This is a genomic window from Cyanobium sp. Cruz-8D1 (assembly GCF_024345975.1).
Lineage (GTDB): Bacteria > Cyanobacteriota > Cyanobacteriia > PCC-6307 > Cyanobiaceae > Cyanobium.
Window position 1 is genome coordinate 1 of record NZ_JAGQCD010000001.1, and the last position, 219308, is coordinate 219308.

Here is a 219308-nt window from a genome sequence, read left to right on the forward strand (position 1 = left end):
AGCGGATCCGGACGGGTCCGCCCGCGGGGCTGGTTCGCCTGCGGTTGCAGCTGGTTTCGCTCAATCCGGCGGGCACTGCGCACTGAGATGCCCGCCGCTGCGGCAGCCGCCTCCTGGCTGCTGCCGCCTCGTCGTTTTGCCATGAACAGATTGCGTTGGTGGCTCGTCAGTGGTGCCGGCATCCCCTGGTCCCTGCGCATCGGCGCCAGGGTCTCCAGCACTCACCCCACCGGCCAACGAGCTTGTCGCCGACCGGCCAACTTCATTGTCGCCGGACAGGTCATAATCCTTGTCCTGATCAGCGATCTGGGCGATCATCCACTCCCTGAGCAACCTGAAGAGCGCCTCGATCTCCACCCGCTCAAACAGGTAGAGGAAGGTGGAATCGCAGGGTGCCTTGGGTAGCTCCAGATCCAGGGCTGCGGCGAACGCCCGGTGATGGCGCTTGGCAAAACGCTCCAGATCCCTGGCGCTGCGGCAGCCACTGAGGATGCCCAGGATCGCCATCAACAGTAGTAGCCACTGGGGGTAACGCACCCCTCGGCGCTTACGGCCTTCCGGCAACGCCTGCAGAAAGGCAATCAGATCAGCAGTGGCAGCGGGGTCGGCCAACGGACGGGAGCAGTCCCGACAAAACCGGCACCAGCATGGCCGCACCAGCCAACCCGTGACGGACTTTCAGTCGGCCCTGATCGCACGCCCAATCGCTACAAAACCTCTCGGGTGTTACTCCCGATTCCAGATGTCATCTCCGCGATGGGGCACCGGCGATCCGATCGATGGCTTATCACTATTCCAGTGGCCATCTGCGTACCAGGACAGATCTGCTCTCACTTGTTCGCCTCTTGCCATCGCAGAAGCTGGATTGGAGCTGTTGTCCTCAGTTGCTGGAGATCACCTGGCCCACCACCACGGCCGCCACGGCCGAGAACAGGGTGATGCCCAGGGCTGTGAGGGGGCTCTGGCCCTGGGCCACGGCCAGGGTGGTGATCACACCGGCCCCGAGGCTGGCCACGGCGAGCTGGGAAGTGAGTTCGCTGCCGGTGCGGGGGCTGGGGCTCGGGGTCACGGCGGCTTCTTCACGATTGATCGTCAGACGCTACGGGCGATGAAACGTTCTTCACCGTCGCCCCGTGCAAGCTGTTACCAGGCGTGGTTGTTCTTCATGAAGCCGTTACATCGAAGTGCATCGTCGCGGCCGCTCTGGGCCATGGCGGCATCTGCTGAATTCCTACAGATTGGTGCATCAAAAGTCTTCCACTTTCGTGCTGATTTGCCTCAGGAAAGCCGGCCGGCCCCGGAAGCCGGCCGGGCGCGGCCGCTGCTGGCCCAGCTGCGCAGGGCCTCCAGTTGCTCCCTGGCCGTGCGCGACAGGGGCACCACCTGGCTGGCGGCGGCGATCAGGTCGGCTTCCCCGAGTTCGCGGCCCTCGCCGAAGGCCAGGTGCATGGCCTCAATCACGGTCTGCTCCAGCTCGGCGCCGGAGAAGTCGGCGGTGCGGTCCACCAGCACCTCCAGCGGAATCGCATGGGCCGGCCGCCGCCGCCGCAGCTGCAGATCCAGGATGGCCCGGCGCTCTTCGCCGTCGGGCAGTTCCAGCAGGAAGATCTCGTCGAAGCGGCCCTTGCGCAGCAGTTCCGCCGGCAGCCGCTCCACAGCGTTGGCGGTGGCCACCACGAACACGGCGCTGCTCTTTTCTGCCATCCAGGTCAGCAGGCTTGCCAGCACCCGTTGGCTGGTGCCGCCATCGCTGCGGCCGTCACCACCTCCGAAGCCCTTGTCGATCTCATCGATCCAGAGCACGCAGGGGGCCATGGCCTCGGCCCGCTGGATCATCTCCCGGGTGCGCGCCTCACTGGCCCCCACCAGGCCCGCGAACAGGCGCCCCACATCGAGACGCAGCAACGGCATCGCCCAGCTGTGGGCGATCGCCTTGGCGGTGAGCGATTTACCCGTGCCCTGGGGACCGATCAGCAGCACCCCCCGGGGCAGGGGCAGGCCGTAGCGCTGGGCCTCCTCGCTGAAGGCCCGGTGGCGTTGCTCCAGCCAGTGTTTGAGGGTGTCCAGGCCGCCGATGTCGGCGGGGGTGGCCTCGGTGGGGCAGTACTCCAGCAGTTCGCTGCGGGCGATGGCCTGGCGCTTTTCCTCCAGCACCTCCGACAGGTCTTCGATCCCCAACTGGCCCCGCTGGGCCAGGGCCCGGGCGGCCAGCTGGCGCACCCGCTGCTCGCTCAGCCCGTGGCAGGCGGCCGTGAGCGGCTCCAGGACGTCCGGGGCCAGGGGCTGGCCGCTGGCCTCGGCAATGGCCCGCAGCAACCGGCCGATCTCGCGGGCCTCGGGCAGGGGCAGCTCCAGCAGGGTGACGCTGTCTTCCAGCTCCCGCGGCATCTGCCATTCCGGGGCGCTGATCACCAGGGTGTGGGGCACCTGCCGCAGGCTCACGGCCAAATTGCGCAGCCGCCGGCAGACGCCGGGATCATCGGCATAGCGGTGGAAGTCCTTCAGCAGCAGGATCGCCCCCTGCTCGGCGGGGAGCCCGTCCAGGCCGCCCAGGGCCGCCATCGGCTGACGCACCGCCTGGCCCTGCAGGTTGGCGACCCCGCTCAGGCCGCCGATGAAGTCCCAGCGCAGCAGGGTGCGGCCCCCCAGGCGCTCGGCGGCCCGCTCCAGCAGCCCCTCCACCCGCTCCTCCTCCAGGCTGCGGATCCACAGGATCGGCGTGCGGGAGCGGATCAGAAGATCCAGCTGATCGGCCAGGTTGTGGACCATGGCTCAGCGCAGGGAGCGGAGAGCCGCCCAGCGGGGATCACCGGCTCCGTCCCCGTTGGCGTCGCGCTGGGACAGCGGTGGGCCGGGACAGTCGGCACCGCAGCGGTTCACCAGTGGCAACTGCAGCGTGAGCTGTTCGAACAGCCAGCGCTCCGGATCGAAGTTGCTGCCGGGATCAAGGCACTCCACCGGATCCTCGGCCGCGAACACCACCTCCTCCTCCTGCGGGCCCGCCACGCCGATCTCCAGAAGCTCGCGGGCTTTGGCCGCCAGGACGTGGTTGTAGGTCTGCAGGCAACGGTCGCAGCAGAGGGTGATGATCGTTTCGGCCGTGCCTTCCACCTCCAGCACCGTGCCGTGGTGGATCGCCCGCAGCTGCCCTCGCACCGGGGTGAGGCTGGCCAGGCCAGCGATGGGCTGGTCGACCGGCCAGGTGCGACCGTCGCTGAGCAGCCGCAACTCCTGCAGGGGCAGTGGCTGCAGCCGGGGAATCATTTCTTGGCCTTGGGCTCGAAGGGCAACCGGCCGCCACCGCCGCCTGCGCCGGCCGTGGCCGTGGCCGGCTGCTGGGCGAGTTGCTTGTCGAGGATCGCCTGCAGGTTGTCGGGCAGGGCCTCACGGGTGAGCAGGAAGGTCTGGACCCCCTGGAACACGTTGGCCACCACCATGTAAAGCAGCACCCCGGCGGGGAGCGGGAAGAACAGGAACATCGCCGTGATCATCACCGGCGTGATCTTGTTGGCGGTGGCCTGCTGGGGATTGGCGGGCATGCCCATGCCCGAGAGCAGCTGGGACGCGAACAGGGAGGCACCGAAGGCCCCCACCAGGATGGCGATGTCCCAGTTGATCGCCCCATCGGTGTAGAAGCCCACCTGGCCCAGGGCCTTGATGAACAGGAAACCGCTGCGGGCCGCCAGGCCGGGAATACGCGCCTCAACGGTGGCGTCGCCGGTGGTCAGGGCCGTGATCGTGCCCTGGTCATCCACCTGCACCACACCCTCGCCCTTGGTCACCACCCAGCTGGGGGTGAAGCTGTCGCCGTGCTCGACCGTGCCCAGCAGGGAGCTGAAGCTGGTGCCGTCCTTGCCGTGCAGCTCCACCTGGGTGCTGTCACCCACGCCGAGCTTGGTGCCGCCCTCAAGGCTGGCGATCACGGGAACGTGCTCGGTTTCGCTGATGAAGATCGAGTGGCTGGCGCTGTTGAAGGGCTTGGTTTCCACCGCGGCGATCTCCCCGGCCGGCAGCACCTTGAGGTTGATCGGGTAGGGGACGTCGGCGAAGGGGGATCCCCGCAGGGTGGCGAACAGGGCGAACAGGATCGGCATCTGCACCAGCAGGGGCAGGCAACCCGACAGGGGGCTGCCGAACTCCTTCATCAGACCGCCCAGCTCCTCCTGCTGCTTCTGGGGGTTGTTGGCGTACTTGGCCTTGATTTCGGCCTGGCGTTGCTGCATCACCGGCTGGGCGATGCGCATGCGCCGGGCGCTGCGGATCGAGCCCGCGCTCAGCGGGAACAGGGCGAGGCGAATGACCACGGTGAGGGCCACGATCGCGAGCCCATAGCTGGGAACCAATCCGTAGAAGAAATCAAGGATCGGGAGCAGCAGGTTGTCGGAGATGTAGCCGATCACGGCAGGGGTGCGCTGGGGTGGGGACTCTCGGCTGCCAGTGTGCCCGACCGGGGAGACCGGATGGGGGTCAGGTGGTCAGGCGCTTTCACGGGCCGGGGGGGCGAAGCCGGCCGGCCCGGCGGCACCGGGCGTGCGGGGGGCGGCTTTGCTGCGGCTGTCGCGGCGCTCCTCGATGTAGGTCTCAAGTTCGCGGAAGCGGGGCACCGCCCGCATTTCGAGCTTGGCGCCGTCGTTGAGCACCAGCACCATGTCGCCCCAGGCGCCGAAGCCCCGCGGAACGGAGCGCACCTCGCGGATCTGGCTGTAGACGACCTGGGTGCGGTCGCGGCCGAGCCAGCCGCCGCTGACGCTGATCCGCCGGCTGGTGATGCGGAACCGCAGCCACAGCGCCCGCACGATGGCCCCCACGGCAAAGGGGATGCCGATCAGGGTGAGGCCGAACAGCAGGTTGATGAGCAGGTCGCCCTTGGCGGGGCCCCCCTCGTAGAAGACCGTTTCATTGATCTCAAGTTTGTTCTCCACCCTGTCCTCCGGGGTCAAGGAGCAATCCTGCCTGGCTCAGCAGATGGGTGCATTCTCCCAGCAGCTGGGCCTCGCCGCGCTCCAGGCAGCCGGGCTTGAGCGTGATCAGCAGCCAGAGGGGATGGGCCGGGGCCGGGGGTTGGCGGAGCAGCTGGTCGTGGAACAGGCGACGCAAGCGATTGCGGCGCACCGCCAGCTTGCTCACCTTGCTGCTGACAACAAGGCCGCACCGCCAGAGACTGGCGCGCGGTGGTGTACCGGGTTGCAGCAGGGACGGGTCAGCCTTCAGGACACGGAGCACCAAGGCCGGGCCCTGAAAACGGCGCCCCTGGCGGTACAACCGATCAAAGACTCGCCTTCCCCTGAGCCGGTGCTTCTGCGGCAGGGCCACGGCCCCCTCCCGGTCGGCCTCAGACCGCCAGGCGGGCCCGGCCGCGGCGACGGCGGGTGCGGATCACACGACGACCGGTGTGGGTGCGCATCCGCACCCTGAACCCCGAGACCCGCTTGCGCTTGCGGCTTGTTCCTTCCAATGTGCGCTTCGTCATTCTGCTGTCTGCTCAGTGGGTCACCCTATCAGTTGGAGCCGTTGGGCACGATCTGGATCAGCCAGCTGCCCAGGTAGCCCGAGACAGGGATGTCGCCGGGGGCCTGGGCCAGGGCGTTGAACTGATACATGCCGGCGTTGAACGGGTTGAACACGTTCATGTAGACCCCGATGGTGTCCTTGTCGGAGATAGGGGTTTCCGGAAAGATGTCGATGGTTTTGCCGTTTTCCGATACTTCGATCGTGGCTGGAATGGTCTGCTGGCAGCGGGTTCTCTTCAGCATTCCCCCTTCACTCATCTTGCAGAGCTTGACCTGCTTGGGATCGATCTTGCTGTCGAAGTGGCTGGGAACGCTGATGCTCAACTTGAGGATGGCCGTCTTGCGGTCCTTCGGCCGCAGCATCAGGTAGTACTCCGCCCGCTGCATGCGGGTGGTGTCGGTGGTGAAGAAATAAAGCTTGCGGTAGTCCTTGTTGTTTTCCCAGCGGAATTCCATCAGCCCGGGGGTGCCCTGGGCGAGGGACGGAGGGGTGGCGACAGGGGAGAGGACGGTGGCGGTGGCCACGGCCAGCGCTCCGAGGCTGGCGGTGCCCAGACGGCCGATCAAGCCCAGGGCATGGGACCGCTCACGCGGAAGGGAAGGCATGGCCGGAAGAGATGTCATCACAAAAGTCTCAACACGCCCATGCGCCTGTCGCGAGATCAGTGGTCGGCGGGGGAGCTGGCTGGGGCCGAAGGGTGCCCCGAATCAGCCCGGTCGGGGCGCAGCCGGGCGGCGTCCCGCAGGTAGGGATGCACCACTTCCCGCTTGGCCTCCATCCAGGCGTGGGCCAGGAGTCGGATGCAGCGGGGTAGGTCGCCGGCCACCGCCATCTGCTGGCAGTCCAGCAGGGCCACCTGGCCCCAGTCGGTACGGCGCCTGGCGATCGCGGCCGGGAAGCAAGCGTCCAGGTCGGCCGTGACGGAGAAGGTCACGGAAAGCACCCGCTCTCCCACCAGGCCGTTGCGTTGCAGCAACGCGTCGATCAGTTCGGCTACGGCCTCTGCGATCGCTTCGCCGCTGTTGGCGCTGGCGGTGGTGGCTCCCCGCAGGGCCCTCAGCTCGAGACCAGGCTTCATGACGTCAGGGGCGATGGAGCCAGAGGGGCTGGCCAGTCCAGGCCAGCTCCAGGCTCAGGGACTGGGACAGCTGCTGCAGCAGTGTGGCTCCCGGCAGCAGGCCGAGCAGCTTTCTGGGCGGTTTGCCGAAGCTGACGGTGCGGGTTTTCTCCGGATCCAGCCCGGCCAGCTCCGCCGCCAGTCGCCGGGCACTCTCCTCGTCGCCGAGGACGTCCACCAGGCCCAGGGGCAGGGCCTGGGCGCCACTGAAGACCCGCCCGTCAGCGAAACCGCGCACCGCCGCCTCCTCCAGGCCCCGACCGACGGCGACCGCGGCGACGAACTGGCCGTAGCTGGAATCGATCAGCTCCTGCAGCAGCTGGCGTTCCGCGTCCGAGAGGCCGCGGTCGGGCGAAAGGATGTCCTTGTAAAGGCCGCTCTTGACGGTTTCGAAGCGGATGCCGATCCGTTTCAGCAGTCGGGACAGATCGTTGCCCCGCAGGATCACACCGATCGAACCGGTGATGGTGCCGGGATTGGCGACGATCTTCTCCGCCGCCACCCCCACGTAGACGCCGCCGGAAGCGGAGATGTTGCCGAAGCTGGCCACCACCCGGCAGCCCTTCTCCCGCAGCCGCAGCAAGGCTGCGTGGATCTCCTGGCTGTCGCCGACGGTGCCACCGGGACTGTCGATGCGCAGCAGCAGGGCGGGGCACTCCCGTTGCTGCACCTGCTCGATGGCCTTGAGTACCCGGACGCGGGTGCCCCCGGCGATCGGCCCTTCGATGGCGATGCGCGCCAGGGTTCGACGGGACTTGCGGCGCCAGGGCCAGGGCATTGTGGAGAGGCGTGGTGGCTGGATCTTAAAAAGAAGCCCTTGATGGGCCCGCTGCCACGCCGTTCACCCCTTCACCTCCGACCCAGGCCGCACGCCCCATGCCCCGGACCCTGCGCTGGGTGTTGATGCTTCTGCCCTTCGCCCTCTGGGGCACCGCGATGGCGGCGATGAAGCCGTTGTTGGTGGGGTCGTCCCCGGCGATGCTGGCCAGTCTGCGGCTGCTGCCCGCCGGGGTGGTGCTGCTGCTGGCGGCCCGCGTCCTGGGGCGCTCCTGGCGCATTGATCCTGTGGATTGGCCCTGGCTGCTGCTGTTCGCCGCCGTCGACGGCAGCCTGTTCCAGGGGCTGCTGGCCCGCGGGCTGGGTCAGACCGGGGCCGGCCTCGGCTCGGTGCTGATCGATTCCCAGCCCCTGCTGGTGGCCCTGCTGGCCCGCACCCTGTTCGGCGAAGCGATCAATCCGGTCGGCTGGCTGGGCCTGTTGATCGGTCTGCTGGGCATCCTCTGCCTGGGACTGCCGGGGGAGGTGCTGCGCCATTGGTGGCTGCAGGGCCCACCGGCCCTCCAGGGGCAGGCCTGGAGCCATGGCGAGGCCTGGATGCTGGCGGCGGCGGCGGCGATGGCCGTGGGCACCGTTCTCTGCCGCTACGCCACCCGCCGCAGCGACCCGGTCGCCATCACCGGCTGGCACATGCTGCTCGGCGGCGTGCCCCTGGTGCTGGTGGCCGGCGGCGAGTCCCTGCTGCGGCCGGAGGCCGCGGCCTTCTGGCCCCACTGGAGCCTGGGCCAATGGGGCCTGATGGCCTATGCGGCCCTGCTCGGCAGCGCCCTGGCCTATGGCCTGTTCTTCTGGTTCGCCAGCAGCGGCGATCTCACCGGTTTCACCGCCCTCACCTTCCTGACGCCGGTGTTCGCGGTGCTCTGCGGCGTGCTGCTGCTGGACGAGCGGCTGGGGCCCCTGCAATGGCTCGGTGCCGTGCTCGCCCTGATCTCGGTGCTGCTGATCAACCAGCGCGGCCGGCTCTGGCAGGCCAGCGGCAGGACGGAGCCGGCCGCGCCGTGACCCGCACGCTGCTGTTCGTCCACCAGAACTTCCCCGGCCAGTACCGCCACCTGGCGCCGGCCCTGCAGCGCCGCGGCGATCGGGTGTTGGCGATCGGTGGCCCCACCAGCCAGCCCCTGCCTGGCACCCCGCTGCATCGCTACGACCCGCTGCCGGCCGGTGGGGTGCCCCCCTGCCACCCCTGGGCGGCTGATTTCCAGACCAAGGTGCTGCGGGCCGAGGCGGTGGTCCGTTGTCTGGAGCCCCTGCTGCAGGCCGGTCTACGCCCCGATCTGGTGATCGGCCATCCGGGCTGGGGCGAACTGCTGGTGGTGAAGGACCTGCTGCCGGAGGTGCCGGTCCTGCACCAGGTGGAATTCGTCTACCAGCTGCAGGGGGGAGATGTGGGATTCGACCCCGAGTTCACGGCCGCGGACTGGCGCCAGCGGGCCCGGCTGCGCCTGCGGCGGGCCCCCCAGCTCCTGGCCCTCCAGGACCTGGACTGGGGCCTGGCCCCCACCCCGTGGCAGGCCAGCACCGTGCCGGCGGAGTATCGCCAGAGGTTGAGCGTGATCCATGAGGGCATCGACACCACGGCGATCGCTCCGGAGGGGCCCGCCCGGTTGCAGCTGCAGCGCGCTGGCCTGAGCTTCGTTCGCGGTGACGAAGTGGTGACTTTCGTGGCCAGGAATCTGGAGCCCTACCGCGGCTTCCACACCTTCATGCGCATGCTTCCCCTGCTGCAGCGGCTGCGGCCCAGGGCCCAGGTGGTGATCGTGGGAGGGGAGGGGGTGAGCTACGGCGCGGCGCCCCCCGGCGGCGGCAGCTGGAAGGAAGCGATGCTCCAGGAGTTGGGCGACGACCTCGATCGCCGTCGGGTCCACTTCGTCGGCCGTGTGCCCCACCCGGTGCTGCATGAGCTGTTCCGGGTCTCCGCCTGCCACGTGTATCTCACCGTTCCCTTCGTGCTCAGCTGGAGCCTGCTGGAGGCGATGAGCTGCGGTGCCCTGGTGATCGGCTCGGCCACGCCCCCGGTGCAGGACGTGATCGTCGATGGCCGCAATGGTCTGCTGGTGGATTTCTTCGATCACCAGGCCCTGGCCCAGCGGGTTGCGTCGGTGCTCGCCGATCCTTCGCCCCACGCCGGGCTGAGGCAGGCAGCCCGCCAGACTGTGGTGGAGCGGTTCGATCTGGCCCGGGTCTGCCTTCCCCAGCAGCTGGAGCTCGTGGATCGGCTGATGGCCTGACGGGGCGACACAAGACCAGGACGGTGGGGAGCGATAGGTTCCCTGCGGTTCGCCCAGCCGGTTTGACCGCCCTGCCCAACCCCCAGCGCCGCCGCTTGCTGCTGATCACCTTGCTGCTGGGCCTGGCCCTTTATGCCTGGCAGCTGGGCAGCACGGGCCTGGTGGATGAAACGCCGCCGCTGTTCGCGGCTTCGGCGCGGGCCATGGCGGAAACGGGCGACTGGCTGATCCCCCGGGTTAACGGGCTGCCTCGCTACGACAAGCCGCCCCTGGTGTACTGGTTGATGGGGCTCATCTATGCCCTGCCCGGCCAGGAGCAGTGGAATCCCCTGGGCACCTGGGCCGCCCGGTTCCCCTCCGCCCTGGCCGCCATCGGCGTGATGCTGGCCCTGGCCGACACCCTGCTGCGCTGGCCCCAGCCCCCCTTCGCCGCCCCCCTGCCGCTGCGTCCGGGCCTGACGGCCCTCAGCGCCGCCCTGGCCTTCGGCCTCTCCCCCCTGGCCCTGGCCTGGGGCCGCACGGCCGTGAGTGATTCCCTGTTCAGCGGCCTGGTGGCCCTGGCGCTGCTGCTCTGCTGGCAGGCCTATGCCGACCCGGCGCGGCGCTGGTGGCTGCCGTGGCCCGTGCTGGGGCTGGCTGTGCTGGCCAAGGGGCCGGTGGCGGTGGTGTTGCTGGCGATCACCCTGCTGCTGTTCGGCTGGCTTCAGGCCGACGTCGGTGGGCTCTGGCGCCGGCTGCGGCCCCTGCGGGGCCTGGTGCTCACCGCCCTGGTGGCCCTGCCCTGGTATCTCCTGGCGCTCCACAGCGAAGGCCGTCCCTTCTGGGACAGCTTCTTCGGTTATCACAATCTGCAGCGCTTCACCGAGGTGGTCAACCGCCACCTACAGCCGTGGTGGTTCTTTCTGCCGGTGATGGTGGTAGCCAGCCTGCCGGTGACCCCGCTGCTGCTGCTGGGCCTGGCCCGGGCCATCGGCCCGTTGCGCCTGTCCTGGTGCCCCACGCGGCCGCAGCCGCCCGCCGCCTCCCTGGCCCGTTTTGCCGCCTGCTGGCTCCTGGCGGTGCTGCTGTTCTTCACCGCCGCCGCCACCAAGCTGCCGAGCTACTGGCTGCCTGCCACGCCCGCCGCTGCCCTGCTGATCGCCCTGGCGGCCCAGACGGCCTGGGCTGGCGGCAGCGGCGGTGGTGGTGGCCGGCCCTGGGAGCGCTGGGCCTGGGGCCTGAGCCTGTTGCTGGTGACGGGCCTGGGAGTGGCGTTCCTGCTGGCTCCCCTGTGGCTGCCCCTGATCAACGATCCAGAGCTGCCCACCCTGGCGGCGGAGCTCGATGGCAGCCCGCTGGTGCCCCTGGTGGCCACCTGCTGGCTGCTGGCGGCCCTGCTGGGCTGGCTCTGCCGACGCCGGCGCCCCCCCCTGCGCTTGCTGGCCCTGCAGCTGCCGCTGGTGTTGTTCGTCCCCACGGCCCTGATTCCGTTGTGGAGCGTGGGCGATCGCCTGCGGGGGGGGCCCGTACGCCAGATGGCGGCGGCGCTGCACCGCGAGGGCCGTCCCGGGGAGTCCGTGGCGATGGTGGGCGTCCTCAAGCCCTCGCTGCACTACTACGGACGGCGGGTGGTGATCTACGAGGGCATTGGCGTGGAGGGTCCCATCAACCTGGCGGAGCGGCTGCGCCTGGAGCGCCGGGTGGGCCAGCAGCCCAGCACCCCGGACGCCCAGCCCACCGTGTTGGTGGTCATCGACCAGACCACCGCGCGCGCTCCCTTCTGGCGCCACCTGGGCGCCACCGAGATTGACCGTGCCGGGGTGTACCGGCTCTGGCGCCTCGACCGCCGTCGCCTTGAGGCCTCGGTCGCGCAGCTGCGGCGGAACGGCTTCGCTTCCGACTGGCAGGCGCCCCGGCCGGAGCGTTACTAGGCCGCCGGCAGGCGGATGTGAAAGCGGCTGCCGACACCGATTTCGCTTTCGACGTCGATGGAGCCCCCCATCGCCTCCACCAGCAGCTTCACCACCGACAGGCCGAGGCCCGAGCCCCGCTCGTGCTCGATGGCATTGCGACCGCGGTGGAAGCGATCGAACACCTTGGGGATGTCCTCCAGGGCAATGCCGATGCCCTGGTCCTGGACGCTGATGCACAGCGTGTCGGCGTCCTGGGACAGGTTGAGGTGGATCGGTCGGCCCGGAGGCGAGTACTTGTCAGCGTTCTCGATCAGGTTGAGCAGCACCTGCTGCAAGCGGTCGGTTTCGGCCACCGCATGGATCGGCCCCTCGGCGGCCTCCTTGGGCAGGGTGAGCAGCAGGGGGCGAGACAGCTGGCTGCGGGCGAGGTCGCAGGCGGTGGTGAGCACTTCATCCACCGCCACCGGCCCCAGCACCATCTGCAACTGGCCGGATTCGCTGCGGGAGAGATCCAGCAGGTCGTTGAGCATGCGGGTGATGCGGTGGGTTTCGGCTTCGGTGGTGGCCAGGGCACGCATCTGCTCGGGATCCAGGTTCTGACCGCGGCGCTGCAGGCGGCGCAGGTAGCCGCTGATGATCATCAGCGGGTTGCGCAACTCGTGGGAAACCAGCCCCACGAAATGGCGCTGCTGGCTCCAAGCCAGGGCCAGTCGATCCAGGAGCCCATTGAAGGACCCCGCCAGCTCCGCCACCTCCAGGGGGGGCCGATCCAGTTTGAGGTGGCTGCTGGCCAGACTTGCGGAGGTGACGCTGGCCGCCAGGCGATGAAGATCCTTCAGAGGCTGGACGATGCGGCGCGTCAGGATCGAGATCGCGACCAGGGTGAGCACCAGGCACAGGATCCAGACCCCGGCGAGCCCCAGCAGCCTGCTGCGCAGGCTGGCGACACTGGTGCTGATGTCCTCGGCGACCCAGAGCCGGCTGCCTCCGGGCGAACGGTGGAGGGTGTAAGTGAGATAGCTGTTGCCCACCGGATCCTTCACCAGGCGGCGATCCGTGCCGATCAGCAGGGGCGAGAAGGATCGCACCGACCAGGCGCTGCTGTGCGCCGCCATGGCCTGTCCGACCAGGCTGGAGAGGGCCATACCCTCGCCGGCGACCGGCCTGGGCAGGAGCAGGGAGCCATCCGCATGCTGCACCCAGAAGACGCGCTCCCGGTCACTGCGGCGCTCCAGCTCCTCGCGCAGGGGGGCGGAGTCGGTGGCGGACGGATCGCCGACGAGTCGATCCAGCGCGTCGGCCAGGGAGCCCGCTGCAAGCCGCTCACCATCGTGCTGGGGATGCAGCAGACCGTCCCGATTGATGAAGAGGGTGAAGGCGGCGGCGGCGGTGAACCCCAGAACCATCGATGCAAAGGCCGCCAGCCTGAGCTGGCCGAGCAGGCTGCCGAACAGGTACCGACGCCAGCCATGGGGAGGCGGCCCTGCCGGGGGAGGAACGGATGGCTGGGTCGTCACTGGGAGCCGTTCTCGCTCCTCCTGGGCAGGAGACGCTCCAGCAGCTCGGGGAGACGGTCGAGCAGTTGGTGCTTGAGCACGTAGGCGTCGGCGCCGGCCTCCTGGGCCTGGCGGCGACGTTCGGGATCGTCCAAGGAGGTGAAGATCACCACCGGCACGGTGAAGCCTTGGGCGCGCAGATCACGCAGGCATTGGATGCCGTCGCAATCGGGCATCTGCACGTCGAGCAAGACGAGGTCGATCCCCCCTTCCCCCAGCACCCTCTCCAGGCCGAGGCCATTGCTGAGGGAGCGGACCTCGCAGCCGGAGTCCGCCAGCTCCTCGGCCACCATGGCCCGGATGTGGGGGTCATCGTCCACGATCGAGACGGTGGGCCTTTCAGGGCAGGTCATGACCTGGGTGGCGGTGGGGACGTTCGCCCGCTGTACCGAACGTCCCTGAAGGGGGAGGGGTGAGTTCATGGAGCCTGGAACCGTGCTTCATCTTGACGCGATTTGAGCCAATAGGCAGGGTTTAAAAGTGGCTGAAAACAGCCAGATCAGGCGGCCACCGGTTGGGGACAGAGTTCCTGGTAGAGCTTCTCGAGAGCATCGATGTTGCCGGTCAGGGTGTAACGCTCCAAGGCTCTGTTGCGGGCCCGTCGTCCCAGTTCGGCCGTCAGCACCGGCTGATCCCGCAGCACCGGAAGCAGGGTGCGCAGCTGGGTGGTGACGCCCTGGGTGCTGATCACAATGCCCGCACCGCCCTCCAGCACCTCCCCATCGGCGCCGGCATCGGTGGCCACACAGGCGGTGCCGCAGGCCATGGCCTCCAGCAGGGCCAGGGACAGTCCTTCCACAAGCGACGGCAGCAGGAACACCTCGGCCAGCTGCAGCAGGGCCACCCGCCGGGCCCGGCTGGCCTCGTAGCCCCACCAGATCACGTCGGCTTCCGTGCCGTTCTGCAGCGAGGAGCGCAGGGGGCCGTCCCCCACGATCACGAGCACGCAGGCCTCGGGACGCACCAGCCGCCAGGCCTTCAGCAGGGCCTCGACGTTCTTCTCGGTGGCCACCCGGCCCATGTAAAGGAACACGCGCCGGCCGCCCACCCTCAGCCGCAGCTGGGCCAGGTCGGGTTCGCTGCCTGGGGCCGCCGGTGCCCAGGCCTCGGTGTCCACACCGTTCGGGATCACTGCCAGCCGCTCTCGACGCACCCCCAGGCGCACCAGCACATCGGCCTGCAGCTCGGAGAACACGATCACCCGGTCGAATTTCGCCAGGGAGGGGGCGTAGAGCTGGTAGGTCAGCTGCTGGGTGCCGGCGGTGAGGTTGCGCAGCCCGGCGTCGAAGGGCGGGTGGAAGGTGGCCACCAACGGCAGACCCAGCTGCTGGCAAAGGTCGGGCAGGCGAAAATCCAACGGCGAGAGGGTGAGGCTGGCGTGGACCAGATCGGGCCGCTGCCGCTCCAGGGACTCCCGCAATTCCCGTTGGGCGCCTGGGGAGGGGATCGTGTACATCTGCGACTTCACCAGGTAGGGCAGGGCCACCTCGGGGTTGTCATCCGGTCGTCCGACCCGATCCAGCTCGCTCGCCCCCGCTTCCGGCCGGCCCAGGGAGGGGGTGGGCGTGTCGAAGTGGATGAAGCTCACCGAGTGGCCGCGCTGCCGGAGGGCTTCGGTGGTGCTCAGGCCGTAGGTGACGTTGCCGCAGAACGGGGATTTCTTGCCCAACCAGGCAATGTGCATCACCTGTATGGCATCACGCAACAGCGGAATTTAGCAGCGATGGGCGAGCCTTCAGCTGTTGCGCCAGGGGCGTTCACTCAGGGCGGCGATGGCCGCGATGGCCGCCAGCCCCCACAGCACCGGCAGCAGCCCGTAGCGACTCACCACGGTTCCCGCCAGCACCAGGGGCAGGCTGAGGGCGATGTTGATCAGGTTGTTCTGCAGGCCGAACACACGGCCGCGCTGGTTCTCCGGGGTGTCCTCCTGGATCGTGGTCTGGGCGGGGATCGCCAGCAGGGCGGCGCCCACCCCCAGCAGGCCGCAGAGCAGCAGGGTGAAAACCAGGTTGCCGCGCAGCTGGCCCAGCAGCACCAGACACCAGGCGATGGTTCCGAGGCCCGCACTGGCCAGCAGGCGCCTGCTGAAGCGTTCGCCCAGCTGGGCCATGGCCAGGGCCCCTACGGCCAGCCCCAGTCCGCTCATGGCCAGCAGCACCCCGAAGCGGGTGGGCCCGAGCCCGCCGATCGCGGCCGCGAGGCTGATCGCCAGCACATACAGGGCGGCCAGCAGGCTGTAAAGCAGCACCAGCTGGATCATGGCGCTGCGCACCTTGGGCCGCTCCCGCAGCACCTGAACCCCTTCGCCGATCTCCTCCCAGACGGAGATGGAGCGGGGCTCCCGCGGCGGTTCAGAGATCTCGATGCCGGCGATGACCACGGCCGCGGCGCCGTAGCAGAGCGGCAACAGCACGAATTCTCCACCGGGGATGCCCACCTGGGCCAGCAGGGTGCGCAGCAGGCGCAGGATCGGGTCACCGAGGGCGAAACCGACGATGGTGGCGGCCATGCTGGTGGCCTGGTACACCGAGTTGGCGGCGAGCAGCTGGGGATAGCTCACCAGCAGCGGGATGGCCGCCTGCTCGGCCGGAGCGAAGAACTGGGTCAGCACCGACTCGAAGAACGTCATCGCCACCAGGGCCCAGTAGCCCCAGCTGAGCCCCAGCCACATCGGCCCCGGCAGCAGGCACAGGGGGGCCAGCATCACCAGGGCGGCACGCAGGCCATTGGAGGCCACCATCACGGTGCGCTTCGGCCAGCGGTCGGCCCAGACCCCTGCCACCGTCCCCAGCAGCATCGCCGGCACGGTGTTGGCCACGTAGATGCCGGTGGCCAGCAGGGTGATCATCTGGGCCCGGGTCTCGAAGCTCATCCGGAAGGCCGCGGCCGCCTCGGCGAGGGCCGCGTTGCTCTGCGGCGTGTCCGTCACCCAGTACTGGGCGATCAGGAACACCATCAGCACGATGTAGAACTTGTCCGCCAGCTGGGAGAACACCTGGCCGATCCAAAGCCGCCGGAACCCCGGCAGGGCCAGGACTCCGGCCAGTCCCCGCTCGGTCTTGCCGCTCGGGCTCATGCTGGCTCGGACGGTTGGGAGGGCATGGAGTCGCAGGCGGTCCGCAGCAGTCTGAAGGCTCGGGGTCTCTGACCGAGATGCTCCCCGCACCAGGACTCCACCAGATCCAGCAGGTGCAGCCACACCGCCTCCGGACCCATCAGCTGGCCGTCGCGGCGGCGGGGCGGGGCGGGTCGCGTCAGCCGCTGCAGCAGGGCCAGCTCGGAGGCGTTGAGCATCACCCGGGCACCAGGGATCGCGCCGATCGCCAGCCCCTCACTGGGCAGCAGGCTGCAGCGCCAGGCCCAGTCGCCGATCGGCGGCAGCAGCGGAGCGCCGCTGCGGACACAGTGCTGCAGGGGCAGGGCGAAGCCCCCCAGGGCCAGCAGGTGGACGCTGCCCTGCACGGCCACCGCCAGGGCCTCCACCCGCTCGGCACGGTCGGTCACCACCGCCTCCAGGCGCCCGAGCTGGAGGAGAAGGTTGGCGAGCACCCCCGGGGCGGGAGCCTCGGCGGGCACGAGTTTCAGGCACAGCTCGGCCAGGGCCTGGGCGGCGGCCAGGGTCTCCAGCCGCTGGGCCAGGCCGCTGTAGTTGCGCAGCACCCGCAGCTGCCGCACCCGCCGCAGCCCACTGCCGCCCCCCACCTGAAGAAACAGGTGGGCCAGGGGCACCGCCGCCGCCAGGCTGCTCTTCGGCCGGCGTGCCCCCGGCACCGCCAGTCGGGTGAGGCCTTCGCTCTCGCTGAGCAGGGTGAGCAGCCGGTCGTGTTCCCCCAGGGGGCGACAGGTGAGCGCCAGGCCCTCCAGAGCGCGTTCAGGCACCGGCGCGCAGGGCCTGCATCAGGGCCACGCCCCGGCTCGTCCCCAACCGGCTGGCGCCAGCCGCCACCAGGGCGAGCGCCTGCTCCAGATCGGCAATGCCGCCGGAGGCTTTCACCGCGGCGCGGCCCCTGGCCAGCGCCATCAGCTGGGCCACCTGGTCGGTCGTCACCGGAGCGCCGAAACCGCTGCCTGTCTTGAGATAACGCACGCCGGCGTCGATGCTGATCTCCACCAGCAGGGCCAGGGCCTCGGGGTCCAGCCGGCCCATCTCCAGGATCACCTTCACCGGCAGACCCAGGTCGGTGATGGCCGCCAGGTCATCGAGCACGGCGCTGCCGTCGCCATCGGCGAGGGCGCCGAAATCCGGCACCACGTCCAATTCGTCGGCACCGGCGGCGGCGGCCCACTCCGCCTCGGACCGTTTGATCGCCGCCGGAATGGCTCCGAAGGGGAACCCCACCACGGCGATGAGTTTCACCGCCCCATCGACCGGCAGCCGTTCGCGGGCCAGCGGCAGCCAGCGCGAGGCCAGGCACACGCCGGCGAAGCCGAAGTGGCGGGCCTCATCGCAGCAGCGCAGGATCGCCTCCCGGCCCCGGTGGGGGTCCAGAAGCGCGTGATCGATCAGGGGGGCGAGATCGGGCCGTTCCTGGTGCCGCTCAGGTGTCACGGGCCTGGATGACGCCGAAGCCACCGTGGTTGCGTCGGTAGACCACCTGGATCTGGCCGGTGCCCGAGTCGCGGAACATGTAGAAGTCGTGGTCGATCAGATCCAACTGATGCAGGGCCTCCTCCAGGTCCATCGCCGGCATGGCGAAATACTTGCGACGCACGCCCCGGTGCGGCACAGCCGGTTCGAGACCCTCGGTGAGGGAGTCGCCGGGATTGGGGAGCGTGGCGGCTCCGGCCTCTTCCGCGGCGGCTGAGCGGTGGACCGGTCCCTGGGTGCGCTCCTGGAGACGGTCCTTGTAGCGGGTCAGCTGGCGGCTCAGCTTGGTGGCCACGAGGTCGATGCTGGCGTACAGGTTCTCGCTGCGTTCCTGGGCCCGAATCACCATGCCGTTGGCGAACACGGTGACTTCGGCCGTCTGCTGCGGAACCCTGGGGTTGCGGGCCACCGACAGGTGCACGTCGGCTTCCTTGACGAGGCCATCGAAGTGGCTGATGGCGCGGTTGAGCTTGGCTTCGGTGTACTCCCTGATCGCTGGTGTGACGTCGAGGTTGCGGCCGTGGATCAGCAGTTTCATTCGGGTGCGCTCCTCCAGAGGAATTCTGGCTCTGGGGCTCCCCCAGGCTAGGAACAGAGGTGCATGGCCCCCAACACTCCCGCAATTCTTTTTGAAGCCAGGGCCCCGGTGCCCTTTCCCCTGGCCTGGGACTGGCAGCGCCGTCTGCAGCGTCGTCGGCTCGACGATCCCTCCGCCCCCGATGCCCTGCTGCTGTTGCAGCACACCCCCTGCTACACCCTGGGCCGGGGGGCCAGCCTGGCTCACCTCGGCTTCGATCCCGACCAGCCGCCCCTGCCCCTCTATCGCATCGATCGGGGCGGGGAGGTCACCCACCACGGCCCCGGCCAGCTGGTGCTCTATCCGGTGCTCGACCTCCAGCGCCACGGCGGCGACCTGCACCTCTATCTGCGGGCCCTTGAGGACGTGGTGCTGGCCGTGCTGCGGGAGCTGGGGCTGGAGGGGGAGCGCCTCGAGGGCCTCACCGGGGTGTGGCTGGAGGGCCGCAAGCTGGCGGCGATCGGGGTGGGGGCCCGGCGCTGGATCAGCCAGCACGGGCTGGCCCTGAACGTGGACGGCTCCCTGGAGGGCTTCAAGGCGATCGTGCCCTGCGGTCTGGCCGACCGGCCGGTGGCACGGCTGGCGGACTGGTTACCTTCCCTTACCCCGGAGCAGGTGGCCCCGCTGCTGCTGGCGGCCTTTGCCCGCCGCTTCGGCCTGACCCTGCGGCCGCCGCGGCCGCAAGAAGGACTGGGAGAATCCTGATCTTGCTTTGCACCTCGCCGGCCGCCCATGAACGCCAGAGCCGAGATCCACTGGAGCGGCAGCGCCCAGGACCGCCGTGCCCTTCTCCGCCGCCGCGACTGGAGCGAGCTCGAAGGACTGGAGGGCCTCTGGCCTGAACTGGAGCGCCTGTATGGCTCCCAGGTGGCGCTGGACGCCCCCCACGGCCGCCATCCGGAAACATTGCGATTCGACGAGCTGCGCCAGGCGATCGACCGGGCCGCGGCGGCCTTCGCCGATCTGGGGGTCGCCGGCGGCGACGTGGTGGCCCTGTTTGCCGAAAACGGTCCCCGCTGGTTGGTGGCTGACCAGGGGCTGATGCGGGCCGGCGCCGCCGATGCCGTGCGCGGCAGCGCGGCGCCGGCCGAGGAGCTGCGCTACATCCTCGAAGACGCCGGCGCCGTGGGTCTGGTGCTGGAGTCGGCCGCCCTTCTGGAGCGACTGGCCCTCGATGGGTCGGCCCTGGAGCGGCTCCGCTTCGTGCTGCTGCTGGAGGGCGAGGCCCCCACGGCCCCTCCGGCGCTGCCCTGCCTCACCTGGGACGCCTTCCTGGCCCTGGGCGCCTCCAGGCCCGTGCCGCCTTCCCCCACGGGGGGTCCCGAGCGGCTGGCCACGCTGCTCTACACCTCCGGTACCACGGGCCAGCCCAAGGGGGTGCCGCTCAGCCACGCCAACCTGCTGCACCAGCTGCGCAGCCTCGGGGTGGCGGTGTCCCCGAGTCCGGGGGATCACGTGCTTTCGGTGCTGCCGATCTGGCATGCCTACGAGCGCACCGCCGAATACTTCCTGCTGAGCTGTGGCTGCCGCCAGACCTACACCACCCTCAAGCAGCTGCGCGCTGACCTGCAGACGGTGCGCCCCCAGTACCTGATCAGCGTGCCGCGGCTGTGGGAGGCCCTGCTCTCCGGCTTTGAGGACGCCCTGGCGGCCATGCCGGCCTCCCGCCAGCGCCTGCTGCGTCAGGCCCTGGCCGCCAGCCGGGCCTTCCACCGGCGCAAGCGGGTGGCTCTCAATCTCACCCTGACGCAGGAATCTCCTGCCACCCGGCTTCTGGCCGCGGCGGGTGCCCTGCTGATCTGGCCGCTGCATGCGACGGCCGGGGCCCTGCTGTGGCCGAAGGTGCGCGGCCAGCTGGTGGGGGGGCGGCTGCGCACCGCCATCAGCGGCGGCGGGGCCCTGGCCATTCACGTCGACGGCTTCTTCGAGGCGGTCGGCATCGAGTTGCTGGTGGGCTACGGGCTCACCGAGACCAGCCCGGTGCTGGCCTGCCGGCGGCCCTGGAGCAACCGTCGCGGCAGCGCCGGGCTGCCCCTGCCGGACACCGGCCTGAAGGTGGTGGACCCCGCCAGCCGGGCCCCACTGGCCCTCGGTGAGAGGGGGTTGGTGCTGGCGAAAGGCCCCCAGGTGATGGCGGGCTACCACCACAAGCCCGAGGCCACGGCCAAGGTGCTGGATCGGGAGGGCTGGTTCGACACCGGCGACCTGGGCCTGTTGCTGGCCGATGGAACCCTTGTGCTGACGGGCCGGGCCAAGGACACGATCGTGCTCAGCAGCGGCGAAAACATCGAGCCCGGACCCCTGGAGGAGGCCCTCGTGGCCTCGTCGTTGGTGGAGCAGGTGATGCTGGTGGGCCAGGATCGCAAGCAGCTCGGTGCCCTGGTGGTGCCGAAGCTGGAGACCCTGCAGGCCTTCGCGGCCGCGGCCAACCTGCCGTATGCGGGCTCCGAAGCCAGCCCCGACCCGGCCCTGCTGCGGGCCCTGGCCCGCGAGTGCAATCGCCTGCTGGCGTCCCGCCCGGGGTCCCGCCCGGACGAGCGGCTCGGCGGCGTGACCCTGGTGCAGCCCTTCAGCATCGACAACGGCCTGCTCACCCAGACCCTGAAGCAACGCCGGGATCGCATCGCCGACCGGGACCGGGGCGCCATCGCCGCGCTCTACGGGGAGAGCTGACCCATGGTTGACCGGATCGCCCGTGGCCTGACAGCCTGAGCCCTGCACATGCAGTCCCATGGCCGACGGCAACAGCCTGAACATCAAGCGATCGATCACGGTGCGAGCCGTGGTCACGCCGCGCTGGAAGGAAGATGCGGAGCGGGAGCTCAGCAATGCCCTCACCAACTTCGACCAGCAGCTGGCCCAGCTGGAGCAGGAGGGGCAACGGCTGGTCGACGAGATCCGTCGCCAGAGCGCCAATCCCCTCGATCCCCGGGTGCAGGAGCAGGTGGGCTCGGTGCAGCAGCAGGTGGCGGCCAAGCGGGCCGAGTTCGAGGAGCAGAAACGCCAGGTGCTGGAGCAGCAGCGCCAGGTGCGGGAACTGGAGATGGAGCAGGTGGTGGAGCAGGGGCAGATCGAAAGCTTCTGCGATATCCAGGTGGGCGACAACCTGGTGCAGAAGCTGCAGGTGTCGGTGCTGGTGCGGGACGGGGTGATTGAGGCGATCGAGGGGGGCTGATCCTTCCGCCGCCTAAAATTTCCCCCATCAAAGAGGCAGTCCCCCGTTGGCCACCCACGAAATCTTCATGCCGGCCCTCAGCTCCACCATGACGGAGGGCAAGATCGTGGAGTGGCTCAAGAAACCCGGTGAGCGGGTCGAACGGGGCGAGTCGGTACTCGTGGTCGAGTCCGACAAGGCCGACATGGATGTGGAGGCCTTCCAGGAGGGCTTCCTGGCGGTCGTGCTGATGGAGGCGGGCAGCACGGCTCCGGTGGGCGAGACGATCGGTCTGATCGTGGAAACCGAAGCGGAGATCGCGGTGGCCAAGGCGGCGGCTCCCGCTCCGGTTGCTGCTGCGGCTCCCACTCCGGTGGCGGCGGCTCCGGCGGCAGCGGTGGCCGCCCCCGCCCCTCCCAAGCCAGCCCCTGCGGCTCCCGTGCCACCGGTGCCCGTCGCCGCTCCGTTGCCGGTGGCGGTGCCCGTCAGAGCTGGCGACGGCCGTGTGGTGGCCACCCCCCGCGCCCGCAAACTGGCAGCCCAGCTGGGGGTGGCCCTGGCCTCGCTGCGGGGCAGCGGGCCGAATGGCCGGATCCAGGCCGAGGATGTGGAGCAGGCCACCGGCCAACCGGTGAGCGTGCCGCGGGTGGCCGAGGGCACCGCTCCGGCGATGGCGGTTGCGGGCGGCAACGGCGCCGCCGCCGCTCCGGCAGCGCCCGCGGGCCAGGCCTTCGGCCGTGCCGGTGAAACGGTGGCCTTCAACACCCTGCAGCAGGCGGTCGTTCGCAACATGAACGCCAGCCTGGCGGTCCCCTGCTTCCACGTCGGCTACACGATCACCACCGACCGGCTCGACGCCTTCTACAAGCAGGTGAAGGCCAAGGGCGTCACCATGACGGCCCTGCTGGCCAAGGCCGTGGGCATGACCCTGGCCCGCCACCCCCAGCTGAACGCCTCCGCCAGCGACGCGGGCATGGCCTACCCGGCCTCCGTCAACGTGGCCGTGGCCGTCGCCATGGATGACGGCGGCCTGATCACACCGGTCCTGGCCGCCGCCGACCGCACCGACCTCTATTCGCTCTCCCGCAACTGGGGCGATCTGGTGGCCCGCTCCCGTTCCAAGCAGCTCAAACCGGAGGAATACACCACCGGCACCTTCACCCTCTCCAACCTGGGCATGTTCGGCGTCGACCGCTTCGACGCGATCCTGCCTCCCGGCACCGGCGCCATCCTGGCGGTGGCGGCGTCCCGGCCCGTGGTGGCGGCCCTCAAGGACGGGTCGATCGCCGTGCGGCGCCAGATGCAGGTGAATCTCACGGCCGATCACCGCGTCATCTACGGCACTCACGCGGCGGCCTTCCTCAAGGATCTGGCCGATCTGATCGAGAACCGGCCCGAAACTCTGGCCCTCTAGGGAACAACGTCCCGATTCCGCCGTGGTTCCCTCCAACGCGCCCGACCCCGCCGACGGGCTCCTGTCCAGCTACGCGTTTGCCTTACCGGAGGCCCTGATCGCCCAGCAGCCGGTGGCGCCGCGCCATGCCGCCAGGCTGCTGGCATTGGAGGCGGCTGCCACGGCGGATCCTGAGGCCGCCGCCGCCAGCCACCTGACGGTGTGGGACCTGGTGGAGGAGCTGGAGCCCGCCGATCTGCTGGTGGTGAACGACACCCGGGTGCTGCGGGCCCGGCTGGCGGCGCGGCGGGCCAGTGGCGGGGCGGTGGAGCTGCTGCTGGTGGAGCCCCGCGGCGATGGGCTGTGGCTGTGCCTGGCCCGTCCGGCCAAGCGGTTGCGGCTCGGCGAGGTGCTGGAGGTGGTGGCCCAGGGGCAGCCACCGCTGCCGGTGCGGATCGAAGCGATCGACCCGGAAAGCGGTGGCCGGTTCGTGCGCTTCCCGAGCGGCTGCGCCGATGCGGCCGCGATCGAGCCCCTGCTGGAGCGCTACGGCGCCATGCCCCTGCCGCCGTACATCGAACCCGCCGAAGGCCAGGACGACAGCCGCTACCAGACCCGCTACGCCGCCAAACCCGGAGCGGTGGCGGCCCCCACGGCCGGTCTGCACCTCAGCGACGAGCTGCTGGAGGCCCTACGGGCCAAAGGGGTGCGGCTGGCCACCGTGACCTTGCACGTGGGACTGGGCACCTTCCGCCCGGTGGAAACCGAGGACCTCAGCCGGCTCAGCCTGCACAGCGAGTGGGTGGAGCTGGGCGTGGATCTGGTGGACGCCGTGACTGCCTGCCGGGCCCGGGAGGGCCGGGTGATCGCCGTGGGCACCACGTGCGTGCGCAGCCTGGAGGGCGTGGCCGCCCTGAACGGCGGTCGGCTGCTGCCCCATGCCGGACCGGTGAACCTGGTGATCCAGCCTGGGTTCCGCTTCGCCGTGGTGCAGGGGCTGCTCACCAATTTCCACCTGCCGCGCAGCTCCCTGCTGTTGCTGGTCAGCGCCCTGGTGGGGCGGCGCCGACTGCTGAGCCTCTATGCCGAGGCGATCGAGCGCCACTATCGCTTCTTCTCCTATGGCGATGCCATGTGGATACCCCCCGAGGCCGTGCTGGAGGAGGCACGGCCCCGGGGGGCAGGATCGGGCGGAGCCTGATCAGGCGGCGGCCAGGTTTGCCGCCACGAAGTCCCAGTTGACCAACTTGTCGAGGTAAGTGGTCATGTAGTCGGGACGGCGGTTCTGGTAGTCGAGGTAGTAGGCGTGCTCCCAGACATCCATGGTGAGCAGGGCCTTCTGGCCATGGGCGAGGGGCAGATCGGCGTTGGCCGTCTTGGTGATCTTCAGGGTGCCGCCATCGAGCACCAGCCAGGCCCAGCCGCTGCCGAACTGGGTGGCGCCGGCGGACTTGAACTGCTCACTGAAGGCCTCGAAGCTGCCAAAGTCGGCAGCGATTTTCTCGGCCAGGGCACCGGTGGGGGCGCCGCCGCCACCGGGCTTGATGCACTGCCAGTAGAAGCTGTGGTTCCAGACCTGGGCGGCGTTGTTGAACACCCCGGCCTTGCTGGCGTCACCGGCGACGGCCAGGATCACCTCTTCGAGGCTCTTGGCTTCGAGGTCACCCCCTTCGATCAGCTTGTTGAGGTTGGTGACGTAGGCGGCGTGGTGTTTGCCGTGGTGGAACTCGAGGGTCTGACGGGAGATGTGGGGCTCGAGTGCGTCGAGGCCGTAGGGCAGTTCGGGCAGCTGGTGAGCCATGGAAGACGGTTGTGGTTAGGCGGCATTGTAACGATCGCAACCCTGGGGAAGGCCGCTCCGGTGCCGGTGCTCAGCCCTTGACGTCCAGCAGTTCCACCTCGAACACCAGGGTGGCGTTGGGGGGGATCACGCCACCGGCGCCGCGCTCGCCGTAGGCCAGATCAGGGGGAATGACCAGCTTGCGTTTGCCGCCCACCTTCATCCCCGCCACGCCCTCGTCCCAGCCCCGGATCACCCGGCCGGCGCCGAGGGGAAAGCTGAAGGGACCGCGGCCGTAGCTGCTGTCGAACTCCTTGCCGCTGGTGAGGGTGCCGCGGTAGTTGACCACCACGGTCTGGCCGCTCTTGGCTTCGGCGCCCTCACCCAGGGTCAGGTCAGTGATGCGCAGGCCGCTGGGGGTGGTGCGCTCGGTGGGGGAGACAAGCTCCCCGCCCAGGGCCGCAGCGCCGCTGGAGGCCATCTCGGCGCTGGAGGAATCGGGGGCCATGGTGAACAGGGTGGGGTTGGGGACGTCGGGGTCCAGTTCAAGCGGCGCCGCAATGGCGGGGCGCGCTTCCGGTGCGGTGGGGGCAGGGCCGGAGCTGGCCAGGGCCTGCTGCACGCCGGCATCTGGCTGGGTCGGCGAAGCCGCTTCCACCACGGAAGGGGACACCAGCTGGCTCACCAGGGCCAGCATCAGGCAGGCCACACAGACGAACGAGCTGATCAGGATGTCGCGCATGCGGAAAGTCCCTGGATGGGGCGATTCTGCCAGTGCGATCAGTCGCTGCTTTCGCCGTTGTTCTGGCGCTGGCGCAGGGCCTGCTCCAGGCGATCGATGCGGCCGCGCAGTTCGTCCAGCTCCCGCTGGCGGGCCAGGCCCAGATCCTGCAGCAGCTGGTCGCGGTTGCGCTCCAGCTGGCGTTCCGCCTGCAGTTCCACTTCCGGCGTCTCGCCCCGCAGGGCGCGCATCACGTCCTCCACCAGGGCGGAGGCGTGGTTGGGGTCGAGGCGGCCGCTGCTCACCCATTCCTGGCTGACGTACTTGAGCCGGTCGGCCACCAGCGAGGTGGTGCCGAGGCCACGCAGCAGCAGCATCTGCAGCAGATTGCCCTGGTCCATGAAAAGGTTTCCTTGGAGGAACAGCGTCACTCTTTCAACCTTGGCGCCTCCAGCGCTGGCTGACCATGGGCAATGACCGTCGTGCCGGTTGGGTCATCGCCGCGGCCGCCGGGCTCCTGGCGGGGGTGGCCCTGCCGCCCCTGGGCTGGCCCTGGCTGCTCTGGCCCGCCCTGACCGTGCTCTGGTCCCTGGCGGCGAGTCGCGGTGGCACGGCGCCGTCCAGGTTCTGGCGCGGCGGGCTGTGGGGGCTGGCGGCGGTGCTGGTGAGCCACCGCTGGCTGCTCTGGCTCCACCCCCTCGACTGGATCGGCGTTCCCGGCCCCCTGAGCCTGCCGATCTGCCTGGCCCTGTGGCTGGCCATCGGCCTGCTCGCCGCCCTGCTGGTGGGGGTCTGGACGGCGCTGGTGGGCCGGCTCGAGCCTGGACGGCCCAGCACGGCGCTGCTGGCGGCGGCCCTGTGGGGGCTGGCCGAGGTGCTGCTGGCGCGCGGCCCCCTGTTCTGGCTGGGGCTGGGGGCGGCGGCGCTGCCGGGGGATCGGGCCCTGGCGGGTCTGGCGGCCCTGGGGGGCGCAGGGTTGCTTGCATCCGTTCAGCTGCTGATCAGCTGGTGCCTCTGGCGGGCCCTGCTGGCCCTGCCCCGCCGCCGCAGCCGCGGGCTGCTGATCACGCTGCTGCTGGTTGCCGCCTGCCATCTGGCCGGTGTGGCCCTGCTGGGCCAGGCCGCCATCCCCCCCGGTGACAGGGCCGAGCGCTGGTTGGTGCTGCAGCCGGCCATCCCCACCCGGGAGAAGTTCGAGGCTGAGCAGCAGCGACGGCTGCTGCAGCGGCTGGCCCTGGCCCAGCGCAGGGCCGCCGCGGCCGAACCACCCCTGCAGGGGGTGCTTCTCCCGGAGGGCTCCCTGGCCCTTGGCCAGCCGTTGCCGGAGGCGGCGCCGGTGGAGGTGCTCAGCGGTGGCTTCCGCCGCCAGGGCGTGGAGTTGCGCAGCAGCCTGCTGCGCTTCGATCCTGGCCAGCGCCAGGCTGACCGCTGGATCGACAAGCACCGGCTGGTGCCCCTCGGCGAATGGGTGCCCCTGGCGGACCTGTGGCGCTGGAGCGGCCTCTCGGCGGTGGGAGGCGTGGAGCCCGGGACGGCCTCCCGCCGGCTGGCGCGGCCTGGGGGGGATGTGGGCGTGGCCATCTGTTACGAGCTCTCCGATGGGACGGCCCTGGCCGCCGCCACCCGCCAGGGGGCCCGCTGGCTGCTGGCCAGCGCCAACCTGGACCCCTATCCCGAGCAGTTGCAGGGGCAGTTCGCGGCCCTGGCCCAGCTGCGCTCAATCGAGACCGGCCGCTGGTTGGTCAGTTCCGCCAACACGGGGCCGAGCCTGCTGGTGGACGCCGCTGGACGGGTGCTGGAGCAGCTGCCCGCCGGCCGTCCCGCCAGCGGCCTGTTCACCGTGCAGCAGCGCGCCCAGCTCACCCCCTATGACCGCTGGGGTGAAGGCCCCCTGATCGGCATCGCCCTGCTGGCGGCCGCCTGGCGCTGGATCGCCGCTGCCGGCGGTGGCACTCCGGGGGCCTCCGCTGGGGAGGACGTTTTCAGCCGGGAGGACTGCTGAGTGGCGACGCAGTGGGGGCCTGGGGAGGGGCGGCGAAGGCGATGCCCTGCTCCTGGAACGCCTGCAGAATGCCCAGATTGATGACCTGCTGCAGGTCGAGATACACCACGACGCTGCTGTCGGGAACGAAGAACACGAACTGGAATTCCAGGGCGCCGTCGGTGAAGCGGGTGAAGTGGCAACGGTCGAACGTGGCCGGCGGATGGGCCCGGACCACCCCTTCCACGAGCCCAGGAATGGCGGCGGCCTGCTCCGCCGGCAGCTGATCGGACAGGCGCAGGCTGTGGGCGACCCGGCGCCGGGGCAGATCGCCGAAGTTGCGGATCGTCTTCTGCAGCAGTTCTTCGTTGCCGATCACGATCCGCTCGCCGCCCAGGCTGCGGATGGAGGAGGAGCGGATCCCCACCCGCTCCACCGGCCCGAGGACATCGGCAAAACCGATCAGATCGCCGATCTGGAAAGGTTTGTCGATGACGATGGTGATGTAGCTGAGGAAGTGGCTGAGCGGCCCGCGCAGGGCCAGGCCCAGGCCGAGGCCGGCCCCGGCCAGGGAGGCGTAGATGGCACCGAGGGGCACCCCCTGCTGCTGCAGGAACACCAGGCTGCCGAGGCCCCAGACCAGGGCGCGGATCATCGGTGCCAGGGCCTGCAGGGTACTGGTCTGTTCCACCCTTCCCAGGCGTTGCAGGGAGCGCTCCAGCAGCAGCAGCAGGCTGCGGTTGATCAGCCGCACCACCAGCACGACGGCCACCAGCAGGGCGGCCCCTTCCACCAGCCGATCGGGCCCGGGATCGAAGCGCAGCACCTCCCAGCCGCGCACCAGCGACCGCCAGCCCCAGACCACCATGGCCAGATAGCCGAGCGACGCCAGGCTGTTGAGCAGCAGGGGCGCGATCAGGCCGTCGGGGCGGGGGACGGCGCGCCGTAGCCAGCGGCGCAGTCCCCGCACCAGCAGCCACACGGCCAGCGAACCCAGCAGCACCCTGGCCAGGGCCATGAGCAGGGCGAATCCCGCGGCCTGAAGCGATGGGTTCAAGAGCGGCCCCAACCCCGCAGGGGGAGGATTGGCGATCGGGAGGCGACGCGATGCATGGGGGCTGGCCCTACCCAGGAACCCTATCGGCCCAGGCCTCCGGTGCCGTTGTTCAGCTTGTTGCGCTGGCCGCCGGCTTTGATCGGCCCGACGAAGACATTGATCTTGGGGTTGTGCAAGGTGAAACGTTCGATGCGCCCAACTCTTGGCTGGATCTCGACGATTCAGCTGTTGGTCCTATGGGTGCTCTCCCTTCCTTCCTTCCTTCCTTCATTTTTCAGAGAGCGTCGATGGCAGAAAGGAGGGCCAGTGGCGAGTTTAGGACGATAACCTAAAAATTTTCAGCCATTTCATGCCTCAAAAAAACCTTGTCATTGGCTTACCTGGTATCTGCATTCACTTATTGCTGCGTTGGAGGGGGGCGAGTCGCTTAAAATGGTTATCAACAGGGCTGTGCCGCTCGTGGTTGTTGAGATCAGTCACTTGGATTGCCTGGACTGTCTCTTATGGCTGCGCACGGGTGAAAATGTTGCCAAGCGTCTAAACTTTACCCAAGCCACGGTCTGCCGCACCACAAAGCGTACTTGCGCAATGTTTGGAATTGAGCTATCCAAGAAGGATGGTGAGTGGTGCATCTCGGGAAATCAATCGCTTCTGAATCTCGAACGGGCTGTCCATCAGGTTCATCGCTGGGATACGGCATTACCGTTGAGAATCGAAGCGCAGCACCATTCCGGCCCATTGTACTTGGATCCACCTCCTGATAAGTGCATTCTTGGAAATATGGACTTTGCGGACTATCATGCGCCCATCAATCTTTTGAGGGATGGGGTTATCGATGTGCACATTGCATGTTATCCGGATGTGCCCGATGCTGATTCTACAGACTTCGCCTGTTATCACCTCACGCGGTATCCAGTTCGACTCGCTGTTGCGACAATGCATCCCCTTGTTAAAATGGGGTCAATGGTCACATTGGACGACGTCACACAATTCCCCAGCCTCGCCATGAGGGATGGCGCCTTCCCTAAAATCCAATCAGCACTCTCTGAGATCGGATTATGGACCGCGCCATCAATGGACTTTCGTTATGATCATTCTAAATGGGAAGGTATGGTTGGGGACCTGGCCGCCGTGTGTTATGTGGCGCCCTTCAATGCCACCATGTTTGATTTCCCGATCACGATTCTGCCGCTTGCTATTCCTTTGAGTTCTGGGGAGACTGTGGTTGTGAAACGAGCGTATGCAGACCATCCACGCTATCATTCACTGCTAGAAACTTTGAAATGTCGGGCTCGCAACCTCTCGCAAAAGTATGATGATGTGAAGATCATGTTTTAGAGTTTCCCTGCTTTTTTTCTGAACAGTTGCTGACTGGGATTGCCCACTACGACGATGCCGTCAACCTTGAGCTTGATTAGGTAGCTAGCTCCGCACTCCTCAAGATGCGTTCCGGTCGAGCGCCGCAGCTGCAGATGGCATGAACCACTCGCTCAGTCATTGTTGATAAGTTGAAGCGTCGGTTGAAGCGGTAATTGAAGGCACCCAGGTAGCGATCAGCGTACTTATCGAATTTCAGTGCATGAAAGGTGCCGCTGAAGCTGGTTTTCAAGTTGCTGAGGACCGTGTTGATCCAGCGGAATACAGACAGTTCACTGGGATGGCGTCCTTTCACGACCACAGCTTGATGTAGGCAAACGACTTCTGTCACGGCGCGAAAGCAGGCCAGCCCATCTGAGATCACTTCACATCCTATTGCCACTGAATTCTGTGCCCAGTCAGCGATGGCGGCAAAGGAGAACGGGGCCACGGTGGCAAGCTTCACGTAACGAGGGTGGCCCGCATCATCGACAGAGACGGCCGCCACGATCGGCACCTTGTTCTCTGATCCACCTGTACCTTTCCCCGCAGGACATAGGCCCCATGCCGCTCCTTCATCGCCTGCATGATCTTATTGTCAACCAGCCATGCCGCGCGGTAGTTCACGCCGAGATGGCGCCTCAAAGCGAGTGAGGAGATGTGCGTCCACCGCTACACGGAAGCCTTGCGGCTAGGGCCTGGCCCACCAGGTAGAGAGCGAGGAACCCGGTGGTCAACGGCAACTTGGTCGCCTCCAGGATGGTTCCGGCCGTGAGGGTGGTCTGATGACGGCAGCTCCGGCATGGATAGCGCTTGTGGCGCCTGCCATGGATCAACCCGTATTCCTTGCACTCACAGCGGGGGCAACGGAAACCATCAGGCCAGCGTGCCTGCTCCAGGGCGGCCTCGCAATTCTCCTCGGCGCCGTAGAGCTGGATGAACTCGGGCAGCGACAGGCCTGCCTGAAACTGGATTCGACCCATGGCCATGGCGGGCACCTCTGGTACATGCGTACCAGATTGCGATGGAAAGACCTGCTGATGGAGCTTGCCACCTAATCAAGATCTGCGTTGAAACAGATACTGCCGGTTGCGCTGGGAGAAGGCGCTGCGCCGACTGAGCTCCGTGGGGGTGATCGGGGTTTGCAGATGGGCCCGGATCCACTCCAGCAGCTCGTTGAAGGGGTGATCACGCCCCCCCCGACCGCAGCAGTGGGGCGTCCAGCATCCGCAGAGCCAGATGGAGATGGCTCAGCAGCTCGCCCTACTCCGCTGATGCGCTGCCGTCCACCCGCAGGGTACGTTCGAAGGGCGGCGATCGAGGCAGATCATCACCTCCTCGAAGGTGCCGGTGCTGGCGGTGAAGGCGGCGCTGGGCAGGTAGGCCGCCATCGGCCCAGCCTCAAGCTTCAGCCGTTGGCCGTCCGTTCCCACCTCGGCGACGCCAGCCAGGGGCAGGCTGAGGGTGGCGATCGGGGAATCGTCGAAACTGATCTCCAGGAGGGAGTGGCGGCTGCAGGACATCGCGATCTGCCCCATGTGGATGACGCCGCTGCGATGGACGAGGCCACCGCTATGGGGGGACTCCAGCAGCGTGAGCGGAGCCCTGGCCGTCATTCGTTGACGATCGAGGCCGTGACCTCGACCGAGGCGTCACCGCACTGCACGATCCGGCCGGTGGGATTGGCCACCAGGCTGCCGAGCACGAGCTGGGGGTCCGCCGGACGGATCTGGCCCGGCTGGATGTTCATGCAGATGATCGTGGTGATCCGTGGGTTCTGGGTGGGGGTGAGGAAGGCGGCGCCCACATAGGCATTCAGCTGCCCCACCTTGGCGGTCTGGGCCGGAATCACATAGCTGTAGGCCGCTTCGGTGGTGGTGCGAACGGCGTAGTTGAAGGACGCCGGCAGGGTGATGCCGAAATCCTGCTGGATGTTCGAGACCGTGGCCCGGAAGGAGCCGTTCTTCTGGTAGTAGGTGCGCTGGCCTTCCATCATCCGGGCCACGGCGTTGAGCGCCGCCGCCTGCTCAGGACTCGCCTGCGGCTGCGCCCTGGCGCCGGGGCAGGCCGCCGCGATGGCGAGGACCAGGCAGGCCTGCAGCGTCGGGCTGGCGTGGCGGGAGAGGGGGAAGGTCATGGGTGGGGGAGTGGGAATCCTGGAAGCAGGATGGAGGGGGCGGCAACGGCCCTCCGGGCAGTCTCCTCCCCCGGCGGCGGTGGCTCTTAGCCGGCGGCCGCCCTCAGGTCCGTGTCCTGTTGCTGAGCAGACCAGCGCGCCATGCTGGCCTGCGGAGATCCTGCTGGACAGGACACAGCCCATTGTCTTTTCTGACATCGTCCGTTCGGCACTTCTGCGCTGCTGCGACAGTCTTGCCGTCCTGCGTTCATCGTTGGCCGGCCGCCCGATCGATCGGCCAACGAATGTGTCGAAGGCGATCGATGCGGCCCTGAAGCACACATTTATGCCCCCACAATGCGGAGCGTCAGCCATCCGCAGGGCCCAGGGATCCGTGCTTGTTCATCGTCCTTAGGTCAGCTCTCTGGCGCTGGCCGTCCTGCTGATCCTGGCCTTGGGCATGGGAGTGGTGCTGCTGGGGCCCGCCCCTTCCCCGGCGGCGGACCCCTGCCCGCCGTCGATGGCCCCGATCCCCGGCGGCCGCTACCGGATCGGCGCGGCGGGCCGCCTGCCGGAGGAGGCGCCGGCTTCGGTGCGGCTGCAGCCCTTCTGCATCGGCCGTACGGAGGTGAGCAACCGCGCGTTCGCCGCCTTCGTGGCCGCCAGCGGCTACCGGACCCAGGCGGAGCGGCCCCTGCCCCAGGAACAGTTCCCGGAGCTCTCCGCCGCCGAGCGCCGCCCCGGCTCGGTGGTGTTCCGGCCGCCCTCCCCCGGCGAGCCTCTGGAGGAGCTCAGTTGGTGGCACTGGGTGCCCGGGGCCGACTGGCGCCACCCCGAGGGCCCCGGCAGTTCTATCGACGACCGGCTCGACCACCCGGTGGTGCAGGTGTCCCTGGCGGATGCGGAGGCCTACGCGGCCTGGGCCGGCGCCGCCCTCCCCAGCGAGACCCAGTGGGAGTTCGCTGCCCGGGGCGGCCTGCGGGATCGGGCCTTCAGCTGGGGCGACCGCTGGCGAGCGGGTCTGGCCAACACGTGGCAGGGGGAGTTTCCCGTCCGTCACACGGCCGACGATGGCTTCACCGGCACCGCTCCGGTGGGCAGCTTCCCCCCCATGGCTACGGACTGCAGGACATGACCGGCAATGTCTGGGAGTGGACGGCGGACTGGTACCGGCCCGGCCACGATCGCCTCGCCGACCGGGCCGCCAGCAGCGATCCGCGGGAGCCCGGAGTGGCCAAACACGTCATCAAAGGGGGCTCCTTCCTGTGCGCCCCGAACTACTGCAGCCGCTACCGGCCGGCGGCGCGGGAGGCCGAAAGCCCAGACACCGGCACCTCCCACATCGGTTTCCGACTCGTTTCCCCTGCCCTGACGACCCATGCCTGAGCCCCTGACCCGCCTGAGCGTCGCGGTCGGTCGCCTGCTGCGGCGCCTGGTGCCGGCGTGCCTGGCCCAGCGGATCACCGGCACCCCGGGAGCCCCCAATGCCACCACCACGATCCCCGGCACCCAGCTGCCGGCCCCGGAGCCCCCCTTCGGTGGGGTGATCAGGGATGGGGCGCTGCAGTCGAAGCCCTGCTGGGCTGGGCGCCGCGGATCACGCCCCCGCAGAGCGCGCTCAACGTGTTGCTGATCATCACCGATGACACCGGTTTCGGGGTGCCCAGCAGCTTCGGCGGGGTGATCCCCACCCCGGCGATGGACCGGGTGGCCAAGGCGGGACTGCAGTACATCTGCATGTTCTCCACGGCCCTGTGCTCCCCCACCCGCCCCTCCATCACCACGCCGCGCCGGGCTGCCACAGCCTGCGCTTCGGCGGTGATCCCCTCCACCTGCCCGTGCTGCCGGCCGCCGCCCCGCAGCTGGCCTTTCACTCCGCCACGGCCTGGGCCCAGCGGCTGCACCACGGCGAACTGGATGGCGAAGCGCACTGGTCGACAATTCTGGGAAGGACCTGAACCAAGCCGATGGCCCTGATCAGCCGCCTGCTGCAACAGCGCCATGCCTTTTACCGAGGCCTTCTGGCGGTTGAGGTGTTGGCCCTGGTGGGCCTGCGCGGCCTGGAACAGGCACCACGGCTGGTCAGCGTGCTCTACCTCGTGATCTCCGGGGTGGGGATCCTGCTGGATTCACCCCTGCTGCCGCACAACCGCCTCCCGCCAACGCCAACCGAATCGATGCCCCGTGCTCTGGGACGCCGCATCCAGAAGTTGCTTCAGCGCCGGAAGCGGTCAGTCATCTACTGGATCCTGGCCCTGGGCATGGAACTGATCTGGCAGGCGGCCCTGGTGCTCAACCCCACCCTGGCCGTGCAGCTGAGCGTGATCCATCTGGTGACATGGCTCAGCCTGATGCTGATTGTGCTGTGGGGTCTGGTGAATGCCCTGGCCGAAGAACCGACCTTCACGGGCGACCTGCTGATGGGGGCCACGGCCGGTTATCTGCTGGTTGGATTCACCGGCGGCATCGTGCTCAACTCCCTGCTGGTGCTCGACCCGGCGGCCTTCAACCTGCAGGACCATGGACACTCCCTGCCCGATGGCATCGGTCATGCGCCGGCCATGCTCGGGGCCGCTTTCGCCAGTCTCACCACCATCGGCAGCCCTGTGCTGAAGAACGGAAACCTCACCAGCCTCACCGGCAGCGTGGCCATCACGATCGTGGGCCAGCTCTATCTGGCCATCCTGATCGCCGGTGTGCTGGGCAAGCCGAGGACGCTGGGCAAACCGGGCCAGCCAGCTGCCGCACCTGAAGCCGAACACCCCCAGCTCAGCAGAGCCGCTGCGCCAATCAGACTGCGACGACCCAGGCGCTGATCTGCATCACCGTGGCAATGCGCAACCGCGTCCTGGCCCTGTTGTGGCTCGGGCTCATCCCTGCCCAGCTGGCCCCGGCTGCGTTGGCTCGGCCCCCAGGCCAGCCCCAGAGCACCAAGCTGCTGGAGCGCAGCTGGCAAAAGCTGGATGCGCAACTGCGGGCGCTCGATCAGCTGCTCCCGAGCGAGCCCGAGCCCCCGGTGGGAAACGTGCTCAGCACTCCTGAGCTGCCCGCCAACCTGATCCGCGCCAACCAGCCCGCCACGGGCCCAATCCAGCCGGCCGACATGGTGGCCAGCCCACCCCTGGATCTGCCCTCCCCCCAGCAACTCCAGGCCGGCAGCGTCGCCAGCCTCAGCCTTGAACAGGCCCTGGCCATCGCCTTTGCCAACAGCGCCAGCCTGCAAGCCCAGCGGGAGCAGGTGGCCGCTGCCCTGGCCCGCTTCCAGGCCTCCATGGGCAGCTATTGGCCCACGATCAGCGCCTTTGCCAATGGTGGCTACGAGGGCAGCCGCAGCACCACCACCTCCAACAAACCCAACGACAACCTGGGCTTCGGCCCGCTGTTTGCACCCAATGGGCTGCTCACCCCCGGTCCAAATGGCACATCCATTCCCACCGCCGGCCCCTTCTACGTGCCCAACGGCGGTTCCGTGGCAGCCACCTCAGGGGAATGGGGCCTGGAGGGCGGCCTGCAGCTCAATTACGCCCTGCTGGATTTCGCCCGCACACCCACGGTTCGCGCGGCTCGCGCCAGCCTGGAGCAGCAGCGCAACAGCTACGCCAACCAACTGCGCTCCCTGCAGCTGCAGGTGAGTGAGGCCTACTACTCCCTGCAGCAGGACGAGCAGCTGGTGCGTGTCTACGACGCCAACCTGCGCAACGACATGGTGATCCTGCAGGACACCCTCGACCTCAAGCAGGCCGGCCTGGTGCCCCGGCTCGATGTGCTGCGGCGGCGCGCCATCCAGGCCGCCGATGAAGAAACCCTGATCCAGGCCCTGGCTGATCGGGCAGTGGCACGCCGGCAGCTGGCGGTGCTGCTCAACCTGCCGGCCAACGTGACCCCCACCCCCAGCGACCCGATCGTGGTGCAGCCCCGCTGGCCGCTCGATCTCGAAGCCAGCCTGCTGGCTGCCTACAGGGGCAATCCGGAGCTGGAGGCGATCCTGGCCACCCGCACGGCCCTGGCCCAGCAGAGCCAGGCCACTGCGGCAGGTCTGCTGCCGAAACTTTCCCTGTTTGCCAGCGGCGGCGGCAGCAGCTCCCAAACCAGCCTGAGCAATTTTGATCTTGGCGGCGGCGGCTGCTGCGGCTCCACCGCCCTGCCCCTGAGCACCACCAGCGGCTCGGACTGGTCGGTGGGTTTGACCTTCACCTGGCTGCTGTTTGACGCCGGCACCACGGCCGGCCAGGCCCGGGCGCTCACCAAGCAGGCCGAGGCCACCGCCCAGCAATACGCCGCCAGCCGCAACGACATCCGCCTGAGAATCGAGCAGGCCTTCTTCAACCACGAAGCCAGCCTGGCCAAGCTCAGCTCGGCCCGCCGCGGCGTGGCGGCTGCCCTGGAGGCTTTCCGTGATGTGCGTCTGCGCTACGTAACCGGCCTCGACAGCGAGCTCAATCTCTCCAATACCCAAGACCGCCTGATCAACAGCCTGGTGCGGCGGATCAACGCCACGGTCAACGTGAACATCACCTATGCGAAGTTGCTGAGAGAACTGCTGCCGATGCCGCGCGATCCCAATCTGCCGATCCAGCCCCAGCTGCAGCTGCAACTCAGCAGCAGCCCCGCCACCCAACCTTGAACGGGCGACACCCCATGGCTGCCGCCCTGCCCTCCCTGAGCCCTCTTTGGCGCAACAGTCTGCGCATCTGGCTGGCCAGCACCCTGACGATCGGGATCCTGTTCTGGTCAGGGCGCAACCTGCTGCTGGGGCTGGCTCTGGTGATGGCGGTGTTGTTCGTGAATGAGAATGACCTCACCCCCGCCCGCAGCATCGGCCAGCTGGTGGCCGGCGCCTTGATCGGCCTCCTCACGGCCATCGTGCTGCAAGAGATCTCCACCAGCTGGGTGGTGCTGGGCCTGGCCATCCTGCTCACCGGAGTGCTGGTGCGCAGCCTGGGGCTGCTCAAAGGCCTGAGTACGGGGTATCTGAGCTGCTGGGCCGTGGAACTGATGCACCGCGGCAACCAGTTCAACTGGGCGACGATTTTTGACCTGGCCTTCGCGGCAGTGGTGGGCATCTTGATGGCGCAGATCGCCACCTGGGCCCTCTGGCCGCGCCGCCCCCTGCAACAGCTCCCTGCCCTGGAAGCCCGGATCGCCCACCAACTCGAGGCCCAGATCCTGGCGATGCAGCAGTGGCTGGATCGCGGCGGTGAGCCCCCAGCTGTCCTGCGCTCCCAGGATCTGCTGCCCAGCATTCAGCTGTTGCAACAGCTCCGCGACCAAAACCAGGGCCATCCCAGGCCCGCCCACACCCAACACCGGCTGTCGCGCTGGGCCCAGGCCGGCAGCATCTGGCGACAGGTGTTACGCCAGTGGCTGCTGCTGGAGCCCCTGTTACGGCAGCTGGACACGCCCCTGCCGGCAGGCAACCCCCAGCCCCTGCTCCGCAGCGCGCTCGCCAGCCTCGCCGGGACCTTGCAAACCAAGCCCATCGCCGCTCCAGCGCCAACCCTCTCGAGCCCAGCTCAAGATTGGCTGGAAGAAGCCAGGCATCTGGGCGTCCCCCAGCCCCTGCTGCTGGCCATCGGCCAGCAGTGCCATGTGTTGGAACAGCTCCTCCACAGCCGGGCACTGCTCAGCGCGGGCCTGACCCAGCTCTCGGCCCCGCAGGGATGACCAGCCCAGCCCTGCGGGACACCCTGCGCCTCGCTGCCACTGTGACGGTGGTGAACGGCTTCGCCAATCTCACCGGCCTGCCCTTCGCGCTCTACGCCTCCCTCGCCGTGCTGAGCGTCACCGTGGGCAACTACGGCAACACCCTCGAACTCGGCCGTCAGCGCCTGGTTGGCACCGCCATTGGCGCCATGGTGGTGTTCTTCGGCTACCGGGCCTGGGGGCCGCTGCCGCTGGTGGTGGGCCTGCCACTGGCCCTGCTGCTGGCCCGGCTGATCGCCGGCTCGTTGCGGCTCACCGTGGGCTACGGGGTCTGCTGCTTTGTGGTGGTGATGGGCTGGCTGACGCACGACCAGCAGCTCAACAGCTGGATCCCGCTGCGCTTGCTCTGGACCGCGTTCGGCATCCTGATGGCCCTGCTCAGCCTGCGTCTGTTCTGGCCGTCCAGAGCACGGATCCAGCAGCGCGAGGGGCTGCTGCAGCTGCTGGTGGATCTGGGTCACACCCTGCTGCAGGTGGTGCAGCACCCGCCCGAAGCGATCCAATCCCAGGCGCTACGCCGCCGCCAGCTGGGGCAGCAGATCCGTAGCCTGCGCACCAGCCTGCAGGGCCTGCGCGACCAACGCCAGGGTGCCCTGCTGGAACTGGGCACCCTGGCGAGCCAGCATCCAGTGGCACGGATGTGGGCGCTGCTGGACCAGGCCAGCGAGGCCCTGATCCTGGACCTCGACGAGCTGCGGCGCCAACCGAATGCCGACTGGCAGGGCTGGGGTCTCCAGGGCGACTACGACGCAGGCCTGGCTTTTGTGCAGGGTGTGGTCGAGCGTTTGCTGAGCTGGCGACAGCAACTGAGCGATTCAACCCAACTACAGCCACCGCCGAGCCAGCCGCGTTCGACGCTGTCCTTGGAGGCCCTGCAGTCGCCCGAATCCAAGGCTGCCTACAGGCGGCTAAGCCCCGAGCAACTGCAACGGGTGGCCGCTCAGTTGATGGTGCTCAACCGCATGGATCACACCATGGAGAGCACCGAACGCCAATGGCGCGCCATTGTGAGCTGATACCCGTGTGAGCTCAGGGTTCAGGCGTTTGGGCGCGACGACCACCAACGCTCGACGCGATAGAGCAGCACCACCAGCAGCACCACCAGCCAGAACCAAAGCTCCGGTGGGTTGGAGTTGAACAGGATCAGCAGCAGCACCACCTCGCTGACCAGCCAGGGAAATTCCTGGCGCAGCAAGGGATTACGGATCCGGGGAAGGGACGGCGACTTCACAGGGGATCTCATGGAACGGTGTTGGGCTGGCGCAGGGAGGGCTGGTCCCAGCGCAGGTCGATCCAAGGGGTGCGGAAGCCACCGGTGAGGGAGCGCAGGCCCGGAATCACATAGCTGATCGGCGAGCGCCACTCCACGTACGCATGGGTGGACACGGTGAGGCCGTCGCGGATCGGGAACACGCCACTCCCCCCCGAGAGGGTCCAGCGGTAGCCATCCACGCTGGAGAGATCTCGCTCCAGCTCGATTTCAGTGCGCATCACCGGACCGTTCTTCGTCAGCGCCTGGGCCAGCTGCGCGTTGCCGGTGGTGGTGGAGATGTCGTCTTCGGTGGCGGGCAGGGTGAGCACCTGCGTCACCTTGCCCACGATGCCGCCGAAGCGGCCGCGCTGGTTCCACTGCGGCACCACCTCCACGGGCAGCCCCAGGGGCAGCCGGCGGGCATCGGCGGGCGCGAAGTAGGACACCACCCGCAGCGGGCGCTCCTTGGCGCTGGGTTGCTCAGGCCGACCGATCGTGCCCAGCCGCTGGCCGGTGCCCACGGTCTGGCCGGCGATCACCTGCAGGTCCAGCATCGTGCCGTCCCGGTCGGCATGCACCTTGCCGTCGTAGGCGATCTTGGCTTCGGTCACCTGGATCTGACGCTTGAGATCGTCGATCTGATAGCGGCGCTGCAGGGCCTGGGTTTCGATGCTCAGCTTCACCTGCTGGTAGTTGGTCACCACGTTCTTCTCGTTGATCTTCACGTCATCGAGATTGACGCTGGTGCTGGTGAGCCCCTGCTCTGCCGACACCACCTCAGAAGACAGCGGCGCCACCACCTCCCGCTGGGCCAGCCAATCGAGGTTGCGCAATTTGCTGGAGTAGGTCGACTGCAGTTCGCCGTAGCGGCGGCGATCGTCGGAAAACTTGGCCAGGGACGTCTCCAGGGCCCGCTTCTCGGTGAGCAGCCGCAGGGCATCGCGCTCATCGAGCTGGGCATTGTGCCGCTGCAGCTGGCGCAGGTTGCCGCGCTGCTGGTCGAGCTGGCGCTCCAGCACCGGCAGATACAGCTGCATCAGCACCTGGCCGCGCGCCACCGGCTCACCCTCCTTCACGAACAACTCCCGCACCTGGCCGCCGGCACGGGCGTTGAGGATGCCGGCGTTGTCGGGATAGATCAACACGCCCATGCCTTCCACCTCGGTGGGCACTGGCCAGAACAGGGCCCACAGAACCAGCACGCCACCCACCCCCGCCAGGCTCACACCCACCTGGCTGTGATCGCTCAGCCCGTGCCAACGCGCCTGCAACCGCTGCAAGGGGCCGCGGGGCGTGGGGGCTGCAGCGGTGGGGGTGGCCTGAGTCATGGTGCTCAGCTTGCATGATGAAAAGGCACCTGTCAGCCCCCGCCTGCTATGACAACCCCAGGCCCAGCTGCTGCAGGCAAACGCCAATCCGGCCAACGCCGATCTGCAGCTCACCGTCCTGCGTAACCACGCCAGTGCCACCGGCGCCACCAACTTCGGCTTCGTCTGGCGCCTCGGACACCCGACCACGCCCCTGGTACTGAGCTTTCACACCGTCTCTCTGGCCCCAGGTGCCAGCGCCAGCGGCTCCGACCCCACAACCACACGATCCAAGCCAGGTGGCCCTAGTCGCCGGGCTTGGATCGTATCGGAGGTGATCAGCAAAGCTGAGAGTCCCAATGGAAAGGCTCCACTGGTCGATGGGCCCCGAAGGCCGCGCATGGGGGCGGCTCTGGTGTTCGGGGGGGGGGGCGGCGGCCCAGAAGCTCTGAGAGGAGTACGAGCTTCTTTGCGACCGCTTTTACGACCGCATAGAGAATCTCGCCATGGGTGCAGCATCCCAAAACAAAAAGACCCCAGCAAGGCCAGGGTTTTCAGGGGATGGAGCCAAGCGGATTCGAACCGCTGACCCCCTGCATGCCATGCAGGTGCTCTACCAGCTGAGCTATGGCCCCATTGATGCGCCGGCTTACCGGTGCTTGAGGAGCTTACAACGTGGCCGATCGCCCCACAGGCACCGCTCAGACCTGCCGCCAGACCGCCACCAGGCGGCCCTGCACACTCACCTGGTCGGCGGGCAGGGTGATCGCTGTATAGGCCGGGTTGGCGGCCTCCAGGCGCACCTGGCTGCCCTGGCGGTGGAAATGTTTGAGGGTGGTGCCGCTGCCCAGCACCAGGGCGCTCACGATCGTGCCCTCCCGCAGGCGGGAGGGGTCGCTCACGGGTTCCATCAGCACCACATCGCCATCGGTGATGTGGGCGTCCACCATCGAATCGCCGTTGACCGTGAGGGCGAACAGGCCGCAGGTGTCGAGCACCGGGGCCAGGTCGAGATGCTCCTGGACGTCGTCGAAGGTTTCCACCAGCCCGCCGGCCGCCACGGCCCCGAGCACCGGGATGCCCGTACGGGTGTCTCCGAGCAGCTGCAGGGTGCGGGCCTGGCCCTCCTGCCAGGTGATCCACCCCTTCTGCTGCAGGTGGCGCAGGCGGCTCTGGATCGGGGCCGGCGACCGCAGGCCCATGGCCTCCATCATCTGGCGGATCGAGGGACTGTGCCGGTGACGGCCGATGTAGTCGGCGAGCCAGTCGTACAGCTCCCGCTGGGCCTCGGTGAGCTCCTGGTGGGTGGCGAACACGGGCAGTACGGATGAACCAGTCCCTTTCTGCCATCCCAAGGGCGTTTTGTCCACTCCCCCATGCCGCCGGCCCCTCCCCTCAGCCTGCAACGCCCCCCAGCAGGGTCGCCAGCAGGGCCTGCTGCACGTGCAGGCGGTTCTCCGCCTGGTCGAAGACCCGGCTGGCTGCCCCCTCGATCACCCCGGCACTGATCTCCTCACCCCGGTGGGCCGGCAGGCAGTGCAGCACGATCGCCCGCGGATCGGCCTCGGCCAGCAGGTCCTCGTCGAGGCACCAGCCGCTGAAGGCCTGCTCCCGTTGGGCCTGCTCCTCCTCCTGACCCATCGACGCCCAGACATCGGTGTAGAGCACATGGGCCCCGCGGGCCGTCGCCACGGGGTCCTGCAGCACCGTGATCGTGCAGCGCTCGCCCGCTAGGGCCCGGGCCTGCTCCACCACGGCCGGGCTGGGGGCGAATCCATCGGGGCAGCCGATGCGCACATCCATCCCCAACAGGCCCCCGAGGAGCATCAGGGAGTGCGCCATGTTGTTGCCATCACCCACGTAGGCCAGGGTCAGGCCGTGCAGGTCGGTGGGGTCATGGCCGAAGCGTTCCTGAATGGTGAGGGCATCAGCCAGGGCCTGGCAGGGGTGCTCCAGGTCGGTGAGGGCATTGATCACCGGGATTGAGGCCCAGTGGGCGTAGTCGATCAGGTCGTCCTGGGCGAAGGTGCGGATCGCCAGGGCATCGCAGTAACGGCTCAGCACCCGGGCCGTGTCGGCGATCGGTTCACCGCGGCCCACCTGGGTGACGGCCGGGTTGAGGTCGATCGTCTGACCGCCGAGCCGAGCCATGGCGACGATGAAGCTCACCCGGGTGCGGGTGGAGGCCTTGGAGAAGATCAGACCCAGCACCCGCCCGGCCAGATCAATGCGTTGTTCGCCGCTCTTCAGCTGGCGCGCCAGCTCCAGCAGGGCAAGGGTCTGGGCGCCGTCGAGGTCGGCGGAGGAGAGCAGGTCGCGGCCTTTCATGGCGGCGAGTGGGGCTAGGGGGGACACCATGGCCCACGTCCCAAACAACCCTTATGCGAGATCGACCCCCCCCACGTCAAGGGCAGGGGCGCAGGCCATGGCGCTCGGGCCGCACGGTGCTGGCGGAGGGAAGCAGGATGAAAGGTGCGGACCGCCAAGCCCCGGGTGCCTCCCAGCAGGCCAGGTCGGGGTTGGCGGCACGAAGGGCGGGAATGTCGTCGTGGGCAAGCTGAAAGCCCAGGAAGGCTCGTTCGAGCGGCTGGGCAACGTCCCGTAACTCTTCCGGCGCCTGCTGCAGTTGGCCGGGCCGGAAGTAGAGCGGGCTGAGGGCCTCCAGCAGCCAGCCCCGACTCCAGCAGCCCGCGTCGCAGATGCCGCTGCGCTCGACGAAGGTGGCCATCAGCTTGTAGTTCTGCAGGGGAGCACGTTTCTCGGCCAACTCCCGCTGGGCCAGCTGCCACTGCAGCAGCAGCCAGATCGCCAGCAGGCTGGCCAGGGCGAGCCGCCGCGCACGGCAGAATTGTTGAGCGAGCTCCCAGCCATTACCGCAGAGGTAGGCCAGAGCCGGCAGCACGACGATGTAATACCTGGCCTGGGACAGAGGCTTGATCAGGTCGACGGGCAGCATCAAGGCCAGGAAGCCACCGATCGCCAGCAGCAGGAACCGGGCTTCCCCCAGTGCTGGGCTTGGCGGCACCGGTGCCAGCGGTTCCGGGCGTCGTCGCACCGCCGTGACGGCGAACACCAGGGCCATGGGCACCCCCAAGGCGACCAGCAGCAGCCCTTCCGGTCCGGCGCGGCCCGGAGCCAGCAGCGGCAGGGTGCCGCTCAGGAACTCGCTCAGAGTGCCGCTGATCGGCGTCACCTGGATCCAGTCGAGGCGCTCCAGCTTGTTCGAGAGCGAACTCGACAGCAGATGGGCCATGGGACAGGCCAACAGGCCCAGCAGCAGGGGCAGCACCTGCTGGCGTCGACGCCATACCAGGCCTTCGGCCCAGACCACGGCCAGCACCACCAGGACGAACAGCAGCGAGAAGTAGTGGGTGAGGGAGAGCAGCAGGCAGGCAAGGACGAACAGGCGCCGCAGGGCCGCGTCGCTCCAGCCGACCAGAAGACTGTTGCTGGAGCCGCCCAGGCGCCGGTGCCTCAGTTCCATGGCTGCTCCCAGCATCACGGCCGAGAGGGCCAGGGAGGTGGCGTAGCTGCGGGATTCCTGGGCGTAAAACAGAAACGCCGGGCTGGTGCCCAGGAAGGCCATACTCACCAGGCGCCGGCCTGCCCCCCGACCCGAGGCGAACAGCGCGGTGGCCACCAGGCTGATGCCGGCCATCAGCAGACTCAGGCTTCGAGTCGCTGCTTCCCCGCTGCCGCCGCTGCCGATCCAGAGCTTGAGCAGGCTCTGGTAGAGGGGCGGATGGGTGTCGGGAATCAGCCAGTGCCGCAGCATCAACCCCCAGTCGGCCCGGCTGGCGGACACCGACCAGAGCTCATCCGACCAGTAGGAATAGTTTGTACCCAGGCCGCGGCTGGCGGCCAGAAGAAAAAAGAGGACCAGCACCGCACTGATGGCGAGCTGGATCCTCCGGTGATTCATCGATGAGCGCCACGGCCAGGCGGGTTCCTGGGGGCGGGGCTGGTCAGATTTCAGGCGACAGCACCCTCCAGCACCGGTGCATCCGGCAAACAGCTGGAGGCCAGCAGCTGCTTCAGCTCGTCGCCCTCGATCACTTCCTTCTCGAGGATCTTGTGGGAGATGGCCTCCAGCAGGTCCCGGTTGTGGTGCAGGATCGACAGGGCACGATCGTGGGCCCGGTCGACCAGACCGCGCACTTCCTTGTCGATCTCCAGGGCGGTGGCATCACTCACAGCCCGGCGCGGGTTGGACCCCCCTCCCAGGAAGCGGCTGCCGCCCTGCTTGTCGTAGGCGAGGGGGCCGAGGGTCTCACTCATGCCGTAGGTGCCGATCATCTGCTCGGCGATGTCGGTGGCCCGTTGCAGGTCGTTGGCGGCGCCGGTGGTCACCTCGCCGAAGACCACTTCCTCGGCGGAACGGCCGCCCAGGAGCGTGGCGATCTGGCCTTCGAGATCCTCCTTGGAGTTGAGGAAGCGCTCTTCGGTGGGCAGCTGCAGGGTGTAGCCGAGGGCCGCCATGCCGCGGGGCACAATCGAAATCTTGGCCACCTTGCTGCCGCCGGGCATCAGGTGCCCCACGATGGCGTGGCCGACTTCGTGATAAGCCACCACCTTCTTCTCATCGGGTTGCAGCACCCGGCTTTTCTTCTCCAGACCCGCCACCACCCGTTCAATGGCTTCATTGAGGTCGGCCTGCTCCACCTGGGTGCGATAGACCCGTGCCGCCAGCAGGGCCGCCTCATTGACGAGGTTGGCCAGGTCGGCGCCGGCAAAGCCACTGGTGGCCTGGGCGATCTTGTCGAGATCCACCCCATCGGCCAGCTTCACCTTCTTGCCATAGATGTCGAGGATCATCTTGCGGCCGGAGAGGTCGGGACGATCCACCAGCACCTGGCGGTCGAAACGGCCCGGACGCAGCAGGGCGGCATCGAGGGTTTCCGGCTGGTTGGTGGCCGCCAGCACGATCACCGGCTTGTCCTGGGCCGTGAAGCCATCCATCTCGGTGAGCAGCTGGTTGAGGGTCTGCTCGCGTTCGTCGTTGCCGCCCACCACGCCCATCGAGCCGGAACGGCTCTTGCCGATGGCGTCGAGTTCGTCAATGAAAATGATGCAGGGCGCCTTCTTCTTGGCTTCTTCGAACAGGTCGCGGACGCGGGCGGCGCCGGCACCCACGAACAGCTCCACGAATTCGGAGCCGGAGATGATGAAGAACGGCACACTGGCTTCACCGGCCACGGCCTTGGAAAGCAGGGTTTTGCCGGTGCCCGGAGGGCCCACCAGCAGCACGCCCTTGGGGATCCGGGCGCCGATGTCCATGTAGCGCTGGGGTGTCTTGAGGAAGTCGACGATCTCGGTGAGCTCGGTCTTGGCTTCGTCGACACCGGCCACATCGGCGAAGGTGACCCTGGATTCCTCATCGGGCACGTAGACCTTCGCCTTCGACTTGGTGAAGCTCAGGGCCCCCTGGGCACCGCCCCCACCCATTCCGCTGCGGCGAGCGAAGAATTGCAACACCAGGATGAAGATCAACGGCGGCACCACCCAGCTCAGGGCCGTGGTGAGGAAGCTGGGCCGCTTCGGCGGGGCGGCGGCGAATTCGACCCCGTGCTGCTCCAGGCGCTGGGGCAGCTCCATGTCGAAGATCGGGGTGGTGGAGAGCACCGTGGGAGCTCCCTCCTCCGGAGCCGTGGTGAGCTCGTAGCGAATCTGGTCCTGGGTGATGTAGGCCCGCTTGACGTTGTCGTCATTCACCTGGTCGATGAACAGGGAGTAGGGCACCCGGGGCACCTGGGTGGCGGGATTGGGGAGGAAGTTGCTGAACAGCAGCAGCACTCCGAAACCGATCAGGAGCAGATTGACGATCCCGAACCGCCGGGTGGGGCGATTGTCGTCCTGACGGATGGCCATGCTGCACAAAACGGCGAATGAGCCCAAGCTAGGTCTGGTCGTCAACGGCCGTACCACCACCCGGTCGGGAGAACCGAACGCCCGTCCCTTCGGTTCCCCCCTCCCCCCATGTGCGGCCGCTACTCCCTGGCCACGAGCCTTGATCGGCTTCTGCCCCGGCTGAAGGGGCCGATGCCGCCCGGGTTGGTCGACCATTACGCCCCCCGGCCCCAGGTTCGGCCTGGGGAACCGGTGCTGCTGCAGCGCCAGGAGCATGGCCGCCTCGAGGTGGCCCTGGCCCTGTGGGGGCTGGTGCCGGACTGGTGCCCTGACCCGATGGTCCGCCGCCGGCCGATCAATGCCCGCAGCGAGACGGTGGGGGAGAAACCCTTCTTTCGGGGCGCCTGGCGCCACCGCCGGGCCCTGATCCCCGCCGATGGTTTCTACGAATGGCAGACAAAAACGGTGGAGGGCCGGTCCTTCAAGCAACCCTGGCTGTTCCGTCGCCGTGATCAGCGCCCCTTCTGGCTCGGTGGGCTCTGGGAGCGTTGGCTGGGCGGTGATGGGGGGGAACTCGAGACCTGCGTCGTGCTCACCACCGCCCCCAACGCCCTGCTGGCCCGGGTGCACGACCGCATGCCGGTGGTCATCCCCGACGGGCTGGAAGAAGCCTGGCTGGCGGCCGTCGATGGACCGGAGCTGCGGGCCCTGGATCCCCTGATGGCCCCCTGGGATCCGGCGGCGTGGGAGGCGGTGAAGCTGGAGGCACTGCCGGGGGAGTCGAGGCCCGCCGCCGATCAGGGGGAGCTGTTGGGATAAATCTTCACCCCCCTTCCTTCGGGTACGTTCCCACCACGGGGATCTTCGCCCCCATGCTGCCGGAGCGGCTAAACCGGAGCCATCCCCGCATCCGCGCCATGAGCCTCGATCAACTCGATGCCTTTCTTTCTTATGCCAGCCGGCAGCCCAACCTGCAGAGGCGCCTGCAGGATCACCAGGATCCCCTTGATCTGGGCGCTTTCCTCGCGCTGGCCCGTAGCGAGGGGTTCGTGGTGGAGGAAGCCGACGTGATTGCCGCGCAGCAGCGGGAGGAGGAGCACCTCAGCGACGAAGAGCTGCAGGAACGTGCCGGGACAGAGGCGCGCCGGCTGCGCCACTTCATCCCAGGATGATAGGAAGTTCTGGACCCATCCCTGCTCCCGTGGATCCGCCCTCCTCCGTTACCCCCCTCCCTTGGCAGCGCTCTGGTCTCCCGGAGCGGGTGGCCGACTATCCGCGCCCCCCGGCCCTGGCCCTCTGCACCCGACACGTGCGGGTGGAGGTCCTGGGAAGGCTGCTGGCTGACAGCCACCGCAGCCTGCGGGTGCTGGAGACCTTCCATCCACCCACCTTTTACCTGCCGGGGGAGGCCCTTGATCTCTCCCTCCTGCAACCGGCCGGAGGCCGCAGTTTCTGCGAGTGGAAGGGTGTGGCGTGCTACTTCGACCTGGTGGCCCCGGGGCCCGACGGGATGCCCCGGCGGCTGAAGCGGGCTCTTTGGCATTACCCCGATCCGACCCCGGCCTTCGCGGCTCTGGCGGGCTGGTATTCCCTCTACCCGGCCCTGATGGATGGCTGCTGGCTGGACGGGGAGCATGTCACCGGCCAGCCCGGGGGCTTCTACGGAGGCTGGATCACCTCCGATGTGGATGGTCCTTTCAAGGGCGACCCTCGCCACCCGGAGCTGGTGTAAGTCAGGAGGCGTGCCTGTTGTTCCTTGCTCAGGGAAGCGGCACGTTGCGGCACCAGGTCAGGAATCCCTGCACACCTTCTTCCAGCGGTATGGCAGAAACGAAGCCAAGAGATTGCAGTCTGCTGATATCGGCCCTCCAGTTGGAGGGATTACCCTGATCTTGGTTACCGTTGAATCGTGCGTTGGGCCCCTGCCCGAGGCAGGTGAGAAGCAGATTGGCGATTTGCCGGATGGAGACTTCCTTGCCTGAAGCAAGATTATACGCTTCGCCTCTGAATTCAGCACGTTCTGCGAGGATGCGGATGGCTATGGCAACATCTTTCGAGTGGATGAAATCTCGAGATTCATTGCCTGTTCCCATCAGTTGAAAGGGCTCATCTGAAATTGACTTTTTGTAGATATCCCAGATCACCTGACGACGTAAGCCCGGTCCATAGGCCGAGAATATTCGGGCAATGGCGGTTCTGATGCCATAGATTTTTGTATACTCATTGCAAAGTATCTCTGACTGCAACTTGTGAAAGCCGTAGGGAGACATCGGTTCGCATATCTGGGATTCGTTGATCGGCAGCACGCCGGCATTGCCATAAACCGCCGCACTGGAGAGCGTGATGAAGCGGCAGGAGGGAGCTTGAAGGCGAATCGCTTCCAATAGCTCAAAGACCATTACGGTGTTTGCGTAGTAGTCAAGCGCAGGGTTGGCGATCGATAGACCTACCGAAGCGCATCCAGCAGCATTGATCAGCACGTCTGGAGGAGATTCGTTCAACAGCGAGTTGAATTCAGCGCTCGGTATGACCATTGTTTCATGGCGTGTCAGCCGACTGTTCGTCACCACCCTCTTGCCGAGGCGATCAACTCCTGTCACCAGGTAGCCTTGGCTTAGGAATTCATCGGCAATGTAGCCACCAAGAAAGCCCGAGACGCCGGTGATCAACACTGACTGTTGCATTGCTGGAAGACGATCAGGGAGCTGGGTGAGAAAGTAGGGATCTGATCAGGGGTCTCGATTGCAATCAGGAGTTTGCCTGTGCATCGACCTGCCTGAATCCGCGTTGCTGCATTTTTGTTTCTGATCGAGCTCTGTCTAGCCTGTAGATGAGAAAAGCTTGTATCCTGCACAACTGTGCATAGGCAGATCCGTGGATGCCGTCAGATAGGACAGTACCGTAAATTGCCTTGCAGAGGAAATTCCTCAGTCTGTCGTTGGCGATGGTGTGCACTCTTCTGTTAGTAATATCCTGGATCGTTTCTGCCATCTCTGCCACCCGGAAGAAGGCGAGGGTGGTGGCCGGTGTCCAGTCATCAGGCTTGATGATCATCTTGCTGGCAATCAGCGACTTCCTATGCTCATCTCTATATTTTATACAATAGCCGCGATCAGCAGAGTAGGAGCCTGTGCTCCAGCTTGTTCGTCCATCGATGGATCTTACTGTAAACATCGTGTAGGGAAATCTTCTGACCCTCTGTTCTAGGCCGAGTTCGCAGAAGGCGAATCGTATATATTTTTCGAGATTCCACTCTTTCCGCCCGCTCATCTTATTTCGCAGCTCTTCGGGGCTGCACAGAATTGGATCGGTAACCGAAAGGATTGAGGCCAAGTCCTTTCGACTCACCACGATATGTCGATCGGTAAAGCCGCCGTAATCTTCTCCTTCGGGAATCCATATCATCTCTGGATCTAGTTGCCGAACCGGGAAGTGGGGAGTCAGGTAGATATAGTCAGAGCGAGTGATGATGAAGCGATCATACTTTTGGTCGGCACCACTATTTTTGAGCGATTGCTTGAGCAGCCATCTGAAGAAGAGAAGAATTGAGCCTGAGCCTCTCGTTCTGCCGTTTGCGTTGTGAACTCCCCCCATCCAGATGCCATCCAAGTCGAGCAAGCAGCGCCAGTCTCCTTGGCATCCCTCCACGATCTGTGCCGCGTCGAAGGCGCTGCCCCAGTCGTCAGGCTCCTCATAGGTCCAGATGTATCGGGCGTGCTGGTAAAAGGGATTGCTCGTGTCTTCCCACTGATTTTTGGCTATGCAGAGAGCGAGATCTGCATTCAGAGCTTCCAGCACATTGGCTCGAAAGGACGGGAAAGAGTATTCATGGGCTCTTGTCTCCGCAATGACAACGACCAATGTACTTTCCATCTAGGGTAAGGAGAGTGTGATTTTTCTACTATAGCATTGGAGATTCATAAGTTTGCAGGCAATGGCAATTTCGACCTTGCTCTAAAGCCATTGGCGTCAGCTCTCTGCAGCTTGCGAGTAATGATGATGGCTGGATGTTGCGCAGAGCCCCGACGCACGGCAACTGCGGTCCACGAAGCCCGAGGAGACGCCCTCCCCCAGTTCATGCACCTCTTTGCTGGGTTGCTGCCCAGATCGGCCATCAACATGTCCTTACAACGGTGCAGGGCGCACTGACGCCGCGAACGATTGCCCCGATGGGTAGATATGCCGGTTCATCAGCAGGGAGGGGGCTTCAGAGTGTGACGTCCAGATAGTTGTGGAGCACCTGGGGAGCGACTCGGATGTGACGCTCAGTGTCATGGGATTCACATGTTCCATGGTAATATTCGAGGCCATTGATCATGGCTAGCTGAAAATAATCGGGTCGCACTCCATGCCCTTCCTGGAAGAGCTCCAGGAGGCTCCCTTGTCGCGAGTGAAGCAGGTTAGTGAGGCTGGCTCCATGGGGCGCCACGATGTGAGTGGCGCCGCGGAAAAGGGCGATCTGCTCGGCCACCGAGAGCTTCTCGGTCTGCACCGCCACGAAGCCGTGGGGAGCGAGAATCTCCATCACCTCCTTTTCGTTGGTCACCTGGCGGGAGGGAACGCCGCGTCGGGAGAGGTAGATCCGCTGCGGGCCGGCTCCTTCACTGGCCGGAAGGGATCTTGAGAACCGGTCGCGAAGCTGCCCGATTGCCCAGGGCGAGGTGGCATCGAAGGGGGCTTGCCCCAAGCGTTGCCAGCGATGGGCCACATAGGCGATCAGCCGATGGACTGCAAGGCCCCCGCGTCCCACGGGCCGGTGGGGTATGAACCGGTCCCTGTCGATCCCCAGCAGGGCCAGCGATTCCGCTTGCCAATGGTTGAGTCGGGACGGCACGATCAGCCGAGGGATCTCGCCAGTTCGTTGAGCGTGGTCGTCCGCGGCGATCAGTCTGGGCAGACAGTCGAGAAACCAGTGGAAGTAACTGCCGGTCCACTGGCGAGCGTCGACCAGGGAGCACACGGTGGCGTGGATCCGTTCCTGCGCCGGCAGCATGGACCGAAGCCGGATAGCGTGCCGCTGCCTGGGCTCCATCTCCTTGAGGTGGAGAGTCTCCTCCACGATGAGGCGATTTCTGCCCACACCCACCAGGTTGTCTGTGACCAGGCGGGTGTTCTCCTGAACGACATAGCTCTGCGGGTCGAGAAGGATCGGCTGGAGGTAATCGGCGATGCGGCCGAGGGGCTGACCCCAGGGGTTGGCTATGCGGTAGTGGCAGCGCTCGCGTCCGTGGAGTTCGATGTGCATGGGGTTTTCAGGTGGTGCACGCGGCTGCTTCCGCCCCAGCCTTGGCCGGTGGCTGCGGGGCCACGAGCTGCCACAGCATGTCGTGGCCGAGTCGCCGGATCTGGCCATGCCCCCAGGGCTCGGCTGCATCGATGGTCACAAGGCCCAAGTCCCCCAGTGGCGTCTGTGCCGGCCGGCCTCCCAACAGCTTCGGGGCGATCACGGCGGCCACTTTCTGCACGCAGCCCTGCCGCAGGGCCGCCGCCGCCAGCTCGGGGCCGCACTCCCACAACACCTGGTTGCAGCCGCGCTTAGCAAGGGCCTCGTGCAGCTGCTGCGGTTCACAGGCAGAGAGCTCCAGCCGCTCCACCCCCAGCGCATCGATTTGCCCACGGGCCGCCGCCGGTGCTTCCGGGCCATGGGCCACCAGGGTGGGTGCTGCAGCCGGATCCCACAGCCGGGCCTGCTCCGGCAGATCCAGGCCCCGGCTCAGCACCACCCGCAAGGGTTCGGGATCGCGTTGCCCCCGGCTTGTGAGCAGGGGATCATCGGCGCGCACCGTGCCACCCCCCACGATCACGGCATCGCATCGCGCCCGCAGCCGGTGCACCCAGTCCCGGGCCTCCGGGCCACTGATCCACTGGCTGACGCCATTGGGCAGGGCCGTACGCCCATCCAGGCTCATGGCCCATTTGAGGATTCCCAGGGGGCGGCCCGTGGCGACCCGATGCAGGAAGGCCCGGTTGAGCCGGCGCGCCTCGGCTTCCATCACCCCTTCGATCACCTCCAGGCCCGCCGCCCGCAGCCGGGCGATGCCGCCACCGGACACCAGGGGATGGGGATCGGCCATGGCCAGCACCACCCGGGCGATGCCGGCGGCGAGCACGGCCTCGCTGCAGGGGGGTGTTCGGCCGTGATGACAGCAGGGCTCCAGGGTCACGACCAGAGTGCCGCCCCGGGCCCGCTCGCCGGCCTGGGCCAGGGCCCCCACCTCCGCATGGGGGCCTCCGGCGCGGGCATGGAACCCTTCCCCCACCAGCTGGCCGCCGGTATCGAGCACCACGGCACCCACCAGGGGATTGGGGCTCGTGCGGCCCTCGGCGAGGGCGGCCAGTTGCAGGGCCCTGGCCATCCAGGGGTGCCAGGGCGAGGCGCTGCTCACGCGGCCGGCGCGTCCGGGAGGCTGCGCCACTCCGCCACCACGTAGGGCGGCACCGCCAGCTCGCTGAACACCCGTGGCAGCCGCAACCGCAGGGGACGGTTCTGCTCCAGATCGGCCAGCAGCGGCGCCAGATCGAACTCGGCCGCCGCGGAACGGGTGTCGCCGGCCAGGGCGGGGTTGCCGAGGGTCACATCCTCCAGGGCCCAGAGCAGACGGCCGCTGCGCACCTCCAGGGCGGTGGGATGGTCGAGGCGCACCTTGCCGGGGTAGCCCACAATCCTCAGCCGCAGCGGGCCGCCGGGCGGACCCTCCCGGTAGGCCACCACCTGCCAGCTCTGGTCGTCGAGATCGCGCAGGCTCTCCAGGCTGCGGACCACCGGCGTGCCGTTGCCATCGGGGTGGGCATGCAGCAGCGCCAGGGCCGGCGCCGGGGCCAGTACCAGCAGGCTACCCAGGATCAGACCCAGGAACCCCGCCAGCCGCCAGCGGCGGCGGCTCGCTTCCACCAACCAGCCGGCTGCGCTCATGGCTGGCGGTCGGCGCCGGGGATCGGTTGCCAGCCGGTGTGGGTGGCCCAGAGGGCCCAGATCGCCATGGCCCGCAGGTAGTGGCAGGCGCGGAAGGTGCCGGCGGCGGTGATCGCCTCCGGCGTGCGGAACTGCAGGCCCCCCTCGTACACCTGGCGCACGACGGCACCGGTGATGGCGAAGGCGGTGCCGCTCTGGCCCATCAGCCGGTAGTAGGCGGCCAGACCGAAGTTGATGCCGGTCCACACCTCCAGCGGGTGGGTGCCGTTCGGATCGAGGGGGGTGCCGTCGCGGCGCAGGCCGTTGGCCACCCCGAGCCGCCCCCCCTCGAAGGACTCGAAACAGGCCTGCCGGATCGCGTTCAGGGCCGAGAGGGCCCGGTCGTCGGCCACCACCGGCGGCAGCCCCAGCAGGCGGGCGTAGAAGTCGCCGCAGAGCTGGTCGGCCATCACCACCGGGGTGCCGCTGCCGGCATCGATCTTGTAATACTCGCCGTTCCAGAGCAGGGCATCGAAATGGCGGCGGGATTGTTCCAGCCAGCACCCGAAGCGCCGTTGCTCCTCGGCGGTGTCCAGCCCCAGCTCCAGCTGCAGTTGCTGGCCGATGGACAGGGACGCCTCCAGGGCGGCGATCCAGAGGGCACCGCAGTAGGCGCTCACCCCCTGCAGGGGCCAGTCGTCGAAGGTCTGGTCCGGGGCACCGCCGTTGTCGGGCAGGCCGTCGTCATTGACGTCGAAGCGCTTCAGATAATCCAGGGCGACCACCGCCGCCGGCCAGCAGTCCGCCAGGAAACGGATGTCCGGGCCACCGGGCGCCAGCTTGTAGGTGCGCCAGACCTGCAGCACGAAATCGCTGGCCAGGTCCTTCCAGAGGTTGCAGTCCTGGTAGGCGGTGTAGTTGGTGGCGTCGAAGGGGCGCTCGTTGGGGGCGCCGAGGTCGTGGGGGGTGGCCCCCGCCACCTTGCGGGCCGCCTCCACCCGGCCCCGCCCCTGGGTGAAGTACCAGCCGATCGGGCGCGGCGTCGGATCGGCGGCGGGGATGGCGCGGGCGAAGCTGCGCAGCACCGCCTTGTCGAGCTCGGGCCAGAGCTGCAGCAGGGCGAAGGAGCCGTACAGCCGCACGTCGAGGCTTTCGTACCAGGCGTAGTCGAGGCACTCGAGCACCCCGAAGCGCCCCACCGGATCGCCTGAGCTGGCGGCGGTCCAGAGGCTGCCGCCGCTGGCCAGGTCGTAGAGCTCGTTGAGCAGGGCCATCCGTAACGGCTCTGCCAGGTCGTGGCGTTGCACCACCGGCGCCTGCCAGGTTTCGATCGCGGCCCGCCAGTCGCGCCAGTCGGCCAGGGCTTCGCCGGCGATGGCCGCGGCGTTGTCACCATCTGTGCCGAAGAAGTCGGTGTAGCGGCGCAGGGCCCGGGTGCCGGTGGCGAAGGCCGTCACGGGCAGATCCCAGCTGATCACCACCGGGATCTCGAGCGAAGCACCCGGCTCCAGGCGGAAGCGCACCGCCAGGGCGGCGCTGAGGGGAGCGTCGCCGGTGCTGCGGCGGTCGTTGGCGCTGTCGGGGATGGAGCCGTCACGGCTGAAGGGTTCCCAGAGTTCCGACCCGTCGCCGCTGGGATCCCAGCGGCTGCAGCGGAACACCTCCACCCCCGGGTGGTTCAGTGCCGCCTCGTCGGGCACCGCCAGGCACCACTGGCCCTCCCCCTCGGCCAGGGGTTGCGACCGCTCGCCCTCCAGCAGGATTCCCTTCAGGCCGGGGGCCTCGATCCAGCGGTTGCGCTGCCCCTTGCCGCGGCCGATCGCCGGCATGTAGTTGTGCTCCGGGCTGCCGTCGTCCCGGAAGTGAACCTCCGCCGAGGGGTCGGTGTTGGTGAACCAGCCCACGGTGTTGCGCCAACTCAGCAGCAGCGACAGCTCCAGCGGCTGGCTGGTGGGGTTGCTCAGCGTCCAGGCGAAGACGGCGACGGGGTAACTGGTGCGGCGGTAGTCGCCCGGCAGGATCGGGCTGAAGGCCTCGCAGCGAACGTCGGCGGCGAAGACCGCGGCGTAATGGTGGGAGCTGATCGGGTAGCGCACCGCCACGGTGCCGCTCGCCTGCGCCGCTGTGGCGGCGGGATACCAGCTCCAGGTGGAGAGGGGCTGGCCGCTATCTGGGCGGGAATCGTCGCGCTTGGGCGCCGTGGCCAGGGCATGGGCCCGTGTTCCGCGCCCATCGTGCTCAAAGAGAGCGAACTGGCAATCGGGCAGCACGCCGAACCAGTGCTCGCCTCCGTCGAGATGCCAGAGGTTGAAGGCGCCGTCAAGGCCCCGGGCCAGGCAGCCGGCGCCGAAGCCCCCCAGGGGCATGCCGTGGTTGGGGCCGTCGTCGAGGTTGCTGGCGTAGCGCACCGTGTAGGGCTTGTCCCAGCCCTGGCCGAAGGGCCGCGACCAGCTGGCCTCGGGGGGCTGCCAGGGGGTCCTGCCGCGCCGCAGGTTCTGGAGGGCGGAGAGGCCGAAGGGCGCCATGGGGCCAGACGAGGTGGGCCCAGCTTGTCAGAGCTGGCCATCGGCTTGTTTCCTGGCCTGGACGTTCCTCGTCGATCAGCCGGGCAAGGAGCCGCCCCCCAGCTGATCGCTGCCCAGCTCCTGCTCAATCAGGGCATCGAGGGTGACGGCGCTGCGCACCAGCGACTGGTAGCGCTGCACCACACGCCGATTGCGCTCCAGCCAGCTGCCCGGGTCACCGCCGCCCCCCAGGGGGCTGGCGACGGCGCTTGCCCGGTCGTCCTCGAGCAGTTCGAGATCGCTCTGGTGGGCCAGCAGGGCCAGCACCAGGGTGTGGATCCGCTGGCGTCGATCGCTCATGGGCAGAGGGTGTGGCCGGCACTGGTGGGGAGCATCATGGCCAGCAGTGGCGCAGGGGCACGGCTGGAGGGTTCGCTGCTGGACGTGCTGGGCACCGATGCCGCCGGGATGGCGGGCCTCTCCCGCCACTGGCAGGACGAGATCCTGCGGGCCGATCTGGTGGCGGCCCCCCGGCGTCTGCTGGCGGATCTCGAGGCTTGGCGCGGCGACACCCCAGCGCCGGAGCTGCTGGCCAGTGACCGGCCCGCAGAGCTGCTGCCGCGGCTGCAGCGGGCCCTCGTCGCCGGCGAGAGGGTGGTGCTCCTGGCCAGCGGCGATCCGCTCTGGTTCGGCCTTGGCCGTCTGCTGCTGCAGCACTTCCCCGCCGAGCGCCTCCGCTTCCACCCGGCCCCCACCTCCCTGCAGCTGGCCTTCGCCCGCCTGGGCCGCCCCTGGCAGGACGCCTCGTGGATCAGCTTGCACGGCCGCGATCCGGAGCCCCTGGCGGCGCGGTTGCAGCAGCGGCCCACCGCCCTGGCGGTGCTGACCGATCCGGGCCGGGGGGGCGCCGCCGAGGTGCGTGGGATCCTGCGGGCTTCGGGGCTGGAGGCCGCCTATCAGGTCTGGCTGGCGGAGCGCCTCGGCCATCCGGCGGAGCGTCTGCAACGGCTGGAGCCCGCCGACCCCCTGCCGCCGGATCTCGATCCCCTGCACCTGGTGCTGCTGATCGCCGTCGAGCCTGCGGTACCTCCGCCGGAGGCTCTGCCCCTGTTCGGGCTGGCCGATGGCCTCTGGCTGCAACACCCCGACCAGCCGGGACTGATGACGAAGCGGGAGGTGCGCATCCAGCTGCTGGCCGATCTGGAGCTGCCCGAGACGGGTGTGCTCTGGGACATCGGTGCCGGGGTGGGATCGGTGGGGCTGGAGGCGCTGCGCTTGCGGCCTGGGCTGGCCCTGTGGGCCGTGGAGCGCCGGGCCGGGGCGGCGGCCCTGATCGGCGCCAATGCGACCCGGCTGGGGGTGCGGCCCGCGGGCGTGCTGGAGGGGGAAGCGCCAGCGGCCCTGGCGGATCTGCCCGACCCCGATCGGGTACTGATCGGTGGCGGTGGTGCTGGACGCAGCGCGCTGCTGGAGGCGGTGCTGGGGCGGCTGCGGCCCGGCGGAGTGGTGGTGCTGCCCCTGGCCACGGTGGAGGGACTGGCCCGGTGCCGTCCCCTGCTGGAGCAGGCCGGCCTGGGGGTGGCCATCACCCAGATCCAGGCCTGGCGTGGCGCTCCCCTGGCGGAGGGCACCCGCCTGGCCCCCCTCAATCCCGTGCTGGTGCTGAAGGGGACGCGCCCGGCAGCGGGGTGATCCGCACCGGGGTGCCCACGCTGACGCCGAGCACGGCGGCCTCGCCGGCCGCCAGTTCCAGCACCCCGTCCACCGGCGTGTCGGGGCCGTAGCTGCGGCAGGGCAGGTCCATGCAGGGGGGGACGGCAGGCTCGAGGAAAACAACGCGACCGCCCTGGATGAACAGCATGTCGAGGGGTTCCGGCGTGCGGTGCATCCAGAAGCGGGCCAGCGCGGGGGGGGCGTAGGGGAACCACATGCCGTGCAGGTGGGGCAAGGGGGGGCGCAGCTGCAACCCCATGGCCTGCTGGCGCTCGCCGCGGGGCACCTCCAGCTGGATGCAGCGGGATGGCGGCGGGCCCTCCAGGCACCACTGGGCGGTGATCGGCAGGAACTGGGGCGGGCTCTGGCTCAGGCCCGGTCCGCAGCCAACCAGCGCGACCACGCCCGCGAGGGTCCAGCGCCGGAGCAGGGCCCTGCTCATGGCACGGGTCCGGTGGGGGGACGGCCGTCACTGAGGCAGTAGCCCTGGCCACGCACGGTGTGGATCAGCCGTGAGGCACCATCCTGCTCCAGTTTCTGGCGCAGATAGCGCACATAAACCTCAATCACGTTGCTGGCGCCGCCGCCCTGGTCGGCCCAGATCTCTTCAAGGATGCGCTCCCGGCACACCACCATTCCCCGGTGTCGCAGCAGCAACAGCAGCAGCTGATACTCCCGGGCCGTCAGGCTGAGCTGTCGCTGGCCGCGCCAACCCTGGCAGGCCACCGGGTCGATCCGCAGATCCGCCAGCTTCAGCTGGGCGGACACCGGTGTGGGGGCCTGACGCTGGGCCAGACCAAGATGCAGCCGCAACCGTGTGAGCAGGTCGCTTGTGCCGAGGCTAGGCAACCAGAAATCATCGGCACCCCATTCCAGGCAGTGGCTTCGGCTTTCGACGCTGTCGCTGGTGATGCCGAGCAGCAGGGGGCGGGCCCCCAGCCTGCGGCGCAGCTCCGGAATCCGCTGCTCGCTGCCGGGCGACAGGATCACGGCCGCAGGGAGCTCATCGCCCGGTTCCTGCTCCAGGGGCCGGTAACCGGAAACCTCCAGACGGGGGGCGAGATCGGCGGCCTCCGGGCCCACCAGCAGCACCACGACCGGCGCAGGGATGGCCGTGGCAGTTGTCGTCACAGCGGGGCGTCGGCGTGGTTGTTGGAGGGCTTGGCCACGTGCGGCAGGCCCCAGCCCAGCTTGTTGCGCAGCACCTGGAAGAATTCGTGGTCGGCCAGCCGCACGAAGCGCACCGGATGTTCGCTGCGCCGCACCAGCACCCTGTCCTCGGGCCACACGTAGCAGCCGGCGCTGCCGTCGACCACCATCATCAAGCGCTCGGGGGTGGCGGGGAACACCGTGACCGGCTCCTGGTCGCTGAACACCAGGGCCCGGGAGGCGAGGGAGTGGGCGGCGATCGGCGTCAGCTGCAGCACCGGGCAGTCGGGGGTGATCACCGGGCCACCGGCGCTGAGGGCGTAGGCGGTGGAGCCGGTGGGGGAGGAGAGGATCACCCCGTCGGCGGCAATGTCGACGGGGGCGTGGCGGCCGATGGCGATCTCGAAGTGGCACATGCTGGTGAGCGGCTCCCGGTGCAGGGCCATCTCATTGAGACAGAGCACCTCCCAGCGACGCTGTTCACCGCGCATCACGCTGACCACAAGCATGGAACGCTCCTCCACGGTCCATTCCCCGGCCACCACCTGGGCCAGAGCCTTGTCGAGGTCCTTCAGGTAGGCCTCAGCCAGGAAGCCCAGATGGCCGGTGTTGATCGTCAGGATCGGCACCCCGATCGGGGCGGTCTGGCGGGCGGCGGAGAGCACCGTGCCATCCCCCCCCAGCACCAGCGCCAGGGCCATCTCCGCATCGAAGCTGGTCGGGACGCAGGCGGCATAGCCCCTGGAGCGCAGGTGCTGGTCGGGATTGGCGAAACCCACCACGCCACCGGAGCTGCTCACCCGGGCCACTTCCAGCCCCGCCGCAGTCAGCCGGCTCTCGATCAGGTCGGCGGTGTTGATCGCCAGATCCTTGCCGTCGTTGACGATCAGTCCGACCCGGGGCACCGATCGAGGGCATGGGGGTCCATCCAGTTTATGGGGGGAGATCAGAACTGCTCCAGGAAGCGCAGGTCGCTGCTGAACAGCCGGCGGATGTCATCGATGCCGTGGCGCACCATGCAGAACCGCTCCACCCCCAGGCCGGCGGCGAAGCCGCTCCAGCGCTCCGGATCGAGGCCCAGACCCTCCAGTACCGCCGGATCGACCATGCCGCAGCCCATCACCTCCAGCCAGCGGCCCCGCCACTGCACGTCCACCTCGGCGGAGGGCTCGGTGAAGGGGAAGTAGCTGGCCCGGAACCGCACCGGCAGATCGCCGAAGAACTGCTGCAGGAAGGTGGTGACGGTGCCGCGCAGGTGGCTGAAATCCAGCCCTTCGTCGAGGGCGAGCACCTCCACCTGGTGGAACACTGGCGAATGGGTGGCATCCACCGCATCGCGGCGGTACACCCGGCCGGGGGCGATCACCCGCACCGGCGGCGGGTTGGCCTCCAGATGGCGGATCTGCACCGGGGAGGTGTGGGTGCGCAGCAGCCGGTCGCCCCCCAGGTAGAAGGTGTCCTGCATGTCCCGGGCCGGGTGGTGCTCCGGGATGTTGAGGGAGGTGAAGTTGTAGTGGTCGGTCTCGATCTCCGGCCCCTCCGAAACCCGGTAGCCGAGGCCGGCGAAGATGTCGACGATCTCCTCGATCGTGCTCTGCAGCGGATGGCGGTGGCCCGGCGGCACGAAGCTGCAGCCCGCTGTCACGTCGATCCGCTCCCGTTCCAGCCGCTCCGCCATGGCGGCGCTGCGAACGGCCTCGAGCCTGGCCCCCAGCAGTTGCTGCACCTGCTCCTTGAGGAGGTTGGCCCGCTGGCCCACCAGGGGGCGCTCCTCGCCGGGGAGACGGCCCATGGCCCCAAGCACCCCCGAGAGACGACCCTTCTTGCCCAGCAGCCCCACCCGCAGCTCCTCGAGGGCGGCGGCATCGCTGGCGTTGGCGATGGCGGCGGCGGCCTCCGCCTCCAGGTGCTCCAGCTGGTCGGTGAGCTGCTGCAGGCTGACGGTGGCGCTCACGGGACGGATCGGGGAAGGAAACGACTGTAGGCAGCAGCGTCTAGCTTGCCCTCAGTCCACGCTGTCGAGGCCGATGGCACCGCTCCGGATCCTGATCAGCAACGACGACGGGGTCTTCGCCGATGGCATCCAGGCCCTGGCCGCCGAGGCGGCCTCTCGCGGCCACGCCGTCACCGTGGTCTGCCCCGACCGGGAGCGCTCCGCCACCGGCCACGGCCTCACCCTGCAGACCCCGCTGCGGGCGGAGCGGGCCGACGAACTCTTCGCCGCGGGTGTCACCGCCTGGGCCTGCAGTGGCACCCCTTCCGACTGCGTCAAGCTGGCCCTGTTCCGCCTGCTGGATCAGGCACCCGACCTGGTGCTCTCCGGCATCAACCACGGCCCCAACCTCGGCACCGACGTGCTCTATTCGGGCACCGTCTCAGCGGCCATGGAGGGCACGATCGAGGGTCTGCCGGCCCTGGCGGTGAGCAGTGCCGATTTCCACTGGCGTCGCTTCGAGGCGGCGGCCGTCCTGGCCCTCGATGTGGCCGAGGGGATGCAGGCCGGCGGCTGGCCCGAGGGGCTGTTGCTCAATCTCAATGTCCCTCCCCGGCCCGCCGAGGCCCTCGCCCCCCTGCGCTGGTGCCGCACGGCGGTGCGTCGCTACATCGACCAGTTCGAGAAACGCACCGACCCCCGCGGCCGCACCTACTACTGGCTGGCTGGCGAAGTGGTCGACGATCTGGAGGGCTCCGGTGTCGGCCCGGCGGCGTGGCCTACCGATGTGGCCTGGGTGCAGCAGGGGGGGCCGTCCCTGACCCCCCTGCAGCCCGAACTCTTCTGGCGCGGTTCCGTGGGGGCCCTGCCGGAAGCTGAAAGCCTGCGGCTGAGTAATCAGTTCCTGCGGTGAATCCGCTGCAGGAGCCAGAGGCTCAGGATCAGGCCGATCAGGTGGGCGAACAGCACCTGGGTGTTGCTCAGCACGGAGAGCATCTCGATCGAGGTGATCGGTAGCCCCACCACCCGGCCACCGCTGCCTGGAGTGCCCTGCATCTGGGCTCCGAAGAAGCCCGGCACCTGCTGAGAGGCCTGCACGAAGAGGCTGCCGGCCAGGGCCTGGTAGCCCACCGCCGCCAGGGTGAGTCCGATCAGATCACCCAGCAGCCCCCGCTTCACCAATCGCGAGGTTTCCCCCTTGCTGGGGCGGGCCGGGCTGGCCAGGGCGCGGCCGCAGCGCACCACGAGCCAGGATTGCCACAGACTCCAGAGCAGCAGCAGGAAGGACAGGGTGGTGAGGGAGAGGCCGGGGCCCAGCCCCAGGGCGCGGGAGGAATTGGCCGCCATCTGGCCGCCGAGGTTGTTGAACAGCAGCACCCCCACCACCACCACGCCGAGGGCCAGCTGGATCCAGAACCGCACCCAGCCCAAACGGCGGAGGGCATCGGCCATGCGCTGCAGATCCAGCTGGTCGACCATGGGGAGAGCGGCGGAGGCCCCAAACTTGGCATGGGAGGATCCTGGCGGCGAGGGCGCAGGCCGTTGATCCCGCTTCACGACCCCTCCCACGCCCTGCGGCCCACCGCCATTGCCCTGGGCAGCTTCGATGGGCTGCACCGGGGACACCGCCGTGTGATCACCGCCGTCACCGAGCCGCAGCCGACGGGGCAGGAGCCTGTGGTGGCCACGGTGGTGAGTTTCTGGCCCCACCCCCGGGAGGTGCTCCATGGCGAGACGCGCCTGCGGCTGGATCTGCCCGAGGAGAAGCTGGAGCTGCTCGAACCCCTCGGCATCGAGCAGCTGGTGCTGGTGCCCTTCAGCCGTGAGCTCGCGGCGCTGACGCCGGAGCGGTTTGTGGAGGAGGTGCTGGCCGAGCGGCTCCAGGCCCGGCGGATCGCCGTGGGGACCAACTTCCGCTTCGGGGTCGACCGCAGCGGTGACGTCGACGATCTGGCCCGCATCGGCGCTGCCCTCGGCATCGACGTGCGGGTGCTGCCGATGCTGTGGGACGGGTCCGAGCGGGTGAGCAGCAGCCGCATCCGGCGTGCCCTGGCGGCCGGCGACATCGAGGAGGCCGGGCGCCTGCTGGAGCGCCCCTACCGCTTCAGCGGCGCGGTGGTGCGGGGGCGGGGCCTGGGCCGCCAGTTGGGCTGGCCCACCGCCAATCTGGCGGTGGACGGACGCAAGTTCCTGCCCCTGGAAGGGGTCTATGCGGCCCTGGCCTGGCGGGACGGCGAGGACGAGGCGATGGCGGCGGTGATGAACCTCGGCCCCCAGCCCACGGTGGACCCCCTGGCTCCCTCGGCTGTTGAGGTGCACCTGCTGGAGCGAAAGCTTGAGCTGGAGGGCTCCTGGTTGACCGTGCAGCCCTTGAAATTGTTACGGCGGCAGCAGGCGTTTGAGAGTCTCGAAGCCCTCAGCCGGCAGATCCGCCTGGACGCCGACCGGGCTCTGGAGGATGGCCTCAGCCATGGCGGCCATGCATCGGCCCCGCCTCCCGGCTGAAGGACCCCTCCCATACCCTGGGAGCCCCGCCTGTGCCGGTCCGGTGACGCCGCAGCCCCCAGTTCCGACGTCGTCCAACGGCAGCGAGCACGCCGCCATCGAACGGTTGCTGGATGCCAATCTCGATCGGGCCCGGGAGGGGCTGCGGGTGCTGGAGGACTGGGCGCGCTTCGCCCTGGACCGTCCCGACCTGGTGGCCCGCAGCAAGGACCTGCGCCAGCGTCTGGGGCGCCTCCACCAGACCCGCTACAAGCTGGCGCGGCACACCGCCACCGATTCCGCCGCCGGCATGGCCCATCCAGCCCAGGCCGAACGGCAGGACGGCGCCAGCGTGCTGGCCGCCAATGCGGGCCGGGTGCAGGAGGCCCTGCGGGTACTGGAGGAGTTCGGTCGGCTTGAGGATCCCCGGCTGGCGGCAGAGGCGGCGGCGATCCGCTACGCCCTCTACGACCTGGAGGTGGATCTGCTCCAGGCCGGCCGCGGTGGCGACCAGCGCCGGGCCCTGCTGCGCCGCTGCCATCTGTATCTGGTCACCAGTCCGGTGGAGGGGCTGGAGTTGGTGGTGGCCGCTGCCCTGGCGGCGGGGGTGCGGCTGGTGCAGTATCGCGCCAAACCTGGGGACGGCCCCACCCCGGCAGGAGCCGCCCTCGATGACCGGAGCCGTTTTGCACAGGCGAGCGCCCTGCGCCAGCTCTGCCATCGCCATGGGGCCCTGTTTCTGGTCAATGACCGCATCGACCTCGCCTTGGCGGTAGGGGCCGATGGCGTGCACCTCGGTCAGGGCGACCTGCCGCCGGCCGTGGCCCGTCGCCTGCTGGGACCCGACCGGCTGATCGGTCGCAGCACCCACCGCCTCGAAGACCTTCGCCAGGCCGTCGCCGATGGTTGCGACTACGTCGGGGTGGGGCCCGTCAACGCCACGCCCACCAAGCCTGGCCGCGAGCCGGTGGGGCTGGCCTACGTGAGCCAGGCGGCGGCGGAGTGCCCCCTGCCCTTTTATGCCATCGGTGGCATCGATCGGGCCAACCTGGCTGTCGTACGCCAGGCCGGGGCGGAGCGTGTGGCCGTCGTGCGGGCGATCACCCAGGCAGGGGATCCCGGGGCCGCCGCGGCCGCCCTGCTGGCGGGGCTGGAGGCGCTGGCATGACGGAACCGGCAGCCGCGAAGGAGCCGGAGCCCCTGCTGCTGCGGGTCAACGGCGAAACGCGAGCCTGCCCGGCGGGCCTCTGCCTGGATGCTGTGCTGGTGTCCCTTGGCTACCAGCCGCGTCTGGTGGTGGTCGAGTTCAACGGCGAGATCCTGTCCAGGGAGCGCTGGGCCACCCAGTCTGTGGGGGAATCCGATGTGCTGGAGGTGGTCACCATCGTTGGGGGAGGTTCCTAGATTCCCGATATCAAAAGGTCACTGCAGATGGGTTCCCGCTTGTTCAGGCGCCTGGCCGGTCTGATGGTCGTCCCCTTTCTGGTGGCGGGCCTGGTGATGGCGGCCCCCCAGCCGGCCCAGGCGGCCAGCGGCGGTCGGATCGGCGGCGGCAGCTTCCGATCTGCCCCTTCGATGCCCCGCAATTACGGCGGCGGTGGTGGCGGCTACCGGGGCAGCTATGGAGGCGGATACGGCGGCGGCTACCGGGGCGGCGGCATGGGTTTCCCCTTCATCGTGCCGATCTTCGGCTTCGGTGGCGGCGGGCTGTTCGGTTTCCTCATCCTGATGGCGGTGGCGGGCGTGGTGGTCAACGCCCTGCGCGGCGGGGGTGGTGGAGGTGGTGGGCCGGCCCTGGGCGGCTCCGGGTCTGGTCTGGCCTACAACCCCCGCCCCGACGGCCCTGTGGCGATCGCCCAGATCCAGGTGGGTCTGCTGGCCTCCGCCCGCGACCTTCAGGACGATCTTCGCCGCCTGGCCAGCTCGTCCGATACCTCCAGCAGCTCCGGTCTTCAGCGGGTCCTGCAGGAAACCAGCCTCTCCCTGCTGCGCCACCCCGATCTCTGGGTGTACGCGAATGGCGAAGTCGGTCAGGTGCCTTTCGCCAGTGCCGAGTCCACCTTCAACCGGCTCTCGATGCAGGAACGCAGCAAGCTGGAGCGGGAACTCACGGCCAATGTGGCGGGGCGCCGTTTCAGCGAGCCGGCGCCCGTGGCCCCCGGGGCCAGTGACGCCGCCAGCGATTTCATTGTGGTCACCCTGTTGGTGGCCAGCCGTAAGGGGCTGGCGATCAAAGGGGCCCGCTCCGCCGAAGACCTGCGCGATTCGCTCCAGAAACTCGGCGCGCTCGGTGCGGATGACCTGATTGCCCTGGAGGTGATCTGGCAGCCGGAAGGGGCTGGAGAAGTGCTCAGCACCGAACAGGTGATCACCGCCTATCCGAATCTGCAGCACCTCTGAGCACCCCGCCTTGTCAGGCCGGATGCGGTGCTTCACACTGCGCCTGATAAGCCGCAGGCACCGAGGCTTCCCCATCGGATCAACTGGATCAATACACCGATCCTGATCGAGGCGATTGAGTGCTACGAGCAGGGCCGTCTGCCCCGCTCTCTCACCCTGTGGCTCAAGACCTTGCTGGAAATCGAGGCCCCGCCGCCGGGGCCCCTGCTGGCAGGCGGCTGATCAGTCGGCTCTTCCCAGCTGCAGGATCCGCAGGGCTGCCATGGCGGCTCCATAGCCGTTGTCGATGTTCACAACGGTGAGCCCTGGGGCGCAGCTGGCCAGCATGCCCATCAGGGCCGCCTGGCCCCCGGCACTGACCCCGTAGCCGACCGCCACCGGCACCCCGATCACCGGTTGGGGCAGCAGCCCCGCCAACACGGTGGGCAGGGCTCCCTCCATCCCGGCGCAGGCGATCAGCACCTTGGCCCGGCGCAGCCCCTCCAGCTCCGCCAACAGACGATGCAGCCCAGCCACGCCCACATCCAGCACGAGGTCGCTGGCCACCCCATGGCAGGCCAGGGCCAGCCGGGCCTCCGAGGCCACGGCCAGGTCGCTGCTGCCGCCGCTGAGCACCGCCACCCGCCCGAAGGCCGGATCGGCTGGCGGCGGCGTGGGCCAGGTGAGGCAGCGGGCCAGGGGATGGTGCTTCGGCAGCGGGACGTCCCCATCGCTGCCGAGCTGGTCCGCCAGCTGTCGCTCCACCGCCGCGGCCTTCTCCGCCGAGACCCGCGTGACCAGGGCCAGTTCGCCGGCCTGGCGCAGCCCCAGCAGCACGGCGGTGATCTGGTCGGCACTCTTGTGCTCGCCCCACACCGCTTCCACCATGCCAAGCCGTTGGCGGCGGCCCAGGTCGAGCCGGACGTCCTCGCTCACCGCAGCTCCTCGGCAGCCGCGGCCGGGGTCAGGCCCACCCATTCCAGTTCGCCGGCGTAGAGCAGGGGAAAGGGGTTGGCGGCGGTCGGGCTCGCCTGGGCCAGGACCCGGCGCGCCGCGGCCTCGAACTGGCCCTGCACCACGTCGATGTCGCTTTTGGGAATGGCCAGCCACTGGCGGCGGCTGTGCCAGCGGATCAGCAGCAGGCCCTCCTCCCGTTCGGCGTCCCAGAGCAGATCCCTGCCGAGGAAGCCGTCCTGGCGCCGCAGCCAGGGCCCCCAGCTCTCCTGCTCCGCCTGCAGCCAGGCCCTCTGGGTGCCGGCCGGCACCTTCAATCTGAGCTGTTCCACCACCACCGCTGCGGCAGCTTCGCTCCCGCCTTGGCCGCCGCGCTGGGGGCTGAGGGCGCCGGCATTGTCAGGAAGGCCGGCCAGCACAAGAACCACCAGGCAGAAACTGGCCAGCAAGCTAGCCAGCTGGCTCAGGGGGGCACGGGTCATGGCTGGTGCAGCAAGGCCACGGCATGGCAGGCGATGCCCTCCTCCCGTCCGGTGGGCCCGAGGCCCTCGTTGGTGGTCGCCTTGACGCCCACCTGCTCGGGAGCCAGGCCCAGGCGGCCGGCGATGGCCTCCCGCATGGCGGCGATGTGGGGCTTGAGGCGGGGGCGCTCTGCCACCACCACCGTGTCGACATTGAGCACCTGCCAGCCCCGTTCCGTCACCAGCTCCATCACCTTCTCGAGCAGCACCAGGCTGTCGGCCCCGCGCCAGCGCTCGTCCTCCGGAGGGAAGTGGGTGCCGATGTCCCCGAGGCTGAGGGCCCCCAGCAGGGCATCCATCAGGGCGTGCACGAGCACATCGGCGTCGCTGTGGCCCGCCAGCCCCAGGCTGTCCGGATGCTCCAGACGCACGCCACCCAGGATCAGGGGACGACCGGGTGCGAGCCGGTGGATGTCGTAGCCGTTGCCGATGCGCAGCTGCATGGGGGGCCGTAGGGGCGGATCCAGTTTGGCCGGTCTGGGGGTGAGCGCGGGCGTCAGGGGTTCTGCTCCGCCTGCCACAGGGCCAGCAGGTCGGCGCGCCGCTCGCGGGTGCGGGCCACCTGCTGCTCCTGGCGCCAGCGGGCGATGGCGCCGTGGTCACCGCTGCGCAACACCTCCGGCACCGCCAGGCCGCGGAACTCCGCCGGCCGGGTGTAATGGGGGTGCTCGAGCAGCAGGCCACTGTGGCTTTCCGCTTCGAGGCAGTCCGGCGATCCCACGGTGCCCGGCAGCAGCCGCACCACGCCGCTGATCACCACCAGGGCGGGAAGTTCGCCGCCGGTAAGCACGAAGTCTCCCAGGGACACCTCCTCGTCCGCCAGGGGGCGAATGCGTTCATCAAAGCCCTCGTAGTGCCCACAGAGCAGCACCAGCTGGTCGTACTCGCTCGCCCAGCGGCGCAGGTCTCGCTGGTGCAGCGGCTGGCCCTGGGGGCTCATCAGCAGCACCCGACGCCGGGGCAGCACCGGAATCGCCTCGAAGGCGGCGTAGACAGGCTCGGGCTTGAGCACCATGCCGGCGCCGCCGCCATAGGGAACATCGTCCACCTTGCGGTAGCGATCCGTGGCGTGATCGCGGGGGTTGTGGGCGTGGACCTCGGCGATGCCGGCCGCGAAGGCACGGCCGATCACCCCCTGCCCCAGCAGGGGTGTGCAGGCGTCCGGCACCAGGCTGACCACGTCGAAGCGCATGGTGGGCTCAGCCGGCAGGTCGGCTGAGCCGCCGGATCTCGGAGCTGAAGCTGGCCCGGCCCGGGCGGCCGTCGGGGTGGTGTTCCACGCTGCTGCGCAGACGCAGATTCGCCTTGGTGAACCAGATCCTTTCCCGCACCGAGATCCCGGCCCGCGCACTGGTGAGCTCCAGGCTGCCATCCGGCCAGAGCTGCCAACGACCCGTGCTGACGGCCCCGTCCGGGGCCTGGCCCTCGAAGCCACCGTCGGGGTGAAACAGCAGCCGGTGGCGGCCACCGCTGGGCGGGGTGATCTCCAGCCCCCCAGGCCCCTCGATGTCCTCCGGAGTCAGGTAGGTCACCTGCAGGTCACCGCGCTCGGAACTGTGCCAGCTGACCTCCTCCTCCTCGGCCTGTCGGGCCTCGCCTGCGGCCTCCTCCAGGCTGAAGCGACTGCGCAGAGAAAGCCAGTCCCCGGCGCAGAAGGCCAGAAAGGCCGCGATCGTCTCGGGCGGGAAGCGGCCGATCGTCGCTGGGGTGGGAGGCTCGGTCGCGTTGGTCACGGCGGGGGCGGCGGGAGATCGGGGCCGGTGGACCCGGTTGGGATCTTCGCAAACCCCCAGCCAGCAGGTTCGGTGCGCCGGCGCCCTCAGTCGCCGCGGTAGCCCAGCTCCGCCAGCCGGCCTGGATGGCTGCGCCAGTTGGGCACCACCTTGACGAACAGTTCCAGGTACACCGGGCCGTCAAACACCTTCTGCATCTGCAGCCTTGCCCCCTGGCCGATGGCCTTGAGCATCTGACCGCCCTTGCCGATCAGGATTCCCTTCTGGCTGCTGCGCTCCACCAGCACGGTGGCCAGCACGGCGGTGCGCTCCTTGCCTTTGACCTTGCCCTCATCCTCCACGATCCGCTCGATCCGCACCGCCACCGAGTGGGGCACCTCTTCCCGGGTGAGGGTCAGCACCTGTTCACGGATCAGCTCCGCCAGCAACAACTGCTCTGGCTGGTCACTGACCGTATCGGCCGGGTACAGCAGCGGCCCCGGGGGCAGATCGGCGGCCAGGGCCTCCACCAGGGCCTGGCAGCCGTCGCCGTTGAGGGCGCTGCAGGGGTGCAGGGGCCAGGCGACGGGGCGATCGTCTGACGCCGCGAGCATCTCCCGGTAGGTGGCGGCCAGATCCTCGGCATCGGCCCCCACCCGGTCGCTCTTGTTGAGGGCCACATGCACTGGAATCCTGCAGTGGCGCAGCAGGTCGACGATGAAGCCGTCGCCGCGCCCGGCTGGCTGGCTGGCGTCCACCAGCAGCAGCACCACATCCACCTCGCCGATGGCTCCCCGGGCACTCTGCACCAGGCGCTCCCCCAGCAGATGGTGGGGTTTGTGGATGCCCGGGGTGTCCAGCAGGATCAGCTGGGCCGCGGGGGTGGTCAGGATGGCGCGCAGCCGGTTGCGGGTGGTCTGGGCCACGGGGGAGGTGATCGCCACCTTCTGGCCCACCAGCTGATTCAGCAGGGTGGACTTGCCCACATTGGGCCGTCCGATCAGGGCCACGAAGCCGGAGCGGAAGGGAGCTCCTTCCGTGCTGCCGTCGTCGGGCTGGGCGTCGCCGGGGCTGGCGGTCGGGGTGCTCGGGTCCATAGCCTCAACACTGCCAGTCCAAGGGCCGCGCCGCCCGCCTTTCGCCATGACCGATGCCGCCCCCGTCAACGAGACCGCACAGCCCGTCTCCCCCCTGGCGCCAAGTTTTCCCCAGGCCATGGAGCTCGCCGCTCACTGGATCGGCCTCTGGGAGGGCGGGGAGCTCAGTGATGAAGTGCTGGCCGATCGGGTCGGGGAACTGGTGGCGAGCCGGGATGGCGCCCGCGGTTTCTTCGTGGTGAGCCTTACCGGCGAGGCCCCGTTGCTCGACCGTCTGCCGGAGGCCCTGGTGACCGCCCTGCGCCAGGCCGGGGCAGGGGTGGTGGATCTCACCGCCCGCAATCTGGCCATGAGTACGGCCATGGTCCTGCACCACCAGCGTTCGGGTGATCAGGAACACCAGGCCGGCTCGGAACGGGTGCAGCAGCGCAGCACCGAACTGCTCCGGCACCTGGAACCCATCGCCGTGAAGCAACGGCTGGAAACCCTGCTGGCGGCTGCAGCGGAGCAGGCTGACAGCGATGAGGCCGTGCTGGAGGACCGGACCTTCCTCGATCGTTGGGGATATGACCTGGAACAGCGTCAGGCCATTGCTGCCGCGATTGAGGCGGTGGCCGAGGCCGGTGCAGACCTTCTGGGGATCAGAACCTGAGGTAGAGCAGGGTCATGGCCTGGAGAGCATCGAAGGTGACCCCGTCCGGCAGGAAGACATAATTGACGTTGAAGCCCAGGGTCACGTTTTGGGTGACGTTGACATCGACGCCACCGGTGAGCATGGCGTTGGTCTGGCCGGTGGAATAGGTGTTGGTGGCGATGCCCCCGCCCAGATAGGGGGAGACCACCGAGCGGCGGAAGAGATCGAGGGTGAGGGGCAGCTGGAACGAGGTCTGGCCGTTGTAACGGCCAAGCACATCCCTGTTGCCGAAGATGACGCTTGGTCGTAGGGAGACCGCGAGAGTTTCGTTGAGTTTGTAACCCACCCGGCCTGTGAAAACACCGCTATTGGGAAGATCGCTGCCGAAATTGACACCGCCGCCGATTCCGTAGATGCCGACATTCTCAATGGGTTTGCCCTGGCGTGGAACGATCGCCAGTTCGGCTGGGTTGCGATTCGCAGGTATGGGCTGGTAATCCGGCGGCAGGGTGGCGGCGTCTGTCACGGGTTCCCAGCCGGCCGCGGCGGGCTCGGGCGCCACCGGTACCCAGGGCGCCGGACCGGCCGGAAGTGACTGGGCCCGAAGTGGTTGCAGCCCCAGGCCCAGGCATGTGAGGCCCATCAGGGCAAGGCCGCTGTGGTGGAGACCGTGACGCCTCACTGCGGAGCCACCATGGAACCGCCGGCCCCTGCCGGCAACGGGGCGGCGGGCGGAACTTCGGCCGCGGGGGCTGCGGTAACCGGTGGGGGTGCGATCGGGGCACTCGCCACCGGCGCCACCTTGGCAGGGGCCGGTGTGGCCCGAATCTCAGCCGGGATCGGCTGCAGATTCACCACCGTGGGGGTGACCGTTCCAGGGGCCTGGGCCGGCTGGCGCCTCGACCACTCCTTGATGTCCTCGATCACTGCGGGATCATCGGGTTTGCTGAGCACATCCACGGTGCCATCCGCCTGAACGGCCAGCGGCACCTGGGTTGGTTTGCTGACACGGGTGGAGGGGACGTGGATCACGCGGCCCTGCTGAAGTTTGGCTGTCTTGGTGGGGGTCGGGGTCGGCAGGGTGCGGATGGCCTGGCGCATCGGCTCCCTCAGGCTCTGGGGCAGGGGGGCCATGGGATCTCCGCTTCTGGCCCATCGGGCCCGCTCGGCCCTGGCCACCGGTGGCATGGCAGGGGCACCCAGGTCCTGAATGGTGAGCACGCCACCGAGCAGCTCGGAATTCGAGAAATTGCGTTGCAGCAGGGTCTTGGCGCTGCCCAGGCCGGTGGTGCCGAGAGAAGGGCCCTCGATGGTGAAGCTGGCCTTGGCGGTGCGGGCAGGGCTGGTGGTCCTGAGGGCGACGGCAGGGCGGCGACCCGGATCGGGCCTGGCTCGGGAGGAGTTGGAGGGACCGCTCAGGTCGAGACTGCGCGACAGCGGGGCATCCAGCAGCGACCCGCTCTTCTCGGAGGCCGAACTGAGCACATGGCCAGTGGTAACGCCCAGATCCTCAAGCGGCGAAGGGGAGGCGCTGTCCGCCTTCTGGGCGGGTTCCTCGGGCAGCGAAGCGATCGCCTCAGCCGCGCCCTTGGGATCGGCGGGCTGGGGGATGGCCAGGTCCTTGATGGTGGCCTGCCAGCGATCGTGGGCATCGATGGCCAGCAGGGGCAGCCAGATGGTGTGGCTCAGCAGAGCCCAGGCGATGGCCTTGCGGCTGATGGAGGGTTCGCGGTACATGGCTGTCGGTAGAGGCGGCTTTGGGTAGAAACAGGTGGCTGATGCAGCGGAGGTCAGCGGAAGTTGCTGTTTCTGTTGCCGTTGAATGTATCTCGGAAGAAATAATAGGAACTGGCGGCCTGACTGAGGGGAACGATGACCTGGTTGATGACGTCGATGGCCTCGGCGTAGAAGGTGCGGTTCACGATGATCGTGTCCCGGTCCCGCAGCGGAGGATTCAGCCCCTTGGAGACGCCGATCCCGTCCCTGTAACTGAACACTTCACGGGTGGTGGTGCCGTTGCGGTTGAGTCGGACGAGCTCGATATCGTTCTTGTTGGCCCGCCAGTTCTCAGCGCCTCCGGCCCGGAAAATGGCTTCCGCCAGGGGGGTGTTGGCGGGCACGCTGATGGTGCCGGGGCTCCTGACTTCACCGATCACAGAAACACTGATAGTCGCCGGGGCCAGGTTCGTGGCGCCGATCTGAAGAATCTCCTCCGGAATCAGCTCTTCGGTGCGGCCGATGACGATCGTGTCGCCGTCGAAAAGGATGGGGTTCTGGCGTTGGTTGCCCGCCTGGAACACCTGGGCCAGGTTGAGCACGGTCTGTTTCTGGCTGCCATCCGGGCCAGCCAGACGCCGCAGCAGAATCTTGCGGATGTCGGCATTGAGGGTGACCCCCCCGGCCGTCTGTATCGCGGAAACCGGCGTGGAATAGCTAGGCAGCGGGTACAAACCCGGCCGGCCCACTTCGCCGATGATGGTCACCTTGACGGGGCGGGGCGCGGTCAGGCTGAGGATGAGCTCAGGACGTACGAGCTGCTTGGAGTACAGGGAGGTGAGCCAGCGGGTGGCCTGGCCGATGGTGAGACCGGTGAGCTGGACTGATCCCAGCAGCGACAGGGTGGAGGTGCCATCGGGAAGGATGACGACAGGGCCACCGATGGCGGAGGCGGAGGGATCGGTGAAAGTGAGCTGCAGACCATCCCCGGGTCCGAGCACATAAAGATCGTTGTAGACCTCCGTTACCGAGAGGGGTAGTGGCGCCGAGGAGGAAGGGCCGCTGCCGGGGTTGGCACTGACGAAGGCACCCGATCCCCTCCAAGGGGTCTGGGGGGAGAGTTCCTGGGGTACCGAAGCCCTCAGGCCGGCCGGGGCGAACACCATACCGGTGAGACCCACAAGGCCCAGGGCGGAAAGACGTTTCCGGATCGCCCGACGTCGCAGAGCTGGAGAGGCGGACAACTGTTCAGTGGCCTGGCCCGAGCCGCCAGCGGCCCTCTGTTGTACAGATGATCTGGGATGGAAAGCCACCGATGGTCATTAATCGGGCCCTCACCATAGACGGCCTCGTCAAGGGGCGTTCTCGGGCGGTTGCCATTACGATCGGCACAAGTTTCTCCCCAGTTCATACGTGACGACGACGGGTGCTCCTCCTGAGACCTTTCCGGGTGGAACGCCTCGCCCGCAGTCCCTTCCCCCCATGGCCGGTCCCGGGCCCAGCCTTCCCCAGGCTTTCGATCCGGCGCTCCAGAGTCCACTGAGCCCGACGGGCGAGGGGCAGTCGGGGGGGGGAGGGGTGGGCGGTCTGGTCCGGACTGTCAAGCGGCGCCAATCCGTCTTCCTGGTCACCTTCGCCGTCGTTACCGGCGTCCTGGCGATCAACACCCTGAGGCAGCGCATCTTCTCACCCGTCTATAAGGGCGGGTTTCAGCTGCAGATCAGCAACCCCTTCGACAATCCCGGCGACGGCGGCGGCGCTGGATCGGTGGAAAGCATCGCCCGTAGTGAAATCAAGACGGACGTGCCCAGCCTCATCGTTTTGATGCGCAGTCCCCTGTTGCTCGGACCTGTCGCCCAGCGTCAGGGTGTGCCGCTGGGCGACCTCGAAAGCAACCTCTCCATCGACCAGGCGTCTGCTCAGGTTGACAACGTTCTCAATGTTTCCCTGCGCTGGCCCGATCCCGCCAAGGGCAAGGTGATTCTGCGTCAGCTGGCGAAGGATTACACCGCCTTCTCTCTCACCCAGCGCCAGGCTGCCGTCAACTCCGGTGTCCGATTCCTGGATCAACAGGCCCCGGCGATCGAGTCCCGGGTTCAGAAGCTCTCCCAGGAGATGCTCAAGTTCCGCCAACGCAACAACTTCGTCGACCCCGCCACCGCGGCCGGTCAGATCCTCGGAGCCCGTGAAGGGCTGGTCAACCAGCTGCGCACCCTTCAGAACGAGCAGGTGCAACTGGACAGCCAACTGACATCGATCCAGACCGGCAAGCTGCAGTTCACCCCCAGTGGCGCCCCTACCGCCCTCGAGCAGCTCGGCCGCAACAGCGTTCTCGTTCCGGGCCGGGCCTCCTCCTCCGGCGCCGAGGCCTCCAGGGAAACCACCACCCCCCTCGACCTGCTCAACCAGTTCGAGCAGGAGCTGGCCACCGCCAAAGGTACGTACAAGGAGAATTCCCCGATCGTTCAGTCCCTGCTGGCGAGACGCAACCAACTGCTGCCCGTGGTCCAGCGCCAAGCCGCGGATGCCGTGAAGGCCAGGCTGCTCTCCAACGTGGCCCAGCAGGATGAAATCAACCGCCAGATCCTGCTTCTCAGTGAGAACTTCCGGAACAATCCGCGGAAGATGTCGGAGTTCGAAAACATCAACCAACGACTGGCCATCGCCAGAGAGCAGTACTCCTCCTACATCCAGGCCAGGGAGCGTTACCGGCTCGAGATCGCCCGTTCGATTTCACCCTGGGAAGTGATCGGCCCCCCCGATTTCGGCAGCAGCCCGGTGGAGCCCAACATCCAACGCAATCTGCTGCGCGCCATTATGCTCGGCCTGTTGGCCGGGCTCGGTGCAGCCATCCTCAGGGAGAAGACGGACAACGTCTTCCATACCCCCATGGAGGTGGAAAAGGAACTCCAGCTGCCCGTGTTGGGCCTGATTCCCTATCTCCCCTTGGAGCCCGGTGTCGACATCGCCACCAGCATCTCCAAGATGTCCTCCAGCGAGCGCTTTGCGATCAAGGAGTCTCTCCGGAGCCTGTTCACCACCTTCCGCCTGCTTCGCGCCGACAGCAACATCCGGATGGTTGGAGTCACCTCCTCCACCCAGGGGGAAGGTAAATCCACCGCTGTCGCGGTTTTTGCCCGAACCCTGGCCGACCTTGGCCTGAAGGTGCTCGTCGTCGATTCCGACATGCGTCTGCCGATGCAGGCCAGGTATCTGGGCGTGGAACAGGGGGATGGCCTGTCCACCCTGCTGTCCGATTCCGCTCGAAAGCCTACGGAGTTCATTCACACCGTTGCCGAGAACATGGATGTGCTTTCTGCCGGTCCGAAGCCGCCCGATCCTGCCAAGCTGCTGAACTCCAGCCGGTGCAAGGATGTCATGATGGAAATTCGTGCGCTTCCCGGCTACGACATCATCGTCGTGGATGCGCCTCCCTGTCTGATGCTGGCCGATCCAATCCTCCTCGGTGAGAAACTGGATGGCATTTTGTTCCTTGTCGGACTGGGCAAAGTGAGCCGGGAGCTGGCCCCCCAGGCGAGCCGCCGCATCCGGGCTTCCGGGGTCGATGTGCTCGGCATCATCTGCAACCAGGTGAATTTCCCGAGCCGCCTCAACGATTACGGCTACGAATACGGTTACTACTATCACTACGCCTATGCATCGGCGTCCGGCTACGCGAAGAGTGCCACCGAGCCCTCCTCTGGCGGTTTCGGCAGTTACGTCCAGCGCTATCGCGACAGCTACATGAAGGGTGCCGCCACCAATACCTATGTCAGCTCCCGCTACATCGAGGGAGAATCCGACGTCAAGACGTATTTCCGGGACGAGGCGGGTCAGCCCTCCGGGCCACCTGCCTCCAACGGGGGCAACCTCCCCAGCACCGGCAGCCGTTCCGTGCCTCCTGCCGAAAGGGTCCCATCCCGTCGCCATCGCCAGGATGATGCCTCCGGTGATGGGCTGATCAGTTGGTTGAGGAAGCGATTCGGCAACAGGGGCTGAGCCGCCGATTCACCCCTGACGGACATCTGTCCTCCCAGGCCTGGAGGACAGGATGACATCCAGCATCACCAGGTGGTCGTAGATGGGCATGGCCATGGGGTGGCAGCGTCGGACCCAGGCCAGGGCAGCGAGCATGTCGATGCCGCGCAGGCGGGCCGTGAGTCCCACGGCCAGCAAGGGTGAGCGTTCGTAACCCGCCATGCAATGCAGGTAGACGGGAGAGGCGTCGTTCACCAGGGCTTCGGCCCTGGCCAAGGCCAGGGCCAGCCTGGTTGCCTGCATCGGCTCCTGCTGCCGATGATCGGGAAGCGAGATCCGGTCGCTCGACCATCCGGGCGGCAGGATCAGTCCGGTTTCTTCTTCCGGGTAGCAGCAGCTGAAGCGGCTGCGGAAACCGGCCTGTGCCAGCTGCTGCCAGTGCCTGTCGGAGCGTGGCATCGGACCGACCGCCAGCCGATTGCTGAGTATCCAGCTGCAGGGCAGGGAGCGCTCCAGCAGCGGCTGGTCTGACCTTTCCGCCTCCCCTAGCCTCTGCAGAATCCGCCGCAGGATGCCGACCACTAGACGATCACCTGAGCGCTTGTGCTGTCCTCAGGCTGCTGGGCGGCCCCAGGAAGGCAGTGGGTTGTGGGTGTGGGTGTGAGGGTGATGGGGTAAGGATGCGTCGGGAGATGGGAATCGGGAAGCTGGCGGGGCGGTTGCCGGTCTGGCAGGTGGTTCCCCCTGGCCTAGCCCTGGGATCGAAGCACCGGCTCCACCAGGTCGAGCACCTGCCGCCACAGGCGATCAGAGGGTGGTTCCCCTTTGGGCCCGCGCAGACTGATCAAGGTGCAGGCATAGGTGCGGTTGGGCTCGAGTCCGATCACACGCGCGACAGCGGAATCGATGCCGCTGGAGAGTCGGTCGGCATTGGCGGCGAGTTGGTCTCGCGTCACCCCAAAGGAGCGAACCAAACCAGGTCCGCTCACCAGGCAGGTCTGGAAGACCGGTTGATCCTGAGCCAGTCCTGACGCCGTTGGTACCGGTGTGTCGATGAGGCGACGCTTGCTCAGGTCCAGGCTTGGCTGCGCTCGTCCCATGGTGCTGGTCTGAAAGTTGAACCGCTGGCGCACGGTTCCATTCATCAGGGTGAGTTCAAACCCTCCTTGCAGGGGGAAAACGAGTGGTGCGGAGGTGGCAAGTTCATAGCTGCGCTTTGCCGGCCAAGGGGGAGTGGAGGACGGGCGATGGGTTGGGGAGAGGAGCAGGGCTCCATGCAGCCCTGCTTCCAGCTGCTTGGCGGGCAGGGGGCCTGGAGCCGCTTGCCAACGTGGCAAAACGATCGCCTGGGTGGCCAGGAGTGCACTGACGGCGGCGAGTGTGCCGTACCACCGCACCAGCAGCCAAGGAGTGATCATGTTCGGCCCTGCTGTGGTGGTGTGGCGGGAAGCGGAGGCAGTTCCCTTTCCAGCAGGCGCATGTAGACCATGCCGAACATGAGGACGGCCACGCCGGAAAAGATCAGGGATCCCGTGCTCTCGTGGAAGAAATCGAACCACCAGCTTCCCTTGGAGTGGCCATTGCCCGCGAAGACGGCCAGCAGGGCGATGCGGAAGGTGTTGCTGATCAGCCCGATCAGCGGCGCCATCACTAACAGCAGGCAGCGACTGGTCCAGGAACGGATCGGGAAGGCCAACAGGAAGATGACGCCGACGCAGAGGATCTGGGCCATCATGTCGAGACCGTTGCAAGGCCCGAGCACCCTCACGCCCCCCCCTGGCAGCAGCACGCTGCGGGCGTTGACGATCACGTCTAGCCCCAGGATGCTCAGCCACAGGCCGGAGACCCGGGCGGTGACCAGGCTGATGGGCGCCTCTGGCAGGATTCGCATCAACAGGGCGAAGCCAGGCAACAGCATCAGGCAGAGCAGGGGATCGCGGAAACGGCCCAGGTTGGCTGGCTTCTCGGCCATCAGGCCCAGGGCGAGCCCACCAATGGGCGCGAGGCCGAACAGGAGGCCGTCCCAGTGCAGGATCACCGCCGAGCGGGTCAGTACCCACACCAGGAGCACGGTGCCGATGATCAACCCCCAGGCGGCGGGCCGGGGTTCAAGGTCTTCAAACTGATCCTCCATGCAGATCACCGCTCCTCCCCACACCAGCAAAGCGAACACGGTGATGTGCTCACTCTGACTGCTCTGGAAGACGGCGATGTTCTGGACCGCCACGGCTGCGGACAGGGCCAGCCAGAGATTGCGGGGCGTCGGAGGGGGAATGGCAGGAATGGATGCCAGCCAGGATGGGGGAAGTTTCAGGAGCAGCGCCTTGGTCAGACGCTTGGCGATGTTGCTCATCGGGACAGGGCGTCGACCAGAGGTGCGGCAGGCAGACCTTCGTCTGGATCGTATTCCGGCACAAGCCGGCGCAGGAGCACAGCGGTCGTCGCCTCGTCCCAGTTGGCCAGGGCTTCATGCAGCTGCTGGATCAGGGGCAACAGTTGCTCGCTCTCGCGCCTGGGTTCGGTGGCCTTGCGGATCAGCGGGTGCTGGGTGGGTTGGTCGTCGGTGCCGATCAGCAGCTCTTCGTAGAGCTTTTCCCCTGGCCGCAGACCGGTGTAGTGGATGGCGATGTCGCCGTCACTGTTGTGGTCGTCCCGAACCCGCAAGCCCGACAGTTCAACCATCTGCCGGGCCAGGTCGGCGATCCTGACCGGTTCTCCCATGTCGAGAAGGAACAGATCGCCGCCGATGGCCATGCCCGTGGACTGGAGCACCAGCTGGACGGCCTCCGGAATGGTCATGAAGTAGCGGGTGATAGCCGGGTGGGTCACGGTGACGGGGCCGCCTGTGGAGATCTGCTGGTGGAACAGGGGGATCACCGAGCCAGATGAGCCCAGCACATTGCCGAATCTGACCATGGACAGGATCGGGCCGCCCGTTGCGATCTCGGCGGCGGCCGCCTGGATCAGCAGCTCGCAGATCCGCTTGCTGGCCCCCATGACATTGGTGGGTCGCACGGCCTTGTCGGTGGAGATCAGGGTGAGTCGGCTGACCCCAGAGGCGCGGGTGGCGGCGATCACGGCCTCCGTGGCGCCGATGTTGTTGGCAATGCCTGCGCAGAGATTGGCCTCCACGAGGGGGACGTGTTTGTAGGCGGCGGCATGGAAGATGGTTTCCACACCGTGCTCCCGGCAGAGCAGGGTGAGGCGGGAGGCGTTGCAGGCATCGCCCAGGACGGCATGCAGTTCGACACCGCCCGGCTTGGAGCTCAGCTCCCGCTCAATGGCGTAGAGGGCGAACTCATTGCGTTCCAGCAGCAACAGCCGGGTGGCACCGAGTGCCACGACCTGGCGACAGAGTTCGCTGCCGATCGATCCACCGGCACCCGTCACCATCACCACCTTCCCTTTGACACCGGCCTTGAGCAGCACCGGGTCGGGGTTGGAGGGCTCCCGTCCAAGGAGATCTTCGATCGCCACGGCGTGCAGGTCGGAAACGATCCTCTGGCCACTGGCCATCTGGGCGAGTGAGGGGATCGAAAGCACTTCCAGACCCCTGTGGGTGAGCTGGTCGACCAGCAGACGCTTGCGGCGTCTGGACATGGCCGGCATGGCTAGCAGCACCTTGCGGACCCCGTGGCGTTCAATCAGCCGGGGCAGCCGCAGGGGGGTGTGGATGGCCATGTTCTGGAGTGTGCGGCCATGAATCCCCTCGTCGTCGTCCAGGAAACCAACAATGCGGAATCGGCGGTCGTTGCGCAGGGCCAGCAGCAGACCCATCCCGGCGGCCCCGGCCCCGTAGATGAGGGTGGCCTCACCCTGGGAGGCCCCCTGGGAGTGGTTGTCGCGCTGGTCAAGGTGATGGACCAGGACGTCGCGCAGGATGATGCGGCTGGCGATGGCCCCTCCGGTGAACAGCAGCCAGTAGAGAATCCAGAAGGATCGCGGTGGCTGGGGGCCCCCGATCAGGGTGCTGATCAGCAGAAGGATCAGCACCATCGCGCCTGAGCGGGGCACGAGCCCGTAGAGAGAATGGCTGCCGGCGTAACGAGTGAGCCCACGGTACCAACCAGAGACCACCAACACGGGCAGGCCCGTGATCACGGCGAGGGGCAGCAGCAGGATGGTTGAAGGTAGGAAACCCCTAAGAGATTCGGCGTCGGGTAAGCGCAGAATGAAAGCCCCAACGTAGGCCGTGATGATCATCAGACCATCAAAAACGACCAGAAGCAGCCTGCGGGCAAGCAGCTGCTTCTGGACATATCGGAGGAATGAGAGTTTGGGAATCAATCGTTCAGATCGACGAGGATCGATTAATCAGGTGATGAAGGTCTGAAGATTCAACCAATGAATCGAAAGATGAGGTTCAGCCTGAAATTTCTGGAAAAAGCAGAATAGCCAGGTCTGAGGCTAAGGGCGCTGGTCTGATTGAGAGGTTCATACATTGCTCCAATGGATGGAGTGACGAATCGAGGTTAAGCAATGACGCTTGGATCGATGTTCTCATCCAACATTGATGTTATGGAGGAATGGATCATGGGCTGAGTATGAGCTTCTTCAGAGTAGGTTACCGCCATTTTATGGAGAGAAGGGGACGGCGCGGTGCCGATCCAGCCAGAGGGCAACAACCAGTTCCGCTGATAGCAGGCCGAGTTCCAGGGCCAGGCCATGGACGAGAAGGGCCCAGCCCAGCAGGGCGGTGGCGCCGATGTAGAGGAGGGCTACCCGGTCGTGGGGCCAGCCGGCCTGATGCAGGCGCTGGTAGAGGTGCAGGCGGTGGGCCTGAAAGATCGGCTGGCCTGCCTGCCAGCGGCGCAGAACGCAGAGACAGGGGTCTCCCAGCAGGGGAAAGCCCGCCAGCAGCAGGCCCAGGGCCATGGCTGGTGTGGCCTGCTGCAGCACCATGCCGGCGATCACCGCCCCGAGGAACGTGCTGCCCACATCCCCCATGAACACCCGGGCCGGGCTCCAGTTCCAGACCAGGAAGCTCAGCAGGGCCCCGATCAGGGGGAGCAGGCCGTTGCCGCCGGTGGGAGCCATCGCCAGAACGGCAACGCCCAGCAGCACCGAGGCGCAGCCGGCGACGAGTCCATCGAGGCCATCGCTGAAGTTGACGAAATTGATCACCGCCGTGACCGCGAACCAGGCCACGGGCAGCAGCCACCACGCCACGGTCAGGGGGGTGATCGCCACCAGGGCCAGGGCCGTGGTGATCTGAATGCCGTAGCGCCCTGCGGCCGGCAGGTCGAGTCGGTCGTCCAGCAGGCCCACCAGGGCCAGTGGCAGGCAGAGCAGCGGAATCCAGGCCGGCCAGCCTCCGCCCGCCAGGGGAGCCAGGGCGCTGCCGACCAGCACAAAGGCCAGGCCGCCGCCCCGGGGGGTGGGCCGTTGGTGGGAGCTGCGGGCGTTGGGCTGATCCACCAGAGCGCGCCGCAGCAACGGCAGGAGAAGGTGAAGGAGCAAGGCGCCCAGTCCACTCCCCAGCAGCAGCACAGCGGGGGTGTGCAGGGCGGTCATCGCGCCAGCGGGAGCACAGGGAACGGTTCGGGAGGTCCCCCCAGGATGCGATGGGCTGGTGTGAACCCGGCCAGGTCGGCACTCATCCGCAGAAGCGCCTCGAAGTTCTTCGGGGAGAGCAACAGCAGTGGCGCGGCGAGGGACTGGAAGAGGCGCGGCGGCAGGGCCAGCAGCCGACAGCGTCGGGCCGCATCGCCTGGCGCGCTTGCGTCCTGCAGGCGCCGCAGCATGGTGGCGTAGGCGAGGGTCTCATCGCCACCGAGGGGCAGGTGTACTTGATGCGAAGGGTCGCCTCCGGCCAGGGGCAGGCGGTCGGCCAGGTGCAGGGCCACGGCGGCCAACTGGCGGCAGTGGATGGGCTGCCGCAGGCCACCCTGGCCAGGCAGGGGCAGCAGGGGCAGGCGCCGCAGCAGCTGGCGCAGTTTGCTCAGGTTGCGATCGCCCAGGGGACCGGCCTGGCCGTAGATCAAGGTGGGCGCGAGGATATGCAGCGGGCGGGCGTGGCTGGTGCAGGTCAGGGTCAACTGATCTTCCGCCTGCCCCAGCCGTTGCACCAGATCCCGGTCGAAGCGATTGGCAGCGAACCGTTTGGTGATCACCGAGGAGGAGGAGCAGGCGATCACCCCCTGCAGGGCGGCGAAGCCGGCTGGGTTGTCACCGGCAAAACGGGCCAGCCAGGGGGCAAACGTCCAGATGGGGGCAAAGCTCACCAGCACCCCCTTCGGCGCCCTGCTCTCCCCGCAGGCGTCCTCCAGATCGCAGGGCAGGAATGGCGGTGGATCGCCGCCACCGGCCGGCGGCAGCGCTGGACGTCGGCCGGCCACCACCAGCGAGCGCCCCCTGGCCAGCTCGATCAGGGCCTGACCGCTTGTGCTTGTGGCACCGAAGAGCGTGATCGGGACGGGGGAGGGGAGGGCCAAGGGGGGATCACATGCAGTCATTTCTATCGAGGCGACCATCCCACCCCGTCAGTCTCCAGAGGGAGGCGCGCAGCTGGTCGCGCCAAAGCCGCAGCTGGGATTCGGGCCGCAGATCCCCGGTCTGGGCGTCGGCCCCTTCCACCTGCCAGCCGGTGCCGGCGTAGACGATCCGGGCGATGGCCAGGGTACGGGCCATGTGGGTTCCGGCTGTTACGAAGGTGAGCTGTCCCGGTCCGGGCCTGGTCTCCAGGATTCGGGCCAGGGCGGTCACCTGGCCGACGGTGTCGCAACCGGGAAGCAGGCGCAACAGATTCGAGGTGTCCTGCGGCCAGAGCCTTCGGTTGCGGAGGTGGTTGTAGGTGATGGCCTGGTACTCGGCGTTGCCCTGCAGTACGAGCAGCGCCCCAGGTCGCTCCCGCCAGAGCAGCAGGGCCGACTGGCTCCGCCAGGGATCCTCGATGAAGGCGGAGATCACCTGGGTCCCCTGGCCGGTCCCCGCCTGCAAAGACTTGGCAGCCTTGCTGGAGGGCCGGGGTGCGCTGCCCCGGGTCCCCTGCCAGGCGGGTGCGAAAAACCAGGCGACCATGGCCGCGCTGCCCAGGGCCACGGCCCCGAGGCGGGCTCGGCGGCTGGCCCAGAAGCGTTGCAGGGGGGAACCCTGGATTCTCCGGGGAGCGTTGCGCCGCACCCGTTGCCGCTGCCGTGTCCGCTCTGCCCCGGAAGGCCCGCTCTCCTCTGGCAAGGGAATTGACACGCAGGCTCAAATTAGCTTATCTGCCCTGTTCCGTTACTTTCCAGTGCCTGCCCGGCGACGGCAGCCGACTCCAGAGACGCCTGATGTAGCGCAGGCTGAAGGGGATCCCCCAGAGCCAGCCGAAGGCCCGGTGATAGGCCAGCCTGACCTCCTGAAGCCGGCGGCGGGTCTGCTGGCCGCTGACACCCGCCTCGCCCATGTGCACCAGCTCCAGATCCAGTCCCCGCGCCGAGAGGCCAGCGCAGGTGCTCAGGCGGAGGAAGTAGTCGAGGTCGGCGGAGAGCCGGAAGAGTGCGGCGAACTGATCGACGCGGCGGCGGGCCCCCGGCCCGATCAGGGTGGCCTGGTGGGGTGGGGTGGAGCCCAGAAACAGGCGGAGGCGATAGGTCCCGCAGCTCGAGAAGGCCGTGCGGCGTCCCAGTTGCATGGCTCCGTCCTGCCCGGCCCCCGCGTAACGCCCACGGCAGACCACCAGATTCGGCGGCTGGCCGCTGCGGGGCCCCGGCTGGGTCGCCGCCATGGCCTCCTCGAGCACGGTTGGGCCGGCCGCCCAGTCATCGCTGCCCCAGAACAGCAGCCAGTGCTCCAAGGGCGTGGCGAGGATGCCCTGGTTCATGGCACCGAAGATGCCCGGAAACGCCGGATCCTGGGGCTGCCAGGTGAAGCGCTTGTCCCGGTGGCAGAGGGCCTCCAGCCAGGCTCGATGCTCGGGGCCGCTGGGGCCGTCGATGAACAGCACCCGCCAGTGGGGCCAGCTCTGGCGCTGCAGGGAGGTGACCAGTCGGGGCAGCAGAGCGTAGGAATCGAGGGTGGGAACGATCAGGCTGAGCCCGGTGGCGGCTCCGGGGGGCAACGGGGCGCCTGGGACAGCGGAGGCGCTCACCCCTGCCGGCGGATCAGCACGTCACCCAGCACCAGCAGGTCCATGCGGGTGCGCAGGAAGCAGTCGAGGGCCTGGGCGGGAGTGCAGACGATCGGCTCGTTTTCGTTGAACGAGGTGTTCAGCACCATTGGCACGCCCGTCTGATCGGCGAAGGCTCGGATCAGGCGGTAGTAGCGGCCATTGTCCGCCGCGTTCACGGTCTGGAGACGGCCGCTGCCATCCACATGGGTGACGGCCGGGATGCGGGCGCGCTGCTCCTCACGGATCGGGTAGACCTGCATCATGAAGGGAACTTCCCCTTCAAGGCTGAACCAGTCGCCGACCGCCTCCTCCAGCACCGAAGGGGCGAAGGGACGGAACGATTCCCTCCGCTTGATCTTGAGGTTGAGGATGTCCTTCATGTCGGCGCGACGGGGGTCACCGAGGATCGAACGGTGGCCCAGGGCCCTGGGTCCCCATTCCATGCGGCCATCGAACCAGCCGATCACCAACCCCTCGGCGATCGCCGCCGCCACCTGCTCACAGAGGGCCCCTTCCTCCGGTCGCTCCAGGCTGCACTGGGCCTGCTCCAGGGCTGTGCGGGTGGTGGGACTGGCCAGCAGCTCCTCCACCTCTCCAGGTGCCGGCTGGCTGCCCAGGTAGGCATGGCGCATCGGTGCGGAGCGGGTCCGCCCCAGCCCGTGCCACACCGCGAGGGCAGCGCCGAGGGCGCCCCCGGCGTCACCGGCGGCCGCCTGGACGTAGACCCGCTGGAAGGGGGTGGCCAGGGTCACCTTGCCGTTGGCCACCGAGTTGGCACCGCAGCCGCCGGCGATGCAGAGCTGGTCGCTGGGGTGGTTGCGGTGCAGGGCCCGCAGCAGGTGGAAGAAGGCCTCCTCATACATTGCCTGGGCCGAACGGGCGATGTCCATGTGGTGCTGCTGGAGCGGCTCCTCCGCCTGGCGCGCAGGGCCGAGCAGGGATTCCAGCTCCGGGCTCCAGTGGCCGCCCACCACCGGGGCCCCGTTGCTCCACTGGTGCGGCAGCTTCTGGGTGGCGTGCAGGAAGTAGCGCAGATCCAGGCGATAGGTGCCGTCGGATTGGAGCCGCACGATGCGGCGCATGGCCTCCATCCGGGTGGGCTGGCCATAGGGCGCCAGTCCCATCACTTTGTATTCGTCGCCGTAGTTGGGGAAGCCCAGGTACTGGGTGATCGCCGTGTAGAAGGCGCCGAGGGAATGGGGGAACCAGATCTGGCCATCCAGGCTGAGTTGGTTACCGTGGCCATGGCCCCAGGCGCCGCTGGCGAAGTCGCCGAAGCCATCGACCGAGATCACGGCCGCCTCCTGGAAGGGGGAGGCGAAGAAGGCCGAGGCCAGGTGGGCCCGGTGGTGCTCCACGAAGTGCAGTCGTGCCCCGATCTCGGCCCCTGGAAAGGCCAGGGCCAGCTGCTGGGCCAGGCCCGCCCGTTCGCGCTTGTTGCGCCACCGCGCCACCAGGAAGCGGGGATCGGGGCGGTGCCCCAGGGTGTACGCCACCTTGCGCCAGCGGTGGGCCCCCGGCTGGGAGTTGATGGCGATGTGGTCGAGCTCGGCCGGCCCGACGCCGGCATCGGCCAGGCACCAGGCGATGGCCTCGGTGGGGAAGCCGGCCCAGTGCTTGATGCGGCGGAAGCGCTCCTCCTCGGCGGCGGCCACGATCACCCCATCCCGGATCAGGGCGGCGGCCGCATCGGCGTGGAAGGCATTGATGCCCAGGATGAGCGTCATGAAGCTGGTGAACCGGTAAGCGCGTGCACAGTCATGGAGCCGGCAGTGTGACTCTCAGGATCCGATCGGCTTGGATCTCCCTGAATGGAAGGTCGGCACCACGGCGCCGACAACCGGGAGGGAGGGACATCCAGTGGCAGGCGGATCTTAGGGGAGATTTCCGCAGGCAGCCCAGGCACGCATGGTGGCGGGGGGCGATCACGGGCGAGGGGCCGTGGCTGCGCAGAGGCTGACGTCGAGGTGCACCTCCAGCCAGTGCTGCAGCACCATCAGGCTCCAGCGCCGGTACCAGGGGGCCAGGTCGATTCCCCGGGGTGTCGAGGGCAGCCGCAGGGCCAGGGGTGAGGCCGGGTCGTCGAGCCACAGCTGGAACGGGAAGCGGAACCCCTGCTTGGGGCGGTTGAGGAACCAGCCGGGCAGCTCCGGCAGGCTGTCTGCCAGGAGTTGTTTGCCCTCCGCCAGCCGCAGGGCGGCGGGGATCGGCGCCAGCCGGCGCTGCAGCTGGGCATCCACCAGGGGCAGGCGCAGTTCCAGACCGGCGGCCATGGCCATCACGTCGCTGTCCGGCAGCAGCTGGTTGCGCAGGTAGCGGGTGCCCTCCAGCCAGGCCACCCCTTCACGCCCGCCCGGTGTCTCCCCCCCGGAGGCCACACCGGCCGCAGCAGCGCCAGTAGACGCACAGAGCCCCCAGTGCTCCAGCAGGCGCTCGGTTTCGGTGGGGGAGAACAGGCCCCGGAAACATCCGTAGGCCCGGCCCAGGGAGGCAGGCGCCTCCAGCAGCCCCGTGATCCGCTGCAGCCGGGCGCGGCGCCCCTGGGGCAGGCGGTGCAGGATCCAGGCCGCCGGCGGGCCGGCCGGGCCGATCCGGCGACGCCAGTGGCACAGCTTCGGCACCATCCGGAAGCTGGGATAGCCCCCGAACAGTTCATCGCCGCCAAGCCCGGAGAGGGCCACCTTGAGCCCGTGCTCCGTGGCCAGCCGGGCCACGCACCAGGTGTTGTACCCGTCGATGGAGGGCTGGTCCTGGCTGGCCAGGAAGGAAGGCAGCCACTGGCGGGCCTGGTCGGCCGTGAGGTTCAGGGGCGTGTGATGGGCCCCGAAGTGGCTGGCGATGCGGGCCGCCGGCTCCGACTCGTCGAAGCCGGCGGCCCCTGCCGCCTCAAACCCGATCGTGAAGGTGTGCAGGCCCCGGGGGGCCAGCGCCAGCAGGGAGGCGGAGTCGAGTCCGGCGCTGAGGAACAGACCCACCGGCACATCGCTCACCATGTGGGCGGCCACGGAGTCCTGGAGCGCCGAGCGGGTGAGGGCCACGGCCTCGGCCGCCGTGATCTTGGTGTCGCTTTTGGCGCCCGCGAGGCTCTCCGGCAGGGCCCCCCACGGATGCACGCGCAGCTCACCCTGTCGCCAGGTGGCGGCGTGGCCGCTGGGCAGGCGTTGCACGCCCTGCACCAGGGTGGCGGGCTCGGGCACCGATCCGGTGGCCAGGTAGCGAGCCAGGGACTGGCGATCCAGGCTGGGCCGGTCCGCCTCGGCCGCCAGCAGAGCCCGCAGTTCCGAGGCGAAGGCGAGCGATCCCCCCGGCCCGCTGCGCAGGTACAGGGGCTTGATGCCATGGGGATCGCGGGCGAGCAGGGCGCTGCGCTCGCGAGTGTCGTAGAGGCAGAAGGCGAACATGCCCCGCAACGCCGCCAGCCCGTCCCGCCCCCAGCGGATCAGCCAGGCCAGCAGCACCTCGGTGTCGCCGCTGCCCCGGAAGCGCTGCCCCTCCGCTTCCAGCCGGCGGCGCAGCTCGGCGTGGTTGTAGATCTCGCCGTTGAAGACCAGTTGCCAGCGGCCGCACCGGGAGGCCATCGGCTGGTGGCCAAGGGGAGAGAGATCCAGAATCGCCAGGCGCCTGTGGACCAGGCAGGCCCTGTCGTCCTGCCAGATGCCGGCATCATCCGGTCCCCGGTGGGCGAGGCGTGGGCCGACCCTGGCGGCGAAGGCTCCCGGTTCTTTGCCCAGCTGGCCCGCGATGCCGCACATCCGCTCTAGGCCTCCAGGTGGGACAGGAAGGTGCGTCGGGCCGCCTCCGGGCTGGCCTGCTGCCGCACCCAGGCCAGGGCCCCGGCGGAGAGGCGGTCGCGCTGGCCCCGATCGGCGCAGATGGCCGCGATCGCCACCGCCATGGCGCTGGGCTCGCTGGCCACCAGCTGGCCCGTGAGGCCGTCGATCACGTAGTCCTCAGGGCCGCCGCAGCGGGTGCTGACGACCGGGACCCCGCAGGCCATCGCCTCGAGGGCCGCAATGCACAGGCCCTCCTGGTGGGAGGGGATGACGAACAGATCCAGGCCCTGCAGCAGCTCCGCCAGGGCGCTGGGGCCAAGGCAGGGGTGGCACTGCACTTGTCCTTCGAGTCCCATCGCCGCCAGGGGGCCCTGGAGTCGGTGGACGTCCTGCTCACCGGCGAGGACGAGCTGCACCGGTCGCCCCTGCGCCACCAGCCGGCCCACGGCCTCCAGCAGCAGGGTGATCTGCTTGCGTGGGTCGGCGTAGCGGCCGGCGAAGCCGATGCGCCAGGGCACCAGCCGTTCAGGGGCAGGAAAGAAGATGGCGGGATTCACCGGCATGCGCATCACCCCGTCCATGGGGCGGTGGGCGATGGAGGCCAAGGCGGTGGCCGTGTAGCCGCTCAATGCCAGGATCCGCCCCCGGGGGGCCTGGAGCACCTGGCGTTCCAGCCGTTGCAGCACCGGGCCGTTGAGGCCCCGGTCGAGCAGCCGCCGTGGCCTGGAGAAGCGCTTGACACGGTCGACCCGGTCGTCCTGCCAGGGGGTGGCCACCCAGGCAAGAAAGGGGATCCCCAGCCTGGCGAAGGGGGTGGCGCAGAGGGGATTGCCGGTGACCGACAGGTGCAGGTCGCAGCCGGTGATCAGCTGCCGCCAGGCGCGCCTGGGCAGGTAATGGGTGAACTCCAGCTCCGGCAGCCAGGCCCCCAGGCCATGGCCTTCGTGGTCGCCGTAGACCCGGCGCTGCATCTGGCCGGGCCGCCGGCCGCTGGGGAGGGCATGGAGGGGAACCGACAGCTTCGGATGGGTGCTCCAGGGGGCATACCAGGCGAAGACGGGCTCGATGCCGAGCTCCTCCAGCATCCTGGCGACGCAGGCGGTCATGGCGGGAACCCCCCCATCCACGGGCTCGATGGTGCTGATCAGGGCCCTCGGCCGTTTCATTGCTTCAGCCAGCCGAACAGGTCCCGGTTGTCACGGACCCAGCGGATCAGATGGCGCACGCCCACATCGACGCTGATCTCCGGTGTCCAGCCCAGCTGCTTGGCGGCCTTGCTGACGTCGCAGATGAACACCGGCTGGTCGCCGGGCCGGGACTGGCCGCTGAGGGGGCTGAGCGTGATCGCCAGCTCTTCTTCGAGGAAGCGCAGCAGGTCGCGCAGGCAGAGGGTGTTGACGGGGCCGCCGCCGATGTTGAAGGCCTGGCCGCTGATTGTGTCGCGATGGTCCCAGGCGGCTGCGTAGGCCCGGGCCAGGTCGCGCACGTCGAGCACGTCCCGGGTCTGCCAGCCGTCGCCGTAGAGGGTGATCGGCCGCTCCAGCAGGGCGGCGATGCTGAACCAGGCCACCCAGCCCTGGTCCTCGATGCCGAACTGGCGGGTGCCGTAGATGCAGGACTGGCGGAAGGCGCAGGTGTGCAGGCCGTAGATGCGGGCGTAGTCGATGGTGTACTGGTCGGCGACCCCCTTGGAGCAGCCGTAGGGCGAGTGGAAGTCGAGGGGCTGGCTCTCCGGCACTCCGGCGGGCAGATCCCGGAAGCGATAGCCGTGGGGTGTCATCTCCACCGCCACGGTTTCCATGCCGCCATACACCTTGTTGGTGGAGGCGAAAAGCACGAAGCTTTCGGGGGAATGGAGCCTGACCGCCTCCATCACGTTGAAGGTGCCGAGGGCGTTGATCTCGAAGTCTTCCCGTGGGTTGGTGTAGGAGGTGGTGACCGCCACCTGGGCCGCCAGGTGCAGCAGCATCGAGGGGCGCAGGCTGGCCACGACCTCGGCGAGGGCCTCCGCCTGGCGGAGGTCGACACGATGGAAGGCGATGGCGGGATGCTGATCGAGCAGCCAGCGGAGGTTGTCCTCGGTGCCCCGGCGGGAGAGGTTGTCGAGAATCGCCACCTCCCACCCCAGGCAGGCGAAGTGCTGGGCGGCGTTGACGCCGATGAAACCGGCGCCGCCGGTGATCAGGATCGAAGGCATCGAATAGTTGGAGGCGGGGGAAACGTCGGGGACTGGGCGGGCGAGGGAGCCTTCCGATCGCGAAGGAGGTGGTTGAGCGGTGGAGCGGGAACGCCTCCGTCAGTCAGGGCGGACCTTAATGCAACATCCAGATCCTGCGGAATCGCGTGTCCTGTCAAGGCGGAGTTGACAGGCTGGGGTGATCTTCCAGAAGCATCAGATGCAGCAGCAGTTCGGCATACATGCGTTGCTGGGCGTAGGCCCAGCCGCGCCAGCCCTCCAGCACGCCCCCCTTCCAGAGCAGGCAGAACAGCAGCGCGGCGAAGGGGGCCAGCGGGGTGTGCTTGCGCAGGCGATCCGCCAGCGACAGCTCGCTTGACGAAGTGGCGCGCAGTTTGGCCGCCTCGATCGCCAGGTAGGTCCCCTGGGAGGCCAGCCAGCGCTGCAGGGGTTTGCGGTCGTCGTGGAAGATCGGCTGCCGCAGTTGTTTGACGGGGCCCGACAGGACGATGCGATGCCCATGGCCGTCGTTGCGGTAGCGGCCCAGACCCCGGCGGTAAAGGCTGACCCGGGGCGGCAGCAGCCCGCTGCGCAGGGGACGGCCGCCGATGCAGTAGCGGAATGGGATGGCGAACCCCGCCACCGTCGCGTTGCCAGGATCCCGAATCACTGTCTGGATTTCGGTAGCCAGGGACGGCGGGATCAGGTAATCCGCATCGAGGCTCAGGATCCAGGGGGTGTCGATCTGATCCAGGCCGAAATTGCACTGGTCAGCGAAGCTGTCGAAGGGTCGATGCAGCACCTGCACCGCGGCATGGTTGGCGAGGATCGAAAGGGTGGCGTCACTGCTGCCACTGTCGATCACCAGGATGGAATCCAGCCAGCGCAGGTGGTCAAGGGTGCGGGCAATATTGGCCTCTTCGTTGTAAGTAAGGATCAGGGCGCTCAGCTGACCACCTGCAGCCTCGGGCAGGCTCATGCCAGGGGTTGGGAGCGTTGCTCCAGAAGGATCTGGCGCTGCTGCTGCTGCTGTTGCCAGAGGGCCCGCTGCTCCTGCTGCTGGGACACCAGGGTGGGAATGGCCAGAAACGACCCCAGCGACAGACTCATCAGAATCAGCACGAAGGGGTCGCCGTAGAGCTGGGCGGCGGAGAAGAACGCCGGCACGTTGGCCAGGGCGAAGGACATGAGCCCCATCAACAGAGAGGCGGTGGACTGGGGCAGTTGCTTGAGCAGCCGGAAGTTGCGCAGCAGCACCAGGCCCAGCAGCACCAGGATCACCCCGAGGATCACCATGCCGGGCACGCCAAGTTCCAGGATCAGACGTCCGCCACCACCCTCGGAGACAAAACCCACACTCCGGATGGCCTCGCGGGCGGCATTGCGGATGAGGCCGCCCGTGCTGGCACCGGCACCCACCCCCATGCCGATGCCATCGGACACCTCAATGGCCCTGAGGGTGGCGCCGATGCCCTGGGAGTCGAAGCGCTCGACCAGATCCTGCTGGATAGTGAGCGAGCGGTTGGTGTATTCGCCGAAGTTCTCGCCGAGATTCTCCGAGAGAATGAAGGCATAGAGGGGGTAGGAGATGCCTGCCACGCCGAGCACACTGGTGATCACCCGCTCCTTGGAGGCGGGGCTGGCCCGGCGGCTGAACAGCAGCAGATAAATGGCCACGAACGCCAGGATCAGCACCTGGGCTTTGCGACGACCGGTAAGGATGGTGAGGAAGGCAAACCCTGCCGCCAGCAGCAACAGTCCGAACTGGGTGGTCGGCTTCTGGCTGGCAATGCCCATCGCTGCGGCAATGCAGGCGGCGGCCGACAGCTGCCAGGAGGCGATTTCACTGGTTCGCCAGAACCCCGAGGCCCCCTTGGCCGAGAACCCGTAGCGGAAGGTAATCAGAAGTCCTTCGCCCACCTCCTTGAGGGTGGGATGGTCGACGCCCTGGAAGCTGAGGTACACGGTGACCGCCATCACCGCCGAGCCGACCAGATAGACCGTCAGCAGACGTCTCAGTAAGGGCAGGTTGCATCCCACCTGGAAGCCCACCCAGAGCCCGAAGGCCGGCGCCAGGTAGAAGGCGGCGCCGATCGCAGTGAGCCGGATGTCGGAGAAGCGGGCGAAGCTGTTGAGGCTCTGGAGTGCGATCAGGCTGAAGTAGAGCGTCACCCAGCCATCGAATTGCGGCACGGTCCAGAACATCGCCCGCAGGTTGAAGCGCCCTGCACGCTCCAGGAGCACCACGCCGCACAGGGCGAAGCCGATCAGCACCAGGCCGACCATGTAGGTGGGTTGGTCCGGCGTGATCTTGCGCAGGGGATCCTGGGCGAAGCCGATGAGCAGGGTGACCATCAGCCCGGTGCGCCAGTCCCCGTCGAGGAGCACGGCGGCGAGAGCTCCGAAGAGCACGATCAGCAGCAGGATGGTCATCGGCTGGCGGGGGAGGTCAGCACCTGGCGGTAAGCGGTACGGAGCTGCAGGGCGATCGTGCTCCAGGAAAAGTCCATCTGCGCCAGGTTAAGGGCGGACGCCTGCATTGACAGAGAAGGCCGCTCCAGGGCGGTGGCCAGGGTCAGAGCCAGGGCTTCCGGGTCGCTGGCGCTGACCAGACCGGCGCCGGCACGGGCCACGTCGGCAGCCACAGCCACCTCGGGGGACAGAATCACGGGGGTCCCGGCGGCGAGAGCTTCGACGGCCGCGATGCCGAAATTCTCCGCCGCCGATGGCAGGACATACCAGTCGGCCGCCTCCAGGGCCCGCCACTTGGCTTCCCCCGCCACGAACCCCAGCCAGCGGCAGCGCTCCCCAAGGCCCAGCCCCCTGGCCCGCTCCTGCAGGGCGGCGACGTAGCGGGGATCCCCATCCCCGGCGATGGCCAGTTCCCAGTTCGCTTCGGGCCGGTGCCGCTGCAGCAGGGCCAGCGCCTCCAGGAGGTTCTCCAGCTGCTTCTTCGGGTGCAGCCGGGACAGGAACAGGAAGCGGACCGGCGCTAGAGCGTTCGATGAACCCGTCGGCTGGGCTTGGGAGTCGGGGCCGCGCACCCCCAGGGGCAGCACCAGGCTGGGCGCGGTCAGGCCCAGGGCGGCGGCTTCATCCCGTTCGGCTGCGCTGGTGAAGTGCAGGGCGGCCGCCTGCTGCAGGTTGCGCCGTTCGATCAGGCGTAGCAGCAGGCGTTTGCGGCCACGGCTCTGGGCCAGGCTCCACGGGCTCAGCTGGCCGATGCTGCGCAGGATGTAAGGAACACCGGCCCAGCGGGCCTGGACCATGGCACTGGTGCAGGGAAAGGAGAACAGGGCATGGATGTGGAGCAGGTCGTACTGCTTCAGGTGCCCGGCCAGCCACAGACTGAGCTCGGGACTGATGGTGAATTCCCTCAGCGCCGCCACGGGCGGGCTCCAGCGGGAAAAGGCCAGCACCGGCACCCCCTGGTGCCACTGCCAGCGCCCGGTGACCAGATCAGGATGCAAGCCCGGGCCATGGTCGTTGGTGGTGAGGATGGTGGCGTCCACGTCCTGGAGGCGCAGGGCCGCCACCATGTCGATCACGGCCCGGCTGGGACCGCCCCGCAGCGGGCTGATCGAGGGGATGACATGCAGGACCCTCATGGCAAGGGACGAGCCGCCAGGAAGCGATCGAAGGCCGTGCCCCAGGCCCTGGCCACCCGGGGGGCGGCGTAGGCGCCGATGGCGTCTGGGTTGTGGCGCTGGTGGTCCCGGTAGGAGCCGGCCTGGCGTTGCAACGTGACCAGGGCGTCGAAGATGGCCGCGCTGCTTTCGATGTCGCAGTAGAGGCCCTTGTGCAGGTCGTCGAGGATGGCCTGCAGGGGGTTGCCCGCCGGTCCGGCCACCAATACTGGGGTGGTGTGGGGGAGATACTCGAAGAATTTCGAGGGCAGGTTGTCCGTGTGGCGCGGTCCGATCAGAACCAGCAGCGCATCGGCGGCCTCGGCGAGCTGGTGGGAGCGTTCATGACTCACCGCGGCATGGACCCTGAAGATGGGGCGCAGGCTGGCGTCAGTGCGGATGGCCGTTCGGGCCGCTTCGTAGAGGTAGCCGTAGAGAAGAATCCGCAGCGGGCCCTGGCCACTCTTCTGCCAGTGACGCACGGCTTCCAGCAGGGGTTCGATCGGCCGCCATGGCCCCAGGTTGCCTGGGTGAAACAGGGTCAGTGTGCGGGCTGCGGCCGTTGGCTCCGCGGGGGCCGCCGGGCCTGTCCCGGCCGTTGGTGGGGAGGCTTCGCCGACCTCGAAGGAGTCCGGCAGGAAGCTGGCTGGGGTGGCTCCCAGCAGGCCCTGCTCCCGGTAGCGCTCGAGGGTGAGGGGTGAGGCGAACACGGCCCCCGCCGCTCCGGCCAGCACGGCCCGCTGGCGCTCGGGGTGGGCCGGGTGAAACAGGCCCTTCTCCCGATGGCCACAGGGATCGTCGTAGATGGCGATGAAGGGTTGGCCGAGTTGCCTGGCCACGTCCCGGGCCACCTCGAGCACGCGGAAATCCGGGCAGATGCCGGCCACCAGATCGAACGGGATCGTCGCTGCCGTCTCCAGGGCCGTGGCCCTGAGGCCCTCAAGGGTGTGGCTCTGGGGGTCGTGGCCGATCAGCCGCTCCAACTGGCCATGGATCAGCTGCCGCAGGCCGAACCACAGATGGATTGGGGTGCCGGTCCGGCGGCGGTTCTTGCGGATGGAGCAGCGATGGGAGCGGGAGACCCGCTGGCTGTAGTGGCAGAACCGGTCCTGGCCGGGGCAGGGCTCCGGTGTGACGGCATCCAGCCGGGGGTCGGGACCGACGACATGGAACTCCCAGCCTGCCGCTGGCAGATGGGGCAGCAGCTTGGCGTAGCGACGGGCCTGGACGCCGCTGCCCCCCGGGGGTTGCAGAGAGAGGATCAGGGCCTTGGGCATTTCAGCGCTGCTCCAGCAGGGCCAGCCCTGCCAGGATTCCCTCGGTGGCGTTGCGCACGCTGTAGTGGCTGTTGACCAACTCCCTTGCCGTTGCCCCCATGCGGGCGGCGGCGACGGGATCGGCGGCCATCCGGCCCATGGCCACGGCCAGGGCCGCTGGCTGGCCGACGGGGCTCACCAGGCCCGTGCGGCCCTCGAGCACCAGATCCTCGGCGCATCCCACCTGGTCGCTCACGATCGCCGGCAGCCCGCAGGCCATGGCCTCGTTCACCACCAGGCCCCAGGTTTCGCCGTGGTCGGAGGGCAGTACGAGGCTGTCGGCCACCGCGTAGGCCGACGGCATGGCGGACTGGTTCAGGAAGCCGGCGAAGCTCACCGGCAGGCCTTGCTGGCTGGCCAGCGCCCTGCAGGCCTCCTCCAGGGGGCCTGTGCCCACGATCAACAGATGCACCGGGTGGGACAGGGGCTCCATCACCAGCTGCCGCAGCGCTTCGAGCAGGTCGAGCGGACGTTTCTTGGGCTGCAGCTTGCCGGCGAACAGAAAGCAGAAGGCCTCCTGGGGGATGGCCCAGTCCTGGCGCAGCTCCTCCCGGCGCGGGCGCAGGGCGCCGGCCCTGTCGCTGAAGTAGGCGTTGTCGACGAAGTGGGGCGAGGGCACCAACCGCTTCTGGGGGACACCGAACTGGCGGTACCAGCGGGCATTGGCCGTGCCGACGGGAAGACCGACGTCGACCCCCCGGAACAGCAACCAGTAGGCGAGTGTCAGGGGCCAGGGTCTGGGGCGGAAGGCATTGGAATCCATTCGCAGCAGCACCGGCAGGCCCTGCAGGCGGGCGGCGATGAACAGCTGCACCATGCCCAGGAAGTGCCAGCCGGTCAGCAGCAGGGCATCGGGCCGCTCCCGGCTTGGACCGAACCCCAGCTCCGCCAGGGGGCGTGCCAGCCAGACACCCCGGTAGCCGGAGGTGATGCCGCGGCCCCGGCCGCTGGTGGCTTCGTGCCAGGCGTAGCCCTCCAGCAGCGGCACGTCCCACTCGAAGGCAACCCCGAATCCCAGCCCCTGGGTCCGGGCGTCCGGAAGGGTGAGATAGAGCACGTCGCTGCGCACACCGGGGGCCTTGGCGAGGGTCTGGAACAGGGGTGTCTGGTATTGCACCGGATGGCTGCCGGCGATCAGCAGCCGGCGCCGGCGCGTCGGCAGCAGGGCCGGACCCCGCTTCTGCAGGCGCAAAGCCCAGACCAGGCCCCGTCCTTCGGCGACCAGCGTGGGAGGGATCCACCAGGGATGGCGCAGGTGGTGCCGGCTGCGCACCGACCCCAACCAGCCGCGCAGGCAGGCCGCCAGAGCCACGGTCAGGGGCTGGGTGCGCAGCTGGAAGTAGTAGCGCCCCACGGCGTGGTCGGGCTTCACCGTGGTGAGGTGCTTGCCGTAGCTGCGGGTTCCGCCCCGCTCGGCCCTGAGGTGGTGGATCAGGGCGCCGGGCACATACTGAATCGGATGGCCGGCCTGGCGCCAGCGGTGGGCGAATTCGGCTTCAAAGCGGTAAGCCACCCGCACGAAGTTCTGGTCGAACCCCCCCAGCTCCAGGGCCAGCTGGCGGGGGATGGCCACGTTGCCCCCCATGAATTCCGCCACCGTGCGGGGCCGCAGGCTGTTGAACAGGAAGGGTCCCTCTTCCGGATCGCTGCAGCCCTGGTGCCAGGGCTGCAGCACCCGGCCGGCGAGCATGGCCTCGCTGCTGGCAGCTCCGGCCCGTGCATGGGCGTTGAGCAGCTCAAGGCCAGGCAGGATGTCGTCGTCGAGGAACAGCACCCTGTCGCCGCGGGCCTCCTGCAGGGCCACGTTCATGGCGCCGGTGATCGAGGGAGTCGGCAGCCGCAGCCACTGAATCTTTCCCTGCGCCTGCCAGACGCTCAGCTGGGCTTCGCACTCCGGGTCGTGGCGGGGCGTCTGGTCGACGACCAGCAGCTCAAAGGGGGGGGGATCCAGGGCCAGCAGGGCGGCGACGCTGTCGATCAGCACCTGATCGCGGCCGTAGGTGGGGATCGCGACGCTGAGGGTCATGGCAGGGTGGCTAGCTTGAGTCGGGCCTTGAGGTGCCAGGGGTTGAGGCTTAGGGCCTGGCGCAGATAGTGGCGGGCCAGGTCAGGCCGCTCGCCGCTGAGGCAGGCGCCGATGAAGTAGGCCCCATCGGCTTGCCGGCGGGGTTGGGCCCGCAAGCCGCGGCAGCGATCGCTCAGGGCCTCCGCCTCGGCCAGGACGGGGGTCTCCGGCTGCCCGCCGCGGCGCGCCTGGGTGGCCGCCACGATCAGGGCGTGGAAGGCCTCCTGCTCCTGGCGCCGTGACCCGCTGATCGATCCGGGGGAGAGGGTGGCCTCGTAAAGCACCTCCGGCACCACCAGGTGGCTGCCGACCTCCACCATGCGGCTCCACAGATCGATGTCCTGGGCGAAGTAGAACATCGGTCGGTAGCCTCCGGCCCGTTCATAGGCGCTGCGGCGCAGCATCACCGAGCCGTGGATGGCGGGTCCGGTGAGGCCATCGGCGAGCTCCTCTGGCTGCGGCGCGTTCACCCGCACGGTGGCTCCCTCGGGCACCACCAGGCGCACATGGGTGGAGCAGAGGCTGGCGTCGGGGTTCTCCTGCAGGCAGCGCAGCTGGCGTTGCAGCCTGCCGGGAAGGGAGATGTCGCCGGCGTCCTGGCGGGCGATGAAGCAGCCGCGGGCCACCTGGCAGCCTTCGATCAGCGAGCGGGTGAGGCCCCGTCCCTGCCGTTCCAGTACCCGCAGGCGCGGCTCACTGGCGCCGCGGGCTGCCAGCAGCGCGCCGGTGTCGTCGCTGGAGCCGTCGTTGATCACCACGATCTCCAGATTCACCCCCTCCTGGCTGGTGAGGGAATCAAGGCTGGCGGCGAGGCTGGCGCCGCCATTGCGAACGCCCATCACCACCGAGACCAGCGGCGCCGTGCCGGTTTCAAGCTCCACAGGCTTCTGCATCAGCTCAGGTCATGTTCCTCCCTGGGCGGGGGCCTTGCTGCAGCCGTGTCCGGAACCCCATGCTCAGGCGGGCCGCCCGGCTCCAGCCCAGCACGGCGGCCAGCAGCCGGTAGGCCAGGAATTCCACCCTTCGGCGCCGTTGCCAGGAACCGGTGTGTCGTGCGAGCTGGAACAGCCGCTCTGAGGCCTGCTCCGCACCGGCGGCGCCACACTGGCGGCTGAGCAGGAAGGCGGAGCGGGAGAAGCGCGCCATCTCGGGACTGCGGCGGTCGACGCCGGCGGCCAGGGCGCTGCGCAGCAGGGACTCCTGCGCCCTGGCCCGGTCCGCCAGCTTGCGGGGGTCCAGGTGGCCGCGGTCGCTGAGGTGGTCGTCGCCCATGTGGATCCGCCGCACCGACACCGGCACCGGCACCCACACCAGGGGCGCCCCGGTCGCGCCGGCCCGGCCGTCGTACTCCCAGTCCTCCTCATTGATCCATGGCTGCCAGGGGCCGATGCGGTCGAGCAGGTCGCGCCGATAGAGCGGACAGCTGGTGGTCCACCAGCGCTCCAGCAGCAGCAGGGGGAACAGGCGCTCCAGGGGTCGGCCGGTGGCCCGCATCGGGCCGCGGCGCTGGATGGGGTGCTGGGAATGGTCCTCCTCCAGGCTGGGGCCGTAGGCGATCCGGGCGTCGGGGGAGCGCGTCAGGGCCCCCACTTGGGCGCTGAACTTGCCGGGCAGCAGCAGGTCGTCACTGTCGAGGTATTGAACGAACTCGCCGCGGCTGTGGTCCAGGCCCCGCTGGCGGGCGGCGCCGGGTCCGCTGTTGGGCTGGTGGATCACCCGGATGAGGTCCGGATGGGCGGCGGCCAGGCCGTCGGCCACCTCGACGGTGTCGTCGCTGGAGCCGTCGTCGACGATGACGATCTCGATCGGCCGGTGGTCCTGCTCAAGCACGCTGGCTACCGCTTCGCGCAGCAGGGCGGCGCGGTTGTGCACCGGGATGATCGTGCTGACCAGGCCGGGCACCGGGGCGGGCCGCAGGGCGGCGATGCGCTCGAGGGCGGGGCGTTGCATCACGGCCCGGGCCCGCTCCAGGTTGGGGTTGTCCCGCTGGTGCTTGAGGGGCTGGCCGCGGTGCCAGAGGTGCACGATCGGCTCATAGCCCCAGATCCAGGTGGGCCGGGTGAGGCAGCGGTCCCAGAACTCGTTGTCTTCGCCGCCCCAGCCGACGAAGCCCTCGTCCATGCCACCGATGGCGGCATAGGCCTCGGCCGTGATCGCCATCGAGCCCCCCGCCTCCAGGTTCTGGACAATCGCCTCGGCGGGCCGCGCCGTGTAGTCGTCGGAGCCGGCCAGCACCGAGGCGCTGTGGACCTCGTTGAGGTAGAAAACGAACCGCTTGGGGTTCACCACCGCGTAGCCGCGGGCGATCTTCTCCAGCAGGCGGCGGGCGTAGCCGGCCGGCACGAGCATGTCGTTGTCGTGCAGGAGCAGCACGGGCGCGCGGGCCTCGCGGGCGCCGAGGTTGAAGGTGTGGGAGCGGTTGTAGGGGGCGGTGGGGTCGGGCAGGGGCCCATGGACGTGGCGCACCCAGGGCGGTAGTCGGTCGGCGATGCGGGGTTCGCTGTCCTGCTCGATCACCAGGCATTCCAGCCGCACGTTCTCCTGGGCGGCCAGGGACTCCAGGGTGGCCAGCAGCAGGGGCAGCCGCTCAAGGCCCCGGTGGCCGATCAGCACGCTCAGCTGCGGCGGCCCCTCGCCCCAGAGGGGGGCGCCGCGGCGGCGGATCGGCGCGGCCACCAGGCAGCGCTCCAGCAGGCGCCGGCCCAGTTCCGGCTGCAGCCGGGGCGCATGCAGGCGGGAGGTGAAGCGCCACAGACAGGCCTGGCCACCGCCATCGGGGGCCGCCTCCAGCCGCTCGTCGCGGTTGGCGATCGCCAGGTGAGCTGGCGCGGGCCGGCGCAGCAACCACTCGTAGCGCAGTCGCTCCTTCAGCCAGACGCCCAACCACTCCTTCCGGGAGGGTCTTGTCGGTTCAGCCATGGGGAGCACTGGGATGGTCGAGCCGGCCCGCCGCAGCCAGCAATGCCGCTTCCGCCGCCCCATCGCTCGCGCCGCTGGAATGGGGCCACTCGCTGCCGGCGCTGTGGTGGCGGAAGCGCTGCCCCAGCAGTCGGCGCAGATCCTCACCGCGGCGGCGGCCCAGCCAGCGATCCAGCCGCCCGGCGGGGGCCGGATCCGGTTCAGGGGGGATCTCTGGGAGCCAGGGAAGCTCCATCACCTGTGTGAGGGCCCGTCGCCAGGCCGCCAGGGAGGCACTCCCGCTGTAGCGCCTGGCCACCAGGGCGTGGCCGGCCCGGGACAGCCGCTGCAGCAGGGCGCCCTGCCGCAGCCGTGCCAGTTGGGCGGCGGCGGCGGCGACATCGCCGCAGGGGAAGAGCAGGGCCGTGGCGTCGTGCTCCAGGGCCCCCTCCAGGCCCGACCCCACATAGCGGCTGCTGACCACCGCCATGCCACTGGCCATGGCCTGCCAGGCCACGATCGGGCCCGTTTCCCAGGCCGAGGTGATCACCAGGGCATGGTGATCTCCATAGATTTCTTTGGCCAGGCGGGGCTGGTCGACGTGGCCGAGCATCCGCACGCTGCCCCGCCCGATCCAGGGCGCCAGGGATCGCTCCAGGGACGGACGCTCCTCGCCGTCGCCGGCAATGTTGAGCTGCAGATTGAGGCCCAGGGCCTCGAGAGCTGTCAGCAGCGGCGGCAGATCGTGCACCCGTTTCTGGGCCTGCTCCAGCCGGCCCACCCAGGCCAGTTTCAAAGTGGCGGCCGGATCGCCTTCGGGGGCCTGCCAGGGCGGCACCGGCACGCCATAGGGGGCATAGAGCACCCTGCCGGGATCCATCCCGCCCAGCTCGCTCGCCAGCCGGCAGGCCAGCCGATTGGTGGCGATCACCGCGTCGATGCCGTCGCCGTGGCGCCGCAGGTCGTCGAAGTACTCCGCCTGCAGCGCGTGCAACGTCATCACCACCCGTCCGTGGAAGCGACCCTGGCGACGGGCCCGTTGGGCCGCGGGATAGAGATCGACCAGGTTGACGCCGAGCACGAGCTGGGGATTGAGCCCTCCCAGCAGGTCGGCGATGGCACGAATCCTGCCTTCGGCGCTGCCACTGGGGTTGGCGAGCGGTTGGGCTGAAAGCGCCGGATAGGCCTGGTCGTAGGGGCCATGGCGGTGGTGGTCGCCATTGGGAACCGCCACCGTCACCTCGTGCCCGCCGGCCCGCAGGCCCGGAACCAGGCTGGCCAGCCAGTCCTGGACCCCGCCGAGCAGATAGGCGGAGGGGGCGAGCACCAGGACCCTCATGGTGTCCGATCCAGGTGCATGATCCCTGGCCCGGCGGCGTTCAGGGGCGGCACGGGCAGGGGCGGCAGGGGGGCGACGGGCCGCACGTGCTGGCCGAGCTGGCGGATGTAGGTGCCCTCCGGCTCCGGGCAGCGCTCCCACTTGCGGAAGAACGCCTCCTGGTTGGCGGAGGTGTACTTGCCCCAGACCCGTTCCGACTGGCCGTCGAAGGAGGTGGTGTCGGGCTGGTCGTTCGCATGGTGCAGGTAGGGACAGGCCACACCCCCGATCCGCACCCGCGCGAGGGAGGCCCGGGCGGTGTAGTCCATGTCCTCGAAGCCGATGCCACTGAAGCTCTGGTCGAAGGCGCCGATCCGCTGCCAGCAGTGGCGGCCGATGGCGAAGTGGGACCAGGTGTTGTTCAGCAGGCTGAGGTCCACCGACTCCCAGTCCATGGCTTCGGCCCAGCGCCGCAGGAAGGGGTCGATGCGCAGATCGTCGTTGAGCACCAGGGTGGTGGCCGTCGGGCTGGCCTGGAGCAGTTCATTCCAGAGCTGGCAGAGCCCCACCACCCGATCGTGCAGCAGGAAGCGTCGATGGGGTGGCTCGCCGCTGGCCAACTCGCGGCAGATCCGTTCCAGATAGCGGCTCTGGCTGGCGGGATCGCCATGGCCGTTGACGGCCACCAGGATCGGCACCTCGGGAAAGCTGCGTCGCAACGCGATGTACAGCGGGCGGAAGTAGGTCTCGTAGCGGGCCTCAAAGGTGGTGATCGCGATCGTGAAGCGATCCCCCAGGGGCCGCCGCGCCGGCACTAGGGCCCGCGGGATGCGGCGACGGCTGCCGTGCACCACGGCCCTGGCGGCAAGGTAAAGGCGCAGGTTGAGGCTGGAGCGGTTCATGGCGTTGGTGGTGGCTCCCGCCTCAGGGGCGCCCGAGGGTGCCGATGGCCTCGACCAGGCCGCGGTAGCGCTCCTGGGGGCGGATGTGGTCGTGGAAGCAGCGGGCACAGTCCTCCCTCCGGGCGTCCAGGTCGGCCCCGAGGTGGTGGGCCGCCGCCAGAAAACCAGCGCCATCGTCCACCATCACGCCGCAGCCGAAGTCCTCGACGAACTGAAAACTGGGCTGGCGGCTGCAGATCACCGGCACCCCCATGGCCAGGTACATGCACAGCCGATTCGAGCTGACCCCCATGGCCTGGAACTGGGGCGCCGGATTGGTGTAGATGGCCAGGCCGATGTCGTAGCCGACGGTTGATCGCCAGGCCTCCTGCCAGGACAGCCGACCCGTCTCGATGTGGAGCCGGCCACCCAGACTCAGGCGCCGCAGCAGGTAGAGAGCCAGGGGGTCCACCCCCAGGGGTTGGATCACGGCGCAGAGGGAGGGGTCCTCGTGCAGGGCGTCGAGCAGCCAGTCGGCGCCGGCGGTGAGGTTGAAGCCCCCGGAGATGGCCAGGGTGAGGGCGTCGGGCCCGATCCCCCAGCTCTGGCGCAGCCGCTGCCGCAGGGTCGGATCCCGCTCCGGCGGGTGGCGAAAGCAGCCCGGATAGACCAGCACCGGCTGGGCCGGCGGCAGGCCGGCGTAGTCGCGCACCAGCGGTACCCGGTGGGTGTCGTTGACGATCGTGAAGCGCGCCCGCCGGTAGGCGTCCAGGCAGAGCTGCTTCCAGCGTTTTGAGCGGGGCCCCCGGTAGCTGCCGGCGCGGATCTCGTCCCCCAGGATGAAGGAGGGACGGCGGTGCAGACGGGCCAGGAGGCCCACCACAGCGATCGGATCCTCAGTAGTGCCGGAAAAGCAGCTGTAGCGGTGCCAGCGGGGGCGCCAGGCCTGACCGAGTAGCCAGCGCATGGCATAGGACACCGGGTGGGTGGTGACCCTTTCTCCGTAGGGGGCGGTGCTGCCACAGGGCCCGGGGGCGTAGACGTGGACATCAAAGCCGTTCTCCAGCAGGGCCGAGATGATCGCCTCATTGGGGGGCGAATGCAGCAGCTCCGGCACCAGCAGGAAGTGGGCGGCGATCGGCCGTGGTGGCGAAGGACCGGTCATGGAGGAAGGGATGGGGCTAGAGCGCCTTGGGGGTGCGGGTGGTGCTGAGGTCGGTGGGCAGCTCCAGCCTGCCGGCGCCGTAGTCCTCCAGCAGGCGCTGGGTGTAGGAGCGGATGAACTCCACTGGAAAATCCTTGCGGCCCGTGGTCGGCGCCGTTTCGCTCTTCTCCCGGGCGACGATCCGGTCGTACCAGTTGTGGTAGTGGGTGATCGTGCCGTCGAGGCCGTAGAAGTTGCCGAGTCCGTAGCGCAGATAGGCCAGTTCGTCGCTCCAGACCGCCGGTGGGGAGGTCGGTGTGAACAGCGGTTCGCTGGCCCGGTTGGAGACGTAGACGTCCATGGGCACCCAGGTAAGCCGGCGGCGCTTCAGCTCCTGCGGCAGGTGGTGGGTGATGTGGGGGCCGTGGAAGTCGACCTCAAGCCGCGGTCGCGGCCAGCGTCCCTTGCGTCGCCAGTGGAGGCGCCGGCAGCGGCGGAACCGCTGCGTGTGCATCAGCAGGAAGGAGCTCTCCGGCATGCCGGCACCGAAGGGACGGGTGAGCGGTCCGCAGCCGATGTCCTGTGGCGACACCAGCGCCACCCCATCGGTAAGCCGGGAACGGCAGATGTGGAACCACTGCGGTGACAGCAGGATCACATCCGCATGCAGCAGCAGGGTGTACGGGGAGCGGGATCGGCGCAGCAGGGCATTGAGCGCGTCCGGCTGGCTGCAGCGGCGCTGCACCACCTCGGCCCCGCGCTCGCTGGCGATCGCCACGGAGTGGTCGGTGGAGCCGTTATCCAGCACGCAGACGTGGGTTTCCAGGCCCCGGGTGGTGGCCTGGAGCGCCTCCAGACAGTGGGGAAGGAACAGCGCGCTGTTCCAGCTGGTGATGCCCACGAACAGTTCGGGTGTACTCATGCTCTGGGGAGGAGCCGCAGCCGCCGCAACAGCCGCACCGGCAGTTGTTGTTCCAGGGCCTGGAGGCGCTCGCCGAGGGCGGATTTCTCCTTCAGCAGGCGTTGCACCAGCCGCTCCAGCGGCTCGCTGGCCCCATAGCGGGCATAGATGGTGGCCAGTTCGGACGGAAAGCGTTCCCCCTGGCGTCGGGTCTTCACGGTGGAGTAGTAGCGCATCGCCCCCAGTTTCTCCTGGGTGACGATGCCGGAGCAGCGCTGCGAGAAGCGCCACCAGAGGTCGTAATCCATCAACAGGCTCAGGCCCTCGTCCACCTGGCCCCCGGCCTCCTGCCAGAGCGAGGCGCTCCAGAAGCAGCTCTGCTGCAGCAGGAAGCAGCCGTTCTCAATGGCCAGGAGGGTCTCGGCCGAACCCTCGCGGGCGGGCACGTGGCGCAGGAAGTGCTGGTCGGCGCTGATGATGTCGCCGCTGCCGATCACCCAGCGGCGGCCGGGCTGGGCGGCGAAGCAGGCCAGCACGGTGTGGAAGGCACCAGGAAGGTAGAAGTCGTCGGAGTTGAGCCAGGCCAGAATCGAACCGCTGGCCCGGCGGAACCCCTTGTTGATGGCGTCCGACTGGCCCCGGTCGGGCTCGCTGATCAACACCGAGATCCAGGGGCGGTAGCGCTCCAGCACCGCCGGGGTTTCGTCGGTACTGCCCCCGTCCACCACAATGATTTCGACGTTGTCATAGCCCTGCCAGAGGATCGAGAGCAGGGTGTCCTCGATGTAGGGCCCCTGGTTGAGGGTGGGGATGACGATGGAGAAGAGCGGTCGAGCTGGATCGGCATTGGACCATTCGGGCACGGCGATCGCCTCACTCCCGGGCCAGCCGTAGAGACGGTGGGAGCTGGGAAGGGGCAGCTCAACCACGGCGGGCTCCTGCCGCCACGGCCCGTTGCATGCACGCGAGCAGCTGGGGCGCTACCGCATCGATGCTGGACTCCTGCAGCACCCTGGCCCGGCTGCGTTCCCCCAGGTGTCGGCGCGTTTCCGGGTCGATGCTGAGCCGGTGCAGGGCGGTTGCGAAGGCCTCCAGGTCGAGATAGTCAACCGCCACTCCGCAGCCATCGGCCACGAAATCAGCGATGCCACCCCCGTCGCGGAAGCACACGGTGGGTACCGCCGAGACGGCCGCCTCAAGGGCGACCACGGGGTAAGGATCCTCCCTTGAGAGCAGCCCATGAACCGCATACCGACGGATCACGTCGATGCCCGTGGGCATCGGCGGCAGCAGCAAAGCGCGGTGTTCCAGCTGCAACAGACGCAGATCGCGTTGGGCCATCATCACCTCTTCCTGAGCCGGAGCGGCCCCGAGCCAGACCGCAAGGAAGGACGTTCCGGCGAAAACCCGCTCGCATTCCCTGACCAGCTGGGGTAAGAGGTCGAACCCCTTGCGGGCGATCGCCTGGCCGGCGAACCCGAACACGAAGGTGCCGTTCTCGAGGGCCATCTCAAGGCGCTCCAGGCATGGATCCCTGGCCTCCCCCTCCAAAGGGACAGGTGGCTCCGCAGTTGGACCATGGCCCTGAGCAGAGAAAGGAACGAACTCCGGAATCACCGAGCAGCGTTCCAGGGGGAGACCGTGCTGGAGGTGCAGGGATTGCCTGACCCCTGCGGCGCAGGCCACCACTTCGCTGGAGAGGGCCAGCTGGCGGGCCACAGCCTCCGGGGTGCTCATGGTGGCGAGGGTGGTTTCGAGTTCATGGACGTGGCTGAGACAGGCCGGCCGCGCGGAGTCGGCGCTGAGGCCCTTCAGGTGCTGGCCCAGCACCAGGGTGTTGAGGTAAATCAGGTCGGGCTGGTGGTGCTGCACCGCCGCCTCCAGCAGGCCGGCGGGACTGCTGGGCTGTCCCCGGCCCAGCCTGGCGGCGAGGCGCTTGATCAGGGGCTGAAACAGGGGCTGGCTCCAGGCCGTGGTGGGGGCCAGCGCTTCGAACTCGGGCCGCAGGGGCCCATCGCTGAGCAGGACCACGGCTGGGTCGATGCCGCACTCGTGTTGCATCAGCCAGCGCACCAGCCAGAGCAGCAGCAGGGGGGCCCCACTGCGGCTGGCCATGTGGGAGACGAACAGCACCCTCATGGGGTGATCACCTGCTTCCAGTAGATCAGGGTCAGCAGGAAGGCCAGGGTTCGGGTCCTGTCGATGCCGTTGCGATGGGCGTCCAGAATCCGGCTGAGCAGGTCCGGATCCACCAGATCCTCGATCAGCCCGCCGTGCTCCAGCAGGAAGGCATGCATGCGGGGGTCGCGGTACCAGTCGGCGCTGAGGTCGTAGCTCACGTAACGGGCTCGCCTCAGGGGAGGTGTCCAGTAGAGGGGCGGGGCCTTGGCCAGCATGCGGCTCTTGTCGAAGCCGTTCTCCTCTGGAAACGCGAGCAGCTCAGGGCAGTTGCGGGCAATGGCGTGGCGGTGCCAGTTGGAGCCCAGCTTCCAGCCATCGGGGAGATTCCAGATCGCCTCGATCCAGCGACGATCGTGGAAGGGGGATCGCCAGGCGCTGGAGGCCCGGTACATGCGGATGCCATTGGCGTAGAAGTTGGGCACCCGTTGCTCGAAGTAGTAGCGGGTGAGGCCTTCGAGGAACCCTCCCCGACAGAAGCCGGCAAGCTTGGCGGCGCGCTGGCCGCGACCCTCCGGCATCAACTGGGCGGCCAGCGGTGGGGCCACATGACGTAGTTCCTCGGCTGAGAAGCTGAGGTGACGATCCACCTTCATCCGCCAGAACTGGCCCAGGGCGGCTTCAGGGGCCACCGACGCCAAGCGGCCGAGCCAGCCCCGGTCGAAGTAATAGGTACGGGCGAATTCCCCCAGGGTGCCAACGAAGAACGTGGCATCGGCGGGAATCGCGGCCTTCAGGGGGTAGAGGAAGGTGTGCCAGTGGCAGGCGGTCTTGGTGCCGTTGGTGAGGCTGGAGATGCTGGGACCGTGGGCGAAGAATTCCTCCAGGTCCAGGTTGATCAGCTGATGGGGTAGATCGAAGCGCCGGGCGATGTGGCGGGCCACCTGGACGTCGGTGGCCTCCTCCCGTCCCATGGTGATCAGATGGGGGCGCAGTCCCTGGCGCAGCATCGACGCCAGGATCACCCTGGAATCGAATCCGCCCGACAGGGACAGGTAGGGGTTGTCCCCTGCCAGCCTGAGGACGGAGGCATTGAGCGCCTCGACGGCGGCGTCCGGGTCAGCGGGGGCCGCCGGGATCCTGTCCAGGACCGACTCGGAGCGCAGCGCCACGCGGCCGTCGGTGAAATGCAGGATGCTGCCCGGCGGAACCCGATGGATGTCCGGATGGAGCGTCTGGTTGTCCGTCAGGTTCTCCAGCTGGCAGAGATCGCCGAGGGCCTGCCAGTTCCAGCGCCACTCCAGGCCGCTGCGACGCAGGATCTCCGCCACCTGATCGCCATGGATGAGACGGCCACTGTGTTCGGCGTAGTAATAGTGCGTGGCCCCGACGGGTGAGGTGACCACCGTCACATCCCCAGCGTCGGTCTCGATCACCAGCGTGTATTCCCCTTCCCTGTTCGCCAGAGCGCGGCTTCCCTGGCGCAGGAAGCGTCCCAGTAGGTCCGCCTCCGTGCTGTCGCAGTAGCCGATGCAGGTGAGTCGGTGGTCGCCGAGCTGGACGGTCATGGATTTTTAGGGCCTCAGCTTGCCGAGCATCCGCTTGCCCGCACGCTTGATCTGGGAGCGAAATGTCCTGAGGCGGTCGCCCGGGGACGGGATCGGGACCCCCTCCAGGGGCAGGCCTGCCCAGGGGGTCTGCTGGCGGATCTCCAGGTAGCGCTGGCGCCAGGGATGGGTGCACCGATGGTGCCAGGGCTTGGCCACTCCTGAACCAGCGAAGTGGATCACGGCGGGGTTGGCCCGGGTCGCCTCAGCTTGCCGGCCGTTGGGGGTGCTGGCATCGGTGTACTCCGGGTGCATCCAGAGGTGGGGAAGGGCATTGAAGCGCCAGTCGAGGGACCGCCAGCGGGCTTCGAGCAGGGAGTTGAGCACGTCCTGGTCCCAGTGTTTGATGCGCTCGGGATGGGTGCGGGCGAACTCCAGTCCCGTGGCCAGGATGTTGTCCCTGCGCCAGCGGCCCAGGTCGATCAGCATCGCGCCCGCATTGAACACCATGGACCCCTCAGCCAGGCCAAGGCGGTTGCGGTCGAACTCCTGGTTGTGATCCTCCACGGCACCAATGCTGTTCTCCTCGAGAGCCGACTCCCAGAGTTCACGGATCGAGTCCACCACGATCAGATCGGAATCCAGATAAAGAACCTTCTCCACCGCATGGGGAAGCGCCGCCGGCAGCAACAGCCGGAAGTAGGTGGCCAGGGTGATGTGGCCGAAAACTGGAAAACCGGAAAGCATCTCCTCGTCCAGTTGGATGAAGGAGACCGAAGGCAGAAACTCGCCTAGATAGGCCGCCAGACGGGCACGCTCATCGGCATCAATGACACCGTGAAGGATGTAGACGCTGATGGATTCAGTCGGATTGGACAGCTGCAGCGACTTCAGCATCACGGCGCAGTGCCGGATGTAGTTGTTGTCGATCGTGCAGGCAATGATCATCTTTAATGTTCCATCGGATTGTGGCGATCGTGGCTGTGCATGCTTATGAGCTTGGGGTGTATCAGACAGATTTCGCCGCCATGGATATCTGCTGGGGATGCTTCGATTGATCGCTCCAGAGCTTGGCGTATAGACCGGACTGGGCCAGTAACTCGTGGTGACGGCCCCGCTCCAAGATCCTTCCCTCCGACATCACGCAAATGATATCGGCGTTGACGATCGTACTGAGGCGGTGGGCGATCACCAGGACGGTGTGCTGACGTTCGAACTGCTCGATGGCCTGCTGTACCAGCCGTTCACTCTGGCTGTCGAGGGCACTGGTGGCCTCATCGAGGATCAGCAGTTCAGGCCTTCTCAGAATCGCTCTGGCCAAGGAAATCCTCTGACGTTGGCCGCCGCTGAGTCGGTAGCCGCGTTCGCCGATCTTGGTGTCGTAGCCCTCAGGCATGTTGGCGATGAAGCCAGCGGCCTGGGCTTTGGCAGCCGCCTCCATGATGTCCTCAAGAGTCGCGCTCTCGACGCCGAAACCGATATTGCTGGCGATGCTGGCATTGAAAAGGAAGGTGTCCTGGCTGACGACCCCAAGCCGTTGCTGCCAGCTGGCAAGGTTGATGCCGCGAAAGTCGACACCGTCGATGAGAATTCTCCCGCCGGTTGGGTCATAGAGACCGACCAGCAGATCGGCGATGGAGCTCTTGCCGGCGCCACTGGAGCCGACCAGGGCGACAGTCTGGCCGCGCCCAATGCTGAGCTGGATGGACGAAAGAGCCTCTGGGAGGTCGCGGCTATAGCGCATAGAGACGTGATCCAGTTCGATCCCCGCATGAAGCGCCGTGAAGGGAATACCTCCTGTGCGGATGAATTGCTTGTCGTCATCGCGCAGAATGTCGTTGAGCCGTTCCACATTGGCGCTGTTGGCGGCGTAGCTTGTGGCGAGTCCTGTTAAGCTCCCGACCCGCTGGTTGAGTCTCTGCAAGGCGATGATGAAGGTCACCAGACTCGGAAGTACCCCGCTGGTGCGATCTTTGAACACCAAGAGGCTGAGCGCTGCGATCACGGCGATGGAGATGATCGGCAGCATGTTGGAAATGGGCTGCACCATGTTGGACAGTTTGCTCTGCCGGATCGACAGCCTCTTGCTTTCGGTGAGCAACCTTTTCAGTTTGGTTCTGGAGCTTTCCAGCTGGCCCATGCTGTGCAGCAACCGGAGGCCTTGAATCTGTTCGTTCTGGTGGCTGGAGAGCTCCACATTCACGCTCTGTTGCTCCCGTGAGTTCCTGCGTATGCGGGGTAGCAGTAGCTTCTGGACCGTCTGCATGACGCCGGCCATCGCGATGGCCACGAGAAGCAGCCATGGGGAGATGGCCACCAGGATGACCAGATAGATCAACAGCTGCAGGCTGTTCATCAAGAGCCCGCTGGCCAGGGAGATCTCTTGCTGAACGGTGCCGCCGCCGGAGCCGACGTAGTTCAGCAGGTCGCCGATGCGGTACCGGCTGGCACAGGCGAAACTCAGTGACAGCACACGATCGTTCAGCTTTGCGGTAATTTCCGTGCCCATCCGTGCCCCCATCACGGCTGTGCTGATGCTGTTCACATAGCTGGTCAGTGCCATGAGGGCTTGCAGGGCCACGGCCGTGGCCAAGAGCAGCACAAAGATCCCGTCGCGCCCTGTGCGGGTGCTGAGGGCGCTATTGAGCCAGCCTTGCAGCCAAGGAAAATGATTAAGGGATCCCAGGGCCGAAATTTGGCTCCAATCACTGTTTTCGGGAGCACTGATGAGGCTGACTGAAAGGAAAATGATCCCGAGCGTGGCGCCTTCGCTGAGGCTGGCGGCCAGGCTGGTGGAAAAGTTGAGTACCAGTAACTTCCAGTATTTCTTCGCCGAATGCCGAATCAGGCGAGCTGCGGGTCTCTGATCGGTGAGGGGAGCAACAAGGGAGGCTGGGAGTCGTCTGGCGATACGATGGAGAATTGGCATCAACGGCGCTGCATGATGGGGGCTGAAAATGTCAAGTCAGGAATCAAGGGTTTGACTGATGGAGACCCCTGATTGGCACCTGCCTGGCATCGGCGCATCTGATAAGTAAATCTGATCAAAGACTTTGGCCGGGGAATCGAAACAGAGGTAGTTGATGACCAAGGAACAGCAAGGCGGTCTTCACCAAATTCTAAGTTGTCTCCGGGTGTCTGCGCGAAGGTGGTTTTGGCGATCCATCGCCAGTGTGGGAGGCTGGGATTTGGGCTTGGGCCATCGTCCAATGGGCTCTGACTCAGCTCCAGACGAGCTCCAGGTCAGCTGTTTCTTCTGTCGACTGCCCCTGAAGTTACATCGATACGGCCAAGGCGACGGTTCCTCGGAGGCCGGGGAGAACAGCTGTCAGCTCTCCCATGGCCTCTGAGTCTTCCAGAGGGCTTCGGCTGTCTCCCCGATGCCGCTGGCTGCCCACACTGCTTGCACCACTGGTGCTGTTGGCCCTGACGTCCAGCCAGAGCCTCCCGCGCGGGTCACGGGTCTCCAGGGTCGGGACATTGTCGCAAGGTCCCCTTGACCATCGCCACCTCGCGATCATCATCAATGCCGCCGATCCCCTCAGCGAGAGCATCGGCCGGACCTACCAGGCCGCCCGCCTGATCCCCCCGGACCAGGTGATCCGCGTGCGCTTCCCCCCCGGGGAAGTGGCGCTGAGCCCGGCTGTGTTCCGCCGCCTCAAGCGCACGGTGGACAGCCGGACTCCAGGCCATGTCCAGGTCTATGCCCTGGCCTGGGCGGCTCCTTATCGGGTCGGCTGCCAGTCGATCACCAGTGCCTTCAGCTTCGGCCTGGACGCACGCTTCTGCGCCACCGGTTGCCGGACCACCGCCTTGAGTCCCCTGTTTGCCCGCGGCGATGTGCGCCGTCCCTGGGATCAGCTGGGGGTTCGGCCCAGCATGATGCTGGCCGCCACAAGCCCGGCGATGGCCAGGCGCCTGATTCAGCAGGGTGTGGCCGCGGACGGAACGGCACCGCCGGGAACGGCCTACCTCTTGAGCACCAGGGACGCCAAACGCAACAGCCGTTCCCCAGGCTATGGCCGGGTCGTGGCCGCCATGGGATCACGGTTCCAGGTGAGGGTCATCGCTTCCGATGCCCTTGTGGGAGCTCAGGATGTCATGGCCTATTTCACCGGGCTGGCCTTCCCTGCCGGGATTCGCACCAACCGCTACCGGCCGGGAGCCGTTGCCGATCACCTCACCTCCCTGGGGGGACAGCTGACCGACAGTCCGCAGATGAGTGCGCTTCGCTGGCTCGAGGCCGGTGCCACCGGCAGTTATGGAACGGTGGTGGAGCCGTGCAACTTTCCAGCCAAGTTTCCCGATCCCGGACTGCTGCTCAGCTTTTACCGGCGCGGCGACACCTTGATCGAGAGCTACTGGCGCAGTGTGGCCATGCCCGGCCAAGGTGTGTTCATCGGGGAGCCCTTGGCCAGGCCCTGGCCGGTCAGCGGGGCCCTCAGCCCTGGTAACGCCTCTGGTGCCAGGCCCAGGCATGCTCGATGATCGTTTCCAGTTCGGGGAAACGGGGCCTCCAACCCAGTTCCTGGTGGGCCCGGCTAGCCCCGGCCACCAGTTGGGGAGGATCGCCATCCCGCCGCTTGGCCATGTGGGCGAGCAAGCCCCGGCCGGTCACGGCTTTGGCAGTTTCGATCACCTGCTGAACCGAGTAGCCGGTGCCGTTGCCAAGGTTGTAGATGAGGGGCTTGCGCTCGGACTCCTCCCGTTCCCGCAGCCGCAGCAGCCTTTCCAGGCCCAAGACGTGGGCATCGGCCAGATCGGCCACGTGGATGTAATCACGGATGCAGGTGCCGTCAGGGGTGGGGTAATCGTCGCCGAAGATCTGCAGATAGGGTTCCCGACCGCTCATGGTGTCCAGCACCCTTGGGATCAGATGGGTTTCAGGGTCGTGGTCTTCACCCAGGTCGCCCTCAGGATCGGCACCGGCAGCATTGAAGTAGCGGAAGATCACACTGGGCAGGCCGTAGGCCGCCGCGAAGTCGGTGAGCAACTGCTCCACCATCCACTTGCTGCGTCCGTAGGGGTTGATCGGAGCCTGGGGATGGTCTTCGGTGATCGGCACCTGCTGGGGGATCCCGTAGGTGGCACAAGTGGAGGAGAAAACGATCGGCAACGGGCGCTCGGTGGCCACCAGGGCCTCCAGCAGGGTGAGGGTATCGCCCAGGTTGTTGCGGTAGTACTTGGCAGGATCGCTGACCGATTCGCCCACGTAGGCATAGGCGGCGAAATGGAGCACCGCCTCAATGGGCTTGCCTTCCAGGGGGGTCCCGTCGAGGGCGGGGTGGCGGCCGCGCAGCAGCGGCTCCAGCACTTCACGGTCGCCCACCTGACCCAGAACCAGGGGAACCTTCAGGGTCTTCTCGACGATGTCGGCATGGCCGTAGACAAGGTTGTCCAGCACCACGGGTTGATGACCTGCCCGGGTCAGGGCCCTGACGGCATGGCTGCCGATATAACCGGCTCCGCCGGTGACCAGGATCCTCACAGCCGCACCTCGGCGCCGCTGGCCCGCTCACTCACGAATTCCGCCACGGTGCGTCGCAATCCATCCTGCAGAGGGATCGCGGATCGCCAGCCGAGGCCGGCCAGGCGGCTGACATCCAGCAGTTTGCGGGGTGTGCCGTCCGGTTTGGAGGTGTCCCAGGCGATCCGGCCGCGGAATCCCACCGCTTCGGCCACCATCGTGGCCAGCTCCTGAATGCTCACGTCCGTTCCTGTTCCCACATTGATGTGCTGAAGATCCTCAACACCCGGTTGCCAATGGCGCAGGCAGAACAGGGCCGCAGCCGCCAGATCATCGACGTGCAGGAATTCACGCCGTGGCCGGCCGCTGCCCCAGCAGACCACTTCCTCGGAGCCAGCTTCGCGGGCCTCCTGGAAACGGCGGATCAGACCGGGCAGCACATGGCTGTTGGTGGGGTGGTAGTTATCGCCTGGGCCATAGAGGTTGGTGGGCATCAGGCTGATCGCGTCGAAGCCATGCTGCTGGCGCAGGGCGCGGCACAGCTGGATGCCGGTGATCTTGGCGATGGCATACCACGCGTTGGTGGGCTCCAGCGGCCCCCCGAGCAGGGCCTCCTCCCGGATCGGTTGGTCGGCCAATTTGGGGTAGATGCAGCTACTGCCAAGGAACAGCAGGCGTCGTGCCCCTTGCCGCCAGGCGTTCTCGATCACGTTCTGCTGGATCTTGAGGTTGTCGAGCAGGAAGTCGGCGGGATAGCTGGCATTGGCCAGAATCCCCCCCACCCGCGCCGCCGCCAGCACCACCACATCGGGTCGCTGATCGGCGAACCACGCCGCCACCGCAGGGCTGTCCATCAGGTCGAGGTCGGCTCGCCCCACGGTGAGCAGGTGCTGGTGGCCCTCCTGCTTGAGGCGTCGGGTGATGGCCGAGCCGGCCATGCCGCGATGGCCGGCAATGAAGATCCGGTCGTTGGGTGAGATCAGCATGGGAAAAGCCTCAGGCCCCTGCGCTGCTGCAAGGGGTGGCGGACCGCTGGAGCAGGGGTCGCTCCAGCGGAGATCCGCTGCGATGAGAAAGGGTCACAGCTGCGACAATAGCGGCGTTTTTGGCGTGTTCTCACGGCGCGGCCTTCAGTCCGACCTGGGGAGGATTCTCCATCGAACCGACGACGCTGAAACCCTCGCGGCGCAAGGTGGCCTCCTTGGCGGCTTCCTCCTTATCGGTGGCGACCATTTCGGCCACAAGCTCTTCCAAAGTGGTGGTGGGTGTCCATCCCAACCGTTCCCGCGCGCGGGTCGGGTCCCCGAGCAGGGTCTCCACCTCCGCAGGGCGGAAGTAACGCCGGTCGATGCGCACCACGGTGGCACCGGTGTCACGACGGGCGCCCGTCTCCTCAATGCCGCTGCCCTGCCAGACAATCCCCCCCCAGCCGAGTTCTTCGGCGGTGAGTTCGATGAACCGCCGCACCGACTCCTGCCGGCCCGTGGCGATCACGAAGTCTTCGGGATGGTCCTGCTGCAGCATCCGCCACTGCATCTCCACGTAATCCCTGGCGTGACCCCAGTCGCGCAGGGAATCCAGGTTGCCCATGAACAGTCCCTGGTCAAGGCCGGCATCGATGCGGGCCATGCCTCTAGTTATTTTCCTGGTTACGAAGGTTTCGCCCCGTCGGGGGCTTTCGTGGTTGAACAGGATGCCGTTGCAGGCATACATGCCATAGGCTTCGCGGTAATTCACCGTGATCCAATAGGCATAGAGCTTGGCCACGCCGTAGGGACTGCGGGGGTAGAACGGTGTTGTTTCTTTCTGGGGGATCTCCTGCACCAAGCCATAAAGTTCGCTGGTGCTGGCCTGATAGATGCGGGTCTTTTCCGTCAACCCCAGAATTCGGACGGCTTCCAGGATGCGTAGGGTCCCGAGAGCGTCTGAGTTGGCTGTGTATTCGGGACTTTCAAAACTCACGGCCACGTGGCTCTGGGCCCCGAGGTTGTAAATCTCATCCGGTTGGATCTGCTGAACGATCCGGATCAGATTGGTGGAGTCCGTCAGATCTCCATAGTGCAGGACAAGCCGAGGATCCCGTTCATGGGGATCCTGGTAAAGGTGGTCGATGCGGTCGGTGTTGAAGCTGCTGGCCCGCCGCTTGATTCCGTGCACCACATACCCTTTCTCCAGGAGCAACTCCGTCAGGTAGGAACCGTCTTGACCGGTGATCCCGGTGATCAGAGCTGTTTTTGGCATGGGATTTCCAGTGCATTCCATGGGGTGAAGGGCGGGCGTTGGCTGTTCAGACGTCCTTGGCGCCCAGCAGTGGCTCCCAGCAGTGGCGCCATGCCTGCCGTGTGGGGTCGAGATCGCAGGGAGCTTAGCCGGACGAACGCATGACGTCAGAAAGCCCTGATCCGATCGGCGCCAAGGCCCTAGGGGGAGATGGTCTCATGCCAGGCTCGCGACTGACGTTTTCGCCAGATCAAAAAAAGAATGAACCCATCCAGAATAGGATAGGTTCATGTGATGGTAGCACGATTTGATTAGGGCCGATACTCAATCGCGACGGCCACCGCCCTGGAGAGCAATGATCAGCCTCAGGATGAAGATGAAGAGGTTGATATAGGTGAGGTACATGCCTAAAGCGCCGGCCAGATATTGGTCGTCGTTGTAGGTGCGGGGCATCGTGTAGAAGTCGAGGAAGGCGGCTCCCACGAACAGCACGGTGCCGAACCCGGCAATCAACAATTCAAAGGTACCACCAGTAAACATGCCAGGCGCAAAAATGCCGCCCACCAACTGCACCACCATGGCGATCAACAGACCGATGATGCCGAGGCCGACCACACCGCTGAGGGCTTGGCCAACGTTGTCGCTCATGCGACGACCGAAGAAGGAGGCAATCACGAAGGTGATGCCTGTGGCCAGAGCCGCTGTGCCCACGGCACCGACACTTCCAGTCGATTGAATCGCATAGTTGACGATCCCGCTGAGGGTGAAGCCGGTGATCAGGCTGTAGGTGGCCAGGATGGGCAGGGCTGTGCCGCTGTTGCCCTTCATGGCGGCGTTCTGCGCCACGAAGAACAGGATGAAGTTGCCGATCAGGGCCACCCAGAACAGGGGCATGAACAAGGTGGGGGAGGTGGTCATCAGGGACAGGCCCCCAAGAACCCCGGCCGCCGTGAGCACCATGCCGCCGCCCACGTAAGGCAGAGCCCTGTTGACGACATTCGGGCCGATCAGGGCGCTGGACTGGGCCTCGCGGATCGCTTCCTGGAAATTGCTTCTGGCCGGCATGGCGCTGGCATTTCAAACTGGTTCTATCTTGCCAGCGGCCCCATGGTTACGGCGAGGAGGGCGGTTCGGATCTCCCCATGCGGGCCCGTCAGGCAGACAGGCTTCAGGCGTCGCCCCCCGGCTGGCTGCGGGAACCAGGCCACAGCCACACCGCCAGCAGGGCGACGCCCGTGCCGATGCAGGATTCCAGAAAGCGCAGCAGGGCGTTCACACCCGGACTCAGGGCGGGATCCAGGCTGCCGGTGACCATCACGACGATCACCGTGATCGCCGCCAGACGGCCGTGGCTGGGCACGTTGATCGCCGCGCAGATCATCACCGTGGCGAAGATCGCCGCGGCCATGCCGAGGGGGTGAAAGGGCAGCAACGTCAGGTACACCGCACTGGTGATGGCGCCGATCGCCGATCCCAGAATCCGCAGCGAGGCGGAGGAGGCCGCATCCTTGCGGGTGACCTGGGTCACGACGACGGCGGAGATCGCCGACCAGAGCCCGCCGATCTTGGGCAGATAGCCCGGGAACAGGCTCGTGAACCAGAAGCCCAGTAGGTAGGCCACCAGGGCGGCCAACGCGATCTGGGCCGGGATGCGCAGTCGTTCGGCGCTGTTCATGGTTCCGATCGGACGGGGGTGCTATCCATCCGCTTCCTGGCCGGGGGGGCCGGTGGGCGGGCATCGCGTCGGGCGTAGGCCTGCACCAGACGCTGGACCAGGGGGTGGCGCACCACATCCGCATCGCTGAACTGGCAGATGGCCACGCCCTCCACCCCCTGCAGCACCTGCTCCGCCTCCACCAGGCCGCTCAGCTGGCCCGGGGGAAGATCGATCTGGGTGGTGTCTCCCGTCACGACCATGCGGGAATTTTCCCCCAGCCGGGTGAGCACCATCCGCATCTGGGCGCAGGTGGTGTTCTGGGCCTCATCGAGGATCACGAAGGCGTCGGCCAACGTGCGGCCGCGCATGAAGGCCAGGGGCGCCACCTCGATCACCCCCTTCTCCAGGAGCTGGGTGGTCCGTTCCTGGCCCAGCAGCCCATGCAGGGCGTCATAGAGGGGACGCAGATAGGGATCCACCTTCTGTTGCAGGTCACCGGGCAGGAAGCCGAGCCGTTCGCCCGCTTCCACCGCCGGTCGTGTGAGCACAAGCCGCTCCACCTTGCGCTCTTGCAACATCCGCACGGCCAGGATCGTGGCGAGGAACGTCTTGCCGGTGCCGGCCGGGCCGATCGCCAGGGTCAGGTCGTGGCGTTCGATCGCCTCAACGTAGCTGTTCTGCCGCAGAGTGCGGGGCCGCAGCGGCCGGCCGGTGATGCTGGTGGCCAGCACCTGGAGCCCCATGCGGCGGTGCTGGTCGGAGCGGCCGGTGTCCAGGGCCGCCATGGCGGCCTGGATGTCCACCGGGCCGATGGACTCCCCCCGTTGCCAGAGGGGCTCAAGCAACTGGATCAAAGCCTGCAGTCGCTCCACTTGGGCCGTTCGGCCCCTGATCTGAAGGTCGAGACCCCGCAACACAATCTGGGCGCCTGTGAGGGCTTCAAGCCGCCGCAGGGAGGCCCCATCCGCCCCGGCCAGGGCAACGGCAGCACCGCTGTCAGGCAGGGAAAACGTGGAGGAGAGTTCGCTCAGGCCTCGGCGGTGGCAGGGTCGGCTTCAGCGGCAGCGGCGGCTTCAACGGCGGCAGCGGCTTCCTCAGCCAGCTTGGCCGCAGCCGCTTGCTTGGCGGCTTCCGCTTCCTTGACGGCGGCGGCAGCGGCGGCCTCGCGGGCCGCGGCCTGCTTGAGCTTGCCGACGGTTTCGGCGGGCCGGATGGTCTTCTCGATCAGGCCGCCCTTCTCAAGCAGGGTGCGCACGGTGTCGGTGGGTTGGGCTCCCTGGCCGAGGCGGAGCCGGATGGCCTCCGTGTCCAGGCGGGTTTCCTTGGTGCGGGGGTTGTAGAAGCCCAGCTCCTCGAGCGGACGGCCATCGCGGCGGGAGGTGCTGTTGGTGGCCACCAGACGGAAACTCGCTTCCCGTTTCTTGCCGAACCGCTTCAGCCGGAGCTTGATCATCTGGAAATGGTGCTCGAAATGCAGCTCACAATCTTACAGGGGTGGTCAGAGCTGACCAAACCCCTTGCGTTTTTTGGCCGGCTTGGGGGGCCTGGGTGGCTTGCCACCGCCGCGGCCGCCGGGACCACCCATTCCGGGCATGCCACCAGCCATTCCGGGCATCCCGCCCATGCCCGGCATACCACCCATCCCAGGAAAGCCACCCATGCCCGGCAGGCCTGGCATGCCACCGCGGGTCATCTGCTGCATGAAGCCGCGCATCTTCTGGAAGTCGGCGAGAACCTTGTCCACGTCAGCCGATGTATGGCCACTGCCGGCGGCGATGCGGCGCCGACGGGAGGGCTGGGAGGCGAGCAGTTCGGGCTGACGGCGTTCGGCCTCGGTCATCGATCCGATCATGGCCTCGATGCGCTTCAGCTGGCTCTCGCCCTGCCTCAGCATGCCGTCATCGATCTTGTTCATCCCCGGGATCAGCTTCATCAGCCCGCCCAGGGAGCCCATGCGCTTGATCAGGCGCATCTGCTGGACGAAATCGGAGAAATCGAAGCTGGCTTCCTGCAGCTTGCGCTGCATCTTCTCCACATCGGCCAGCTCCACCTCCTTGGTGGCCTTCTCCACCAGGGTGAGCACATCGCCCATCCCCAGGATCCGGCTCGCCATCCGCTCCGGGTGGAACGGCTGCAGCGCCTCCACCTTCTCGCCGGTGCCGATGAACTTGATCGGCGCGCCGCTCACCTTGCGGATCGAGAGCGCCGCACCGCCCCGGGAATCCCCATCCAGCTTGGTGAGCACGGCGCCGGTGATGCCCACCTGCTCATGGAAGGCGCGGGTGAGTTCGGCGGCCTCCTGGCCGATCATCGAATCCACCACCAGCAGCACCTCATCCGGGGCCGCCGCCTCCCGGATCCGAACCATCTCCTCCATCATCGCGGTGTCGATCTGGAGCCGACCGGCGGTATCCACCAGCACGGTGTCGAAGCCCTCGTCCCGTCCCTTGGCCACGCCGGCGGCAGCGATCGCTTCGGGCTTGGCGTCACTGCCGAGGCTGAACACCTCCACGCCGATCTGGCGGCCCAGGGTCTGCAGCTGGTCAATGGCAGCCGGCCGGTAGACGTCGGCGGCCACCAGCAGGGGACGCCGACCCTGCTCCTTGAGGTGCAGGCCCAGCTTGGCGGTGGCGGTGGTCTTGCCGGCCCCCTGCAGACCGGCCATCAGGATCACCGTGGGGCCGTCCGTCGCTCGGGCCAGGGGGGCGTTTGCACCGCCCATGGTGTCGACGAGCTGCTCGTGGACCAGCTGGATGAACTTCTGATCCGGGCTCACCCCGCGCACCACCTCGGACCCCACGGCCTTGCGCCGCACCTCTTCGACGAACTCCTTCACCACCGACAGGCTCACGTCGGCCTCCAGCAGCGCCCGTCTCACTTCCTTGAGGGCGCCATCGACGTTCGTTTCCGAAATGGCCGCCTGGCCGCGCAGTCCTTTGACGGCGTCTTCGAAGCGCTGGGAGAGTTCGTCGAACATCAGTTGAAGGATTGGGTGGCCGCCAGGCGCCAGCTGTCGCCGTCGCGTCCGAATACATAACCATTGCGCAGTTGCAGCGGCGCCGTGGTCTCCACCACCTTTCCGCTTGCATCGAGGCGCCGGTCGCTGTAGCGGAGCCGGACGACGGCGACGATGCGCTGGGGGCCGCTTTCGGACAGGCTGAGATCGGTGATCCGCACGTCCAGCTGCTGGCTCTGGCCTCGGGCGGCATCGCTGCGGCGCTCCTTGGCGAGCAGGGCGATCGGCCCCTCCCGGGCGATGCGATCCAGATCCTGCGGGATCGGTTCGCCCGCCAGCACGCCACTTTTCACCGTCAGCCAGTTCTCCAGCAGGCGGCGGACCTGGGCCGCATCGGGCCGACTGGCGGTGAGCGGGGTGATCCTCAGCCCCGTCGCGGCCCTCGGGGCCGGCGTCGGTGCGGTGGGGGCCGGGGAGGTGACCGGTGGTGCTGGCGGTGGAGCCGGTGGGGGTGAACTCTGGCGCTGCCGCAGCACCCAGGCCGCGGCCAGCACCAGCACCAGAACGGCGCCGCCCCCCAGCAGCCATGGCCTGGTGGGCACCGGCCAGCGCAAGGGAACCTCGTCATCGAGCTCCCCGTCATCCTCGGGACCCGGGGCCATGCCGGATGCAGGCAGCGGGGCGAAGCCGCCGGCGGTGGCCCCCTCCAGGGTCAGGGCTGCAGGGGGCGACATCGTCCCCGGGAAGCGGAGGTCGTCGAAGGGAGGGAAGACCGTGCTGTCCGCACCCTCCACGGCTGCCGGGGAGGTGAGATAGGCCCGGCCCCTGCGCTGATCCTCCCGTTCGACATAGGCCACCACGTCCCGGTCACTGAAGTAGGCCACCAGATCGGGCTCGGCTTCCAGGTCCCGGTAGCCCGGCAGCACATCCCGCACCAGCCAGTCGCTGCAATAGGCGCAGAGTTGACCCAGGGGATCAACACTTTTACCGGCGGCCCAGTCCTTCAGGTCCTGGCTGGCCCCCTGGTCGAAGCAGGCCCGCGCCGTGTCGGCCTCACCCAGCAGCAGATGCAGGTTGGCGAGCAGCGGTTCGATGCCCTCCCGGCCACTGCGCTGCAGGCGGTGTCTGGCCTCGGCGATGCGCTCGGGCTTGCGCTGGGCGAAACCGGAGGCGGTCAGGGCGATGGTGGCCAGGAAGTCGGCGGCGTCGGAGCCGGTGGCCGCCCAGCGGCTGAACAGATCCACCTGCTCCTGAACCGTGAGAAAGGCGCGGATCTGGTGGAAGAAGGGCTGGAAGTCCTGGCTGGGGAACTGGGGATCGCCATCGCCCTCGAGGCCCCCGCGCCGCTGCACCAGCTGTTCGAGCAGCGCCAGACCTTCCTGCCGCTCCACGCCGGCCACCAGATCCCGGCTCAGCAGGTCGAGCACCCGGTAGGGCGTGAGGTGGTCCAGCTGGCTATGCATGGTTTCTCTGAGGTCGGGTTGCCGGCCCAGGCGTTGCAGCAGCTGCAGACCCTGCTGCAGGGTGCGGGCGGCGGCTTCGAAGCGTCGCTGTTCCTCCAGTTCGCTGGCGGCCGCGAGGCAGGCCAACCCCGCCAGGAGCGTGAGATCGCCTTCGCGGCCGCTGCCGAGGGTGGGTGACTGGGGTGGCTGCAGCGAACGGCTGGCGAGCTCAAAGGCCTCCAGGGGCTGGCCCCCCTCCATCAGCAACACCAGCCCGCCCACCTGCCGGGCCGTGGCAATCTCCAGGGCCGGCTGCAGGGTGCCGTCGGTGTTGGCCAGGCTCGTCAGTTCCGCCTCGTAGGCAGCGCGCCGATCGGCATCGGAGAGCAGGTCGGCGCTGGCCCGAAGCAACTCCGCACGCGCCTGCAGGGTTTCGGGGCTGAACCCTCCGTGGGGCAGACGGTCCAGGCGCGACTGCAGGGTGCGCAGGACCCCCTGGGCATCGGCGGACGAAGGCACACCCAGCAAGCGGAAATGATCGATCGGCAGGTCCAATCCGATGGTGACGCTGGGGCGCGACTGTAGTCAGTGGCAGTGGTTTTGACTGTCACCAGGGAACGGACCCCGTACAGTCGGGGCCACGAATCGCCTTGCCTTCCTGCCATGACTCAGGAATTGATTGCGGCGCGGGCAGCCCAGCCCTCTGGCTCCGGGGCAGCCGCGTCTTCCGAGCAGGCCGGCAGCCACGCGGTGCGCTTGGAAGGTCTGGTTCCGGCGGAGCGGGCCAGTGTCAGCCGGGAGGAGGGCCTGATGCTTTATCGGGACATGACCCTGGGGCGCCGCTTCGAGGACAAGTGCGCCGAGATGTACTACCGCGGCAAGATGTTTGGCTTTGTGCATCTGTACAACGGTCAGGAAGCCGTCTCCACCGGGGTGATCCGGGCGATGCGCCTGCAGCACGACTGGTTCTGCAGCACCTACCGCGACCACGTGCACGCCCTGAGCTGCGGTGTACCGGCCCGGGAGGTCATGAGTGAGCTGTTCGGCAAAGCCACGGGCTGCAGTAAGGGCCGTGGAGGTTCCATGCACCTGTTTTCCCGTGAGCACCATCTGCTCGGTGGCTATGCCTTCATCGGCGAGGGCATCCCGGTGGCCCTGGGAGCGGCCTTCACCAGCCGCTACAAGCGTGACGCCCTCGGCCAGGCGGACAGTGATGCCGTCACGGCTGCGTTCTTCGGGGATGGCACCTGCAACATCGGCCAGTTCTACGAATGCCTGAACATGGCGTCGCTGTGGAAGCTGCCGATCCTGTTCGTGGTGGAGAACAACCGCTGGGCCATCGGCATGGACCACAACCGGGCCACCAGCGAGCCGGAAATCTGGCGCAAGGCGGCGGGCTTCGGCATGGTCGGCGAGGAAGTGGATGGTATGGATGTGCTGGCCGTGAGGGCCGCTGCCCAGCGGGCCATCGAGAGGGCCAGGGCCGGGGAAGGTCCCACCCTGTTGGAGTGCCTCACCTACCGGTTCCGCGGCCATTCCCTGGCGGATCCTGATGAGCTGCGCGAAGCGGCCGAGAAGGAGTTCTGGGCCAAGCGCGATCCGATCAAGCAACTGGCGTTGCGCCTGACGGACATGGGGCTGGCCACGGCCGAGGAGCTCAAGGCGATCGACAAGGAGATCGACGCCGAAGTGGCCGATTGCGTCGAGTTCGCCCTCGCGGCGCCCGAGCCCGATGCCAGCGAACTCACCCGCTACATCTGGGCCGAAGACTGAGTCAGTGCAGGGGCCTTTGAGTTGTCCTCCTTAAGATCATTCAATTGCCCTACAGGGAACCTCTCATATGTCCAAACGTGTCCTCGTCACTTTCACTGACAGCCGCATGAAGGCGGCCCGGCTTCGGATATGTCGCCAGGCGGAAGAGATGGGGGTCTACACGGATATCTTTGGGGCTTCGGAGCAGGATCTCAATCCTGATTTCAGGCGGCGCTTCAAGGACTATCTAAGACCGGAACACCGAGGCTTCGGCTACTACGCCTGGAAGCCCCAGATCGTTCTTCAGACCCTTGAGCGGCTGCAGGATGGCGACCAGGTGCACTGGATCGATTCCGGCTGCCATCTCAACCCAGCCGGGCGCCTGCGGCTGCAGGAGTTGTTCGCCATGAACGTGGAGGCGCCGTCGGGAATTCAGGGTTTCGAGTGCCTGCCTCCCAATGGATCCTTGGTGTACGAGGGTCGCCAGTTCCCCGATCAGGGGGAGTACAAGTGGACGAAGGGGGATCTGCTCGATCGGCTGGGCGTTCGTGAAAAACCGGAGATCACCGGCACCCAGCAGCTGGGGGCCACCACCTTCTTCTTGCGCAAATGCCCAGCCACCATGGACTTCATGCGCCACTGGATCAGGGTGTTCAGCGAGGATTTCTCCATGATTGATGATTCACCCTCGCGGGCGCCCAACCTCGATGGCTTCGTTGAGCATCGCCATGATCAGTCGATTTTTTCGATCCTTGCCAAGTTGCTGCCCATCTCAAAGAGCACCGTCTTTGAGTTCTGGTTTCCGCGGGCCGATGACTGCTGGCAGCCAGACTGGGAGATGGTCGGTGACGCTCCGATCCAAATCCGACGTGATCGCGGCATCAAAAGAGAGAGCAGACTGAAGATCGCTTACCTCCAGGCCAAGGGAAGGGTCAAGCGGTTGCTGGAAGGATCGCTCTAAAGGCCTGACCGATCAGGACTGGGCGTTTCTCAATCCAGGGGTGCCGTCCTGCTCGACAGGCTGCGCAGTTTGCGCAGGGCCTTGAGCTCAATCTGCCGAACCCTCTCCCTTGAAACATCCAACTGCCGGCCGATCTCGGCCAGGGTGTGGCGCTCCAATCCGTTGAGGCCGAAGCGCAGGGCCAGGACCTCCTTTTCCTGGGCGGACAGGTGGCCCAACAGCTCGGCCAGCTGCTCCTGATGCATGCCTCGCTCGATGCGGTCGAGGGGTTCTTCGGCGGAAGCATCGGCGATCAGATCACCCAGGAAGCTGCGACCGCCCTCCGCATGAATGGGGGCATCCAGGCTGGAGATGGTGAGGGCCTGGCGCAGCAGGGAGTCGAGTTCCTCAACCGGAATGGCCATGGCTTCGGAGATCTCGCGACGGCTGGGCATGGCGCCGAGCTTGTGGGCCAGCTCAAGGCTCACCTTACGGATCGTGCTGAGCCGCTCGCTCAGGTGGACCGGCAGCCGGATCGCCCGGGACTGGCAGGCAATGGCTCGCGTCATGCTCTGGCGGATCCACCAGAAGGCGTAGGTGGAGAACTTGTAACCGCGGGTGGGGTCGAACTTTTCGACGGCGCGTTCCAGACCGAGGGAGCCCTCCTGGATCAGATCGAGCAGCTCCAGACCCTTGCCCTGGTACTTCTTCGCCACGCTCACCACAAGCCGAAGATTGGCGCGCATCATCCGCTCCTTGGAGCGCCGGCCCACCTTGATCGTCTTGTTCTCCTGCACCGAGTAGCCGTTTTTCGACTCCTCCAGAAGGTGCATCATCGCCTGAACCTGATTGCCGAGCTGGATCTCTTCGGCTGGTGTCAGCAGCGGCTCTCTGCCGATCGAGGTGAGATACCAGGTGATGGAATCACCCCCTCTGCGGCTGGAGCCCTCCCTTCTCGTCGCGACGGCAGAGGCGGTCATAGGAGGGGGCGAAGTGGCGCCATTGAGTGTGTTATGGAATTACCTTTAGCAAGTCAGGAAAGTGTCTGGAACAACTTTTAAGGAATTGCTTTTGAAACCACACACAATTGCTTGTTTGGCGATTGTCTTCGCTTGGATGAGCAAATGGCTAATTTCCCAGTTGATGGATCGGATAATTCTGAGGCTTGCCACATCGGAACGTGGCCTCGCTGTCCTTGATCCATAGGCGCTGAATCTTCAACGCGGGCTCCCATCACCCGGTTCCGGGTTCTCGTTGGGACAGGGCTTCGGCCACAGCGAGCGGCGTGACGCCACCGACACCGTTGAGCTCCCGGCAGTGGAGACCGGCGAGGGCATGGTCGAGGACGGCGGCCGCCAGCCAGGCCCCATCGGCGCTGGAGCCACGTACAGGTGCCAGTCCTGCGGCCGCCAGTGCCATCGCCCCTCGCCCCGCGGCATAGCCGGCAAGCACATCACCGAGCCCGGCCCTGGCCGCATCCGGGCAGGCCGAGAGCAGTTGCCAGCGGCGTCCGTCAGGTGTCGCCACGACGCTGCGCGCTCCCTTGAGCAGCACGCAGGCGCCAGAACGGCGGGCCGCCGCCAGCGCCGCCTCTGGCCGGGGCAGCGGGGCCAGATCGGGAAAGAGTCTGCGGAACTCCCCCTCGTGGGGGGTGATCCAGGTGGGGCCCCGGCGCGCTTGGAGCCAGCCCGTGCCCATGGCCGCCAGGCGGTTCAGGCCATCGGCATCGAGCACCAGCAGTCCTTCGAAGGCGCCCAGCTCCTGCCAGCGCCGCCGTTCCCGGGCTTCGATCGCCGCCGCCACCGGCACACCGGCATTGCCCAGCCCGCCCAGGCCCGGCCCCAGCAGCACCGCATCCAGCCGGTTCAGCCAGCCCTCGCCCAGATCTCCCAGGGCCAGGCCGCCGGCCGGGGTGGCCCCAAGGCCGGGCTCGAGCACCACGTGGGGATGGATCTGCCAGAGCTGGGGGGCGATCTGCCGTGGCGGAGCGGCCCTGAGGCTGCCGCATCCCGACGCCGTGGCGCCCGCCAGGGCCAAGTGGGCGGCGCCCCTGAACCGGCGGCTGCCGGCGAGGACCAACAGGCGCCCCCGTTCGTATTTCCCGGCGGCCGGATCCGACACGGGCCAGGGGGCCGAGCTCCGGTCGGCGGCCGACAGGCCCAGCAGGTGATCGCCTGGAGGCTGGCCCAGAAGGGCCGGCGGCCATCCAAGGCAGACCCGCTCCAGCCGGCCCACCCAGCGCAGAGCCGCATCCTGCACCAGCCCCCGCTTGATCAGCCCGATGCAGTAAGTGGTGGAGGCCGTGGCCGCCACCGTGCCAAGCAGCTCACCATCGTCGGCGTCCAGTCCGGTCGGGACGTCAATGGCCACAAGGGCGCCGGGCCGTTGCCCCTGGCGATCGTGCAGCAGGGCTTCGATCGCGACTCCGGCCGGACGGTGCTGGCCGATGCCGAACAGGGCATCCACCCAGAGGGCGGGATCGGCGGGGGCCGGAGCATCCTCCAGCAGGGGAATCCCCAGCCAGCGGGCGTGGCGCAGGTGGGCGTCGGTGAGCGGGCGTCGGCGCTCGAAGGGGCACCAGATCCGCACCCGGCCCCCGGCCAGATGCCATTCCCTGGCCACCACCAGGCCATCGCCGCCGTTGTGGCCCGGTCCCACCAGAACCAGCAGGCCGTCGTGGCGATCCTGGCCCGGCCGCGCCAGCAGGCGGCGACTCACCGCCAGGGCGGCCTTCTCCATCAGGGCCTCCACCGGCAGGCCGCTGGCGAAGAGCTCCTGCTCGATGGCCGCCATCGTGGTGCCGCTCACCAGGACGTGCTCGGCATCCACAGGCGGCCAGGAGGGGGGCATCGGCCGGAAGCTCACGGCGGCCTGAGCAGTGCTCTCCCATGATGGGGCTGTCTGGTCCTTCCACCCACCGGGATCCTTGAGCCCCGCCGCCGCCCCCACGTCGTCTGACACCACCACCGCCATCAGCAGCGCCTCGCCTGAGGTGGCCGCGGTGTTGGCGCGGCTGAGGGCGTGGCCTGGCGAGCGGCGGGTGGCCGTGGGACTCTCCGGCGGCGTCGACAGTTCCCTGACCGCGGCCCTGTTGGTGGCGGCTGGCTGGAATGTCGAGGGCCTCACCCTGTGGCTGATGAGTGGCAAGGGCTCCTGCTGCGCCGAGGGCCTGGTGGATGCGGCCGGGATCTGCGACCAGCTGGAGGTGCCCCACCATGTCGTCGACAGCCGGGCCCGTTTTCAGGAGCAGATCGTTGAGTTTCTCGTGGAGGGCTATGGCGAGGGCCTCACCCCCTTGCCCTGCTCCCGCTGCAACCGGGCGGTCAAGTTCGGACCGATGCTCGATTGGGCCGAGGCGGAGCGTGGAATTGGCCGACTGGCCACGGGCCATTACGCCCGGCAGTGGCCTGCCGGCGATGGGGCTGATCGCCATCAGCTGTTGCGGGGCCTGGATCCTCTCAAAGATCAGAGCTATTTCCTCTACGACCTGCCCCAGACAGTGTTGGGCCGGCTGGTGTTCCCCTTGGGGGAGCTCACCAAGGAGGCGACGCGGGCCGAGGCCTCACGCCTCGGTCTGCGCACCGCCGAGAAGCCCGAGAGCCAGGACCTCTGCCTGGCCGACCACCACGGTTCGATGCGGGCGTTCCTTGATGCCTACCTGCCGCCGCGCCAGGGGGAGATCGTGCTGGCGGACGGCACGGTGCTGGGGTCCCACGATGGCCTCGAGCACTTCACCATCGGGCAACGCAAGGGGCTGGGGGTGGCCTGGAGCGAACCGCTCCATGTGGTGCGGCTGGATGGGGCCATGAACCGGGTGGTGGTGGCTCCCCGCCGGGAGGCGACCCGCCAGGCCTGCGTGGTGGCTGCCATCAACTGGGTGTCGATCGCCCCGCCGGACGAGCCGATCGCGGTGGAGGTGCAGGTGAGATACCGGAGCCTGCCAGAGCGGGCCCTGCTCACACCGCTGGCGGAGACGGCCGACGACCATGCCGCCGAACGGCCCCACCGGGCCCGGCTCGACTTCGCCGAGCCCCAGTTCTCGGTGGCACCGGGTCAGGCGGCGGTGTTCTATCGCGGTGACGTCTTGCTCGGCGGCGGACTGATTCAGGCTGACGGCTGACGGGTTTCGCTGCGAAACCGGTTCATCGCCGATTCGATGACGACATGCATATCCATGTATTTGTATTCGGAGAGCCGCCCCCCGAAGATCACGCTGTCGGCGCTGTGGGCCAACTCCTGGTAACGCCGGTAAAGCGATTGGTTGGCTGGATCATTGACCGGGTAATAGGGAATCGCTTCGCCGCTGCAGGCTTTGGGATACTCCCTTGTGATCACCGTCACCGGGGAGGTTGAAGCCTCAAAGTGTTTGTGCTCGATGATGCGGGTAAAGGGCTGACTGGTATCGCAGTAGTTGATCACGGCATTCCCCTGGAAGTTCTCGAGCTCTTCGATGCTGTTCTCAAAGTCAAGTGAGCGATACTCCAGTCGGCCGAGTTCATAGTTGAAGTATTGATCGATGCAACCGGTGTACACCACCTTTTGGGCCAGGGAGGTCCACCGGGGCCGGTCCTCGAGAAAGTCGACGTTCAGCCGAACCTCAATCCCCTCGAGCATGGCTTCAAACAGGGCCGTGTAGCCGCCGATGGGGATGCCCTGATAGCGATCACTGAAATAGTTGTTGTCGTAGGTGAAGCGCAGTGGCAACCGCTTGATGATGAAGGCCGGTAGCTCACGGGGGTCCTTGTCCCACTGCTTGCGGGTGTAGTCGCGGATCAGAGTCTGGTAGATGTCCTTCCCCACCAGGGAAAGCGCTTGTTCCTCCAGGTTGGTCGGCTCACCCAGAAAGCGCTGGGCCTCAATCTTCTGCCTGGCTTCCGCAGGCGTGCGGGTTTGCCAGAGCTCATAAAACGTGTTCATGTTGAACGGAAGCGAATAGAGCTTCCCGTTCGAGATCGCCTTGGGAGAGTTGATGTAGTTATTGAATTCCGCGAACCTGTTCACGAAGGCCCAGACGGCCTTGTTGCTCGTATGGAAGATATGGGCTCCGTAGCGATGAACGTTGATGCCTTCCTGCTTCTCCGTAAAGCAATTGCCCCCGATGTGGGGGCGGCGGTCGATGACAAGGCAGCGCTTGCCGACATCGGTGGCCAGCCGGGCGAACGTAGCTCCGAACAGTCCGCAGCCGACGATCAGATAGTCGTAGGGGATGGCGTTGCCTGGATCGAGTGTCGTCACAGGTCAATGGCAGGAATGGTGACCAACTTTAACTAAGATCCCTCAGGATGAAGGCCGGAATCTCTTCGATCGTTTTCGGAATCTCCGGAGGTTCTTGCATGCTATGGCATAGGGAGCAGTTTGCTGGAAGATCCAGGCCTATCTGGGATGCGTGCATGAAGCAATTCTGGGAACGGAGTCTGCCGATGGCCTGCGGCACCAGCTGGGGGCTCATGGATGGATTCCAGTTCCGGGGGGAACCGTCTCCAGGCCTAAAGCCATCATGTCAATGGCCAGTCATGGACGTGACAAGAGAGGACTTCGTTCCCAGTTCGTCGCAAAAGGGCTTGATCTGATGCACCTCATGCGGCTTTGACTGTGCACGAGATAGTGCCCATCAATGTTGTCAAAGCACTCCCGGTCACCCAGAGTTCCAGCGGATCAGGTTGGCGAGCACGGTGAATCCGCCCACCCTCCTGGTTGATCTGATCGGTGTGTTGGGTGCCTGGCATTCCAGAGGTGCAGCGCCTTCCGCAGGGCCCAGTCTTCGTCGTCAGTCAGGTCCAATGAAACTCTGTATGGAACTGCCTGGCTCTCGGCGCAGGCGATCAACGCGAGAAACTTGGAATGACGGGTTGGCAGTATCCAGTTGCATGGGTGCAATCAACAGTTGAACTTGGCGTCCGCCTTCGCCTTGAGACCGATTGATTCGAGCATCTCAATCGGCATCTGCGTCAGGTTCTGGCCGATCCTGTTGGTGATAGCCGGCATGCCGACAGGAAGGGCCGTACAGGGATGGTCGGGCCCGAGGAAACGCCCTGACAGCTGGATAAACGTGCTGGGAACGGCACGTTTCAGGGCCGTTCCTGCGGCCCATTTGATGTTGTACGAAGTGTCGTGCGTCCAGTCATCTTAGCCTCTGCTCGCTGACATCGAATCTCGCAAGACTTTCGTTTCACGATGACGCGCGAACGATGGGGCTGAGGGGGGGGGGGTCAGCGGGGCGTCGCCTGGCCCCCTTGTCTCGCCGCCGTACCCAGGATTCGCCCAAGCCCCCGCAGCGTCCGTTGGCGGCGACGCCACCAGCAGCTGATCGGGGCAGGGGTCAACCACCCCGCCAGCCGATTCAGGCGGCGGCTCCAGACCACCCGCCGGTGCTGGGCGCGTCTGTCCCGCCGGCAGGTCGCCAGCTGGGCGGCCGAAGGCCCCCGGTAGGCCGGCAAGTCCAGCTGACGGGCCAGTTGGACGGTGGCCTGCTGCCAGTAGAGGGTTGCTTCGGTCCGAACCTGCCAGCATTGCTGGATCGACGCCACGCTCAGCAGGGTGTCCGGAGCGAAGCGCTCCACCTCAAGGATCCCTGGCAGCCCGAACGGATTGGTGCCCTTCTCACTGATCACCAGGCAGCCATGCAGCGGCGCCTGCCACATCCGGCCGGACAGGGTGGTGCCCCGTTGGTAGGGATACATCAGGCCATAGCAGCACCAGGCGCTCGCCAGCCGCCGGTTTGCCTCCAGATAGCTGAGCCCATGGGTGCTCAGGCCCAGCCTGTCCCAGTGGCCGCCGTGGACCTCCACCAGGCCCCTGCGGGCGAGACGGGCCAGATCCTGCTGGTAGGGGTCGTCGCCCATCGGCTTGAAGTTGGCGATGTGCAGGGGCCGGCCGGCCCGTTTGCGGAACGGAAGCTGCTGCCAGAACTCGGGAATCACCGGCAGATACCCCTGCACCCAGCGGACACCTTCCGGAAGGGACGGCGGCCGGAGCAGGGAAATCAGCCGGATCTCGCGGGCGTGGGGAAAGCGGCAGCGCCAATCCACTTGGAGCTCCTTGACGTAGTCGTAGACGTGGACGATCCCGTCGTAATCCTGATGGGACAGGCCGGGATCGCCCCGCAGGATCACCAGCAGCTCCAGCTCCTGAGCAACCCACTCGCGGATCAGTTCAAACCCGGCCGCCCGATAGAACAGCCGCACATTCCAGATCACATCGAGATCCTGGAAATCGATCGACAGGATGTGACATCGGGGGGTGGAGCTCACAGGCGCTACCAGAAGGGATCGCTGGCCAGGCTCACCGTCAGCCGGCCGCTCGGGCTCGATGGCACGGTGGCCACGCAGGCCCGCACCAGGCGTCCATTGACCTCGATCTCGCAGGCGCCGCAGCTGCCCCCCAGGCAGCCAGTGGGGATCAGCACCGCCGCCTGACGTGCGGCCTCCAGCCAGTCCTGGCCGGGGATAGCCGTGGTGGTCTGGCCATCTGGCCACGCGATGGTGATGGCAGGCCGGGGGATGCCGATGGCCGCAAGCTCGCTCTGGCGGAAATCTAGGGCTTGCTTGGGATCAGGGGGGCCAGATCGATGTGGTCCTCGAAGGCGTCGGCGAGGCGGTCGAGCAGGGCGTCCCGCTGGCGGGCGTGGTGGGGTTGGTTCTCCTCCAGGGGCGGCAGCTGGCGCCGTTGGCGCAGCTGGTTCAGCCAGCGGCGGCGCCAGGGGCCGTTCTCGAAGATGCCGTGCAGATAGGTGCCAGCCACCAGACCGCCCTGGGTCCCTGAGGCCGCCCACCAGCCCAGCTGTCCGTCCTCCGCCAGGGGGGCGCAGCCCGCCTGATCCGTCGGCTCGCTGCGCCCTTGATGGAGCTCGAATCCTTCCAGCAGGGGCGCTTCGGCCGGGCCCGGGGGCCAGAGGGCCCGGCTGCGGCATTGCCGCAGGGCCTTGCGGCCGTGGAACACGGTGCGCAGGGGCAGCAGGCCCAGCCCGGCCACCGTTTCCCCGGCCTGATCCCCCTCCAGCCCCTCGGGGTCGTGCAGCTCCTGGCCCAGCATCTGCAGACCGCCGCAGAGGGCGAACAGCTGCCCCCCCCGGGCCACGTAGGCCTGCAGCTCGTCCGCCAGGCCGCTGCTGCGCAGGCTCGCCAGGTCCCGCAGGGTCTGCTTGCTGCCGGGCAGGATCACCGCATCGGGCTGGTCCAGCGGCTCCCCTGGCCGCCGCCACTGCAGCTGCACGCTGCTCTCCGCCTCAAGCGGATCGAGATCGGAGAAGTTGCTCAGGGAGGGCAGGCGCAGCACCGTGATGTTCAGCTCACTGCGGGGCTTGCGGCTGCCTCTCTCCAGCAGATCAAGGGAGTCTTCCGGCGGGAACAGCTCATCGAGCCAGGGCATCACACCGAGCACAGGGACCCCGGTCTCCTGCTCCAGCCAGTGGCGGCCTGCATCGAACAGGGAACGGCGGCCACGGAAACGGTTGATCAGCAAGCCGCCGATCAGCGGGCGCTCCACCGGCCGCAACAGGGCCAGGGTGCCGACGATCTGGGCGAAGACGCCACCCCGCTCGATGTCCGCCACCAGCAGGCAGCGGGCGCGCAGGTACTGGGCCAGCCGCAGGTTGGTCAGGTCCCTGGCCTGCAGGTTCACTTCCACCGGGCTGCCAGCCCCCTCCAGCACCAGTCGCCCGCCCGGGTGGGCCGCCTGGAGCTCCGCCAAGCCCGTCCGGATGGCCGCCCAGCCCGGCCGGAACCAGTCGCGGTAGTAGTGCTCCGCCCGGGCCGTGCCCACCGAGCGGCCCAGATGGATCACCTCACTGGTGCTGTCGCCCCTGGGCTTGAGCAGCACCGGGTTCATCGCCACCCGCGGCTCCAGACCCGCGGCCCAGGCTTGCAGGGCCTGGGAGTAGGCCATTTCACCGCCCTGCTGGTCGACCCAGGCGTTGAGGCTCATGTTCTGCCCCTTGAAGGGCAGGGGCTGTTCTCCCCGGCGCCGCAGCACGCGGCAGAGGGCAGCGGTCATCAGTGATTTGCCGGCACCGCTGCTGGTGCCCAGCACCATCAGTGGTTGGGGGGAGTCGGGATGGGGGCGGGTCAAAGGCGGGGGCGGTGGCGGCTCAGCGCCTCCAGGATCCGATCCCGTCGGCCCGCCCGGGGAATCTCGCCGGGCCAGCGCCGCAGCACCTGGCGGCCCATGGGCGTGAGCCGCACCCGCTCGGTGAGTCCCTGACCGTCAACTTCCCGCCGCAGCACCCCCAGTCGGATCAGCCAGAGGAAATGGTCCTCAGCGCGTTCGCTGCTGAGGGGAACGAAGCTGAGGGGGAAGGCCGGATCGGCTTGTCGGGCGAGCTCCTCACTGCTGAGGGGGTTGGCTCCCACCGCCTCGTAGAAACCACGGCGGAAGGGAAGACAGCGAAGCGAGAGGGCGGCCCGCGCCAGCGAAAGGGACTCGTTGTCAGCTTGTGCCATGGCCCCATTCTCCCCAATCGACGGGCAGGCTGGAGACCCTGGCCGTCACCTCCCTTGCTCCTGCTGGCTTCCGCTTCCCCCGCCCGGCGTCGCCTGTTGGAGCAGGCCGGAGTGCCTCACCGGGTCCAGCTGAGTGGCGTGGATGAGGAGGGGTTCCAGGAGCAGGATCCTTTGCAGCTTGTGCAACGGCTGGCCCTCGCCAAAGCCCTCGCCGTGGCGAGCACGCTGGGTTCCGAGGCGGCGTGGCCGTCCATGGGGGTGCTGGGCTGCGACTCCCTGCTGGTGGTGGAGCAGGAGGTGTGGGGCAAGCCCCGGGATGCCGCCGAGGCCGTGGCCCGCTGGCGGCGCATGGCCGGTGGTTGGGGCGATCTGCACACCGGCCATGCCCTGGTGCGGCGACCCACCCCAGGCGCGAGCCCGGAACCCCAGCTGGCGGTGGTGACCACCCGGGTGCATTTCGCCGCGCTCAGCGACGCCGCTATCGCGTCCTACGTGGCCAGTGGTGAGCCCTTGGCCTGTGCCGGGGGCTTTGCCCTCGAGGGCCGCGGTGGCCTGGTGGTGGAGCGGCTCGAGGGCTGCTTCAGCAACGTGATCGGGCTCAGCCTGCCCCTGCTGCGGCGTTGGCTCGACCCCGGTGTGCTGCCTCAGGGGCCAGGTTGATGGGAGCTGGATCTTCGGCTCCAACAGCACCCTGATGATGTAAGGAGAGCGATGGATCTTGCCAGAAATCCTCCTCCACATGCTCTGGGCTGGGATCGTGCAGGATCTCCCGTCCGATCACCATGGCGCGCACGCCTGAGAGGGTGCTGGGCGGCCAGGTTTGGCAAACCTACCGATGCCGCCGAAGCGCGGGCATGGTGGCAGCGCTTCGGCGGCTGGGGCGAGCGGCACACTGGCCATGGCTTGTTGGCCGGACCGAACTCGCCGCACAACCGGTAAACCCAACTGTTCGCCCGGCCATAGTGACCCACTTGGTGTTGTTTGCCCCCCCTCAGCGCGCCAGAGCCGGCCGCAGCGTCAGAGGTTGCTGCCGCCCCAGCGACAGGACTTGGCTGTCGTGGCAGAGCCTCCCCTGCTGAGCGCAGACCATCCTTGCTGAGGAAAAGAGTGGGTTCGGGCCCCGCTGCCAGCGGAGGCTCTCAGGTGCGTGGTCATGGTGGGGCAAGGAAGATGATCGGGCTTCCCCCATGGCCAGCACCCCTGCAGAGGGTGCTGTGATTTTACTCAGTTATCCACTCTTTCAAGCAGTACCTTGCAGTTCATGTCGGTCTTGATTTCGTATTTCTGATTGTTTTTGATGCCGTCGTAATCGTAGATGCGACCATCATCGATATCCATTGAGTAGATGTTGTAGCCCCGCGCCTTGAGTTGGCTGGCACACTGTTCAACGGTCTTCTGGGCGTGAGCCGGCAGGGCAACAAGGGCACTGGCGGACAGGCAGGCCAGGCACAGGATGGCAAACGAGCGTGGCATTGCTGTTGAAGTGATTGTCCAATCATTCACACACATCCGCTTGTCCATTGTCAATAAAAAAGCCTCCCCTGCGGGGAGGCTGAGCGTGAGATGTTGAAAGGCCTTGGATCAATCGAGGTCCGGCATGGCCAGGGTGGGCTCGGCCTGACGGTCGATGCCCTTCTCGAAACCGGCGGCGGCGGCACGGGCACGACCCGCATGCCAGAGGTGACCGACCAGGAAGAAGAAGGCCAGCACGAACTGGGTGGAGGCCAACCACTGGCGGACGTTGACGAAGTTCACCGAGTTGGGCTCGGTGATGATGCCACCGACGGAGTTGAGCGAGGCGTTGGGGGCGTGGGTCATGTACTCAGCGGCCCGACGCACCTGCCAGGGCTGGATGTCGTTCTGGAGCTTGTCGAGGCTCAGACCGTTGGGGCCACGAAGGGGCTCCAGCCAGGGACCGCGGAAGTCCCAGAAGCGCATCGTTTCACCGCCGAAGATGATCTCACCGGTGGGGGAGCGCATCAGGTATTTGCCCAGGCCGGTGGGGCCCATGGCGGAGCCGATGTTGGCGCCCATGCGCTGGTCGCGGACCAGGAAGGTGAAGCTCTGGGCCTGGGAGGATTCGGCGTTGGTGGGGCCGTAGAACTCCGAGGGATAGGCGGTGTTGTTGAACCAGATGTAGGCCGAGGCGATGAAGCTCATGAAGCTCAGCGCGCCGAGGCTGTAGCTCAGATAGGCCTCACCGTTCCAGATGAAGGCGCGGCGCACCCAGCCGAAGGGCTTGGTGATGACGTGCCAGATGCCACCGAAGATGCAGATCAGGCCGATCCAGATGTGGCCACCGATGATGTCCTCCATCGAGTCGACACCGATGATCCAGCCCTCGCCACCGAAGGGGGCTCGGGTGAGATAGCCGAAGATCACACCCGGGCTGAGGGTGGGGTTGCTGATCAGGCGCACGTCGCCACCGCCCGGTGCCCAGGTGTCGTAGACGCCACCGAAGAACATGGCCTTGAACACCAGCAACAGGGCACCCACTCCAAGAAGGATGAGGTGATAGCCAATGATGTTGGTCATCTGGTTCTTGTCACGCCAGTCCTGGGAGAAGAACGAGGAGTAGTTCTCCAGGATCTCAGGACCGCGCAGGGCGTGATAGAGGCCGCCGAGACCGAGCACGGCGGAGCTGATCAGGTGCAGAACCCCGACCACGAAGAAGGGATAGAGATCGGTGACCTCACCGCCGGGTCCGACGCCATAGCCGAGGGTGGCGACGTGGGGGAACAGGATCAGACCCTGCTCGTACATGGGCTTGTCGAAGGTGAAGTGACTCACCTCGAACAGCATCATGGCGCCGGCCCAGAAGACCATCAGGCCCGCATGGGCCACGTGGGCTCCCAGCAGACGGCCGGAAAGGTTGATCAGTCGGGCATTGCCAGCCCACCAGGCATAGCCGGTGGAGTCGAGGTCCTTGCCACCGACCGAAATAAGACCGGAATTAAAGGGCGTTTCCACGGGGCAGAACCTCTTCAGGGAAGATGAAGTTTTCGTGCGGCTGGTCGGCGGGAGCCATCCAGGCGCGCAGACCTTCGTTGAGCAGGATGTTCTTGGTGTAGAACGTTTCGAATTCAGGATCCTCCGCGGCGCGGATTTCCTGGCTGACGAAGTCGTAGGCCCGCAGGTTGAGGGCCAGGCCGATGATGCCGATGCTGCTGGTCCACAGACCCATCACTGGCACGAACAGCATGAAGAAGTGCAGCCAGCGCTTGTTGGAGAAGGCGATCCCGAAGATCTGGCTCCAGAAGCGGTTGGCGGTGACCATCGAGTAGGTCTCCTCTTCCTGGGTGGGCTCGAACGCCTTGAAGGTGTTGGCTTGGTCGCTGTCCTCAAACAGGGTGTTCTCCACCGTCGCGCCATGGATGGCGCAGAGGAGGGCACCGCCGAGGATGCCGGCCACGCCCATCATGTGGAAGGGGTTCAGGGTCCAGTTGTGGAAACCCTGCAGGAACAGCAGGAAGCGGAAGATCGCCGCCACCCCGAAGGAGGGAGCGAAGAACCAGCTGCTCTGACCCAGCGGATACATCAGAAAGACGCTGACGAACACCGCGATCGGGCCGGAGAAGGCGATGGCGTTGTAAGGGCGGATGCCGACCAGACGGGCGATCTCGAACTGGCGCAGCATGAAGCCGATCAGGGCGAAGGCACCGTGCAGGGCCACGAAGGGCCAGAGGCCGCCGAGCTGGATCCAGCGCACGAAGTCACCCTGGGCTTCCGGGCCCCAGAGCAGCAGCAGGCTGTGCCCCATGGCATCCGCGGGGGTGCTGACGGCAGCGGTGAGGAAGTTGCATCCCTCAAGGTAGCTGCTGGCAATGCCGTGGGTGTACCAGGAGGTGGCGAAGGTGGTGCCGGTGAGCCAGCCGCCCAGGGCCAGATAGGCCGTGGGGAACAGCAGCAGACCGGACCAGCCCACGAAAACGAAGCGGTCGCGCTTGAGCCAGTCGTCGAGGACGTCGAACCATCCACGGGTGGCCGGTGCACGCCCTAAGGCGATCGTCATGGTTGAAAGCGGTGCGGATGACCCGCAGGGCTGTGGGTTACCAGGGGATGGTAACAACGTTGATCCGCCCCCCGCGCCTGGCGACACGGGCTGAAACTGACGCTTGCGGCACGCTTCACGGCAGGATGGCCACCCACTGCCCCTTCGTCCCGCATGGCTTCGCCTGGCGTCGCTTCCCCTTCCGCCGACGAGCAGGTGCTGGAGCAACCGGTGCTCGGCTCCCGGCGTCTTTCCAACCTCCTGGTGGCGGCCGCCGTCAGCGTCGGCGGGCTTGGTTTCGTGCTCACGAGCGCCTCCAGCCGCTTCGGCCGCGATCTGCTGCCCATCGGCCACCCCGCCGCCCTGGTCTGGGTGCCCCAGGGACTCGTGATGGGGCTCTACGGGGTGGCGGCGCTGTTGCTGGCCATCTACCTCTGGTTGGTGATCGGCATCGATGTGGGCTCGGGCAGCAATCGCTTCGATCGGAGCGCCGGCGAGGCCCGCATCAGCCGCCGCGGTTTCCGCCAGCTGATCGAAGTGGTGATTCCCCTGCGGGAGATCCAGGCGGTGAAGGTGGAGGTGCGGGACGGCCTCAGTCCCCAGCGACGCCTGGCCCTGCGCGTGCAGGGTCGTCGGGACATGCCCCTGACCAGGGTGGGGGAACCGATGCCCCTGGCCGACCTGGAGCTGGCCGGTGCCCGCCTGGCGCGTTTTCTGGGTGTTCCCCTGGAGGGCCTCTGACATGCGACAGCCCGATGGGCGACACAGCACGACCCCCGCGTCCCTGGGCTGGCGGCTGCTGCTGGTGGTGGTTCTTGGCCTGACCCCCCTGGGACTGGCGGCCTGCGCCGCCGACACCGGCGACCGACCGCTGGGATGCGAAGCGGCCAACACCCCCTGCCTGCAGGGCACGGCGGTGGTGGCGATGGAGACCAGCAAGGGTCCGGTGGAGCTCCGGCTCGACGGTGCGGCGGCCCCCCTCACGGCGGGCAACTTTGTCGATCTGGTGCGGCGAGGTGCCTACAACGGCACGGTGTTTCACCGGGTGGTGAAGGAGCCGGTGCCCTTCGTGGTGCAGGGTGGCGACCCCAGCAGCGCCGACCCCAAGGTGGCCCCCGGTGACTACGGCTCGGGCAGCTTCGTGGACCCTGCCAGTGGCGAGTCCCGACTCATTCCCCTGGAGCTCAAGCTCAGCGGCGCCCCGGAACCCCGCTATGGAGAGGAGATCACCACCCCGACAGCCACGCGCCAGCTGGCCCTCAGCCACGAGCGTGGCGCCATCGCCATGGCCAGATCCAGCGATCCCAATTCCGCCAGCGCCCAGTTTTATGTGGCCCTGCAGGCGCTGCCTGAGCTGGACGGCCGCTACGCGGTGTTCGGCCGGGTGAGCAAGGGGATGGAGGTGATCGACCGGATCCAGCAGGGGGACAAGCTGATCAGGGCCCGGGTGATCGACGGGGGCACGCTGGTCAAGAAGAAGCCCTGAGGCCCTTTCAGGCCGGGACGCGCTTGTCGGAGACGGTGGCCTTGAGCAGCTCGGTGTTCACCCCCGAGGCTCGCTCCAGGGCCACCTTGCCTGTGCGGGCGATCTCCAGGATCCCGTAGGCCTCAAGCAGCCGCTCCAGGGCCACCAGCTTGCCCGGATCCCCCACCACTTCCAGGGTGAGGGCGTCATCGGCCACGTCCACCACCTTGGCCCGGAAGACCTGGACCAGATCGAAGATGGCACCGCGGTTCTCCGCCGGCGCCGCCACCTTAAGGAGCATCAGCTCCCGCTCCACCGCCGGAATCGTGGAGAGGTCGATCACGCCGAGCACGTTGATCAGCTTGTTGAGCTGCTTCGTCATCTGCTCGAGGGTGCGGTCGTCCCCTTCCACCACCATGGTGAGCCGGGACATGCCCCGGTGCTCCGCCGGCCCCACGGCCAGGCTCTCAATGTTGAAACCCCGCCGGGCGAACAGACCGGAAATGCGGCTCAGGGCGCCCGATTCGTCTTCCACCAGCACCGAGAGGGTGTGCTTCATGTCGGGCTCGTGAGCGGGGTGCGGCGAAGGACCGGAGCGAAAGCCGGCACGGTCCAACCAAAGGTACGCGCCAGGGGACAGCTTCCCCTCAGCCCGTCTCCAGATGCTCCAGCCAGCGGAGCACCGCGCCACCGAAGGCGTCAGGGGTTTCATCGTGGGGACAGTGGCCGCAGGAGGGGATCACGTGCAGCTCGAGGTCGCTGCGCAACCGCAGGCACTGCTGGGAGACCTCCAACGGCACCAGCCGATCCTGGCCGCCCCAGACCAGCAGGGTGGGCCGCCCCAGCCGTTGCAGCAGCGAGACGGCCGTGGCCCGGAACGGCCGCAGGGCCATGCCGATGCTCATGGCCCGCAGGGCCCGTACCGCTCCGGGGCGTCGGGCGGGCCGGGCGATCAGCCGACGCAGCTCCTGGTCACCGATCACCGGGTGGTGGTACGCCGACTGGATGCCCAGATCGAGCAGGGGGGAATGGGCCAGCAGCGGAACGAGCAGCTCCAGGGGCAGGAGCCGTAGCAGGAGATGGATCACCCCCCGTTTCAGTCGCCGTCGCCAGGGGCGGCGGCGGGGCGGGCGGCGCCCGGCCATCAGCAGGCTGGGATCGGGGAGGGGAGCCGCCACCACGGCCCGCACCCATTGCGGGGCATAGACGCTGCAGGTCAGGGCCACCAGGCCACCGAGGGAATGGCCCACCAGCACCGCCGGCGCCTGGACCACCTCCGCCAGGAACGCCTGCACCTGGCGGGCCCACAGGCGGTTGTCCAGGGCCTGATGGCGATCCAGCCCCGGCTGGCTGGAGGCACCGAACCCGATCAGGTCCAGGCTGTAGACGCACCACCCCGCCGCCGCCAGGGTGCCGACGTTGCGGCGCCAGTGGCCGCTGGTGGCTCCGAAGCCGTGCAACAACAGCAGCGCCGGCCGGTCAGGGCTCCCCAGGCGGCGCCAATGGCAGCTCTGGCCGCGCCAGAGCCACTGGGCGTGATCGCCCCACTCAGCTCCCTCCTGCGGCGCGACCTCCCCGGGGGCAGGCTGGGGGTCGGCGGACGACACCGATGGTTGCGGCAAGGACCCGGACTTGAGCGAACCCCCTCACTATTGCGAAGGTGCGGCCCTGGTGGAGACCGGTGACGGCTTTTTCCGAGCCGCCTCGCGGCCGGCCAGGGATTTCGGCGTGCTGCTGGCACGGACTCTGGTCGCCCGAGGGCTGGATGGGCCCGTGCGGATCCTCGATGGCATGGCGGGCTGCGGCATCCGGGCTCTCCGTTATGGCCTGGAGGGCGGTGCCGGGGCGGTGTGGGCCAACGACGCCGACCCGGACCGCCTGCCCCTGCTGGAGCGCAATCTGGCCCGGTTGCCGGTGGGGGTGGAACGGCAGCTGAGCACCGCCACCGCCCAGCAGCTGCTGGCCGGGTGCCTGGTGGAGGGGCGCCGCTTTGAGCTGGTGGATCTGGATGCCTTCGGCTGTCCGGCCGCCCTGGTTCCCCTGGCGCTGGAGGCGGTGGCCTTCGGCGGCGTGCTCTACCTGGCCAGCACCGACGGACGTTCGGCCACGGGCCATGACCGCCGCGCTGCCGTGCGCCGTTTCGGTGCCGCCGCCCGGGCTCACCCCGCCAGCTGGGAGATCGCCCTGCGCCTCCAGCTGGGGTTGCTGGCCCGGACCGCCTGGGCGATGGGCCGGGGGATCCTCCCCTTACTGAGCTTCAGCGAAGGGCGGGCGTTCCGCACCGCCGTGCGCCTGGAGCGGCATCCCGCCGGCGCAGAGGAGGCCCAGCTGGGCCTGGTGGCCCATTGCCACGGCTGCGGCGATCAGCAGGTGCAGAGCCTGCTGCGGCTCGGACGCTGGCGGCCTTGCGATTGCCCTGGGGCTGCATCGGGCGCGGCGCCGGCCCTGGCGGTGAGTGGCCCGCTCTGGATCGGCCCCTTGCAGGATCCCGCCACGCTCGCGGCGATGCTGCAGGAGGCCGAGGCGGGAGGCGTTGCCCACCTGGACCGGCCGGGCCGGCGGCTGCTGGAGCGGCTCCGGGACGATCCGGCCACGACACCCCGCTGCTGGCCGGTGGACGCGATTGCCCGCCGCCTGGGTCAGGGGCCGCCGCCGCTGGCGGCGCTGGTGGCGGCGCTGACGGCGGAGGGCTTCGCCACGGCGGCCAGCGGGGTGATGGCCGGGCAGCTGCGCAGCGAGGCCCCCTGGCCCCTGATCGTGGCCACGGCCCGGGGGCTGGTGGCCACGACGGCTGCTAGATAGGTAGCCCGTTCCCCATTGTCCGGGCCATGGCCTCTGAAATCTTCGGCACCGCCGCCATCTTCTGGGTGCTGATCCCCGTCGGGCTGGCGGGCGGCGCCCTGCTGCTCAAGCTCCTCAACGACTGAGCAGCGCGCCGGGGACGGACGCACCTCTAGGCTCGGCCTCCTTCCCTTGCAGGGGTCCATGAAGGTTCTGGTCATCGGTGGAACAGGAACCCTCGGTCGCCAGATCGCCCGTCGTGCCCTCGACGCCGGCCATGTTGTCCGCTGTGTGGTGCGTTCCCCGCGCAAGGCCGCCTTCCTTCAGGAATGGGGCTGTGATCTCACCCGCGGCGACCTGCTGGAGCCCGCCAGCCTGGATTACGCCCTGGAAGGCCAGGAGGCGGTGATCGATGCCGCCACGGCCCGGGCCACCGACGGTGGCAGTGCCTATGAGATCGACTGGGATGGCAAACAGAACCTGTTCGCGGCCTGTCGCCGCGCCGGCCTGAGCCGGCTGGTTTTCCTGTCGTTGCTGGGTGCGTCCAAGCACCGTGGCGTGCCGCTCATGGACATCAAGGCGTGCACCGAAGAGTGGCTTGAGGCCTCCGACCTCGATTACACGATCCTGCGCGGTGTGGCCTTCATGCAGGGCCTGATCAGCCAGTTTGCGATTCCGGTGCTGGAGAGCCAGACCGTCTGGGTGAGCGGGGCGCCGACGCCGATCGCCTACATGAACACCCAGGACGTGGCCCGTTTTGCCGTGGCGGCCCTGGAGCGGCCCGACACGATCCGGCAGGCGTTCCCTGTTGTCGGTCCGAGGGCCTGGATCACCGGGGAGATCACCCAGCTCTGTGAGCGCTACAGCGGCCGCGAAGCCCGGGTGTTTCGGGTGCCGCCGTTTCTGCTGGGGCTGATGCAGTCGGTCACAGGGTTCTTCGAAGCCAGCCTCAACGTGGCCGAACGCCTTGCCTTTGCTGAAGTGGTGGGCGGGGGCGAGCCCCTGACGGCGCCGATGGAGGCCAGCTACGCCGCCTTCGGCCTCGATCCGGCCGAAACCACCCGGCTGGAGGACTACCTCAAGGAGTACTACGACACGATCCTGCGGCGCCTGCGGGAGATGGAGTCCGACCTCGACAAGGAAGCCAAGAAGAAGCTTCCCTTCTGAAGCGGCGCCGTTCGCCAGTTCGTGTGTACTATTGCAGGGGTTTGCCGGCTGTCATGGCGATTTCCCAGATCAAGAACCTCCAGCGGCGTCTGGCCAACCTGGAGGAGGAGGCCATCGGCGAGCTCACACGGGCCTGCGGCCACGAGCTCTGGGCGTCGTTGGGCTTCGATGCCCTCGACACCCTTGAGGACCCCGATCGTCGTGCCCGGGCGAACTACTACTACGGTCAGCTTCAGACAGTCAGGGAACTCAGGGACGCCCTGGTCTGAGCAGTGCCGCCAGGCGTTGTTGCTCCAGGGGGCTCACGGCGCGCCAGGCGCCGGGGGCCAGGCCGACCAGATCCAGGGGCGGACCTCCGTCCATCAGGTCGATCGCCGTCCGCAACAGGCGCAGCGTGGGTAGGCCCACGGCGGCGGTCATGCGCCGCACCTGCCGGTTGCGCCCCTCGCGCAACTCCAGTTCCAGCCAGTCGGTCGGCACCTGCAGGCGGTGGCGGATCGGCGGATCTCTCTCGGCAAGGGCGGGGTCCGCCACGGCCCGGGCACGGGCCGGCAGGGTGCATCGCCCTTGCACGATCACCCCCTGACGGAGGTTGTCGAGGGCCGCTGCGGTGATGACCCCCTCCACCTGCACCAGATACCGGCGCCAGTGCCCCCTGGCCGGATCGGTGAGCCTGGCCTGCAGGCGCCCCTCGTCGGTGAGCACGAGCAGTCCTTCGCTGTCCGCGTCCAGGCGGCCGGCGGCATAGACGCCCGGCTGATCGATCAGCTCGGCCAGAGTGCCCCAGGGGCTGCCCGGTTCCGGACGGAACTGGCTGAGCATCCCGTAGGGCTTGTGGAGCAGCAGGGTGGTGGTCACTGCCCCCGCAGGATCAGGAGCTTTCCCGGGCGCGCCAGAGGTTGACCACGCCGATCGAGATCAGCAGCAGGCCCAGATCCATCGCGATGGGAGGAAGGATCATGGGGTGGGGCCAGGGGCATTCGGTTGCTGACCCTATCGCTCCGGTCTTCTCACCGTGTGACGGGCTTTGGAGCCGGCACGGCCGGCGCTTAAGCTGAAACTCTGTTGTTTTCCTCAGGCCACCCTTCCCGCATGATCGAAACGTCCGGTGTGATCGAAAAGGAGCAAGGCAACGGGTTCTACCTGGTCACCCTCGAGCAGCCTGCCGGTCACCAGTGTCTCTGCCGGGCGGCGGGCAAGCTCACCAAGTTCCGGATCAAGCTGCTGGCCGGCGACAAGGTGTTGGTGGAGATCAGCCCCTACGACCTGACCCGGGGCCGCATCACCTACCGGGAGCGCAATGCCGGAGCCACCGGCCCGCGGCCGGGGGGCAACCGTCCCGGCGGACCCAGGCGCCGCTGAGTCCCACCGGGTCGGCTCAGATCTCCAGCAGGCCGTCGGTTTCCGGACGGCGGCCGAGGTGCAGATCTCTTGGCACCATCAGAACGTTGGCCTGAAGCAGTTCGGGGTGGTCTTCCAATGTGAGGAGCCACTCACGGAATTCCTCGTTGATGGCGTAGCTGTCTTCGAACAGCTCACGGCCGTCCAGGGCAGCCCGGCGGGCCAGGGCCCAGCAGACCGCCACGGTCACGCGGCGATGAACGGCAGCATTAAGGGGGGCATCAAAACATTCGTCCTGTTCGCTGGAATCTTCTCTTGGCCTGTCCATCGGAATGATCTCGGTGGATGTCCTGTGGTGCCAACGTTGGCGGTTGGTGGTCGCGTCGACGGTGTTGGTTGTCACATCGTTGCAGGAATGGCGACGGCAACAGGCCGTTCCCATCAAATTTTAAGCTCATTGGCGTCGAAACAACGGCAGTTCGGGGCCGCTGACGCTGAGCATCCGTCCGGCATCGTCCGCCAGGGCCTGCAGGGGCAGGCGCTGGTCGCTACCGGGCGAGCCGGCCGCGGCTGGAGCCGTGTCCGTCGGGCGCGTCCGGATCACATAGGGCTCACTGACGGTCCAGCCGCGGGCATAGCCGATCAGCAGGGGATCGGCCGGGGCGTACACGTAGGACGGCCGTCGCGGAATGGTTTCCTGACACGAGCGATCCCCATCCATGCGCACGGCCCTGGTGATGGCCTGAACAAAGCGGCTGCGGGTGACCACGGTGGTCAGGTAGGCCACCACCCGTAGCCGGGGGGCATCGAAGCCTTCGGCGCACATGTCGATGCTCACCAGCCAGTCGGCCTCCCCAGCCTGGAACGCCGCCAGGCGCTGGGCCGCCTCCGGATCCTGGGAGTGCACCAGATGCACCCGGTCCCCTTCCTTGGCCAGCAGGTCGGCGATGGCGCCCGCATGGCCGATGTCGCGGGCGACCACCAGGCCGCCGGCCCCCGGATGCTCCAGCCGGACGCGCTCCAGGCGGCGGCGGGCCTGGAGCAGCAGCCGCAGGGCGATCCCGCCCCGATCCCCCGGACGGATGGCCCGCCGCAGGTTGCGGGCCCGCCAGCTCTCCCGCTGCTCCGCCGACAGGGGGGAGGTCTCGGTGTCCCGTCCGTCCTCCGGGCGGCCGTGTTCCACCCAACCGTCCTGGAAGCGAAATTCCAGCGGCCGCACATCGCCGGCGGCGATCAGGGCACGGGGCTCGACGCAGAGGTCCGGAATGATGCGCTCGGCCGGGCCGTCCTGGTCGTGCATCCGGATCCGGCGGGCGGAACAGAAGCCGAGGTTGTCGGCGCGGAAGGGGGTGCCGGTGAGCCCCAGGCGCAGCTGGGCGCCGCCGCTGAGGCTGCTGAAGGCATGCCCCCACGCGGTGGCCTCCGGTTCGAGGGGATCAAGGCCCAGGTGGTGCACTTCGTCGGCGATCGCCAGCCAGCTCCTGCCCTGGAGATGGCGGCCCAGCTCCCGCTCCAGGCGCAGCCGGTGCAGGGCGGCTGCCTGGTAACTGAGCAGCAGGCCCTGGCCGGTCGCCGCCGAGGCTGTTCCCCCTGGGGTTTCCCACTCCTGCAAAACCAGGCCGAGGCGGGCGGCGGCGCTGATCCACTGGCGCGCGATGGCGCTGCGGTGGCAAAAAACCACGAACCGATCCAGCCGTCCTTCCCGTTGCAGCTGCTGGAAGGCAAGCAGGGCCCCCAGGGTCTTGCCGGCGCCGGGACCAGCGTGCAGCAGCACGTCCTGGCCCCCGGGGTTCGCCGCGACCAGCCGGGCCCGCAGCAGCTGAATCAGGCGCCGTTGCCAGGCCCGGGGCTCGGGTCCGCAGGGAGCGCCGGTGTTCCCCGACATAGCGGCCTCGCGGCGCAGACCCAGATCGAAGGACGGTGGCGCCATCGGCTGATTCTGCTGGGCTGGCCAGGGGGCTGCCGCCAGCGGCGGTCGCGTCCGGTGGGCGTGTCCGCACATTGGCGTCTGGGTGCTTGCCGTCACCGGCGGGGCTGTCTATCGCAGAAGAACTGTGTGTGGCCCCGCGTTGGTCAAATTGCTGATTCCCAGGGAGACGGCTCCCGGTGAGCGGAGGGTCGCCGCGACCCCCGAAACGGTCAGGCGGCTGGTGGCCAAGGGGGCGACCCTGCAGGTGCAGCGGGGGGCGGGCCAGTCGGCCGGCTTCCTCGATGACGACTACGCCGCCGTGGGTGCCGAGCCATGGGACGGGGAGGCCGGGGCCTGGGGGACGGTCGACGGGGTGCTCTGTGTGCAACCCCCCCGGAGCGAGGAACTGGGCCGCCTGCGCGATGGAGCCCTGCTGGTGGGCCTGCTGGCCCCCTACGGCGCCACTGCCCTTGTGCAGGCCCTCAACGAGCGGCGGGCCTCCGCCATCGCCCTCGAGCTGCTGCCACGGATCACCCGGGCCCAGTCGATGGATGTGCTGTCATCGCAGGCCAACATCGCCGGCTACAAGGCGGTGCTGCTGGCGGCGGCGGCCCTCGATCGCTACGTGCCGATGCTGATGACCGCGGCGGGCACGATCCAGCCCTCCCGGGTGCTGATCCTGGGTGCGGGAGTCGCTGGTCTGCAGGCCCTGGCCACCGCCCGTCGTCTGGGCGGTGTGGTGTACGTCTCGGATGTGCGGCCGGCGGTGAAGGAACAGGTGGAATCCCTTGGGGGCCGTTTCATCGACCCGCCCCAGCTGGAGGAGGCCCCGGCCGAGGTGGGGGGCTACGCCCGCCAGGCCAGTGAGGCCTTCCTGGCGGCCCAACGCCAGCAGCTGGCCGACCAGCTGGCCCTGGCCGACATGGTGATCTGCACCGCCCTGGTGCCCGGCCGGCCGGCTCCCCGCCTGATCAGTGAGGCGATGCTGGACGGCATGCGGCCCGGTGCGGTGGTGGTGGATCTGGCCGTGGCCCAGGGGGGCAACTGCTTCGGCACGATCCCCGGGGCCACGGTGGAGCGCCGCGGCGTGCTGCTGATCGGGGCCGACACCCTGCCCAGCACCGTGCCCAACCACGCCAGCGCCCTCTACGCCCGCAACATCGCCACCGTGGTGGAACACGTGCTCGGCGAGGACGGCTTCCGGCTGGATCCGGAGGATCCGATCCTGGACGGTTGTCTGCTCACCCATGCCGGTGCCTGCCGCCGCGACGACATCGTCGAGCCCGCCGGCCTTTCCCCTATCGGAGCCCGTTCATGAGCGTTCTGACGCAGTCCCTCTGGGTGCTCCTGCTGGGCAGCCTGCTGGGGCTGGAATTGATCGGCAAGGTGCCCCCCACCCTGCACACCCCGCTGATGTCGGGGGCCAACGCCATCAGCGGCATCACCGTGCTGGCGTCCCTCACCCTCATCCAGCAGGCCGGCGACAACACGGCCCTGCTGGTGATCGGGGCCCTTTCCCTGGGCTTCGCCCTCTACAACGTGATCGGCGGCTTCCTCGTCACCGATCGCATGCTCGCCATGTTCCGCCGCAAGGGTGACAGCCGATGACGTTCTCCATGGATGCGTTCGCCGCCGCCATCGATCTGGCGGCCGTGCTCCTGCTGGCCCTCGGCATCAAGGGTCTCTCCAAGGTGAGTTCCGCCCGCGGGGCCAACGCCCTGGCGGCCCTGGCCATGGGCTTGGCCGTGGTGGGGCTGTTGATCCAGATCCGGCCCGATCCGATCGCCTGGCTCTGGATCGCGGCCGGCAGCGCCGCCGGCGGCCTGGCCGGCCTGGTCACCGCCCGCCGGGTGCCGATGACCGCCATGCCGGAAACGGTGGCCCTGTTCAACGGCTGCGGCGGCATGGCCTCCCTGCTGGTGGCCATGGGGGTGGCCCTGTTCGATGCGGGCGAGTCCGACATCGTCGCCCTGGTGTCGATCGCCGTGTCGGTGTTCGTCGGGGCGATCACCTTCAGTGGCTCGATCGTGGCCATGGCCAAGCTCCAGGGCTGGCTGGACACCCCCGGCTGGACCCAGAGCCACCTGCGCCACGGCGTCAACATCTCCCTGGCGGTGCTTTGCCTGGTGTCGGCCGTGCTGCTGCCAGGCGATCCCTCCGGCCTGCCCCTGTGGCTGCTGATGGGCGGCTCCACCCTGCTGGGCATCGGCGTCACCCTGCCCATCGGCGGGGCCGACATGCCGGTGGTCATCTCCCTGCTCAACTCCTATTCCGGCGTGGCGGCGGCGGCAGCCGGCTTCGTGGTCGGCAGCCAGCTGCTGATCGTGGCTGGCGCCATGGTGGGAGCGGCGGGCCTGATCCTCACCCAGGTGATGTGCACGGCCATGAACCGCTCCCTGGTGTCGGTGCTCTTCGGTGGGGCCCTCGGGGCCAGCGCCGGCGCCGTGGGCGGTGGCGGCAGCGAGGCCGGCTACACCCGCATCACCAGCTGCAGTGCCGAGGAATGCGCCATGGCCCTCGAGCAGGCCGAGCGCGTCGTGTTCGTGCCGGGCTACGGCCTGGCGGTGGCCCAGGCCCAGCATTCCCTGCGGGAGCTGTCCAAGTTGCTGGAAAGCCATGGGGTGGAGGTGAGCTACGCCATCCATCCGGTGGCGGGCCGTATGCCTGGCCACATGAACGTGCTGCTGGCCGAGGCCGACGTTCCCTACGAGCAGATGCTGGAGATGGATCTGGTCAATCCCGAGTTCCCCCGCACCGATGTGGTGATCGTGCTGGGGGCCAACGATGTGGTGAATCCCCAGGCCAAGAACGACCCCACCAGCCCCCTGTACGGCATGCCCGTGCTGGAGGTGGATCAGGCCCGCCAGGTGTTCGTCGTCAAGCGCAGCCTGGGGGCCGGTTATGCCGGCATCAACAACGCCCTGTTCGAGATGCCCCAGACCGCCATGGTCTTCGGTGATGCCAAGGCGGTGCTCAACGGCCTGCTGAGCGAGCTCCGCTCGATGGGCGTGGGCAAGGTGAAGGTGACGGCCTGAGGGAGGGGCAGGGGGCATGAGCCAACTACCCCACCATCTCGGCCTGCCCCCCTTCCGGCAGCGCTCCCCCTGGATTGGCGGGGACCTGCAGACCCTGCGGGACACCCTGCGGCCCCTGCGCTTCCCCCCCGAGCGCGCCGAGGCGCTGTCCATTCCCCTGGCCGACGGCGGCCAGCTGTTCGCTCTCCTGGACCGTCCCGACGCCAAAGAGCCGCTAGGCCTGGTGTTGGTGCTGCATGGTCTGGGGGGCTCCAGCGATGGCCAGGGCCCGCGGCGCCTGGCCCTGGCCCTGATCGCCGAGGGCTTCGCCGTCCTGCGCCTCAACCTGCGGGGCGCCGGCCGCGGCCGGCCCCTCGCCCGGGGCACCTACTGCGCCCTCTGCACCGACGATCTCCGCCCGGCCGTGGCCTGGGCCCGGCAGCTGGCCACCGAGCGGCCGCTGTTCGGCGCCGGCATTTCCCTGGGGGGCACGGTGCTGCTCAACGCCGGCCTGGGCGGCCTGGGCTTCGATGGCCTGGTCAGCGTCAGCGGTCCCCTTGATCTGGGGGTCTGCGCCGTGCAGTTTGAGCGCCGCCGCAACCGGGTGTACCAGCGCTGGCTGATGCAGCGCCTGCGGGAGCAGACCCTGGCCGATCCGGGGGGGATCGATGAGGCGGAGCGCCAGGCGCTGGTGGGGCCAAAGCGTGCCCGCACGATCCGGGCCTTCGATGCGGCCATCACCGCGCCGCGCTGGGGTTTCGCCACGGTGGAGGCCTACTACGCCGCCGCCAGCCCCCTGGTCTCCCTGCTCGAAGGCCGGCCCCTGCCCCCCACCCTGCTGCTGCATGCCGGCGACGACCCCTGGGTGCCGGTGGGCCCGCTGCGGCAACTGGCGGGCAGGGTTTCCGGCCAGGCGGCCACCGGCGCGGGATCGACCCCCGAGGTGCTGATCACGCCCCAGGGCGGCCACAACGGCTTCCATGCCCCTGGCGACGGACCGGTCTGCTGGGCCGATCGGCTGGTGGTGGCCTGGCTGAAGCGCCTCAGCCAGGCGGCAATGGGCGGCTGAAGGGGGTGCGGCGCACGATCCACTCCTCGATCGGCACGCCGCCGACCACATGCTCCTGCACGATCCGCTCGATCCGTTCGGGGGTGACGCCGCCGTAGGTGAGCCCCTCCGGCCAGATCAGCAGCACCGGCCCATCGCAACAGACGCGCAGGCAATCGGCCTTGGTGCGTAGCACCACACCCTGGGGCCGCCCCGGCTCCTCCAGCCCCAGCTCCCGGACCAGCTGCTTGAGCCGGTTCCAGCTGGCCGTTCCGATGGCCGGGTCGCCACAGAGCGCCTTGGTGGGCGTGGCACAGAGCAGCAGGTGGTGCTGAACGCCGCTCACGCCGGCAGAGCCGCAGTGGGCTGGCCGTGGAGCGCAACGGCTGCCTCGCGGGTGGCCTGGCGGGCCCAGCCGTCCACCGCCAGCACCTCTTCAAGGCAGGGTTCGCGGTGGTGGTCGACGCGGTGCCGGTCGCAGACCCGCTCGATCAGTTCGGGGATGGCGAGAAAGGGAATCGCCTCCTCCAGGAACAGGGCCACGGCCTGCTCGTTGGCGGCATTGAGCACCGCCGGCATGGTGCCGCCGGCGCGGCCGGCGGCGTAGGCCAGCGCCATGCAGGGGTACTTGGCGCTGTCGGGGGCGCGGAAAGTGAGCTGGCCCACGGCGGTGAGATCGAGGCGGCGCCAGGGGGTCTCCAGCCGCTCCGGCCAGCTGAGGCAGTAGAGCAGCGGCAGCTTCATGTCGGGCCAGCCCAGCTGGGCCAGCACGGAGGAATCGGCCAGTTCCACCAGCGAGTGGATGATGCTCTGGGGGTGGATGACGATCTCGATGTGGTCGTAGTCGAGACCGAACAGGTAGTGGGCCTCGATCACCTCCAGCCCCTTGTTCATCAGGGTGGCCGAATCCACCGTGATCTTGCGCCCCATGCTCCAGTTGGGGTGGCTGGTGGCATCAGCCACGGTGGCCTTGGCCAGATCGGCGGCGGGCCAGTCGCGGAAGGCGCCGCCGGAGGCGGTGAGCTGGATGCGCCGCAGGCCCGGGGTCGGCACGCCGGTGGAGAGGCGGGCGGTGTCGGCCCAGGGGGTGCCCTGCAGGCACTGGAACAGGGCCGAATGCTCCGAATCGGCGGGCAGCAGCCGGCTGCCGCTGCGCTTCAGCTCGGGCAGCACCACCGGACCGGCGGCGATCAGGGTTTCCTTGTTGGCCAGGGCCAGGTCCTTGCCGGCCCGGATCGCCGCCAGGGTAGGCAGCAGACCGGCACATCCCACGATGCCGGTGACCACCAGATCGGCGCTGGGCCAGGCGGCGGCGGCCTCCAGCCCCTGCGGACCGCCCAGCAGTTCCGGCAGACGGGCCGGGCGGGTGACGCTGTCGAGGCTGGTGAGACGGTCGCGCAGCTCGGGGAGGCGCTCGGCATCGGCCAGGGCCACTGCTTCGGGGGCGTGGCGCTGGATCTGCTCGATCAACAGGTCGAGGTTGTTGCCGGCGGTCAGGGCCACCACCCGGAAGCGGTCGGGGAACTCCTCGACCAGTTCGAGCGTTTGGGTGCCGATCGAGCCGGTGGAGCCGAGCACGGAGAGGGCTTTCATCGGAACGGCCCGGAGCTGCAGGGCGCCAGTCTCCCATTGCCTGCTGCCGCGCGTCACACTGAAGCCACTTGCGGCGTTTGGCGTGCTCTGGCTCAAGCGCTGGAACTTCATCGAGCGGGCCCGTGTGGAACGGGAGCTGTGGGAGGCCTTCGAGCGCCGGGAGGACATCGAGGCGATGGTGGCCGGCTGCCCAGCAGACGATGCCTTTCGGCTGGAGGTGTGGCAGACCACCCTGGTGCGGATCCGCAAGATCGAACAATTGATGGCGGGCAAGGCGCCCACACCACCCAGCGATTCCTGAGCCGCAGACGAAACCCAGACCAGCCTCGATGCCCAGGGGCTGTCGTTGTTTCAGCGGGATGGGCAGCGGTGGAGCTTCACGACGGTGGCCCTCGGCGGCGGCTGCATTTGTGGGGTTTGCGCTGTTGCCCTTTTTGGAGCACCGGCCGCCCCTGCCCCGGCAGGATGCCCACACTTGAACGGCCCCATCCATGGCTGACGCCCCTGCCGCCACCCCCTCGCCTGGCTGGTCCTACGTCCTTGGCTGCGGCCTGGCCATGGGTGCGGCTGATGTTGTGCCGGGGGTGAGCGGCGGTTCGATGGCCTTCATCCTCGGCATCTACGGCCGGCTGCTGGAGGCGGTGGCGGGCTTCGATCTCAAGCTGTTGCGGCTGCTGGTCCAGGGGTGCTGGGCCGACGCGGCGGCGCGGGTGCACCTGGGCTTCCTGCTGCCCCTGCTGGCCGGAATCGCCAGTTCGGTGCTGCTGTTGGTGCGGCCGATCACCTGGCTGTACGTCGCCCATCCGGTCTGGCTGTTCGCCTTCTTCTTCGGCCTGATCGTGGGCTCGATCGTGCTGATCGCCCGCCATGCCCACTGGGGCGCCAGCGGTCTGGTGGCGATGGCGCTGGGCGCGGCGGGCGCCCTGGTGTTCGTCACCCTGGTGCCGGTGACGATGCCCCACGACCCCTTCACCCTGTTCTGGAGTGGCGCCGTGGCGATCATGGCGATGATCCTGCCGGGCATCTCCGGCTCGTTTCTGCTGCTGGTGCTGGGCCAGTACCAGCACGTGATGGAGGCGGTGAAGGGCCTTGATCTCGCCACCTTGGTGCCCTTTGCCGCCGGCTGCGCCATCGGCCTGGCGGTGTTTGTGCGGCTGCTGCGCTGGCTGCTGGCCCGCTGGCATGGCCAGACCGTGGCCCTGCTGGTGGGGGTGATGGCGGGTTCGCTCTGGAAGATCTGGCCGTTCCGCACCGTCCTGGAGAGCACCACCAACGCCAGGGGCAAGCTGATCGTGCTGCGCGATGCCCTGGCGGCTCCCCCCGATGGCGGCGCCCTGGTGGCAGCCCTGCTGCTCGCGGCCTTCGGCATCGTGCTGGTGATGGGCCTGGAGTGGCTGCAGCAGCGGGCGGGGGTGGCTGAGATGGGGGGCTGAGACCAGGCGCCGCGCCGATCTCGAGTCCAGGTTCAAGGCGTTGCTGCTCAGTGCGGATTGAGGCCTTGGCGCTCGTGCGGCACGAAAGCCAGAGTTGCGTGCAGCACCAAGCTGGTTGGCGCCAATGGGCAGATCTCCCTCGGCAAGCAATACGCCGGCCGTCAGGTGTTGGTGGAAGAGCGCGGGCCTGGGTGGTGGATCGTGCGCACCGCCACCGTGATCCCCGACAACGAGCGCTGGCTGCACGAACCGAAGGCCGCTGCCGCGCTGGAAGCCGCGATGGCCTGGTCGGCCAGCCATGCTCCTGCTGAGACCGACTTGGACATAACGCTGAGCCGCCTTGGTCATGCCGAGCGATGACGCGATGGTGAGGCTCGACCTCAACAATCCCGTCTTTCAGGAGCATCTGCTGACGCTGCAAAAGCCTGAGCGCCATGCGGCCCTCGACACGCCCAACAAGATTCGCCATCTCACCTGGAATCAGCTCTACCGAGACCCAGGGCTCCAATGGGAAAAAAGCACCAGCATCATTCCTCCTGCCGGAATTAACGCCATTTACTCTTTGCGGGTCAGCAGATCACGCCGTGCGACAGCCCATCGAGATGGCGATTACATGCGGCTGCTCACCATCGCGCCTGATCACGACGCCACCTACGGCAAGAAGTACAGGCGGAAGCCAACCGGGCAACTTCTGGTCAATCCCAGACCTGTACAGCCTGTACAGAACGCCGGATCCATCTGCCGGCCCCACCCCAACGAACGCATCACCACCAATCGCAGCCCCGGCAGCATGGTTGGGCCGGTGAGCCCTCGCCTCACCCCTCCACCAGCCTCCAGAAGCCCCAGCGGCCCCCGAAGCGGCCCTGCAGCCGCCCCACGAAGGCGGCATGGTCGGGATGGCCCTGCCAGTCGTCAAGGCGGTCGGCGAGCAGATCGCAGCTGCGCAGGTGCTCGGCGGCGTAGCGGTAGCGCTGGCTGCGGCCCAGCTCCAGCGCCCCCCAGACCATCGGCCGCAGCAGCAGCGTGGCCGCCAGGGGATGGTCGGCGCTGAGCCGCTCGGCGGCGGCGCTGTGGAGGAGGTAGGCCTCCCCGTCCCACGCCGTGGCCTGGGCCAGCACCAGGCGGGCGGCGCGGGCGAGCGCCCCCCAGGCCACCAGGAACTCCAGCCCCAGCAGGCGGCTCGGGTGCTGCTCGGCCAGCTGCAGGGCGCGCTCCTCCGCTTCGCCATCTTCGAAGGCCTCAAGGCGCCGCAGGTAGTCGCGCAGGTGCGGGATCGAGAGGCTGCGGCAGAACCACTGCCAGCGCATCTCCTGGGCTTCGGCGGGGCGCTCCAACGCCTCGAGAACGGCCAGGCGGCTGTCCAGCCAGGTGCCATCGAGCCGGCCTGGGTTGTCTGCGCTGGCGCCATCGAGGATCTCCAGGGCCTGCGCCGCCCGGCCGTTGTCCAGCAGGACCTGGGCCACGCCGGCGGCGATGGCGCGCCGGCGCAGATCCGCGGCGCTGAACTGGCCCAGGTAGCCCTCCACGTCCCGCCGGGCCACGGCGATCTGGAGCAGCAGCCGGCTGCCGTCGCGGGCGCCGTGCCCACGGCAGCAGCCCTCCAGCCGCTGCAGGCCCCCGTCGCCGAGGGCCTCCGCCAGGGCCGGCACCAGAGCGTCGAACTGGCCATGGTCGTTGTCCAGCAGCAGCTCAGCGGCGTGCTCGGCCAGGGTCTCCGGGGCCAGTTGCGCGGCCAGCGCCAGCGGCCCGAGCTGGCCAGCGGCTCGCTCAAACACGCCGACCACCACGCCGGTGCCGTCGGAACAGCGCGCCAGCACCCCGCCGGAGATCTCCAGAAAGCGCAGCAGCAGTTCGCAGGCCCCCCGGGGGTCTTCGGCCGCGATCGGGCCGGTGATCGCCTGCACCTGGGCCTCCAGATCGCTCAGCAGCGCCGGGCGCCGGGCTGAACCCACGAACGTCCGGGCCCGATCGATCGCCGCCAGCCGCTTGCGCACCTCCTGGGCGGCGCCACTGGCCCCCTCCGCCGCCGCCAGCGCCAGGCGCAGCCGCCGCTGGATCACCGCCTGGCCACTGGACACCTCCAGCAGCAGCTCCGCCAGCGCCGCCGCCCCCAGGGCCTCCAGGTTGCGGGCGTTCAGGCTGCGCTTGCTGGCCATCGCGTCACACCAGAGCTCAGCGGTGCACCCAGTCGGTCACACCGCCCGGCCGGTCGATCAGCTCGATGCCCTCGGCGGCCAGTTCGGTGCGGATGCGGTCGGCGCTGGCGAAATCGCGGGCGGCCTTGGCAGCCCGGCGCGCTTCGATCCGTTCCTGGATCGCCGCCCCGTCCGCCGCTTCCTTCGAGGGCTCTTTGGCCGTCTCCGCCGCCAGCCCCAGCACCCCGGCCAGCTCCGTCAGCAGCCGCCAGCGGCTCTCCAGGTTCGCCGCCTCCCCGGCGGCCTCGGCTTCGGCCTCGCCCCGCTCCAGCCGGTTGGCCAGGGCCCGCAGCGGCCGGGCCAGCTCGAACAGCACCGCCACGGCCGCCGAGCTGTTGAGGTCGTCGTCCATGGCGGCGGCGAAGCGCCCGCGGGCCTCGGCCAGCGCCTCGCTGCGCTCCAGGCTGGCCGTCGCCGGCTCTGCCCCCCAGCCCAGGGCCGCCCCGTGGCGTTCCCCCAGCCCAAGGGCGGCATCCAGCCCCTTCCAGCCGGTGGCGGCCGCCGCCAGGGCCTCGGCGGTGAAATCCAGCGGCTTGCGGTAGTGGGCCTGCAGCACGAACAGCCGCAGCGTCATCGGGCTGACACCGCTCTCCAGCAACGCCCGGATCGTGGTGAAGTTGCCCAGCGATTTGGACATCTTCTCACCGCCCACATTCACCATGCCGTTGTGCAGCCACCAGCGCGCCAGGGGCTGGCCGCTGGCCGCCTCCGACTGGGCGATCTCGTTCTCGTGGTGCGGAAAGATCAGGTCGGCGCCGCCCAGGTGGATGTCGATCGTGGTGCCGAGCTCCTCGCGCACCATCGCCGAACATTCGATGTGCCACCCCGGCCGCCCCGGTCCCCAGGGCGAGGGGAAGCTGGGTTCACCGGGTTTGGCCCCCTTCCACAGGGCGAAATCAAACGGATGGCGCTTGCGGGCCTCCTCCGCCTCCTTGGTGCGGCCGCTGGCCCCCTCCTGCTGCTCCTCCAGCGTGCGGCCGCTGAGCTTGCCGTAGCCGGCCTGCCGCATCACCGCGAAGTACACATCCCCATCAGCCGAATAGGCCGCCCCCTTGGCCTCCAGCTCGCTGATCAACGTGCGGATCGCCTCCAGGCTGCGGGTGGCCCGGGGCATCCGGTCGGGGGGAAGGATGTGCAGGGCGGCCATGTCGGCCTGGTAGGCGGCGATGTTGCGCTCGCTCACCACCGCCATCGAGCTGCCCTCCTCCTCAGCCCGCTTGAGGATCTTGTCGTCGATGTCGGTGAAGTTCTGCACGAAGGTGACGGCATAGCCGCTCCACAGCAGATACCGCCGCAGCACGTCCCAGACGATGTAGCTGCGGGCGTGGCCCAGGTGGCACAGGTCGTAGACCGTGACCCCGCAGCAGTAGATCGACACCTTGCCCGGCTGCAGCGGCTCGAACGGCTCGCAGCGGCGGCTGAGGGTGTTGGTGAGCCGCAGGGTCAATGCCCTGCTCCCGTTGTGGCCTGGCCCAGGCGGCCGCCGCCGTAGCCGGCCCGGCTGCGCACGTTGCTGCACCAGTCGCCGTGGGCCAGGTACCACGCCACCGTTTCCCTCAGGCCCTGGTTGAAGTCATGGCGGGGCTGCCAGCCCAGTTCGGTGCTGATCCGTTCCGGGTCGATGGCATAGCGCCGGTCGTGGCCCGGCCGGTCGGCCACCGGTGTGATCAGGCCGGCGTGGGGGGAGCCGGTGGGCTGCAGCTCGTCGAGCAGGGCGCAGATGGCTTGCACCACCTGCTTGTTGGTGCGCTCGCCGTGGCCACCGACGCAGTAGCTGCGCCCCAGCTCACCGCTGGTGCCGGCCAGCAGCAGGGCTTCCACATGGTCCTCCACGTACAGCCAGTCGCGCACGTTGGCACCGTCGCCGTACAGCGGGATCCGCTCACCGGCGGCGGCCTTGAGGATCACCACCGGGATCAGCTTCTCGGGGAACTGCCAGGGGCCGTAGTTGTTGCTGCAGTTGGTCAGCACCACCGGCAGCCCGTAGGTGTGGTGCCAGGCCTGCACCAGGTGGTCGCTGCCCGCCTTGCTGGCCGAATAGGGGCTGCGCGGGTCGTAGGGGGTGGTTTCCGAGAACCGTCCGCTGGCCCCCAGCGAACCGAACACCTCGTCGGTACTGATGTGGTGGAAGCGGAACTGCTCCCGGCGCTTCGGCGCCAGCCCTTCCCAGTGGCTCCGCACCGCCTGCAGCAGGTGGTAGGTGCCCATCACGTTGCTGACCAGGAAGGCACCCGGATCGTCGATCGAGCGGTCGACGTGGCTTTCGGCCGCCAGGTGCAGCACCAGATCCGGATCGGCCTGCCGCACCGCCGCCGCCACGGCCTCCCCATCGGCCAGATCCACCTGCAGCAACCGGTGGCGCGGGCCGTCGGCACGCTCGGCCGCCTCGCCCAGTTCCGCCAGGGTGTTGGTCACGCCCAGCAGATCGCTGGCGTAGCCCATCTTGTCGAGGTTGAACACCGTCACGGTGCTGTCCCGCAGCAGCCGCCGCACCAGCGCCCCGCCGATGAAGCCCGCCCCCCCCGTCACCAGGACGCGGCGACGCCCGGCGAGCAGCAGCGGCAGATCGAGGGGGAGGTTGGGGAGCATCGGCGTGGAGCGAGACGACAAAGGGGGTGTTCAGGCCTGGGGCCGGGGGATCTGGGCTAGCACCTCAGCCAGGGCGGCCTGCCAGTGTTGCCCCTCCAGCTTCAGCGCCTGCCGGGTGGTGCTGCCATCCAGCAGCGAATAGGCGGGGCGCCGGGCCGGGGTGGGGTAGTCGGCGGTGGTGATCGGCTTCACCTGGGCCGGGGCCTCAATCAGGCCCCGCGCCGCCGCCTGGGCGCCGATCGCCACGGCGAAGTCGTACCAGCTGGCGGCGCCACAGTCGCTCCAGTGGTGGCGCCCGCTCGCGCCCCGCGCGATCACCCGCCAGCAGGCGGCCGCCAGCCCAGCGGTGGCCGTGGGGCAGCCCACCTGGTCGGCTACCACCTTCAGGGGTTCGCCGGCGGCGGCCTTGGCCCGGTGCAGCCGCAGCATGGTGAGGCAGAAATTGGCCCCCACCGGCCCATACACCCAGCTGGTGCGCAGCAGGCACAGGCGCTCGGCCGGCAGGGCGGCCGCCGCCCGCCGTTCGCCTTCGGCCTTGGTGGCGCCATAGACCCCCAGGGGCGCCAACGCCTGCTCCGGCGCGTAGGGATGGCCCTGCTCACCGTCAAACACAAAATCGGTGCTCACCTGCAGCAGCCGGCCGCCGGCCTCGGCCAGGGCGTCGGCGAAGGCCCCCGGGGCGCCGGCGTTCACGGCCTCGGCCAGGGCCGGTTCCGATTCGGCCCGGTCCACCGCCGTGTAGGCACCGGCATTGAGCACCCAGTCGGGCCGGTGCTGCTCCACCGCTGAGCGGCAGGCGGCCGGATCGGCCAGATCCAGCTCGCCCCGGCCCGTGGCGAGCAGCTCCACGCCGGACGGCACCGAGGCCAGAAGGGCCTGGCCCAGCTGGCCGTGGCGGCCGGTCAGCAGCACCCGCACCGGTTCAGGCATCAATGGCGGGGGAAAAGCTCAGGCGCAGCCTACCTTCGCGCGGCTATTTCGCCTCCATCCAGTTGGGGCCGACCCCGGTGTCCACCGCCAGCGGCACCGTTAACTGCACCGCCTGCTCCATGGTGCGCCGGGTCAGCTCCCGCACCTCCTCGAGCGCCTCCGGTGCCGCCTCCAGCACCAGCTCGTCGTGCACCTGCAGCAGTAGGCGCGCCGGCAGGGCCGCCGCCGTGAGCGCCCGTTGCAGGCTCACCATGGCCAGCTTGATGATGTCGGCGCTGGAGCCCTGGATCGGGGCATTGGCGGCCGCCCGCAGCTGCTGGGCCTCCATCCCGCCCCGGCGGGCCACCTCCAGGTCGATCTCCAGCGGATCCTTGCCCCGCAGCCGGCCCAGGCCGCCGGGGTCGAAGTGGAACGGCCGCCGCCGCCCCAGGATCGTTTCCACATAGCCGCGGCTCAGGGCCAGCCGCTCCTGCAGCTCCAGGTACAGGAACACCCGGGGGTAACGCTGCTTGTACAGGCTCAGGAACTCTTTGGCCCGTGCCTGGCCCATGCCGGTTTCGCGCGCCAGCCGCTGGGCCCCCATGCCGTAGATCACACCGAAGTTGATCGTCTTGCCCAGCCGCCGCTCCTCCGGGGTCACCGTGTCGGTTTCGAGCAGCAGCCGGGCGGTGAGGGCGTGGACGTCGTCGCCCTCGTTGTAGGCCTGCACCAGCACCGGTTCGCCCGAGAGGTGGGTGAGGATGCGCAGCTCGATCTGGGAGTAGTCGGCGCTGATCATCCGCCAGCCCTCCTGGGGCAGGAAGGCCTTGCGGATGCGGCGGCTGAACTCGGTGCGGATGGGGATGTTCTGCAGGTTGGGGTTGCTGCTCGACAGCCGCCCGGTGGCGGTCACCGCCTGGTTGAAATCGGTGTGCACCCGCCCGGTCTCGGGTTCCACCAGGGCCGGCAGGGCCTCCACGTAGGTGCTCAGCAGCTTGCTGAGGGTGCGGTGCTCCAGCACCAGCTTCACCACCGCATGGTCGTCCTCCAGCTTCTCCAGCACCGCCGCGTCGGTGCTCCAGCCGGTCTTGGTGCGCCGCGATTTCTTGCGATCCAGCCCCAGGGTGTCGAACAGCAGCTCACCGAGCTGTTTGGGGGAGGCCAGGTTGAAGTCCACCCCCGCCGCCGCCTGGGCGTCGCGCTCCAGTCGCCCCAGGGTGGCGCTGAGCTCCCCGGCCAGCTCTTTGAGATAGGGCACATCGATGCGGATGCCGGTGGCCTCCATCTGGGCCAGCACCGGCTCCAGGGGCAGCTCCACCTGCTGCAACAGCAGGGGCAGCTGGGGCCCCATCGCCGCCAGCTGCTGCGCCAGCAGGATCCCCAGGCGCCGGGTCAGGTGCACGTCCATGGCGCAGTAGGGGGCCGCCGCCTCGATCGGCACGTCGGCGAAGGTCTGGCCCTTGGCCACCAGATCGCCGTAGGCGGTGGGCTGAATGCCGAAGGCGCGGGCCGCCATCGCCTCCAGGCCATGCTTGTCGTTGGCATCCCGCAGGTAGTCCGCCAGCAGGGTGTCCATCACCACACCGGCCAGGGGCAGCCCGTGGCGCAGCAGGATCAGGCGGTCGTACTTGGCGTTCTGGAGCGCCTTGGGGTGGCTGGCGCTGGCCAGCCAGGGCCCCAGGGCCAGCAGCACCGCATCCAGGGGCAGTTGCACCGGCGCCGGTGGTGGCGTACTGAGCAGATCGGCGGCGGGGGGGCTGTGGTGGCCGAGGGGCACGTAGGCCAGATCCGCCAGCCCCTCCCCCCAGCAGACGCCGATCCCCACCAGCTCCGCCTGGAAGGGGTTCAGCGAGGTGGTCTCGGTGTCGAGGGCCACCGGCGCCGCTGGATCGGTGCAGGCCAGCAGCCGCTTGATCAAGGCGGCCAGGGCCTCGGGGGTGGTGATCAGCTGCGGCCGCAGGGCGGGCAGGCCGTCCGTTGCCTCTGGCGCTTCCTGTGCCGTCGCCGCCGGCTCGCTGGCGGGGGCGGAGGTGGTGGTGGTGGCGGTAGCGGCTTCGGGCGGCTCCGCCGAGAACAGGCGGGCGAAGCCCTCGGTCTGCTTCACCAGGCTGAACAGCTCCAGCTCGGTCAGGCGTGCCCCCAGCCCCTCGCTGTCCACCCGGCCCAGGCCCAGGCGCGGTTCCTGCGGCAGGGGGATCTGCACCAGGATCTCGGCCAGCATGCGGGAGCGGAAGGCGTTGTCCCGGTCGGTTTCCAGCTTGGTTTTCAGCGCCCCCTTCTGCTGGTCGAGGGCGGCATAGATGCCGTCCAGGTCGCCGTGGGCCTTGAGCAGGGTGAGGGCGGTCTTGGGCCCCACCCCCTTGACCCCGGGGATGTTGTCGGAGCTGTCGCCGGTGAGGGCCTTGAGGTCCACCACCCCCTCCGGTGGCACCCCCAGCTTCTCGATCACCTGGGCCCGGCGGATCTGGGTCGGGCCGCTGTTCTTGGCATAGGGGCCGCCCCCCATGTACAGCACGCTGATGTCGCGTTCGTCGTCCACCAGCTGGAACAGGTCGCGGTCGCCGGAGAGGATCCGCACCCGCCAGCCCTCGCCCGCCGCCCGGTTGGCCAGGGTGCCGAGCACGTCGTCGGCCTCGAAGCCCGGCGCCATCGACAGGGGCAGGTCGAGGCAGTCCCTGAGGATGGCCTGCAGGTTGGCCAGGTCGGCGAAGAAGTGCTCCGGTGCCACCTCCCGGTGGGCCTTGTAGGCGGCGTCCGCCTCGTGGCGGAAGGTGGGTTCGGCCGTGTCGAAGGCGATCACCACCCCCTGGGGCGCCAGTCCCTTGCAGTTGTCGAGCAGGGCCTTGAGGAAGCCGTAGGTGACGCTGGTCGGCACCCCGTCCTTCGTGGCCAGTCCCCCCTCACCGCCCTTGGCAAAGGCATAGAAGCTGCGGAAGGCCAGGGAGTGGCCGTCCACCAGCAGCAACAGGGGCTTGTCCCGCTCCATGGCCTTCCCTGGGATCTGCCCGCCGATCGCCACAGCCTGCCATCCGGCGGCCCGACAGCGCCGTGACCAGCACCGGCCGGGCCGCCTTCAGCCGCTGCCGCCAGTACCGCTGGTGGTTGGAGCGGGTCTGGGATCCCGGAGGCGGTCGCCTGCTGTTCATCGGCCTCAACCCCTCCCGCGCCGACCAGCGCCAGGACGACCCCACCCTGCGGCGGCTGATGGCCTTCGCCGCCGCCTGGGGCTACGGCGGCCTGGAGGTACTCAACCTCTTCGCCCGGATCAGCCCGAGCCCGGCGGCCCTCGCCCACTCCGCCGATCCGGTGGGCGCCGCCAACACGGCCTGGCTGCTGCGGCGCCTGCGGGCCGCTGATCGCCGCGCCAGCCCGGCGCCGATCTGGTTGGGCTGGGGCAACGGCGGCCGCCGGCTGGGCCAGGACGCCCGGGTGCTGACGCTGCTGGCCCCCCACCAGTCGCGGCTGGTCTGCCTGGGCCTCACCGCTTCGGGGGCCCCGCTCCATCCCCTCTACCAACCGGCGGCGAGCCTGTTGCGGCCCTATGGGCCATCCTGTGGGCGTTCAGCCGCAGCCGCTGCTCCATGGCCCGCACCCCCCGCCGCTATGCCATTCATCTGTTCCTGATCGGCGGCCACCACCAGGAGGTGCACTTCAACACCCTCGAAGACTTCCAGAGCTGGTACGGCGGGGTGCTGAACGCGGCGGGCCTCGATGCCTTCGTCAACGTGCCGATCAGCGACCTGACCAGCGAATTCCTCGTGCTGCGGGCCGGCAGCGTCCAGGCGATCCGGGTGGAGCCGATCTACGGCGCCCTCGAAGACTGAGGCGCCCGCCAGGCCGCTGGTCAGAGGGCGGCGGCGATCCGCTCCCGGTCGCTGCCCAGCCGGTGCAGCAGCAGCCAGGTGGTGAGCAGATCGGGGCCCTTGAGGCTGCCCAGCAGGGCGGCCCGCAGCCCCTTCATCAGCACCCCCTTTTTAACGCCGGCGGCCGTGGCGGCCTCCGCCAGCAGCCCCTGGGCGGTCTCGGCATCGAGCGGCCCCTGGGGCAGGCGCTCCAGCAGGGCGCCCAGGGCGCCCAGGCTGCCGGCATCGGCCCGCAGCGCCAGGGCCGCCCCATCCGGCTCCGGGGCAACGAAGAACGGGGCGGCCTGGTCGACCCCGTCGGCCAGCAGGGTGAGGGAGGGCCCCAGCAGGGCACAGAGATCCTCCTGCCAGGCGGCGTCGGCGCCGGCCACCGCGCCCCAGCCCCGGGCCTGCCACAGGGGCAGCAGCCGTTGGCGCAGCTCGCCGGCCACCAGCCCATGCAGCACCTGGGCATTAAGCCAGTTGAGCTTGTCCCAGTCGAAGCGCGCCCCGGCCCGGTTCACCCGCTCGAAGGAGAACACCGCCGCCGCCTGCTCCAGGCTGAAGCGCTCGCCGATGCCCTCTGGCGGCGACCAGCCCAGCAGGGTCATGTAGTTGACCAGGGCCTCGGCGGTGTAGCCCATGGCGCGGAAGTCGCCCACGGAGGTGACGCCATCGCGCTTGGAGAGCTTGCGGCCCTCCTGGTTGAGGATCAGCGGGGTGTGGGCGAACACCGGCGGTGTCAGCCCCAGGGCGGCGTAGAGCAGCAGCTGCTTGCCGGTGTTGGCGATGTGGTCCTCGCCCCGGATCACGTGGCTGATGGCCATGGCGGCGTCGTCCACCACCACCACCAGGTTGTAGAGCGGGTCGCCGATGGCGTCGGCGGGCGCCCGGCGGGCGATCACCATGTCGCCGCCCAGGTCGCTGCCGGCCCAGCGCATCTCGCCCCGCACCAGATCGTTCCAGGTGATCGTGGCGCCGTCATCGATACGGAAGCGGACCACCGCCTCGCGGCCCTCGGTGATGTAGGCCTGCTGCTGCTCGGCGCTGAGGTCGCGGTGCAGGTTGTCGTAGCGGGGCGCCCGGCCTTCGGCCTGCTGGCGCTCCCGCATCGCCGCCAGTTCGGCGTCGCTGGCGAAGCAGCGGTAGGCATGGCCGCTTTCGAGCAGCTGCTCGATGGCCTGCCGGTGGGCCGCGATGCGCTCGCTCTGCACCACCGGCTCCTCGTCCCAGGTCAGGCCCAGCCAGCCCAGACCATCGAGGATGTTGGCGGTGAATTCCGGCTTGGACCGTTCACGGTCGGTGTCCTCGATCCGCAGCAGGAAGGCGCCGCCCAGGTGGCGGGCGAACAGCCAGTTGAACACCGCCGTGCGGGCGGTGCCGATGTGCAGGGTGCCGGTGGGGCTGGGGGCCAGGCGAACGCGTACGGGAACCGTTGCGGGCACGGGAGCGGCTCCAGGTGGTGAGAACGGGACTGACGGGGCTCGAACCCGCAACTTCCGCCGTGACAGGGCGGTGCTCTAACCGATTGAACTACAGTCCCAGACCGTCTTTCGAGGCTCGAATCGCCCCGAGGGGTGGATCCGGCGCCGAGGGGCGATCGCGACGGCGCGGACGCCGACTAGGGAAGTATCCATCGTCACCCGTCCCACCGTCAACGCCCCTCCTCAACGCCGTCCGTCAACGCCGGCCTCGTGGTGGGGGCGGCGATCGGCCACACAAAAAGCCCCGTGCTGGACACGGGGCAGCTGGTGCTTGGCAGCCGGGAAGGCCGGCTTGGACGGCGGCGCGGCAGCGCCAGACAACCCTGGCTCTCAGGGGCGGAAGCCGGCGGGTTCGATCAGGCGCACCTGATTGCCCCGGGCGGTGAATTCCCGTCCCTGGTCGCTCTGCACCACGACCCGACCTCCGGACTTGACCCGGATCACCCGGGCCCGGACCCAGCCAAGGGCAGCTGATTCCAGCACCTTGACCACATCACCGGGCTGTAGATCCAACTCCATATTCGGAACCACGAGACTGCAAATGGGACCATCGAACGCGCCGTGGAGGACTTGAACCCCCGACATCAGGTTTTGGAGACCTGCGTTCTACCAACTGAACTAACGGCGCAAGGCGATGGTCCCTGGAAAGCGTGAGAGGGAAACGCGGGCGATGAAATCCCGTGAGACCAGGCTTCAGCGATCGAAGCGCTGTTTGACACGCGTGGCTTTACCCACCCGGTCACGCAGATAGAAGAGCTTTGCCCGACGCACCTTACCGCGCCGCTCCACCTTGACGGAAGCGACCTGGGGGCTGTGCAGCATGAACACCCGCTCCACGCCGATGCCCTGGAAAATCCGGCGCACGGTGATGGTCTGGTTGAGACCGCCGTGGCGCTTGGCGATCACCACGCCCTCGTAGGGCTGCACCCGCTCCTTGTTGCCTTCCCGGATCCGCACGCCCACCTTGACGGTGTCGCCCACGTAGATCTCGGGCAGGTCGCTCTTCAGCTGGGCCGCCTCGAACGCGTCGATCAGGGCCCGGGCGCTGAGCTTGCCGGTGGTGATCTTCACAACAGTGGCGGCAGTCGCCGTCACGCTGTCAGAGCTGGTTTCCGCTTCCACCGACTGGGGCTCCGCGTCTGGGGTTTGTGGGTCCACTTGCGTGGACGAATCGATCTCAGTTGCCATCCCTGTTCTCGGAGCGCCAGGCCAAACCAACACCTTACCGCTTCAGGTGACCCCCCTCCCCCCACGCCGTCGCCAGTCCCGCCGCAGCCGCTCCCAGGCCATGACGCCGCCGGTGACGAGCATCCACAGCAGCCCCAGGCCGTTGAGCAGCACGTACAGCGTCTCGCCCACGTCGCCCACCCAGCCCTGCAGCCATTCGCCCTCGTGCAGCACCATCAGCGGATGGGCCTGGTCCCGGCTCAGCCCGCCCCAGTCGCGCAGCAGCCGGTAGCCCACCCCCGTGACGGCCGAGAGCAGCAGGGGGGCGAGCACCAGCGGCGCCAGCCAGGCATGGGCCTGCCGCAGGCGCAAGCCCCAGGACGGTGAGGGTGCGACTGGGGAGGGGGTGGACACGGCGAACCAACAGCTGGAGGGACGCCATTGATAACTTGAATGTCCGGCTCCGACTCCCACCGCATGAACCTGTTCGCCGATCTGCTGGCCAGCACCAACGGCGTCAAGGGCGGTGGCACCCCTCTCACCCAGGCCGGTCCCCGCATCCAGAAGGGCCGCCGTGGTGTCGAGGTGAAATCGGCACGCGAGATCGCGATCATGCGCCAGGCCAGCCGCATCGTCGCCACGGTGCTGCGGGAGATCATCGACCTGGCCGCCCCGGGCATGACCACCGGCGACCTCGACCGCCACGCCGAAACCCGCATCCGCGCCATGGGGGCCATCCCGAGCTTCAAGGGCTACCACGGCTTCCCCGCCAGCATCTGCGCCAGCATCAACAACGAGGTCGTCCACGGCATCCCCAGCGCCAAACGGGTGATCAAGGCCGGCGACCTGGTCAAGATCGACACCGGCGCCTACTTCGAGGGCTTCCATGGCGACAGCTGCGTCACCCTCTGCGTCGGCGAGGGCGTGCCCGAGGAGGCCCGCCGCCTCAGCCGCGTCGCCCAGGAATCACTGATGCAGGGCCTGGCCACGGTCAAGGCCGGCAGCACCCTGCTGGAGCTGGCCGGTGCCGTCCAGGACCATGTCGAGGCCCATGGCTACGCCATCGTTGAGGACTACACGGGCCACGGCGTCGGCCGCAACCTGCACGAGGAGCCCTCGGTGTTCAACTACCGCACCAGGGATCTGCCCAACATGCAGCTGCGGGCCGGCATGACCCTGGCGGTGGAGCCCATCCTCAACGCCGGCGGCAAGGGCTGCCGCACCCTCAAGGACCGCTGGACCGTGGTGACAGCCGACGGCAGCCTCTCCGCCCAGTGGGAGCACACGATCGTCGTCACCGCCGACGGCTGCGACATCCTCACCGACCGCGACTTCTAGGCCAGACCGCTGCCCTCAGGGGCGCCGCAGCAGGCCCACATAGGCCCAGCGGCCCAGGGTGGCCAACGGCATCAGCACGTAGGTGAGCGGGTTGGGCGTGACGATGATCAGGCTGCAGTTCCAGTCGGCCTGCCGCAGGATCTCGCCGGCCACCCAGTCGGCCCCCATCACTCCCACCGGATTGAGGGCCGAGCGGAACGGCCCCAGCACCAGCCGCCGCAGGCGCAGCGCCTGTGCCAGCTCCGGCGCCCGCAGGCTGAGCAGCTGGCCCAGCAGCCGCTTGCTGATCTCATAAAGGGGGCTCACGGCCGGCTGGATCTCCGCCTCCGAGGTGTTCACCCACACCTCCGCCCGCCGGCGCCCCTCCCGCCGCGACGCCACCATGGCGAACAGCTCCAGCAGCCGCCAGGCGCTCAGGGCATTCACCTCCAGCGAACAGCCGGTGGCCGCGGCGCTGCAGTCGCCATGGACGTTGATGCCGTGGTTGATCACCAGCACGTCCACCTGCTCCAGCAGGGGCTCCAGGGCCGCCTCCTGGCCCACCTGCCAGTGCACCTGGCGCAGGGGGATCGGCTGACCGTCCGGGCCGGCCAGCTGCAGGGGCGCCTGGCTGTGGCAAAGGGCGATCAGCTGCGCCCCACGGCCGTGCCAGCGGCGCAGCAGGGCCTGGCCCAGGGCGCCGCTGGCCCCGGTGATGGCCACGGTGAGGGAGTCGCTCGAGGGGTCCGGCATCGGCCTGCGGTGGACGTGCTGCCTAGATTGCCCGGCACCTGCAGGACCCGGCGAGGTCAACCCATGTCCATCCCCCTGCTGATCGGCTCCTGTGAACCCTTCAGCGGCAAGTCGGCGGTGGTGCTCGGTCTTGGCCGCCAACTCGCCCGTGGGGGCGTGCCGCTCGCCTTCGGCAAGCCGCTGGTCACCTGCATGGACGATCCGCTGGCTGCCTTCCCCGAGGCGGGGCCGGGCCACCTCCTGCTCGATCCCGATGTCCGCTTCATCGGTGACACCCTCGGACTGTCCGAGGAGCAGCTGATCCCGTCGCTGCATGTGATGGAGCCGAAGGCCGCCCGGGAGCGCCTGCTGGCCGGGGACCTGACCCCCGGGGAGGGCCTGGCGCTGCTGCAGCGGCGCATCCACGACGACGCCGATCGCCTGGTGCTGCTGGAAGGGGCCGGCAGCCTCAGTGAGGGCCAGCTCTACGGCCTGGGCCTGGTGCAGCTGGCCCAGGCCCTGCAGGCGCCGGTGCTGCTGGTGCATCCCTGGGGCGACAGCCGCAGCGTCGATGCCCTGCTGGAGGCCCGTCGCCAGCTGGGCGATCTGCTGGCTGGTGTGGTGCTCAACGCCGTGCTGCCCGAGATGGTGCCGGAGGTGCGGGAGGCGGTGCAGCCGGCTCTGGAGCGGCTGGGGATTCCGGTGCTGGGCGTCATGCCCCGCAGCCCCCTGCTGCGCAGCGTCACGGTGGAGGAGCTGGGCCGGCGCCTCGAGGCCACCGTGCTCTGCTGCCGCGACGGCCTCGATCTGCTGGTGGAGACCCTCTCGATCGGCGCCATGAACGTCAACTCGGCCATGGAGTTCTTCCGGCGCCGCCGCAACATGGCCGTGGTCACCGGCGCCGACCGCACCGACATCCAGCTGGCCGCCCTGGAGGCCTCCACCCAGTGCCTGATCCTCACGGGGGCCGGCGAACCCCTGCCCCAGCTGATCAGCCGGGCCGAGGAACTGGAGGTGCCGGTGCTCAAGGTCGACCACGACACCCTCACCACCGTGGAGGTGATCGACGCCGCCATCGGCCATGTGCGCCTGCATGAGGCCGTCAAGGCCACCTATGCCATCCGCCTGGTGGAAGAGAACTGCCACTTCGAACGGCTGTTCGGCCGGCTGCGCCTGGCGGTCCCCGCCTGAGGGCACTGCTAGTTTCTTTTTGTTGGTTGTCGATAACGGGTGACCCGGTCCTTAGATATTCCGGCCCTGGACCGGATTGATACGCTCGCCCAGGAGCTGGCCATGCTCCAGGACCGGGGCAAACGCAGAATCGCTTTCCTCGGCAGCCGCCATGTGCCGGTGGTGTCGATCCATCTGGTGGAGCTGGTGGCCCGCTCCCTGGCCCAGGAGGGCCACAACCTGATCACCTCCGGTGCCCAGGGCGTCAACGCCGCCGTGATCCGCAGCGTGCTGGAGGTGGATCCGGCCCGGCTCACCGTGCTGCTGCCCCAGAGCCTGGATCGCCAGCCCGGCGAATCCCGCAGCCAGCTGGAGCGGGTGCTGCATCTGGTGGAAAAGCCGGAGCACGACGACCTGCCCCTGCCCATGGCCAGCAGCCTCTGCAACCAGGAGATCATCAACCGCTGCGATCACCTGATCTGCTACGCCTTCCACGACAGCGAAACCCTGCTTTCCAGCTGCCGCACCGCCGAGGACATGGGCAAGGTGGTCAGCCTGATGTTCTTCGACTGATCCGGCCTGGGTCAGCCGGGCAGGGACTCCTGGCGCGGCAGCACCTGCAGCCGCGTCCCCTCCCGTCCCATCACGGTCACCTGGGCGCCGGGGGCCAGCCGTTGGTCCGGGGCCAGGTTCTGGGCGGCCCAGCTCTGCCCCTGCCAGCGCACACGGCCATCCCCATGGGCATCGAAGCCGCTGGTCACCTCCGCCAGCTCGGCCCGTTCACCGGGGGGGATCGGCTGGGCCTGGCGCCGGGCCGACCAGCGCCGCATCCAGCCGTAGCCCGCCCCCACCAGCGCGCCGAACAGCAGCAGCTGCAGCAGTGGCGGCAGCACCGGCAGCAGGATGGCGACGAGGGTGAGCAGCAGGGCGGCCACGCCGCCGATCAGCAGCAGGCCGTCTGCGTCGGCGCCCACCAGCTCCAGCAGCAGCAACACCCCCGCCAGGGCCAGCCAGAGGATCGGGGGTGCGGGCATCGACAGGGGGGCGAAGGGGCGCAGGCTGGGCGGAGACTGGGCGGAGACGCTGGCGACGAAAGCCACCGGACCGTTGGCCTTCCCCCCCATCCTGCCTAGCGTGGCCCCAGTGAAGAACCCTGCATGGAAGCGCTCATCATTCCGGTGCTGGTGGTGCTGGCCGGCCTGGGCCTCAGCGGCGTCAAGGTCACCAGCAGCAGCCGCTCGATGCTGGTGGAGCGCCTCGGCAAGTACGACCGGCAGCTGCGCCCCGGCCTGTCCCTGGTGATTCCCGGCCTGGAGCGGGTGGTGAGCCACGAATCCCTGAAGGAACGGGTGCTCGACATTCCGCCCCAGCAGTGCATCACCTGCGACAACGTCTCGATCGAGGTGGATGCGGTGGTGTACTGGCAGCTGCTGGAGCACGCCCGCGCTTACTACGGCGTCGACAACCTGCAGGCGGCGATGGTCAACCTGGTGCTCACCCAGATCCGGGCCGAGATGGGCAAGCTCGACCTCGACCAGACCTTCACCACCCGCAGCGAGGTCAACGAAACCCTGCTCAAGGAGCTCGACCAGGCCACCGACCCCTGGGGCGTCAAGGTGACCCGGGTCGAACTGCGCGACATCCAGCCTTCCCAGGGGGTGCAGCAGGCGATGGAGCAGCAGATGACCGCTGAGCGGGAGAAGCGGGCGGCGATCCTGCGCTCCGAGGGCGAACGGGAATCCCAGGTGAATGCGGCCCGGGGCCGGGCCGAGGCCCTGGTGCTCGATGCCAAGGCCAAGCAGGAGGCGGTGCTGCTGGATGCCGATGCCCAGGCCAAGCAGCAGCTGCTGCTGGCCAAGGCCCGCGCCCAGGCGGCCACCGAACTGGCCGCCGTGATCGAGGCCCATCCGGCGGCGGCCGAGGGTCTGCGGTTGCTGCTCGCCAGGGACTGGATGGCCATGGGCCAGCAGATGGCCGCCGCCCAGGGGGGATCGGTGCTGATGGTGGATCCCCAGAGCCCGGCGTCGCTGCTGGCGGCCCTCAAGGGCTTCCAGGAACGGGGCGGCAGCTGACTCAGCTGCGCAGCACGGCCCGCAGCCCTTCGGAATACAGCAGGGCGGTGCAGAGAATGCCGCCGGCCCAGCAGAGGCTGCGCACGGTTGGGATGTTGGCCACGTAGGCCGCCAGGTAGCCCAGCCGCAGCAGGGGGTGCAGCCAGGCCGCCAGCGCCAGCCAGGGGGCCGCCGCCACTACGGCGGGCGCCACCACCAGGCACAGCAGGCAGGCCGGCGCGTGCAGGGTGAAGGCCTCGAAGCTGTTCTGGTGGGCCCAGTTGGCCCGCTTGCCCCAGGCCGGCAGCCGCTCGAACATCGCCCGGGGGGCGGCCAGGTCGGAGGGTTTGAAGTCGGCCTGGGAGCGGGCGGCGCCCAGGGGGATCAGGCTGAGCACCACCACGGCGCCCGAGAGCACCAGGGACCAGGCGAAGGGCCCACCCGCCGCCGCCGGCAGCACCGGCAGGGCGATGCTGGCCGCCAGGAGGGGCGTGAGCAGGGAGATGGTCATCGGGAGGGGGGCGCCGGAGGTCTCTTTTCTAGGCTGGCGCTGCCTTGCCTTCGCCCGCCCCATGGCCGACAGCTATTCCTTCGACGTCGTCTCGGACTTCGACCGCCAGGAGCTGGTGAATGCCGTCGACCAGGTGCGCCGCGAGGTGGGCCAGCGCTACGACCTCAAGGACTCGGCCACCGAGATCGACGTGGAGGAGGCCAGCCTGACGATCACCACCGCCAGCGACATGACCCTCGATGCGGTGATGGACGTGCTGCGCCAGAAGGCCACCAAGCGCAACCTGTCGCTGAAGATCTTCGACCTGCAGACGCCCGAGCCGGTGGGCGGCAACCGGGTCAAGCAGGTGGTGAAGTTGCGCAAGGGCCTCAGCCAGGAGCTGGCCAAGACGCTCAGCAAGCTGGTGCGTGATCAGATCAAGAAGGTGACCGTGGCGATCCAGGGCGAGAGCCTGCGCGTCACCGGCAAGAACAAGGACGATCTGCAGCAGGTGATCACCCTGCTGCGCGCCGAGGACCTAGAGGTGCCGCTGCAGTTCGAGAACTACCGGTGAGGCGGCCGCGGACCCTTTTCGCACGTGCTGGTTGCACCTGGAGGAGGCAGCGACGCCCAGGATGGGTATGGGGCCAGGCACGTCTGAATCCCTGGGGTCGTATGGCCTGAAGCCGAGCCGAGGGCGTGATCAGCAGCTGCCAGCCGCCGTTGACGCCATGGATGAGGGCAGGAGTGTTGAGCTGTTTGCTACTGGCGTCCACGGAGATGAAGTCACAATCCGGAAGCAGGCAGATGGGCGCCCTGCTATAGAGACCCTTCGGAGCGTCGCTCGGCTGGGTGAAGGTCAGCCAGGCTTCAGTGGGTGGAAAATCCGTGGTCTGTCCTGTCTCCAGGCCACGGATGACACCCTCGAGAACGAAAGTGATATCCAGGGCGAAGGCCGCATGCGGAGCCAGCAGAATGGCGGAGGCAATCCCGACAGCAAAGGATGGATAGAAGCGATGACTTCGCCGCTTCATTGTGACTTTGCCGTCGTTGATTCCATCATTGATGGTTATGGCTGGCTCGGCAGTCACTGTTGCAGGATCTTCATCGCTGATGACGATCTGATGCCAGCATGCATCCCAGCACCACCGCCTGGATCCATTGCAGGCAGCGCTGACCACCAGGTGGACGCGAATGCCATCACGGCGTATGGCTCTGCTGGCACTAGGGTTTTGAGCTGGGTGAGGATTGGAATGTCCACCATCCTGGGGCTGATGGCGACAACGAGATTCCCCATCGATAGGCTCACCTCTGTCCAGAAAGGCATCCGGCTTCGCTCTCGAAACGCAGCAGCGACAATTGGATGATGCGGCCGAGCACGGCGGCAAGCAGCAGGCTGGACTCTCCGATATCCGGCTTCCCAGATGCCGACGACACCTTCATCCTGGGAGGGCCTCTCCATCGCCCATCTTGGTGTCTGCCTTCCGACCCAGACAGCGACGGCCGTCGTGACGAGCACCGGCTGGCGCTTCTGGATCGACCGGGGTGGCACTTTCACCGACGTGGTGGCCTGCACTCCCAGTGGTGAGCTGCTGGTGCGCAAGCGGCTCTCCGATCCGCCGCGCCCACCGGGCGGAGCAGCTCCTGAGGATCCCGCCGTGGCCGCCCTGCGCGAGCTGCTCGCCCTGGCGCCGGACCAACCCATTTCCCCCGGGCTCGTTGCGGAGGTGCGCCTGGGCACCACCGTGGCCACCAACGCCCTGCTGGAGCGCCAGGGGGCGCCGGTGCTGCTACTGGTGACTCGCGGTTTCGCTGATCTGCAGCGCATCGGCGATCAGCACCGCCCCGATCTCTTTGCCCTGGAGATCCTGCGGCCCGATCCCCTGCGCGTGCGAGTGGTCGAAGTGGGCGGTCGGCTGGCGGCGGATGGGCAGGAGCTTGAGCCTCTGCCGCTGGACCAAGCGTTGGAGCAGACCCTGGCCCAGGCCTGGGCCGACGGCTTCCGCAGCGTGGCCGTGGCCCTGCTCCATGCCGGCCGCCATCCGGTCCATGAGCAGGCCCTGGGGAGTTGGCTGGCGTCGAAGGGGTTCGCCCCGGTGCTGCTCTCCCACCAGCTCAGCCGCCAGCCCCGGCTGGTGCCCCGCCTCGACACCACCGTGCTGGAGGCGGCCCTGGCCCCGGTGCTGGGCGCCTACCTCGATCAGGTGCGTGCCGCCATTGGGGCCGCCATCCCGCTGCGGGTGATGACGTCGGCTGGAGCCCTGCAGTCGCCCGCCCTGCTGCAGGCCAAGGACACGATCCTCTCCGGCCCCGCCGGCGGCATGGTGGCGGCCGTGGCGGCGGCGGCGGCGGCCGGATTCGGCGACGCCCCGATCCTGGGCTTCGACATGGGCGGCACCTCCACCGATGTTTTCCACTTCGATGGCAGCCGCGGTGCGGCCGCCTGGGAACGCAGCAACGAAACCGAGATCGACGGCCTGCGGCTGCTGGCGCCGATGCTGCCGATCCACACCGTGGCGGCCGGCGGTGGCTCGGTGCTGCACGTCCAGGACGGGCGCCTGCAGGTGGGTCCCCGTTCGGCCGGCGCCAACCCCGGTCCCGCCTGCTATGGGCGCGGGGGGCCCCTGGCGATCACCGACGCCAACCTGCTCCTGGGCCGCCTGCCGGTGAGTGCGCTGCCAAGCCTGTTCGGCCCGGGCGGCGACCAGCCGGCCGATCGGGAGGTGGTGCTGCAGCGCTTCGAGGCCCTGGCCCGCGAGCTGGGGGCGGGCGCGCCCGAGGCGGCGGCCCAGGGGGCGCTGACGATCGCCATCGAGCGCATGGCCGAAGCGATCCGGCGCATCTCGATCCAGCGGGGCCACGACCTGCGCGGCGCCGTGCTTGTCACCTTCGGCAGCGCCGGCGGCCAGCTGACCTGCCCCCTGGCCGACGCTCTGGGCCTCACCCGGGTGCTGCTCCATCCCCTGGCCGGGGTGCTCTCGGCCTACGGCATCGGCCTGGCCCGCCCGTCGCTGCTGCGGGAGCGCACCCTGCGCCAGCCCCTCGATGAGGTCCTGCGGCCTCGCCTGGAGCAGGAGATCGCGGTGCTGGTGGGCGAGGCCACCGCCGCCCTGCGCGGCTCTGGTGATCTGGCGCCCGACCAGCAGCCGCGCTGGCAGGCCCGCCTGGAGCTGCGCTACCGCGGCAGCGACCAGGGGCTGGAGCTGCCCTGGCCCGCCATCGCTGGCGATGACCTGCTGGCCGAGCTGCGCGTCTGCTTCGAAGCCCGCCATCGCCAGCGCTTCGGTTTTGCGGTGCCGGACGAGCCGCTTGTTGTGGAGCGGCTCCAGGTGGAGGTGGGCGCCCCGCCGTCCGAGGTGGCCGCGTCAGCGGCGTTGGCGGCGGCCCCCGAAACGCCGCTGCCGGCCGAGCCCTCCGCATGGGTGCCGCTGTGCCTGGGCGAGGCGCACGGCGCTGGCATGCACTGGCGGCAGGTGCCCCTGTGGCGCCGGCAGCAGCTGGCGGCGGGCCAGCGGATCGCGGGGCCGGCCCTGGTGGTGGAGCCCACCGGCACCACGGTGCTGGAGCCCGGCTGGAGCGGCCGGGTGCTGGTGGGGGGCGAGCTGCTCCTGGAGCGGCAGACGCCGGCAGCCGGTCCGGCACTGGCCAGCAGCAGCGCCGGGGTGGTGGATCCGGTGCGGCTGGAGCTCTACAACCATCGTTTTGCCGCCATCGCCGAGCAGATGGGCGAGCGGCTGCGCCAGTGCAGCCGCTCTGTGAACATCCGCGAGCGACTCGACTTTTCCTGTGCCCTGTTCGATGGGGCGGGCCGGCTGGTGGCCAACGCCCCCCACATCCCTGTGCACCTCGGCTCGATGGGGGACAGCGTCGCCAGCCTGCTGGCCGCCGTCGCCGCCGGCTCGGTGCCGCCGCTGGCGCCCGGCGAGGCCTACGCCAGCAACGACCCCTTCGATGGCGGCACCCACCTGCCGGACATCACCGTGATCACCCCGGTGTTCCCCCCCGAGGGCGGGGCGACGCCGCTGCTGTTCGTGGCCTGCCGCGGCCACCATGCTGATGTGGGTGGCCTCACCCCGGGCTCGATGCCCCCCTTCAGCCGCCGGATCGAGGAGGAGGGGCTGCTGCTGCGCCACGTGCCGTTGCTGCGCCAGGGCCAGTTCGATGCCCCGGCGTGGCGACAGCGCCTGGCGGCCGGCCCCCATCCGGTGCGCAACCCCGACCAGCTCCTGGCCGACCTGCAGGCCCAGGCGGCCGCCAACCAGCTGGGGGTGGACGAACTGCAGCGGCTGCTGGCCCGCGACGGCATCGGCGAGGTCCGCGCCTACCTGGGCCACGTGCTGGCCAACGCCGAGGCGGCGGTGGCCGAGGCGATCGCCGGCCTCAGCGATGGCGACCACACGGTGGAACTCGACAACGGCAGCCGCATCGTCGTGGCCGTGCGCCTCGACCGGGCTGCCCGCCGCGCCCGCATCGATTTCAGCGGCACCTCCCCCCAGCAGCAGGGCAACTTCAACGCCCCGCTGGCGATCACCAAGGCGGCGGTGCTCTACGTGTTCCGCTGCCTGGTGGGCCGTTCGATTCCGCTCAACGCCGGCTGCTTCGCGCCGATCGATCTGGTGGTGCCCGATGGCTGCCTGCTGCACCCGCTGCCGCCGGCGGCGGTGGTGGCCGGCAACGTCGAAACCTCCCAGGCGGTCACCAACGCCCTGTTCGGGGCCCTGGGCGTGATGGCGGCGGCCCAGGGCACGATGAACAACCTCAGCTTCGGCGATGCCCGCTGCCAGTATTACGAGACCATCTGCGGCGGCACCGGGGCTGGCGTGCGGCCCGATGGTCGCGGCTTTGCCGGAGCCAGCGCGGTGCAGAGCCACATGACCAACTCCCGCCTCACCGATCCGGAGATCCTCGAGGATCGTTTCCCGGTGCGCCTGGAGCGCTTCGCCATCCGCCGCGGCAGCGGCGGCACGGGGCGTTGGCGCGGCGGTGAGGGGGTGGTGCGGCGGCTGCGCTTCCTGGCGCCGATGACCGTCGCCATCCTCTCGGGGTCCCGGCGGGTGCCCCCCTTCGGTCTGGCGGGTGGCGGCGATGGCGCCGTGGGCCGCAACCGGCTGGAGCGGGCCGATGGCCGGCTGGAAGATCTCGCCGGCTGCGACCAGGTGAGCGTGCAGCCCGGCGACCTGCTGGAGATCGCCACCCCCGGCGGCGGTGGCTACGGCACCCCGGCCGCCGGTGGCGCTGGAGTTCCGCTGTGAGCGCCGCTCGCCGGGGGGCCGCCGCAGCGGCGCTGCTGCTGCTGGCGGGGACGCTGGCCGTGCCGGTGGCCCAGGCCCAGGCACCTGCCGTACTCGCCCCGCCGGAGAGCAACGTGCTGCTGGAGGGCGAGCAGCGCTTCCGGCCGCTGTGGTCGGCCCGGGGGCTGGTGGCGGCCCAGGAGCCGCTGGCCTCGGCGGCGGGAGCCGCGATCCTGCGCCAGGGGGGTAATGCGGTGGATGGGGCGGTGGCCACCGCCTTCGCCCTGGCGGTCACCTTGCCCCAGGCCGGCAACCTGGGCGGCGGCGGCTTCCTGCTGCTCTGGCTGCCGGGGCCCTCGCCGGCCCGCGCGCGCGGCTGCCTGGCTGAGGTACCCCCCGGCGGCCAGCCAAGGACCGGCCCCGAGCTGGCCATCGGCGGCGGCACGGCGGTGGCGGTGAACTTCCGCGAAACGGCCCCGGCGGCGGCCACGGCCACCATGTTCCTGGGCCCCGACGGCCAGGTCGACCGGGCCCGCGCTACCCGCAGCCTGCTCAGCTCCGCCGTTCCCGGCACTGTCGCCGGGCTGGCCCTGGCCCAGCGCTGCTACGGCCGCCTGCCCCTGCAGGTGGTGATGGCGCCGGCGATCCGCCTGGCGGCGCAGGGCTTCCCGGTCAGCCGCGAGCTGAGCGATTCGCTGGCCGCCGCCGCCCCGCGCCTGCAGGCCGACCCTGCCTCCCGCCGCCAGTTCCTCCCCGCCCCGCCGCCGGGCACGCGGCTGCGCCAGAGCGAGCTGGCGGCCACCCTGCGCCGCATCGCCGCCGAAGGGGAGCGCGGCTTCTACCGCGGGCCGGTGGCCGACGCCCTGGTGGCCGTGATGGAGCGGGGCGGCGGCCTGATCACCCGCGCCGATCTGCGCGCCTACCGCGCCCGGCTGGTGGCGCCCCTGCAGGGCCGCTTCCGCGGCCATCCGCTGCTCACCATGCCGCCCCCCGGCGGTGGTCTCACCCTGCTGCAGATCCTGGCGATCCTCGAGCCCTTCGACCTGGCTGGCAGCGGCCTGAATGCCGCCGCCAGCCTGCATCCCATGGCCGAGGCGATGAACCTGGCCTACCGCGACCGCAACGCCCTGCTGGGGGATCCGGAGCAGGGGCCGGTGCCGGTGGAACGGCTGCTCTCGCCGGCCCACATCGAGGGCCTGCGCCGGCGCCTCGACCCCCGCCGCCACACCCCGGCCCCGGCGCTGGAGGCGGCCTCGGCGCGCGAGGGCACCAACACCACCCATCTGTCGGTGGCCGACCGGCAGGGCGGCCTGGTGGCCCTGACCACCACCTTGAACTTCCCCTACGGCAACGGCATCAGCGTGCCGGGGCTGGGGTTCCTGCTCAACAACGAAATGGACGATTTCAGCGCCCTGCCTGGCAGCGCCAACGCCTTCGGCCTGCGCCAGGGGGCGGCCAACGCCATCGCCCCCGGCCGGCGACCGCTCAGTTCGATGGCCCCCACCCTGCTGTTCCGCCCCGATGGCCGCCCCTGGATCGCCACCGGCAGCCCCGGCGGCAGCCGCATCATCACCACCGTGCTGCAGGTGCTGCTCAACCGGGTGGTGCATGGCCTCAACCTGGCCAGCGCCGTGGCCGCGCCCCGGATCCACAGCCAGCTGTGGCCCGACCGGATCGATGTCGAGCAGGGCGTCAGCCCCGACAGCCGCCGCCTGCTGGAGGCCATGGGCCACAACGTCCGCCAGGCCCCGGCCATGGGGGCCGCCAACAGCGTCGAGGTGCTCGAGGCTGGCGGCAGCCTCGGGGCGGTGGATCCCCGCCGCGCGGAGGGCCCGGCCGTGCCCGAATGAGCCTCAGCCCTGGGGTGCGGCGGGCGGGGTGGCGGTGATCAGGTTGAAGGCGGAGAAGGCCAGGCCGAAGCCGAACAGGGTGCCGATGGCCCAGATGCTGTCGGAGGGCCATTCGGCGATCAGCATCCCGCCCAGCACGACGGTGACGATGCCATCGAGCAGCACCAGGCCCCGGGCCGGCCCTGTGCCGGCGGCGGCGCCCGCCAGCTCCATCACCCCCTCGACGGCCAGCAGGACGCCGATGAACAGGGTCAGGCTCACGGTGCTGGCGACCGGGAAGGCCACCAGGCCGATGCCGCCCACCACGTAGAGCACCGCGGAGATGGCGCGGAACAGCTTGCTGCGGGTGTCATCGGCCGACGTCAGTCGCAGCAGCTGGGAGGCGCCCGCCGCGATCGCCACCCCACCCAGGGCGATGGTGAGCAGGGTGGCTGAGACGAAAGGCAGCGCCAGACAGAGGACGGCCGCGACAAGCAGCAGGCCGGCGGTGACCCAGCGCAGGGTGGGGGAAGCGGGGACGGACAAGGGCTTGGGGAGACTGCTGGGAGGCTAGGCCGCTTTCCCCTGGCTGACCGCTGCCCTCAGCGGGAGCGCGGCGGGCCGTTGAACAGGATGGCCACCACCCGGCGACCATCCGGGGCGATCTTGATCTCGGTTTCCGTGGTGGCCGGGAGCCCCTTGGCCTCCCAGCCGGGGGGGCCTCCGAGGAAGCGGTAGACGAAGCCGTCAGCGTCGCTGCGCACCAGGCAGGGGTTGGTGGCCGCTGAGGTGCTGAACATGCAGTTGGCCGGGGTGTACACCGTCAGCCCGCCATTGCTGAGCACGGCCGCGTTGCGGGCCAGGTTGAGGGCCCGGATCTCATTGAAGGGGATGCCCTGGGCCAGGGCCGGGGCCAGGGGGGCCAGCGCCAGCAGCAGTCCCGCGGCAGCGGGCAGCAGGCGGGTGGCGGGCCGGAAGCGGAAGGCCATCGGGTTCTTGGCGGATGTCTCCAGTATCAGGCGGTGATCCGCTTTCGCGTCCAGGGCCGCTGACTGTTGCTGAGGCGCGGCCTACCTTGACGGTTCTGAGTTCATGGCCCGCGTGATCCGACCTCCGGCAGCTCCGGCCACGCCGGAAGGCCTGGCGCGCCGGCGGCACCGCTTCTACCGCCGACTGCTGGTTCTGTGCCTGCTGGTGATGCTGAGCCTGGCGTTTCCCCAGACGCTGCGCCTGGCCGGATCGGTGGGCTACTTCCTGATCACGTTGCTCACCTCCGTCGAGCTGGGCGGCTTCCTCGCCGGCTCGGTGGCGCGTGACTGGGGTGACCGTCTGTACCTGGCGCTGGGAGGCGCCAACCTCGTCGCCCAGCTGTACTGGCTGCTGACCCCCGAAGCGTGGCGCCTGTCCGGGGTGCCCCTGCTGCTGATCACCACGCTGTTCATCGGCTGGAGCCTGGTGCGGCTTGTGCGGACCCTGGGCCGGGAGCCCCGGGCCACCCGTCCGGTGGTGGTCGGGGCGGTGGCCGGCTATCTCCTGCTCGGGCTCAGTGGCGGCCTGGTGCTGAGCGTGCTGGAAACGATCCAGCCCGGCAGCTTCCTGGCCAACACCGCCGATGGCCAGGCCGCCATCGTGCGCTCCCATGCGGGGGTGGCCGCCCACAGCGTCTTGGAGCTGGATTTCGCCCGTATCAACTACTTCGCCTTCGTCAGCCTCACCACCACCGGCTATGGCGACATCACCCCGGCCCTGCCTCCGGCGCGCATGGCCAGTGTGGTGCTGGGCATCGCCGGGCCGCTCTACATCGCCGTGATCCTGGGGGTGCTGATCAATCGGTTCAAGGGTTCGGAGGGGGGCACTTCCGGCGACTGAGCCAGGCCACCCGGCGGCACGGCCCGCTCCAGGCCCACATCGACGCCGAGGTGCTGGTCGGGGCGGCCGGTGATCAGCAGGGCCGTGCGCTGGCGGGTGGCGATCTGCCACATCCATTTGCTGAACAGGGCGATGCGGTTTTCCGTGTCGGGGATGAAGGCGAGGTGGGCCAGGGCCCAGAGCACCCAGCCCGCCAGCCCGCTGACATGCAGCCCGCGCAGATCGGCCACCGCGTACCAGGGGCCGATCACGGCCATGCTGCCGAGATCAAACCAGCGGAAGGGGTCGCTGCGGCGCCCCTCGAGGCCCGCCAGGATGTCCCGGGCTACCCAGCCGCCCATCTGCACGGCCGGGCCCGCCATGCCCGGCAGCACCTTGCCGTCACCGGTGTGGGCGTAGTGGCAGAGGTCGCCCACCGCCCGGATCTCCGGATGACCCGGCAGCGAGAAGTCGGCCTCCACCTGCAGCCGGCCGCCCCGATCGACCGGGGCGCCGGTGCGTTCCGCCAGCAGCCGGCCGAGGCGGGAGGCGCGCACCCCGGCGGTCCAGCAGATCGTGGCGGCCTCTAAGTCGCCGCTGCCACCGCCGGCGGCGTCCGCCTCGCCAGCGGAGACGTCTGCGGGGCACTGGAGGATCACCCGGCCGGGTTCGATCGAGGCCACCATCGTGTTCAGGCGCAGTTCGACGCCGGCCCGCTCCAGGTAGGCCGCCGCCTCCTTGGACAGGTTGGCGGCCATCGCCGGCAGCACCCGGTCGACCGCATCCAGCAGGATCACCCGGCACTGGGCGCGTTCGAGCTGTTTGAAGTCGCGGTCGACGGCGCGATGCATCAGCTCGATCAGGGAGCCGGCCAGTTCGCATCCCGCCGGCCCGGCCCCGACCACCACCACCGATTGCAGGAAGCGGCGCCGCTGGGGGTCCCGGGTCTGCTCGGCTTCTTCGAGGGCCATCAGCAGCCGGCGGCGGATCTCATCGGCGTGCTCAAGGATCTTCATCGGCGGCGCCAGGGGGCGCCATTCCTCATGGCCGAAGTAAGTGCTGCCCGAACCGCTGGCCAGGATCAGGTGGTCGTAGGCGTAGCGGTGGTCGTTGAACACCACCTCCCTGGCCTCGGTGTCGATGTCGACCACCTCGCCCAGCAGGATCTGGATGTTGGCGGCCTCGCCCACCATCTGGCGCAGGGGTGAGGCCACGTCGGCCTCCGAGACGAGCCCGGAAGCCACCTGATACAGCAGGGGCTGGAAGAGGTTGAAGTTGCGCTTGTCGATCAGGGTGACGCGCACCGGCTGGCCGGCCAGGGCGTTGCAGGCCTTGAGCCCGGCGAAGCCGCCGCCCACGATCACCACGTGGGGCCAGTCGCGCATGGCCTCCAGGGGCGGATCCAGCTGGAGGAAAAAGCGTTCCGTTGCCATCGTCCGCCATCCTCAGAGCACGACCGTAGGCAGCCCGCCCCTCCGGGTCGGTAGTGAAGGACGCGGTTTGCGTTGAAGCGCGGACGCATGTCCCGCAGCTGCTAGTTTGATAATGATTCCCATACCTGGCCCGGCGCTGCCCGGCCACTGCCCCCATGGCCTCCCCGCGGGATCGCTTGCCTGTCACCGTTCTGACGGGCTACCTCGGCTCCGGCAAGACCACGCTGCTGAACCGGATCCTCACCCACGAGCACGGCATGAAGGTGGCCGTGATCGTCAACGAGTTCGGTGATGTGGGCATCGACAACCAGCTGGTGATCGAGGCCGATGAGGAGATCTTCGAGATGAACAACGGCTGCATCTGTTGCACCGTGCGTGGTGATCTCATCCGCATCATCGGCAACCTGATGAAGCGCCGCGACCGTTTCGACCACCTGGTGATCGAAACCACCGGCCTGGCCGATCCCGCCCCGGTGATTCAGACCTTCTTCGTCGATGAGGACCTGCGCGACCAGCTGAAGCTCGACGCCGTGGTCACCCTGGTCGACCTCAAGCATGTCGAGCAGCACTGGGACAGTGTGGAGGTCCAGGAGCAGCTCGCCTTCGCCGATGTGCTGCTGCTCAACAAGATCGATCTGGTCGATGTCGAGGCCTGCCTGGCCATCCAGCAGCGGACCCGGGCCATCAACCCGTTGGCCCGGGTGATTCCCACCTGCCAGGCCGATGCGGCGATGGATCAGATCCTTGGCGTCGAGGCCTTCAGCCTGGAACGGGCCCTGGCGATCGATCCGGAGTTTCTGACCTCCGACCACGACCATGAACACGACGGGGCCATCGGCGCGGTGGCCTTCATCGAAGACCGTCCGATGAGTTACAAGAAATTGGGGCAATGGATCGATGGGTTGGTGACGGAACGGGGCCCGGATCTGTTTCGGATGAAAGGCATCATCCAGTTCGCGGGAGAGACCAACCGTTACGTCCTGCAGTCGGTGCACATGCTGGTGGACAGCGCCATGGATCGCCCCTGGCGCGACGGCGAAACCCCCAGCACCCAGTTCGTGATCATCGGCCGCGATCTCGATGAGGCCGCCCTGCGGGCCGGTTTTGAGGCCTGTGTGGCCTGAGCGCGCCATGGCTCCCCCCCAGACCCTGGTGCAGGAACGCCTGTGCGGTGCCTGCAGCAACGCCATCACCGCCCAGGCCTGGTCGGCCGATGGCGAGCTGCTGGCGATGGCGACGGCTGGCGGTGAGCTGCTGCTGATCGATTTCCGCGCCGGCTGCGAGGAGCTATTGCGCGGTGAGCGGGACAGCAGCCTCGATGTGGTGGGCTTCAGCGCTGACGACCGCTTTCTGATGGCGGCGGGCCAGGACGGGGAGCTGCTGTTGTGGGAGCTGGGGGGCTCAGGCGTGCGCCCGATCGCCTTCGATCCTTTGCCCCTGGGGGGCCACTGGCTGGATGCGGCGGCCTGGCAGCCCCAGGGCTCCCTGCTGGCGGTGGGGGCCGGCAAACAGGTGCGGCTCTGGGATGGCGCCAGCCGGACGCTGCGGGTGGAAAGCCAGGAGCTGGAGGGCACGGTCCTGGCCCTGGCCTGGAGCCGTGATGGCCGGCGGCTGGCGGCGGCCTGCCACGGCACGGTGCTGCTCTGGTCTCCGGATGACCCTGGCCAGCCGCCCCAGCGCTGCGCCACCGCTTCGGCGGGCCTGGCCCTGGGCTGGTCCGGCCAGGGGAACCTGCTGGCCTGTGGCCAGCTGGACGGCTCGCTGATGCTCTGGCCCGACGGCGGGGCCGGCCGCGGCTGGCAGTTCCGTGGCTTCCCCGGCAAGGCGCGGGCCCTGAGCTGGTGTGATCAGCCGGGGCGCCTGGCGCCGCTGCTGGCCGTCGCCTCCGCCGACATCGCCGTGATCTGGAGCCAGCAGGATCCCGGTGCCAAAGGCTGGAAGCCGGAACCTCTGGTTCTGCATCAAGGCCGCGTCCATGCGGTCGCCTTTGCCCCCGGCAGCCGCCTGCTGGCCACCGCCTCCAGCGATGGCACGGTGGCGCTCTGGGATGGCCGGGGCAGGCTGCAACAGCTGCTCGAGGGCGACGGCCAGGCCATCACCAGCCTCAGCTGGCGACCCGACGGCCGCCATCTGGTGGCCGGTGGTGAGCAGGGCCAGTGGTGGCTCTGGCCCGTCGCCCGGCCCCCATCCGTTCGCTCCCGCCCACCCCGTTCCGGAGGTTTTGCCCCATGAACCAGTCCCGATCCCGTCGTCCCCTGCTGGTCCTGGCCGCGGGTCTGTCCGCCCTGCTGCTGGCCTGCCGTCCGGCGGTGGAGTCCCCGGCGCCCCAGGCCGGCCGCGCCGATCGCCCCAAGGTGGTCACCACTTTCCTGCCGATCACCCTGTTCACCCGCGCCGTGGCCGGCGATTGCGCCGAGGTGACGGCGCTGATCCCCGCCGCCAGCGGCCCCCACGACTTCCAGGCCAGGCCGGGGGATGTGGCCGCCATCAGGAACGCCAAGGTGCTGGTGAAGAACGGGCTGGGTATGGAGTCGTTCCTCGACAAGCTGGTCAAGGGCGCCGAAAACCCCGCTCTCCAGGTGATCGACTCCAGCCGCGGCGTCGCCACCCTGGAGATCCCGGACGAGCCCGGTGGGGACCACGGCCATGATCACGGCCACGACCACGGCCCGATCAATCCCCACATCTGGCTCGATCCGGTGCGCGCCGCCCAGCAGGTGGACAACATCCGCGATGGTCTGATCGCGGCCGATCCGGCCTGCGCCGAGGGCTACCGCCGCAATGCCGCCGCCTTCAGCGGCGAGCTGCGCCAGCTCAACACCGAGTTCGAGACGCAGCTGGCGCCATTCCGGGGCAAGACCTTCGTGGTGGTCCACGATTTCGCCCCCTACTTCGCCGAGCGCTATGGCCTCAAGGCCGAGTCCATGGTGGATGTGCCGGAGCAGAACCCCTCCCCGGCGGATCTGGCGCGGGTGGCCGAGACAGTGCAGCGCAGCCAGCTGCAGGCCCTGCTCAGCGAACCCCAGGAGGGCAACCGCTCCTTCAACGCCCTGGCCGGCGATCTGGGGATCCGCATCAGCGTCTTCGACCCCCTGGAAACCGGCACTGAGGAGGCCTCCCAGACCCCGGCCAGCTACGCAGAGGTGATGCGTCGCAATGTCAGCGACCTGGTGAGCGCCTTCCGCTGATGGTCGTTCTGGAGCTCATGGGTCTGCGGATCGGATGACGGAGTTCTCCCAGCTGGGCACGGTGATCGGCCAACCCTTCATGCAGCGCGCCCTGGTGGGGGGGCTGCTGACCGGGACCCTGGGTGGGCTGCTGGGCAGTTTCGCGGTGCTGAGGCAGCTGTCGTTCTTCAGTGATGCCCTGGGCCATTCCGCCCTGCTGGGCCTCAGCCTGGGCATCCTGCTGGGCCTCCACCCGATCCTGGTGCTGATCCCCTTTGCGGTGGTCTTCGCCCTGCTGGTGAATCTGCTGGTGGAGCGCAGCCAGCTGCCGGCCGACGCGCTGCTGAACATCGTCTACTCCACGTCCCTGGCCTTTGCCGTGGTGGCCCTCAGCCTGGTCACCACCTACAGGGGCGGCATCCAGCAGCTGCTGTTCGGCGACATCCTCGGCATCTCCTGGCTGGATCTCGTCCTGATCGCCGCGCTGTTGCTGGTGGCGGTGGCCTACCTGCTGGTGAGCCTGCGGGCCCAGGTGCTGGTCACCCTGCATGCCGATCTGGCCGGGGCCTGCGGGGTGGGCAACCAGTGGCACCGGATCGCCTTCATCCTGCTGCTCGCCGTGGTGGTGGCCGTGTCGATCAAGGCGGTGGGGGTGCTGCTGATCAGCGCCTTCGTGGTGATTCCCGCCTGTGCGTCGCGGCTGGTGAGTCGCCACTTCGGCTCCTATCTGGTGCTCTCTTCGCTGATCGGTGGCAGTTGCGCCGTGCTGGGACTGCTCGGCTCGGGCCTCACCAACCTGCCCTCGGGCCCCTGCGTGGTGATCGTGCAGTTCTTTGGATTCCTGCTGGCCCTGGGCTTCAGTCTGTGGCGGCGGCAGCGGGGCAGGATGTCCCAGGCCTGAGTTCAGCGGCCGCGGGCAAAGCCGGCCGTCGCGTCCTGAGCCGCCGCCAGCACGATATTGGCGCAGGCCTCGGCGTCGGAGAGGGCATCGTGATGCCGGAGCGGCAGACCCAGATGGCGGCACACATCCGGCAATTTGGTGGGCCGAAGATTCCAGGCCCGCCTGGCCACCTGGACCGTGCAGACAAAGGGTTGGCTGGGAGGCCGCAGGCCGGCCTGCTCGCAGCAGGCCCGCAGCACGCCGGCATCAAAACTGGCGTTGTGGGCGGCGATGAAGTGCGCCCCCTCCAGGCAGGCCGCCAGCTGCGGCCAGAGTTCGCCGAACGTGGGTGCATCGGACACCTGCGACCAGCTGATGCCGTGGATGGAGGTGAACTGGAAGGTCCGCCGAGGCGGGCGAATCAAGTGGTGCTCGCGCTGCACGATCCTTCCCTTCTCCACCCGGACCAGGGCGATCGAGCAGGCACTGTCCCGGCCTTGATCCGCCGTCTCGAAATCCAGGGCTACGAAGCAGTTCTGATGGATGGGAGGGGTGACGGCGCTTCATCAGCTTGTCGCAGAAACCGCCGCTCGTCGTGGCCAATGTCGGCGGAGCCGAACAGGCTGGGGTACTGCCATCGTCTTGGAGGCACAAAGCCCGGTTCTGTCAAGATCAATCAACGCTCCGTTGCTGGTATGAGGCTGAATGCTTGGCAGTGAGCTGAGGCCAGGGACGGAACAGTTCACAGTTCAGCACCGCAGAACTTGCAGTGGCGAGCCTCTGGATCGTGCCCAGTCCTCAGGCAAGCCGCGCACATCACCGCCGTCTTCTGGCTCTCCTCGTGCTGGCGGGCGCTGGCTTGGCCGATCTCGGCACTGATGATGCCCGTGGGGACGGCGATGATGCTGTAACCCAGCAACATCACCACCGAGGCCAGGAAACGGCCCAGGGTGGTCTGCGGCGTCACGTCGCCATAACCCACGGTGGTGATGGTGACGATCGCCCAGTAGATCCCCACGGGGATGCTGCGGAAGCCCCGTTCCGGGCCTTCGATGACGTACATCAATGAACCGATCACCGTGACCAGGGTGATCATCGCCAGCAGGAACACCGAGATCTTGCGCCGACCCGCCACGATCGCGTCCCAGAGAAGATTGGATTCCTGCAGGTATTCGCCAAGCTTCAACACACGAAAGACGCGCATCACCCGCAGCATCCGCACCACCAGGAACACCTGGGCGCCGCCAACCAGCAGGCCCAGGAAGCTGGGCACGATCGAGAGCAGATCCACCACGCCAAAGAAGCTGCGGGCATAGAGCAGCGGCGATCGCACACACAGCAGTCGCAGCAGGTATTCGAGCGTGAACAGCAGCGTGAACCCCCACTCCAGCAGCTGGAACGGGTGGCCCCAGGCCAACCGCAGCACCGGATCACTTTCGATCACCACGGCCCCCACGCTCAACACGATCGCGATCAGCAGCACCACGTCGAACGTCTTGCCGGCGGGAGTGTCGGTTTCGAAGATCATGCGGTAGAGAAACCCCTTTCCGACCGTCCGGCGGATCAGCAAGGCCAGCAGCAGCAGGCCGCCCAGGATGAGGGCGATCAGTTGGACCGGTGGCATCAGCTGGTGTCCCCCAGGTAGGAGGCCCGCAGCCCCGCATCAGCCAGCAGGGACTCAGCGCGGCCTTCCAGGCTGATGCTGCCAGCCTCCAGCACCACGCCGCGGTCGGCGATCTCCAGGGCGGCGGTGGCGTTCTGCTCCACCAGCAGCATCGACAGTCCTTCGCGGTGCAGCGCCGCCAGGGCGGTCATCACCTCGGCCACCAGCTTCGGCGCCAGCCCCAGGCTGGGCTCATCCAGCAGCAGCAGGCTGGGCCGGCCCATCAGGGCCCGGGCGATGGCCAGCATCTGCTGCTCGCCCCCCGAGAGGTTGCCGGCCAGCTGGCGGCGCCGTTCCGCCAGGCGGGGGAACAGGCCGTAGCAGCGCTGCAGGTCGGCGGCGATGCCGGCCCGGTCGCGGCGCAGCCAGGCCCCCAGCTCCAGGTTGGTGGCCACGGTCTGGCGGGCCAGCACCCGCCGGCCCTCCGGGCAGTGGCCGATGCCGAGCCGCACCGTGCGGTGGGTGCGCACCCCCGCCAGGTCGGCGCCGCGCCACAGCACCTGGCCGGCCGCGGCGTCCACCAGCCGGGAGATGGCCCGCAGGGTGGTGCTCTTGCCGGCGCCGTTGGCCCCCAGCAGCGTCACGAGTTCGCCCTGCTGCACCTGCAGATCGAGGCCCCGCAGGGCGGTGAGGGCGCCATAGCGCACGGTGAGCCGGCGCAGCTCCAGCAGCGGCGTCATCGCTGCTCCGCTCCGGCGGCGCTTCCCTGGCCGCCCAGGTAGGCCTCGATCACGAGCGGGTCACGGCGCACCTCGGCGGGGCTGCCCAGGGCGATGCGCTTGCCGAAGTTGAGCACCGCCAGCCGGTCGCAGAGGCGCATCATCAGCGGCACGTGGTGCTCGATGATCAGCACCGTCAGGGAGAAGTGGTCGCGGATCCGGCTGATCAGCTGCCGCAGGTCGTCCTTCTCGGCCGGGTTCATGCCGGCGGCGGGTTCATCCAGCAGCAGCAGCTGGGGTGCCGTGGCCAGGGCCCGGGCGATCTCCAGCCGCCGGCGGTCGCCGTAGGGCAGATCCCCGGCCCGCTGCTCGGCCAGGGCGTCGAGCTCCAGCAGCGCCAGCAGGTCCATGGCCCGGGCCTGCAGCCGCCCCTGGTGGCGGCGGAAGGCGCCGTTGGCCAGCAGGGCCCCCAGCAGGGGGGCGCGGGCGGCATGGTGCAGGCCCACCAGCACGTTCTCCCGCACCGACAGGCTCTCGAACAGGCGCAGGTTCTGGAAGGTGCGGGCGATGCCGAGCCGGTTGAGGCCGCTGGCCCCCAGGCCCGTGGTGGGCACCCCCCGCCACAGGCAGCGGCCGCCGCTGGCGGTGGTGAGGCCGGAGATCACATTGAACAGGGTGGTCTTGCCGGCGCCGTTGGGACCGATCAGGCCGAAGATCTCCCCCTCCGCCAGCTCCAGGCTGACCCGATCGAGGGCCAGCAGGCCGCCGAAGCGGCAGCTCACCGCCTCCACCTGCAGCAGGGGAGCCGCGGCCGTGCCGTCGGAGCTCCGGCTCATGGGGCCTGGGGAGCCTGGCGGCCCCGGTGACGGCCCCGGCCCAGCAGGGCTCCCAGCCCCCGCAGCCGCTCCGCCGTCACCAGTCCCTGGGGAAAGAACAGCGGACCGAGCAGGATCACGGAGCCGAACAGGATCAGGCGCAGGTCCCCCACCGGCCGCAGCAGCTCCGGCAGGGCGGTGAGCGCCAGGCCCCCCAGCACCGGCCCCAGCCAGAAGCGCGAACCGCCGAACACCACGAAGGCCAGGGTGGTGATGCTGGCGTCGAAGCTGCCGACCCTGGCGTTCCAGGCGTTGAGGAAATGGGCCGCCAGTGCCCCGGTGACGCCGGCCAGCACGGCGCTGGCCACAAAGGCGAGCAGCTTGGTGCGCGGCGTGTCAATGCCCAGGCTGGCCGCCGCCAGTTCGTCGTCGCGGATGGCGGCCATGGCCCGGCCCAGGCGGAGGGCCTCCAGCCGCTGGCATAACCAGCAGGCCAGGGCCAGCAGAGCCAGGGTGAACAGCACGTAGCCGCCGGGGTGCGCGAAGGGCTGGGGGATGCCGAAGATGCCCATGGCGCCGCCGGTGAAGGGCAGGTTGAGGTTGAGCACCCGCAGGATCTCCACCAGGGCGATGGTGGCGATGGCCAGGTAGATGCCCCGCAGCCGCAGCACCGGGCCGCCGATCGCCAGGGCGATCAGTCCCGCCAGGATCCCCCCCAGCACCATCTCCGCCAGCAGGGCCCACAGTGGTGAGGTGGCACCGCTGCCGGCGAAGGCGGCAACGCCGGTGGAGAGCAGGGCAGCCACGTAGCCCCCCACCGCATAGAAGCCGGGGGTGGCCAGCGACAGCTGGCCGCAGCGCAGGGGCAGGTACACCGAAAGCGCCAGCAGGGCGCCGAGCAGCATCTGTTCGAGCAGGGCGGCGTCCATGACCCTCACACCTTGGTGGGCAGCGGCCGGCCGAGCAGCCCCTGGGGGCGCAGCAGCAGCACCAGAAACAGGAAGCCGTAGCTGACCGCATCCTTGTAGCCCGACCAGTCGGCCGGCACGAAGGCCTCCGCCAGGCCGACGATCAGCCCGCCCAGGACCGCCCCTGGCACGCTGCCCAGTCCCCCCAGCACCAGCACCGCCAGACCCTTGAGGCCGTAGCCGATGCCGAAGTAGGGCCCGGCGATGCTGACGCTCAGCCCCACCAGCCCGCCGGCGACCCCGGCCAGGAAGCCGCTGAGCCCGAAGGCCAGCCGCACCATCGCCGTGCTGTCGATGCCCAGCAACTGGGCGGTTTCGGGGTCTTCGGCCACCGCCTGCAGGCCTTTGCCGTTGCGGCTGCCCTCCAGCCAGAGGCTGAGCAGGGCCAGCAGCAACAACGCGATCCCCAGCAGCAGGGCCTGCACCGTGCGCACCCGGGCACCGAGGAGGGGGAAGGAGGCCGGCAGGCCGCCGAGGACGCTGGTGGGGATGGCATAGCTTTCGGCCCCCACCAGCAGCTGGATCAGGTTCACCAGGATCACACCGGCCCCCAGGCTGGTGATCAGGGCCAGCAGCGGATCGGCCCGGCGGCGGCGCAAGGGCCGGAAGGCCACCCGCTCCACCAGCAGGGCCACCAGGGCCGCCCCCAGCCCCGCCAGGGGCAGGGCGCCCCAGAAGGGCAGGGCGACGGGCAGCTGGAAACCGGCCAGCAGGCCGTTGGCCCCGACCGCACCGCCGATCAGCAGGTAGGTGAAGTAGGCCCCCAGGGTGAACACCGCCCCGTGGGCGAAGTTGATCACCCCGAGCACCGAGAACACCAGGGTGTAGCCGAGGGCGAACAGCCCGTACACCGTCCCCACCGACAGACCGTTGACCAGGATCTGGAGCAGGTCCACCCGGGGCTTACTTGAGCAGGGCGAAGCGTCCGTTGCGCCCGCCAGGATCCATGCGCACCTGGGCCACGAAGAACTGGCTCTGGATCACCTCACCCTCGGGGGTAAAACGGATCTCCCCCAGGGGGGTGGCATAGGTGCCGGCCAGGAGCTCCTGCATCAGCTGCTTGCGGGTCGCCGCCAGGGGGGCGCCGGCCAGGGGCTGGCGTTGGTCGAGGCGCACCAGGGCCTCGCCGATCACCTGCAGGGCTGTGTACGCCTGGGCGGTGAGCTGGGGCGGGATGGCGCCGCCCTTGGCGGCCTTGAACGCCTTGAGGAAGGCGGTGTTGGCCGGGGTGTCGAGTTCGGGGCTGTAGGCCTGGGCGATCAGCAGCCCGTCGCAGTACTTCTGGCAGATCGGGTAGATGTTGGGGGTGTTCATGCCGTTGCCGGCCACGATCAGGCCCCGGTAGCCCAGCTCCCGCAGCTGGCGGATCAGGTTGCCGCCGTCCACCGCCTGCAGCGACAGCACGATCAGATCGGGCTTCTCCCGCAGGGCCGCGCTGATCTGGTTCTGGAAGTCCTGGTCGTTGAGCTGGGTGCGCTGCACCGTCACCGGCTCGAGGCCCTTCTCCTTGAGGGCCTCCTGGAAGATGGTGGTCTCGGCGGTGCTGTAGGCGTCGTCCTGGGCATAGAACACCGCCGCCCGCTTCAGCCCCGGCTGGATCTTCAGGGCCCGATCAATGGCCAGGGGAGCGATCACCGAGCTCTGGGCCGAGACCCGGCTGATGAAGAAGCCGATCTCCGGGATGCCGGTGGCCGTGTTGGAGGGGGCCACCACCGGCACGCCGCGGCGCTGGGCGATGGGGTCGGCGGAGAAGGCCTGCTGGGAGAGGGTGGGGCCGACCAGGGCCAGCACGCCCCGGTTGATCTGCAGGGTGAAGGCCGCATTGGCCCCCGGTTCGTCGCTGCCGCTGTCCTCCAGGGCCAGCGTCAGGGGACGGCCGTTGATGCCGCCGCTGCCGTTGCGCTGCTTGAGGGCCAGCTCCAGGCCGATCTTCTGGTCCTGGCCGTAGACGTTGGCGTTCCCGGTGAGGGCCAGCACCGCCCCCACCGGCACACCCGCGGCCACATCCACGGGTTGGCTGGCGTCATCGCTGCCGCAAGCCGCCAGCAGCAGGGTGAGGGTCAGCAGCCCCGTGCCGACCCGCAGGAGACGACCGACGCTCACGCCAGCGTGCGGAAGACGTCGCGGAAGGCGGCGATGGTCGCGTCGATGTCGGCGTCGCTGTGGGCCAGGGAGGTGAAGCCGGCCTCGAAGGCACTCGGTGCCAGATAGACGCCGCGCTCGAGCATGCCGCGGTGCAGCCGACCGAAGCGGGCTGTGTCGGCGGCCTTGGCCTGCTCAAAGTTGTGCACCGGCCCCTCGCAGAGGAAGAAGCCGAACATGGCGCTGATGTTGCCGCCGCAGCAGGGAACCCCCGCCTCGGCGGCGGCGGCGCGGATGCCGTCGCTGAGCCGGCGGGTGATCGTCTCCAGCCGCTCGTAGGTGCCGGGTTGCTTCAACAGCTGCAGGGTCTTGATGCCGGCGGTCATGGCCAGGGGGTTGCCGCTCAGGGTGCCGGCCTGATACATCGGCCCGGCCGGCGCCACCATCGCCATGATGTCGGCCCGACCGCCGTAGGCCCCCACCGGCAGGCCGCCGCCGATCACCTTGCCCATGGTGGTGAGATCGGGGGTGACCCCGAAGCGGGCCTGGGCGCCGCCGTAGCTGATGCGGAAGCCGGTCATGACTTCGTCGAACACCAGCAGGGCACCGTTCTCCTTGGTGAGTTCCCGCAGGCCCTCCAGGAAGCCGGGCTCGGGGGTGATGAAGCCCGCATTGCCCACCACCGGCTCGAGGATCACCCCGGCGATCTCACCGGGGTTGTTGGCGAACAGCTCCTTGACCGACTCCAGGCAGTTGTAGGGAGCGGTGAGGGTGCCGGCCGTGACCGCCCGCGGCACCCCGGGGGAATCGGGCAGGCCGAGGGTGGCCACCCCGGAGCCCGCTTTCACCAGGAACATGTCCGCGTGGCCGTGGTAGCAGCCTTCGAACTTGATCACCTTCTCGCGGCCGGTGAAGGCGCGCATCAGCCGCAACACCGCCATGCAGGCCTCGGTGCCGGAATTGACGAAGCGCACCATCTCCACCGAGGGCACGGCGGCGATCACCAGCTCGGCCAGCTCGTTCTCGAGCACGCAGGGGGCACCGAAGCTGGTGCCCTTCTCCAGGGCCTCGTGCAGGGCGGCGATCACTTCCGGGTGGCTGTGGCCGCAGATGGCGGGCCCCCAGCTGCCGACGTAATCGATGTAGCGGTTGCCGTCCACATCCCAGGCGTAGGCGCCCTTGACCCGGTCGAAGACGATCGGCTGGCCGCCCACCGACTTGAAGGCCCGCACCGGGGAATTGACCCCACCGGGCATGAGTGTCTGGGCGGCGGCGAAGATCTCCTCGGATCGGGTGGTGACGAGGGAAGGGGCCGAGACGGGCGCTGAAGGGGTGGCCGAACTCAAGGCAGGATCCGCGGAAGGTGGACGCATTCGTTTCCCATCCTGACCCAGAAGGGTGCCGGGGTGTCTGGCCTCAGTAAGTTCGGAAGCAATGCCCCCCCTTCCCCGGCCCACCGGAGCCCCTGCGTGACGATCGACTGGGCCGCGATGGAGCGCCACTGCCGCGCCCTGCTGCCGGCACGGGCGGTGGTGGCGGCGCCCCAGGAACTGCTGGCCTACGACTGCGACGGCCTCACCCTGCACCGGGCCCAGCCGTCGCTGGTGGTGCTGCCGGAGACCACCGAACAGGTGGCCGCGGTGCTGCGGCTCTGCCACCGCTTGGGGGTGCCCTTCGTGGCGAGGGGCAGCGGCACCGGTCTCTCCGGTGGCGCCCTGGCGGAGAACGGGGCGCTGGTGATCGCCACCACCCGGATGCGCTCGATCCTGGAGGTGGATCTGGCCAACCGGCGCCTCACCGTGCAGCCCGGCGTGATCAATGGCTGGGTCACCCGGGCGGTGGCCGGTGAGGGTTTCTACTACGCCCCGGACCCCTCCAGCCAGGTGGTGTGCAGCATCGGCGGCAACGTGGCCGAGAACTCCGGTGGGGTGCACTGCCTCAAGTACGGCGTCACCAGCAACCACGTGCTGGAGATGGAGGTGGTGCTGCCCGATGGCACGGTCACCACCCTGGGCAGCGGCCTGGCGGAAACCCCCGAGCTGGATCTGCGCGGTGTGTTCATTGGCAGCGAGGGCACCCTCGGCATCGCCACCGCCATCACCCTGCGGCTGCTGCGGGCGCCCCAGAGCGTGGCGGTGCTGCTGGCCGATTTCACCGCCATGGAGGCTGCCGGTGAGGCGGTGCGCCTGGTCACCGCCGCCGGCGTGCTGCCGGCGGGGATGGAGATCATGGACAACGTCACCATCAACGCCGTCGACGATCTGTTCGGCCGCGATGAGTACCCCCGCGATGCGGCGGCGGTGCTGCTGATCGAACTGGACGGGCAGGAGCGGGAGGTGACGGCGGCCGTCGAGATCGCCGGTGAGCTCTGTCGCCGGGCCGGCGCCCGCACGATCCGGCGGGCCTCCAGTGAGGCCGACCGGGCCCTGCTGTGGAAGGGCCGCAAGTCCGCCTTTGCCGCCGTCGGCCGGATCACCCCCACCTATTACGTGCAGGACGGCGTGGTGCCCCGCAGCGCCCTGCCCGCCGTGCTGGCGGCGATCGAGCAGCTCAGCCGCCGCTACGACCTGCCGGTGGCCAACGTGTTCCATGCCGGTGACGGCAATCTCCACCCCCTGATCCTGTATCGGGCCGATGAACCCGGCGTGATCGACCGGGTGCAGGAGCTGGGGGCCGACATCCTGCGCCTCTGCATCGAGGCCGGCGGCAGCATCACCGGCGAGCACGGGGTGGGCAGCGACAAACGCTGCTACCTCGACTGGATGTTCGCCCCCGACGACCTGGCCACCATGCGCCTGGTGCGTGAGGCCTTCGACCCGGCGGGCCTGGCCAACCCCGGCAAGATCTTCCCCACCCCGCGCAGCTGTGGCGAATCGGCGCGGCGCCAGGCGTCCTCACTCACCCTGCGTCTCGATGTGCCCGCCATCGGCGGAGTCCAGCAGCCGAGCCTGGAGACCCTGGACGTCTTCTGATCCGCGCTGGTGCGTCGACCTACGTTGAAGGGGCCCTCTTCTGCCGGCACTCCATGAAGATCCGCCTGCTGGCCAGCCTGGGGTTGGCTGCTGTACTGGTTGCCACGACCCCCGCCCAGGCCCAGTCCCCGGTCGTCAACCTGGTGGCCAAGAAGGTGATCGAGCGCTACCAGAAGTCCACCTGTGACCAACTCTGGGCCGCCCGCAGTGAGCGGCGTGGGTCGCAGGAGCAGCGGGTGCTCGACATGCTCAATGACGATCCCCAGATGCGCCAGACCTTCATCGACCAGGTCGCCGGCCCGGTGATGAACAAGTTGATCGTCTGCGGGATGATCCCCTGAGCGGCCCCTCGGCGAGCAGCCCTCAGCCAGCAGCCGTGAGCCACCAGCGCCCCAGGCCCACCAGGGTGGCGACGCCGATCATGGGCATGGCCCCGAGGCCCCGGCCCAGCAGCACCACAGCCGCCAGCAGCACCGCCACCGCGCCGCCATCGAGAGCTCCGGAGGGGGCCAGGGCCGGCCCGGCCAGGTAGAGCGCCAGGCTCCCGATCACCCCCACGACGGCGGCGGTGATGGCGGTGAGGGGGGCGCCGACGCGCAGGTCCTCGCGGCTCGCCTCCACCAGGGGACCGCCGGCCAGGATGAACAGGAAGGAGGGCAGGAAGGTGAACCACACCACCACCAGGGCGGCCACCACGCCGGCCGAGAGCGTGCCGCTGCCGTTCCAGCCCCCCATGAAGCCCACGAAGGCCACCACCATGATCAATGGCCCGGGCGTGGTCTCCCCCAGGGCCAGGCCGTCCACCATCTGGCCGGCATTCAGCCAGCCGTAGGTGTCCACCGCCCCCTGGGCCACGTAGGGGAGCACGGCATAGGCCCCCCCGAAGCTGACCAGGGCCACCTTGGTGAAGAAGCGGGCCATCGTGGCCAGCTGGCCGTTCCAGCCCCCCGCCAGCGTCAGCAGGGTCAGGGGCAGGCCGAGGGCCACCCCGCCCCCCAGCAGGGTGAGGGCAAGGCGGCGCCAGTGGAAGCGGGCATGGGCTGGCGTGGGCGTGTCATCGCCGTGCAGGGCGGCGTCGGGGGGAGTGGCCCCGTGCCTGGCGCTGGCCACGGCTCGCGACGGGGCCTGGAACAGGGCTGGCCGCAGCCGGCCACCGATCCAGCCCACCAGGGCCGTGGCGAGGATCAGGGCCGGGTAGGGCACCCGGCCCGCGGCCAGGGCCAGGCAGGCCGCCGCCGCGATCAGCACCAGGGCGGGGTTGTGGAGCGTGCGCCGCCCCAGCCGCCAGGTCGCCTGCAGCACGATCCCCAGCACGGCCGGTTTGAGCGCCCAGAACACCGCCACCAGCACCGGCAGCTGGCCCCAGAGGGCATAGAGCGCCGAGAGGCTCAGCAGCACCAGCACCGAGGGCAGCAGGAACAGGCCGCCGGCGATCAGGGCGCCGCCCAGGCCGTGCATCAGCCAGCCCAGGTAGGTGGCCAGCTGGGTGGCCTCCGGCCCCGGCAGCAGCATGCAGTAGTTGAGCGCGTGCAGGAAACGCCGCTCCGACAGCCAGCGCCGGCGCTCCACCAGCTCGGCGTGCAGCAGCCCGATCTGCCCGGCCGGCCCACCGAAGCTGACCAGCCCCAGCCGCAGCCAGAAGCGGGCGGCGGTGGCGAGGCTATAGGAATCCTTGGTCATCGTTCAGCCCTGCCAGGTGCACACCTTAATCAGCCTGTCGGTTGTCAAACCCGGCCCAAAAAGGCCATCATCGCGACCGGGAAACTGATGTGCTTTCACCTACACCGTTCCGGCCAAAGTGGCAGCAGGATTTGTTTGGTTCAGATGTCCGTTCTCCTGGCCTACAGACGATGCGACGCCAACCCCAGGCCGATGACCTGTCTGAGCCATCGGGGACAACCACAGACCGAGCCTTTTTCAGTCCCTGGAAGAATTGGCGCGCCTGGCTGGTGATTCTTGGTGGCGTCGTCATCGGTTATGGGATCGGGTTTTCCCCCCAGTTATTCATCCTGCTGGCGATGGTGTGTCTGGCTTGCGGTTGGTTGTTCGGGCGTTGATCCGCATTCAAAGTCTTTTCAGATCTGTGGCCAACCATGCGAATGTCCGTTGATTCGGCTCCGTCGTCCGTGGTCCATGGCCCGGCCCTGCTGCTGGTCGTCGGGTTCCTGATGGTCCCCTTGCTGATCGGGGTGCCGCTGCTTGTCCTGGGCCTTGCCCCGCTGCGCTCGGCCGATGGAGCCCCGGCGCTGCCGTTCCTCTCCCGTTCCCTGGCCCGCTGGCGTCAGGCCAGCGACTGCCGCAGGATCGATGCCAGCTGACCCTCTTCCGCCAGGAACCCGTCGTGGCCGTGGTGGCTGTCGATGCAGGTGAAGCGGATGGGCCCACCGATCCCCCGTGGCTCCCGCTGGCTGTGGGGCGGGAAGAGCCGGTCGGAGCTCACCGACACCACGCCCACGGCCGACGTCATGGCCGGCCATGGCCTGGGTGAGGACGCTGTAGCTGTTGGCATCGAAGCGATCGAGGAAGACGTCCCCGTCGTCGAGGCCCCCGTAGGTGCGTCGGGCCATGCGGCGGGCCAGATCCAGCCCCGCCCGGGGGCCGCCGCCGGGATGGCCGATCGCCCATTCCATGGCGCGTATGCCGCCCATGGAGCCCCCGATCACCGCTTGCCACCGTCGGATCTGGAGGCTGTCGCTGAAGGCCACCTCCGCCTCCACCTGGTCGCGGATCGTGAGCGCGGGGAATCGGCTCCCCCAGGGCCTGCCGTCGGGGGCCTGGCTGCCGGGGCCGCTGCTGCCCTGGCAGCCCCCCGGCACATTCGGGCAGACCACGCAGTACCGGTCGGTGTCGATCGCCCGACCCGGGCCGATCAGCCCATCCCACCATCCCCCGGTGGTGTGGCCGGGACCGGCCGGACCGGCGGCTTGGCTGTCGTCGCTGAATCCATGCAGGAGCAGCACCCCGTTGCTGCGGGAGGCATTGGGCTGCCCCCAGCACTCATGGACGATGGTGATCGGCCCCAGCGTGTCTCCGGATTCCAGCCGCAACGGCTGCTCGCCGAACAGCTCGATGACGTGCCGGTGGCCGGCGCGAGGGTTCGTCCGGGTGGTCACCAAGGTCAGGCCTCCTGCGGCGACGCCGAGCGGAGGCGGCGGCCCGAGCGGAGTCCCGGGATCCCCCGGAAAAGCTGGAGCCATCCATGGCGTTGCCGCCCGGCCAAGGGCAGGTCCTGTTGTTGCCAGGCCCCGAAGCCGCCGGCGAGATGGCGGATGCGGCGGACATGGCCCTGCGTCTGGAGTTGTTCGATTGTCGTGGCCGAATGCCGGGTGCTTTCGCCAACCAGGATCAGGTCACCATCGGGAAGCTCGCCGCTGATGAGCCAGCCGCTGGGAATGTTGTGACTCCCCGGAACATGGCTGCGGTGATAGCGGCCCCTGGAGCGAAGATCGATGATCAGTTCAGCTGAACCGGGGCGATTCCGCCCTGACCCCGCCAGCAAGCGCAGGAGTTGCCGGGGGGAGAGGAGATCACTGGACAGGCCAGTGGATTCTGGATGTTGGAAGGACGGAGTCATGGGGACCCTTAGCTGAAGGATCTCAATCTTCAGGCCTGATGGTCTTAACTACGGTAATCGGGGCAACAAACCGTTTTAAGTAGCTATTCCGTCCTTGCGATCTCCCGAGGCGATCCAGGATTACCGAGTTTGAGTGCCGCCCATGAAAAAGAATCCTGCCGAACAGCAGGATCCTTGAATTCCCTTACGCGCACTCTTTCGGAGCACTCCCATTAGGGTGCTCTGCTCCTGTCGCTCCGGTCGTGGTTGTGAACACACGCCAGAAGGCCTGAACGCACAGGCTGATGCCCTGGTCTCCAGCCAAGCTGAACGGAACAAGGACCCTTCTTCCGTTCCGCATGGGCTACCACCACGATCACGATGGTCTCCGCAATCGACAGGACTCCCACTGCGATCTGGAATTCATCACGCGGGCTGAGCGCCAGGAACTCCAGCCGCTGGAGGTCCGCCGCCTGCTCTGGGAGGGGGCCACTCTGGTGCAGCGGCAGCATCCGCTCGGCGACTCCCTCCAGGGGGCCGTCCAGCTGGAGGCGGAAATGGAGGCGGATCGGATCCGCGCCCTGCTGCCCGACCTTGCCTACCCCTTGCTCTGTGTCGGACGGGGCCGTGGGGGGGCGATCCAGGCCCCAGCCGTGCAGCTGGCGGAGGATCTGCTCAACCTTGGCTATCGGCATGTGTTCTGTCTGGCCTAGGGGATCCGGGTGGAACGGGAGCAGGTGGCTGGTGCCGTACCACTTCTCCCCCCACCAGCAGAACGGCCTCTCCCGCCTGCAGCGGCAACCATTCCTCGTCCGTGGTGAGCGGCTCGGTGCTGACGACCGTCACAACGTCGTCGTCGCCGGCCAGTTCGGAAAAATCCACGCTGAGATCGTCATCGGCCAGGGTGGCCCGGCCGAATGGAGACCGGCGTGTGATCCGGTGCAGTCGGCTGCTGGCGTGGGCGAACAGCCAGTCGCCGTTGCTGATCAGACAGTTGAAGGTGCCCTGTTGCTCCAGCCGCCGTGAGCTGTCCACCAGGGTGGCGAAGATGCCGTCAACATCCTCAGGATCCCCGTCGGCGGCGTTCAACTGCTCGAGGATCCAGCAGAAGGCGATTTCGCTGTCGGTGGATCCTTCCGGTAGGAACAGGTGCGTCTCCGGAAGCGGACCCAGCAAGTTGCCGTTATGGGCGAACACCCACTCCCGCCCGCGCCAGCGGCGATGGAAGGGGTGGCAGTTCTCCAGGGCCACCACCCCCTGGGTGGCCTTGCGGATGTGGGCGATCGAGCAACGGGAGCGCAGATCCAGGCGGGCCACCCGGGCGGCGATGGGCGAGAAGGCCGCCGGGGCGTCTTCCCGGTACAACTGCACGCCGCGGCCGTCCGGGTCGAAGCTGGCCACCCCCCAACCATCGGCGTGGACTCCGGTGGCGCCGCCCCGGCGGGTGAGGCCATGGAACGAGAAGCGCATGTCGGTGGGGGTGTTGGCACTGAGGGCCAGCAGTTCGCACATCGTCTGGCAGCCACCGTCGCCCCCATTGTCTCCGCAGGGATCAGCGCGAGCGGCTGAACAGTTGGTCCCAGACCCCGTCCTTGCCGAAGAAGGTGGCGTTGATCTGGTTCCAGCCGCCGAAGTCGCTGGCCGAGAACAACTGCTTCACGGGGGCGAAGCGGTCCTTCACCCGGCTCCACACACCTGGACTGACCGGACGGAAGCCCTCCTCGGCGAAGATCTCCTGGGCCGGCTCGCTCTGCAGATAGGCGGCCAGGGCTTCGGCGGCCTTGCGGGTGCCCTTGCGGTCCACGTTGCGGTCGATGACGGTCACCGGGCCCTCGATGCGGATGTTGACCTCAGGCACGATGAAGGGCGCCTTGAGATCACCGCTGCGCTTGGCCAGGATCGCCTCGTTCTCATAGTTGAGCAGCACGTCGCCCTGGCCGCGCTTGAGGAACACGTCACTGGCCTCGCGGGCGTCCTTGGGCAGGTTTTCCACGTTGCGGTAGACGGAGCCCACGTAGGCCTTGGCCTGGTCCTCGCTGCCCCCGGTCTGGCTGATCGAGCCCCAGAGGCCAAGGAAGTTCCAGCGGGCTCCACCGGAGGTCTTGGGATTGGCCGTCACCACGGTGATGCCGGGCTTGGCCAGATCCGCCCAGGTCCGGACCCCTTTGGGGTTGCCGTCGCGTGTGACGAAGGCCACCACCGAGTGGGTGATGATCGAGCCGCCGGGCACATCCTTCTCCCAGCCTGGCAGGACCAGGCCCTCCTCCTGGAGCTTCAGCACGTCACCGGCCAGGGCCAGGGTGGCCACGTCGGCATCGAGGCCGTCGATGATCGCCCGGGTCTGGGAGCCGGAACCGCCGTAGCTGGTCTTCACGGCAATGGCCTGGCCGGTTCGGGCCTTCCAGTCGGCTTCGAACGTGGGCAGGATCCGGTCGTAGGCCCCCTTGGTGACGGCGTAGCTCACCAGCAGCAGCTCCTGTGGAGCGCCGCCGGCACCGGCAACACCCTCGGGCCGGGGGCTGCAGCCCGTCAGGGCCAGCCCGCCCACCAGGACAGCGGTCAAGGCGAGCGGGGCGGCCGCGCGGGGGGCGGTGGCAGGTTCGGAGCTATAAACCACGGTTCTCTGATCGACAATCAGCCAGAGCTTACACCGGTAACCCGATCGGCTTCATCACCCGCCCCGTCCGGTGCGGGCTCGGGGTGAGCCGGCCGGCCTCAGCGGGATTTGGAGAAGATCGAATCCCAGAGCCCTCCCTTGCCGAAGAAACGCTTGTTGATGGTGTCCCAGCCGCCGAAGTCCTTCGCGGTGAACAGCTTCGTGACCGGAGCAAATCGGGATCGCGTCTCGGCCTTGACCTTGGCGGTGACGGGCCGGAAGCCCTCCTCGGCGAAGGCCCGCTGGGCCGCATCGGTGTAGAGGCAGCGGGCGAAGGCTTCGGCCACCTTGCGGGTTCCCTTGCGGTCCACGTTTTTGTCGACCACGGCAATCGGCCCTTCGATCAGGATGTTCGTGGTGGGCACGATGTAGGGGGTTTTCCAGGTGCCGCTCTTCCTGGCCAGGATCGCCTCGTTCTCGTAGTTGAGCAGCACATCACCCTGGTTGCGTTTCACGAAGACGTCGGTGGCCTCACGGGCATCCTTGGGCAGGGTTTCCACATTGCGATAGACGTTCGTCACGAAGGCGCGGGCCTTGGCTTCATTGCCGCCGGTCTCGGTCACCGAGCCCCAGAGGCCCAGGAAGTTCCAGCGGGCGCCGCCGGAGGTTTTGGGATTGGCGGTGATCACCTCCACATTCTTGTTGTCGAGATCGTTCCAGGTGCGGACCTTCTTGGGGTTGCCGGGTCTCACGAAGAAGGCGACCACCGAGTTGGTGATGATGCTGTTGTTGGGGTTCTCCTTCTCCCAGCCCGGACGGATCAGCCCCGCCTCCTCGAGCTTGAGGGTGTCGGCCGTCAGGGCCAGGCCCACCACATCCGCCGCCAGCCCGTCGATCACCGCCCGGGTCTGGGAACCGGAGCCGCCGTAGCTGGTGCGGATGACAACGCTCTGGCCGGTCCGCTTCTTCCAGTCGGCCGTGAATCGGGGAATGATCCTGTCGTAGGCCGCCTTGGTGACGGCGTAGGAGACCAGCAGCAGTTCCTGATTTTTCGCCGGTTGCTGGGCCTGGGCCTGCAGGGGCAGCAGGGTGCCGGAACCCCCCAGGGCAAGGGCGGCGGCCAGGGGGGCGGCCACCAGGCCGGGATGCCACGGGCGGCGGCCGGCTGGAGCGGCCGACAAGGAGAACGAATGAAGCACAGTTATCCGATGGGTGAACTGTTGAAAGCTATCCCTCGCCTGGCTCCGCTGATGTAGGGCGGACTACACCGATGGGGAGCCTGGGGGGCGGTTCCCCAATGCTGTGGGGCTGCCACAATCCCCGTAAGACAACCGTGGAATCCCTTGGCCTTCAGCGCGAAAACCGGCTACGGCCTCGTCTCGCTCATGGAGCTGGCCGCCATCCATTCCCGCGGCGGGGTGCTGCAGGTGGCGGAGATCGCCCAGCGCCAGGCCATCCCCGACCGCTACCTGGAGCAGATGCTCGCCAGCCTGCGCCGGGGCCAGATCCTGCGCAGCATCCGCGGGCCGAAGGGGGGCTACCAGCTGGCCCGGCCGCCGGCGGAGATCCGCGTCGATGACGTGGTGACTTGCCTGGAGGGGGATGTGGCCCCCCGTTCCGCTGGCGAGGGCGCCACTCCCGAATTCGAGGTGCTGGGCCGGCTGGAGCAGCGCCTGGAGGAGGCCCGCCTGGGGATTCTCTCGGGCACCACCCTGCAGGACCTGCTCGACCAGCGGGACCATCTGGCCCAGGCCCAGGCGATGTACTTCATCTGAGGCGGAGCCCGCGCTGGATCGTTAAATAGGCCACATTACCGATGGGGAATGCGAGGTATGGTTTGGGGGTCCCCGCAGGCCCCCCATGTGCTGTTGTCAGCGAATGCCTGTTGCCAGCCGATCGCTGGCCGTTTGCTCTGCCCAGATGACCCCGACCCCATCCCTTTTTTCCTGCGGCCATGGCCACCTCACGCTTACCCCAGGCTCTCCGCCTCACGCTCCTGCCCCATGACGTCCTGCCCGATGGGCTGCACTGGAGAATCCAGGACGGCTACATCCGCACCGCGTCCCACGACGAGGACGGCGAGTCCTTCACCCTCGGCCTCTGGGGCCCGGGCGACTGGGTGACCAATGCCTACTCAGCCCTGCGGCCGGTGGAGATCCAGTGCCTGTCCACCGTCGTGGTGGAGCAGGGCCATCCCAGCGAGGCCGAGATCCTGGCCTTCCTGCATCACCAGATCCGCAACACCGAGGAACTGTTCGAAATCAACCGGGTCCGCGGCGCCGAGTCGCGGCTGCTGAGGCTGCTGCGCTGGATCGGCATCCGCTTCGGGCAGGTCAGCAGCCGGGGCTACAGGCTCTCGCTTCGCGACATGAACCTCACCCACCAGGCCCTGGCGGAGATCTGCGGCCTCACCCGGGTGACGGTCACCAAGACCCTCAACCATTTCAAGCGCCTCGGCCTGCTGCATCAGGTGAGTGACACCGACCTGATGGTCAGCATCCCCTGAGCGTGCCGAAGCGTTTCAGCACCAAACTCTCAACGTCCCATTCACAGCACCCATCCCTTTCAACAACCCTGATCGCCATGGTCGCCCAGTATTTCCGCTCCAGGCTCAATGAGCCCCAGCCCCAACGCTTCACCCTCGTTTTCCGCAACGGTGAGCTGCTGCGCCACCAGGATCCCCTGGCCGTGGCCCAGTACCTCGCCGATGCCCGCCTGGCGGAGGTCCGTTCCGAACCTCCGCGGCGCCGCGCCGCCGCATCTCAGATCGAATAATCCGGCTGGAAGGCGTGGGCCTGACGGCTGATCACATGCAGTCGGTCGCCGGGCTTCAGGTTGGCGACGTCGACCTCTTCCCGGGGGAACTGGGCCACCACCACCTCTTCCGTGTCGAGCACCAGTTCCGCCTGCAGGTCGCGGCCCATGTGGGTGAGGCGACGCAGGCGTGCCGGCACGGTGCCCGGCTGGGGGGTGGCATGCACCTGCACGTGGTGGGGGCGCACGAAGATCCGCCCGTCCGCCGGCAGCGGCGGCACGGCGCCACGGCGCACGGGCAGGGCGCCGCTGGGCAGTTCGTTGACGGCCCCCACGAAGCTCATCACGAAGGGGGAGGCGGGATGGTCGTAGATCTCCGCCGGGGAGCCGATCTGCTCCACCCGGCCTTCGTTCATCACCACGATCCGGTCGGCCACCTCCATGGCCTCTTCCTGGTCGTGGGTGACGATCACGGTGGTGACGTGCATCTCGTCGTGGAGGTTGCGCAACCAGGCGCGCAGCTCCTTGCGCACCTTGGCATCGAGGGCGCTGAAGGGCTCATCGAGCAGCAGCACCCGGGGCTGCACCGCCAGGGCCCGGGCCAGGGCCACCCGCTGGCGCTGGCCGCCGGAGAGCTGGGAGGGGAAGCGGCTGCCATAGCCCCGCAGGTGGACAAGGTCGAGCAGTTCGTCCACGCGGCGGCGGATCGCCTCGGGCTTCCAGCGGCGCAGCTCGAGGCCGAAGGCCACGTTGCGACGCACGTTGCGGTGCTTGAACAGGGCGAAATGCTGGAACACGAAGCCCACCTGGCGCTCCTGCACCGAGCGTTGGGTGGCCTCTTCGCCGGTGATCCAGATGCGGCCGGCATCGGCCTCCTCCAGCCCGGCGATCAGGCGCAGCAGGGTGCTCTTGCCTGATCCGGACGGCCCCAGCAGGGCCACCAGGGAGCCACTCTCCACGTCGACGCTGACGTCGTCCACGGCACAGAAGTCGCCGAAGTTCTTGCTGACGTTGGCGACGCGGATGCCCATCGGAGCGGCCTGGGTGGCAGGGAGAATCCGACTATACCGGTAAGCGCACCGCCGAACCGTCCTTTAGTCTGACGTCCATCCGTCCCCCTGCCCCGATGGCCCCCGCCCTCCTGCGTCGCTGGCGCCCACCGGCCCTGGCGCTGCCCAGCTGGCCCTGGCGCATCACCTGGACCTACCTGGGCCTGATCCTTTTTCTGCCCCTGGGGGCCATGCTGCTCAAGGCCGCCCGCGTCGGTCCCGTCGGGTTCTGGGAGATGGCCACCACCCCCGAGGCCCTCGCCACCTACCGGGTCAGCTTCGGCCTCGCTCTCGTGGCCAGCCTGATCAACGGCGTGTTCGGGCTGGTGGTGGCCTGGGCGCTGGTGCGCTGCCGCTTCCCGGGCCAGCGGCTGCTGGATGCCCTGATCGATCTCCCCTTCGCCCTGCCCACCGCCGTGGCTGGGCTGGCCCTCACGGCCGTCTACAGCACCAACGGCTGGCTGGGGCAACCGCTGAACGAGGCCTTCGGCCTCAAGGTGGCCTTTGCCGCCCCCGGGGTGGCGGTGGCGATGGTGTTCATCTCGCTGCCCTTCGTGGTGCGGACGGTGGAGCCGGTGCTGCGTTCCCTGGAGAGGGAGCAGGAGGAAGCCTCCTGGTGCCTGGGGGCCTCGCCATTGCAGACCACCGTGCGGGTGGTGCTGCCCCAACTGTTGCCGGCGATCCTCGGCGGGGTGGCCCAGGGCTACAGCCGGGCCGTGGGGGAATACGGCTCGGTGGTGATGATCTCCAGCAACGTGCCCTTCCGTGACCTGATCACCCCCACCCTGATCATCCAGAAACTCGAGGAGTACGACTTTGAGGCCGCCACCGTGATCGGTTCGGTGATGTTGATCTTCTCCCTGTTCAGCCTGCTGGTGATCAACCTGCTGCAGGTCTGGGGCCAGCGCTACCAGGGCAATCAGGCCTGACTTCCCTTCAGCTTCTTTTCTGCTGTTTCTCCCGCCATGACCATCGTCGTCCCCACCCTGGAGACCCCCAGGCCCACTCCCGAACGAGGGAAAAGGTCACGCCGCCGAGGCTTCCACCTGCCGGGGATCCTGATTCCGCTGATCGCCTGCCTCTATGTGGGGGTGGTGATCCTGCTGCCGGCCCTGAGTGTGGTGGTCTCGGCCTTCGCCAAGGGTCTGGGCCCCTTCCTGGAGAACTTCCGCTCCCACGAACTGCTCTCCGCCCTGCGGCTCACCCTGTTCGCCACCGCCGTGGCGGTGCCCTGCAATGTGATCTTCGGGCTGGCTGCCGCCACCGCCATCGCCCGCCGTCAGTTCCGCGGCAAGGCGTTGCTGCTCAGCATCATCGACCTGCCTTTCTCGATCTCACCGGTGGTGGTGGGTCTGATGCTGGTTCTTCTCTACAGCCCCACCCAGGGGTTGCTGGGCGGCGTGGTGGACAGCCTGGGCTGGAAGATCATCTTTTCCTGGCCCGGCATCGTGCTGGCCACGATCATCGTCACCTTCCCCTTCATGGCCCGGGAGGTGATTCCTTTGCTGGAGGAGGAGGGCTGGGAGCAGGAGGAGGCCGCCCGCACCCTGGGCGCCACGAACTGGCAGGTGTTCTGGAAAGTGACACTCCCTTCGGTGCGCTGGGCGGCCCTTTACGGGCTGATCCTCACCACGGCCCGGGCCCTGGGGGAATTCGGGGCTGTGGCGGTGGTCAGCGGCAACATCGAGGGCCAGACCCAGACCCTGCCCCTGTTTGTGGAGGACGCCTACAAGAACTACCAGACCGAGCTGGCCTTCGGCGCGGCCATGGTGCTGGGGGGCGTGGCGATCGTGTCGCTGCTGCTCAAGATCCTGGTGGAGCAGGTTCTGGAGCAGGACAAGAAAGCGAGCCGGAATCCTCTGGACGGCTGATCGGGGCCTGCGAGCAACCCCCGGGCGGTTCAATCTGGAGCGTGCTGTGGGTGATGCCGAGCTCGGCCAGCCGCTGCTGGGCCAGCTGCAGCAGCTCTGCGTCGTCCTCGCCATCGATGGGCCGGCCCAGGTGGGCTGTCAGGGCGATCCGGGAGGTGCTCATGCCCCAGACATGCAGATGGTGCACGTTTTCCACACCGGGCAGGCTGCGCAGGGCCGTCTCCACCGCGGTCAGGTTGATGTCCCGTGGCACGGCATCGAGGGAGGCGCTGAGGGCTTCCACCAACAGCTGCCAGCCGCTCCAGGCCACCGCCAACCCCACGCCGATGGCGGTGGCGGCATCCAGCCACAGCCAGCCCACCAGCCCCACCAGCACCGCGCTGACCAGCACCGCGGCCGAGACGGCGGCATCGGTGAGCAGGTGCACCACCGCCGCCCGCCGGTTCAGATCGTGGTGGTGACCAGTGCCGAACAGGCGGGCCGACAGCAGGTTGACCACGATGCCGGCCGCCGCCGCCCAGGCCACCGGGCCGCTCACCACCGGCACCGGATCCAGTAGCCGTTGCACCCCCTCGACGATCACCACCCCCGCCGCCATCAGGATCAGGGCCGCGTTCATCAGCGAGGCCAGCTGGGTGCTGCGGCCGAAGCCATAGGTGAAGCGGGCCGTGGCCGGACGGGCGCTGAGCCGTTCGGCCCCCCAGCCGAACAGCAGCCCCGCCACGTCACCGAGGTTGTGAATGGCATCACCGATCAGGGCCAGGGAGCCGAAGCCGATGCCGATCGCCAGCTGCAGCCCGGACAGGCCGCTGTTCAGCAGCACACCCCAGAAGAAGGCCCGGGGCGAACCCTGGGGGTGCTGATGGCCGTGCTCGTGGGCTTGCTTGTGTTGGTGGGAACGGAGCGCCATGGAGGCGTCTTAGCAGCGCTGGCGTCGGCTGGCCCTCAGCTCTGGTAGTGGGAATCGAGCCAGCACCGGGGCAGGGCCTCCCCGGAGGGAAAGAACAGATCGACCTTGGCGTACTCCTCGGGATCCTGCATCTCCTCGCCGCCATGGAGCCGGGCCTCGACCCGGATGTCGAAGGGATTGAACAACTGCTTGACGTTGAGCACCTCCACCAGGCTGGCGTCATCGTTGTGGCGTACTTTCAGGAACATCGCCCTGCTCCGGTTCTCGATACCTTCACTCTGGTGCCATGGTGCCGGCGAAGGTAGCCTCCGTGACATTTCTCCCTCGCCGCTGCCGGGTCCTTCCCGTCTGAATTCCGTTCCATGGCCCATCACCAGATCCTGATCGTCGGCGGAGGGGCAGCGGGCCTCACCGTGGCCAGCCAGCTCAAGCGGGCGCGGCCGGGCCTGGAGATCGCCATCCTTGAGCCCTCGCCCGACCACTACTACCAACCCGGCTGGACCCTGGTGGGCGGTGGCGTCTTCACCCTGGAGCAGACCCGCCGCGCCGAGGCTGATCTGATTCCCGAAGGGGTGCGCTGGATCCGCGCCGCCGCCGCCGGTTTCGATCCGGTGGCCGGCACCGTGACCAGCACCGACGGCGAAACACTCCACTACGACGTGCTGGTGGTGGCCACCGGCATCAAGCTCTGCTGGGACCGGATCAAGGGTCTGCCGGAAGCCCTCGGCAGCCATGGGATCACCAGCAACTATTCCAAGGATCTGGTTGATTACACCTGGACGACGATCCAGGCCTTCAGCGGCGGCAACGCGATCTTCACCTTCCCCGACACGCCGATCAAGTGTGCCGGGGCGCCCCAGAAGATCATGTACCTGGCCGACGACGTCTTCAAGCGTTCGCCGGCGGTGGCCGCGGCGACCAAGGTGATCTACGCCACCGCCACACCGGGGATCTTCGCCATTCCCACCTTCGCCGAACCCCTGCGCCAGGTGGTGGCCCGCCGCGGCATCGAGCCCCACTACCAGCACACCCTCAAGGAGGTCCGCGCCGCCAGCAAGGAGGCGGTCTTCGCCGTCAAGGAGGGCGACACGGTGCGCGAAGAAGTGCTGCCCTTCGGCATGCTGCATGTCACCCCGCCGATGGCGGCCCCGGATGTGGTGGCCACCAGCCCCCTGGCGGTGGCCGGGCCGGGCGGCTGGGTGGAGGTGGACAAATTCACCACCCAGCACGTGCGCCATGCCAACGTTTTTTCCCTCGGCGACGTCTCCTCACTGCCGAATTCCAAAACCGCCGCGGCGGTGCGGGGCCAGGCCCCGGTGCTGGTGGCCAACCTGCTGGCCCACCTCGACGGCCAGCCCCTGGCCGCCCGCTACGACGGCTATGCCTGCTGTCCGCTGATCACCGGCTACGGGCGCGTGATCATGGCCGAGTTCAACTACGACGGCCAGCCCGTTCCCTCCTTCCCCCTCGACCCCACCCAGGAGCGCTGGAGCATGTGGGTGATGAAGAAAGACGTGCTGCCCTGGATCTACTGGAACCGCATGCTCAAGGGAGCCCCCCACGAACGGCGCTTCATGCCGGGGGTGGCTGGCTGAGGTCGCTGCCGGACTGCTTCAGGTGGCCGAGGCGTTCTTCCAGCCCGTGCAGCATTTCCAGGGCGAACATCGGCAGTTCCTGGAGCGCGAACAGAAACTCCTCCCGGTTCATCTCCAGCAATTGCGTGTCGCGCACGGCCGTGGCGGTGCCGACGCGTCGATGCTGGTTGTCCACCAGCGCCCCCACCCCGAAGCTGCTGCCGGGGCCGAGGATTTCGCCATCGTGGTCATGGCCCCAGTCGATCCGGACTTCACCATCGACGATGCCGAAGACCGACGCGCCCGCCTCGCCAGCTCGGAAGATCACTTCCCCAGCCGCGATCGTTCGCAGGTCCCGGTCCTGGGCCAGGAGCCGCATGGTGGTCAGGGCGCCTGGGGAGGGGGAGGTCATGGAAGAGTCCTGGATCCCACCACCTTGCAGATGGTGGGTTAAGGATCAGGTGGGAACGGGGCCGTCTGTCATGGTCACCGGAGTGGGCTTCACGTCCCAGATCCTCTCCGCGTACTCACCGATGGCGCGGTCGGAGGAGAAGAAGCTGCTGCGGGCGGTGTTCAGCAGGGCCATCCGATTCCAGCGGCTACGGTCGGCCCAGGTGGCGCTGACGCTGGCCTGGGCCCGGAGGTAGTCGCTGAAGTCGGCCAGGACGCAGAAGGGATCGGCCCCCTGCAGCTGGTCCGTCAGGGGGCGGAACCGCTCCGTGTCCCCCTGGCTGAAGTGCCCCTGCCCGATCAGGTCGAACACCTCCGCCAGCACCGGATCGCTCCCGAGCCACTCCCAGGGTCTGTAGTGGCTGCGCAACTGGGCGATCTCCTCGGCGGTGCGGCCGAAGAGGAAGAAGTTGTCTTCGCCCACCTGCTCGCGGATCTCGACGTTGGCACCGTCGAGGGTGCCGATGGTGAGGGCGCCGTTCATCATGAATTTCATGTTGCCGGTGCCGGAGGCCTCGAGGCCGGCGGTGGAGATCTGCTCGGAGAGGTCAGCGGCGGGGTAGACGCGCTCGCCGAGCTTGACGTTGTAGTCGGCCAGGAAGATGACGCGCAGGCGGCCGTCCATGTCGGGGTCGGCGTTCACCACATCGGCGATGCCGTTGATGAAGCGGATGATCAGCTTGGCCATGGCATAGCCCGGGGCGGCCTTGCCGCCGAAGATCACGGTGCGGGGGGCGAGGCCATCGGCGAGGCCGTTCTTGATGCGCAGGTACTGGGCGATCACCTGCAGGGCATTGAGGTGCTGGCGCTTGTACTGGTGGATGCGCTTCACCTGCACGTCGAAGAGGCTTTCGGGGTCGACGCTCAAGGCCAGCTGCCGGTGGATGTAGCCGGCCAGGCGTTGCTTGGCGGTCCGCTTGCAGGCACCCCAGTGCTCCAGGAACGCCCCGTCCTGCTCGAAGTCTTCGAGGCGGCGCAGGGCCTGGGGCCGAACTGGCCAGTCGGGGCCGATGCTGTTGCAGAGCAAGGCATGCAGCGCTGGATTGGCCAGGGCCAGCCAGCGCCTCGGTGTTACGCCATTGGTGACGTTGGTGAACTTCCCGGGCCAGAGGGCGGCGAAGTCGGGGAACAAATCTTGTTTGACCAGGGCGCTGTGCAGGGCGGCGACGCCATTGATGTGGTGGGAGCCGATGGTGGCGAGGTGGGCCATGCGCACGACCTGCTCCCCGGCTTCATCGATGATCGAGAGGCGCCGCAGCACGGCGTCGTTGCCGGGGTACCTGAGGCGCACCTGCTGCAGGAAGCGGTGGTTGATCTCGAAGATCAGCTCCAGGTGGCGGGGCAGCAGGGAGCCGAAGAGACCGAGGCCCCACGTCTCGAGGGCCTCGGGTAGGAGGGTGTGGTTGGTGTAGGAGAGACAGGCGGTGGTGATGGCCCAGGCGGCCTCCCATTCCAGCTGTTTGTCGTCGAGGAGCAGCCGCATCAGCTCGGCGACGGCGATGGAGGGGTGGGTGTCGTTGAGCTGGACGGCCCAGTGGTCGGGGAACTCCTGGATGGGAAGGCCACGGGCCTCGAGGCTGCGGACCATGTCCTGGAGGGAGCAGCTGACGAAGAAGTGCTGCTGCATCAGGCGCAGGCGCCGTCCGGCATCGGTGCCGTCGTTGGGATAGAGCACCTTGGAAATGGTTTCCGAGCCCACCTTCTGTTCGACGGCGCCATAGAAATCGCCGCTGTTGAAGGTCTGGAAGTCGAAGGATTCGGTGGCATCAGCCCGCCAGAGGCGCAGTCGGTTGCAGGTGTTCACCCGATACCCCAGCACCGGCACATCGTGGGGAATGCCGATGGCGTGCTCGGCCGGGATCCAGCGCACGTGGTAGGTGCCGTGGTCGTCGCGGTAGCTCTCGGTGTGGCCGCCGAAGCCCACGAAGCAGGCCTTCTCGGGATGGACGATTTCCCAGGGCCAGCCGCCCTTGAGCCACTTGTCGGTGATCTCCACCTGCCAGCCGTCGCGGATGAGCTGGTCGAAGATGCCGAACTCGTAGCGGATGCCGTAGCCGGTGGCGGGGATCTCCAGGGTGGCGAGGGATTCGAGGAAGCAGGCGGCGAGGCGGCCGAGGCCGCCGTTTCCCAGGCCCGGTTCCTCTTCCACATCGAGGATCTCCTCGATATCGTCGATGCCGAACGGCCTGAGGGCCTCGGCGGCCTCCTGCTGGATGCCGAGCATCAGCAGGTTGTTGCCGAGCTGGGGGCCGATCAGGAATTCGGCCGAGAGGTAGGCCACCCCCCGGGCGGGGCTGGCAAGGATGGCGTCGAGACCCGCCAGGTAGCGGCTCATGAGCCGGTCGCGCACGGCGTAGCTGAGCGCCATGTAGAGGTCGTGGCGGCCGGCGTCCTGCACACGCCGGCCCAGGGAATAGAAGAGGTGCTCGATGAGGCCGTCGAGAAGATCCTTCGCCGCCAGGCCGTTGCGCTGGGGATCGGCGTAGGAGCCAGGCTCGGGCAGACCCATTACGGGGGGGAGGGTGCTGGTCATGGCTGGACGGTCATGGGCACACCCTCACCCTCACCCTCACCAGGGATGGTTAAGACCCGGGGGCAGCGGCATCAACGTGGGCTTGGGAAGATGGGAGGGCCTGCCAGCGTTCCATTCCCGACCCTGAAGCCCAGCCCGGGGTGGCCAGCACTCCGTCCTCCGTTCCCGGGGCGTCCTGCCCGCGGGAAGGTGCGGTGCTCATCTGTGGCCTCGGATCCCTGGGCCAGGCCTGCCTGCTGCGCCTGCTGCCCTTCGACGTGCCGCTGCGCTGTCTGGACCGGAAGCGGCCGGACTGGCGCGATCCCCGCCTGGAGGAACGCTTTGGATCCTCGCTGGTGCTCGGGGACATGCGCCTGCCCCATGTGCTCTCCCAGGCCGGGGTGGAGACGGCCCGCGCTGTGTTGTTGCTGAGTTCCGAGAGCACGGTGAACGTGGAGGCGGCGCTGCAGGTGCGGTTGCTCAATCCCTCGGCCGACCTGGTGGTGCGCTCCTCCGGCCAGCTGGCCAGCCTGGGGGCCCTGCTCGAGGAGCGCCTGCCCGGGGTGGCCGTGGTGGATCCCCTGCTGCTCACGGCCGGGGCCGTCACCGAGGCCCTGCGGCCTGGCCACCAGGAGGCCTGCTTCCGCGTCGATGGTCAGTCGTACCTGGTGGTGGAGGGAAAAGACCTGGATCGACGGCAGCAGCGCTGCCTGCGTCAGGCCTCTGCGGACCCGGCCCGACCCCTGCAGGTGATTCCGATGGGGTCCCACCACCACCGTTCGTCGGACGCCGTCCCCGCCACGACGGCCAGGGGCCGGTGGATGGCCCTGCGCCGCGGCCTGGGGGCACCGCTGCGGCTGTGGCGGCATCGCAGCCGGCTCCAGCAAGGCGTGCTGCTGGGGCTCGTGCTGCTCATGGGCCTCGGACTGGCCCTGTTCTCCGCCGGCGGCGGCTGGCGCCAGGGGTTGTTCGTCACCCTGTCCCTGCTGAAGGGGGAGTACGTCGATCCGGTGAACGTGATGCTGCCTGCGGATGACGGCATCGCCGCGGCGGCCCCCTGGATGATCGGCCTCACCCTGCTGTATTCCCTGCTCGGAACGCTGCTCACCTCCGCGCTGGTGGCGGTGATCCTGGAACGGTTGCTGCGGGAGCGTTTCGGATTGGGCCATCCCGGCCGTTTCCGGCGTGGCAGCCGCTGGATCCTGCTGGCCGAGGGGGAGGAGCTTGCGGTGCGGGTGGCCGACAACCTGGTCAGGGACGGACTGCAGGTGCTGCTGATCGATTCGCGACCTGCCCAGCCCCTGCACCGGCCGGGGTTGGTGGTCTTCCACCGCTGGGAAGCGGCGCTCGCCGCGCTGCAGCACTGCAGGCTGGAGGGGATCGGTCTGCTCTCCGTGGATCTGCTCGCCAATCTTCAGGAGACCTTCCAGCTGCAGAAGTCCTGGCCTGACGCCCGCTACGCCATCCTGTCCCATGCGGTCGAGGCGGCCGAACGACTCGGCGACCTGCTCGGTGGTGTGGCGGTGATCTCCAGCATGGATCTGGTTGCGGATGCCGTGGTGGCCACGGCGTTCGGCGAACGGGTGGAGGAGATCTGCCGGATCGATGGGGCCAACCATCTGCTGGTGCGCTACCGGATTCAGCAGGGCGATGCTTTGTCGGGTCTGAACCTCTCCAGGATCGAGCATGGCTACGGAGTCACCACCATCCATCTGCTGCGTCCCGGGCGCCGTTCCCCCCTGGTGTTGCCCTCCCTGGATCTGGTGCTGGCGGCGGGCGACCAGCTGGTGGTGCTGGCCACCCTGGCGCAGCTGCGGCGGGTCGAGCTGGGCCGTCCGGATCCGCCTGGATGGCGCCTGCGCCTGCAGGGCTCCCCCCGGCAGGAAGGTCGCTTCGAGGCGCTCCAGTCCCTGGCCCGGCACCTGGGTGGCGCGCCGGGGGCGATGGCCCCGCTGCTTGATGGCGCCGACCATCTCACCCCAGCTCTCGACCGCGAGCTGGCCGAACAGCTGGCGGAGGAGTTGCGACGTCAGGGCATCCGCAGCCACTTGGAATCCGTATCCGTGCGTGAATCCACCCAGTCCATGGGCAACGGTGCATGACGGATGTGAGTCCTCCCCCGGACCGCTGGCTACTCGAGACGTTGCAGGCCCTGAGGACCACCCTGGGGCGCATCGAGGTGGAGGAGGAGGCTTGCCTGGAGGCCATTCACCCCGAGTACGGGGACAGTGCCCGCAACCTGCTGCATTTCATCGCCTTCCATCGCCATGCCCATCCGGGCTTGCCGAAGGCGTTGCGACAACGGGGGCTCTGCGCTCTCACCGATTGTGACCCCCACCTGCTCTCCAGCCTGGAGGCGGTGATCACCGCTCTCGAAGCGCTCGAAGGTCTGGGACCGTCGGCGCAGGCGGCACCGCCGAGCGTCTTCCAGGGCCAGCCTGGTCCAGGTCAACTGCAGCACCATTGCGACCGGTTGTTCGGAGCCCTGGCCGCCGCCGGAGTTGCCGGAATCATGGTCACCCTGCCGGCGGAAGCGGCCGAGCGACCCGCCCTGATCGCCGATCTGCTGGAGGCGGGGATGACCATCGCCCGCATCAATTGCGCCCATGACGACCCCGTGGTCTGGGGCCGGATGGTGGACGGGCTCACCCAGGCCAGGCTGGCCACCGGCCGCCCCTGTGCGATCGCCATGGATCTGGCGGGCCCGAAGCTGCGCACCGGCCAGCTGGCCCTCCAGCCCGCGGTGATCCGGGTGCGCCCCCCCCGCGACCGCATGGGACGACCCAGCCAACCGGTGCGGATTCTGGCGGTGCCGCCGGGAGCCATGCCCCCGCCGCCGGACACCGAAGCCGTGCTGGTGCCGGTGCGGCTGTCGAAGGCGAAGCGCTTGAAGGCGGGCGATCGGTTGCGGGGGCGTGACGCCTCCGGCCGCCGGCGGATCCTCACCGTGGTGCGGTCTGGCCCCGATGGGGTGCTGCTGCAGGCCGACCAGACCTGCCGCTTCCGCTCCGGCCTGGTGTTCCGCCAGCGGCATCGCAAGGCCCGGCTGCGCGTCGGTCCGCTGGCGCCGGTGAGCGGCGAACGGCTGCTGCGCCCGGGCGACGCCATCCGTCTGACACCGGAGCCGGACCAGGGCGGCGGCACACTCCCCTGCACCCTGCCGGAGGTGTTCGGCGATCTGCGCCTCGGGGAACGGGTGCTCTTCGACGATGGCCGCATCGGCGGTGTGATCCGGGGGGTGTCCGCCCAGGAGGTGGTGCTTGAGGTCACCACGGCGCAGGCCAAGGGCAGCCGGCTTCGCTCCGACAAGGGGATCAATTTCCCCGACAGTGACCTGCGCACCCCGGCGCTGACCGCCAAGGACATCGAGGACCTGGCGTTCGTGACCCAGCACGCCGACATGATCAGCTATTCCTTCGTGCACAGGGATTCCGACATCCAGACCCTGCGCCAGTGCCTGGAGGAGAGGGGCCGGGGGGATCTGGCGGTGGTGCTCAAGATCGAAACCCGTCAGGCCTTTCTCAACCTGCCCCGGCTGCTGCTCGCGGCCATGGGCCACGGGGCCCCGGTGGGGGTGATGATCGCCCGGGGCGACCTGGCGATCGAGTGCGGCTGGGAGGCCCTGGCGCCGATTCAGGAGGAGATCCTGCGGATCTGCGCCGCGGCCCACGTCCCCTGCATCTGGGCCACCGAGGTGCTCGACACCCTGGCCCAGCACGGCCATCCCACCCGCGCCGAGATCACCGATGCGGCCATGGGGGCCCGGGCCGATGCGGTGATGCTCAACAAGGGACCCAACATCACGGCCACCGTGAAGGTGCTGGAGGCGATCGTGGCCCGCAGCGCCAGTGACAGGAGCGACCGCAGCCACCCCTTGCTCACTTGCCTGGCGTTCCGCAGCAACTGTGTAACCGACGAGCCGCTGCCGTGATCGAAACCCAAACTGATCGGCGGAGCCGATCAGCCCTTGGAGGCGTCAAACAGGGAATCGCGGGTGAATTTGAGATTTTTCCAGATCTTCTTGATCTTCGCGTAGGCCTGGTCCTGGCTCATCTTGCCGTTGGCCTGAAGGCCCACGATCAATCCCACCTGGTCGGCGAAGGTCTCCAGGTTCTGGTGAAACATCAGCCGCTCCGGGCTCCAGTCGCTGCCGCGATAGCTGCTATGGGCCTCCATGGGAGATTGGACCTCCCTCTCCTGCCGGTCGAGTTCGGGATTGGAGGGTCCCATGGAGGGCTGGTTCGTCAACGCGTTGTCTTAATCAGTCGATGACTGTAGCCAACCTGCCTTAAGGCCCCGTAAAGCCCGGCGGCTCCTGGCGGAGGCCATACCCACCGCCGGTCAGCTGCGGTTGAATCGTGGCAACAACCGGAATCCCGTGGTGCGACTCACCCCAGGGGCGCTGAGCTCCCAGCGCCTGGAGCAGCGTCCGGCGGGCCTTCCCACCCATCTCTACGTCCATGGCGGACTCGGGCCCACCCGGGCCGACGCGGTGCTGTTCCTGGAGTCCGGACCGGTGCGGACCACAGCCCCTGCCATCGAGCAGCTGGCCAGCCTGCGCAGAGCGGGCACCCCCCTGTGGCTGCGCCTGCAGGGGCTCGGCGATCGCCGCTACATCCAGCAGCTCCTGGAGCACCTGGAGGTGCCGGCGGTGCTGCTCGCCCCCCTGCTGGAGGTGCCCCAACGGCCCCAGGTGAACGGCCTGGAAGATGTGCTGCTGGTGGTCCTGCACCGGCTCAGTTTCGCCAAGGACCCGGCCCATCTGGTCAGCGAACAGGTGGGGCTGGTGCTGCTGCCTGGGTTGCTGATCACCATGGAGGAAGGCTGCGGCGGCGATCCCTTCCCCGATCTCACCGAGTGGCTGCTGTCCAAGTCGGGGTCCCTGGCCGACAGGGACCTGGACGACATCCTGCACTTTCTCATCGATGACCTGCTCGATGACCTGTTCCCGATGCTGGAGGCGATGTCCCAGCGGCTCGATGCGCTGGAGGAGTCCTCCCTGCGCAACCCCCGCCCCCTGATCCTGCGCCGCTCCTACGAATTCAGGAGCAATCTGCGCATCATTCGCACCTTGATCTGGCCGCTGCGCCACCAGATCCGTATGCTCCTGCGCCAACGGCAACGGCTGCTGGGCACCGAGGCCCTGGAGGGCTTCCGGGACATGGCCGAACTCGTCGACCAGTTGTTCGAGGCCTGCGGGTCGCTGCGGGGCCAGTGCGATGCCATCACCCAGTCCTATGCGGCCAGCGTCGGCAACCGGATGAACCAGGTGATGAAGACCCTCACCATCCTCACCAGCATCTTCGCGCCGCTCACGTTCATCGTTGGGATCTATGGCATGAACTTCGAGTTCATGCCCGAGTTGAAATGGCGCCACGGTTACGCTTTCGTCATGGTGCTGATGCTCCTGATCGCCACGCTGCAGGCCTGGTGGCTCTGGCGGCGGGGCTGGTTCCAGGACTGGACAGGGCAGGGCTGAGCTGAGCTGGCTTCCACAATCTGCCCTTAACCCAACCCCTCGGCCTGCTGGTGCAGGATCGGCGCAGTGTCCCTCCTCCGCTGGTCTGGAACCATGGTCCTGAAGCTGCCTGCGACAGTCCGGTCGAGGGGCGTGATGGCCTGCAGTGGAGTGGGTGTCCTCCTCGGCGGCTGGCTGACGTCGTCGCTGGCACCGGTGCCCGCCCAGGCCCAGACGGGGACGGCTCCTGTGGTGCGCATTGAAGGCTCCAGCACGGTGTTCCCGATCATGGAAGAGGCCGCCAAGGCCTTCCAGAAGCGCCAGGGAGATCGGCCGGTCAGCATCGCCCTGAAGGAGACGGGCAGCTCGGCCGGGATGCGCAGCTTCTGCCGCGGGGAGATTCCGATCAGCAACTCCTCCCGTCCGATCAGCTCCAAGGAGCTCAAGGCCTGCGCCGCCAAGGGGGTCACGTTCATTGAACTGCCGCTGGCCTTCGATGCCATTTCGGTGGTGGTCCATCCCAGCAACAGCTGGGCCAGCCGCATCAGCACGGCCGAGCTCTCCACCCTGTGGAACCGCAAGGCGCAAGGGCACATCAAGCGCTGGAAGCAGGTGAATGCCGCCTGGCCGGATCGGCCGATCAATCTGTGCGGTCCAGGGGCAGACTCAGGAACGTTCGATTACTTCAACAAGGCGATCAATGGGGATTCACGAAATTCCCGCACCGATTACACCGCCAGTGAAGACGATAACGTTCTTGTACGTTGTGTTGAGAAAAACCCTCTGGCGCTGGGCTATTTCGGTTTTTCCTACTACCGCGCCCAGGCCGGCAAGCTCAAGGCGCTCGCCATCACAGGTCCGAAGGGCACCTGGCCACCGACCATCAACAACGTGCAGCAGGAGCGCTACGTGCCCCTGTCGCGTCCCTTGTTCGTCTACATCAACGACAAGGATCTGAGGGATCGGCCCGAGGTGCGTCGCTTCATCACCTTCACGGTCCAAGGGGGGTTGCGTTTCAGTGAGCGGGCCGGTGTGATCCCCCTGCCTCCGGACACCTATCGTGTTGTTGAATCCAAGCTTTATCGCCATCTGATCGGCACCTCCTTCGGGGGCGATCTGCCCATCGGGCTCTCGATCAACGAAGCGATCCGGCGCAGCTTCGAGCAGATCCGCTCGAAATCACCCCGCTGAGGCCTCCGGGCCCCTCCCATGGCCAGCCCGCACGATGACCACCCGTTCAGCAACGGAGCGTTCGCCGTCGATCTGATCGCTCGCTTCACCGACAAACTGGTGTCCCTACAGGGGCCGGTGCTGGCCGACAGCGACCCCGAACCCCTGCATCAGATGCGGGTGGCGTTGCGGCGGCTGCGCACCTGCCTGCACCAGTTCGCCCCCGCCCTGCAGCTTCCCAGGGCTGTCGCCGACCCCCGACTGGCCAAGACAGTGCGGCGGCTCGGCATGGCGCGGGACCTCGACGTGCTGCGGGAACGGCTGGAGAAGGATCTGATGCCCGAGCTGCCCGAGGCGGAGCGGAAGGCCCTCAAGCCGGTGTTGAAACAGCTGCGGCGCGAGCGGGCCCTGGCCTACGAGCAGGTGGTCTCCACCCTGCAGAGCGGCGGCTATCTGAAGTTGCTCTCCCAGCTGCAGGGCTGGCTGCGGCATCCCGAGTTCACGCCGCTGGGGGAACTGCCGCTGCCGGGGTGGACCCTGGAGTGGCAGGCCCCGATGATCGCCGGGCTCTTCCAGCATCCCGGTTGGTTCATCGTCGAGCAGGAGGGGGACATGGAACGGGTCCACGACCTTCGCAAGCGACTCAAGGCAGCCCGTTACGGCCTCGAAAATCTCGGCGCCGTCACCGGCTCGCGCTGCCGGCAGTGGGTGGTTGAACTGAGGGATCTGCAGGAGCTGTTGGGGGAGCTCAACGATCTCAATGTCCTGGAGCGGGCGATCGATGACCAGTTGCCGTCCGGACTGGCCAGGA

217 protein-coding genes, 3 tRNA genes and 2 pseudogenes (1 of these 222 running past the window's edge) are annotated in these 219308 nt (G+C 68.3%); 77 read left to right on the plus strand and 145 right to left on the minus strand.

Going from position 1 to position 219308, the window contains the following annotated elements:
- Nucleotides 1-60: 60 nt before the first annotated feature.
- The 11 genes from KBZ33_RS00005 to sppA form a co-directional block, all read right to left on the minus strand.
- Nucleotides 61-612, minus strand: a complete 552-nt coding sequence (locus KBZ33_RS00005) for a transposase family protein (protein ID WP_254949796.1) — start codon at nucleotides 610-612, stop codon at nucleotides 61-63.
- A gap of 268 nt (nucleotides 613-880) precedes the next feature.
- Entirely contained in the window at nucleotides 881-1069 is a 189-nt protein-coding gene (locus KBZ33_RS00010) for a hypothetical protein (RefSeq protein WP_216905632.1), read from the minus strand.
- A gap of 209 nt (nucleotides 1070-1278) precedes the next feature.
- Nucleotides 1279-2769 (minus strand): AAA family ATPase, encoded by a 1491-nt coding sequence (locus KBZ33_RS00015; protein ID WP_254949794.1) that lies wholly within the window; start codon nucleotides 2767-2769, stop codon nucleotides 1279-1281.
- A 3-nt stretch (nucleotides 2770-2772) separates the two neighbouring features.
- Nucleotides 2773-3264: a DUF177 domain-containing protein gene (locus KBZ33_RS00020; protein ID WP_254949792.1), complete on the minus strand. Its 492-nt coding sequence runs from the start codon at nucleotides 3262-3264 to the stop codon at nucleotides 2773-2775.
- Nucleotides 3261-4400, minus strand: coding sequence for a membrane protein insertase YidC (gene yidC / locus KBZ33_RS00025; RefSeq protein WP_254949790.1), 1140 nt, complete (start codon nucleotides 4398-4400; stop codon nucleotides 3261-3263). Before yidC ends, KBZ33_RS00020 begins: the two co-directional genes overlap by 4 nt.
- Nucleotides 4401-4475: 75 nt before the next feature.
- Nucleotides 4476-4940 (minus strand): PH domain-containing protein, encoded by a 465-nt coding sequence (locus tag KBZ33_RS00030; RefSeq protein ID WP_254949789.1) that lies wholly within the window; start codon nucleotides 4938-4940, stop codon nucleotides 4476-4478.
- On the minus strand, nucleotides 4906-5313 hold the full coding sequence (gene rnpA / locus KBZ33_RS00035; RefSeq protein ID WP_254949787.1) for a ribonuclease P protein component: 408 nt from the start codon (nucleotides 5311-5313) through the stop codon (nucleotides 4906-4908). Before rnpA ends, KBZ33_RS00030 begins: the two co-directional genes overlap by 35 nt.
- 19 nt (nucleotides 5314-5332) lie before the next feature.
- Nucleotides 5333-5470, minus strand: a complete 138-nt coding sequence (gene rpmH / locus KBZ33_RS00040) for a 50S ribosomal protein L34 (RefSeq protein ID WP_015108935.1) — start codon at nucleotides 5468-5470, stop codon at nucleotides 5333-5335.
- A gap of 28 nt (nucleotides 5471-5498) precedes the next feature.
- Nucleotides 5499-6116, minus strand: a complete 618-nt coding sequence (locus KBZ33_RS00045; protein ID WP_254949785.1) for a DUF2808 domain-containing protein — start codon at nucleotides 6114-6116, stop codon at nucleotides 5499-5501.
- Nucleotides 6117-6172: 56 nt separating this feature from the next.
- Nucleotides 6173-6589, minus strand: coding sequence for a chorismate mutase (gene aroH / locus KBZ33_RS00050; protein WP_254949783.1), 417 nt, complete (start codon nucleotides 6587-6589; stop codon nucleotides 6173-6175).
- 4 nt (nucleotides 6590-6593) lie between these two features.
- On the minus strand, nucleotides 6594-7406 hold the full coding sequence (sppA, locus tag KBZ33_RS00055; RefSeq protein ID WP_254949781.1) for a signal peptide peptidase SppA: 813 nt from the start codon (nucleotides 7404-7406) through the stop codon (nucleotides 6594-6596).
- 98 nt (nucleotides 7407-7504) lie between these two features.
- Between sppA and KBZ33_RS00060 the strand changes: the two genes are divergently transcribed.
- The 3 genes from KBZ33_RS00060 to KBZ33_RS00070 all read left to right on the plus strand — a co-directional run bounded on the left by KBZ33_RS00060 (nucleotide 7505) and on the right by KBZ33_RS00070 (nucleotide 11603).
- Entirely contained in the window at nucleotides 7505-8467 is a 963-nt protein-coding gene (locus tag KBZ33_RS00060; RefSeq protein ID WP_254949777.1) for a DMT family transporter, read from the plus strand.
- Nucleotides 8464-9693 (plus strand): glycosyltransferase, encoded by a 1230-nt coding sequence (locus KBZ33_RS00065; protein WP_254949774.1) that lies wholly within the window; start codon nucleotides 8464-8466, stop codon nucleotides 9691-9693. The genes KBZ33_RS00060 and KBZ33_RS00065 overlap by 4 nt, the downstream gene beginning before the upstream one ends.
- A 62-nt stretch (nucleotides 9694-9755) precedes the next feature.
- Nucleotides 9756-11603: a glycosyltransferase family 39 protein gene (locus KBZ33_RS00070; RefSeq protein ID WP_254949771.1), complete on the plus strand. Its 1848-nt coding sequence runs from the start codon at nucleotides 9756-9758 to the stop codon at nucleotides 11601-11603.
- Here the strand turns inward: KBZ33_RS00070 and KBZ33_RS00075 are convergent.
- The 7 genes from KBZ33_RS00075 to hpf all read right to left on the minus strand — a co-directional run bounded on the left by KBZ33_RS00075 (nucleotide 11600) and on the right by hpf (nucleotide 18267).
- Nucleotides 11600-13102, minus strand: a complete 1503-nt coding sequence (locus KBZ33_RS00075; protein WP_254949770.1) for a cell wall metabolism sensor histidine kinase WalK — start codon at nucleotides 13100-13102, stop codon at nucleotides 11600-11602. The two genes, KBZ33_RS00070 and KBZ33_RS00075, sit on opposite strands and share 4 nt — an antisense overlap.
- Nucleotides 13099-13563 (minus strand): response regulator transcription factor, encoded by a 465-nt coding sequence (locus KBZ33_RS00080; RefSeq protein ID WP_254949769.1) that lies wholly within the window; start codon nucleotides 13561-13563, stop codon nucleotides 13099-13101. The genes KBZ33_RS00075 and KBZ33_RS00080 overlap by 4 nt, the downstream gene beginning before the upstream one ends.
- A 77-nt stretch (nucleotides 13564-13640) precedes the next feature.
- A complete protein-coding gene (locus KBZ33_RS00085; RefSeq protein ID WP_254949814.1) occupies nucleotides 13641-14828 on the minus strand; it encodes a glycosyltransferase family 4 protein in 1188 nt (395 codons plus the stop codon).
- Between the two features lie 48 nt (nucleotides 14829-14876).
- On the minus strand, nucleotides 14877-16217 hold the full coding sequence (locus tag KBZ33_RS00090; RefSeq protein ID WP_254949768.1) for an MFS transporter: 1341 nt from the start codon (nucleotides 16215-16217) through the stop codon (nucleotides 14877-14879).
- Nucleotides 16214-17020 carry a DNA repair protein RecO gene (gene recO, locus KBZ33_RS00095; protein ID WP_254949766.1) on the minus strand — a complete coding sequence of 269 codons (807 nt, stop codon included), beginning with the start codon at nucleotides 17018-17020 and terminating at the stop codon, nucleotides 16214-16216. The genes KBZ33_RS00090 and recO overlap by 4 nt, the downstream gene beginning before the upstream one ends.
- Nucleotides 17013-17690 (minus strand): deoxyribose-phosphate aldolase, encoded by a 678-nt coding sequence (deoC, locus tag KBZ33_RS00100; protein ID WP_254949764.1) that lies wholly within the window; start codon nucleotides 17688-17690, stop codon nucleotides 17013-17015. Before deoC ends, recO begins: the two co-directional genes overlap by 8 nt.
- On the minus strand, nucleotides 17680-18267 hold the full coding sequence (hpf, locus tag KBZ33_RS00105) for a ribosome hibernation-promoting factor, HPF/YfiA family (RefSeq protein WP_254949762.1): 588 nt from the start codon (nucleotides 18265-18267) through the stop codon (nucleotides 17680-17682). Before hpf ends, deoC begins: the two co-directional genes overlap by 11 nt.
- Nucleotides 18268-18330: 63 nt before the next feature.
- Between hpf and lipB the strand changes: the two genes are divergently transcribed.
- From lipB to queA, 5 genes are read left to right on the plus strand one after another with little or no spacing between them, the layout of a single operon-like run.
- Nucleotides 18331-19011: a lipoyl(octanoyl) transferase LipB gene (lipB, locus tag KBZ33_RS00110; RefSeq protein WP_254949760.1), complete on the plus strand. Its 681-nt coding sequence runs from the start codon at nucleotides 18331-18333 to the stop codon at nucleotides 19009-19011.
- A gap of 27 nt (nucleotides 19012-19038) precedes the next feature.
- Nucleotides 19039-20979: an AMP-binding protein gene (locus tag KBZ33_RS00115; RefSeq protein ID WP_254949759.1), complete on the plus strand. Its 1941-nt coding sequence runs from the start codon at nucleotides 19039-19041 to the stop codon at nucleotides 20977-20979.
- 58 nt (nucleotides 20980-21037) lie between these two features.
- Nucleotides 21038-21481, plus strand: coding sequence for a YlqD family protein (locus KBZ33_RS00120; RefSeq protein ID WP_254949757.1), 444 nt, complete (start codon nucleotides 21038-21040; stop codon nucleotides 21479-21481).
- 46 nt (nucleotides 21482-21527) lie between these two features.
- Nucleotides 21528-22874, plus strand: a complete 1347-nt coding sequence (locus KBZ33_RS00125) for a dihydrolipoamide acetyltransferase family protein (protein WP_254949755.1) — start codon at nucleotides 21528-21530, stop codon at nucleotides 22872-22874.
- Nucleotides 22875-22896: 22 nt separating this feature from the next.
- A complete protein-coding gene (gene queA / locus KBZ33_RS00130; protein ID WP_254949753.1) occupies nucleotides 22897-24054 on the plus strand; it encodes a tRNA preQ1(34) S-adenosylmethionine ribosyltransferase-isomerase QueA in 1158 nt (385 codons plus the stop codon).
- Here queA and KBZ33_RS00135 read toward each other — a convergent pair whose 3' ends face one another.
- The 3 genes from KBZ33_RS00135 to KBZ33_RS00145 form a co-directional block, all read right to left on the minus strand.
- Nucleotides 24055-24654 carry a superoxide dismutase gene (locus tag KBZ33_RS00135; RefSeq protein WP_254949751.1) on the minus strand — a complete coding sequence of 200 codons (600 nt, stop codon included), beginning with the start codon at nucleotides 24652-24654 and terminating at the stop codon, nucleotides 24055-24057.
- A 70-nt stretch (nucleotides 24655-24724) separates the two neighbouring features.
- The gene (locus KBZ33_RS00140; RefSeq protein WP_254949749.1) at nucleotides 24725-25375 is read right to left on the minus strand and encodes an FKBP-type peptidyl-prolyl cis-trans isomerase; all 651 of its coding nucleotides are present in this window, start codon (nucleotides 25373-25375) and stop codon (nucleotides 24725-24727) included.
- Between the two features lie 38 nt (nucleotides 25376-25413).
- Nucleotides 25414-25755: a phasin family protein gene (locus tag KBZ33_RS00145; RefSeq protein ID WP_254949748.1), complete on the minus strand. Its 342-nt coding sequence runs from the start codon at nucleotides 25753-25755 to the stop codon at nucleotides 25414-25416.
- 65 nt (nucleotides 25756-25820) lie between these two features.
- Between KBZ33_RS00145 and KBZ33_RS00150 the strand changes: the two genes are divergently transcribed.
- Nucleotides 25821-27356, plus strand: coding sequence for an apolipoprotein N-acyltransferase (locus KBZ33_RS00150; RefSeq protein WP_254949747.1), 1536 nt, complete (start codon nucleotides 25821-25823; stop codon nucleotides 27354-27356).
- On the opposite strand, the gene KBZ33_RS00155 is transcribed toward KBZ33_RS00150, so the two are convergent.
- A complete protein-coding gene (locus KBZ33_RS00155) occupies nucleotides 27337-28392 on the minus strand; it encodes a mechanosensitive ion channel family protein (RefSeq protein ID WP_254949745.1) in 1056 nt (351 codons plus the stop codon). The two genes, KBZ33_RS00150 and KBZ33_RS00155, sit on opposite strands and share 20 nt — an antisense overlap.
- Nucleotides 28393-28800: 408 nt before the next feature.
- Between KBZ33_RS00155 and KBZ33_RS00160 the strand changes: the two genes are divergently transcribed.
- Entirely contained in the window at nucleotides 28801-29730 is a 930-nt protein-coding gene (locus KBZ33_RS00160; RefSeq protein WP_254949744.1) for a hypothetical protein, read from the plus strand.
- 76 nt (nucleotides 29731-29806) lie between these two features.
- Here the strand turns inward: KBZ33_RS00160 and KBZ33_RS00165 are convergent.
- Nucleotides 29807-30686 (minus strand): annotated as a pseudogene (locus tag KBZ33_RS00165) (IS1595 family transposase).
- Here KBZ33_RS00165 and KBZ33_RS00170 point away from each other — a divergent pair.
- Entirely contained in the window at nucleotides 30576-30806 is a 231-nt protein-coding gene (locus tag KBZ33_RS00170) for a hypothetical protein (protein WP_255011422.1), read from the plus strand. The pseudogene KBZ33_RS00165 and the gene KBZ33_RS00170 overlap by 111 nt on opposite strands.
- A 192-nt stretch (nucleotides 30807-30998) precedes the next feature.
- Here KBZ33_RS00170 and KBZ33_RS00175 read toward each other — a convergent pair whose 3' ends face one another.
- Nucleotides 30999-31364, minus strand: coding sequence for a hypothetical protein (locus tag KBZ33_RS00175; protein ID WP_254949742.1), 366 nt, complete (start codon nucleotides 31362-31364; stop codon nucleotides 30999-31001).
- On the minus strand, nucleotides 31361-31885 hold the full coding sequence (locus KBZ33_RS00180; protein WP_254949739.1) for a type IV pilin-like G/H family protein: 525 nt from the start codon (nucleotides 31883-31885) through the stop codon (nucleotides 31361-31363). Before KBZ33_RS00180 ends, KBZ33_RS00175 begins: the two co-directional genes overlap by 4 nt.
- Nucleotides 31886-32384: 499 nt before the next feature.
- On the opposite strand from KBZ33_RS00180, the pseudogene KBZ33_RS00185 reads away from it, so the two are divergent.
- The 7 genes and pseudogenes from KBZ33_RS00185 to KBZ33_RS00215 all read left to right on the plus strand — a co-directional run bounded on the left by KBZ33_RS00185 (nucleotide 32385) and on the right by KBZ33_RS00215 (nucleotide 38583).
- Nucleotides 32385-33250, plus strand: a pseudogene (locus KBZ33_RS00185) (SUMF1/EgtB/PvdO family nonheme iron enzyme).
- Nucleotides 33243-33497 carry a hypothetical protein gene (locus KBZ33_RS00190; RefSeq protein WP_254949737.1) on the plus strand — a complete coding sequence of 85 codons (255 nt, stop codon included), beginning with the start codon at nucleotides 33243-33245 and terminating at the stop codon, nucleotides 33495-33497. Before KBZ33_RS00185 ends, KBZ33_RS00190 begins: the two are co-directional and overlap by 8 nt.
- 47 nt (nucleotides 33498-33544) lie before the next feature.
- On the plus strand, nucleotides 33545-33841 hold the full coding sequence (locus tag KBZ33_RS00195) for a hypothetical protein (RefSeq protein WP_255011412.1): 297 nt from the start codon (nucleotides 33545-33547) through the stop codon (nucleotides 33839-33841).
- Nucleotides 33832-34680, plus strand: a complete 849-nt coding sequence (locus tag KBZ33_RS00200; RefSeq protein ID WP_254949735.1) for a hypothetical protein — start codon at nucleotides 33832-33834, stop codon at nucleotides 34678-34680. Before KBZ33_RS00195 ends, KBZ33_RS00200 begins: the two co-directional genes overlap by 10 nt.
- A gap of 17 nt (nucleotides 34681-34697) precedes the next feature.
- Complete coding sequence (locus KBZ33_RS00205) at nucleotides 34698-36488, plus strand: TolC family protein (RefSeq protein WP_254949733.1); 1791 nt, start codon at nucleotides 34698-34700, stop codon at nucleotides 36486-36488.
- Nucleotides 36489-36502: 14 nt separating this feature from the next.
- A complete protein-coding gene (locus KBZ33_RS00210) occupies nucleotides 36503-37528 on the plus strand; it encodes a hypothetical protein (protein ID WP_254949732.1) in 1026 nt (341 codons plus the stop codon).
- Nucleotides 37525-38583 carry an FUSC family protein gene (locus tag KBZ33_RS00215; RefSeq protein WP_254949730.1) on the plus strand — a complete coding sequence of 353 codons (1059 nt, stop codon included), beginning with the start codon at nucleotides 37525-37527 and terminating at the stop codon, nucleotides 38581-38583. The genes KBZ33_RS00210 and KBZ33_RS00215 overlap by 4 nt, the downstream gene beginning before the upstream one ends.
- Before the next feature lie 20 nt (nucleotides 38584-38603).
- On the opposite strand, the gene KBZ33_RS00220 is transcribed toward KBZ33_RS00215, so the two are convergent.
- The 7 genes from KBZ33_RS00220 to ftsH form a co-directional block, all read right to left on the minus strand.
- Nucleotides 38604-38810 (minus strand): hypothetical protein, encoded by a 207-nt coding sequence (locus KBZ33_RS00220; RefSeq protein WP_255011363.1) that lies wholly within the window; start codon nucleotides 38808-38810, stop codon nucleotides 38604-38606.
- On the minus strand, nucleotides 38807-40147 hold the full coding sequence (locus KBZ33_RS00225) for an NHLP bacteriocin system secretion protein (RefSeq protein WP_254949727.1): 1341 nt from the start codon (nucleotides 40145-40147) through the stop codon (nucleotides 38807-38809). Before KBZ33_RS00225 ends, KBZ33_RS00220 begins: the two co-directional genes overlap by 4 nt.
- A gap of 541 nt (nucleotides 40148-40688) precedes the next feature.
- A tRNA-Ala gene (locus KBZ33_RS00230) sits at nucleotides 40689-40761 on the minus strand.
- 66 nt (nucleotides 40762-40827) lie between these two features.
- Complete coding sequence (lexA, locus tag KBZ33_RS00235) at nucleotides 40828-41442, minus strand: transcriptional repressor LexA (protein WP_254949724.1); 615 nt, start codon at nucleotides 41440-41442, stop codon at nucleotides 40828-40830.
- 79 nt (nucleotides 41443-41521) lie between these two features.
- Entirely contained in the window at nucleotides 41522-42484 is a 963-nt protein-coding gene (gene argF, locus KBZ33_RS00240; protein WP_254949722.1) for an ornithine carbamoyltransferase, read from the minus strand.
- A gap of 46 nt (nucleotides 42485-42530) precedes the next feature.
- On the minus strand, nucleotides 42531-44048 hold the full coding sequence (locus tag KBZ33_RS00245) for a hypothetical protein (RefSeq protein ID WP_254949720.1): 1518 nt from the start codon (nucleotides 44046-44048) through the stop codon (nucleotides 42531-42533).
- Nucleotides 44049-44098: 50 nt separating this feature from the next.
- Nucleotides 44099-45994 (minus strand): ATP-dependent zinc metalloprotease FtsH, encoded by a 1896-nt coding sequence (gene ftsH, locus KBZ33_RS00250; protein WP_254949718.1) that lies wholly within the window; start codon nucleotides 45992-45994, stop codon nucleotides 44099-44101.
- Nucleotides 45995-46102: 108 nt separating this feature from the next.
- Between ftsH and KBZ33_RS00255 the strand changes: the two genes are divergently transcribed.
- The 3 genes from KBZ33_RS00255 to KBZ33_RS00265 all read left to right on the plus strand — a co-directional run bounded on the left by KBZ33_RS00255 (nucleotide 46103) and on the right by KBZ33_RS00265 (nucleotide 47705).
- Complete coding sequence (locus tag KBZ33_RS00255) at nucleotides 46103-46792, plus strand: SOS response-associated peptidase (protein WP_254949717.1); 690 nt, start codon at nucleotides 46103-46105, stop codon at nucleotides 46790-46792.
- A 98-nt stretch (nucleotides 46793-46890) separates the two neighbouring features.
- Nucleotides 46891-47145: a Nif11-like leader peptide family RiPP precursor gene (locus KBZ33_RS00260; protein WP_254949715.1), complete on the plus strand. Its 255-nt coding sequence runs from the start codon at nucleotides 46891-46893 to the stop codon at nucleotides 47143-47145.
- A gap of 29 nt (nucleotides 47146-47174) precedes the next feature.
- Nucleotides 47175-47705 carry a DUF427 domain-containing protein gene (locus KBZ33_RS00265; RefSeq protein ID WP_254949713.1) on the plus strand — a complete coding sequence of 177 codons (531 nt, stop codon included), beginning with the start codon at nucleotides 47175-47177 and terminating at the stop codon, nucleotides 47703-47705.
- Between the two features lie 28 nt (nucleotides 47706-47733).
- Here KBZ33_RS00265 and KBZ33_RS00270 read toward each other — a convergent pair whose 3' ends face one another.
- From KBZ33_RS00270 to KBZ33_RS00300, 7 genes are all read right to left on the minus strand, one after another.
- Nucleotides 47734-48642: an NAD(P)-dependent oxidoreductase gene (locus KBZ33_RS00270; protein ID WP_255011366.1), complete on the minus strand. Its 909-nt coding sequence runs from the start codon at nucleotides 48640-48642 to the stop codon at nucleotides 47734-47736.
- Between the two features lie 79 nt (nucleotides 48643-48721).
- On the minus strand, nucleotides 48722-49771 hold the full coding sequence (locus KBZ33_RS00275) for a hypothetical protein (protein WP_254949711.1): 1050 nt from the start codon (nucleotides 49769-49771) through the stop codon (nucleotides 48722-48724).
- Between the two features lie 409 nt (nucleotides 49772-50180).
- Complete coding sequence (locus KBZ33_RS00280; protein WP_254949710.1) at nucleotides 50181-51218, minus strand: DUF563 domain-containing protein; 1038 nt, start codon at nucleotides 51216-51218, stop codon at nucleotides 50181-50183.
- A gap of 7 nt (nucleotides 51219-51225) precedes the next feature.
- Nucleotides 51226-52329 carry a bifunctional diaminohydroxyphosphoribosylaminopyrimidine deaminase/5-amino-6-(5-phosphoribosylamino)uracil reductase RibD gene (gene ribD, locus KBZ33_RS00285; protein ID WP_254949813.1) on the minus strand — a complete coding sequence of 368 codons (1104 nt, stop codon included), beginning with the start codon at nucleotides 52327-52329 and terminating at the stop codon, nucleotides 51226-51228.
- 26 nt (nucleotides 52330-52355) lie between these two features.
- On the minus strand, nucleotides 52356-52886 hold the full coding sequence (locus tag KBZ33_RS00290; protein ID WP_254949709.1) for a DUF3122 domain-containing protein: 531 nt from the start codon (nucleotides 52884-52886) through the stop codon (nucleotides 52356-52358).
- A complete protein-coding gene (locus KBZ33_RS00295) occupies nucleotides 52883-55390 on the minus strand; it encodes a GH116 family glycosyl hydrolase (RefSeq protein WP_254949708.1) in 2508 nt (835 codons plus the stop codon). Before KBZ33_RS00295 ends, KBZ33_RS00290 begins: the two co-directional genes overlap by 4 nt.
- 75 nt (nucleotides 55391-55465) lie before the next feature.
- Nucleotides 55466-55729 carry a hypothetical protein gene (locus tag KBZ33_RS00300; RefSeq protein ID WP_254949707.1) on the minus strand — a complete coding sequence of 88 codons (264 nt, stop codon included), beginning with the start codon at nucleotides 55727-55729 and terminating at the stop codon, nucleotides 55466-55468.
- Nucleotides 55730-55765: 36 nt separating this feature from the next.
- On the opposite strand from KBZ33_RS00300, the gene cbiE reads away from it, so the two are divergent.
- Nucleotides 55766-57061 carry a precorrin-6y C5,15-methyltransferase (decarboxylating) subunit CbiE gene (gene cbiE, locus KBZ33_RS00305; protein ID WP_254949706.1) on the plus strand — a complete coding sequence of 432 codons (1296 nt, stop codon included), beginning with the start codon at nucleotides 55766-55768 and terminating at the stop codon, nucleotides 57059-57061.
- Here cbiE and KBZ33_RS00310 read toward each other — a convergent pair.
- From KBZ33_RS00310 to pheS, 4 genes are read right to left on the minus strand one after another with little or no spacing between them, the layout of a single operon-like run.
- Complete coding sequence (locus tag KBZ33_RS00310; RefSeq protein ID WP_254949705.1) at nucleotides 57015-57524, minus strand: DUF192 domain-containing protein; 510 nt, start codon at nucleotides 57522-57524, stop codon at nucleotides 57015-57017. The two genes, cbiE and KBZ33_RS00310, sit on opposite strands and share 47 nt — an antisense overlap.
- Nucleotides 57521-58213, minus strand: a complete 693-nt coding sequence (locus KBZ33_RS00315; RefSeq protein WP_254949704.1) for a response regulator transcription factor — start codon at nucleotides 58211-58213, stop codon at nucleotides 57521-57523. The genes KBZ33_RS00310 and KBZ33_RS00315 overlap by 4 nt, the downstream gene beginning before the upstream one ends.
- Nucleotides 58210-59136, minus strand: a complete 927-nt coding sequence (locus KBZ33_RS00320) for an NAD(+) kinase (protein ID WP_254949703.1) — start codon at nucleotides 59134-59136, stop codon at nucleotides 58210-58212. Before KBZ33_RS00320 ends, KBZ33_RS00315 begins: the two co-directional genes overlap by 4 nt.
- A 41-nt stretch (nucleotides 59137-59177) precedes the next feature.
- The gene (pheS, locus tag KBZ33_RS00325) at nucleotides 59178-60185 is read right to left on the minus strand and encodes a phenylalanine--tRNA ligase subunit alpha (protein WP_254949702.1); all 1008 of its coding nucleotides are present in this window, start codon (nucleotides 60183-60185) and stop codon (nucleotides 59178-59180) included.
- Between the two features lie 73 nt (nucleotides 60186-60258).
- Here pheS and surE point away from each other — a divergent pair, with 73 nt between their 5' ends.
- A complete protein-coding gene (gene surE, locus KBZ33_RS00330; RefSeq protein ID WP_254949701.1) occupies nucleotides 60259-61077 on the plus strand; it encodes a 5'/3'-nucleotidase SurE in 819 nt (272 codons plus the stop codon).
- Here the strand turns inward: surE and KBZ33_RS00335 are convergent.
- Nucleotides 61062-61643, minus strand: a complete 582-nt coding sequence (locus KBZ33_RS00335) for a DUF3611 family protein (RefSeq protein WP_254949700.1) — start codon at nucleotides 61641-61643, stop codon at nucleotides 61062-61064. The genes surE and KBZ33_RS00335 overlap by 16 nt on opposite strands.
- 63 nt (nucleotides 61644-61706) lie before the next feature.
- Between KBZ33_RS00335 and KBZ33_RS00340 the strand changes: the two genes are divergently transcribed.
- Genes KBZ33_RS00340 through KBZ33_RS00360 form a run of 5 tightly spaced genes read left to right on the plus strand, consistent with a single transcriptional unit; the run spans nucleotide 61707 to nucleotide 65270 of the window.
- Complete coding sequence (locus KBZ33_RS00340; RefSeq protein WP_254949699.1) at nucleotides 61707-62669, plus strand: bifunctional riboflavin kinase/FAD synthetase; 963 nt, start codon at nucleotides 61707-61709, stop codon at nucleotides 62667-62669.
- A gap of 43 nt (nucleotides 62670-62712) precedes the next feature.
- Nucleotides 62713-63816 carry a thiamine phosphate synthase gene (locus KBZ33_RS00345; protein ID WP_254949698.1) on the plus strand — a complete coding sequence of 368 codons (1104 nt, stop codon included), beginning with the start codon at nucleotides 62713-62715 and terminating at the stop codon, nucleotides 63814-63816.
- Nucleotides 63813-64052, plus strand: coding sequence for a sulfur carrier protein ThiS (gene thiS / locus KBZ33_RS00350; RefSeq protein WP_254949697.1), 240 nt, complete (start codon nucleotides 63813-63815; stop codon nucleotides 64050-64052). The genes KBZ33_RS00345 and thiS overlap by 4 nt, the downstream gene beginning before the upstream one ends.
- Nucleotides 64053-64079: 27 nt before the next feature.
- A complete protein-coding gene (locus KBZ33_RS00355; RefSeq protein ID WP_254949696.1) occupies nucleotides 64080-65048 on the plus strand; it encodes a DUF1517 domain-containing protein in 969 nt (322 codons plus the stop codon).
- 27 nt (nucleotides 65049-65075) lie between these two features.
- Complete coding sequence (locus KBZ33_RS00360; protein ID WP_254949815.1) at nucleotides 65076-65270, plus strand: hypothetical protein; 195 nt, start codon at nucleotides 65076-65078, stop codon at nucleotides 65268-65270.
- Here the strand turns inward: KBZ33_RS00360 and larB are convergent, their stop codons facing one another.
- From larB to era, 6 genes are all read right to left on the minus strand, one after another.
- Nucleotides 65271-66005: a nickel pincer cofactor biosynthesis protein LarB gene (gene larB, locus KBZ33_RS00365; protein ID WP_396107665.1), complete on the minus strand. Its 735-nt coding sequence runs from the start codon at nucleotides 66003-66005 to the stop codon at nucleotides 65271-65273.
- Nucleotides 65960-66463, minus strand: coding sequence for a TIGR03792 family protein (locus KBZ33_RS00370; protein ID WP_254949694.1), 504 nt, complete (start codon nucleotides 66461-66463; stop codon nucleotides 65960-65962). The genes larB and KBZ33_RS00370 overlap by 46 nt, the downstream gene beginning before the upstream one ends.
- Nucleotides 66460-66945 carry a 2-C-methyl-D-erythritol 2,4-cyclodiphosphate synthase gene (gene ispF / locus KBZ33_RS00375; RefSeq protein WP_254949693.1) on the minus strand — a complete coding sequence of 162 codons (486 nt, stop codon included), beginning with the start codon at nucleotides 66943-66945 and terminating at the stop codon, nucleotides 66460-66462. The genes KBZ33_RS00370 and ispF overlap by 4 nt, the downstream gene beginning before the upstream one ends.
- A gap of 53 nt (nucleotides 66946-66998) precedes the next feature.
- Nucleotides 66999-67694: a tRNA (guanosine(37)-N1)-methyltransferase TrmD gene (gene trmD, locus KBZ33_RS00380; protein WP_254949692.1), complete on the minus strand. Its 696-nt coding sequence runs from the start codon at nucleotides 67692-67694 to the stop codon at nucleotides 66999-67001.
- 7 nt (nucleotides 67695-67701) lie between these two features.
- The gene (locus tag KBZ33_RS00385) at nucleotides 67702-68235 is read right to left on the minus strand and encodes a phycobiliprotein lyase (protein WP_254949691.1); all 534 of its coding nucleotides are present in this window, start codon (nucleotides 68233-68235) and stop codon (nucleotides 67702-67704) included.
- A gap of 86 nt (nucleotides 68236-68321) precedes the next feature.
- Nucleotides 68322-69311: a GTPase Era gene (gene era, locus KBZ33_RS00390; RefSeq protein ID WP_254949690.1), complete on the minus strand. Its 990-nt coding sequence runs from the start codon at nucleotides 69309-69311 to the stop codon at nucleotides 68322-68324.
- Between the two features lie 46 nt (nucleotides 69312-69357).
- On the opposite strand from era, the gene KBZ33_RS00395 reads away from it, so the two are divergent.
- Nucleotides 69358-69963 carry a hypothetical protein gene (locus KBZ33_RS00395; RefSeq protein WP_254949689.1) on the plus strand — a complete coding sequence of 202 codons (606 nt, stop codon included), beginning with the start codon at nucleotides 69358-69360 and terminating at the stop codon, nucleotides 69961-69963.
- On the opposite strand, the gene KBZ33_RS00400 is transcribed toward KBZ33_RS00395, so the two are convergent.
- From KBZ33_RS00400 to KBZ33_RS00410, 3 genes are read right to left on the minus strand one after another with little or no spacing between them, the layout of a single operon-like run.
- Complete coding sequence (locus KBZ33_RS00400) at nucleotides 69953-70588, minus strand: porin family protein (protein WP_254949688.1); 636 nt, start codon at nucleotides 70586-70588, stop codon at nucleotides 69953-69955. The genes KBZ33_RS00395 and KBZ33_RS00400 overlap by 11 nt on opposite strands.
- Before the next feature lie 35 nt (nucleotides 70589-70623).
- Complete coding sequence (locus tag KBZ33_RS00405) at nucleotides 70624-71682, minus strand: hypothetical protein (protein WP_254949687.1); 1059 nt, start codon at nucleotides 71680-71682, stop codon at nucleotides 70624-70626.
- 53 nt (nucleotides 71683-71735) lie between these two features.
- The gene (locus KBZ33_RS00410) at nucleotides 71736-72842 is read right to left on the minus strand and encodes an SLBB domain-containing protein (RefSeq protein ID WP_254949686.1); all 1107 of its coding nucleotides are present in this window, start codon (nucleotides 72840-72842) and stop codon (nucleotides 71736-71738) included.
- A gap of 301 nt (nucleotides 72843-73143) precedes the next feature.
- Here KBZ33_RS00410 and KBZ33_RS00415 point away from each other — a divergent pair, with 301 nt between their 5' ends.
- Nucleotides 73144-75660, plus strand: coding sequence for a polysaccharide biosynthesis tyrosine autokinase (locus tag KBZ33_RS00415; protein ID WP_254949685.1), 2517 nt, complete (start codon nucleotides 73144-73146; stop codon nucleotides 75658-75660).
- A gap of 9 nt (nucleotides 75661-75669) precedes the next feature.
- On the opposite strand, the gene KBZ33_RS00420 is transcribed toward KBZ33_RS00415, so the two are convergent.
- The 28 genes from KBZ33_RS00420 to KBZ33_RS00555 form a co-directional block, all read right to left on the minus strand.
- Entirely contained in the window at nucleotides 75670-76221 is a 552-nt protein-coding gene (locus KBZ33_RS00420) for a hypothetical protein (RefSeq protein ID WP_254949684.1), read from the minus strand.
- Between the two features lie 167 nt (nucleotides 76222-76388).
- The gene (locus KBZ33_RS00425; protein WP_254949683.1) at nucleotides 76389-77057 is read right to left on the minus strand and encodes a hypothetical protein; all 669 of its coding nucleotides are present in this window, start codon (nucleotides 77055-77057) and stop codon (nucleotides 76389-76391) included.
- Nucleotides 77054-77992 (minus strand): exosortase/archaeosortase family protein, encoded by a 939-nt coding sequence (locus KBZ33_RS00430; RefSeq protein WP_254949682.1) that lies wholly within the window; start codon nucleotides 77990-77992, stop codon nucleotides 77054-77056. The genes KBZ33_RS00425 and KBZ33_RS00430 overlap by 4 nt, the downstream gene beginning before the upstream one ends.
- Nucleotides 77989-79842, minus strand: a complete 1854-nt coding sequence (locus tag KBZ33_RS00435) for a nucleoside-diphosphate sugar epimerase/dehydratase (RefSeq protein ID WP_254949681.1) — start codon at nucleotides 79840-79842, stop codon at nucleotides 77989-77991. The genes KBZ33_RS00430 and KBZ33_RS00435 overlap by 4 nt, the downstream gene beginning before the upstream one ends.
- A 372-nt stretch (nucleotides 79843-80214) precedes the next feature.
- Complete coding sequence (locus KBZ33_RS00440) at nucleotides 80215-81153, minus strand: glycosyltransferase family 4 protein (protein WP_254949680.1); 939 nt, start codon at nucleotides 81151-81153, stop codon at nucleotides 80215-80217.
- The gene (locus KBZ33_RS00445; protein WP_254949679.1) at nucleotides 81150-82073 is read right to left on the minus strand and encodes a hypothetical protein; all 924 of its coding nucleotides are present in this window, start codon (nucleotides 82071-82073) and stop codon (nucleotides 81150-81152) included. Before KBZ33_RS00445 ends, KBZ33_RS00440 begins: the two co-directional genes overlap by 4 nt.
- Before the next feature lie 7 nt (nucleotides 82074-82080).
- Entirely contained in the window at nucleotides 82081-82761 is a 681-nt protein-coding gene (locus KBZ33_RS00450; protein ID WP_254949678.1) for a hypothetical protein, read from the minus strand.
- Nucleotides 82762-82843: 82 nt separating this feature from the next.
- On the minus strand, nucleotides 82844-83710 hold the full coding sequence (locus KBZ33_RS00455; RefSeq protein WP_254949677.1) for a glycosyltransferase: 867 nt from the start codon (nucleotides 83708-83710) through the stop codon (nucleotides 82844-82846).
- A complete protein-coding gene (locus tag KBZ33_RS00460; RefSeq protein WP_254949676.1) occupies nucleotides 83707-85458 on the minus strand; it encodes a carbamoyltransferase C-terminal domain-containing protein in 1752 nt (583 codons plus the stop codon). Before KBZ33_RS00460 ends, KBZ33_RS00455 begins: the two co-directional genes overlap by 4 nt.
- Before the next feature lie 198 nt (nucleotides 85459-85656).
- A complete protein-coding gene (asnB, locus tag KBZ33_RS00465; RefSeq protein WP_254949675.1) occupies nucleotides 85657-87483 on the minus strand; it encodes an asparagine synthase (glutamine-hydrolyzing) in 1827 nt (608 codons plus the stop codon).
- 5 nt (nucleotides 87484-87488) lie between these two features.
- Nucleotides 87489-88670 carry a glycosyltransferase family 4 protein gene (locus KBZ33_RS00470; RefSeq protein ID WP_254949674.1) on the minus strand — a complete coding sequence of 394 codons (1182 nt, stop codon included), beginning with the start codon at nucleotides 88668-88670 and terminating at the stop codon, nucleotides 87489-87491.
- Nucleotides 88667-89701 (minus strand): GDP-mannose 4,6-dehydratase, encoded by a 1035-nt coding sequence (locus tag KBZ33_RS00475; RefSeq protein ID WP_254949673.1) that lies wholly within the window; start codon nucleotides 89699-89701, stop codon nucleotides 88667-88669. Before KBZ33_RS00475 ends, KBZ33_RS00470 begins: the two co-directional genes overlap by 4 nt.
- A 154-nt stretch (nucleotides 89702-89855) precedes the next feature.
- A complete protein-coding gene (locus KBZ33_RS00480) occupies nucleotides 89856-90659 on the minus strand; it encodes a glycosyltransferase family 2 protein (RefSeq protein ID WP_254949672.1) in 804 nt (267 codons plus the stop codon).
- Complete coding sequence (locus KBZ33_RS00485; protein WP_254949671.1) at nucleotides 90656-92113, minus strand: hypothetical protein; 1458 nt, start codon at nucleotides 92111-92113, stop codon at nucleotides 90656-90658. Before KBZ33_RS00485 ends, KBZ33_RS00480 begins: the two co-directional genes overlap by 4 nt.
- Nucleotides 92110-93288 (minus strand): glycosyltransferase, encoded by a 1179-nt coding sequence (locus tag KBZ33_RS00490; RefSeq protein ID WP_254949670.1) that lies wholly within the window; start codon nucleotides 93286-93288, stop codon nucleotides 92110-92112. Before KBZ33_RS00490 ends, KBZ33_RS00485 begins: the two co-directional genes overlap by 4 nt.
- Nucleotides 93285-94583: a hypothetical protein gene (locus KBZ33_RS00495; RefSeq protein WP_254949669.1), complete on the minus strand. Its 1299-nt coding sequence runs from the start codon at nucleotides 94581-94583 to the stop codon at nucleotides 93285-93287. Before KBZ33_RS00495 ends, KBZ33_RS00490 begins: the two co-directional genes overlap by 4 nt.
- Nucleotide 94584: 1 nt before the next feature.
- Entirely contained in the window at nucleotides 94585-96648 is a 2064-nt protein-coding gene (locus KBZ33_RS00500) for a glycosyltransferase (RefSeq protein ID WP_254949668.1), read from the minus strand.
- Entirely contained in the window at nucleotides 96645-97580 is a 936-nt protein-coding gene (locus KBZ33_RS00505; protein WP_254949667.1) for a glycosyltransferase family 2 protein, read from the minus strand. The genes KBZ33_RS00500 and KBZ33_RS00505 overlap by 4 nt, the downstream gene beginning before the upstream one ends.
- A 4-nt stretch (nucleotides 97581-97584) precedes the next feature.
- A complete protein-coding gene (locus KBZ33_RS00510; RefSeq protein ID WP_254949666.1) occupies nucleotides 97585-99606 on the minus strand; it encodes a glycosyltransferase in 2022 nt (673 codons plus the stop codon).
- A complete protein-coding gene (locus KBZ33_RS00515) occupies nucleotides 99599-100924 on the minus strand; it encodes a glycosyltransferase family 4 protein (RefSeq protein ID WP_255011367.1) in 1326 nt (441 codons plus the stop codon). The genes KBZ33_RS00510 and KBZ33_RS00515 overlap by 8 nt, the downstream gene beginning before the upstream one ends.
- Entirely contained in the window at nucleotides 100921-101805 is an 885-nt protein-coding gene (locus KBZ33_RS00520; protein ID WP_254949664.1) for a glycosyltransferase family 2 protein, read from the minus strand. Before KBZ33_RS00520 ends, KBZ33_RS00515 begins: the two co-directional genes overlap by 4 nt.
- Before the next feature lie 22 nt (nucleotides 101806-101827).
- Nucleotides 101828-102949, minus strand: coding sequence for a hypothetical protein (locus tag KBZ33_RS00525; protein WP_254949663.1), 1122 nt, complete (start codon nucleotides 102947-102949; stop codon nucleotides 101828-101830).
- Between the two features lie 16 nt (nucleotides 102950-102965).
- Complete coding sequence (locus KBZ33_RS00530) at nucleotides 102966-103850, minus strand: glycosyltransferase (RefSeq protein WP_254949662.1); 885 nt, start codon at nucleotides 103848-103850, stop codon at nucleotides 102966-102968.
- Nucleotides 103847-104758, minus strand: a complete 912-nt coding sequence (locus KBZ33_RS00535) for a glycosyltransferase family 2 protein (protein ID WP_254949661.1) — start codon at nucleotides 104756-104758, stop codon at nucleotides 103847-103849. The genes KBZ33_RS00530 and KBZ33_RS00535 overlap by 4 nt, the downstream gene beginning before the upstream one ends.
- Nucleotides 104751-105968, minus strand: coding sequence for a glycosyltransferase family 4 protein (locus tag KBZ33_RS00540; protein WP_254949660.1), 1218 nt, complete (start codon nucleotides 105966-105968; stop codon nucleotides 104751-104753). The genes KBZ33_RS00535 and KBZ33_RS00540 overlap by 8 nt, the downstream gene beginning before the upstream one ends.
- Nucleotides 105965-107515: an asparagine synthase C-terminal domain-containing protein gene (locus KBZ33_RS00545; RefSeq protein WP_254949659.1), complete on the minus strand. Its 1551-nt coding sequence runs from the start codon at nucleotides 107513-107515 to the stop codon at nucleotides 105965-105967. Before KBZ33_RS00545 ends, KBZ33_RS00540 begins: the two co-directional genes overlap by 4 nt.
- Before the next feature lie 6 nt (nucleotides 107516-107521).
- Nucleotides 107522-108442 (minus strand): glycosyltransferase family 8 protein, encoded by a 921-nt coding sequence (locus KBZ33_RS00550; protein ID WP_254949658.1) that lies wholly within the window; start codon nucleotides 108440-108442, stop codon nucleotides 107522-107524.
- Between the two features lie 61 nt (nucleotides 108443-108503).
- Nucleotides 108504-110423 (minus strand): ABC transporter ATP-binding protein, encoded by a 1920-nt coding sequence (locus KBZ33_RS00555; protein ID WP_254949657.1) that lies wholly within the window; start codon nucleotides 110421-110423, stop codon nucleotides 108504-108506.
- A 551-nt stretch (nucleotides 110424-110974) separates the two neighbouring features.
- Between KBZ33_RS00555 and KBZ33_RS00560 the strand changes: the two genes are divergently transcribed.
- Nucleotides 110975-111982, plus strand: coding sequence for a TIGR03790 family protein (locus KBZ33_RS00560; RefSeq protein ID WP_254949656.1), 1008 nt, complete (start codon nucleotides 110975-110977; stop codon nucleotides 111980-111982).
- Here the strand turns inward: KBZ33_RS00560 and galE are convergent.
- From galE to KBZ33_RS00605, 9 genes are all read right to left on the minus strand, one after another.
- Nucleotides 111936-112982: a UDP-glucose 4-epimerase GalE gene (gene galE / locus KBZ33_RS00565; protein ID WP_254949655.1), complete on the minus strand. Its 1047-nt coding sequence runs from the start codon at nucleotides 112980-112982 to the stop codon at nucleotides 111936-111938. The two genes, KBZ33_RS00560 and galE, sit on opposite strands and share 47 nt — an antisense overlap.
- Nucleotides 112979-113947: a GDP-L-fucose synthase gene (locus KBZ33_RS00570; protein ID WP_254949654.1), complete on the minus strand. Its 969-nt coding sequence runs from the start codon at nucleotides 113945-113947 to the stop codon at nucleotides 112979-112981. Before KBZ33_RS00570 ends, galE begins: the two co-directional genes overlap by 4 nt.
- A 130-nt stretch (nucleotides 113948-114077) precedes the next feature.
- The gene (gene gmd / locus KBZ33_RS00575) at nucleotides 114078-115202 is read right to left on the minus strand and encodes a GDP-mannose 4,6-dehydratase (RefSeq protein WP_254949653.1); all 1125 of its coding nucleotides are present in this window, start codon (nucleotides 115200-115202) and stop codon (nucleotides 114078-114080) included.
- Nucleotides 115203-115505: 303 nt separating this feature from the next.
- A complete protein-coding gene (locus KBZ33_RS00580) occupies nucleotides 115506-116246 on the minus strand; it encodes a Bax inhibitor-1 family protein (protein ID WP_254949652.1) in 741 nt (246 codons plus the stop codon).
- Between the two features lie 103 nt (nucleotides 116247-116349).
- Nucleotides 116350-116856, minus strand: a complete 507-nt coding sequence (locus KBZ33_RS00585) for an aromatic acid exporter family protein (RefSeq protein WP_254949651.1) — start codon at nucleotides 116854-116856, stop codon at nucleotides 116350-116352.
- Nucleotides 116853-117683 carry a PhoH family protein gene (locus KBZ33_RS00590; RefSeq protein ID WP_254949650.1) on the minus strand — a complete coding sequence of 277 codons (831 nt, stop codon included), beginning with the start codon at nucleotides 117681-117683 and terminating at the stop codon, nucleotides 116853-116855. The genes KBZ33_RS00585 and KBZ33_RS00590 overlap by 4 nt, the downstream gene beginning before the upstream one ends.
- A 182-nt stretch (nucleotides 117684-117865) precedes the next feature.
- Complete coding sequence (gene rpsP, locus KBZ33_RS00595) at nucleotides 117866-118291, minus strand: 30S ribosomal protein S16 (protein WP_254949649.1); 426 nt, start codon at nucleotides 118289-118291, stop codon at nucleotides 117866-117868.
- 45 nt (nucleotides 118292-118336) lie between these two features.
- The gene (ffh, locus tag KBZ33_RS00600) at nucleotides 118337-119815 is read right to left on the minus strand and encodes a signal recognition particle protein (protein WP_254949648.1); all 1479 of its coding nucleotides are present in this window, start codon (nucleotides 119813-119815) and stop codon (nucleotides 118337-118339) included.
- Complete coding sequence (locus KBZ33_RS00605) at nucleotides 119815-121791, minus strand: ARC6/PARC6 family protein (RefSeq protein ID WP_254949647.1); 1977 nt, start codon at nucleotides 121789-121791, stop codon at nucleotides 119815-119817. The genes ffh and KBZ33_RS00605 overlap by 1 nt, the downstream gene beginning before the upstream one ends.
- Before the next feature lie 108 nt (nucleotides 121792-121899).
- Here KBZ33_RS00605 and pdhA point away from each other — a divergent pair, with 108 nt between their 5' ends.
- Together pdhA and KBZ33_RS00615 are read left to right on the plus strand one after the other, a co-directional pair.
- Complete coding sequence (pdhA, locus tag KBZ33_RS00610) at nucleotides 121900-123009, plus strand: pyruvate dehydrogenase (acetyl-transferring) E1 component subunit alpha (protein WP_254949646.1); 1110 nt, start codon at nucleotides 121900-121902, stop codon at nucleotides 123007-123009.
- A gap of 67 nt (nucleotides 123010-123076) precedes the next feature.
- On the plus strand, nucleotides 123077-123949 hold the full coding sequence (locus KBZ33_RS00615) for a hypothetical protein (RefSeq protein WP_254949645.1): 873 nt from the start codon (nucleotides 123077-123079) through the stop codon (nucleotides 123947-123949).
- Nucleotides 123950-123978: 29 nt separating this feature from the next.
- Here KBZ33_RS00615 and KBZ33_RS00620 read toward each other — a convergent pair whose 3' ends face one another.
- Together KBZ33_RS00620 and KBZ33_RS00625 are read right to left on the minus strand one after the other, a co-directional pair.
- Entirely contained in the window at nucleotides 123979-124908 is a 930-nt protein-coding gene (locus KBZ33_RS00620) for a sigma-70 family RNA polymerase sigma factor (RefSeq protein WP_254949644.1), read from the minus strand.
- A 253-nt stretch (nucleotides 124909-125161) separates the two neighbouring features.
- Complete coding sequence (locus tag KBZ33_RS00625) at nucleotides 125162-126901, minus strand: NAD(P)H-hydrate epimerase (protein ID WP_255011370.1); 1740 nt, start codon at nucleotides 126899-126901, stop codon at nucleotides 125162-125164.
- Between KBZ33_RS00625 and mnmA the strand changes: the two genes are divergently transcribed.
- The gene (gene mnmA / locus KBZ33_RS00630) at nucleotides 126900-128048 is read left to right on the plus strand and encodes a tRNA 2-thiouridine(34) synthase MnmA (RefSeq protein ID WP_254949812.1); all 1149 of its coding nucleotides are present in this window, start codon (nucleotides 126900-126902) and stop codon (nucleotides 128046-128048) included. The genes KBZ33_RS00625 and mnmA overlap by 2 nt on opposite strands.
- On the opposite strand, the gene glf is transcribed toward mnmA, so the two are convergent.
- The 5 genes from glf to KBZ33_RS00655 all read right to left on the minus strand — a co-directional run bounded on the left by glf (nucleotide 128033) and on the right by KBZ33_RS00655 (nucleotide 133365).
- The gene (gene glf, locus KBZ33_RS00635; RefSeq protein WP_254949642.1) at nucleotides 128033-129163 is read right to left on the minus strand and encodes a UDP-galactopyranose mutase; all 1131 of its coding nucleotides are present in this window, start codon (nucleotides 129161-129163) and stop codon (nucleotides 128033-128035) included. The two genes, mnmA and glf, sit on opposite strands and share 16 nt — an antisense overlap.
- A 974-nt stretch (nucleotides 129164-130137) precedes the next feature.
- A complete protein-coding gene (locus KBZ33_RS00640) occupies nucleotides 130138-131178 on the minus strand; it encodes a hypothetical protein (RefSeq protein ID WP_254949641.1) in 1041 nt (346 codons plus the stop codon).
- Between the two features lie 5 nt (nucleotides 131179-131183).
- Nucleotides 131184-131408: a 2Fe-2S iron-sulfur cluster-binding protein gene (locus KBZ33_RS00645; protein WP_396107737.1), complete on the minus strand. Its 225-nt coding sequence runs from the start codon at nucleotides 131406-131408 to the stop codon at nucleotides 131184-131186.
- Nucleotides 131409-131461: 53 nt separating this feature from the next.
- The gene (locus KBZ33_RS00650; RefSeq protein ID WP_254949810.1) at nucleotides 131462-132958 is read right to left on the minus strand and encodes a cobyric acid synthase; all 1497 of its coding nucleotides are present in this window, start codon (nucleotides 132956-132958) and stop codon (nucleotides 131462-131464) included.
- Between the two features lie 32 nt (nucleotides 132959-132990).
- Nucleotides 132991-133365 carry an Npun_F0494 family protein gene (locus KBZ33_RS00655; protein ID WP_254949640.1) on the minus strand — a complete coding sequence of 125 codons (375 nt, stop codon included), beginning with the start codon at nucleotides 133363-133365 and terminating at the stop codon, nucleotides 132991-132993.
- Nucleotides 133366-133419: 54 nt separating this feature from the next.
- Here KBZ33_RS00655 and KBZ33_RS00660 point away from each other — a divergent pair, with 54 nt between their 5' ends.
- Complete coding sequence (locus KBZ33_RS00660; protein WP_254949639.1) at nucleotides 133420-134025, plus strand: nucleoside triphosphate pyrophosphatase; 606 nt, start codon at nucleotides 133420-133422, stop codon at nucleotides 134023-134025.
- Between the two features lie 564 nt (nucleotides 134026-134589).
- Here KBZ33_RS00660 and KBZ33_RS00665 read toward each other — a convergent pair.
- From KBZ33_RS00665 to psbD, 3 genes are read right to left on the minus strand one after another with little or no spacing between them, the layout of a single operon-like run.
- Nucleotides 134590-134886 carry a PepSY domain-containing protein gene (locus KBZ33_RS00665; protein WP_254949638.1) on the minus strand — a complete coding sequence of 99 codons (297 nt, stop codon included), beginning with the start codon at nucleotides 134884-134886 and terminating at the stop codon, nucleotides 134590-134592.
- A 60-nt stretch (nucleotides 134887-134946) separates the two neighbouring features.
- Complete coding sequence (gene psbC, locus KBZ33_RS00670; protein ID WP_254949637.1) at nucleotides 134947-136335, minus strand: photosystem II reaction center protein CP43; 1389 nt, start codon at nucleotides 136333-136335, stop codon at nucleotides 134947-134949.
- Nucleotides 136319-137377, minus strand: coding sequence for a photosystem II D2 protein (photosystem q(a) protein) (psbD, locus tag KBZ33_RS00675; RefSeq protein WP_015108802.1), 1059 nt, complete (start codon nucleotides 137375-137377; stop codon nucleotides 136319-136321). The genes psbC and psbD overlap by 17 nt, the downstream gene beginning before the upstream one ends.
- 153 nt (nucleotides 137378-137530) lie before the next feature.
- Between psbD and KBZ33_RS00680 the strand changes: the two genes are divergently transcribed.
- Together KBZ33_RS00680 and KBZ33_RS00685 are read left to right on the plus strand one after the other, a co-directional pair.
- A complete protein-coding gene (locus KBZ33_RS00680; RefSeq protein WP_254949636.1) occupies nucleotides 137531-138097 on the plus strand; it encodes a photosystem I assembly protein Ycf4 in 567 nt (188 codons plus the stop codon).
- A gap of 1 nt (nucleotide 138098) precedes the next feature.
- Nucleotides 138099-138842 carry a peptidylprolyl isomerase gene (locus KBZ33_RS00685; protein WP_254949635.1) on the plus strand — a complete coding sequence of 248 codons (744 nt, stop codon included), beginning with the start codon at nucleotides 138099-138101 and terminating at the stop codon, nucleotides 138840-138842.
- Between the two features lie 7 nt (nucleotides 138843-138849).
- Here KBZ33_RS00685 and ilvN read toward each other — a convergent pair whose 3' ends face one another.
- Complete coding sequence (ilvN, locus tag KBZ33_RS00690) at nucleotides 138850-139380, minus strand: acetolactate synthase small subunit (protein WP_254949634.1); 531 nt, start codon at nucleotides 139378-139380, stop codon at nucleotides 138850-138852.
- Nucleotides 139381-139468: 88 nt separating this feature from the next.
- On the minus strand, nucleotides 139469-140428 hold the full coding sequence (locus tag KBZ33_RS00695; RefSeq protein WP_254949633.1) for an alpha/beta fold hydrolase: 960 nt from the start codon (nucleotides 140426-140428) through the stop codon (nucleotides 139469-139471).
- Nucleotides 140429-140453: 25 nt separating this feature from the next.
- Between KBZ33_RS00695 and KBZ33_RS00700 the strand changes: the two genes are divergently transcribed.
- From KBZ33_RS00700 to KBZ33_RS00715, 4 genes are read left to right on the plus strand one after another with little or no spacing between them, the layout of a single operon-like run.
- Complete coding sequence (locus tag KBZ33_RS00700) at nucleotides 140454-141623, plus strand: N2,N2-dimethylguanosine tRNA methyltransferase (protein ID WP_254949632.1); 1170 nt, start codon at nucleotides 140454-140456, stop codon at nucleotides 141621-141623.
- Between the two features lie 26 nt (nucleotides 141624-141649).
- Nucleotides 141650-141748, plus strand: a complete 99-nt coding sequence (petM, locus tag KBZ33_RS00705) for a cytochrome b6-f complex subunit PetM (protein WP_015108796.1) — start codon at nucleotides 141650-141652, stop codon at nucleotides 141746-141748.
- Nucleotides 141749-141806: 58 nt separating this feature from the next.
- Nucleotides 141807-142769, plus strand: coding sequence for an NAD(P)H-binding protein (locus KBZ33_RS00710; protein ID WP_254949631.1), 963 nt, complete (start codon nucleotides 141807-141809; stop codon nucleotides 142767-142769).
- A 53-nt stretch (nucleotides 142770-142822) separates the two neighbouring features.
- Nucleotides 142823-143038, plus strand: coding sequence for a hypothetical protein (locus tag KBZ33_RS00715; RefSeq protein WP_254949630.1), 216 nt, complete (start codon nucleotides 142823-142825; stop codon nucleotides 143036-143038).
- On the opposite strand, the gene KBZ33_RS00720 is transcribed toward KBZ33_RS00715, so the two are convergent.
- On the minus strand, nucleotides 143019-143627 hold the full coding sequence (locus KBZ33_RS00720; protein WP_254949629.1) for a pseudouridine synthase: 609 nt from the start codon (nucleotides 143625-143627) through the stop codon (nucleotides 143019-143021). The genes KBZ33_RS00715 and KBZ33_RS00720 overlap by 20 nt on opposite strands.
- A 234-nt stretch (nucleotides 143628-143861) precedes the next feature.
- Between KBZ33_RS00720 and infA the strand changes: the two genes are divergently transcribed.
- A complete protein-coding gene (gene infA, locus KBZ33_RS00725; RefSeq protein ID WP_015108791.1) occupies nucleotides 143862-144131 on the plus strand; it encodes a translation initiation factor IF-1 in 270 nt (89 codons plus the stop codon).
- Between the two features lie 16 nt (nucleotides 144132-144147).
- On the opposite strand, the gene KBZ33_RS00730 is transcribed toward infA, so the two are convergent.
- Nucleotides 144148-144513 (minus strand): hypothetical protein, encoded by a 366-nt coding sequence (locus KBZ33_RS00730; RefSeq protein ID WP_254949628.1) that lies wholly within the window; start codon nucleotides 144511-144513, stop codon nucleotides 144148-144150.
- 51 nt (nucleotides 144514-144564) lie between these two features.
- Nucleotides 144565-146040 (minus strand): DEAD/DEAH box helicase, encoded by a 1476-nt coding sequence (locus tag KBZ33_RS00735; protein ID WP_254949627.1) that lies wholly within the window; start codon nucleotides 146038-146040, stop codon nucleotides 144565-144567.
- Nucleotides 146041-146179: 139 nt separating this feature from the next.
- Here KBZ33_RS00735 and KBZ33_RS00740 point away from each other — a divergent pair, with 139 nt between their 5' ends.
- From KBZ33_RS00740 to KBZ33_RS00755, 4 genes are read left to right on the plus strand one after another with little or no spacing between them, the layout of a single operon-like run.
- On the plus strand, nucleotides 146180-147337 hold the full coding sequence (locus tag KBZ33_RS00740) for an NAD(P) transhydrogenase subunit alpha (protein WP_254949626.1): 1158 nt from the start codon (nucleotides 146180-146182) through the stop codon (nucleotides 147335-147337).
- Nucleotides 147334-147627, plus strand: a complete 294-nt coding sequence (locus KBZ33_RS00745) for an NAD(P) transhydrogenase subunit alpha (protein ID WP_254949625.1) — start codon at nucleotides 147334-147336, stop codon at nucleotides 147625-147627. Before KBZ33_RS00740 ends, KBZ33_RS00745 begins: the two co-directional genes overlap by 4 nt.
- Entirely contained in the window at nucleotides 147624-149054 is a 1431-nt protein-coding gene (locus tag KBZ33_RS00750) for an NAD(P)(+) transhydrogenase (Re/Si-specific) subunit beta (protein WP_254949624.1), read from the plus strand. Before KBZ33_RS00745 ends, KBZ33_RS00750 begins: the two co-directional genes overlap by 4 nt.
- 16 nt (nucleotides 149055-149070) lie before the next feature.
- A complete protein-coding gene (locus KBZ33_RS00755; RefSeq protein WP_254949623.1) occupies nucleotides 149071-150102 on the plus strand; it encodes an alpha/beta fold hydrolase in 1032 nt (343 codons plus the stop codon).
- Here KBZ33_RS00755 and KBZ33_RS00760 read toward each other — a convergent pair.
- Both KBZ33_RS00760 and KBZ33_RS00765 read right to left on the minus strand, forming a co-directional pair.
- Nucleotides 150077-150427 carry a ferredoxin gene (locus tag KBZ33_RS00760; RefSeq protein WP_254949622.1) on the minus strand — a complete coding sequence of 117 codons (351 nt, stop codon included), beginning with the start codon at nucleotides 150425-150427 and terminating at the stop codon, nucleotides 150077-150079. The two genes, KBZ33_RS00755 and KBZ33_RS00760, sit on opposite strands and share 26 nt — an antisense overlap.
- Nucleotides 150424-151674 carry a 1-deoxy-D-xylulose-5-phosphate reductoisomerase gene (locus tag KBZ33_RS00765; protein WP_254949621.1) on the minus strand — a complete coding sequence of 417 codons (1251 nt, stop codon included), beginning with the start codon at nucleotides 151672-151674 and terminating at the stop codon, nucleotides 150424-150426. The genes KBZ33_RS00760 and KBZ33_RS00765 overlap by 4 nt, the downstream gene beginning before the upstream one ends.
- 82 nt (nucleotides 151675-151756) lie before the next feature.
- Between KBZ33_RS00765 and KBZ33_RS00770 the strand changes: the two genes are divergently transcribed.
- The 3 genes from KBZ33_RS00770 to KBZ33_RS00780 all read left to right on the plus strand — a co-directional run bounded on the left by KBZ33_RS00770 (nucleotide 151757) and on the right by KBZ33_RS00780 (nucleotide 153467).
- Nucleotides 151757-151975, plus strand: a complete 219-nt coding sequence (locus KBZ33_RS00770; protein WP_254949620.1) for a hypothetical protein — start codon at nucleotides 151757-151759, stop codon at nucleotides 151973-151975.
- Nucleotides 151976-152165: 190 nt separating this feature from the next.
- Complete coding sequence (locus KBZ33_RS00775) at nucleotides 152166-153107, plus strand: DUF368 domain-containing protein (RefSeq protein ID WP_254949619.1); 942 nt, start codon at nucleotides 152166-152168, stop codon at nucleotides 153105-153107.
- A gap of 57 nt (nucleotides 153108-153164) precedes the next feature.
- A complete protein-coding gene (locus KBZ33_RS00780) occupies nucleotides 153165-153467 on the plus strand; it encodes a hypothetical protein (protein WP_254949618.1) in 303 nt (100 codons plus the stop codon).
- Nucleotides 153468-153922: 455 nt separating this feature from the next.
- Here the strand turns inward: KBZ33_RS00780 and KBZ33_RS00785 are convergent, their stop codons facing one another.
- From KBZ33_RS00785 to polA, 5 genes are read right to left on the minus strand one after another with little or no spacing between them, the layout of a single operon-like run.
- Nucleotides 153923-155263 carry a DUF6880 family protein gene (locus KBZ33_RS00785; protein ID WP_254949617.1) on the minus strand — a complete coding sequence of 447 codons (1341 nt, stop codon included), beginning with the start codon at nucleotides 155261-155263 and terminating at the stop codon, nucleotides 153923-153925.
- Nucleotides 155264-155279: 16 nt separating this feature from the next.
- Entirely contained in the window at nucleotides 155280-156749 is a 1470-nt protein-coding gene (gene cysS / locus KBZ33_RS00790; RefSeq protein ID WP_254949616.1) for a cysteine--tRNA ligase, read from the minus strand.
- On the minus strand, nucleotides 156746-157891 hold the full coding sequence (gene rfbB / locus KBZ33_RS00795) for a dTDP-glucose 4,6-dehydratase (protein ID WP_254949615.1): 1146 nt from the start codon (nucleotides 157889-157891) through the stop codon (nucleotides 156746-156748). Before rfbB ends, cysS begins: the two co-directional genes overlap by 4 nt.
- Nucleotides 157892-157921: 30 nt before the next feature.
- Nucleotides 157922-158821, minus strand: coding sequence for a dTDP-4-dehydrorhamnose reductase (rfbD, locus tag KBZ33_RS00800; RefSeq protein WP_254949614.1), 900 nt, complete (start codon nucleotides 158819-158821; stop codon nucleotides 157922-157924).
- A gap of 43 nt (nucleotides 158822-158864) precedes the next feature.
- Nucleotides 158865-161786 carry a DNA polymerase I gene (gene polA, locus KBZ33_RS00805; protein ID WP_254949613.1) on the minus strand — a complete coding sequence of 974 codons (2922 nt, stop codon included), beginning with the start codon at nucleotides 161784-161786 and terminating at the stop codon, nucleotides 158865-158867.
- A gap of 62 nt (nucleotides 161787-161848) precedes the next feature.
- Here polA and KBZ33_RS00810 point away from each other — a divergent pair, with 62 nt between their 5' ends.
- Both KBZ33_RS00810 and KBZ33_RS00815 read left to right on the plus strand, forming a co-directional pair.
- On the plus strand, nucleotides 161849-162424 hold the full coding sequence (locus KBZ33_RS00810) for a DUF1643 domain-containing protein (protein ID WP_254949612.1): 576 nt from the start codon (nucleotides 161849-161851) through the stop codon (nucleotides 162422-162424).
- Nucleotides 162382-162624, plus strand: coding sequence for a hypothetical protein (locus KBZ33_RS00815; protein WP_254949611.1), 243 nt, complete (start codon nucleotides 162382-162384; stop codon nucleotides 162622-162624). The genes KBZ33_RS00810 and KBZ33_RS00815 overlap by 43 nt, the downstream gene beginning before the upstream one ends.
- Before the next feature lie 20 nt (nucleotides 162625-162644).
- On the opposite strand, the gene gltX is transcribed toward KBZ33_RS00815, so the two are convergent.
- From gltX to KBZ33_RS00845, 6 genes are all read right to left on the minus strand, one after another.
- Nucleotides 162645-164087, minus strand: coding sequence for a glutamate--tRNA ligase (gene gltX / locus KBZ33_RS00820; RefSeq protein WP_254949610.1), 1443 nt, complete (start codon nucleotides 164085-164087; stop codon nucleotides 162645-162647).
- Between the two features lie 24 nt (nucleotides 164088-164111).
- Nucleotides 164112-164185, minus strand: a tRNA-Asp gene (locus tag KBZ33_RS00825).
- A gap of 271 nt (nucleotides 164186-164456) precedes the next feature.
- Complete coding sequence (locus KBZ33_RS00830; RefSeq protein ID WP_006043540.1) at nucleotides 164457-164645, minus strand: hyperconserved protein Hcp; 189 nt, start codon at nucleotides 164643-164645, stop codon at nucleotides 164457-164459.
- A 36-nt stretch (nucleotides 164646-164681) separates the two neighbouring features.
- Nucleotides 164682-164754, minus strand: a tRNA-Trp gene (locus KBZ33_RS00835).
- A 65-nt stretch (nucleotides 164755-164819) separates the two neighbouring features.
- Complete coding sequence (rplS, locus tag KBZ33_RS00840) at nucleotides 164820-165284, minus strand: 50S ribosomal protein L19 (protein WP_396107692.1); 465 nt, start codon at nucleotides 165282-165284, stop codon at nucleotides 164820-164822.
- Nucleotides 165285-165356: 72 nt separating this feature from the next.
- A complete protein-coding gene (locus tag KBZ33_RS00845; RefSeq protein ID WP_254949608.1) occupies nucleotides 165357-165707 on the minus strand; it encodes a peptidase in 351 nt (116 codons plus the stop codon).
- A 63-nt stretch (nucleotides 165708-165770) separates the two neighbouring features.
- On the opposite strand from KBZ33_RS00845, the gene map reads away from it, so the two are divergent.
- A complete protein-coding gene (map, locus tag KBZ33_RS00850) occupies nucleotides 165771-166631 on the plus strand; it encodes a type I methionyl aminopeptidase (RefSeq protein WP_254949808.1) in 861 nt (286 codons plus the stop codon).
- Between the two features lie 15 nt (nucleotides 166632-166646).
- On the opposite strand, the gene KBZ33_RS00855 is transcribed toward map, so the two are convergent.
- Nucleotides 166647-167363 (minus strand): NAD-dependent epimerase/dehydratase family protein, encoded by a 717-nt coding sequence (locus KBZ33_RS00855; RefSeq protein ID WP_254949607.1) that lies wholly within the window; start codon nucleotides 167361-167363, stop codon nucleotides 166647-166649.
- A 63-nt stretch (nucleotides 167364-167426) separates the two neighbouring features.
- Here KBZ33_RS00855 and KBZ33_RS00860 point away from each other — a divergent pair, with 63 nt between their 5' ends.
- Both KBZ33_RS00860 and KBZ33_RS00865 read left to right on the plus strand, forming a co-directional pair.
- Entirely contained in the window at nucleotides 167427-168533 is a 1107-nt protein-coding gene (locus tag KBZ33_RS00860; protein ID WP_254949606.1) for a phosphotransacetylase family protein, read from the plus strand.
- Nucleotides 168534-168572: 39 nt separating this feature from the next.
- Nucleotides 168573-169085, plus strand: a complete 513-nt coding sequence (locus KBZ33_RS00865) for a DNA recombination-mediator protein A (protein ID WP_254949605.1) — start codon at nucleotides 168573-168575, stop codon at nucleotides 169083-169085.
- 11 nt (nucleotides 169086-169096) lie between these two features.
- On the opposite strand, the gene KBZ33_RS00870 is transcribed toward KBZ33_RS00865, so the two are convergent.
- A complete protein-coding gene (locus KBZ33_RS00870) occupies nucleotides 169097-169612 on the minus strand; it encodes an NfeD family protein (protein WP_255011375.1) in 516 nt (171 codons plus the stop codon).
- A gap of 57 nt (nucleotides 169613-169669) precedes the next feature.
- Here KBZ33_RS00870 and KBZ33_RS00875 point away from each other — a divergent pair, with 57 nt between their 5' ends.
- Nucleotides 169670-170584, plus strand: coding sequence for an SPFH domain-containing protein (locus KBZ33_RS00875; protein WP_254949603.1), 915 nt, complete (start codon nucleotides 169670-169672; stop codon nucleotides 170582-170584).
- A 1-nt stretch (nucleotide 170585) separates the two neighbouring features.
- Here KBZ33_RS00875 and KBZ33_RS00880 read toward each other — a convergent pair whose 3' ends face one another.
- Complete coding sequence (locus KBZ33_RS00880; protein WP_254949602.1) at nucleotides 170586-171074, minus strand: MAPEG family protein; 489 nt, start codon at nucleotides 171072-171074, stop codon at nucleotides 170586-170588.
- 61 nt (nucleotides 171075-171135) lie between these two features.
- Between KBZ33_RS00880 and KBZ33_RS00885 the strand changes: the two genes are divergently transcribed.
- A complete protein-coding gene (locus KBZ33_RS00885) occupies nucleotides 171136-171627 on the plus strand; it encodes a YajQ family cyclic di-GMP-binding protein (RefSeq protein ID WP_254949601.1) in 492 nt (163 codons plus the stop codon).
- Nucleotides 171628-172358: 731 nt separating this feature from the next.
- Here the strand turns inward: KBZ33_RS00885 and KBZ33_RS00890 are convergent.
- Nucleotides 172359-172496: a hypothetical protein gene (locus KBZ33_RS00890; RefSeq protein ID WP_255011377.1), complete on the minus strand. Its 138-nt coding sequence runs from the start codon at nucleotides 172494-172496 to the stop codon at nucleotides 172359-172361.
- Between the two features lie 65 nt (nucleotides 172497-172561).
- Here KBZ33_RS00890 and KBZ33_RS00895 point away from each other — a divergent pair, with 65 nt between their 5' ends.
- Nucleotides 172562-176305, plus strand: coding sequence for a hydantoinase B/oxoprolinase family protein (locus KBZ33_RS00895; protein WP_254949599.1), 3744 nt, complete (start codon nucleotides 172562-172564; stop codon nucleotides 176303-176305).
- Nucleotides 176302-178134 (plus strand): gamma-glutamyltransferase, encoded by a 1833-nt coding sequence (ggt, locus tag KBZ33_RS00900; protein WP_254949598.1) that lies wholly within the window; start codon nucleotides 176302-176304, stop codon nucleotides 178132-178134. The genes KBZ33_RS00895 and ggt overlap by 4 nt, the downstream gene beginning before the upstream one ends.
- 3 nt (nucleotides 178135-178137) lie before the next feature.
- On the opposite strand, the gene KBZ33_RS00905 is transcribed toward ggt, so the two are convergent.
- Nucleotides 178138-178659: an HdeD family acid-resistance protein gene (locus KBZ33_RS00905; RefSeq protein ID WP_254949597.1), complete on the minus strand. Its 522-nt coding sequence runs from the start codon at nucleotides 178657-178659 to the stop codon at nucleotides 178138-178140.
- A 56-nt stretch (nucleotides 178660-178715) separates the two neighbouring features.
- The gene (locus KBZ33_RS00910; RefSeq protein WP_254949596.1) at nucleotides 178716-179102 is read right to left on the minus strand and encodes a hypothetical protein; all 387 of its coding nucleotides are present in this window, start codon (nucleotides 179100-179102) and stop codon (nucleotides 178716-178718) included.
- A 103-nt stretch (nucleotides 179103-179205) separates the two neighbouring features.
- On the opposite strand from KBZ33_RS00910, the gene KBZ33_RS00915 reads away from it, so the two are divergent.
- Entirely contained in the window at nucleotides 179206-179982 is a 777-nt protein-coding gene (locus KBZ33_RS00915) for a potassium channel family protein (protein WP_254949595.1), read from the plus strand.
- Here KBZ33_RS00915 and KBZ33_RS00920 read toward each other — a convergent pair.
- Nucleotides 179910-181394 carry an NAD(P)/FAD-dependent oxidoreductase gene (locus KBZ33_RS00920; protein WP_254949594.1) on the minus strand — a complete coding sequence of 495 codons (1485 nt, stop codon included), beginning with the start codon at nucleotides 181392-181394 and terminating at the stop codon, nucleotides 179910-179912. The genes KBZ33_RS00915 and KBZ33_RS00920 overlap by 73 nt on opposite strands.
- 155 nt (nucleotides 181395-181549) lie before the next feature.
- Here KBZ33_RS00920 and KBZ33_RS00925 point away from each other — a divergent pair, with 155 nt between their 5' ends.
- The 4 genes from KBZ33_RS00925 to KBZ33_RS00940 are packed head-to-tail and all read left to right on the plus strand — an operon-like array spanning nucleotide 181550 to nucleotide 185462.
- Nucleotides 181550-182518, plus strand: a complete 969-nt coding sequence (locus KBZ33_RS00925) for a GTP-binding protein (protein ID WP_254949593.1) — start codon at nucleotides 181550-181552, stop codon at nucleotides 182516-182518.
- 7 nt (nucleotides 182519-182525) lie between these two features.
- Nucleotides 182526-183626 carry a WD40 repeat domain-containing protein gene (locus tag KBZ33_RS00930; protein WP_254949592.1) on the plus strand — a complete coding sequence of 367 codons (1101 nt, stop codon included), beginning with the start codon at nucleotides 182526-182528 and terminating at the stop codon, nucleotides 183624-183626.
- Nucleotides 183623-184582, plus strand: coding sequence for a metal ABC transporter solute-binding protein, Zn/Mn family (locus KBZ33_RS00935; RefSeq protein WP_254949591.1), 960 nt, complete (start codon nucleotides 183623-183625; stop codon nucleotides 184580-184582). Before KBZ33_RS00930 ends, KBZ33_RS00935 begins: the two co-directional genes overlap by 4 nt.
- 34 nt (nucleotides 184583-184616) lie before the next feature.
- Nucleotides 184617-185462 carry a metal ABC transporter permease gene (locus KBZ33_RS00940; protein ID WP_254949590.1) on the plus strand — a complete coding sequence of 282 codons (846 nt, stop codon included), beginning with the start codon at nucleotides 184617-184619 and terminating at the stop codon, nucleotides 185460-185462.
- A gap of 2 nt (nucleotides 185463-185464) precedes the next feature.
- Here KBZ33_RS00940 and KBZ33_RS00945 read toward each other — a convergent pair whose 3' ends face one another.
- The 8 genes from KBZ33_RS00945 to hemL form a co-directional block, all read right to left on the minus strand.
- Entirely contained in the window at nucleotides 185465-185986 is a 522-nt protein-coding gene (locus KBZ33_RS00945; RefSeq protein WP_315859115.1) for a 3'-5' exonuclease, read from the minus strand.
- Between the two features lie 197 nt (nucleotides 185987-186183).
- Nucleotides 186184-187065 carry an ion transporter gene (locus KBZ33_RS00950; RefSeq protein ID WP_254949589.1) on the minus strand — a complete coding sequence of 294 codons (882 nt, stop codon included), beginning with the start codon at nucleotides 187063-187065 and terminating at the stop codon, nucleotides 186184-186186.
- On the minus strand, nucleotides 187065-187784 hold the full coding sequence (locus KBZ33_RS00955) for an ABC transporter ATP-binding protein (protein ID WP_254949588.1): 720 nt from the start codon (nucleotides 187782-187784) through the stop codon (nucleotides 187065-187067). Before KBZ33_RS00955 ends, KBZ33_RS00950 begins: the two co-directional genes overlap by 1 nt.
- Complete coding sequence (locus tag KBZ33_RS00960) at nucleotides 187781-188599, minus strand: ABC transporter ATP-binding protein (RefSeq protein ID WP_254949587.1); 819 nt, start codon at nucleotides 188597-188599, stop codon at nucleotides 187781-187783. The genes KBZ33_RS00955 and KBZ33_RS00960 overlap by 4 nt, the downstream gene beginning before the upstream one ends.
- Nucleotides 188596-189507, minus strand: a complete 912-nt coding sequence (locus KBZ33_RS00965; RefSeq protein WP_254949586.1) for a branched-chain amino acid ABC transporter permease — start codon at nucleotides 189505-189507, stop codon at nucleotides 188596-188598. The genes KBZ33_RS00960 and KBZ33_RS00965 overlap by 4 nt, the downstream gene beginning before the upstream one ends.
- A gap of 5 nt (nucleotides 189508-189512) precedes the next feature.
- Nucleotides 189513-190442: a branched-chain amino acid ABC transporter permease gene (locus tag KBZ33_RS00970; RefSeq protein WP_254949585.1), complete on the minus strand. Its 930-nt coding sequence runs from the start codon at nucleotides 190440-190442 to the stop codon at nucleotides 189513-189515.
- A 7-nt stretch (nucleotides 190443-190449) separates the two neighbouring features.
- Complete coding sequence (locus KBZ33_RS00975; protein ID WP_254949584.1) at nucleotides 190450-191649, minus strand: ABC transporter substrate-binding protein; 1200 nt, start codon at nucleotides 191647-191649, stop codon at nucleotides 190450-190452.
- Nucleotides 191646-192974, minus strand: a complete 1329-nt coding sequence (gene hemL, locus KBZ33_RS00980; RefSeq protein ID WP_255011380.1) for a glutamate-1-semialdehyde 2,1-aminomutase — start codon at nucleotides 192972-192974, stop codon at nucleotides 191646-191648. The genes KBZ33_RS00975 and hemL overlap by 4 nt, the downstream gene beginning before the upstream one ends.
- Before the next feature lie 144 nt (nucleotides 192975-193118).
- Here hemL and KBZ33_RS00985 point away from each other — a divergent pair, with 144 nt between their 5' ends.
- Complete coding sequence (locus KBZ33_RS00985; protein ID WP_261362169.1) at nucleotides 193119-194600, plus strand: FAD-linked oxidase C-terminal domain-containing protein; 1482 nt, start codon at nucleotides 193119-193121, stop codon at nucleotides 194598-194600.
- Between the two features lie 53 nt (nucleotides 194601-194653).
- Nucleotides 194654-194941, plus strand: coding sequence for a hypothetical protein (locus KBZ33_RS00990; protein WP_254949581.1), 288 nt, complete (start codon nucleotides 194654-194656; stop codon nucleotides 194939-194941).
- Nucleotides 194942-194963: 22 nt separating this feature from the next.
- On the opposite strand, the gene chrA is transcribed toward KBZ33_RS00990, so the two are convergent.
- The 3 genes from chrA to KBZ33_RS21765 all read right to left on the minus strand — a co-directional run bounded on the left by chrA (nucleotide 194964) and on the right by KBZ33_RS21765 (nucleotide 198174).
- A complete protein-coding gene (chrA, locus tag KBZ33_RS00995; RefSeq protein WP_254949580.1) occupies nucleotides 194964-196280 on the minus strand; it encodes a chromate efflux transporter in 1317 nt (438 codons plus the stop codon).
- 395 nt (nucleotides 196281-196675) lie between these two features.
- Nucleotides 196676-197713: an alpha/beta fold hydrolase gene (locus KBZ33_RS01000; protein WP_254949579.1), complete on the minus strand. Its 1038-nt coding sequence runs from the start codon at nucleotides 197711-197713 to the stop codon at nucleotides 196676-196678.
- A gap of 5 nt (nucleotides 197714-197718) precedes the next feature.
- On the minus strand, nucleotides 197719-198174 hold the full coding sequence (locus KBZ33_RS21765) for a rhodanese-like domain-containing protein (protein WP_396107704.1): 456 nt from the start codon (nucleotides 198172-198174) through the stop codon (nucleotides 197719-197721).
- A gap of 338 nt (nucleotides 198175-198512) precedes the next feature.
- Here KBZ33_RS21765 and KBZ33_RS01010 point away from each other — a divergent pair, with 338 nt between their 5' ends.
- Nucleotides 198513-198866: a hypothetical protein gene (locus tag KBZ33_RS01010; RefSeq protein WP_254949577.1), complete on the plus strand. Its 354-nt coding sequence runs from the start codon at nucleotides 198513-198515 to the stop codon at nucleotides 198864-198866.
- Here the strand turns inward: KBZ33_RS01010 and KBZ33_RS01015 are convergent.
- The 3 genes from KBZ33_RS01015 to KBZ33_RS01025 all read right to left on the minus strand — a co-directional run bounded on the left by KBZ33_RS01015 (nucleotide 198829) and on the right by KBZ33_RS01025 (nucleotide 201930).
- Entirely contained in the window at nucleotides 198829-199665 is an 837-nt protein-coding gene (locus tag KBZ33_RS01015) for a class II glutamine amidotransferase (RefSeq protein WP_254949576.1), read from the minus strand. The genes KBZ33_RS01010 and KBZ33_RS01015 overlap by 38 nt on opposite strands.
- A 40-nt stretch (nucleotides 199666-199705) precedes the next feature.
- On the minus strand, nucleotides 199706-200716 hold the full coding sequence (locus KBZ33_RS01020; RefSeq protein ID WP_254949575.1) for a sulfate ABC transporter substrate-binding protein: 1011 nt from the start codon (nucleotides 200714-200716) through the stop codon (nucleotides 199706-199708).
- Nucleotides 200717-200868: 152 nt separating this feature from the next.
- Nucleotides 200869-201930 (minus strand): sulfate ABC transporter substrate-binding protein, encoded by a 1062-nt coding sequence (locus KBZ33_RS01025; RefSeq protein ID WP_254949574.1) that lies wholly within the window; start codon nucleotides 201928-201930, stop codon nucleotides 200869-200871.
- Nucleotides 201931-202092: 162 nt separating this feature from the next.
- Here KBZ33_RS01025 and KBZ33_RS01030 point away from each other — a divergent pair, with 162 nt between their 5' ends.
- From KBZ33_RS01030 to KBZ33_RS01040, 3 genes are all read left to right on the plus strand, one after another.
- Entirely contained in the window at nucleotides 202093-202524 is a 432-nt protein-coding gene (locus KBZ33_RS01030) for an Rrf2 family transcriptional regulator (RefSeq protein ID WP_254949573.1), read from the plus strand.
- Nucleotides 202525-202703: 179 nt separating this feature from the next.
- The gene (locus KBZ33_RS01035; RefSeq protein WP_254949572.1) at nucleotides 202704-203255 is read left to right on the plus strand and encodes a Crp/Fnr family transcriptional regulator; all 552 of its coding nucleotides are present in this window, start codon (nucleotides 202704-202706) and stop codon (nucleotides 203253-203255) included.
- A 77-nt stretch (nucleotides 203256-203332) separates the two neighbouring features.
- Entirely contained in the window at nucleotides 203333-203524 is a 192-nt protein-coding gene (locus tag KBZ33_RS01040; RefSeq protein ID WP_254949571.1) for a hypothetical protein, read from the plus strand.
- Here KBZ33_RS01040 and KBZ33_RS01045 read toward each other — a convergent pair.
- Complete coding sequence (locus KBZ33_RS01045) at nucleotides 203512-204534, minus strand: sulfate/molybdate ABC transporter ATP-binding protein (protein ID WP_254949570.1); 1023 nt, start codon at nucleotides 204532-204534, stop codon at nucleotides 203512-203514. The two genes, KBZ33_RS01040 and KBZ33_RS01045, sit on opposite strands and share 13 nt — an antisense overlap.
- A gap of 95 nt (nucleotides 204535-204629) precedes the next feature.
- Here KBZ33_RS01045 and cysT point away from each other — a divergent pair, with 95 nt between their 5' ends.
- Together cysT and cysW are read left to right on the plus strand one after the other, a co-directional pair.
- Nucleotides 204630-205481: a sulfate ABC transporter permease subunit CysT gene (cysT, locus tag KBZ33_RS01050; RefSeq protein ID WP_254949569.1), complete on the plus strand. Its 852-nt coding sequence runs from the start codon at nucleotides 204630-204632 to the stop codon at nucleotides 205479-205481.
- Nucleotides 205482-205517: 36 nt separating this feature from the next.
- The gene (cysW, locus tag KBZ33_RS01055; protein WP_254949568.1) at nucleotides 205518-206423 is read left to right on the plus strand and encodes a sulfate ABC transporter permease subunit CysW; all 906 of its coding nucleotides are present in this window, start codon (nucleotides 205518-205520) and stop codon (nucleotides 206421-206423) included.
- Here cysW and KBZ33_RS01060 read toward each other — a convergent pair.
- Complete coding sequence (locus KBZ33_RS01060) at nucleotides 206356-207333, minus strand: cation diffusion facilitator family transporter (RefSeq protein ID WP_254949567.1); 978 nt, start codon at nucleotides 207331-207333, stop codon at nucleotides 206356-206358. The genes cysW and KBZ33_RS01060 overlap by 68 nt on opposite strands.
- Nucleotides 207334-207368: 35 nt before the next feature.
- Nucleotides 207369-207581, minus strand: coding sequence for an acetyltransferase (locus KBZ33_RS01065; protein WP_254949566.1), 213 nt, complete (start codon nucleotides 207579-207581; stop codon nucleotides 207369-207371).
- Nucleotides 207582-207695: 114 nt separating this feature from the next.
- On the opposite strand from KBZ33_RS01065, the gene KBZ33_RS01070 reads away from it, so the two are divergent.
- Nucleotides 207696-208928: an FAD/NAD(P)-binding oxidoreductase gene (locus tag KBZ33_RS01070; protein ID WP_254949565.1), complete on the plus strand. Its 1233-nt coding sequence runs from the start codon at nucleotides 207696-207698 to the stop codon at nucleotides 208926-208928.
- Here KBZ33_RS01070 and KBZ33_RS01075 read toward each other — a convergent pair.
- Both KBZ33_RS01075 and KBZ33_RS01080 read right to left on the minus strand, forming a co-directional pair.
- Complete coding sequence (locus KBZ33_RS01075; protein ID WP_255011383.1) at nucleotides 208906-209319, minus strand: Crp/Fnr family transcriptional regulator; 414 nt, start codon at nucleotides 209317-209319, stop codon at nucleotides 208906-208908. The genes KBZ33_RS01070 and KBZ33_RS01075 overlap by 23 nt on opposite strands.
- 45 nt (nucleotides 209320-209364) lie before the next feature.
- Complete coding sequence (locus tag KBZ33_RS01080; protein ID WP_254949563.1) at nucleotides 209365-211890, minus strand: glycogen/starch/alpha-glucan phosphorylase; 2526 nt, start codon at nucleotides 211888-211890, stop codon at nucleotides 209365-209367.
- Nucleotides 211891-212030: 140 nt separating this feature from the next.
- Between KBZ33_RS01080 and KBZ33_RS01085 the strand changes: the two genes are divergently transcribed.
- A complete protein-coding gene (locus tag KBZ33_RS01085; protein WP_254949562.1) occupies nucleotides 212031-213971 on the plus strand; it encodes an NAD-binding protein in 1941 nt (646 codons plus the stop codon).
- Nucleotides 213972-213976: 5 nt separating this feature from the next.
- Entirely contained in the window at nucleotides 213977-215800 is a 1824-nt protein-coding gene (locus KBZ33_RS01090) for a pyruvate kinase (RefSeq protein WP_255011385.1), read from the plus strand.
- 29 nt (nucleotides 215801-215829) lie between these two features.
- Here KBZ33_RS01090 and KBZ33_RS01095 read toward each other — a convergent pair whose 3' ends face one another.
- A complete protein-coding gene (locus tag KBZ33_RS01095) occupies nucleotides 215830-216099 on the minus strand; it encodes a hypothetical protein (RefSeq protein ID WP_315859113.1) in 270 nt (89 codons plus the stop codon).
- 148 nt (nucleotides 216100-216247) lie between these two features.
- Here KBZ33_RS01095 and corA point away from each other — a divergent pair, with 148 nt between their 5' ends.
- The 3 genes from corA to KBZ33_RS01110 form a co-directional block, all read left to right on the plus strand.
- Nucleotides 216248-217348, plus strand: coding sequence for a magnesium/cobalt transporter CorA (gene corA, locus KBZ33_RS01100; RefSeq protein ID WP_255011388.1), 1101 nt, complete (start codon nucleotides 216248-216250; stop codon nucleotides 217346-217348).
- A 150-nt stretch (nucleotides 217349-217498) separates the two neighbouring features.
- Nucleotides 217499-218518 (plus strand): PstS family phosphate ABC transporter substrate-binding protein, encoded by a 1020-nt coding sequence (locus KBZ33_RS01105; protein ID WP_255011397.1) that lies wholly within the window; start codon nucleotides 217499-217501, stop codon nucleotides 218516-218518.
- Nucleotides 218519-218536: 18 nt separating this feature from the next.
- Nucleotides 218537-219308 carry the 5' portion of a CHAD domain-containing protein gene (locus tag KBZ33_RS01110; protein WP_254949558.1) on the plus strand. The gene runs 200 nt beyond the window's last position, so only the first 772 of its 972 coding nucleotides appear in the window; its start codon is at nucleotides 218537-218539; its stop codon lies off the right edge, out of view.

Excerpts from the sequence above, each read along its gene's own strand:
- KBZ33_RS00015 (WP_254949794.1), bottom strand. The coding sequence starts at position 2,769 with ATGGTCCACAACCTGGCCGATCAGCTGGATCTTCTGATCCGCTCCCGC.
- KBZ33_RS00020 (WP_254949792.1), bottom strand. The coding sequence starts at position 3,264 with ATGATTCCCCGGCTGCAGCCACTGCCCCTGCAGGAGTTGCGGCTGCTC.
- rpmH (WP_015108935.1), bottom strand. The coding sequence starts at position 5,470 with ATGACGAAGCGCACATTGGAAGGAACAAGCCGCAAGCGCAAGCGGGTC.
- KBZ33_RS00045 (WP_254949785.1), bottom strand. The coding sequence starts at position 6,116 with ATGCCTTCCCTTCCGCGTGAGCGGTCCCATGCCCTGGGCTTGATCGGC.
- aroH (WP_254949783.1), bottom strand. The coding sequence starts at position 6,589 with ATGAAGCCTGGTCTCGAGCTGAGGGCCCTGCGGGGAGCCACCACCGCC.
- sppA (WP_254949781.1), bottom strand. The coding sequence starts at position 7,406 with ATGCCCTGGCCCTGGCGCCGCAAGTCCCGTCGAACCCTGGCGCGCATC.
- KBZ33_RS00060 (WP_254949777.1), top strand. The coding sequence starts at position 7,505 with ATGCCCCGGACCCTGCGCTGGGTGTTGATGCTTCTGCCCTTCGCCCTC.
- KBZ33_RS00080 (WP_254949769.1), bottom strand. The coding sequence starts at position 13,563 with ATGAACTCACCCCTCCCCCTTCAGGGACGTTCGGTACAGCGGGCGAAC.
- KBZ33_RS00090 (WP_254949768.1), bottom strand. The coding sequence starts at position 16,217 with ATGAGCCCGAGCGGCAAGACCGAGCGGGGACTGGCCGGAGTCCTGGCC.
- hpf (WP_254949762.1), bottom strand. The coding sequence starts at position 18,267 with ATGAAACTGCTGATCCACGGCCGCAACCTCGACGTCACACCAGCGATC.
- lipB (WP_254949760.1), top strand. The coding sequence starts at position 18,331 with ATGGCCCCCAACACTCCCGCAATTCTTTTTGAAGCCAGGGCCCCGGTG.
- KBZ33_RS00115 (WP_254949759.1), top strand. The coding sequence starts at position 19,039 with ATGAACGCCAGAGCCGAGATCCACTGGAGCGGCAGCGCCCAGGACCGC.
- KBZ33_RS00120 (WP_254949757.1), top strand. The coding sequence starts at position 21,038 with ATGGCCGACGGCAACAGCCTGAACATCAAGCGATCGATCACGGTGCGA.
- KBZ33_RS00135 (WP_254949751.1), bottom strand. The coding sequence starts at position 24,654 with ATGGCTCACCAGCTGCCCGAACTGCCCTACGGCCTCGACGCACTCGAG.
- KBZ33_RS00140 (WP_254949749.1), bottom strand. The coding sequence starts at position 25,375 with ATGCGCGACATCCTGATCAGCTCGTTCGTCTGTGTGGCCTGCCTGATG.
- KBZ33_RS00145 (WP_254949748.1), bottom strand. The coding sequence starts at position 25,755 with ATGGACCAGGGCAATCTGCTGCAGATGCTGCTGCTGCGTGGCCTCGGC.
- KBZ33_RS00150 (WP_254949747.1), top strand. The coding sequence starts at position 25,821 with ATGGGCAATGACCGTCGTGCCGGTTGGGTCATCGCCGCGGCCGCCGGG.
- KBZ33_RS00170 (WP_255011422.1), top strand. The coding sequence starts at position 30,576 with ATGGATCAACCCGTATTCCTTGCACTCACAGCGGGGGCAACGGAAACC.
- KBZ33_RS00175 (WP_254949742.1), bottom strand. The coding sequence starts at position 31,364 with ATGACGGCCAGGGCTCCGCTCACGCTGCTGGAGTCCCCCCATAGCGGT.
- KBZ33_RS00180 (WP_254949739.1), bottom strand. The coding sequence starts at position 31,885 with ATGACCTTCCCCCTCTCCCGCCACGCCAGCCCGACGCTGCAGGCCTGC.
- KBZ33_RS00190 (WP_254949737.1), top strand. The coding sequence starts at position 33,243 with ATGCCTGAGCCCCTGACCCGCCTGAGCGTCGCGGTCGGTCGCCTGCTG.
- KBZ33_RS00200 (WP_254949735.1), top strand. The coding sequence starts at position 33,832 with ATGGCCCTGATCAGCCGCCTGCTGCAACAGCGCCATGCCTTTTACCGA.
- KBZ33_RS00205 (WP_254949733.1), top strand. The coding sequence starts at position 34,698 with ATGCGCAACCGCGTCCTGGCCCTGTTGTGGCTCGGGCTCATCCCTGCC.
- KBZ33_RS00210 (WP_254949732.1), top strand. The coding sequence starts at position 36,503 with ATGGCTGCCGCCCTGCCCTCCCTGAGCCCTCTTTGGCGCAACAGTCTG.
- KBZ33_RS00215 (WP_254949730.1), top strand. The coding sequence starts at position 37,525 with ATGACCAGCCCAGCCCTGCGGGACACCCTGCGCCTCGCTGCCACTGTG.
- KBZ33_RS00220 (WP_255011363.1), bottom strand. The coding sequence starts at position 38,810 with ATGAGATCCCCTGTGAAGTCGCCGTCCCTTCCCCGGATCCGTAATCCC.
- KBZ33_RS00225 (WP_254949727.1), bottom strand. The coding sequence starts at position 40,147 with ATGACTCAGGCCACCCCCACCGCTGCAGCCCCCACGCCCCGCGGCCCC.
- argF (WP_254949722.1), bottom strand. The coding sequence starts at position 42,484 with ATGGTGTCCCCCCTAGCCCCACTCGCCGCCATGAAAGGCCGCGACCTG.
- KBZ33_RS00245 (WP_254949720.1), bottom strand. The coding sequence starts at position 44,048 with ATGAATCACCGGAGGATCCAGCTCGCCATCAGTGCGGTGCTGGTCCTC.
- ftsH (WP_254949718.1), bottom strand. The coding sequence starts at position 45,994 with ATGGCCATCCGTCAGGACGACAATCGCCCCACCCGGCGGTTCGGGATC.
- KBZ33_RS00255 (WP_254949717.1), top strand. The coding sequence starts at position 46,103 with ATGTGCGGCCGCTACTCCCTGGCCACGAGCCTTGATCGGCTTCTGCCC.
- KBZ33_RS00260 (WP_254949715.1), top strand. The coding sequence starts at position 46,891 with ATGAGCCTCGATCAACTCGATGCCTTTCTTTCTTATGCCAGCCGGCAG.
- KBZ33_RS00280 (WP_254949710.1), bottom strand. The coding sequence starts at position 51,218 with ATGCACATCGAACTCCACGGACGCGAGCGCTGCCACTACCGCATAGCC.
- ribD (WP_254949813.1), bottom strand. The coding sequence starts at position 52,329 with ATGGCCAGGGCCCTGCAACTGGCCGCCCTCGCCGAGGGCCGCACGAGC.
- KBZ33_RS00290 (WP_254949709.1), bottom strand. The coding sequence starts at position 52,886 with ATGAGCGCAGCCGGCTGGTTGGTGGAAGCGAGCCGCCGCCGCTGGCGG.
- KBZ33_RS00295 (WP_254949708.1), bottom strand. The coding sequence starts at position 55,390 with ATGGCGCCCTTCGGCCTCTCCGCCCTCCAGAACCTGCGGCGCGGCAGG.
- KBZ33_RS00300 (WP_254949707.1), bottom strand. The coding sequence starts at position 55,729 with ATGAGCGATCGACGCCAGCGGATCCACACCCTGGTGCTGGCCCTGCTG.
- cbiE (WP_254949706.1), top strand. The coding sequence starts at position 55,766 with ATGGCCAGCAGTGGCGCAGGGGCACGGCTGGAGGGTTCGCTGCTGGAC.
- KBZ33_RS00310 (WP_254949705.1), bottom strand. The coding sequence starts at position 57,524 with ATGAGCAGGGCCCTGCTCCGGCGCTGGACCCTCGCGGGCGTGGTCGCG.
- surE (WP_254949701.1), top strand. The coding sequence starts at position 60,259 with ATGGCACCGCTCCGGATCCTGATCAGCAACGACGACGGGGTCTTCGCC.
- KBZ33_RS00335 (WP_254949700.1), bottom strand. The coding sequence starts at position 61,643 with ATGGTCGACCAGCTGGATCTGCAGCGCATGGCCGATGCCCTCCGCCGT.
- thiS (WP_254949697.1), top strand. The coding sequence starts at position 63,813 with ATGACGGAACCGGCAGCCGCGAAGGAGCCGGAGCCCCTGCTGCTGCGG.
- KBZ33_RS00355 (WP_254949696.1), top strand. The coding sequence starts at position 64,080 with ATGGGTTCCCGCTTGTTCAGGCGCCTGGCCGGTCTGATGGTCGTCCCC.
- larB (WP_396107665.1), bottom strand. The coding sequence starts at position 66,005 with ATGGGTGGGCCTGACCCCGGCCGCGGCTGCCGAGGAGCTGCGGTGAGC.
- KBZ33_RS00370 (WP_254949694.1), bottom strand. The coding sequence starts at position 66,463 with ATGACCCGTGCCCCCCTGAGCCAGCTGGCTAGCTTGCTGGCCAGTTTC.
- ispF (WP_254949693.1), bottom strand. The coding sequence starts at position 66,945 with ATGCAGCTGCGCATCGGCAACGGCTACGACATCCACCGGCTCGCACCC.
- trmD (WP_254949692.1), bottom strand. The coding sequence starts at position 67,694 with ATGCGCTTCGACGTGGTCAGCCTGGTGCCGGACGCCTGCACACCCCTG.
- era (WP_254949690.1), bottom strand. The coding sequence starts at position 69,311 with ATGGACCCGAGCACCCCGACCGCCAGCCCCGGCGACGCCCAGCCCGAC.
- KBZ33_RS00395 (WP_254949689.1), top strand. The coding sequence starts at position 69,358 with ATGACCGATGCCGCCCCCGTCAACGAGACCGCACAGCCCGTCTCCCCC.
- KBZ33_RS00400 (WP_254949688.1), bottom strand. The coding sequence starts at position 70,588 with ATGGGCCTCACATGCCTGGGCCTGGGGCTGCAACCACTTCGGGCCCAG.
- KBZ33_RS00405 (WP_254949687.1), bottom strand. The coding sequence starts at position 71,682 with ATGTACCGCGAACCCTCCATCAGCCGCAAGGCCATCGCCTGGGCTCTG.
- KBZ33_RS00415 (WP_254949685.1), top strand. The coding sequence starts at position 73,144 with ATGGCCGGTCCCGGGCCCAGCCTTCCCCAGGCTTTCGATCCGGCGCTC.
- KBZ33_RS00425 (WP_254949683.1), bottom strand. The coding sequence starts at position 77,057 with ATGATCACTCCTTGGCTGCTGGTGCGGTGGTACGGCACACTCGCCGCC.
- KBZ33_RS00430 (WP_254949682.1), bottom strand. The coding sequence starts at position 77,992 with ATGAGCAACATCGCCAAGCGTCTGACCAAGGCGCTGCTCCTGAAACTT.
- KBZ33_RS00435 (WP_254949681.1), bottom strand. The coding sequence starts at position 79,842 with ATGATCATCACGGCCTACGTTGGGGCTTTCATTCTGCGCTTACCCGAC.
- KBZ33_RS00440 (WP_254949680.1), bottom strand. The coding sequence starts at position 81,153 with ATGACCGCCCTGCACACCCCCGCTGTGCTGCTGCTGGGGAGTGGACTG.
- KBZ33_RS00460 (WP_254949676.1), bottom strand. The coding sequence starts at position 85,458 with ATGACGCTCATCCTGGGCATCAATGCCTTCCACGCCGATGCGGCCGCC.
- asnB (WP_254949675.1), bottom strand. The coding sequence starts at position 87,483 with ATGTGCGGCATCGCGGGCCAGCTGGGCAAAGAACCGGGAGCCTTCGCC.
- KBZ33_RS00470 (WP_254949674.1), bottom strand. The coding sequence starts at position 88,670 with ATGAAACGGCCGAGGGCCCTGATCAGCACCATCGAGCCCGTGGATGGG.
- KBZ33_RS00475 (WP_254949673.1), bottom strand. The coding sequence starts at position 89,701 with ATGCCTTCGATCCTGATCACCGGCGGCGCCGGTTTCATCGGCGTCAAC.
- KBZ33_RS00480 (WP_254949672.1), bottom strand. The coding sequence starts at position 90,659 with ATGAGCCTGCCCGAGGCTGCAGGTGGTCAGCTGAGCGCCCTGATCCTT.
- KBZ33_RS00485 (WP_254949671.1), bottom strand. The coding sequence starts at position 92,113 with ATGACCATCCTGCTGCTGATCGTGCTCTTCGGAGCTCTCGCCGCCGTG.
- KBZ33_RS00490 (WP_254949670.1), bottom strand. The coding sequence starts at position 93,288 with ATGAGGGTCCTGCATGTCATCCCCTCGATCAGCCCGCTGCGGGGCGGT.
- KBZ33_RS00495 (WP_254949669.1), bottom strand. The coding sequence starts at position 94,583 with ATGCCCAAGGCCCTGATCCTCTCTCTGCAACCCCCGGGGGGCAGCGGC.
- KBZ33_RS00500 (WP_254949668.1), bottom strand. The coding sequence starts at position 96,648 with ATGACCCTCAGCGTCGCGATCCCCACCTACGGCCGCGATCAGGTGCTG.
- KBZ33_RS00505 (WP_254949667.1), bottom strand. The coding sequence starts at position 97,580 with ATGCAGAAGCCTGTGGAGCTTGAAACCGGCACGGCGCCGCTGGTCTCG.
- KBZ33_RS00510 (WP_254949666.1), bottom strand. The coding sequence starts at position 99,606 with ATGGCTGAACCGACAAGACCCTCCCGGAAGGAGTGGTTGGGCGTCTGG.
- KBZ33_RS00515 (WP_255011367.1), bottom strand. The coding sequence starts at position 100,924 with ATGAGGGTCCTGGTGCTCGCCCCCTCCGCCTATCTGCTCGGCGGGGTC.
- KBZ33_RS00520 (WP_254949664.1), bottom strand. The coding sequence starts at position 101,805 with ATGAACCGCTCCAGCCTCAACCTGCGCCTTTACCTTGCCGCCAGGGCC.
- KBZ33_RS00525 (WP_254949663.1), bottom strand. The coding sequence starts at position 102,949 with ATGACCGGTCCTTCGCCACCACGGCCGATCGCCGCCCACTTCCTGCTG.
- KBZ33_RS00530 (WP_254949662.1), bottom strand. The coding sequence starts at position 103,850 with ATGAGTACACCCGAACTGTTCGTGGGCATCACCAGCTGGAACAGCGCG.
- KBZ33_RS00540 (WP_254949660.1), bottom strand. The coding sequence starts at position 105,968 with ATGAGGGTGCTGTTCGTCTCCCACATGGCCAGCCGCAGTGGGGCCCCC.
- KBZ33_RS00545 (WP_254949659.1), bottom strand. The coding sequence starts at position 107,515 with ATGACCGTCCAGCTCGGCGACCACCGACTCACCTGCATCGGCTACTGC.
- KBZ33_RS00550 (WP_254949658.1), bottom strand. The coding sequence starts at position 108,442 with ATGATCATTGCCTGCACGATCGACAACAACTACATCCGGCACTGCGCC.
- KBZ33_RS00555 (WP_254949657.1), bottom strand. The coding sequence starts at position 110,423 with ATGCCAATTCTCCATCGTATCGCCAGACGACTCCCAGCCTCCCTTGTT.
- KBZ33_RS00570 (WP_254949654.1), bottom strand. The coding sequence starts at position 113,947 with ATGCTGATCTCACCCAACGACCGGATCTTCATTGCCGGCCATCGCGGC.
- gmd (WP_254949653.1), bottom strand. The coding sequence starts at position 115,202 with ATGCCAAAAACAGCTCTGATCACCGGGATCACCGGTCAAGACGGTTCC.
- KBZ33_RS00580 (WP_254949652.1), bottom strand. The coding sequence starts at position 116,246 with ATGCCGGCCAGAAGCAATTTCCAGGAAGCGATCCGCGAGGCCCAGTCC.
- KBZ33_RS00585 (WP_254949651.1), bottom strand. The coding sequence starts at position 116,856 with ATGAACAGCGCCGAACGACTGCGCATCCCGGCCCAGATCGCGTTGGCC.
- rpsP (WP_254949649.1), bottom strand. The coding sequence starts at position 118,291 with ATGATCAAGCTCCGGCTGAAGCGGTTCGGCAAGAAACGGGAAGCGAGT.
- ffh (WP_254949648.1), bottom strand. The coding sequence starts at position 119,815 with ATGTTCGACGAACTCTCCCAGCGCTTCGAAGACGCCGTCAAAGGACTG.
- pdhA (WP_254949646.1), top strand. The coding sequence starts at position 121,900 with ATGACTCAGGAATTGATTGCGGCGCGGGCAGCCCAGCCCTCTGGCTCC.
- KBZ33_RS00615 (WP_254949645.1), top strand. The coding sequence starts at position 123,077 with ATGTCCAAACGTGTCCTCGTCACTTTCACTGACAGCCGCATGAAGGCG.
- KBZ33_RS00620 (WP_254949644.1), bottom strand. The coding sequence starts at position 124,908 with ATGACCGCCTCTGCCGTCGCGACGAGAAGGGAGGGCTCCAGCCGCAGA.
- KBZ33_RS00625 (WP_255011370.1), bottom strand. The coding sequence starts at position 126,901 with ATGGCGGTGGTGGTGTCAGACGACGTGGGGGCGGCGGCGGGGCTCAAG.
- KBZ33_RS00650 (WP_254949810.1), bottom strand. The coding sequence starts at position 132,958 with ATGGTGCTGGGCACCAGCAGCGGTGCCGGCAAATCACTGATGACCGCT.
- KBZ33_RS00655 (WP_254949640.1), bottom strand. The coding sequence starts at position 133,365 with ATGGCACAAGCTGACAACGAGTCCCTTTCGCTGGCGCGGGCCGCCCTC.
- KBZ33_RS00665 (WP_254949638.1), bottom strand. The coding sequence starts at position 134,886 with ATGGACAAGCGGATGTGTGTGAATGATTGGACAATCACTTCAACAGCA.
- psbD (WP_015108802.1), bottom strand. The coding sequence starts at position 137,377 with ATGACGATCGCCTTAGGGCGTGCACCGGCCACCCGTGGATGGTTCGAC.
- KBZ33_RS00680 (WP_254949636.1), top strand. The coding sequence starts at position 137,531 with ATGGCTTCGCCTGGCGTCGCTTCCCCTTCCGCCGACGAGCAGGTGCTG.
- KBZ33_RS00685 (WP_254949635.1), top strand. The coding sequence starts at position 138,099 with ATGCGACAGCCCGATGGGCGACACAGCACGACCCCCGCGTCCCTGGGC.
- ilvN (WP_254949634.1), bottom strand. The coding sequence starts at position 139,380 with ATGAAGCACACCCTCTCGGTGCTGGTGGAAGACGAATCGGGCGCCCTG.
- petM (WP_015108796.1), top strand. The coding sequence starts at position 141,650 with ATGGCCTCTGAAATCTTCGGCACCGCCGCCATCTTCTGGGTGCTGATC.
- KBZ33_RS00710 (WP_254949631.1), top strand. The coding sequence starts at position 141,807 with ATGAAGGTTCTGGTCATCGGTGGAACAGGAACCCTCGGTCGCCAGATC.
- KBZ33_RS00715 (WP_254949630.1), top strand. The coding sequence starts at position 142,823 with ATGGCGATTTCCCAGATCAAGAACCTCCAGCGGCGTCTGGCCAACCTG.
- infA (WP_015108791.1), top strand. The coding sequence starts at position 143,862 with ATGATCGAAACGTCCGGTGTGATCGAAAAGGAGCAAGGCAACGGGTTC.
- KBZ33_RS00735 (WP_254949627.1), bottom strand. The coding sequence starts at position 146,040 with ATGGCGCCACCGTCCTTCGATCTGGGTCTGCGCCGCGAGGCCGCTATG.
- KBZ33_RS00745 (WP_254949625.1), top strand. The coding sequence starts at position 147,334 with ATGAGCGTTCTGACGCAGTCCCTCTGGGTGCTCCTGCTGGGCAGCCTG.
- KBZ33_RS00750 (WP_254949624.1), top strand. The coding sequence starts at position 147,624 with ATGACGTTCTCCATGGATGCGTTCGCCGCCGCCATCGATCTGGCGGCC.
- KBZ33_RS00755 (WP_254949623.1), top strand. The coding sequence starts at position 149,071 with ATGAGCCAACTACCCCACCATCTCGGCCTGCCCCCCTTCCGGCAGCGC.
- KBZ33_RS00765 (WP_254949621.1), bottom strand. The coding sequence starts at position 151,674 with ATGAAAGCCCTCTCCGTGCTCGGCTCCACCGGCTCGATCGGCACCCAA.
- KBZ33_RS00775 (WP_254949619.1), top strand. The coding sequence starts at position 152,166 with ATGGCTGACGCCCCTGCCGCCACCCCCTCGCCTGGCTGGTCCTACGTC.
- KBZ33_RS00785 (WP_254949617.1), bottom strand. The coding sequence starts at position 155,263 with ATGGCCAGCAAGCGCAGCCTGAACGCCCGCAACCTGGAGGCCCTGGGG.
- rfbB (WP_254949615.1), bottom strand. The coding sequence starts at position 157,891 with ATGCTCCCCAACCTCCCCCTCGATCTGCCGCTGCTGCTCGCCGGGCGT.
- rfbD (WP_254949614.1), bottom strand. The coding sequence starts at position 158,821 with ATGCCTGAACCGGTGCGGGTGCTGCTGACCGGCCGCCACGGCCAGCTG.
- polA (WP_254949613.1), bottom strand. The coding sequence starts at position 161,786 with ATGGAGCGGGACAAGCCCCTGTTGCTGCTGGTGGACGGCCACTCCCTG.
- KBZ33_RS00815 (WP_254949611.1), top strand. The coding sequence starts at position 162,382 with ATGGCCCGCACCCCCCGCCGCTATGCCATTCATCTGTTCCTGATCGGC.
- KBZ33_RS00830 (WP_006043540.1), bottom strand. The coding sequence starts at position 164,645 with ATGGAGTTGGATCTACAGCCCGGTGATGTGGTCAAGGTGCTGGAATCA.
- map (WP_254949808.1), top strand. The coding sequence starts at position 165,771 with ATGAACCTGTTCGCCGATCTGCTGGCCAGCACCAACGGCGTCAAGGGC.
- KBZ33_RS00855 (WP_254949607.1), bottom strand. The coding sequence starts at position 167,363 with ATGCCGGACCCCTCGAGCGACTCCCTCACCGTGGCCATCACCGGGGCC.
- KBZ33_RS00860 (WP_254949606.1), top strand. The coding sequence starts at position 167,427 with ATGTCCATCCCCCTGCTGATCGGCTCCTGTGAACCCTTCAGCGGCAAG.
- KBZ33_RS00875 (WP_254949603.1), top strand. The coding sequence starts at position 169,670 with ATGGAAGCGCTCATCATTCCGGTGCTGGTGGTGCTGGCCGGCCTGGGC.
- KBZ33_RS00880 (WP_254949602.1), bottom strand. The coding sequence starts at position 171,074 with ATGACCATCTCCCTGCTCACGCCCCTCCTGGCGGCCAGCATCGCCCTG.
- KBZ33_RS00885 (WP_254949601.1), top strand. The coding sequence starts at position 171,136 with ATGGCCGACAGCTATTCCTTCGACGTCGTCTCGGACTTCGACCGCCAG.
- KBZ33_RS00890 (WP_255011377.1), bottom strand. The coding sequence starts at position 172,496 with ATGAAGGTGTCGTCGGCATCTGGGAAGCCGGATATCGGAGAGTCCAGC.
- KBZ33_RS00910 (WP_254949596.1), bottom strand. The coding sequence starts at position 179,102 with ATGGCCTTCCGCTTCCGGCCCGCCACCCGCCTGCTGCCCGCTGCCGCG.
- KBZ33_RS00915 (WP_254949595.1), top strand. The coding sequence starts at position 179,206 with ATGGCCCGCGTGATCCGACCTCCGGCAGCTCCGGCCACGCCGGAAGGC.
- KBZ33_RS00920 (WP_254949594.1), bottom strand. The coding sequence starts at position 181,394 with ATGGCAACGGAACGCTTTTTCCTCCAGCTGGATCCGCCCCTGGAGGCC.
- KBZ33_RS00925 (WP_254949593.1), top strand. The coding sequence starts at position 181,550 with ATGGCCTCCCCGCGGGATCGCTTGCCTGTCACCGTTCTGACGGGCTAC.
- KBZ33_RS00930 (WP_254949592.1), top strand. The coding sequence starts at position 182,526 with ATGGCTCCCCCCCAGACCCTGGTGCAGGAACGCCTGTGCGGTGCCTGC.
- KBZ33_RS00935 (WP_254949591.1), top strand. The coding sequence starts at position 183,623 with ATGAACCAGTCCCGATCCCGTCGTCCCCTGCTGGTCCTGGCCGCGGGT.
- KBZ33_RS00940 (WP_254949590.1), top strand. The coding sequence starts at position 184,617 with ATGACGGAGTTCTCCCAGCTGGGCACGGTGATCGGCCAACCCTTCATG.
- KBZ33_RS00950 (WP_254949589.1), bottom strand. The coding sequence starts at position 187,065 with ATGCCACCGGTCCAACTGATCGCCCTCATCCTGGGCGGCCTGCTGCTG.
- KBZ33_RS00955 (WP_254949588.1), bottom strand. The coding sequence starts at position 187,784 with ATGACGCCGCTGCTGGAGCTGCGCCGGCTCACCGTGCGCTATGGCGCC.
- KBZ33_RS00960 (WP_254949587.1), bottom strand. The coding sequence starts at position 188,599 with ATGAGCCGGAGCTCCGACGGCACGGCCGCGGCTCCCCTGCTGCAGGTG.
- KBZ33_RS00965 (WP_254949586.1), bottom strand. The coding sequence starts at position 189,507 with ATGGACGCCGCCCTGCTCGAACAGATGCTGCTCGGCGCCCTGCTGGCG.
- KBZ33_RS00985 (WP_261362169.1), top strand. The coding sequence starts at position 193,119 with ATGGAGCGCCACTGCCGCGCCCTGCTGCCGGCACGGGCGGTGGTGGCG.
- KBZ33_RS00990 (WP_254949581.1), top strand. The coding sequence starts at position 194,654 with ATGAAGATCCGCCTGCTGGCCAGCCTGGGGTTGGCTGCTGTACTGGTT.
- chrA (WP_254949580.1), bottom strand. The coding sequence starts at position 196,280 with ATGACCAAGGATTCCTATAGCCTCGCCACCGCCGCCCGCTTCTGGCTG.
- KBZ33_RS21765 (WP_396107704.1), bottom strand. The coding sequence starts at position 198,174 with ATGACTCCGTCCTTCCAACATCCAGAATCCACTGGCCTGTCCAGTGAT.
- KBZ33_RS01010 (WP_254949577.1), top strand. The coding sequence starts at position 198,513 with ATGGGCTACCACCACGATCACGATGGTCTCCGCAATCGACAGGACTCC.
- KBZ33_RS01015 (WP_254949576.1), bottom strand. The coding sequence starts at position 199,665 with ATGTGCGAACTGCTGGCCCTCAGTGCCAACACCCCCACCGACATGCGC.
- KBZ33_RS01035 (WP_254949572.1), top strand. The coding sequence starts at position 202,704 with ATGGCCACCTCACGCTTACCCCAGGCTCTCCGCCTCACGCTCCTGCCC.
- KBZ33_RS01040 (WP_254949571.1), top strand. The coding sequence starts at position 203,333 with ATGGTCGCCCAGTATTTCCGCTCCAGGCTCAATGAGCCCCAGCCCCAA.
- KBZ33_RS01045 (WP_254949570.1), bottom strand. The coding sequence starts at position 204,534 with ATGGGCATCCGCGTCGCCAACGTCAGCAAGAACTTCGGCGACTTCTGT.
- cysT (WP_254949569.1), top strand. The coding sequence starts at position 204,630 with ATGGCCCCCGCCCTCCTGCGTCGCTGGCGCCCACCGGCCCTGGCGCTG.
- cysW (WP_254949568.1), top strand. The coding sequence starts at position 205,518 with ATGACCATCGTCGTCCCCACCCTGGAGACCCCCAGGCCCACTCCCGAA.
- KBZ33_RS01060 (WP_254949567.1), bottom strand. The coding sequence starts at position 207,333 with ATGGCGCTCCGTTCCCACCAACACAAGCAAGCCCACGAGCACGGCCAT.
- KBZ33_RS01065 (WP_254949566.1), bottom strand. The coding sequence starts at position 207,581 with ATGTTCCTGAAAGTACGCCACAACGATGACGCCAGCCTGGTGGAGGTG.
- KBZ33_RS01070 (WP_254949565.1), top strand. The coding sequence starts at position 207,696 with ATGGCCCATCACCAGATCCTGATCGTCGGCGGAGGGGCAGCGGGCCTC.
- KBZ33_RS01075 (WP_255011383.1), bottom strand. The coding sequence starts at position 209,319 with ATGACCTCCCCCTCCCCAGGCGCCCTGACCACCATGCGGCTCCTGGCC.
- KBZ33_RS01080 (WP_254949563.1), bottom strand. The coding sequence starts at position 211,890 with ATGACCAGCACCCTCCCCCCCGTAATGGGTCTGCCCGAGCCTGGCTCC.
- KBZ33_RS01095 (WP_315859113.1), bottom strand. The coding sequence starts at position 216,099 with ATGGGACCCTCCAATCCCGAACTCGACCGGCAGGAGAGGGAGGTCCAA.